The sequence below is a fragment of the Bacillus sp. ISL-18 genome (assembly GCF_018613415.1).
In the GTDB taxonomy this organism is placed as follows: domain Bacteria; phylum Bacillota; class Bacilli; order Bacillales; family Cytobacillaceae; genus Neobacillus.
In genome coordinates, this window is the sequence record NZ_JAGGQG010000013.1 from 1 (window position 1) to 166,693 (window position 166,693).

Consider the following 166,693-nt stretch of genomic DNA (forward strand, 5'->3'; position numbering starts at 1 on the left):
GGACGTTGCCAGGCACGGAAAAAGACAATCTTTATTGATTGTCTTTTTTTGTGTATCTGCTTCTTTTTCAGAAGGAAGCTTAAGAGGATATCTGAGTGAAGAGCATGCTTTTCTTTGAAGAGTTTAGAATCCCGGACCTATTAGGAAGCACATGAGAAATTCTCAATATCCCTCCTTAGTGGTTAAAAAGGAGATGGCAGGGTCTAGATTCAGGGTATATAAATGATGACATACTAAAAAACTAATTTTATTCGCTCGAGGTACCCATTTGCACTTATGATTTACACTTGGCGGCTGGGGTGTTTGTTGCAAAAACAGGTAGATACTTCCTCTTACATAGAATGATTTTTTGTTATTTTGTACAAATAAATAATGAATTCAAAAATATATCTGTGATAAAGTGAGGGAAGTGTAAGAAGAAGGAGGGCTAAACGTGTTAGATAATAGTGTTATGATGGTAGCGATCATCTTAATCATTAATATCATTTATGTTACTTTTTTTACAATAAGGATGATTTTGACCTTAAAGGGGCAGAGGTATTTAGCAGCTTCGCTAAGTATGATAGAGGTTGTTATCTATGTACTTGGCCTGGGCCTCGTCCTGAATAACCTAAATGAAATCCAGAATCTGATTGCTTATGCAGTAGGATATGGAATTGGTGTCATTGTTGGGATGAAGATTGAAGAGAAGCTCGCTCTAGGGTATATTACAGTCAATGTAATTACCGCAGAGTACGATAAGGATTTACCTAAGCTTTTAAGGGAGAAAGGCTACGGGGTGACCGACTGGGCTGCACATGGTCTGGAAGGAAACCGAATGGCCATGCAAATCCTTACACCCCGAAAATTTGAATTAAAACTATATGATATGATTAAAAGTTTAGATCCCAAAGCCTTTATTATCTCATATGAACCTAAATCAATTCACGGTGGCTTTTGGGTGAAATCAGTGAAAAGAGGGAAGTTGTTTTCATGAGCAAGAAGAAACTATTATTCGAGCTGCAGGAAAATGAAAGTATTGAGGAATGTCTGAATAGGATGAAATTGCAGGGATATGCTCCCATCAGGCGGACAGAGAAGCCTATATTTCAAGAGGTAAAAAAAGCAGGCGAAACTATTTATGAACCGATTGGCCGCCAAATTGTCTTTGAAGCTAAGTTAATTGAGTAAAACACGAACATTATAGTGTTATTTAAAAATAATGTTCGACATATTTATTGACACCTAAGGTGATGGTTGGTAAGATAAAGCTATCGGATCAAACAACAATTTTTACCCTCGTATATCCATGGGAATATGGCCCATAAGTCTCTACCCAATAACCGTAAATTATTGGACTATGAGGGAAAGTCAATATGTTCGGCAAAAGGGCTGGTCCCTTACTTTATTTTACTATGCTTCGACATGCCCGGGCAAATGGCTTTCTCTTCACTGAGAAGCTATTTGTTACGGGCATTTTATTTGCCTAAAAAAAGGGGGAGCTAGGATGACCACACTTGTTGGTGTCATCATGGGGAGTAAATCAGATTGGGAAACCATGAAATATACATGTGAAATTTTAGACCAGTTAGAGGTCGGTTATGAAAAAAAGGTAGTATCTGCACATCGTACACCTGATTTAATGTTCACTTATGCAGAAGAAGCGAGAAATAGAGGGTTAAAGGTAATCATCGCTGGAGCAGGCGGAGCAGCTCATCTTCCAGGGATGGTCGCAGCCAAAACAACCTTGCCCGTCATTGGTGTTCCTGTTCAAACCCAGGCGTTAAAGGGAATCGATTCCTTGCTGTCTATTGTTCAAATGCCGGGAGGTGTTCCGGTCGCTACCGTGGCGATTGGTAAAGCCGGTGCAGTCAATGCGGGATTATTAGCTGCACAAATTATCGGCACGGAAGACCAGGCGGTTGCCGCCAGATTAGAGGCAAGAAGAGAAGCCACTAAACAAGAGGTACTAGAAAGTAGTGATCAACTTGGATAAGCAGACCATTTTACCAGGAGCAACGATTGGGATTATTGGCGGCGGCCAGCTCGGAAGAATGATGGCTCTGGCAGCGAGGGCACAAGGCTTTCGAATTGCTGTTTTAGAACCTGCGTCAGACTCGCCATGCGGACAAGTCGCAGATATAGAAGTGATCGGGGCCTACGACGATAGAGAAGCCATCAGCCGCTTGGCTGAAGTGAGTGATGTCATTACCTATGAATTTGAAAATATAGATGCCGATACGTTAAGCTGGCTATGTGAACAGGCATTTGTTCCTCAGGGGCCAAAACTGCTCACGATTACACAGGATCGGATTAAGGAGAAAGCAGCCATCCAGCAAGCTGGTGTGGAAGTGGCACCCTACGCGGTCATTGGCACACATCAGGACTTATTTTTAAAAATAGATGAGATTGGTTACCCGGCTGTATTAAAGACTGCTAGAGGCGGTTATGATGGAAAAGGCCAGTTGGTAATTAGAGAAGAACAGGATCTGAAAAAGGCGGAGCCGCTCCTAACACACGGTGCTTGTGTGTTGGAGAAATGGATTCCCTTTGAAAAAGAAATTTCAGTGATTGTGACACGCAGGCTTGATGGGGAAACAGCTATTTTTCCAGTGGCAGAGAACATTCATAAAGAAAATATTTTGTATAAAACAATTGTGCCGGCACGAATTTCACAGGCTACTGAGCTGGATGCAATTCAAAAAGCAAAGAAGATCGCCGATTCGCTGGAGTTAGTTGGGACGCTCGCTGTCGAGATGTTCGTGAACAATGATGGAACGATTGTGATTAATGAATTAGCACCACGGCCGCATAATTCCGGACATTATACAATTGAGGCATGCGAGACGTCACAGTTCGAGCAGCATGTTCGGGCTATCTGCGGATGGCCGTTAGGAAGTACAGAGTTGTTAAAACCAGCCGTTATGGTCAACCTATTAGGAGAACATCTGGAAAACCTATATGATGAGATACCAGAGTTGAATGGCTGGAAAGTTCATTTATACGGTAAAAAGGAACCAAAGTTCAAACGTAAAATGGGCCATGTAACGATTCTACGAGAAAAGGTAGAGATGGCTCTGAAAGAAATTGATGAAAGCAGCATCTGGGAAACTGCTAAAGAAAAGATCGGGGGATAAATGAATGATTGATCGTTATACGAGACCAGAAATGGGAGCTATTTGGACGGAGGAAAACCGTTTTAATGCCTGGCTAGAGGTGGAAATTCTTGCTTGTGAAGCATGGGCAGAATTAGGGGAAATTCCAAAAGAAGATGTAAAAAAATTACGCGCGAATGCCTCTTTCAATATCGACAGAATTAAAGAAATTGAAGAGGAAACAAGACACGATGTCGTGGCCTTTACCCGTGCAGTTTCGGAAACATTGGGTGAAGAACGGAAGTGGGTCCATTATGGATTAACATCAACAGACGTGGTTGATACAGCACTATCCTATCTCTTAAAGCAGGCTAATGCAATCCTATTAAAAGATATCGAAAACTTCATTGAGATTTTAAAAAATAAAGCAATGGAGCATAAGTTTACAGTCATGATGGGCCGGACACATGGGGTTCACGCTGAACCAACTACTTTTGGATTAAAGATGGCTCTATGGTATGAAGAAATGAAACGCAACCTTGAGCGCTTTAAACAGGCAGCTGCAGGAGTGGAGTTTGGTAAGATTTCCGGTGCGGTCGGAACCTATGCAAACATTAATCCATTTGTAGAGCAATATGTTTGTGAGAAATTAGGAACAAGCCCAGCGCCAATCTCGACACAAACCTTACAGCGTGATCGTCATGCGCACTATATGTCTACGCTTGCTCTGATTGCGACTTCAATTGAAAAGTTCGCGGTTGAAGTTCGCGGCCTGCAAAAGAGTGAGACTCGTGAAGTAGAGGAGTTCTTTGCAAAGGGTCAAAAGGGTTCTTCGGCCATGCCGCATAAACGTAATCCAATTGGTTCCGAGAACATGACAGGATTGGCACGTGTGATTCGCGGCTATATGATGACGGCTTATGAAAATGTGCCGCTATGGCACGAGCGCGATATTTCACATTCATCTGCAGAACGAATTATTTTACCGGATGCGACGATTGCCTTGAACTATATGCTAAACCGCTTTGGTAACATTGTGAAAAATTTAACGGTGTTCCCAGAGAATATGAAACGCAATATGGATCGTACTTTAGGATTGATATACTCTCAGCGTGTCCTATTAGCTTTGATTGATAAGGGGTTATCACGTGAAGAGGCTTATGATACGGTACAGCCTAAAGCGATGGAAGCATGGGAGAAACAAGTTCCATTCCGCAGCTTAATTGAAGCAGAAAATAAGATTACCGCATTGCTTTCACCAGAAGAGATTGCGGATTGCTTTGACTATAATTATCATCTCCAACATGTAGATACGATTTTTGATCGTTTAGGGTTGAATGGATAAATAAAAGAATGATGAAGGGCGAAGTTTGCCCTTCTCATGTCAGAAAAGTTCCCAATATTATGAATAGAGGTGCAATTAGGATGAGCGAAATGCTATACGAGGGAAAAGCGAAACGGATTTTCACTACGGACGATGAACAAGTTGTCCGGGTTCAATATAAAGATTCAGCCACTGCTTTTAACGGCCAAAAGAAGGCGACTATTACTGGAAAAGGCCGTTTGAATAACGAGATTACTAGTTTATTATTTTTAAAACTTAAAGAACAAGGCATTGACTCACACTTTATCAAGAGAGTTTCCGAAACGGAACAGCTGGTGAAGAGAGTAACGATCATTCCTCTTGAAGTTGTTGTACGCAATGTCGCAGCAGGAACACTTTCCAATCGTCTGGGAATCGAAGAAGGCAAAGAACTTTCCACGCCAATCGTTGAGTTTTATCTTAAAGACGATGCTCTAGGTGATCCGCTTGTGACGATTGATCACATTCTTGAACTAAAGGCAGCAACTGTAAAGGAAGTTGAAATCCTAAAGAATAAAGCCCTTCAAATTAATGCAATTTTATCAAGCTTTTTCAATGAGCTCGGAATTCGCTTAATCGACTTTAAGCTAGAGTTTGGCAAAGACCATAAAGGGCAGATTTTACTTGCCGATGAGATTTCTCCAGATACTTGCAGACTGTGGGATAAAGAAACCAATGAAAAGCTCGATAAGGATGTATTCCGCCGGGATTTAGGAAGTTTAACAGAAGCCTATGAAACTATTTTAGCGAAATTGGGAGGACATCAACATGTATAAAGTTAAGGTGTATGTAACATTAAGGGAAAGTGTTTTAGATCCACAAGGGAAAGCCGTAACTCATTCCTTACATTCATTAAACTATCAACAAGTTACAGATGTCCGCATCGGAAAATATATGGAGTTAACAATTGAAAAATCAGATCGTGATATCAATGAAGTTGTGAATGAAATTTGTACGAACCTATTAGCCAACCCGGTTATTGAGGATTACCGTTACGAGGTAGAGGAGTGTGTGACACAGTGAAGTTTGCGGTGATCGTATTCCCAGGATCGAATTGTGACGTTGATATGTTTCATGCTGTTAAGGATGAACTTGGTGAAGAAGTGGAATATGTTTGGCATGATGCCGATAACCTAGACGAGTTTGACGCCATTTTGCTGCCTGGGGGTTTCTCTTTTGGTGACTACCTGCGCACAGGCGCTATTGCCCGTTTCAGCCCCGTCATGAAAGAGGTTATAAAAGCCGCGGAAGCTGGGAAGCCAGTTCTTGGCGTTTGTAATGGATTTCAAATTCTTCTTGAAGCAGGTCTGCTTCCAGGGGGAATGAGACGAAACGAAAGCCTATCGTTCATTTGTAAACCGGTTGAACTAAAGGTGGAGAACAATCAGACACTTTTTACAAACGCGTATGGTGAAGGGGAAAGCATCATGATCCCTGTCGCACATGGAGAAGGAAATTATTATTGTGATGAAGAAACACTAGAGAAATTGAAAGCAAACAATCAAATTGCATTTACCTATAATCAAAATCCGAACGGAAGCCTTGCCGATATTGCAGGGATTACCAATGAAAGAGGAAATGTCCTCGGAATGATGCCGCACCCAGAAAGAGCGGTTGATGAGCTCCTCGGCGGAGCGGATGGTTTAAAAATGTTTCAATCGATCGTAAAAGCTTGGAGGGAAGCACATGTTGTCAACGCTTGAACCAAATCCTACTCAGATTAAAGCAGAAAAAGTATACCAGCAAATGGGTTTGACCGACGAAGAATTTGCAATGATTGAAAACATTCTTGGGCGTACACCTAACTATACCGAAACAGGTCTTTTCTCGGTTATGTGGTCGGAACATTGCAGTTATAAAAATTCAAAACCGATTCTAAAAAAATTCCCTATTACAGGTGAACGGGTACTCCAAGGACCTGGGGAAGGTGCTGGGATCGTTGATATCGGTGACGAGCAAGCAGTTGTTTTTAAAATCGAAAGCCACAACCATCCATCAGCCATTGAGCCCTATCAAGGAGCAGCAACAGGTGTGGGCGGTATTATCCGTGATGTTTTCTCAATGGGTGCGCGTCCAATTGCCATGTTGAACTCATTGCGTTTTGGTGAACTAGATTCTGCCCGCGTCCGCTACTTGTTCAAAGAGGTAGTAGCTGGGATTGCCGGATATGGCAACTGTATCGGAATTCCGACGGTTGGCGGCGAAATCGGGTTCGACCCTTGCTATGACGGAAATCCGTTAGTGAATGCGATGTGTGTTGGGCTAATTGACCATAAAGATATTAAAAAAGGGCAAGCGCATGGTGAAGGAAATACGGTCATGTATGTTGGGGCAAAAACGGGCCGTGACGGAATCCATGGCGCAACCTTCGCTTCTGAGGAATTAACGGACCAATCCAATGAAGACCGTCCAGCCGTACAGGTGGGCGACCCATTCATGGAAAAGCTTTTATTGGAGGCCTGCTTAGAACTGATTCATTGTGATGCACTGGTTGGTATTCAAGATATGGGTGCTGCCGGACTCATTAGTTCATCTGCAGAAATGGCCAGCAAAGCGGGAATGGGAATTGAAATGAATTTAGACTTGGTACCGCAGCGGGAAACTGGCATGACTGCTTACGAAATGATGTTATCGGAGTCCCAAGAGCGGATGCTTATCGTTGTTAAAAAGGGAAGAGAGCATGAAATCGTTGAGCTTTTTGAAAAATATGGTTTAGAAGCAGTAGGGATCGGAACGGTTACGAGCGATAAACAAATGCGTCTATACCATAAAGGAGAGATCGTGGCAGATGTTCCGGCAGATGCCCTAGCGGAAGAAGCACCGGTTTACCACAAGCCATCTAAAGAGCCAGCGTATTTTGCAGAATTCCAAGCGATGGATAATGAAGTTCCTCAAGTAGACGATTTGAAAGAAACATTAGTAAATCTATTAAGCCAGCCAACAATAGCTAGCAAGGAATGGGTTTATGAGCAGTATGACTATATGGTACGTACGAACACCGTTGTTGCTCCTGGATCGGATGCAGCGGTGGTAAGGATTCGCGGTACACGAAAAGCTTTAGCGATGACAACGGACTGTAACGCTCGTTATGTCTATTTGGATCCGGAAGTAGGCGGGAAAATTGCCGTAGCTGAAGCAGCACGTAATATTGTCTGTTCTGGTGCAGAGCCTTTAGCGATTACGGATAACTTAAACTTCGGGAACCCAGAAAAGCCTGAAGTGTTCTGGCAGATTGAAAAAGCAGCTGATGGCATGAGTGAAGCCTGCCGCGTGTTAGAAACACCGGTTATTGGCGGAAACGTGTCTTTATATAATGAAACGAGCGGAACCGCAATCTATCCAACGCCAGTCGTAGGGATGGTTGGTTTAGTAACGGATCTTGATCATATTACAACACAGCAATTCAAACAAAACGGCGATCTTATTTATCTAGTAGGGGAAACCAAGGACGAATTCGGCGGCAGTGAGCTTCAAAAGCTTCTGAACGGACGTGTATTTGGTAAAGCTCCTGAACTAGACGTAAAGGTAGAAAAAGAAAGACAAAACCAAGTGCTTGCAGCAATTCGTGCAGGTGTAGTGCAATCAGCCCATGACCTATCAGAAGGCGGCTTAGGGGTTGCGTTAGCGGAAAGTCTTTTCACAAATGAAAAGCTTGGAGCAGAAGTAACGATTGCAGGAAACTCTGTCGCTGCTTTATTCAGTGAGACACAATCACGTTTCTTATTAACGGTAAAACCCGAACATAAAACTGAGTTTGAAAGCTTAGTAGATGCAGTACAAATTGGTACTGTAACGGAAACCTCAGAATTAGAAATCAAAAACAATGATGCATCAGTGCTTGCTGCTTCAGTAGCAGAACTAAAAGCTGCCTGGAAAGGAGCCATCCCATGCTGCCTGAAATAAAGGGATTAAACGAAGAGTGCGGTATCTTTGGTGTCTTTGGACACCAAGATGCTGCCCAGTTAACCTATTACGGACTTCATAGCCTGCAGCACCGCGGCCAAGAAGGAACCGGCATTGTTGTTTCTGATGGGAAAAAGCTTACAGGTGTAAAAGGCGAAGGGCTAGTATCGGAAATTTTTACAACGGAAGCCATGAAGGACCTAGAAGGCAGTGCTGCCATTGGTCACGTTCGTTATGCGACAGCAGGTGGCGGAGGCTACGAGAACGTGCAGCCGCTTCTGTTTCATTCGCAAACCGGGAGTCTTGCGCTTGCTCATAATGGCAATCTCGTTAATGCTAATTCCCTGAAGTACCAGCTTGAATCGCAGGGAAGTATCTTTCAAACAAGCTCTGACACAGAGGTTTTGGCTCATCTTGTTAGAAGAAGCGGTTATCCACATTTAAAGGATCAAGTGAAAAACGCTTTATCGATGTTAAAGGGAGCTTATGCGTATTTAATCATGACAGAAACCGAGCTTATGGTCGCTCTCGATCCACATGGTTTACGTCCACTGTCGCTTGGCTGTCTTGGAGATGCTTATGTTGTGGCATCAGAAACGTGTGCGTTTGATGTGGTAGGTGCCGAATATATCCGAGATATTATGCCAGGCGAACTATTAATTATTAATGAAAATGGCTTAACATCTGAACGGTTTGCTATCAGTACTACAAAAGCGATTTGTACGATGGAATATATTTATTTTTCAAGACCGGATAGTAATATTCAAGGAATCAATGTTCATACTGCCCGTAAAAATATGGGGAAACAACTGGCAGTTGAAGCACCATTTGCAGCCGATGTTGTAACAGGGGTGCCTGATTCGAGTATTTCAGCAGCCATCGGTTATGCAGAAGCTACCGGAATTCCGTATGAAATGGGCTTAATTAAGAATAGGTATGTGGGCAGGACGTTTATCCAGCCATCACAATCGCTTCGGGAGCAAGGGGTTAAGATGAAACTTTCAGCAGTTCGCGGCGTTGTGGAAGGAAAGCGTGTCGTCATGGTCGATGATTCGATCGTACGCGGAACGACGAGCAGACGAATTGTGAATTTGTTAAAGGAAGCGGGAGCAACGGAGGTTCATGTCGTAATCAGCTCACCGCCAATAAAAAATCCATGCTTCTATGGAATTGATACCTCGACAAAAGAGGAATTGATTGCCTCAGATAAAAGCGTTGAGCAAATTAGAGAACTGATTGGTGCTGATTCATTAACCTTCATTAGTGTCGAAGGAATGATGAAGGCACTAGGTCAAGAAGGAACAAATGGCTACTGCCTAGGTTGCTTCACCGGGAATTATCCAACAGAGATTTATCCAGATACATTACAATACTATTATCAAAAATAAGGTGGAGGAACAACCATGGCTAAAGCATATAAAGAAGCTGGCGTAAATATTGAAGCGGGCTATGAGGCTGTTTCACGAATGAAAAAGCACGTCCAAAGAACAGCACGGGCCGGTGTTATTGGCGGATTGGGCGGTTTCGGCGGCATGTTTGATTTATCATCACTTCAATTAAAGGAGCCTGTTTTGGTGTCAGGCACCGATGGAGTCGGCACGAAGCTGATGATTGCGTTTTGGATGGATAAACACGATACGATTGGGATTGATGCGGTGGCTATGTGTGTGAACGATATTGTAGTTCAAGGTGCAGAGCCATTGTTCTTTTTAGATTATATTGCGTGTGGGAAAGCGGAGCCTGAAAAAATCGAGGCGATTGTAAAAGGTATTTCCGACGGCTGCGAGCAGGCTGGCTGTGCTTTGATCGGCGGCGAAACAGCTGAAATGCCGGGATTATACAGCCAAAACGAGTATGACCTTGCCGGATTTACGGTTGGGGCTTGTGAAAAATCACAGTTAATTACGGGTGAAACCATTCAAGCTGGGGATGTGCTGATTGGGTTAGCATCAAGCGGTATTCATAGTAATGGTTATTCCCTTGTACGTAAGGTTTTTAATAATTGGTCCTTGCTAGATTTTGTTGATGAGCTCGGCTGTACATTAGGAGAAGAGTTATTAAAACCGACGAAAATTTATGTTAAACCAATTCTTTCGGCATTGAAAAAGTTCCCGTTAAAAGGGATGGCTCACATTACCGGAGGCGGTTTTATCGAAAACATTCCGCGGATGCTGCCTGAGGGCCTTGGGGCAAAAATAGATGAAAAAAGCTGGCCGATTCCACCGGTGTTTCAATTGATTTCCTCTCACGGGCAAATTGCCTATGAGGAGATGTATAATATTTTTAACATGGGAATTGGAATGGTTATCGCAGTGGATCGCGAAATCGCTGCGGATGTGATTCAGCATTTTGAACAAAGCGGTGAAAAAGCCTATCAGATCGGTGTTGTGACGGATCAAGCTGGGATTGAAATAAAGGGTCAAGGTGGACGGCTATGAAAAAAATAGCAGTGTTTGCCTCAGGTAACGGCAGTAATTTCCAAGCCATCATTGACGTCGTAGAGTCAGGAGAGCTGAAGGCGGAAATTTCTCTTTTAGTCTGTGACAAACCAGGTGCATATGCGGTTGATCGCGCCAATGCAGCGGGAATTCCAAGCTTTGTTTTTCAGGCAAAGGATTATTCTAGTAAGGAAGAGTATGAGCAAGCGATTGTAACAGAATTAAAGAAATATGGTGTGGAGTTCATTGTCCTTGCCGGATACATGCGCTTGCTTGGTCCAACCTTGCTAAGTGCCTATCAAGGAAGGATCATCAATATTCATCCATCGCTGCTTCCAGCATTCCCAGGGAAAGATGCGATCGGCCAGGCGCTTGACGCCAAAGCGAAGTGGAGCGGAGTTACCATCCATTATGTCGATGAAGGGATGGATACAGGTCCCATTATTATTCAAGAACGTGTAAAATTGGAAGAGAATGAAACAAGAGACAGCCTGCAAAAGAAAATACAGCAAATCGAGCACAAACTATATCCAGAAATACTTCAAATGCTATTAACACAAGGAGATGTACTCAATGTCACAAAAGCGCGCGCTAATTAGTGTATCTGATAAAAATGGAATTACCGATTTTGCGAAAGAACTAGTCAGCTTAGGATTTGAATTGATCTCAACCGGCGGTACAAAAAAAGCTCTTCAAGAGCAGGGAATCCCTGTCATGAGTGTTAGTGATGTAACAGGTTTTCCGGAAATTTTAGAAGGCCGTGTCAAAACGTTAAATCCATTTATTCATGGCGGTTTGCTTTCTAAGCATGATAATCCTGATCATTTAAAACAGCTGGACGAGCATGGGATTCAGCCTATTCAACTAGTTTGCGTCAATCTTTACCCTTTCCAGCAAACCATTGCAAAACCAGATGTTACGGTAGCAGATGCGATTGAAAACATTGATATTGGCGGTCCGTCTATGTTGCGCGCTTCAGCTAAAAATCATCAATATTTAACGGTTGTCGTTGATCCCGCAGATTATGCAACCGTGATTGAGGAGTTTAAAGCAGAAGGTACAACGACGCTTGAAACAAGAAGAAAGCTGGCGGCGAAGGTGTTCCGTCATACAGCTGCTTATGATGCTTTGATAGCTGAATACATGACCAACCTTGCACAAGAAGAAACACCAGAAACCTTAACGGTTACATATGACCTTAAGCAGACCCTTCGTTACGGAGAAAATCCGCATCAAAAAGCTGCTTTTTACAGAAAGCCGTTAGGTTCAACCTTCTCGATCGCCAATGCCGTTCAGCTTCATGGGAAAGAACTATCTTACAATAATATCAATGATGCTGATGCAGCTTTGCAAATTGTAAAAGAATTTACAGAGCCTGCAGCTGTTGCAGTTAAGCATATGAATCCATGTGGAGTGGGAACGGGTAAAACTGGCTTTGAAGCCTTTACAAAAGCATTTGCAGCAGATCCAGTTTCCATTTTTGGCGGGATAATTGCCTTTAACCGTGAAGTGGACGCTGAAACAGCAGGAAAGCTTCATGAAATTTTCTTAGAGATTATCATTGCACCATCGTTCTCAGAGGAAGCATTAACGATTTTAACAGGTAAAAAGAATCTTCGTCTGTTAACGATTCCGTTTAATGATGTGAAAAAACCTGAGTTAAAAATGACAACCATTGAAGGCGGCTTGCTTGTTCAAGAACAAGACCGTTATTCATTAGAGGATGCAACGATCACTGTTCCAACGAAGAGACAACCAACGGAGGAAGAGTGGGAAGCTCTAAAACTTGGCTGGAAAGTGGTTAAGCATGTGAAATCCAATGCCATCGTTGTTACTAGTAAAGACATGACGCTTGGGGTTGGCGCAGGCCAAATGAACCGCGTTGGTTCAGCTGAGATTGCACTTAAGCAAGCGGGGGATATAGCAGAAGGCGCTGCACTAGCATCTGATGCCTTCTTCCCAATGGATGATACCGTTGAAGCCGCAGCAAAAGCAGGAATTACTGCGATTATTCAGCCTGGTGGATCGATTAAGGATGCTGATTCGATTAAAAAAGCGGATGAATACGGAATCGCCATGGTGTTTACGGGCGTTAGACACTTTAAACATTAAGCTTAGTTGATTGTAACTATGTTGATTGTAGCAAAAGGCGTGAGACTCCTGCGGGAGTACGGAGCAGGGGAGACCCCGGAGGCGCTATGGCGCCGAGGAGGCTCCCCCGGACCGCCCGCGGAAAGCGAACGCCTGGAGCAAAATCAACATCCAAGTTTAACAAAGTCAAACATTAAAATGAGGTGTAATGGATGAAGGTACTAATCATCGGCCGCGGCGGCCGCGAGCATGCGATCTGCCGAAAGGTCAGCGAAAGCACATTGGTTGAAACAGTATTTGTCGCACCTGGTAACGCTGGAATGGTAGATGTGGCAGAATTGATCTCGATTGACGAATCCCAGCATGATGAGCTTATCGCCTTTGCAAAAGAGCAAGAGGTAGGCTTAACGATTATCGGACCAGAAGTTCCTTTACTTGAAGGATTGTCAGATAAATTTGAAGCAGCTGGTTTGGCTGTGTTCGGACCACGTAAGGCAGCGGCCGAGATTGAGGGCAGCAAGTCGTTTGCAAAAGATTTAATGAAAAAGTATGAGATTCCGACTGGCGATTATGCTGTTTTTACTTCGATTGATGAGGCGCGTCAATATATCCATGAAAAAGGCGCTCCGATTGTAATTAAAGCAGATGGGTTGGCAGCAGGAAAAGGTGTTACAGTTGCCATGACTTTAGAAGAAGCTCTTGCGAGTGTGGAAGAAATGCTCGTTGGGGCGAAATTTGGAGCGGCTTCTTCAAGTGTAGTGATTGAAGAGTTTTTAGACGGTGAGGAATTTTCATTAATGGCCTTTGTGAACGGGGAGGTAGTCATCCCGCTTGAAATTGCTCAGGATCACAAACGTGCATATGATGGCGACCAAGGTCCAAATACTGGTGGAATGGGTGCTTACTCTCCGGTTCCGCAAATTGGTGAGGACACGGTCGCAACTGCCGTTGAGACTGTTTTGCTCCCGGCAGCTAAAGCGATGGTTCAAGAAGGACGCAGTTTCTGCGGGATTTTATATGCTGGGTTGATCAAAACAGCAGCAGGCCCAAAGGTAATTGAGTTTAATGCTCGTTTCGGCGACCCGGAAACACAGGTTATTTTACCAAGGCTGCAATCCGATTTGGTTCAGGTTATCTTGGCTCTTTTGAATGGAGAGCGGCCAGAACTTGAATGGGATCCGCAGGCAATGGTCGGTGTTGTCGTTGCCGCAAAAGGGTATCCTGGTGTTTATGAAAAGGGCGCGGTACTGAAGGGATTATCGGATTTTTCAGAGAATGTTTATACCTTCCATGCGGGTACAGTTCAAAATGACGCAGGTGAGTTTTTGACAGCAGGCGGCCGGGTGCTTCTTGTGGGAGGCAAGGCTGAGACTCTTGCTGGTGCGCAGGCGAAGGTGTATCAGGAGTTATCGAAGTTAGATTGTGATGGCGCATTTTATCGCAGAGATATTGGCGCAAAGGCGATTGTACCGGTGGTTCGTTAAAATTTGATAGATTAGGAAATGACCGCATGAGAGGTTCATGCGGTTATTTTTGTCTTTGCCCCAAACGATGAATAGGAGGTTCTTAAGGTAAATGACGAGACAATTCATTTACCCAAAAGAAGAAACTAAAGCCTTCGGGGGAAATGAAAAGTTGTTTCATTGCTCGAAAGAGGAAAAAGCGGGCGGCATTGGTAAATGAAGAGCCGTTTCATTGCCCATCGAAAGAAAAATCAAGCATCAACGGTCAATGACCTACCGTCTCATTGCCCCCAAAAGGAAAAGAAGAGCCCTCGAGGTCAATGAACCGACCAAAAGAGCTCCATCCCAGAAGATCAAGTTGGATTATGAGGTACGATCGAATCTCTATCTCCAGCGAGACCTTCCATCTCATCCACCGAATCAGTCGCATGCTGGTGCTCCTTAACCATATCTGACCACCGTTTACACACATCCGTTACCGGACAATAGCGGACAATCCCCTCAGCCACCTTCATTGCACCACAGAAAGCGGCAACCAAATAAGAATCCCTCCACGGACGCTTGACCATCTTAGAAGTACTCCAAGCAACAATCGTTAATCCAACCGTAATCCGAATCAATGCATTCAAAATCCCGATATTTGGTGTAAGTCTCAACCTGTTCACTCCTTCACAATATTTTTACAAAATTTATCAATACTTTACTGCTTTAAAAAGTAAAATATGATAAGATAAGAATCTAAGGAAAAAATGTAAGGGCTTTCTTTATTGTTAAATCAACTTATTATTATATAGATAGTAAATTAAGGGAGGGACATGGTATGCTGGAACAACGCTACCGCTGGAAAAACAAACACTTACGCATGCATGTATCCGTTTTGGAAGGGAAAACATCCCCAACATTATTATTGAAAAATGCTTTGTACTTAAATCAAACTTTTCGCAAATGGATGAGAGCCAACATCTGGATTTATGAAGATCGAATCGTCTATGTTGGCGAAAACATGCCTTCCTATATGAAAGACTGTGAAATCATCGATTGCACGAATGAAATACTTGTGCCTGGGTATATCGAGCCGCATGCACATCCGTTTCAATTATATAATCCCCTGTCATTAGCCGCCTATGCATCTCAATTTGGCACAACGACATTAATTAATGATAATATGGCGCTTGTTTCACATTTGAAAAAAAGGGAAGCGTTTTCACTTTTAAGGGATCTTCGCGCCATCCCATCAACCATGTACTGGTGGAGCCGATTGGATTCACAGACTGAGTTATTGAATGAAGAAGAAGTTTTTTCACATAGTAATGTAAAAGCATGGCTTGAGCATGATGCGGTTCTCCAAGGCGGCGAATTAACAGGCTGGCCTAAATTGCTCGACGGCGACGATATGATGCTTCATTGGATTCAAGAAGCCAAGCGGATGCGCAAGCAAATTGAAGGGCACTTTCCTGGTGCTTCGGAAAATACATTAGCAAAAATGATGCTGTTAGGTGCTGATTCCGACCATGAAGCCATGACAGGTGAAGAAGTATACAGCCGGCTCATGCAGGGCTATATGGTTTCCCTACGCTATTCATCAATTCGGCCTGATCTGCCGCAGCTCTTAGATGATATGAAACGGTTAGGAATTGAGACTTATGACCAGCTGATGTTCAATACAGATGGTTCCTCGTCTACTTTTTACGAACAAGGAATCACCGACCAAATGATTCGAATTGCCATCGAAAAAGGAGTCCCTGTTATAGATGCCTATAATATGGCAACGGTCAATATTGCAAAATACTACAACATTGGCCATCTGCATGGTTCAATTGCAACCGGACGTATCGCTAATATTAACTTTTTATCACGTATCGAAGACCCAACACCAGTTTCTATCTTAGCTAAGGGGAAATGGGTGAAGCGAGACGGTGTAAAGGCAGAAGATATGTATGGAGAATTAGATTGGGATGAATATGGATTTAAACGAATGGAACTGGATTGGCAGTTGTCACTTGATGATTTGCAATTTTCTATGCCATTTGGAATAAAGATGGAAAACTCTGTGATAACAAAGCCTTATTCCATCTCGATCGATGCTTCGGCAGATCAACTGCCAAAAGAGTCTGATGAATGTTATTTCATGTTGGTTGATCGTTATGGGCAATGGAGAATAAACACTCTGCTAAAGGGATTCGCAACCAACCTCTCCGCGCTGGCAAGCTCCTATTCGACTACTGGAGATATTATTTTAATAGGAAAAAATAGGAATGATATGGTTAATGCGTTTGATAGAATGAAAGAATTAGGCGGGGGAATTGTCATGATGGAGGACGCTCAAGTTGTTTGTGAAGTACCGCTAGACTTAAGTGGAGTCATGTCCAGCCTTCCGATTGAAGAATTAATAGAACAAGAGAAAACATTATTAACAGAATTGAGAGAACGAGGCTACAAATTTTCAGATCCAATCTACAGCCTTGCCTTTTTTTCAGCTACACATTTACCATACATCCGTATCACGCAGCAAGGAATGTATGATGTTATGAATAAATCTGTACTCTTTCCTTCAATAATGCGTTAAACTGTAAATGACTAAAGAGTTAAAGCGTGAAAGTATTTTGTGAAAAGGTTAAAATAGGGGTGTTCATTTAATGAAAAAATGGGCTGTTGCCATGGCAGCGTTCCTTTTACTGCTTTCAGGGTGTACCAGTAAAGAACCAGTAAAAAAAACGGTTAAGGAAGAAAAGCCAAATACGAAACATGAGAATAAACCAGAAGACATGGTAAAAGCCTACCCTTATTTTTATCCATTAACCGGAATTGGTACAGATACAAAACCAGATCAGCGTGCCGTAGCCGTTATGGTCAATAACCATCCTAAAGCAAGACCACAATCAGGGCTGAATAAGGCTGACATTGTCTATGAGATTTTAGCTGAGGGGGATGTTACCCGCTTCCTGGCTGTCTTTCAGAGTGAGAGACCAGCAAAAATTGGTCCTGTAAGGAGTGCTAGGGATTATTATATTAACCTAGCCAAAGGTTTAAATGCACTCTACATTGCACATGGCTACAGTCCAGAGGCCAAACAATTGCTCGAAAGCAATTATGTGGATAATTTAAATGGGATGGTTTATGATGGTACATTATTTAAACGATCAAGCTCACGAAAACCACCTCATAATTCCTATATTACTTATGCCAACATCTTAAAAGGTGCGGAGCAAAAAGGATATACTATGAAAAAGAGTCCGTCAGCCTTCCGCTTTTACACAGTGGAAGAAAGCAAAGATCTAACGGGTCAAGAGGCTAAGTCGGTAAACATTACTTATTCAAAGAGCGGCACATTTAATTCAAAATACCAGTTTGATGAAACGCTCGGTAAATATAAGCGTTTTTCGGCTGGAGAGCAAACAGTAGACTTAGATACCGGAGAACCAATCCTGCTGGATAATGTTTTTATCATCGAAGCCGTACACAAAGTCATTGATTCATATGGACTTAGGGATATTGATTTACAATCAGGCGGAAAAGCTTATTTGCTTCAAATGGGTAAAGTAAATGAAGTGGAATGGGCGAATAAGAATGGCAGAATTGTTCCCATGAAAAATGGTGATGAGATCCCATTTGTTCAAGGGAAAACCTGGGTTAATGTGGTTCCAACCAATCCGGGGCTGCATACAAGTGTTTCATTAAGTGCTCAATAAATAACTTCAAATTAAAGGAGTAAAGTAGAATGCAGATAAACAAATTGCGGGGAAAAGAACTAGATCAATTATTTAATGCGGTTCTTTCCTTACAGGATCTTGAAGAATGCTATCGTTTTTTTGATGATTTATGTACCATTAATGAAATTCAATCGTTAGCACAGCGTCTAGATGTAGCAAGAATGCTTCGTGAAGGAAACACGTATCATAAAATTGAAACCGAAACGGGAGCAAGTACAGCGACGATTTCAAGGGTAAAACGCTGTTTGAACTTTGGAAATGATACGTATGAAATGGTACTGGAACGAATTAAAGAAGAAAGTAAAGTGGAAGAAGAATAACCCAAACCGGAGATCATTATCTTCGGTTTTTCTTTTTGAGAGGAAGATATTAATTCCTTTGTTCTACTTTTAGATGCGTCCAGCTCCAGCGCCTAGGGGCTCTTAGGTCTAAGCCAAGCCGTCAAGAAGGCTAAAGAGCAGCCTTCTCGCCGGCTCGTCTGTAGCCTTGAGCCCCTGTTCAAGGCGCCTCCGCTTTTGATTGGATATGATTTCTATCTATAGTTTTATGGTTTTCTTTTTTTATTACAAACGGCTAATGCTATAATGGTGTAATGGAAAGATGAATGGGAGGATTCCTTCGATGTATGATATTCGCGAGTGGAGGCATGTATTTAAACTCGATCCTAATAAAAAAATAACAGACAACCAATTAGAACTAATTTGCGAATCAGGGACAGATGCTGTGATTGTGGGCGGAACAGACGGAGTGACACTCGAAAATGTCCTCGATTTAATGGCAAGAATCCGCCGCTATACCGTTCCCTGTATCCTGGAAGTGTCTAGTATAGAGAGCGTAACGCCGGGATTTGATCTTTATTTTATCCCTACGATTTTAAATAGCCAGGATCCAAAATGGATTACAGGACTGCATCATCAGGCCGTTAAGGAATTTGGCGAAGTCATGGACTGGAATGAATTCTTTATGGAAGGCTACTGTATCCTTAACGAGGATTGTAAGGCGGCAAAACTGACGAAAGCAGATGCCCATTTAACCATCGAGGATGTTAAGGCCTACGCCATGATGGCTGAAAAAATGTTTCAACTCCCGATTTTTTATTTAGAATATAGTGGTAAATATGGTGACCCGAATCTAGTAAGAGAAGCGAAAAAGGCGCTAGAAAAAACAACGCTTTTCTATGGCGGAGGCATCAATAATTTTGAGCAGGCAGCTGAAATGGCTAAGCATGCAGATGTTATTGTGGTAGGAAACGTGATTTATGAAGATTTTGAAAAGGCCTTAGAAACAGTAAAGACAGTTCGATAGAATTTGCGTCACAATCTTAAAAACGCTAAAATAAAATAAGAACAAATGTTTGTAATGGTGGTGGAATATGTGCAATTTTTAACAGATAAGCTTCTAAACGGACTTAATCCCGAACAGCAAAATGCTGTTAAGGCAACGGATGGCCCACTTCTTTTAATGGCAGGTGCCGGAAGTGGTAAAACAAGAGTACTAACACATCGAATTGCGTATTTAATAGTGGAAAAACGTGTCAATCCTTATAATATTCTAGCAATCACGTTCACCAATAAAGCGGCACGAGAAATGAAGGAACGTATTGCTAACATGATGGGCGGAGCAGCAGAAGAAATATGGATATCTACTTTCCACTCGATGTGCGTAAGAATTTTACGGCGCGATATCGATCGAATGGGCTTTAGCCGAAACTTTACCATTCTAGATACAACTGACCAACAATCAGTGATTAAAGGAATCCTCAAAAATAAAAATCTTGATCCGAAAAAAAATGATCCGCGTGCAATCTTAGGATCCATCAGTTCGGCTAAAAACGAACTTATTGGGCCGGAAGAATATGAGAAAGCTGCCGGGGGGTATTTTGAACAAACGGTAAGTGAAGTTTATAAAGATTATCAAAAGCAGCTTAGAAAAAATAATGCCCTTGATTTCGATGACTTAATTATGATGACAATTCAATTATTCCAGCGGGTTCCGGAAGTCCTTGAATATTATCAGCGTAAGTTTCAATATATTCACGTCGATGAGTATCAGGATACAAACCGAGCGCAGTATATGCTGGTAAAAATGCTTGCCAGCCGGTTCCGTAATCTTTGTGTTGTCGGGGATTCCGATCAGTCCATCTATAGATGGCGCGGCGCCGATATTGCCAATATCCTTTCTTTCGAAAAAGACTACCCGAATGCAACAGTGATTCTTCTCGAGCAGAACTACCGTTCAACTAAACGGATTCTTCTAGCGGCCAATAAGGTAATTGAAAATAACCTAAACCGGAAAAAGAAAAATTTGTGGACGGAAAATCCGGAAGGAAACAAGCTTGTCTATTACCGGGCGGATAGTGAGCAGAGTGAAGCCCAATTCGTTGCCGGGAAAATTAAAGAACTAACGCGTGATAAAAATTATCAACTTTCCAACATTGCGGTTCTTTATCGGACTAACGCACAGTCCCGTGTAATGGAGGAAGTACTTTTAAAATCAAATATTGATTATTCGATTGTCGGCGGAATCAAGTTCTATGACAGAAAAGAAATCAAAGACATGCTTGCCTATTTACGTTTAATCTCTAATCCCGACGATGACATCAGCTTGCGGCGTGTGATTAATGTTCCGAAACGCGGAATTGGTTCGAGCTCAGTAGATAAAATTGCCGACTTTGCAGCCATGCATGATATTTCTTTATATCAGGCGTTAGAGTCAGTTGAATTGCTTGGGCTGAGCCCCAAAATTACCAAAGCTGCGGCGCAGTTCCGCGATTTAATTTCTAACTATACGAATATGCAGGAATTCCTATCCGTTACAGAATTAGTCGAAGAAGTTCTCGATAAATCAGGGTATAGGGAAATGCTGAAAGCAGAAAAATCAATTGAAGCTCAAAGCCGACTCGAAAACCTTGAGGAATTATTATCGGTAACGAAAAATTTTGAGGACGCAAGTGAGGATAAAACGCTAGTCGCCTTCTTAACCGATTTGGCGCTCGTTGCGGATATTGATTCACTTGATGAGGACGGAGAAAAGGTTGATTCCATTACCCTCATGACGCTGCACTCCGCAAAAGGACTAGAATTCCCAGTTGTCTTCTTAATTGGAATGGAAGAAGGGGTATTCCCGCATAGCCGTTCCTTAATGGAAGAAGCCGAAATGGAGGAAGAACGCCGTCTTGCTTACGTAGGCATTACAAGGGCAGAGCAGACCTTATTTTTAACCAATGCCCAAATGAGAACTTTGTATGGTAGAACAAGTATGAACCCTGCCTCTAGATTTATCTCGGAAATACCAGAAGATTTAATCGAAGGGGTGGTGCCAGAACAACGGACGGGCAGTTCGTCTAGTTCTAGCGGAAGATCATTTGGCTCATCAAGAACATCATTTGGATCATCCGGAACATCATTTGGTTCTTCAAAAGGTACATTTACGACCCCGACGACAACCAGAAAGCCTGTTATGCGGCCTCTATCGGCTGCCTCCGGTGGAGATGAAACCGGCTGGAAGGTTGGCGATAAGGCGGAGCATGGTAAATGGGGGATTGGAACGGTTGTCAGTGTAAAAGGACAGGGTGAGGGAACAGAGCTGGATATTGCTTTTCCTAGCCCAGTGGGAATTAAACGCCTATTAGCAAAATTCGCGCCGATTAAAAAGGCATAATAGCTGTTTTAAACAGTATAGATTACCTTTATGAAAGGGCTGGATATATGGATCTTCAAACCGCTTCGAAAAAAATCGAGGAAATAAGAAGCCTCTTAACTCTATATGGTTATGAATATTATGTGTTAGACAAGCCATCGGTACCAGATGCTGAATATGACATGCTCATGCAGGAGCTGTTAGAGCTGGAGGGAACATTTCCAGAGTTAAAAACACCGGATTCTCCGTCTGTCCGTGTCGGTGGTTCGGTTCTTGACCTATTTGAAAAAGTGGAGCATCGTACACCGATGTTAAGCTTGGGTAATGCTTTCAATGAAGAAGATTTAAGGGACTTTGACCGACGGGTCCGACAAGCTGTGGGTGACAATGTTTCCTATATTGGTGAATTGAAAATTGATGGATTGGCCGTTTCCTTACGTTATGAAGATGGATTATTTGTTCAAGGTGCAACACGAGGCGACGGGACCATTGGGGAAGATATTACGGCTAACCTGAAAACAATAAATGCAATCCCGCTTCGCCTCCGGGAAAATGTTTCAATTGAGGTGCGCGGTGAAGCTTATATGCCTAAGCGCTCGTTTGAAGCATTAAACCAGCAGCGGGGAGAACGCGGTGAGGAGCTATTTGCCAACCCAAGAAATGCGGCAGCTGGTTCATTACGGCAGCTCGATCCAAAAATCGCAGCATCACGGAAGCTGGATGTGTTTTTATATGGGATTGGCAACACAGATGAAACAGGGGTTGTGACTCATAGTGAGGGACTGGATTATCTAGACCATCTTGGCTTTAAAACCAATAAAGAGCGAAGAAAATGTGCAACAATTGAGGACGTTATTGAGTATGTTAACAGCTGGATTGATAAACGGCCCCATCTTCCATATGAGATTGATGGCATTGTCATCAAAGTAGATTCACTTGCGCAGCAGGCGGTACTTGGGACAACGGCAAAGAGCCCGCGCTGGGCAATTGCGTACAAGTTTCCAGCTGAAGAAGTGGTGACGACCCTTTTAGCGATTGAGTTAAGTGTGGGGAGAACGGGTGTGATCACACCGACTGCCATTCTCGAGCCAGTAAAAGTTGCGGGGACAACTGTACAACGGGCTTCTTTACACAATGAGGACTTAATTCGGGAAAAAGATATTAAAATCGGTGATAAAGTGGTTGTTAAAAAGGCAGGTGATATCATTCCGGAAGTGGTGAATGTATTGGCTGACCAACGTTCAGGTGAAGAAGTGGATTTTCAAATGCCAACACATTGTCCGGAGTGTGAAAGTGAACTTGTTCGTTTAGAAGGGGAAGTAGCCCTTAGATGTATTAATCCGAAATGTCCGGCACAAATTCGAGAAGGATTGATTCATTTTGTTTCCCGTGATGCCATGAACATTGAGGGCCTTGGGGAAAAGGTAATCAGTCAGCTTTTTGCTGTGAAATTAATCGGTGATGTTGCGGATATTTATAAACTAACGCATGAGCAGCTGTTAGCCTTGGAAAGAATGGGTGAAAAGTCTGTCACTAACCTGTTAAAAGCGATTGAAGCTTCAAAAGGCAATTCCCTTGAAAAACTGTTATTTGGATTAGGGATCCGCCATGTTGGAGCAAAGGCCGCCAAAACATTGGCACAACAATTTATCACAATGGAAAAATTAGCTCAGGCCTCCAAAGAGGAACTAATTAGTATTAATGAAATCGGCGATAAGATGGCTGATTCGATTGTCTCGTTTTTTGAGCAGGAAGAAGCAATCGAGCTGATAAATGAGTTAGCATTGGCAGGCGTTAACATGGAATATAAAGGGGCAAGGCCCATTTCTGCTGAAGAATCAGGCAGTGTATTTGCCGGTAAAACGGTGGTCCTTACAGGGAAAATGGAGCAATTATCCCGAAATGAAGCGAAAGAAAAAATTGAGGCCCTAGGCGGCAATGTGGCCGGAAGTGTTAGTAAAAAAACACATCTCGTCATTGCAGGTGAAGATGCGGGTTCTAAGCTATCGAAAGCCCAAGAGCTGGGTATCGAAGTGTGGGACGAGGAGAGGCTTTTAGTAGAATTAAATAAATAAGAGGTGGACCGACGTGAGAAAAATCTCATTGCTCGCACTCTCCCTTGTCTTTTTGCTGAGTGCTTGTGCACCTAACTTCCAAAAGCAAAATGAAACGGTTCAAACAAAGGAGAAGGCAACAGGGAAAGCGATTATTCCTAAATATAATATCTCGAATAATTATTATCGGACAATCCTGCCGTTCGAACCAGGGGAAGCGCGCGGATTAGTCGTTAACAATATCAATACAAGGTATGATTTAAATGAGTTTGAAATGGGATTAATGAGAATTGCCCAAAACAAGTTCGATACGGATAAGTATTATTTTCAAGAAGGGCAGCAAATCAAAGGATCAACGATTAAACAGTGGTTAAACCGCCAATATACGGATGCTCAGCTTAAGCAAAATAAACTGAAAGCAAACGAAAATATCGGTTTAAATCCAGTGAATACCAGTCCAACTGGCAGTGCTCCTTCAAGTCCTATCTACCTGGCCCATATTTTAGAGCACGATTACTTAACAAAAGACGATAAGGGGAACGTGTCTCTTGGAGGTATTACCATTGGTCTGGCATTAAATTCGATTTATTATTATAAAATAAATCCTGATGGTGATACGTTTGAGAAAAAGATTCCATTTGCTGAAATGGAAAGGGAAGGCCAGAAAATGGCGGCGGAAGTGGTTAAACGTATCAGATCAATGAAAAATTTATCGAATATACCCATCACCATTGCTTTATTTGAGCAGCAAAGTAAGACATCGGTTGTACCTGGTAACTTTTTCACTTATTCAACGGTGGATCAAGGAAGCTCCGATCTAAATAGCTGGGAAAAAGTAGACGAAAAATATTACTTATTCCCTTCAACTGATGCTGAAAATGACCATCGTGATGATACGATTGCCTTCTTGAACTTCAAACAAGATGTGGAACAATATTTCCCTAATTACAATGGCGTAATCGGTAGAGCTTTTTATATCGGTGACCAGCTTCAGGATTTAAATATTACCATTCCAATCCAATTTTATGGAAAAACAGAGGGAATTGGATTTTCCCAATATGTAACGGGTCTTGTGATGGAACATTTCCCTAAATATCTTTCTGTTTCTGTTAGTGTAACGTCTGTGGATGGTCCCGAGGCACTCATTGTCAAAAAAGCGAATGCAACAGAACCATTTGTTTATATTTATCAATAAGACCTGGCTATTGCTAGGTCTTTTCTACTTTCTAAACAGCAAGGTCCATCATAGTCTACATTCATTATCTTTCCTAATCATTCTTAATCATGTTAGAATGTACATGTATGTAACCGTTTTAGTACATAGGAGGGGTTAGAAATGATACAACCATATAAGCATGAACCGTTTACTGATTTTTCCGTGGAAGATAACCACCAGGCCTATCTGCAAGCATTGAAAACAGTAGAGGGTTATTTGGGGCAAGACTATCCTCTGGTCATTGGTGGAGAGAAAATCACAACAGAAGAGAAAATCATTTCCTACAATCCAGCAAATAAAAAAGAAGTAATCGGCCAAGTTTCAAAGGCTTCCCAGGAACTTGCAGAAAAAGCCATGCAAGCAGCAGTAGAAGCATTTAAAACTTGGAAAAAAACAAAACCTGAAATTCGCGCTGATGTCCTCTTTAAGGCAGCAGCCATTATTCGCCGCCGTAAACATGAGTTTTCAGCTTTAATGACTAAAGAAGCAGGAAAGCCATGGAGAGAAGCTGATGCGGATACAGCTGAAGGGATTGACTTCCTTGAATATTACGGACGCCAAATGCTTTCTTTAAAAGATGGTGTTCCGGTTCAAAGCCGCGCGAATGAATTCAATCGCTATGACTATATTCCACTTGGTGTCGGCATTATTATTTCACCATGGAACTTCCCATTTGCCATTATGGCTGGAACTACTGTTGCGGCAATTGTCTCAGGTAATACGGTTTTATTAAAGCCAGCGTCTACCACCCCGATTATCGCAGCGAAATTTGTTGAGGTAATGGAAGAAGCGGGTCTGCCTAAAGGAGTTTTAAACTTTGTCCCAGGCAGCGGTGCTGAAGTGGGAGACTATTTGGTTGATCATAAAGATACACGTTTTATTAGCTTTACCGGCTCTCGTGATGTCGGTCTTCGAATCTTCGAACGTTCATCTAAATTAAGCCCGGGTCAAATCTGGATGAAACGATTGATTGCCGAAATGGGAGGAAAAGACACAATTGTTGTTGATAAAGAGGCTGACCTTGAGCTTGCAGCCCAATCGATTGTGGCTGGAGCATTCGGTTTCTCTGGTCAAAAATGTTCAGCATGTTCACGTGCAGTAGTCGTAGAGGATGTATATGAACAGGTAGTAAACCGTGTGGTCGAGCTAACCAACCAATTAACCGCAGGAGATCCTGTTGAGCAAGGGAATTTCATGGGGCCGGTAATCGACAACAATGCCTATAAAAAAATCCTTGAGTATATTGAAATTGGGAAACAAGAAGGTAAGCTGCTGACTGGCGGCGAAGGTGATGATTCACAAGGCTATTTCATTAAACCTACTGTTTTTGCAGATCTTTCACCAACTTCACGCATTATGCAGGAAGAAATCTTTGGCCCTGTTGTTGGCTTTTCAAAAGCAAAGGATTTCACGGAAGCAATTGATATTGCCAATAATACAGAATACGGCTTAACTGGAGCAGTTATTACCAATAACCGTGCCCATCTGGAACAGGCTCGTGAAGATTTCCATGTTGGTAACCTATACTTCAACCGTTCCTGTACAGGGGCAATTGTCGGCTACCAGCCATTTGGCGGCTTCAATATGTCTGGTACTGACTCAAAAGCGGGCGGCCCTGACTACTTACTTCTTCATATGCAGGCAAAAACAACTTCAGAAATGTATTAATTAATAAAGGATACCCCTTCTCAACTCGAGAAGGGGCTTTTTGATTAAGAATGTAATAATAATGTGGAAAGCGACAAAACTATAATTGTCGGGATGGTTTTCCGCCATTCAAATTTTAATGCATAATATTCCTTTACAAGAAATTTATGTGAATATATATCCGCTGTGATAATATTAAGAAAGCAAGAGGAAAAAAGAAACATTTTTATAATGAAATTCGTCATAATAAAGAACGATTATTTGACTAAAAGAACTTGTTAGTAAATCGTCATCCTGGAGGTTTTGTACCTTTGATCCCATTATATTTGTTCCATGTCACAGCAGTAGAACATAGTGAAAGTATGCTTTGGACCTTTTTAACCTGTAATGTTTTTGTCGTCAGTGCTGGTATTGTCTTTATCTATAAGTTGTTTACACAAAAAAAGGTACGGATTGCCGGGATTGTGTTTGGTGTAGCATTGGCTATTAATTATATCCTTATCGCTATTTTTGGGGACCCGTTTGACTTGTTGGGATAATGACAGCAATGGTGTAATAGGCGAATCATGAGGTGCTGGACGCAGGGAACAAAGTGGAGGAAAACTAAAAGGAGTTGAATGGATTGAAATATTACCGTTTATGGGTGATTGCCTTTCTATTAAAATTTATTGGGTCCGCTTGGGATGCATCGTATCACTTTAAATATTTATTTGAAGAATACTCAATTCCTCATATTGTGAATACAATGGGGTTTGCCTTAGGTGGAGTCCTGTTATATAAAGAGTGGAGACACTTGACCTACCTGGACGGATTCTCAAGGAATCTCATTACGATCGGATACGGGCTGTTTTTGATCGGAATTCCGCTTGATTTTACGTATCATATTGCCTATGGGATTGATTTAACGACCTGGAGTCCAACCCATTTCATTTACTATATAGCAACAGACATCATGATTTTTGGCGTTTGGCGCGGTTATTATTTTTTTACGTGGTATACAGTACCAACATGGAAGTCGTTGCATACATGGTTTGCAATGTTCCTGTTGGAATGCTTGTTGTTCCCAAATATGCAGCAGGAAAATGGGGCAATCTCATATGACCAATATATTCATGGTAGGTCTATTGCCTCTAAGGAGATCCTTCAATTAATCTCGGATCCCGCCTCCCAGATTTTCGGCGGCATCCCTCAATATGTTTATCCGCTATATTCGGTGTTAATGGTAGGGTTATTGACGGTTGTAACAGTTCGAATTTGCCGTGATTTTACGATTCCGTTTATGGGTGCCGTTCTTTACATTGGTTTAAGATTTATCGGGAAAGCGATCTTTGCAGCCGTAAATTATCCAACCTCCTATGTGCCAATGACGATTATCCTGATACCACTGGCCTTTTTATTGCTCAAAAGAACCAATTGGCTCGCTGGATTCATTGGCAGCCTTGCCTATTTTCTCAGCCTATATGCCATTCATAAATCCGGAATACTCATCACACCGCCGCTGGTCTTATGGGAACTTGCCCCTGTAGCGCTAATAGGTATCCTTGTTCCCGTTATCAACACCATCATCAAACCCCAGCTCTTACTAAAAAAGAGTAAACAACCCGCATAACATAAAAAGGGTGCCTGTCACCCTTTTTTATTTTGTCCATTTATTAATAGTGGTTACGGTAGTGTCTGTAATTAGGAATTGATATTTAAGAAATGTTCACAATTAGCTTTTAAGATGTGACGAACGTCACAATTTTTTAGGGTTGGACGCTTTACAATCTAACTATAGAGAAAACCTACTAATGAGAAATTAACCAACTATTAATCATAAAGGAGCCAACCAGATATGAGAAAGCTAGTAATGATCGGTAACGGAATGGCTGGAGTAAGAACGATTGAAGAGATTCTTAAACTTAACACGGAGCAATTTTACATTACCATCTTTGGGGAAGAGCCGCATCCAAACTACAACCGTATTAAACTATCAAACATTCTCCAAGGTGACACCAACTTTGAGGATATTATTATCAATCCGCTTGAGTGGTATAAAGAAAATAAGATTCAGTTGTACACAGGAGAAGCGATTGTCACTATTGATGCAGAAGGCAAGCGTGTCATCAGTGATCAAGGCCGAGAAGTGGAGTATGATGAACTTATTATCGCAACAGGCTCTAACTCATTTATTTTACCTATTCCCGGTGCAGATAAAATCGGTGTAACGGGTTTTCGTGATATAAAAGATTGTGAAATGATGATCAAATCAGCAGGGCAATACCAAAAAGCTGTTGTCATTGGCGGTGGGCTGCTTGGATTAGAAGCAGCGAGAGGTCTGTTAAACCTAGGTATGAAAGTAGATGTAGTACACCTGATGCCGCATCTAATGGAACGCCAGCTTGACCCAATTGCCTCTTCTTTACTAAAAACAGAACTAGAATCACAAGGCATGAACTTCTTAATGGAGAAACAAACCGTTGAAATCTTGGGTGATGAACGTGTTACAGGACTTCGCTTTAAAGACGGTTCAGAAGTCGAAGCCGATCTTGTGGTGATGGCCATCGGTATTAAGTCTAACAGGCAAGTAGCTAAAAACAGTGGTATTTATGTCAATCGCGGCATTGTTGTGAATGACTATATGGAAACAAGTGTCCCTCATGTATACGCAGTCGGCGAATGTGCGGAACACAGAGAAATTGTTTATGGCCTTGTTGCCCCATTATATGAACAAGGAAAAATCCTAGCCAGTCATATTTGCGGAAATGAAACGAACCCATATGAAGGTTCTGTAACTGGAACACAGCTAAAAGTTGCTGGCGTGGACCTATTTTCTGCAGGTGAAATTTTTGAAGATGGCACGACTAAATCGATTATGGTTTACAATGAGTACGAGGGACTCTATAAACGAGTTCTATCTAGAAACAACACCATCGTAGGAATTGTCCTTTATGGTGATACAAAAGATAGTACTAGATTATATCGAATGCTGACCAAAAAAGAAGATATCACTGGAGTCTCTATTTTCCATACAGAATGTACCGGTGAAGCTGGCAGTAATGATGTTGCTTCCATGCCTAATGATGAACTAGTCTGCGGCTGTAATGGTGTTACCAAAGGCGCAATTGTCGAAGCGATCCAAACACAAGGCCTGACAACATTAGATCAAGTAAGCCATTGTACAAATGCGGGGCGGTCTTGCGGACGCTGCAAACCACTGGTCAGCCAAATTCTAGCTCACACACTAGGTGATCAGTTTGATGCAGCCGCAGCTCAGAAAACAAGCATTTGTGGATGTACAACAGTAAGCCGTGAGGAATTGGTAGCGGAAATTAAGGAAAAAGGCTTAACAAGTGTAAAAGAGGTCATGAATGTACTGGATTGGAACAACACAGAAGGCTGTACAAAATGCCGCCCGGCGATCAATTACTATCTTGGCATGATTCATATGGATGAATATAAGGATGACCGTGATTCCCGTCTCGTGAATGAGAAAATGCACGCCAATATTCAGAAAGATGGAACGTATTCTGTTGTTCCTAGAATGTATGGCGGTGTCACCACAGCTGCGGATTTGAAAAAAATTGCTGAAGTTGCTGAAAAGTATAGCGTTCCTTTAGTAAAATTAACTGGTGGACAACGAATTGGTTTGTTCGGAGTGAAAAAAGAAGACCTTCCGGCTATGTGGGAGGAGCTTGATATGCCATCCGGTTATGCGTACGGAAAAACGTTACGAACGGTTAAGACTTGCGTTGGCGCGCAGTTCTGCCGCTATGGTACACAAGATTCGATGGCTCTGGGCATCGAGTTGGAAAAGAAATTTGAGCGTCTGGATACACCACATAAAGTGAAAATGGGTGTATCTGCTTGTCCAAGGAACTGTTCAGAGGCAGGCATCAAGGATATCGGCTTTGTCGGTATTGATGGCGGCTGGGAAATCTATGTTGCTGGTAACGGCGGTGTGGATCTTCGGGCCGGCGACCTGCTATGTACGGTGAAAACCGAACAAGATGTAATGGAAATGACGGGGGCTTACCTTCAATATTATCGAGAAACAGCTAATTACTTGGAGCGTACCTCTAAATGGGTAGAGCGGATGGGACTGGATCATGTCAAGGAAGTCCTCGCAGACGAAGAAACACGTAAAGCCCTAAACGAAAGAATGGATCAAACCTTGAATAAATATATTGAGCCATGGAACGAAGCGATTCAAAATGAAGAAATCAAAGACAAATATTATACAAGACATAACATTTCAGTCGGGAGTGAATCCAAATGATCGAAACAATCACCCGTATACCAGTAGCACATTATAAAAATGTAAAAGCAAGAGCTGGATATTCAATCAAAGTTGATACAACAGAAGTGGCTCTATTTAAAACAACTGCTGGAGAGGTTTATGCATTAGAAAACCGCAGCCCCCATCCAAAGAGCGGTGTCCTCTCTGAAGGTCTGATCAGCGGCGATTATGTGTATTGTCCGGTCTATGATTGGAAAATCTCCTTACTAGACGGAAAAGTTCAGGCGCCTGACGAAGGTCATGTCAGAACGTTTAAGGTGGAAGTCAAAGAAGATATCATCTTTATTGTTTTATAGAGGGAAGGAAGGCTGCAGAATGAAAACAGGAAAAGTATTTTTAGTAGGAGCGGGGCCAGGGGATGTAGGCCTCATGACGGTAAAAGGATTGGATGCACTTAAACAAGCAGAAGTCATTCTATATGACCGGCTTGCCAATCCCAAGCTATTAGAGTATGCCAGCAGTGATTGTGAGCTTATCTATTGCGGCAAATTGCCTGACCGTCATACCTTAAGGCAGGAGAACATTAATGACCTTCTAGTCGAAAAGGCTTTAGCAGGAAACATTGTGGTCCGTTTAAAAGGCGGCGACCCTGGCGTATTTGGCAGGGTGGGCGAAGAAGCAGCTGCTCTTGCTGAATATCAGATTCCTTTTGAAATCGTTCCTGGCATTTCATCGGGGATTGCAGCCCCCCTTTATGCAGGAATTCCTGTCACTCATCGAGAGTACGCCGAATCGTTCGCTGTCGTAACAGCTCATGACAAATCACAGGATGGCAAGCCGCTCCTTGATTGGGAAGGTCTTGCCCGCGGTGTGGATACGATTGCTTTTTACATGGGGGTGGGAAATTTACCGTTTATTTGTGAAAATCTCATTCAACATGGAAAGCCTTCGTCTACACCCGTGATTTTGATTCACTGGGGCACCTTTAGCCGGCAAAAAACACTGCAAGGAACACTAGCTGATATTTCCCAAAAGGTAGTGGAGGCCAAGTTTAGTAATCCATCTATCATTTTAGTAGGGGATGTCATTTCCCTGCGTGAAAAAATCAGCTGGTTTGAGAAAAAGCCTTTATACGGCCGGCAAATCCTGCTTGCCCGCACAAGCACCAGCCCAAGTGAATTAGCAAAAGAATTACTGGCCCAAGGGGCAGACATGATTGAGTTTCCAAAGTGGAAAGTGACGAAAAGGCCGCTTGATCTCACCAAGGTCACTCAGTTTGAAAAAATATTATTTACCTCTCCTGAAAGTGCAGCAGAGTTTTTTACAGCCGTGATTGAACAGGATATCGATGTTCGCAGCATACGTGCGGAACTCATGGGGCTATCTAGCAAAACGCTAAGGGCATTACGTGAGCGCGGATTGATGGCAAAGCTGGCTCCGGAAATGGTCGACTCAGAAAGTACACTGATTGTCGGCGATAACCACCTGTTAGAAAGAGGCTTTGAAAAATCAGAGGTAATGGTAACAAGCTGCAAGGAATTAGATCGACAATTCCTGCCGATTTTTCAACGAATGCTTAAGGAAGCACAAGTCAATACGGTCATTCTTCCAAGCAGTGCGTCCGTTAAACCGTTTATGACAGCACTAGCGGAATGTGATCTACATGCAATAGAGTTGTTGAAGGGTAAACAGGTTATCGCAATGGGAGAATTAACGCTAGCCACTGCGAAAAATGCTGGACTTGGTTCTCTCGAGATGCCAGTCAGCCCGTCGAAAGAAGCGGTAGTGAACTATTTAGTAGAGTTTCCATTACTGGGAGTACAAGAATGAGGACAAACTATCCGATTATGTTACAACTGGGTGGAAAAAAAGTAGTGGTAATTGGCGGCGGCAAGGTGGCCGAGCGAAAGGTTCACGGCTTGCTTGATACAGGAGCCCGAATCATCGTGATTAGTCCAGAAGCAACGAGGGAGCTCCAAGCCATTTTTGCTCAGGGAAGAATTGATTGGAAGAAAAAAACCTTTTCAGCGGAAGACCTTCAGGATGCAGCGCTCATTTTTGCGGCAACGGATGACAGAGACATCAATCATTCCGTGAAATCCTTAGCAGGGAAGCACCAGCTGGTGACGATTGCCGATGATCCGGATCTTTCCGATTTTCATCTGCCGGCACATGTGCAGCGAGGCCGCTTAAGTATTGCAGTATCGACCGGCGGGGCAAGCCCTATCCTTGCAAAGAAGGTACGAGAGGTGTTAGAACAGCAATTTGATGAACGATATGACGAATACCTTGAATTTCTTTATACCACAAGGCAATGGATTCTCAAGGAAGTGGACGATCCTGCTTTAAAAAGAAAATTACTGACCGCAATCGTAAGCAAGGAATTCTTAAATAGTCAAAATCGCACCGCAGATTTCCAGCGTTTATATCAGGAATTAACGTAAAAGCGAGTACCTTTTTTAGGGTGCTCGTTTTTTTTATATCCAAAAACCTTTTTTAAAGATTTCAAAATGGACAAGGAAGTTTTACCTATTTTAAAAAATTTCAGAAAAAGTGGTTCACTTTTCCATTTTACTGTTATATAATACAAAACAAAGGTAATTACTGTATTATAACAAAGGGGTGAGCGAGTACATGTCGACGCAAACTACAGGCATTGAAGTAGTTGGGCTTTTAAAAGCCCAGTATGATGAGATTTTGACACCAGGGGCATTAAACTTAATTGAAGAGTTAGAGCGCAAATTTGGTCAGCGCAGACTGGAACTGTTACAGTACAGGGTTAACCGCCAAGAGGAACTGAATAACGGTAAGCTTCCCGATTTTCTTCCTGAAACAAAGCATATTAGGAAAGGTGATTGGACAGTAGCGCCGCTGCCAAAGGATCTCCACGATCGCCGGGTAGAAATTACCGGTCCTACCGATCGAAAAATGGTCATCAATGCGTTGAACTCTGGGGCAAAATTGTTTATGGCTGACTTTGAGGATGCCACATCACCGACATGGGAAAGTATCATGGAAGGACAAATTAACTTAAGAGATGCAATCAACCGGACGATCTCGTTTGAAAATCCAAATGGAAAAGCCTATCAGCTCAACGAAGAAACAGCGGTTCTCATTGTTCGACCACGCGGCCTGCATCTGGAAGAAAAACATGTACTTTTAGATGGCAAGCCTATCTCCGGAAGCTTTTTCGACTTTGGCATGTACTTCTTCCATAATGCAAACACACTGCTTGCAAACGGTTCAGGACCCTATTTTTATCTGCCCAAGCTTGAGAGTCACTTAGAAGCACGGCTTTGGAATGATGTGTTTGTGTATACACAGGAGAAACTCGGGATTCCTCAAGGAACCATCAAAGCAACTGTACTTATTGAAACCATTTTAGCTGCGTTTGAAATGGATGAAATCCTGTATGAGTTAAAGGAACACTCCGCAGGTTTAAACTGCGGCCGCTGGGATTATATTTTCAGCTATATTAAAAAGCTGCGTAATCAACCGGACGTTATTTTACCGGACCGGTCACAGGTAACCATGACATCACCGTTTATGCGCTCCTATTCATTATTAACAATTCAAACTTGTCATCGCCGCAGGGCACCAGCAATGGGTGGAATGGCTGCACAAATTCCGATAAAAAATAATCCTCAGGCCAATGAGGAAGCTTTCGCTAAGGTCCGTGCTGATAAGGAACGTGAGGCCCGTGATGGCCATGATGGAACATGGGTTGCTCATCCAGGATTAGTGCCGGTCGCAATGGAAGTATTCAACCGCGAAATGCCAACACCAAACCAAATCCACACGGCTAAACAGCAGAAAATAACAATTACAGCGGCTGACTTACTAGAGGTACCAAACGGGACAATTACAGAAGAAGGCGTTCGAACCAACATTAATGTCGGGATTCAATATGTCGCATCCTGGTTAAATGGAAGAGGCGCCGCGCCAATCCATAATTTGATGGAGGATGCAGCAACGGCGGAAATTTCACGAGCGCAGCTCTGGCAGTGGATCCGCCACCCAAAAGGTAGTTTAGATGACGGCCGAAAAGTGACGGCCGAAATGTATGAGCAATTAAAGCTAGAAGAGTTGGCAAAGATTAAGCGGGAAGTCGGTGCTGAAAACTTTGAAAACGGCCGATTTACCGAAGCTGTTCAATTATTTGACCGTTTAATCTTAAATGATAAATTTATCGACTTTTTAACACTGCCAGGGTATCAGCAGTTGTAAGGGATTCTTTATTATAAAAATTTTTAATAGATTGATAGGAGGAATTTTAAAATGACAGATTCAAGAGCTGCGCACTTACAAGAAAGCTGGGAAATGGATAGCCGGTGGAAAGGGATTTCTAGACCATATTCTGCAGAGGATGTTATCAGACTCCGCGGATCGATTGATATTGAGCATACTTTGGCCCGCAGGGGTGCTGAAAAGCTTTGGAAGTTATTACATGAAGAGGATTACATTCATGCACTGGGAGCCTTGACTGGTAATCAGGCTGTACAGCAGGTAAAGGCCGGGCTAAAGGCGATCTACTTAAGCGGCTGGCAGGTTGCTGCGGATGCAAACCTTTCAGGACATATGTATCCGGACCAAAGCTTGTACCCAGCGAACAGTGTACCGAATGTAGTAAAAAAGATTAATCAAGCCCTCCAGCGGGCAGACCAAATCCATCATTCAGAGGGGGATGATTCGATCGATTGGTTTGCACCGATTATAGCGGACGCTGAAGCTGGTTTTGGCGGACAGTTAAACTGTTTTGAACTAATGAAAGGCATGATTGAAGCGGGTGCTTCAGGTGTTCACTTTGAAGATCAGTTGTCTTCCGAGAAAAAATGTGGACATTTAGGTGGTAAAGTATTGCTGCCGACGCAAACAGCGGTACGCAACTTGATTGCAGCGCGCTTGGCTGCAGATGTAATGGGGGTTCCCACTGTACTCGTTGCCCGGACGGATGCCAATGCGGCTGATTTGATTACCAGTGATATTGATAGTAATGATGCACCGTTTATTACGGGTGAACGGACACCGGAAGGCTTTTTCCGTACAAAGGCTGGAATTGATCAAGCGATTGCCCGCGGGTTAGCTTATGCTCCATATGCAGACCTTATTTGGTGCGAAACTTCTGAGCCAAATATTGAGGAAGCTAGAAAGTTTGCGGAAGCGATTCATGAACAGTTCCCTGGTAAACTATTAGCCTATAACTGTTCGCCATCGTTTAACTGGAAGAAGAAACTGGATCAAGAGACGATTGCGAAGTTCCAAGAGGAGCTTGGCAGAATGGGCTACAAGTTCCAGTTCGTAACGCTTGCCGGCTTCCATGCCTTGAATCACAGCATGTTCGAGCTTGCCCGAGGCTATAAGGAGCGCGGGATGGCTGCTTACTCCGAATTGCAGGAAGCTGAGTTTGGCAGTGAGCAATATGGCTATACGGCCACACGCCATCAGCGTGAGGTAGGTACGGGTTACTTTGATCAGGTATCTATGGTGATTACGGGTGGAACATCTTCGACTACGGCGTTGAAGGGGTCAACGGAAGTAGAGCAGTTTAGTAGTAATAAATAAAGTTGTGTGTGTGGATCCTGCTCTCCTTTTGGAGAGGAGGATTTTTTTTGTTTGCGGCAACTGAGTTATTTGCGGATGAGCGGAATTAACTGGCGGATAAGGGGAGGCAACTTGCGGATGAGAGGAGCCAACTGGCGGATAAGGGGAGGCAACTTGCGGATGAGGTGTGTCAACTTGCAGATAGGGGGAGCCAACTGGCGGATAAAAAAATCTCACTGGCGCATGAGAGGAGCTAACTGGCGGATAAGAGGAAGTTAGTGGCGAAAGCCAAAATAACTGGCGGGTAAGACAATCTCACTGGCGCATGAGCAAAGCTAACTGGCGGATAAGAGGAAGTTAGTGGCGAAAGCCAAAATAACTTGCGGATAAAACAAACTCACTGGCGCATAAGCAGGGTTAACTGGCGGGTAAAAAAGGAAGTTAGTGGCGGATATGATAACTATACTGGAGAAAGCAAAATTTACTGGCAAACAAAACAAACATACTGGCGACTCGCAACCCAATATACATAATCATTTTTGGAACTGCACATTTTTTAGGGTATGATCATACATAATAATAGCCTTTTAGATGGAGATGATACACTTTGGAAAGGAAAACCGTTGAAGATGTCCTGCAGCAAGGCATCTATGGGCCTCTAGAAACAAAACCAGAAGAACGGCGCAAATACCTAGGAACCTTACGTGAACGAATCATTGTGGCACTAACGAAAAACCAAGTTGCAGAAACAAACATCTATCCTCAAGTAGAACAATCAATGAAGGAGTATCCACAGGCCCAGCTATTACTAAACGGAAACATGGCCTATGAAGAGCTATCTAAATATGTAAAACTAGCGGCAAAAAATAAACTCGAACATAAGATAGTGACCAACAAAGAACATGACACAGACATCGGATTGGTATTAGCCATGAGCACAGCAATCGACAAAAAAGAAATTTTAGTTACCCCAAAAGTCCAGATGTCAGCCCAGCTTCCACAGAAAAAAGGTCTATTCGCTAAATTATTCAAACGGTAACAAGCAAAGTGCCAACCGAATAAGACCAAAAAACGGGGAGCTTCATGCTCCCCGTTTTATTCAGCAGCCACCTCTACAGCAGCTTGCAATTCCAACCCCACATTTCCTTGAATCGCGCGGCTGATCATGCACGAACCCTCGGCTTTACGGGCAAGCTTCTCCCCTAATGCCACGTCTTTTTCCGTTGCACCCCGCTTCAAAACTAAACGAGGGCGATGGATAATTTTTTTATACGTGAAAACGCCGCTCGTCACATCAACAACGGCCTCCGATTCCATTGTTAATGAAACCTTTTCCAGGCCAGAGCGCTCCAGCATCGCTGCAAGCGTAATAATATAACAGGTTGCTGCCGCTCCGAGCAGCATTTCGTCCGGATTTGTGCCAACGCCAGGCCCGTCCATTTCCGGAGGGATCGATATTTTTGTTTTTAAGTTACCCGCCTCGATATCGCCTACGTCATTACGCAAGCCTGGCCAGCTTGCTTTTAAGTGAAAATGATGTTCTGCCATGATAATTTCCTCCAATTTTTAATTTTTCCACACAATTTTGGACAACTATGATAAGGTATTATTTGATACTTTAAAAATGGAGCAGTGATAATGAAGCTGATTTTTAAACTAATCTTGATCCTTATCCTTTGTGTATATATTGCCATTCTTTCAAAATTAATCCTGTTTAAATATATCCCGTTATCGCAGATAATTGAACACTTTAACTTTACATATGATGGTTACCACTGGCGTGACAATAACTTCGTTCCCTTCAAAACCATTCATTTCTACCTGTATTTAGCCGATATTAATTTAAATATCCGAATTGAGAATTTAGTAGGAAATGTCATCGGCTTTGCTCCATTTGGGTTTATTTTACCATTACTTTCAAAAGGGTTCCAAAAACTTAGCAAGGTTACCATTGCCACCTTTTTATTGAGCTTAACGTTCGAACTTATCCAACTAGTATTTGAATTTGGCAGTTTTGATGTCGATGATCTCATCCTAAATACGTTTGGGGGTATCCTAGGTTATATCCCTATTAAAATTATTCAGATGACGACCGTAAATCGGCCTCAAAATAAAAACACCTAATGAATCTTTAAAAAGATCCACTGGGTGTTTTTTCACTGTTCGTCACTGGAACCGTATCAACAAGTAACTGGATGTTTTTGGATACCTTTGTACTGTAGCTGAAATCACCATAGCAATAGGGATAACGGAAATTATTCTTGTCTCCGCCGCAATTATAGAGGGTTGGTTTTTGTTTTACTTGAAGGAGGGAAAATTCCTTCGCCAGTTCCTCACTATGTTTACCGCCGTGCTGTGCCACGTAGTCAATATAGCCTGCCCCCATATTGTAGGCCTGGATAATCGTTGGAAAGTCTACCTTTTGTTGCGTTCCATAAGCCAAAACACGTTGAAAATGTTTGACCCCGACCTGAATACTTTGTTTAGGGTCAGTAATCGTATTTTTCGAAAGCCCTGCTGACTCCGAGGCTTGCATGGGGTCTCCGCCAAGTCCGTGGCTTTCTTGCTGCATCAGGGCAATGACTACAGGCGTATGTTCCTCAAGATGGTATTTTGCTAATTCATCTTGGATATAAGGCATATATTTTTTGACTGCCGCAAAGGAATCGGTTTTGACGAGCGGTGGGGAACTTTGTTGTTGAAAATAACTCTGAAACCATGCCAATCCGCAAAAAAGCAAAAACAGCACGAGGAAGGTTTTCCGTTTCTTCCGTATTCTTCTTTTCTTCATTCACGTACTCTCCCAAATTCTTTTCTTCTGTAAATATTATAAATGACGGATCTACTAACTGTCAGGTTTCCTATTTAAAATGCTATTTTTTTAATCTAAAACTCTTTCTGTTTGTTAATACTGAAGAAGGAATCATTGCGGTAACGCAGAAAAGTCTGGTATTATCAATTATAAAATAACATGGAGAATGGGGGTCAAAATGATGTCACGAATTTCAACGGACCAAGTAAAACACGTTGCTAACTTGGCGCGATTAGCCATTACGGAAGAAGAAGTCGAAAAATTTACAAAACAACTCGACGCGATTATTACGTTTGCTGAACAGTTAAATGAATTGGATACGGAAAATGTGAAACCTACATACCATGTCCTTGATATGAAAAATGTATTGCGCGAAGACATTCCACAAAAAGGGCTGCCGCGTGAAGAGGTACTCAAAAATGCACCTGAGCATGAAAACGGGCAAATTAGAGTACCATCGATTTTGGGAGAGTAGGGAGTGAAAACATTGAGTTTATTTGATTATAAAGTTTCAGACCTTCATGAATTAATACATAAGAAGGAAGTAACCGTATCAGACCTTGTAGAAGAATCATATAAACAAATCGGTAAGGTCGAGGACAAGGTCAAGGCCTTTTTAACCTTGGATGAAGAAAGAGCCCGGGCAGCTGCAAAAGCACAAGATGAAAAGTTGAACGCTGGGGATTCAAGAGGATTGTTGTTCGGAATGCCGATTGGTGTCAAAGATAATATTGTTACCCAAGGATTACGGACAACTTGTGCGAGTAAAATCCTAGAAAACTTTGACCCAATTTATGACGCTACTGTTGTAAAAAAACTGCAGCAGGCCGAAACAATCACGATTGGAAAGTTAAATATGGACGAGTTTGCAATGGGATCTTCCAATGAAAATTCCCATTACCAAAAAACACGCAATCCATGGAACCTAGAAAGAGTACCAGGCGGTTCTTCAGGCGGTTCCGCAGCTTCAGTAGCTTCGGGCGAAGTACTATTCTCTTTAGGATCTGATACCGGCGGTTCGATCCGGCAGCCGGCGTCTTTTTGTGGCGTCGTTGGAATGAAGCCAACATACGGCCGTGTATCTCGTTTTGGTCTTGTGGCCTTTGCTTCATCGCTTGACCAAATCGGACCGATTACAAGAACCGTTGAGGACAACGCGTATCTATTACAAGCCATTTCTGGTCTAGATCCGATGGATTCCACTTCCGCCAATGTGGACGTTCCTAACTTTGCAGCCTCATTAACAGGCGATATTAAGGGCCTTAAAATTGCTGTACCAAAAGAATATTTAGGCGAAGGTGTGACAGAAGCTGTTCGCAAGTCTGTGATGGATTCTTTAAAGACCCTTGAAGGGCTTGGCGCTGTATGGGAAGAGGTTTCTCTGCCGCACTCCAAGTATGCACTGGCTGCTTACTATTTACTTTCCTCATCAGAAGCGTCAGCTAACCTTGCTCGTTTTGATGGAGTGCGTTATGGCTATCGTACTCAAAATGCCGAAAGTTTAATTGAATTATATAAAAAGACACGTGCAGAAGGATTCGGTGATGAAGTAAAACGCCGGATTATGCTTGGTACGTTTGCACTTAGCTCTGGTTATTATGATGCGTATTATAAAAAAGCACAGCAGGTCCGGACGTTAATTAAGAAGGATTTTGAAGATGTTTTTGAAAAATATGATGTGATCGTCGGACCAACAACGCCAACACCTGCGTTTAAAATTGGGGAAAAAATCGATGATCCGCTAACCATGTATATCAATGATATTTTAACGATTCCAGTTAACCTTGCAGGTGTACCGGGAATCTCAATTCCTTGCGGCTTTGATGCAGGTCTTCCGCTTGGATTGCAAATCATTGGTAAGCATTTTGATGAAGCAACGATTTATCGTGTTGCCCATGCGTTTGAACAGGCGACAGACTTTCATAAACAAAAGCCGGAATTGTAGGGGGTGGAAATGATGGAATTTGAAACAGTGATTGGACTTGAGGTCCATGTTGAGTTAAAAACAGAATCGAAAATCTTTTCAGCGAGCCCAAACCATTTTGGTGCGGAGCCGAATACTAATACAAGTGTAATCGACCTTGGCTATCCAGGCGTATTGCCTGTCTTGAATAAAAAGGCAGTTGACTTTGGAATGAAGGCAGCAATGGCCCTAAATTGTCAGGTTGCTACACATACAAAATTTGACCGGAAGAATTACTTTTATCCGGACAATCCGAAGGCTTATCAAATCTCACAATTTGACCAGCCGATTGGCGAGCATGGCTGGATTGAAATTGAAGTAAACGGCTATACGAAAAAGATCGGAATTACCAGGATTCATTTAGAGGAAGATGCCGGTAAACTGAACCATGAAAAAGGATATTCTTTATGCGATTACAACCGTCAAGGCACGCCGCTTGTTGAAATCGTTTCTGAGCCGGATATCCGTACGCCGGATGAAGCGTATGCTTATCTTGAAAAATTAAAGTCCATCATCCAGTATACAGGCGTTTCTGATTGTAAAATGGAAGAGGGTTCGCTTCGCTGCGATGCTAATATTTCGATTCGTCCCGTCGGGCAGGAAGAGTTCGGAACGAAAACGGAATTAAAGAATTTGAACTCATTCAATTTTGTTCGTAAGGGCCTTGAATATGAAGAAAAACGCCAGCGCGAAGTAGTATCCTCAGGCGGGACGATTGATCAGGAAACACGCCGCTTTGATGAGGCAACCGGGACTACTATTTTAATGAGGGTAAAAGAAGGTTCAGATGACTATCGTTACTTCCCTGAGCCAGATTTACTTGACTTATTTATAGATGAGGATTGGAAAGCACGCATTCGTGCCGAAATTCCAGAGCTCCCAGACCAACGCCAAAAACGTTATGTCGAAGAGCTTGGTTTACCGGTTTATGATGCCAAAGTATTGACGGTAACAAAAGAAATGGCTGATTTCTTTGAAGCAACGGTTAAAGATGGTGCTGATTCGAAGCTTGCTTCGAACTGGATCATGGGCGATGTTTCTGCTTACTTAAATGCAGAAGGTAAGGAACTCGATCAGGTTGCCTTAACACCTGAAGGTCTAGCCAGCATGATTAAGCTTATTGAAAATGGAACGATTTCTTCTAAGATTGCGAAAACTGTTTTTAAAGAGTTAATTGAGCAGGGCGGAGATGCTGAGCAAATCGTAAAGGATAAAGGACTTGTGCAAATTTCTGATGAAGGCACACTTCTGAAGATTATTGCTGAGGTACTTGATGCCAATCCGAAATCGGTGGAAGATTTCAAGGATGGCAAAAATAAAGCCGTTGGATTCCTTGTTGGTCAGCTGATGAAAGCTACAAAGGGACAGGCTAACCCGCAATTGGTTAATAAATTGTTGCAGCAGGAATTGCAGAAACGTTAAAGGAAGGCTGGCAGATTTCATTCTGCCAGCTTTTTTACATATGGGAATGTCGAAACAAGTCTCGACATTCTTTTCCCGGGAAATTGGGAAAAGTCATTTGTTTTTAAGGGGTTACTGCCTTTTTAATCAATCGTTTGGTTGATAAGGAATGTTGGGGGATTGTGTCGATGGGTGTCATAGGTACTTGTTTTCGGCATTATTTTCAGTCTGAAGGGCCCATACTAAAACTAAAAAAGCACTTGAACCAAAGGCCTGTAAGGACTTAGCCTAATTTAATTAAACGTTTGAATAGTTTCTATATTTCTACAAGATTTATCTGGATATAACGAAAAAATCTAAGGTTATCAAGGTTTGTAAGGAATTTAATTAAACGTTTGTTTAGTTATAAAAAGGATTTAATCAAACGTTTGATTAGTTTTTATGTTGGAATAAAGAAAACGAGGATGTTTGTCCATCCTCGTTTTTAAAAGGAAATCATTGCTCCCCGTTCGTCAAAGACAGAACTGGGATTCCAGGCCACTTCCCAAAGATTTTTTTCAGGATTTGCAAAGTAAGCCGTTCGTCCACCCCAGAATGCGTTACTAGGCTCTCTTAGAATGACACCGCCAGCTGCCCGGATTATTTCGATAGTTGAATCTACTTTTTCTGACTTTTCTACATTTATAGCAAATGTCACAGGGTGAAAGGTTTCTGGAGCTTTTGGCAGCTCAACGCCAGCGTCATTTGCCAGTTCAGCTATCGGAAAAAGGGTAAGCAGGACGCCTGCCGTTTTAAAGACAGCATAAGTATCGGAGCTGTTCTCAGTTTCCTCCCATCCCAAGGCTTTGTAAAAAGCACGAAGAGCCGGTAAGTCGTATGCACCGATTGTTAGTAAACTAACTCGTTGTGGGACCATCGTTCATTCCTCCATAGAATATTTGTTAGTATTACTGTTCTTCATAAGCCGCTAGACTCCTTCTTATTTGACCTAAATATCACTGTACAGTATGACCTAGGCCAGCCTAGGCTTAAGGAAAGAGCAGATAAGTCTTTTCTATAGTTTAATAACGATCGAAAATGGTAAGATTTAGATATGGAGATAATGAGATGGATGCGAGGCTGAGCGATGACTAATTATATTGCGCTGTTACGAGGAATTAATGTAGGCGGGCATCATAAAATGAAGATGGCAGACTTAAAAAACTTATTAGCATCGATGGGTTTACAAAATGTGAAGACGTATATTCAAAGTGGAAATGTCTTATTTGAATCAGAAGAAGAAGCAGAACAGCTTAGTCAGAAAATTGAGGACGAACTAAACCATACCTTTGGCTTTCCGGTTCCGGTGGTTTTAAGAACAGCCAAGGAATTTCAACAGATTATCAATGATTGCCCCTATTCATCGGATTCGTTACGTGAAGGGGAAAGTGTCCAAGTTGCTTTTTTAGGCGGGGAACCAAGCAGAGAGGGTATTGACCACATGTACACCTATAATAATGACCTAGAAGAGTGTAAAATTAAAGGCAAAGAAGTTTACTTTTACTTCCGAAAAAGTATCAGGGACTCAAAGCTTGCCACTCAGCTTCCCAAACTTCGTGTGCCGGCTACCGTTCGTAATTGGAAGACGGTCGTGAAGCTGGATGAAATGTTGAAATTATAATAAGAAGGAGTGGGAACGATTATGAATTTAAATGAATGGTTTCAAAAAGGGATGACCGCTGAGGAGTACCTCAACTCAATGAAGCAAAATAAGGAAGAAATGTTGGTTATCTATGAGAAGTTTACCTTAACTAGCGTGGATCAAGCCAAACTAGGGGCATTAAGAGAGCAGCATTTAAGGGTTATGGCCTTAACAGAGGATTGGTGCGGTGATGCGCTGCTCAATAATCCGATTTTGATGAAGATAGCTGAAGCAGCGGGAATCGAACTTCGTTTTATCCTTCGTGACCAAAATCTCGAGCTAATGGACCAATACTTAACCAATGGCACATCCCGAGCGATTCCTATTTATATTTTTATAAATGAAGAAGGAAATGAAGTTGCAGTTTGGGGACCAAGGGCGGCTGAAATGCAGGCGCTTGTAATGGAGAGACGTGCGGACCTGCCTGACAAGGATGCACCTGATTTTCAGGAGAAGCAAATGGCGATGTATAAACAGCTCAGAGAATCATATCTAAAGGACGCAGGAATTTGGCAAACCGTTGCGGACAGTATTATCTCTAAACTCATATAAAAAAACGACAGGTCCCTGTCGTTTTTTTTTACAACGATTTGCTTTTCATTCAAAGGAGGAGTCCCTTATTTGGTTACATCTTGAATCCTCCATTTTTGGGAGGAATGCGGTCGTTCGCAAGATTCTTGTCATTGATCTTCGGCTCGATGCCAAGGATGAAATTTCGTATGTTGGAGCGGTGCAGATACAGTAAAAATAGTGAGAATACTAGAAAGATAAGCTCTAATTCTAGTTTAGGGGAGATGATAGCATAGGCTAACATGCTAAGGCCTACTGAGATGGAGCCAATAAACACATATTTTGTTAGAAAGATCATTAAGAAGAAGCATAAATAGGCAATGGCTAGTAATGGGAGGTTAGCGATCAAAAGAGCACCAGCGGTAGTTGCAATCGCTTTGCCGCCGCGGAAGCCTGCAAAGATGGGAAAACAATGACCAACCACTGCCAATAGGCCGAAGTATAGCGGCTCTGCATCAAGTTGAAAGTAGATTGGCAAATAGGCTGCTACAGCCCCTTTGGACAAATCGATGAAGAGCACGAACAAGGCCGATTTTTTACCGAGGACTCTCATCGTGTTTGTGGCACCGGGGTTTTTACTGCCAAGCTCGCGGATATCCACTCCGAAGAATAGCTTGCCCACAATTAGTGCAGTGGGAATGCTTCCGATTAAGTAGGAGGCTAAGAGTAACGACCAGATCATTTGCATCATTCCCTCATAAAATAGTTTCTAATAGCATTCTAACATACTTAAATGGTATTATTTTGTTAAATTATCACAATCAGGAAGTAAGGGAGCGCTCGACATGAGACAAACAGATTTTGGCCAAGTTGCTAATAGCTATGCGCGTTCGCGAGAAGATATACCTGTAGCTTTAATGGAAAGTCTTCAGCTGCGAAATATTTTCTTTGCAGGAAAAAAGATTGCTGATATTGGGGCTGGAACTGGAGCGTTAACGAGGAAGATGGCTATGCGAAATGCAGATGTGGTTGGGATAGAGCCCTCTCATGAATTGAGAGCACAGGCCTTGGCTTTAAATGTGACGAAAAATTTTCAAATTCCCTATCTCCATGGAACGGCGGAAGCAACGGGTTTAGAAGATTCCAAGTTTGATATCGTCACGGTAATGCGTGCCTGGCATTGGTTCGACAGGCTGAAGGCAATTGCGGAAATAAAGCGCATCATAAAGGAAAAAGGAACATTGATTGTGATTGATTCGGGTTTTTTAACCGGTACAACCGTTGTAGCGCAAACCTTTGAAGTGCTGTCTAAATATTTAGAGGGCGGCTTAACCCCTGCAGGTTCAAAGGCAGATTCTAAGCTGCGGATCAATGGCTTCCCAGTGGAATGGTTCAAGGAATGGCAGGATACCGGCTTTGATTTGAGGGATTTTTATAAATTGAATTATACGGTGGAGTTTTCTAAGCAGGAGTGGCTGGACAGGATAGAATCGGTCTCGTGGATGGCGGGCTTGGAGGAGTCCGTACGGAAAAAGGCACTCTTGGAATTGTCCAGCACCATTTCCGAACAGGAGCCTTTCAAGATATTCCACGAGTGTAATGTTTGTCTTTTACGATTATCAGAAAAGTAACGGTTAAAACGTGTAGGGATCATCCTTGCACGTTTTTTTATGTCTTAGGAAATTATAGATTTACTACTTGTGAATAACTTTTACAGGGTTAGATATGTCCAGCTCCAGCGCCTAGCCCCTCGAGGTCATAAGCCAATCCGTCTAAAAGGTTAAAGAGCAACCTTTCAGCCGGCTCGTCTTATGCTTGTCGGGGCTAACCAAGGCGCTTGCGCTTTTGTTCTTTGGACCTAACACTTGGAATGTCTACGTTTTATATAATTTTTAATGCTAAGATGAAAAAAATCTTAAAAATATTTAAAAATGGGTGTAGGGTTTGATCGGAGATCGTACGTCTAATGTTGTAGAAAGAAAAAAAGAAAGGGGGAGAGAACGATTAGTGACACAGTCTTAATTGAAAAAGTGCTCGAGGGCAATGATCATGCCTTTCGCTTATTGGTTGAGAAGTACCGCAATGATGTGTTCCGGACTGTCTTTGCAGTTCTTCGTGATCAAAAGGAAGCAGAAGACGCTGCTCAAGAAGTGTTTATGAAAGTTTACACCTCTCTCTCCCACTATGAAAATCAAGGGTTTAAAACGTGGATAACGCGTATTGCTGTTAACCATGCAATAGATGCAAAGCGAAAACAGGCAAGGCGAAGAGAGGATGTTGTGGATGCGCTAGACCAACAGGCGATAGGGTCGCCTAAGGATAGTGTAGAAAAGGTGGTCATCGCCGAGGACCAGCGCAGGCTGGTTCAAAAAAAGCTTAATGAAGTGCCGGAAAATTACCGGGAAGTGATTTATGGTTTTTACATAGCTGAAAAAAGCTATCAGCAAATGGCCAAAGAACAAAATGTCCAGGTTAAAACGATTGAGACCAAGTTGTATCGAGCCAGGAATTGGATGAAAAGAAATTGGAAGGAGGACGATTTTTCATGAAGCATTACAGTTACGAAAGATGGCAGCAATATGTGAAGGACGAACTGAGTGAACACCAGCGCGAAGAGTTAGAGGATCATCTCTATACATGTGATCAGTGTCTTGAAGTATACCTAGAAGCTGTAACAGCCAATGAAACATCCCTGCCAGCCCTTCCAAACGACAACGAATTCACCACCCGCATAATGGAAATGGTGCCTGTCACCAATAAGAACATTAACATCGTGGAAATGGATTCATTGGTGCCTGACACCAACTACGATCGGCCGTTGTATCAGCGGGCGGGTTTTCATTATTTGCTGGCGGCGGCTGCGACGCTGCTGTTGATGTTTTCGGGGGCGTTTCAATCGCTTGCCTCGTATGCTGGTTCTTTAGAGAAGCCGATTATGGAAGAGAAGAAGCCTTCTGTGACGGAGGGCGTTATTAATAAAACATTTGCATGGATGGATTCACTTGAAAAAAAGGAGGCAAATAAGAAATGAAAAGTTCAAGCAAGGCATTAACATTATCGTTATTTCCCGGCCTCGGTCATATTTATTTCGGTAATATGGTTCGCGGAGTTCTCTATTTACTCTCGGTTGTTGGCTTGGCATTCCTAACCGTCATAGCCTTAATGAATAACACCCCTGAGGTTGCCATCTTAGCTTTTATGGCGGGAATCTTTATTTATTTGATCAGCTTTATCGATATGGGTGTACAGGTCTCAAAACAAAAGAAGAACCAGCTTGCGCTTGCTGAAGGGGACACTGACCAACAGAATCCTAGCAAGGCTGTCCAAGACTCAGAGCGCTTTTATACGATTGTCCTTTCCTTTATTCCTGGGCTTGGACACTTTCAAATTGGCCTGATGAATAGAGGCTTAACGTTGCTAGGAGCGTTTTTGGGGCTGGCTGTTATGGTCATCTTTGTAACAGCCATGTCCAACCGCAGCGAGTTTATGGTTTTCTTGGCAGGTTTGCCGATTATCTGGGTATATGGATTCTTTGATGCTGTTCAGCAGGTAAATAAAAAGCAGCGCGGGGAAGAACTTGTTGACCGAACCATCTTTGAAGACTTTGAAATGCGCCGGGAAGACGGAAAAAAGAGTAAATCGATTGCAACCTTTCTTTCAATCTTCCCAGGAGCAGGCCACCTTTATTTAGGTCTGCAGCGCCGGGGAATCCAATTAATGGCGGCATTCTTGTTCTCGATCTATATCCTAGATGTGTTAAGGCTCGGAATCTTCTTATTTTTAATTCCGATCATCTGGTTCTATAGCTTTTTTGATGCCATGCAAAAGGTTTCGAGATACGGGGGTGAAAAAGTGGAGGATGAGCCGATTATCGCTTACTTCGTTAATCATCAAAAATGGGTCGGGATTGGGCTCGTTTTATTAGGGGCTTATTATTTATTGATGAACATCCTGCTGCCGGCTTTCTCACCGCTGATTCACCGATTAATCAATGTTGATATCATGTATTGGATTCAAGGCTATTTCCAAACAGCGCTTGTCTGTGTGCTATTAATTGGCGGTGGTCTCAAGCTTTTATCTGGAAGTAAGCAAAAAAGGGGGGCAAAGAGCCATGAGTAAGTGGGGAAATAGGATGGCAGGGGTCGTGCTGATTGGAGCCGGTATCGGGTTCCTTTTTAGAAAAAGAAAGGGGGAAAATAAGGAATGAGGACTTGGCGTGTTGGGACGTTTTCGATGGGGGCCTCGCTTATTTTCCTAGGCCTCTTTCTTTTCTTTTCAAAGTTTCTTAGCCTTGATTTAGCTGAGGTGCTGATGGCTTGGTGGCCGGTATTGCTAGTTGTGTTGGGTGCTGAAATTTTGGTCTATCTATTTTTATCAAGACAAGAACAACCGATATTAAAATATGACTTTCTAAGTATTTTCCTTGTTGGGTTAATCGGTACAGCAGGCATTGTCTTTGCCGTCCTCAGCTCAGCCGGAGTGATGGGCAAAGTGGAAGAAGTCATGGCTAGAGAAGTACGATCCTATGATCTCCCGGCTTTTTCCTATCAAACCGATGAAAGCATTAAACGTGTAGTCATCCAATCCGTTGGATATGATATGACGGTTGAGGCAACCGATAGCAAAGAAGTCTCGATGTTTGGCACATACAGGATCGAATCGGCGAAAAAAACTGCACTGTTAAAAAATGCAAAGGATATTGTGACCGCTAATCAAAAGGGGGACACGCTTTACCTGAATTTTAAAATGCTGCCGGACAAGATGGGCCTGTTTGATTCACAGGGAATCGTAGCGGAAACCGTCCTAGTTCCAAGCCATGTAAAGTTAGAAGTGGTGGGAAGTAATGAGTCACTCAGCTTAAAACCGCGTACCCTAGCCAATGACTGGGATATTGAAAGTTCGTCAGCAGTGGCAGTTGATGTAATGAAAAATAGCAATATGACAGTTAAGGCTGTTGGAGTAGATCAACTAAACGGGAAAGATTGGAAGATCACGGAGGAACCTAAGGGCGAAGAGCTCGGTTCGCCAGGACCCAAAAATGCAGAATATCAATCTGGTGATGGTAAATACCTTATCCATATTAGCAATGCGTATGAGGTTAAACTAAATACAAATCAATAATCTGTTTACCAATATATTTGTAAGCTTGAATAATAATTGGTAGAATATAGAACTGACAAAGCCAATTGTTATTTAAAAAATAGGATGATGATGAATGAAAAGAGCAAGACTGATATACAATCCTACTTCAGGACGGGAAATTCTGAAGCGAAATTTACCCGAAATCCTTGAAAAACTAGAAATCGCCGGATATGAGGCATCCTGCCATGCGACAACTGGTGCGGGAGATGCAACCAAGGCTGCACGGCTTGCGGTGGAACGCCAGTACGATATTGTCATTGCCGCAGGCGGCGATGGAACCATACATGAAATAGTCAACGGACTCGCTGAACAGGAATATCGTCCGAAATTAGGGATTATTCCAGCAGGTACAACCAATGATTTTGCCCGAGCCCTCCAAATCCCAAGAGATATCGGATCGGCAGTGGATATCATCACTAGAGGGGAACTCATTCCTGTAGATATCGGCCGGATAAATGATCGTTATTTTATCAATATTGCTGGCGGCGGCCGGATTACCGAGCTTACCTATGAGGTGCCTAGCAAATTAAAAACGATGCTCGGCCAGCTCGCCTACTATTTAAAAGGAATGGAAATGCTCCCGTCGATTAAAGCATCCGACTTAAGGATTGAATATGATGGGAAGCTGTTTGAGGGGGAAGCGATGATGTTCCTTGTCGGGCTGACCAACTCAATCGGTGGATTTGAAAAACTGGCACCGGATTCCTCGATTAACGATGGGTTATTCTCTTTATTAATTTTGAAAAAGGTAAATCTGGCTGAGTTTATTCGGATATCGACCCTAGCGGTTCGCGGTGAACACGTAAATGATCCGAATGTCATCTATACACAGGCCAATCGCATTAAGGTTTACTCCAATGAAAAGGTACAATTAAATTTAGATGGTGAATTTGGCGGTCTGCTTCCGGCAGAGTTTGAAAATCTTTACCGCCATTTAGAGGTGTTTGTACCACTTGATGATATCCGTCCCAATGACCGTCCAACAGATTGGGTTACAGGTCAAAGATACAGCTGAGAAAAAGTCCGTTCCACTATGGAGCGGACTTTTTTTCACATTTCTGTATATAATGAGTGAAAGACGATCATCAAAATTGTTAGGGGGAATCAGGAAATGAAGGCCTTAATTAATATTGATTATACATACGACTTTGTTGCGGATGCCGGGGCGTTAACCTGCGGAATGCCAGGGCAGCGGATTGAAGGCAAAATGGTCGAGCTGACCAAGGGATTTATCCAAAATGGCGATTATGTAGTTTTTGCGATTGATGTCCATTACAAGGGAAACCAATACCACCCGGAAACGAAATTATTCCCGCCGCATAACGTAAGAGGTACGGCTGGCCGCGATTTGTTTGGGGCTCTTCAGGATGTTTATAAAGAAAATAAACTGCGTGAAAATGTGTATTATATGGATAAAACCCGTTACTCTGCATTTGCAGGAACAGACCTTGAAATTAAACTGCGTGAACGGGACATTACCGAATTGCATCTAGTTGGCGTTTGTACAGACATCTGTGTGCTCCACACGACAGTGGATGCCTATAACAGAGGGTTTAAAATCGTTGTCTATAAGGATGCTGTTGCATCCTATAATCAAGCCGGGCATGACTGGGCGCTGGGTCACTTTGAACAAACCCTTGGCGCTATGGTGAAATAAGGTTTTAAATGTTATGATGAGTTATAATCGTAAAAAGCTGTAATAGTATTCCGGAGGTTTTATGATGAAACACATTTATCATGATGATAGTTTAGCTCTGCATACTGACCTATACCAGATAAATATGGCAGAGACGTATTGGAGAGACGGCATACATAATAAACGGGCTGTATTTGAGCTGTTTTTCCGCAAGCTGCCGTTTGGAAATGGCTATGCTGTTTTCGCGGGCTTGGAAAAGGTCATTCAATTTATCCAAGGGTTTCATTTTAGTGAGGAAGACCTTGAATATTTGAAGGATGAAGTAGGGTACAAGGATGATTTCCTCGATTATTTGAAAAATATGCGGTTTACCGGATCCATCCGTGCCATGCAAGAAGGTGAGCTTGTCTTTGGAAATGAACCTATTTTACGTGTGGACGCACCCTTAGGCGAGGCACAAATTATTGAAACAGCTTTACTTAATATTGTGAACTACCAAACATTAATTGCAACGAAAGCTTCTCGAATTAAGCAGGTTGTCGGTGATGCGGTTGCGATGGAATTTGGGACGAGACGAGCACAAGAAATGGATGCGGCCATTTGGGGAACACGAGCGGCCTATTTAGCAGGATTTGACTCAACCAGTAATGTCCGGGCAGGAAAGCTCTTTGGCGTGCCAGTATCGGGAACACATGCCCATGCGATGGTGCAGGCTTATAAGGATGAATATACAGCTTTCCATAAATATGCGGAAACACATAAGGATTGTGTCTTTTTAGTTGATACATATGATACCCTCCGCCTCGGGGTGCCAAATGCCATTAAGGTTGCAAAAGAACTGGGAGATACGATTAATTTCATCGGAATCCGTCTTGACAGCGGTGACCTTGCATATCTATCCAAAGAGGCTCGGAAAATGCTGGATGAAGCCGGTTTTCCTGATGCTAAGATTGTGGCATCAAGTGACCTTGATGAATATACGATCATCAGTTTGAAAGGCCAAGGGGCAAGGATTGACAGCTGGGGAATTGGGACGAAATTGATTACCGCCTATGACCAAGCGGCACTAGGTGCGGTTTATAAAATTGTCGCCATTGATGATGAACAGGGGGAATTAGTTGATACCATTAAAATTTCCTCCAATCCGGTTAAGGTAACGACTCCGGGGATGAAAAAAATTTACCGGATTATCAATAATACCAATAATCATGCTGAAGGGGATTATATTGCGATGGAAGAGGAAGTCCTGCCGGAAAAACGGCTCCGCATGTTCCATCCTACCCATACATTCATCAATAAAGTGGTAACCAACTTTACGGCAAAGGAACTCCATGTTGATATATTTACGAACGGAGAGCTAGTCTATGAAGTTCCTTGTTTGGAAGAATCTCGTACCTACTTACAGCAAAACCTTAATGCCCTCTGGGATGAGTATAAACGGACAATGAATCCGGAAGAATATCCAGTTGACTTAAGTCAAAAATGCTGGGATAACAAGATGAGAAATATTGAAGAAGTAAAAGAAAAAGTGGCTGAAATGCAAGCAGAAGAGTAAATTTGGAGGGCGTCCTACAGGGGGCGTCCTTGTTTTATGCTGCTTGAAGGGACTCGCACGAGAAATAATCGAGAATTTTCACGGAAAAATGGCTGTTTTTCACAGAATTAAACGGGAATTGCGCGGAATAAATAAAGGATGTCGCGGAATTATCCCAAAGATCCGCGGAATTGTGTCCCCCCGAGCTCCATTTCGTGTTCCGCCCCATTATATGTTACAATCTTTCTAGTCAATTCGGAGAAAAGGAAGAACGAAATGAACAAAACCATTCCAGTAACGAAAAATGAATTTATAGATGTCATGTTTGAAGATTTAACTCATGACGGGGCAGGAGTAGCAAAGGTGGACGGATATCCACTCTTCGTTCCCAACGGACTGCCGGGTGAAAAAGCTAAAGTGAAAGTAATTAAGACTGGTAAAAGTTATGGCTTTGGAAGATTAATGGAGCTTTATGAGAAAAGCCCGTTCCGGGTGGAAATTCCAGGCAGTGATCGTCATAAATACGGTGGCTGCCAGCTTGAGCATATCAGTTATGAAGGACAGTTAACGTACAAAGAAAACCAAGTCCGCGAGGTACTGACGCGGATCGGTAAACTTGAAGAGGTGGTTGTACATCCGATTCTCGGAATGGAAAGTCCATGGCATTATCGGAATAAGGCACAGGTGCCTGTTGGTGAAAAAGATGGCAAACTGATTGCCGGCTTTTTTAAACCAAGAAGCCATGAAATTGTTGATACTGACGAAAGCCTGATTCAATTACCGGAAATTAATGAGGCCGTTCAACTAATTAAAGAGATTTGCAGCAATCTGGGGATCACGGCCTATCAGGAAGAAACACATAAAGGCGTGCTCCGCCATATCATGGCCCGCTACGGTAAGCAGACTGGTGAGCTGATGGTTGTGCTGATTACTAGAACAGCAGATTTACCACAAAAGAATCGGCTGGTAGAAGAAATTGTCGCTCGGCTGCCAAAGGTGAAATCGATTGTTCATAACGTTAATTCCAAGCGGACGAATGTTATTTTGGGTGAAAAAACAACGGTGCTCTGGGGAAGTGAATTCATTTATGACTATATTGGTGAAGTGAAATTCGCCATTTCCGCTTTGTCGTTTTACCAAGTTAATCCGGTCCAGACAAAGGTGCTTTATGACAAAGCACTTGAATATGCGGATTTAAGCGGTGAAGAAACCGTCATTGATGCGTATTGTGGAATCGGGACCATTTCGTTATTTTTAGCGCAAAAGGCTAAAAGGGTTTTCGGTGTAGAAGTTGTTCCAGAAGCAATTGAAGATGCCAGACGAAATGCCGAACTGAACGGACTGACCAATGCTGAGTTTGCAGCGGGAGAGTCAGAAGTGGTGATTCCGAAGTGGTATAAGGAGGGCAATGCCGCTGATGTGCTCGTGGTTGACCCGCCTCGCAAAGGCTGTGATGAAGCATTGCTTCAGACCATTATTGAAATGAAGCCAAAGAAGGTTGTTTATGTTTCCTGCAATCCGGCCACACTTGCCAGGGATTTACGTATCCTTGAGGATGGCGGCTATAAAACCGTTGAGGTTCAGCCTGTTGATATGTTCCCGATGACGACACACGTCGAGGCAGTGGCGAAGCTCAAATTAAGATAAATAGGAGGTCTATTGATGGATAATAACGATATATTAATTCGCTTGCGATATGCTTTGGAAATAAAAAATAAAGAAATGGCTGAGATCTTTAAACTTGGCGGTGAGGAAGTAACTGTTCCAGAAGTAATCCAGATCCTAACAAAGTCAGATGATGAAGATGAATATGAAGATGACAATCAAATCAAATGTAATAACCATATGTTCGATTCCTTTTTAAATGGCCTGATTATTTTTAAAAGAGGAAGACAAGAACCCAAACCAGGAGAGTCTAATACACCTGAACTGGTCTCACCAAAAAGTGCAAACGTGAATAATCTTCTCTTAAAGAAAGTCAAAATAGCTCTGGCCTTAACAACAGACGATATGCTCGAAATATTTGAACTGGCAGGTATAAGGGTATCCAAAGGGGAACTCGGTGCTTTATTAAGAAAAGAAGGGCATAAGAATTATAAAGAATGCGGCGATAAATTTGCTCGGAATTTCTTAAAAGGATTAGCGCTTAAGTACAGGGGATAACGAAAGATAGGTGATGAGATGATACATACCTACTTAGGGAAGACGATACGTTTTGAAATCAAGTACAAAAACAGAACTTCGATTGGGATCACGATAGATAGCTATGGAAACCTAGAAGTACAGGCTCCGAAAGGGATACCTGATGAAAGAGTGCTTCGATTATTAGAGGACAAATGGGAGCTAATTCAGCAAAAATTAAAAGAAATGCAGGATAGGCTCGAGGGTCCACAGAAAAGGCTCTATGAGCAGGGGGAGAGTTTTCTTTATTTAGGGAACAATTATCCTGTCCAAATCCTTGAAAACAATCAGATCGAGCAGGATTATGTGGTGTTTGAAGGAGAGACATTACAAATCTATGTGAAGAAGATGGAAGATGAGAGCTTAAAGCAAGCTCTTAAACGCTTCTATTATCAGCAGTGTAAAGCCTTAATCGAGAAGAGTATCACCTCCTATCAAAGCTACTTTAAAACAAAACCGCGCTCGATACGGATTACGGATAGTAAAACAACCTGGGGAACCTGTGATTCAAGGCAGCAGTTAACCTTTAATTGGAGGCTGGCGATGGCACCTCGTGAGGTGGTCGACTATGTAGTCGTTCATGAAATGTGCCATATGGTCCATCTAAATCACGATCGCTCCTTTTGGCGCCTGGTTGGAAAAATCATGCCCGATTATAAGGAAAAGGAAAACTGGCTGGCAGTTTCAAATTGGAAAATGACCGTTTAGATCAAACAAGGCGTCTGCATTCTGCAGGTGCTTTTTGTTTTCCTTAAAAAAAACACATCTTCCTAAAGTACAGGAAGATGCATCTTCTTTTAAACCTAGCTGCCAATTAAATGTAAGCAAAAATCTAAATCAGCTTGTAAATGATTTTTCATCAGCATTTCAGCTTTTTCCCCGTCTCTTGCCTTAATGGCCTCATAGATTTCCTCATGTTCATCGATTAAATGAGGACGATTGTAAAATACAACCGTTTTCCGAAAAAGATAAATCGTAGATTGCATCCGATCAATGATATCAATCATAACCGGATTATTGCTGGCATGAACAATTATTTCATGAAAACGTTCATTAGCACGCATGATTTCTTCGATAGCACCTTTTCTTCCAATCTCCACACAGTTATACAAAGATTCAAGTTCATCTTCCTGGAGATACGATGCTGCACATTTTGCTGAAAAGCCCTCCAAGAGTATGCGGACTTGGAACATATTTCTCAAATCTTTTTCGGTCGGCTTCACAACCCTCTTATTCACAATAAGTCCTTCTTGTTCCAATTTCCGAATGGACTCCCTTATCGGTGTTCTACTTACACCTAATTCAGCGGCAACCTTTTCTTCAACAATTTTGGTCCCCCCGGGAAGCTCTCCATTTAAAATTTTATCGCGAATAATTTCATAGGATTGATGAAAAGCAGGGCGAGAACGATCACTTCCTAACAAAGCTTTCACCTCAAATATGATTTCACTAATTAAAATTATCTTACCAAATTTAAAGATAAAAAAATACCAAATTCATCTTATATCCACAATCTAGTATACACTAAATAAATTTTTGTATACAAAATTAATTAAAAATGTATACAAAATAAAAGAGTTAGTATACAATATCAAATGTAATCACTAATTGAAAGCGATTGCGTTAATTTCGAGAAAGCGCAGCCAGCTTAATGTATATTGAATCAAAGGAAATAGAGGAGGAAGTAGAATGGAACGAAAAGTTGGTTTTATTGGACTTGGCATCATGGGAAAACCAATGTCGTTAAACTTAATGAAGGCAGGGCACACACTGACTGTTTTTGATCTTAATCAAGAGGCGGTAAATAGTTTAGTAGAGGCGGGAGCAGCTGCAGCGGCATCACCTAAAGAAGTGGCAGAAAAAAGTGATGTCATTATTACCATGCTGCCAGCTTCGCAACACGTGAAACAAGTTGTTTTAGGTGGAAATGGCATTTTAGAAGGAGCAAAAGAAGGTTCCGTAATCATTGATATGAGTTCTATTACTCCTGAAGTATCAAGAGAACTTGCAAATGAAGCGGCAAAAAAAGGTGTAGGATTGCTCGATGCACCTGTTAGCGGCGGGGAACCAAAAGCCATTGACGGTACGTTAGCGATCATGGTTGGCGGTAAGGAAGATGTTTTTGAAAGTGTTCAGTCCGTTCTTTATGGCATGGGGAAGGATGTAACCCTAGTAGGTGATAATGGCTGTGGTGTAACGGCAAAACTTGCTAATCAGATTATTGTAAACCTTAACATTGCCGCTATGTCTGAGGCACTTGTATTAGCAGCAAAGGCAGGTATTAATGTTGAAAAAATGTATCAGGCCATCAGAAGTGGTCTTGCAGGAAGTGCAGTGCTTGATGCAAAGGTACCAATGATTTTAGACCGAAACTTTGTTGCAGGCGGAAGCATTGCCATCAATATGAAAGACATTACTAATGTAATGGATACAGCCCATGAAATCGGTGTTCCATTACCGCTATCAAGCCAATTATTAGAGATTTTCCATGCGTTAAAGGTGGATGGAAAAATCAAAGACGATCATGGCAGCATTGTTAGATACTATGAAAAACTTGCAAATGTTGAAGTAAAGAGGGTTTAAAACATGAATGAGACAAAGAGCGTATCCATAGAAATTCTTGAAACTCTTCCTGAAGTAAACCATGTCCATGTTGATCAATTGCTTGAGGAAGCATTAACGTCCTTAAATAAAAAAATAATTGTTTTGGATGATGATCCGACTGGTGTTCAAACAGTTCATGACATCTCAGTTTTTACAGATTGGTCCCCAGAAAGTATCGAACAGGGATTTAAGGAAGAACAGTCGATATTTTTTATCTTGACCAATTCACGAGGGTTTACAGCAGAAGAAACTGAGAAGGTCCATCGGGAAATAGCGGAAAATATTCTAACGGTAGCATCGAAATTAAACCGGGAATTCATGATTATCAACCGTGGAGATTCAACTTTAAGAGGCCACTATCCTTTAGAAACAAACGTTTTAAAGGAAACGATTGAGACTGCTTCTGATTTGAAAATAGATGGCGAAGTCATCCTGCCTTTCTTCAAAGAGGGAGGGCGCCTTACCATCAATAATATTCACTATGTTCAGTACGGTGAGGAGCTTGTACCGGCTGGCGAAACAGAATTTGCCAAGGATCGCACCTTTGGGTACACAAAGTCTGATTTAGGTGAATGGATTGAAGAGAAGTCTAATGGAGAATTTACTGCTGAAAATACATTATATATTTCACTTGAACAGCTTCGTTCATTGCAGATTGAAAAAATAACCGAACAGCTTCTTCAAGTGAACAATTTTAATAAAGTAGTAGTCAATGCTGTTGATGAGACGGATGTAAAAATCTTTACCATTGCTTTAGTACAGGCTATCAACAGCGGCAAGAACTTCTTATTTAGGAGTGCAGCCGCTCTTCCAAAGGTTATCGGAGGAGTGAGCAGCAAACCGCTGCTTACTAGAGCAGAATTAGTGGGAGAAGAAACTGGGAATGGCGGATTAATTATTATTGGTTCCCATGTGAAAAAAACGACCGAACAGCTGGAAGAGCTTAAAAAGTTAAGGGCGATTGAGTTTATTGAGTTTAATAGCCATTTAGTTTTACAGCCCGAAGCATTTCAAAAAGAATGTGACCGGGTAATTGAAACAACTGACGATCTTATTCGTTCCGGTAAAACCGTTGCTGTTTATACCAGCAGAGAGCGTCTTGACCTTGGGGAAGGCAAAAAGGAAGAAGAATTAAAGCTCTCCGTTTCGATTTCAGATGCGGTGACAAGTATCGTCACTAGATTACAAGTTAGACCGAACTTTCTGATTGCAAAAGGCGGGATTACCTCCAGTGATGTTGGGACAAAAGGCTTGAAGGTGAAGAGAGCAACAGTCGCTGGGCAAATTCGCCCTGGTATCCCGGTGTGGAGAACAGGGGCTGAAAGCAAGTATCCTGGTATGGCTTATGTCATTTTCCCAGGGAACGTAGGATCCAAAACCGATTTAAAAGAGGTTGCTGAAATATTAAGCGGTAGATAGATTTTATTTTAAAAGGATGCCAATAAACATAGGATTGGCATCCCCTTAAACAAAGGAGAAGATGGAGAAAATGCCAATAGTATATATCTGCATAGGGGTAGCTTTATTACTATTATTGATGGTGGTCTTTAAGTTAAACGCATTCATCTCGTTGATTGTAGTCGGATTGCTCGTAGGTATAATGGAAGGAATGTCACCAGTAGAAGCGATGACATCCATTACAACCGGTTTGGGCGGCACCTTGGGAAATCTAGCTTTAGTGATTGTGTTTGGGGGTATGATTGGGAAACTGATGGCTGATTCCGGAGGTGCCCAGCGAATCTCTGTTACCTTAATCCGAGCATTTGGCAAAAAGCGAGTGCAGTTAGCAGCTGTTCTTACTGCATTTGTTGTTGGAATCGCTTTATTTTTTGAAACGGGCGTTGTTGTTTTAATCCCGTTAGTATTCACAATTGCCGCAGAAGCGGGTGTTCCCATCCTATACATTGGAATGCCGGTTATCGCAGCATTAATTACTATGCACGGCTTTGTGCCGCCGCATCCAGGGCCAACAGCGGTTGCGGGCATCTATCAAGCAAACCTTGGAAAGACATTATTATATGGGATTATCGTCGCTATTCCTGCTGTTATTATTAGCGGACCATTATATACGAAGTTATTTAAAAAGGAAGATTTAGAAGTAGAGATTCCAAAAGGTCTCTTTACACCCAAACACTTCAAAGAAGAGGAAATGCCTGAATTTGGTATTAGTATGTTTACTGCTCTTATTCCAGTTATTCTTATTGCCTTCCAGGCTATTGTAGAAATTGTAGCACCAAAATCAGGTCTTTTACCTGCTGCTCAATTTTTAGGTAATCCTGGTATTGCGTTGTTAATTTCTGTAATCGTTGCCATTTTCACATTTGGTCTTAATCGCGGCAGAAAAATGCAGGAACTGATGAATTCACTTACAGCATCAATTAGCAGTATTGCAGTAATTTTATTGATTATCGGCGGCGGCGGTGCATTCAAACAAGTATTGATTGATAGCCATGTCGATAAATATGTTGCCCATCTAATGGAAGGATCATCGATTTCTCCATTAATCCTAGCATGGTTAATTGCCGCAATATTACGTGTCGTTCTAGGCTCAGCTACTGTTGCAGGTATGACTGCAGCTGGTATTGCAGCACCACTCGTTGCAGCAACACATGTAAGTCCAGAGCTTATGGTTTTAGCTACAGGTGCTGGAAGTATGACGTTCTCCCATGTAAATGATGCAGGCTTCTGGATTTACAAAGAATTCTTTAACCTTTCCATTGGTAAAACAATTAAGACCTGGTCTGTTATGGTTACGATTGCTTCATTGGTCGGACTTGCAGGAGTGTTAATCATAAATCTTTTTCTCTAAAGATCTTTTACGGTATTCAGTGGGAAAATAGAACCAGAAAAAAGAGTAATCTATTACCTTCTTTTCAGGAGGAAGGAATAGTTACTCTTTTTTACATATGTGAATGGTAGCTTTATACCATGTGTTTATTCAAATTTTTTCAATACAATCGCTGAATTATGACCGCCAAAACCAAATGAATTCGATATACCAATAGACAATGGGATTCTTCTAGCACCCTCTGCAACATAATCTAAATCACAATCAGGATCTCGATTTTCTAGATTGATCGTTGGAGGCACGATCCCTTGCTGCAGGCTTTTCACAAGAGCAATTGCCTCCGCACCACCGGCAGCACCAAGCATGTGGCCAAGCATCGATTTATTAGCGGTAACGGGTATTTTATAGGCATAATCTCCAAACAGCCTCTTTATCGCCATAGTTTCTGAAAGGTCACCCAGCTGTGTACTCGTTGCATGGGCACTGATCACATCGACCTCATCAATCGATAGATTGGCCTTTAGTAAGGCATTTCGCATCGCTAGATAGGCGCCCTTTCCTTCAGGGTGCGTGGCCACCATATGATGGGCATCAGAACTAGCACCATACCCGATTACTTCACATAAGATCGGTGCGTTTCTTTGAACGGCATGTTCTAATGATTCTAACACTAAAATTCCGGCACCTTCACTCATGACAAAACCATCTCGATTCGCATCAAACGGTCTGCTTGCCAGTGCGGGATCCTCATTTCTGGTGGATAATGCTTTTGCATTACCGAAACTTGCCAGCGATAAATTGGTGATGGCAGCTTCCGTTCCACCCGCAAAAATAACATCTGCATCACCATAGCGAATGGTATTAAAGGCTTCACCAATCGCTGTATTACCAATAGAACATGCGGTTACTGGTGATAAGGATGGACCATGTGCACCAAATTTAATACTGATTTGAGCCGCTGCGGCATTGGAAATCATCATCGGGACTAAATTAGGACTTACTCTTCCAGGACCTCGTTCATTTAGCAGATTCACATTATCAACAAAGGTTTGGATACCTCCAATTCCGGAACCGACATAGACGCCAAGACGTTCACGATCAATTTTTTCGAGTTGTAATTGAGAAGTTTCTAGTGCTTGCTCGGCTGCGGCTAAAGCAAACTGGGCAAAGCGATCCAAGCGTCTGGCTTCCTTTTGCCCCCAGCGTCCCTCTGGATCTAAGTTACGAACAACACCAGCTATCTTAGTTTTGGAATTAGATACATCAAAGGTATCAATAGTAGAAATTCCTGATTTTCCTTCCACTAAATTACCCCAAAATGTATCAAGATCATTGCCAAGAGGTGAGATAATTCCCATTCCCGTTATAACTACTCTTTTCATCGTGATTCCTCCTGCCTTCATTTTTCTTTCATTTTAACTCATTTATATCCTATTACAAGTTGTTGTTTATCATAGTATAATGAACACCATGATAGGAGGAAATGTTATGAATCCTGAAACTAGACTGCAAGCATTATCAGAGTTTCTAAAGGCCAAGCGTTCCAAATTGAATCCTCAAATGGTCGGCCTTCCAGCAGGTACACGAAGGAGGACACCGGGGCTCAGAAGAGAGGAAGTTGCTCAATTAGCTGGTGTAAGTACCACTTGGTATACATGGTTAGAGCAGGGGAGAGAAATTAAAGTATCAACTTCCGTTTTAGATGCTATTTCAGATGCATTGCAATTAAATAAAGATGAAAAAAAGTACTTATATGCATTGGCCTTGGAAGAGGGCGTAGATCCTGTCTCCTCCAATATAGAAGAAACGAAAATTAGTCCATCCCTGAAAAGAATTCTCCAGGAACTTCAGTACTGCCCAACGATTATTACTGATCGGCGCTTGTTTATTGTCGGGTGGAATCCCGCCGCTGCAAATGTTTTTTTAGATTTTGACCAGATTCCAATTGAGGAAAGGAATCTAATTCAATTATTGTTTTCAAGAAAGGAATTTCGGAGTCTAGCAGTTAATTGGGAACATTTTGTGAAAGGGTTTCTCGCTATTTTTCGCACCTATTACGGGCAATATGTAGCTGATAAGTGGTATAAACAATTTATTGAGGACTTGGAACAGGCTTATCCGGACTTTCGCCTTTTATGGCATGAAGGTGAAGTGAGCTCAGCCCCGGAAATGCAAATTGAATTTCGTCATGCTAAGGCGGGAAAAATGATTTTTAATTTAACTTCTTTACAAGTACAGGGAAATAACGACTTAAGATGCAGCGTCTATACGCCAGCTGAAGATACCGGAACGGAATCTAAGTTAAAGCGGTTAATTAAAAATCAAAATAATTCTCAATAAACAACCACTTGCACGCGGTCATGTAGAGTTATCGGGAAGACATGAATAAAAGAAGGCAGCTAACCAATTTTTCGGAGCTGCCTTCTTTCTTTATGAAAATAGTTAGTAATGTGCTAAAAATTCACCATTGCAAGATTTTGATCGTTGCCCTCATAAAACTCCTTAATCGCCCGGTCTGTATAAACCCAGCCCTTCCAGCCTATATGAATGGTATCCTTCATAAAATAAGGATCATATTCGTGACCAGAAAAATCGGCAACTTGGAACCCATCCGCTTCAATTTGCTGTTTAATTCTAGAATAATAGGCAGCACGGCCTTCTTTAGGGAACCCCGTATAATCATAGTAATGCCCATTAACCGGAACAGAGATAAACAACGGCTTTGCACCCGATTGCTTTAAAACATCGAGGACAAGCTGAAAGTCTCCGTATTCTTTTGATTCACCGTAGGAACGCTTCATGTCTTTGTTTTTTAAAGACGGCAGGAAACCTTTAATTTTATTATATTGCGAGTTACTGATATAAAAATGATTGTTCGTTGCCCGCTTTGCCCCATATTGATCTGCATCTTGCGCCAATTGGTCCCACGATTTATTTCTGACCTTAGGGGTTAGGTCGCGATGACGAGAGAACCAGCCTGCCAATGAGTAATATAAGTCCTTTTTGGCTAGTAAATGCCGGTAGACAACCGCGGCAGGGCGAAGTGCGCTTGCTTCCCGTTTTATCCACGGATCATTTGTGATCTCAGCTTTATATAGAGTTGAGAGAATAGGGTCATTTTTCACAGACGAATAGGTTAAGAGACGCTTAATCGCCCTTTTTTTAACCTCAGGATCAACCTGTGTATTAAAAGCAAAATCATACCCCTGTAACGAAGAATAATTGGGTACAAAATGTGATTCATCGGCTCCTTGTGGATTAAACCATTGCGGAGACAACACAAACACGATTTTCTTATCCTTTAACTGATCCATATGCTCGGAAAAATTTAAAAAATGAATCAGTGATTCGGTTCCGCCCCGGCCAACAAGAAATGGCGTGAAGCCTTCATGGACTTCTTGAAAGTAATTAGACGGATGAAACCGATCCAGCCTTGCCAGTTCCGAAGAACCATAGATGGGCAGATAACGGCTGTCCTCGAGCATTTTTGCTGGATATACTTTCCTTGAAACATGACGGGATTTAATTCCGTTGCCGCCTGGCTGATTCGGTTTTTTGGAATCAGGCTTTCAATCCAGCGATCTGGAATGATTACCAGGATAAACAAAACCAAGAAAGCTAGAAAAAGCGGGATGAAAACAGGCTTCTTCATCTCAAATCAGCCAACTGAATGGCGATGTTATTGGGAGTATTCCAAGTATCCCGGTCAAATTCAGTAATCGGGACAAGGATGCCAAAGCGTTCTTCAACTTGAACCAAAAGCTCCACTGTTCCGAATGAATCTAATAGTGCTTCATCAAATAAATGGATATCTGGATTATCCTTTATAACCTCATCTTGACAAATTTCTGCTAGTAACTCGATCACTTGATCTTTAAATTCCATCGAAATCATACTCCTTTTTGAATAAAGTGTCCTGAAAATATATAAAATCCAAAGCAAATAAAGTGGAAGGTAATCACAATACTAATGATCCGTGTTAATCTAGTTTGCGGCCACCATTTATGCTTTTTGTTAAACTGCTCGAAGGTATTGTAGCCGACCATCAGAAGGGCATGATAGATTCCATAGAGAATATATTGAATTTCTAGACCATGCCAAACCCCCATTAACAGAAATAATAAAACATAACCGAGGTTGGAGATGATGTTTCTGTTTTTAGTCCACTTCTTTTTCGTCATCCAAAAAACAAACCGCATGTAGACATAATCACGAAACCAAAAGGAAAGGCTCATATGCCAGCGATTCCAGAAATCTTTTATATTGCGGCTGATAAACGGCAGATTGAAATTTTCCGGTGATTTGATTCCCATAATATAGCTGATGCCGATGGCAAAAGCACTGTAGCCGGCAAAATCGAAAAATAAATAAAAGCTATATCCATACATATAAAAGAGCTGGCTTTGAAAATGATTTTCCGCTATAAATCTTAAGTTGGCAATGAAAAAATGATTAATAGAATAACCGATGATATATTTATATAAAAATCCACGGAATAGTTTGTTGATCCCGTCATATAAAAGCTGCTTATACTGCTCGCCCGTTAGTTCTGCTTTTAAATCCTTGTCAAACCGCCGGTAACGGTCGAGCGGGCCTGATGAAATAGTCGGAAAAAACAAGATGAAATACAGTAAACGAGCAAGAGGAAGCCTTTGTTTGATTAATCCGTCCCTAGTCTCCATAATCAATTGGGTTCCCTTAAAGGTTAAATAGGAAATCCCCAAAAAGGCCATCCAATTGGGCTCTGAAAAATACGGTAGCACTTTATAGACAGCTAATGGAAGAATCGATGCCATCACTGCTAATGAAAAAATCCAGCCGCTGTTTGCTCGTTTTCTATAGGCTATATATCCTTCAATTAGTAGAACCTGCCAGATGGTAAACAGAATTAAAGCAAGAGCACTTGCCGGCTTAGATGCAAAAATAACGGCTAAGACGATAACAGTCACTATCATATTGTAAGTTTGAAATCTTTTTCCTTGTAGGCCAAGGATGACCGTTGGTGCTAATAAAATCACTAGGATGAAAAAGAATGTAAAAGAACTATATGGAATCATCACAATACCTTTTTGCGAATTTGCCTTCGATCCACTTTTCCATTAGGTGTGATCGGCAGTTCCTTATGATAAGAAAACTTCCGTGGAATCATATAGGCGGGCAGCACCAACCCTAGTTCTTTTTTTATCGCACCCGTTAACTGATAGTCTTTTTCAAAAGGATGTTCCGCTGGAATGATCAAGACGGAAAGGTATTCAATTTTATCATCTTGATAGATAGGAACAACAACGGCTGATTTCACATAGTTCGATTTGGCAATATGATATTCAATTTCTTCGAGTTCCATCCGATAGCCATGTAATTTGATTTGAAAATCTAATCTGCCTTTATAAAAAAGTAACCCCTTCTGGTTGAAGCCGGCATCACCCGTTCTGTATGCCTGCTGTCCGTTATAGGTAAAAAAGGCTTTATTTGTTAGTTCTGGCTGTCCTAAATAGCCTTTACTTACACTTGGTCCAACAATGATCATTTCTCCTTGTTCCCCTTCAGATACAGGTTCATTCTCTTCATTTAGTAGGATGATTTGCGTATCTGCTTTCGGGGTGCCGATTGGAAGAGTTTGATAATCTTCTATTACTTCATCTGTTATTTCTAAAAAGGTGACTGCGACAGTTGCCTCTGTCGGGCCATAGGTATTAAAAATCGCTGCTTCAGGAAACCGTTCCCGCAGCTGCCTGCAGATTGAAACAGGAAGAATTTCGCCGCAGAAAAGGAAGACTGATAATTTCGGAAGCAGTTCGCTGTTAAATGATGGATCCATTAAACACATTTGTACAAACGATGGTGTAGAGGTCCATACCTGTGTTTCTGATTTCTCTAATTCTTCAAATAAGAGTTTTGGCTTAGCGACCATTTCTTTTGTAATCGCCATTAAGGTACCACCACTTGCTAAACAAGGGTAGAGGTCCATGACTGACAGATCAAAGGAAAACGGAGCTTGGTTTAAAAAGCGCAGCCCTCCTTTAATAGGGAAATCTTCTACCATCCAATCCACAAAACTTTGCAGATTAGCAGCAGATATTTGGACACCTTTGGGATTCCCTGTGCTCCCTGATGTATAAATAATATAGAAATTTTCAACGCCTTTAACCCATGTTGATGAATCAATGGTTTTAGGCTCCTGCTTCCGCATTTCTTCCAGGGTCACCATTCTAAATGATGAATGGTCGATCGGAAGGGGAAGACCCGCTACATTTATCAATAATTCCGGATTAGAATTCTTTATTATTCTTTCAACACGTTCGAGTGGGATGGATGTATCTACAGGTATATAGGGATGACCAGCTTTTACACTGCCAAGAAAGGAGATTAGCATTTCTGGTTCCATATGTCCGTAAATCAAAATAGGTGATTGTTTTTTTAAGTTCTGTGCTAGAATGAAGGCGGCAACTTGGTCGGATTTCTTCCAAAGTTCACCGTAAGTGATCTGTTTAGCTGGAGAGATAAAGACCAATTGATCTGGTTGTAACCTAGCCATGTTGTCAATGGCTTGTAATAATTCCATTTTAAAATCCCCCCGAAATTAAAAATCATTGTAAATATACGAACCTGCACTTGCATCATTAAATCCGTACATAAAAAACAGTAACAGAAGAATGAGCAGGTAATAGACAAACCGGCTGGTCCATCTCACTTTCTCTTGGTTAAGGAAACCTTTTATTTTTTGCAGCATCATGCTTCCCCCGCAGTAATCTCTTTTTAACGTTATAATCATAATTCGCTTTCAAACTCTTTGCATTAAGATTTAATGAAAAGGAAATTAATTTTTAATTTATTTCTATAGGAAGTGGTGCCTGACACCAAGTTTTTTGAATTTTGTGTGGCAGAGGAGTAAAGTGGAGGTGGGAAAATAGAAGGGAAGAGGGTTTTACCGTTGGAGAAGCTGCAACAAGGAACGACTGCGTTTCGAAAGGCCAATTTTGCACTTTTTGCTGGAGGGTTCATTACCTTTTCAATTCTTTATGATGTCCAGCCTTTACTGCCAATCTTTACAAAAGAATTTGGTGTCACGGCGGCCGCTGGGAGTCTGACCTTATCGGTAACCACGTTTACGCTTGCCATTTCAATGTTATTTATTAGTTCATTATCCGAGGCGTGGGGACGTAAATCAATTATGTCTGTTTCGTTACTTCTCTCTTCATTAATCGTAATATTTACTGCCTTTAGTCCGACTTTTAGTGCGCTGCTCGGATTTCGTATTCTGCAAGGAATGGTGCTCGCAGGACTTCCAGCGATTGCGATGGCCTATCTTGGTGAAGAGGTAGATTCTAGGAGTCTTGGAATTGCGATGGGCATCTATATTAGTGGAAATTCGATTGGCGGCATGGCTGGCAGAATAATTACCGGGTCCATTACCGATCTGTACTCTTGGCGTTTCGCCATGGGGAGTATTGGTATCATTAGTTTAATCCTCAGCATATGGTTTTGGTTTCACCTGCCAAACTCCCGTTACTTTACACCTAAACCACTAAAGCTAAAAGCACTAAGTAAATCGCTGCTAGGGCATTTAAAGGATCCAGCTCTTTTGTGTTTATTTTGCATTGCCTTTATTTTAATGGGAAGCTTTGTTACTTTATACAACTATATCGGCTTTGAACTGCTGGCACCTCCCTACCACTTAAGCCAAACCATTGTAGGCTGGATTTTTATCGTCTATCTGACTGGAACGTTTAGTTCAACATGGATGGGGCGTCTTTCTGATACCTTAGGACGACAGAAGGTATTATGGATCGGTCTTGTCATTATGGTTACCGGAGCATTATTGACTCTGTTTGCACTATTAGTGTTAAAAATAATCGGGATTGCGGTCTTTACGTTTGGCTTTTTTGGGGCACATTCCATTGCCTCAAGCTGGGTGGGCAGACGGGCGCGCACAGCCAAAGCTCAAGCCTCATCACTTTATTTGTTTTTCTACTACTCTGGTTCGAGCATTGCCGGTACTGCGGGGGGATTTTTCTGGTCCAAATTTGGCTGGGAAGGGGTTATCGGTTTTATGGTTTGTTTACTTCTGCTCGCCTTTCCATTATCACTAAAACTCTCTTCCATAAAACCATTGCAGGCAGCAAATTAAGCGTCTTTCTAAATTCATGTAAAAGAGACTGCCCCAAAAGGTGGTTGATGAATAAATTTGCACACTCTGTTGATTGGAGCGGAAGGCGGCGAAGACTCCTCGAAAATGCTACCGCATTTCCTTCGTGCGTGGGCGGATTCGAGGATGCAAATTCAAAGTCCTGCGGGAGTACGGGGCCGAGGAGGCTCCCCGGCACGCCCACGGAAAGCAAAGCCGCCTGGAGCGGAAATCAACAGACTAGTTTAATGTATAAAAACATAACTATTTTGCGGCTTTTTAAAAATGGTAAAGTCTAATTTTTGAAAATATGAGTATTATTTTAAAAGAAAGGGAGGGGATCATCGAAAATGGTGAAATCTATTGGGATTTTGGGTATCGGCCAGGCAGGCGGAAATATCGCAGAAATTGCTGCCTCTATGGGCTTCCAAGCCGCCCTAATCAATACAAATCAAAGAGATGGGACCGTCAATACAAGGGTCGAAAAGAAATACTTTGTCCCAGGGTACAGCGGGGCCGGTCAGGATCGTTCGATTGGGTTAAAAGCAGTGAATGAGAATTACCGGGAATTAATCGACTTTATTAAAAAGTCCTTCAAGAATATTAAACTGTTATTAGTAGCCTTCTCTACAGACGGGGGGACAGGGTCGGGAATGAGCCCGCTCCTAATGGACATCTTATTAGACCAGCTGCCAGGGGTCAACATCGGAGCGATCGCAGTGGTCCCGGACCGTAATGCACTGGCAGGAAACCGGATCAATGCCGCAGCCTGCCTCGAGGAGATTTCCAGAATTGAGTCCCTATCCTCCGTATTCCTTGTTGATAATGATCAATTACGGAAGCTCAATCCTCAATCAAGTAAACATCAGATCTACCTTTCTTCTAATCATCAAGTCATCGAGGCCATAAATAATGTGCTGCAAGTAACAAGAAAGAGCTCCTTTTTTGGGAATTTTGATGAAACGGATTTAATGAATATCCTCGGAACAAGAGGAGTAACCATCATCTCGTCAACCACCATCACGGACGCTAAGACAACCGCTGATGTCTCCAATAAAGTCCAGCAATCGTGGGTAAACTCGATTTTCTGCCCGGTTGAATCGACAGGCGTGATCCGAGCTGGATTAATTTATGAAGGTGCTGAAAGTATGGCGAAACTAATTAATGTTCCATCGATCTTTGAGAGGGTTGGAGAACCACTTGAGTTATTTGAAGGGACCTATATTTCGGAATCAGACCCGACGATAACAACCGTTTTGGCAGGGCTGGCATTTCCGGCCCGCCGTATGAAGGCTCTTGAAGATCATCTTGAAAAAAATAAAGATCGGCTCCAGCATTTGGTGAGTAAGGAATATTCCCAGCATTATGAGTCGCAGGTTTCCTGGGCCTCTAACTTAAAAGCACGGCCGCAGGAGAGGAAAGCAGGGAACATTACATCCAAATTAACCAAATACCAAAGATAAAATGAAGGGTTAGTCTCTTTCTCCGAGGCTGGCCCTTTTCTAATGGGTAATGCTCCCATTTTTAGGGTATAATAAAGGGAGAAAGTGTGTAGTAAGGCGAAAAACTAGAGGGTAAAGCAATTTATACGCTAAAATAAATCTAGGCAACGTGTTAGGATAAACAGCTGCTGGTTTTTTGGAAAAAGGAGAAATGAACGATGTGGGAAGAAGTGGTATCAAACTTTGCCTCGATGCTGAATTGGCATATGTGGGCAGATGTATTGTCCTCACCAAAGGCGTGGGGATTAATTTTATCGTTAGCGGTATTGGAATGTATCTTATCAGCTGATAATGCTTTGGTTTTATCCGCTTTTGTAAAACCATTACCAAAGCAGCAACAAAAAAAGGCCTTAGTATACGGACTATGGGGAGCTTATTTATTCCGGTTTATTTTTATCGGACTAGGGACGTTTTTAATCAAACTATGGTTTATTAAGTTAATTGGTGCGCTCTATTTACTGTGGCTTTCCGTTAAGTTCTTTATGGACAAGCTGAAAAGTAAAGAAGGGGAAGACGAGGAAGATGTGCGGGAGCCGAAGGGCTGGCTGACCCAAACATTTGGTGTATTTTGGGCAACGGTTATTAGTGTGGAATTAATGGACTTAGCCTTTTCGGTGGATAGTATCCTGACTGCACTTGCCGTTTCTGATCAAGTTTGGGTTGTTTTACTTGGCGGTATGATCGGGATTCTTTTGATGCGGGGAGTAGCGACCTTCTTCATCAGTTTAATGAACAGGGTACCGGAGCTCGAAACGACGGCTTATTTCTTAATTTTGTTTATTGCCGTTAAAATGGGGCTTACCCTTGTTGATATTGAGATACCAAATGAAATTTTTATCATCGTGATGGTGGTCGCCTTTGTGATTACGTTTATTGTGCATGGGATCCGGAAAAACAGGACAGAAAGATTATCACATTAAACACTTGGCCGCTATTGACATTATGGGAAGCAAAACTCAATATGAATATAGAAGCAGAAGAATAGATCAATGGTTCTTCTGCTTTTTTTAGTGTACCATGACATCATAGATGCTAGATTAATAGGAGATAATATAATGTTAAGTTTATTTCATTTGAACATATCAGAGTGGATATGGTTAATTGTTGCAGCTGTTTTAATTGGTTTTTCAAAAACAGGCATTAACGGCTTTTCAATGCCGGTCATTCCGATTATTGCCTTGATTTTTGGAGGAAAAGAGTCGACTGGAACCATCTTACCCTTGTTAATTCTGGCTGATCTTTTTGCCATTTATTATTATAATCGCCATGCTGACTGGAAGAATATTAAGCAATTAATTCCATGGGTGGCGGCGGGGCTTTTATTAGGGCTGTTCGTTGGTGAGTATACGAATGACGAACAATTTAAGATGATTATTTCTATTTGTGTAATCGCTTGTTTATTTATTTTAATTTATATGGAGAAAAAGGGTGAAGAAGCTAAAGTCCCTAAAGGAAAGTGGTTTTATGCCTTAACGGGAATTCTTAGTGGTTTTGCCTCAATGATTGGCAATGCGGCGGGACCCATCTTCAGTGTCTTTTTATTAGCAAAAGGGTTTAAAAAAGCAGAATTTCTGGGCACCACAGCTTGGTTCTTCTTCCTTGTTAATGTGTCAAAAGTACCGATGCAAATTTTGGCGTGGCATAACATTCATTTAAAAACACTTTTATTGGCGGTAATACTGATACCAGCCATTGCAATCGGTGCGATTCTCGGGGCTTTCATAATTAAAAAAATGAATGAAAAGCCTTTTCGTATTATTATCATCGTGGTTACGGCCGTATCAGCAATAAAATTATTAATTTAACAAAAGATAAAGGACTAAGGCAATTCTTAGTCCTTTACCTATACTTGATATACTTAATACTACTAACAAACTTTTTAGGAGAGAGACATTGTGGCTAAATTCGGTGTAATTGGGCTCGGAGATATTGCGCAAAAGGCGTATCTGCCGGTCTACAGCAAAATGAAGGATCAAGAATTTCACTTTTTTACACGTAATCAGGAAAAGCTAACGGCCATTGGCAGCCAATATCGGTTTGAGCATCTTCATTCTTCACTAGAATCTTTATTAGGCAGTGGAATTGCCGGGGCATTTGTCCATTCCTCGACTGCCTCTCACGAAGAAATAGTGGAGCTATTACTTCAACATAACATTCATGTGTTTGTCGATAAGCCGATTACAGACCGATTTGAAAGTGCTGCTAGAATGGTCGAATTAGCTGAAAAGAAGAATCTTATTTTAATGACAGGATTCAATCGAAGATTCGCTCCCTCCTACCAGCAGCTAAAGCAGGTAGCCAATCCGAATATGGTTATCGTCCAGAAGCACCGAAAGGCCCATCCAGGGGAGCCAAGGACCTTTATCTATGACGATTTCATCCATGTGGTGGATACCATGAGATATTTATTTCCGCATCCGATTGACGAGTTAATTGTTAATGGCAGAATGGTGGAGGACTCCCTTTACCATGTGATTGTTCAGTTTAGATCGGGCGGAGCATCAGCCATTGGAATCATGAACCGGGACAATGGCACAAATGAAGAAATCGCTGAGGTAATGGGGCCGCTGGAGAAACGCAGTGTTTATAATGTGTCAAAATTGGTTGTTTCAAAAGGAATGGAGACGATCGAGGTGCGGGGCAATGACTGGGAGCCGACCCTTGGGAAACGTGGTTTTGAGCAGATGGTTGCGGATTTTGTAAAGGCAGTTACCACGGGGTCAAAGGTAAGCATATCGGCAAGCGATGCGCTAGAAACTCATGAGATCTGTGAAAAAATCCTTTCCAAGTTAGGAAGGGATCGGTAATACGCTTTTTAGGCATGGAGGTAACAAGAAAGGCCGCTAAGGCTTTTTATTGTACCTCGATGCTTTTTTATTTTTTGTCCTAATATCAGTAATAGGAGTGAATACCCGACAGTAAACTAGTAATGGGGGCAAGGTCCTAAAGGAGGTGTTTTCTAGAAAGGAAGCAGCTATCTTTATAGTTTTATAGTCATTATTTATTCGTTTTGTTTTTGATAGTTGCAGCAGCGAAGAAAATCAGAAGAGGGGGTAAAAAAAGTGAAAAAATATCTCCAACGAGTAGGAAGTTCTTTGATGTTACCGGTTGCAGTTCTGCCGGCAGCGGCGATTTTGATGGGGATCGGGTATTGGATTGATCCAACTGGCTGGGGGGCAGACAGTCCGCTTGCTGCCTTTTTAATTAAGGCAGGGAGCTCGATTATCGATAATATACCGATTCTGTTTGCAGTCGGTGTCGCCCTTGGGATGTCGAAAGAGAGAGATGGTTCGGCAGCATTGAGCGGGTTAGTTGCTTTCTTAGTTGTGACCACACTGCTTTCAACAGATGCAGTGGCATTACTAGAAAGAGTAGATCCTTCAAAGGTCGATCCCTCTTTTATAAAAATTAAAAATGCCTTTGTAGGAATCATTTCCGGTATTGTTGCGTCGATTATGTACAATCGTTATAGTCATGTTAAATTACCCGATGCCTTTGCATTCTTCAGCGGTAAACGGTTGGTGCCAATTATGACAGCCGTTTCGATGCTGGTGGTTTCCGGGATACTATTTTTTATCTGGCCAGTCATTTATACTGCCTTGGTTACATTCGGTAAAACAATCAGTGATTTAGGGGCTGTCGGTGCGGGTCTTTATGGTTTCTTCAACCGTTTATTAATTCCCACGGGACTACACCATGCCTTAAACTCGGTGTTCTGGTTTGATGTGGCTGGAATCAGTGATATTACGAACTTCTGGGCAAGCAAAGGTGTAAAGGGCGTTACGGGAATGTACCAAGCTGGTTTCTTCCCCATCATGATGTTCGGGCTGCCTGCTGCTGCTTTGGCCATGGTTCATACGGCTAAAACAAGGAAGAGGAAGCAAGTCGCTTCTTTAATGTTAGCTGCGGGCTTTGCCTCGTTCTTTACCGGTGTAACAGAGCCGATTGAATTTGCGTTCATGTTTTTAGCTCCGATGCTTTATTTGGTGCATGCCATCTTAACAGGGCTTTCCTTGGCGATTGCAGCAGCGTTCCATTGGACAGCTGGCTTTGGATTTAGTGCCGGGCTTGTGGATTTTGTGTTAAGTTTTAAAATTCCAATAGCCAATAAACCATATATGTTAATTGTTCAAGGCCTTGTTTTTGCGGTTATTTACTACTTCTTATTCCGTTATATCATTGTGAAATTTAATTTAATGACTCCTGGCCGCGAAGAGGACGATGATGAGGCTGTGGCAGAGGAGGCAGCGGGCGAATCTAGGTTTGCTTCCATGGCAGCGATCATTTATGAAGGCTTGGGCGGCGATGAGAATGTGGTTTCAGTGGATAACTGTGTCACCCGCTTGCGATTAGAAGTGAAGGATATGAGCAAAGTCGATCAGAAGAAAATTAAATCGACGGGTGTACCGGGAATTAACATTGTTGGTCCACAAAGCATCCAAGTCATCATTGGTACCAATGTCCAATTTGTAGCCGATGAGGTTCATAAGCTGCGTAAAGGGAAATGAAAGGGAATAGGATTAGGAACCGCTTAGATTCGTTATCATCTAAGCGGTTTTTTATGGTCCTGTTTGTTAAAATAAAAGAAGGTAAAATAGAGATTATAGGAGCTTCTGATGAAAGAATATTATTATGATAAATTACTTAACATTAAGACCCGCGGTGACCAGCAGGGATTTAACAAGTCCTTGCATTATCATCGGTACGAACCGACTCCATACAGCGCGCTCGAGGAGTTGTTCCGCCATTATGAAATCAATCACGACGATTATATTGTGGACTTTGGATCTGGAAAAGGCAGGCTGAATTTTTACCTTCATTACTTTTTTGATGTAACAGTTGTCGGGGTAGAGATGAATGAAGCTCTTTATCATGAGGCGCTGTTAAACCAAAAGCGCTACGTGAAAAAGAATGGCAAAGGTAAAATTCAATTTGTTTGCAGCCTGGCAGAGGAATATCAAATCAACCGTTTCGATAATCGCTTTTATTTCTTTAATCCGTTCTCGATTCAAGTGTTTCGGAGAGTGGTTAACAACATTCTGCGGTCCTTGGAAGATCATCCAAGGGAATTCGAAATGGTTTTATACTATCCATCCGAGGATTATATCTATTTCTTAGAGCAGGACACTGCTTTCGAGAAGAAGAAGGAAGTAACATTACCATATGTATATGAACATAACCCAAATGAACGGTTTATCATCTATAAACTAACACTGTGAGCAAGTTTATAGTAGAAATGGTGACAGGCACCGTTCACGGATTAGGAGTTTGCTATGAGTGCAATAGGAGAAAATGAGCGGATTGATGTGTTAGATTATTTGCGGGGATTTGCATTACTGGGGATTGTTTTGGTTAATATTGGCACATTATTGGCGGTCAATCCTCCGGCAGCAGGTACTGCCGATGCTGCTTATTGGAAGTTTTTATACTTATTTATCGAAGGCCGGTTTTATACGATTTTCACATTCTTATTTGGTGTCGGCTTCTATCTTTTCATCAACCGTGCCAATACAAAAGGAAAAAAAGGACAAGTCTTGTTTGTACGGAGAATGGTGGTGTTATTCCTATTTGGGTTCGTACATATGCAGTTTCATCCTGGCGAAGCATTAACGCTCTATGCCGTCGCTGGCCTCATTCTCCTCCCATTTTACAAAGTAACCAGAAGAGTCAATCTCTTATTTGGCATCGTCATGTTAGTTGTTTTAAGTCTTTTTGCTGCAAAAATCTTTATGATTATTCCATTCATGTTGTTGGGAATCGCTGCGGGACAATATCAGGTGTTTGAAAGAATCTCCCATTACTTAAAGGCAACAGCTGTTTTTACTGTTATCATGTTGGTCCTAGCTCTAGGCGGGCTGATTTTTCAATATCAGTCCGCTCCCAATTTCATCAGCAGTGCCGCGAATGAAGCAATCTCCGGCCCGCTGCAGCCATTTATACATATTGGCATTACGATTGGTCCTGTGGTTTCTGCCTTTTATGTGGGCTGTATAATCTTGTTGATTCAATTGCCCTTTTTTCGTAAACTTCTTACGCCTTTAAAATACTATGGCAGGATGGCCTTTACCAATTATTTATTGCAAACGGTCTTGATTTTTGTGGCAGGAAAAGCGCTGCAGCTGCAAAGTCAGATAAGCTATTTTCAAACCTTATATATTTGCTTGGCTATCTATGTTATTCAATTAAGCTATAGTACACTTTGGCTTCGCTATTTCAAATTCGGCCCCTTAGAATGGGTTTGGAGAGCACTGACCTACCTAGAGTTACCGCCGATGCGAAAAAGAATCTAGCCGAGCCCTCCTCCGCCCGTCCGGAAGGTGGTACTTCACAATTTCACAGTATAAACAAGGTGCCAGGCACTAACATGGAATGAGGCCCGGCACTTTGTTCGTTTTGTAAAATCCTATTTACTTTAATTTGACCTTATGATCTTTTGCCAGTTTGTTTAACTTCGTTTTATAATCGCGAATATGTTCTCTCGCATCGGCCAGCATATCATTTGCCTTCTGAACAAGTGCCGGATCCTGTTCCTCTAAGGCCTGTTTAATCGTAACAAATGCTTTAAATTGAATGTCAGCCCCCTCAATATAAATTTCGTGAATCTTTCTTAACTCATCTGTTTCTATCTTGACAGAATTCAGCTCTTTAATAAATTCATTGTAGTTTGGAATAACTTCTTTCGTTAACGCATCGTACATCGTCTGGTCATCTTGATAATTCACACCAGATACCCCTTCGTAGGCAGAAACCGCTGCTGCTTCTAATTTCCCCGCTGGTTTCATTTCCTTGTTCACGTAATTCAGCAGATCATCTTGAACAGGGTCGTTAAAGCAGCCTGACAACAGCAAAATGATCGGAAAAACAATCGCTAAAAGCCCTTTTTTCACTGCGATCACCTCCTAATCCTCAATTTATGAGGTGCTGGAAGTCCAATATGTTAGGAGATAAAAAAATCACCTTTATTAAAAAACGATAAACCAGCAAGCAAGGGAAATTAATTGATAGAAATTCTCAATTACATATTGACACCATTTTTGGAAATTGTTTATACTAGATGTAAGTGATAATGATTTTCAATATCATTTATAAAAATAAACTTATGGAGACAGTGATGAAGAAACGATATCTATTATTGGTGTTAGCTATATTGTCAGGAGTCTCCTTGTTTGTGGGAGTTAGCAGTATATCGCCTAGTGATCTCCTAAACTTCCAATCTGAAGAAACACAAGTATTTCTGATCAGCAGGGTCCCGCGGCTTGTCGCCATCATTCTCGCCGGAGCAGGTATGAGCATTGCAGGACTCATCATACAGCAGCTGAGCCGTAATAAATTTGTCTCACCAACAACAGCCGGAACACTGGATGCCACCCGTTTAGGAATATTGGTGTCCATGCTGCTGTTTGCTAATGCCTCAATGATGCAAAAAATGGTTGTCGCCTTGGCGTTTGCACTTGCGGGAACGTTTTTATTTATGCAAATTTTAGACCGGATTAAGTTGAAGGATGCCATTTTTATCCCACTAGTAGGTTTAATGTTCGGCAACATATTATCTTCGGTCACGACGTTCTTTGCCTACAAGGCAGATGTGATTCAAAACATGTCCGCCTGGCTTCAAGGAGATTTTTCTATGGTGATGAAAGGGCGCTATGAGCTCCTATACATAAGTATTCCGATTTTAATTATCGCCTATTTCTATGCCAACCGTTTTACTGTTGCCGGAATGGGGGAAGATTTTTCAAAAAATCTAGGCCTTGCCTATCGGAGAATCGTCAACATTGGACTGGTGCTCGTTGCCCTAATAACGGTAACGGTTGTCCTCACAGTCGGAATGATTCCGTTTCTCGGTCTAATTATTCCCAATGTCATCTCGATTTTTAAAGGGGACCACCTGCAAAAAACGCTGCCGCATACGGCCTTACTAGGAGCAAGTTTTTTACTAGTTTGCGATATTCTGGGGAGAATCATTATTTACCCATACGAGATTTCCATTAGCCTGATGGTTGGGGTCATAGGCAGCGGAATCTTCCTTTATCTTCTATTTAGGAGGAGAGCTTATGCGTAACCAATCGATAAAAATGGGGGGCTTAGTACTAGCCGCACTTTTGTGCTGCGGGATTTACCTATTTCACAACCTCAATGGAAGCTTTGATTATGCGCTTCCGAAAAGGGCGGTTAAGGTCATTGCGATGATCATTACAGGATTTACGATTGCTTATGCAACGGTCGTGTTTCAAACGATTACCCATAATCGAATCCTTACGCCGAGCATAATGGGGCTCGATGCCCTCTATTTGCTTTTGCAAACCGTGATTATTTTCTTCCTTGGTTCTGATCATCTGGCAGTGGTTAATAGGCAAGTTAACTTTTTAATCTCGATAGTGGTCATGATTATTTTTGCCCTTATTCTATATCGATTTCTTTTTAAAAAGGGCAGTCAGTCGATTTACTTTTTACTGCTCGTTGGAATTATTGTTGGCACCTTTTTCTCGAGTATATCTACATTTTTTCAGGTGCTGATTGATCCAAATGAGTTTCAGATAGTTCAAGACCGGATGTTTGCAAGTTTTAACAATATTAATTCGGATTTGGTCTGGCTGGCGCTGCTGCTGGTAAGTGTCGTGATGATTTATGCTTGGTGTTATATGAAATACCTCGATGTATTGTCACTGGGGAGGGAGTGGGCGATTAATCTTGGCGTGCCCTATGATTCGATTGTAAAGAAAATGCTGGTTATCGTGGCCGTCTTTATTTCCATCTCTACAGCACTTGTTGGGCCGATTACCTTTTTTGGCTTAATTGTAGCAAACCTTTCCTATCAGCTTTTTAAAACCTATAAACATAAGGTTCTCATTAGTGGGGCAATTATCATGAGTGTTATCGCCCTTGTCGGCGGGCAATGGGTGGTCGAACGGATTTTTACTTTTTTAACCACGCTCAGCGTCATCATAAACTTTATCGGCGGGATTTACTTTATCTATCTACTAGTAAAGGAGAGGAAAGCAGCATGATTCGAGTGAAGTCGTTAACGAAGTTTTACGGGAAGAAGGCGGTTGTCGAGGATGTGACTGTTGATATCCAGCCAGGAAAGATCACCTCTTTTATTGGGCCGAATGGTGCCGGGAAATCAACGCTACTGTCGATGGTCAGCCGGCTGCTCCATGCAGATACTGGTGAAGTGCTTGTCAATCAGTCCAATGTCCGTATGATGAAGTCCAATGATTTTGCCAAATCGGTGTCGATTTTAAAACAATCGAATTATATGAATGTCCGTCTCACGATCCGCGAACTCGTCTCATTTGGACGATTTCCCTATTCTAAAGGGCGGCTCACCGAAGAGGATGAGCGGATGGTCGATCAATCCTTAGCCTACATGCATCTGACGGAATTGCAGGATTGCTTTTTGGATGAATTATCAGGAGGACAGCGGCAGCGCGCCTTTATTGCGATGGTAATCGCTCAAGATACTCAGTACATATTGCTTGATGAGCCGTTGAATAATTTGGATATGAAGCATTCTGTTCAGATTATGAAAATACTGCGACGCCTAGTAGATGAACTAGGTAAAACAGTTGTGATTGTCCTTCATGATATTAATTTTGCCTCTGTCTATTCGGACTGGATTGTCGCGATGAAGGACGGGAAGGTGGTCAAAAATGGCCCGACTGAGGAGATTATCCAATCGGAGGCCTTAAATGAGATTTATGATATGGATATACCGATTCAAGAAGTGAACAATTGCCGGATTTGCGTTTATTTTAATTCATAAAAAGGGGATGAAAGAGATGAGAAAGTGGAGTTTACTAGGGTTTATTTTTATGGTGATTTTGGTGTTAGTTGCTTGCGGCGGGACAAAAGAGGAGGAGGCTTCCAAGCCGGCATCCTCTAGCGAACAATCAGACGAGAAAATGACCATTAAACATCAGTATGGTGAAGCAGTGGTTGAAAAGAACCCGAAGAAAGTGGTTGTGTTTGACTTTGGTGTACTGGATACCTTAGATGAGTTAGGGGTCGAAGTGACCGGTGTCCCGCAAGTAACGATTCCTTCTTACCTGAAAAAATACAATGATAAGAAATATACGAATGTCGGCAGTTTAAAGGAGCCTGACTTTGAAGCGATTCATGCCTTAAAGCCTGATGTAATCTTTATCTCAGCCCGCCAAGCGGAATTATACGATCAGTTTGCTGAGATTGCCCCTACGGTTTATGTAGGAATGGAATATACTAACTACATGGATTCCTTTACAAAAAATATGAATTTAATCGGTAAGATTTTTGGGAAAGAAGATCAAGTCGACCGCGAATTAACAGAGATTCAGGCAAGGGTGAACAAGGTGAATAAAAAGGCAGCTGCTCTTAACGAAAAGGGGTTGGTTGTGCTGGCAAACGAAGGGAAAGTGAGCGCCTATGGCCCAAGCTCACGCTTTGGTCTGATTCATGATGTATTTGGCTTTGGAGCGGCTGATCAGAATATTGAAGTCTCCACCCATGGGCAAAGCATTACGTTTGAATACATTAAGGAGAAAAATCCGGACGTTTTGTTTGTGATTGACCGAGCCACAGCGGTAGGCGGGGAAATCGGGGCCAAAGAGATCGTAGAGAATGAACTAGTTAAAAAAACTTCAGCCTACCAAGAGGACCAAATCGTTTACTTAGATGCCGACTCCTGGTATCTAAGCGGCGGCGGTTTACAATCCATGAAAAATATGACTGCAGAGATAGAAGCAGCCCTTTAAAAGAGAATAACAGAGAAAACCAACGCTTGGCCATCAAAAAAAGCCAAGCGTTTTTATGTCGCTGTCCATTAGAGACGGACAAAAAAGGAGAAATGTTCTTTTGTGGTGCCTGACACCATGAAAATTCCCTCTTTTCTTTATCGAAAAGTTCTGTAAAATGAAGTTTGAGAGATTATGTGTTTGGGAGAGATATGTATGGCTAAGAGTTTCCCTATTTTTGGCGAGCTGAATCATTCAGATACGATTAATCCTGATGATTTAATCGACCTTTTTCTTAATAGTACAGCCGATGGTATATGTATATTGAACATGGAAAATCGGTTTATTCGCGTGAATGATATGTATACGAAAATTTTTGGCTATACCGAAACAGAGCTGGTCGGACGGAGCTTCGAGGAAATTGATCAGCCTAATTTAGCGATAGAGGTCATCAAGGCGGTAAAACAAGGGGAGTTTTTCCACGATCTAGTAACTCAATGTTTACATAAAGATGGAAGTCTGCTTGATATAGCCGTGTCTTTTTCCCCATTACGTAACTCAGCTAGGGAAATTATCGCCATCATTGGGATCTATCGTGATATTACCAAGCATTTAACTATTGAACGAGAATTAAATCGAACCCGTGAGCTATATCGATTGATTACAGAAAATACCACTGATATGATCAAGCTTTATACGAAAGATAAAAAAATAATCTATGCTTCTCCGTCTCACCAAAAGTGGCTGGGAACCTCCATGAATGAACTAATTGATCAGGAGGTATACAGTCTTATTATGCCAGAAGACAAAGAGTTTTTGGACCAAGTCTATGAGAAACTTATGAGAACAGGGGAACCCCAGCTTTTTCAGATTAAAATGAGAACGAGTGATAACAGCTTTATTGATACGGAGATCACCATTTCACCAATCCATAACGAGAAAAATGAAATAGAGTCTTATGTTACCGTGGCTCGTGATATTACCGACAGAATCAAAAATGATGAGGCACTTCGTAATTTAGATCGGCTCTCGATTATTGGTCAACTAGCTGCCGGCGTTGCTCATGAAATCCGAAATCCTTTAACCTCTTTAAAAGGTTTTTCCAAGCTATTGAAGAGTACCATTGATAAACAAAAACAAGACGACTATTTATCGATTATCATGAATGAACTTGACCGAATTGATATGATTGTCAATGAGTTTATGTCGCTGGCGAAGCCGCAAGCCATTCAATTTAACCGGGAAAGTTTAAGCGCGATTCTTGAAAGCACCGTTAACATTCTTCATCCGCAAGCCTTATTACATAATGTGCAAATTATTAACCACTTCATTACGGATGATATCCATTTACTAGGAAACAGAAATCAGTTAAAACAAGTTTTTGTTAATTTTTTAAAAAATGCGATTGAAGCGATGCCGTCTGGCGGTCAGGTTCATATTGATGTGCAAAAAGCTGAAGGCAATCAGGTTTTGATTCAGATTACGGATGAAGGCACCGGAATTGACAATCATCTTATGGATTATTTAGGGACGCCGTTCTATACCACCAAGGATAAGGGGATTGGACTTGGTTTAACGGTTAGTAACAAAATCATTCAAGAACATAATGGCACGATGAAAATTGAAAGTGAGTTAGGCAGAGGCACAACGATTACTGTTGAATTAGAATATGTATAAAAAGGCGTCAGGCACCAGCTAATTCAGGTGTCTGACGCTTATTTTGTATAGCGGTTGGCATAGCTCGAGGCGACAAAGGCATCTGGTTTAATTTTTGGTTCTACCCCCATGGACTCCATTCGTGTTACCATTTCTGTTACAAACTCTCTTGTCTTATTCCGTTTGCCAGCACCAATATCGATATGCCCTTCCATGGAAAAGGTTGCTCCTTCATAGAGATAGGGCAGGACAATCGCAATCAGCTGATTTTTCCGCTCTTCGGTAAACATAGCAACAATTTCCTCCGTTAAGGATAATTCAAGTGAAATCCGCTCATGCAGCTGGGTCATTTTTCTTGGGACCACAATCTTTCTGATACAGGCCCAGACACCATTTCCTTCATTCTGAATGACAATCCCAGTGATAAAAACCGTTTGCAATTTATGAACCTGTGAATCTGTTCCCACCATCAAGCGATAGTTTCCTTTTGGGGCGGATGACATGAATAAAATGATTCGTTCAAAGACCTGTTCGAACGTGAGTCCCTTCTCTTGAAGATTTTGAAATGTATGGTGGTACATTGAATTATCTTTCATATTGAAAACACCACCTCTTTCCCTTGGATAAAAAACGTAGACTAACTCTTATTCCTATCTTATGGCGACGAGACATTTGTCGTGCGGACATCTACGACAATCCAGTCTAATTTATATGTATGTCGTATTGACGGAAAATAGTAAAACAAGTAGGAGGCTTGGCTGGGTACGGCTAGTCCTTTGCGAGAATGGGAGCAGCAGCAGAGAAAGATTTATCTTAAAACCATTGTTTGCCTAACAATATTTATGCCAGTCCATCATTAGATAAAGAAACAAGATTAATTGGAAAAGGATGATGGAGATGGCAAAAAGAAACAGAGGAAAGACAATCAGCAATCTGCCTTCAAATGGACGGGGGACATGCCCATTATGCGCAAGAACCGGGATAAAATTGCTTTATTCACATAAAACTGAAACAGGGCAGACCATCCAAGTTTGCAAAAATTGCCGTAAAAAATAACGTTTCATGAGTTGCTGCCTATATTATATTGTTAACTAATTAAAATTTTAAGTTGACAATAGACACTCTTACCATTTATTTTTAAGATAAGATAAAAAATAAGGGTGGGAGACAAAAATGAGGAAATTAAGGGCACTAGATTTAACACTTGCAGCCATGTTTGTTGCACTCATGGCCATCGGGGCAAATATATCGACGATTGCTCCATTTTTACATGTCGGTGGAGTTCCGATTACACTACAGACCTTTTTTGCTATTTTAGCAGGAGCAATTTTAGGAAGCCGTTTAGGCTCAATTGCCATGATTGTTTATATGTTAGTAGGCTTAGTTGGGGTTCCTGTATTTGCTGACTTTACCGGCGGGCTGTCGATCATCATTAGACCTACATTTGGCTTTATTCTTTCTTACATTTTAGCGGCGTTTATTATTGGGAAAATCGTTGAAACGAATAAAAGTCTGCCTGCGTTTATTATAGCCTCATTAATCGGCATGGCAGTCAACTATCTGTTCGGCACCAACTGGATGTACTTTGCTTACAAACTTTGGGGATCTGCACCAGAAGGATTCTCCTACAAAATGGCGTGGTTATGGATGGTCGCCCCGCTGCCAAAGGACCTATTCCTATCCATCCTAGCCGGAATAATGGCCCACCGCCTCGAAAAAACCGTCCTATCCAAGGGCCAATTCAAACAACTCAAACGTGGTGCCTGACACCATTACTCACTTTGTCACAATGTAAAAAGCGGTTCAACCTGTAGAGGTTGAGCCGCTTTTGCTTTAACTTTAAGTTCTGGATGCTAAGGAGCCTTGATGGAGAGATTTACTAATGTATTCGGTGAAGTAAAGGGAGAGGCAAGATAGTACAATGTAATACCATGTGTCCCACCATACTAAACTGTGGAGGATTTCGGCACGTCTCAGTAAGAGTGTGGCGCAGTACATACAAAGTCCGATAACAAGGTACTTGCCCCAGCGTGGTAACGGTTGATATTTGGCGATAAACACATAAACAACGCTGGCACATAAATAAAAAATGGTCGAAAAAGCGATCGTATCTTTAGATTGGTTAGCAAAAAAACCAAACTCATAATAGCGATTAGAAAAAAATATAATCGGGATAATATGCAGCGAACCTGAAAAGGGGCTTATAATCAGATATAAACAAAGGAAATGAAAAAAACCTTTTAAAGAGACACTCATTTTTCGATAAAGAAATTTAGCAAATAAGAAATAAAATGGCAGGCCTAAGGAAGTATAGACAGTCCTCCACCAGTAATGCTTATAGATATGCAGTTCTAAAAACAGCCATTCAATCCCTGCATACAAACCAATTGTAAATGCCACCCAAAGCCAATTTTTATGAAAGGATGCAAGGAAGGTGGCGGCTACAGGTAAGGTTAAGGCATTAGATGCAATGGCTCCCCAAACACTATCATAAATAGGATTGTGTTTGATGAAATGAGGATAATATTGATAGCTGCTTAAAAAGGTATAAATAACAGCCTCAATGATATACCCTGCCCCGACCATGCCTATAAAAGTTAATAACGCGCTTCTGACATCTGATTTTATACATATATAAATAAGAAGAATGATACTAATGAATCCAAGTCCGAGATAGCATAATGAATTTAAATCCACTATCATACCCCCTTTAAAAAAATAGTATCCATCTCATAATGAAATTTATTCAATAGCAGCCTAACATAAGACAATAGGCCCATGACACAGTAGAAGCCTATCATGTAAAATTTAGCTACAATTGTAAAAAAATTCTTTAAATTTACTCAACCAGGCAATTATAAAACATAATTTTGAAATGGGTTTCATAATTAGTTAGTTATTTTTGGTATCAAGAAATATAAAAAAAAAGATTTGGTCAATCATCCGTTAATCAGCATATATATTAAACTTGGCAGTTTAGAAAAGTAATGATAAAGTATCAGCAATATAAAAAAGGGGGACTTTAGGTTCGTTTAGAAACAACACTTTGATGGCAATTAGGGGGGTGATGAAAATTTAGTTATCTAAATAATTGTAAGCGTTTCTATTATTAGAGAATTATGAAACCGATTTCAAATTGTGGTTTTTTTTGAAATCAAGCAGTCTAAAAAAGGTAAGGTTTTCAAATTCAAAAGTACTTTACTCATCAGGATTAAGATTTATATCAAACGGGAGGTTGGCAAATGAATCGAAAATTCACTAGTTTTGGGATTGGTGTTCTTCTTCTTGGCTCTACGTTTTTTGCTGGGCTGCCTAATGCCAAGGCAGATACAAAAGGAAATAATGTGAATATTGCTGAACATGAACCGATGAATACGAAAGTGCAATCAATTGATGGAACGAATGTGTTGTTTCAATATGGGGAACCCGTTCCTTCGTTTGATTCATGGACGTTAAAAGAGAAAAGTAGAAGTTATTTAAACCTTGATGGTAAGTGGAAATTCGCCATGGACCCCAATAATCAAGGGACGAATGAAAAGTGGTTTGCACAAGGATACGATGATAAAAATTGGCAGCAAGAAAAGGTTCCAGGCAGTTGGGACTTGTATGATACCCCTGACTTTGGTACATACAATGGCTCAAACTTCGGGAAAGGAAGTGCTTTTTACGATGGTTACGCCTGGTTCCGGACACATTTTTCGCTTGATGCCAATTGGAAAAATCAATTCATTAAGCTTAATTTCCTTGGCGTTAACTATCGTGCAGCTGTCTATGTAAATGGTCATTTTGTGGGGGAACATGAGGGGGGCTATACACCTTTTGCCTTGGATGTAGGCGCATATTTACAACCAGGAAAAGATAATGTCATTGCGGTCCGGGTATACCGTAAACCGACCTTCGATTCCTATACAAGCTCAAATCCAAAACCTGTGACAGCTGATACAGAACTGCCTTATAAACCGGTAGATTTTTGGCCATATGCAGGAATTACACGCAGTGTCTATTTGGAGGCAGCATCCGATGTAAATGTTAGTAAAATACTAACGGCAACAGGCGATCATACCTTAACAACAAAAGTGGTTGTGTACAACCATGGTGACAAAGAAGTGCATCGCCAATTAGTGGTCGATCCAGGGGAAAAAACGGGTGGAGACCCCAAATCACAGGAAGTGGATTTAAAACCTGGTGAAGTAAAAGTTGTTTCAATGGATTTCCAGATTCCAAAAGCAACTTATTGGTCTCCGGATTCCCCGACGCTTTATCAAGTAACCGCAGATCTTTATAAAGGAAAAGGAGAAGGTCAGGTTACTCAAAAAGGAAATGGATCTCTCGATGATAGTCTTTCTACAAACTATGGAATGAGAACCATTGCGGTAGAGAATGGAAAATTAGCGCTAAATGGGAAACAGGTCTTTTTGAAAGGCCTTAACTGGCATGAGGAAACGGCAGCAAGCGGCCGCTCGATGACAATTGAAGAGTATAATACGGAGTTAAATCATGTTCTGGATGTAAATGCAAACTTCTTGCGTAATAGCCACTACAACCGTCATCCATATGTGTATGATTTTGCGGATCAACATGGATTAATGGTGCTTGATGAAGTAGAGAATATGTGGCTTGATACAAAGCAGGAAGCGCTGCAAACTAACTCTTATGGTCTTTCTAGAGCATTAGCGTTAAGTATGGCTTGGAATCAAATCAATCACCCTTCCACGATCATGTGGTCATTACAGAATGAGTCAGGAATTTGGGATGATCAAACCGTTTATCGTAATTGGCTGGCAGATATGAAGGAAGCGGTCAAAAGCGTTGATATCCAAAAACGTCCCGTCACATGGGCATCAGGCAGCAGCTGGGACCCGGCCTATGACTTGGCAGATGTCATCGGTTTAAATGAATACTTTGGATATTTTTATATGCAGGACTCAGACTTAGGTCGAACAGTGGATATTGTTCATAGTACCTATCCAAATAAGCCGATTCTGATTACGGAAAACGGAACATGGGCCTATGCGGATGAAGTTAATAATCATGGACCAGAAACACAATCCGGAACAGAAGAATGGCAATCGTATAAGTTTCTTAACCATTGGAATCAGGTAACAGATCCTAGCCGTCTGCCTTATATGGCCGGTTATACGTTCTGGGTGTTAAAAGATTATAAAGAAAGAAATAACTACAACCAACAGATTAATGGAATTTCCACAATGGGATTAATGTCTTTCGACAAAGAAAAACCACGTTTGGTATATGACACCTTTAAAAACGCAATGAACCCCATTCACTAATGGCTAGGAAGTAGGGTTCCTCTACATGAAATTACCTCTTTGACTACAGATACAGATGAAAAATAAACATTAATAAAGTAAGGAGGAATCTTGTTGCTTAAAATGAAAAAGGTTTTATCGTCCATTTTAACAGCTTCACTCATTACAATCCCAACCTTTTCCTCAACCGAACATGTTTCTGCTGAGGGGACAACCGTGGACACAGACGTGCTCTATTTTGTGAATGCAGGTGATCCTACCCCTAATACAGTTGAGGGAACCGATCAATTTGGGCTGTATTCTAGTAAAACAGAGCAAAACTACGGTTTAGACAGCGTAACAGGGAAAAAATGGGGGCTAGTTACCACTACCAGCAATACTAATGTCTCTAATGGAGCTGATAAATTAGGATCACTTCGATATTATAATGGACCACAAGTTCGGAATAAGGCATTAGAGTATAAGTTTGAGCTGCCGACTGGCGAATATGATCTTACATTAGGATTTAAAAATCCGTGGAGCGGCAGAAGCGTCAATATCATCAGTGAGGGGCAGAATCTATCCAATGGTGATTTAGATATTGGAAGCTATAATGCTGAAAAAGAGGTCACTTATCAACAGGTTTCGGTAACCGATGGAGAATTAGATGTCAGGATCCAGGGACCTGCCACAGCTTCCCTATCAAACTATAATGACCCACTAATAAACTATATCATGATTAAAAAGTATGTTGTGGTTCCTCTTTCTGTTTTGGAAGCAAAAATAGCATCAGCAAAGAAGGAGGCGGAAAAAACAGATACCTATACTCAATTTAGTCTAGAGCCACTAAATAAAGCCATCACACAAGCAGAAGCTCTGGTTAAAGCGATCAAGGAAAACGGGTTAGAGGCTCAGGATAAAACCAATCAGGAGCAAATTCGAACAGCTATAAACAATCTAGACACTAAATTGGCAGGTCTTACTGTATACGCTCTGAATACTTCCTATAAACCCGGGCAAGTTTGGACAGATACAAATGGTGCTCCTATTCAGGCACACGGCGGCGGGATCATGTATGATGAGCAATCCAAGAAATATTATTGGTACGGGGAAGATAAAACGAATGGATATCTTCCTGCCAGAGGGGTAAGAGTCTATTCTTCTACTGATCTATATAACTGGAAAGATGAAGGCTTAGCACTTACCGCAATCGAGTCAATCAGCCAGTTCGAAACCGATCCGTTAATCTCTAAGCTTTATGAAGGCAGAAAGGACAAAGCCGATATTCTGAATGATATTGGCACAGACCGGGTAATCGAAAGACCGAAAGTCATCTATAATGAAAAGACCAAAAAATATGTCATGTGGATGCATACCGATGGCCCTTCAACGACATCGACGGCGATGTATGCCAAAGCGGAAGCAGGCTATGCATTAAGTGACTCCCCTATAGGACCGTTCGTTTATCAAGAAAGTAACCGGATGGACAGAGCGCCAAAAGATGCGACTTATAATGGACAGCCAGACCAGCCAGGGATGGCCCGTGATATGAACTTGTTCAAGGATGACGACGGTACCGCCTACTTGATCTATTCCAGTGAAGAGAATAGGACCATTTATATTTCAAAGCTAAATGATTCCTATACAGATGTGGTTGGCTGGCATAAAGATGGCAAGGCCGAGCGTGATACTGAATACAAAGCCGTATATGGTGAGGATTATGTGAGGGTCTTTCCAGGGGCACAGCGTGAAGCGCCGGCTATGTTTAAATATCAAGGAAAATACTATTTAATAACATCTGGTGCTACCGGCTGGGACCCTAATCCAGCAAGGTATACTGTGGCGGATACTATTTTTGGAGATTGGAAGCCATTGCGCGATCCTTCGATAGGAGACAAAGCTTCGACCACATTTGATTCACAAAGTACCAATGTCATTCCCGTCGATGCTAAAAAGGGGAAGTTTATTTTTATGGCTGACAGATGGAAGGCTAGTGATCTAAAAGATTCAAGATATATCTGGCTGCCAATTGAGTTTGGCCAGGATGATGAAATAAGTTTGCAATGGTATGACGAGTGGAAACTGGATGTACTAGACCGGATGGGGAAAGTCTCCATCAATACGAAACTGCCTGAAAAGGTTTCGGTTGGTCAAGTTCCAGCCTTGCCAACTAGTATTAATGTAACAAATTCAGAAGGTGAGAAGCTTGATACACCGGTTACATGGACAATGAATCCTGTCAATTTCTCTAAGCCTGGAACGGTTGTCGTAGAAGGGACACTTTCTAAGTTAGCAGATAAAGTGATTAGAATAAAAATCTTAGTGATCCCGGACCATGTAAGATATTTTATCCATGCAGGCGGAGTGAAAACAAGTGATTATCTGACATGGTCTTCTTATATGGAGAATACACTATTAAACAAAGTTGTAATTGATCAGAAATACGATCCAGCTAATGGGCAGACTTGGGGCTATGTTGGGAATCAAACCAGACCTGCTGGCGGCGAGGGTGATGACCTATTTTCTTCATTACGTTACCTCTTAGCAAATTCCGGTGATGACCTGTCGTATAAGTTTGATCTAAAGAATGGTAAATACACGGTATATACCGGTCTATATGATCGCTGGTACTCATCGACTAAGGGAAGCAGAAAAGCAGATATTCTCATTAACGGTGAAACAAAAACCAAGGGGTATGTATTTACAAGTGCATATGATGTCCTAAGCTATCAACATGTGAACGTAACCGATGGAAGTCTGGATGTGACGGTTCGCAGGGTACCTGGCTCACCGGATCCGCAAATCAGCTGGATTATGATTGTGGAAGAAGATACAACAGCTCCAGTCATTACAGTTAGGGGTAATAAGGGAAGCTATTCTGTTGATGAGAACATTTCCATCTCCTGCAGCGCAAGCGATGATTTATCTGGAATAGCCTCTGCTGATTGCCCGGTGATTGAAGGTCCTGCCTATGAATATAGTATTGGCGAAAATAAATTTACGGCAAAAGCAACAGATCGTGCAGGAAATACATCGGAAGCTGATATCCAATTTACAGTATCGGTTGATTTTGATAGTTTAAGCCGCCTGACTGAATCGTTTAGTGCCGACGAGGCAATCGCGCATTCACTTACAGCCAAACTTGCATCAGCTAAAGAAGCATCGCTCAGAGAAAATAAAGAAGCAGTGGCAGGCAAACTTAATGCATATGTGAATGAGCTGTCGGCCCAAAGCGGGAAAGCTCTTACGAAAGAGCAAGCAAATACATTAATCTCTTTATCTAGTAACCTTATATTAAAATAAAATTAAAAGAGACGAACACGTCCTAGTAGTGATGGAATAGAACTAGGGCGTGTTCCTATTGTTTTTTATTTCTGCTTTATGTTTAGGAACTTTCCCAACATATTGTTTTCGAAACTGATGGGGAGATAGATGTTCCAGCTTTTTGAAGATTCTACTGAAATAGGCGGATTGTGTGAAACCGCTGCTTTCTGAAATCCGATCGATACTCCAATCCGTTGATACTAATAATATCTTTGCTTGGTCAATACGAATTTTATTTACATATTCAATCGGAGTACAGCCGAAGGACTGAATCATGCATCTTGCAATATGATTCGGATGAAATCTAAGTGCGCGCCCCAGATCTTCATAAGTAACTTTTTTAGCATAATTTTTCCGTAAATAAACCGCTGCCTTTTCTGCTACCGCGAATGCCGGCAGAGAATTGGCTAAATGCATATGATTGGAAAGTTCCTGCAGTAATTGCTGGAAGAGTATTTGCCGTTGCCATTCTCCCGAATAAATGGACTCATTTTCAGAAGAAATAATTTTTGAACACAGGAGTTCAACTGCCTCGGGATTGGAAAGTTTGCAATATTTGGGCAGGGTAATCCCGAAGGGGCTCTCTGATAAACAGTTTCCGCTGTCTACACCTGCTTTCTCTTCGTAATGAATTGGTTTCGATATCGTCAAATCCTGCCATCCTTTTGCGGCCATGAAATGAAACCAAAAAAATTCAGTCACTTCATCACATGGAGAAGTGGAATAATGGTACCGGTCTGGGTAGAGAATCAGTGCATTTCCGCTGCTAACCTTATATTTCCGATAGTCTTCACCCATGAACAATTGTCCTTTTGTGACAACTAATAAATCAAAAACCCCGATATTGTTCCGATTTAGGTGTGACTGACCGATATCAAAAATATTCTTACCTGCCGCAAGAAGAGTGGGTAAAGGCGGGGCAAACAATTGAAGCATTTTATCTCTCCTCTAATGTTAGGATTGTGCAATTTTATGTTATGATTTTATATTTTATTCTTTAATAATAACACTATAATAGGTTCATAAATGGTTTTATTTTAATGTATTTATAGTAATGAGGTGTGGGGAGGGGGAAGTGAATCATGCAAAGCATACGATGGGTGTGGGGGTATATTAAGGACTTTCGCATTCGATTATTCAGTGGACTTTTTCTGGCTTTAGTAGTTTCAGTGTTAAACATGCTGAATCCATATTTTGCAGGAAAAATCGTCGATAAAGTGATTTATGGCCACCAGAGCGGTCTATTATGGCCCTTTTTAGGAGCTATGATAGGGGTAACTGTTATCAAAACGGTCATTCGCTATAATTACCAAATCATGTTCGAAGCAGTTTCACAAAACGTTATATTCAAAATGAGAGAACAATTGTATGACCGGCTTCAAAAATTAGATTTTAGTTTTTTCGATCGAACCAAAACGGGGGATATTATGGCCCGTATGACTGGGGACTTAGAAGCAGTAAGGCACTTTACAGCATGGGCAATTTACATGATCTTTGAAAATCTTACCATCTTACTGATTGCGATTGGGTTTATGTTTTATATTAATCCATTGTTAGCCCTCGCAATGATAGCGGTAACACCGATTATTGGTTTCTTTGCTACTCGTTTATCCTTTACGGTCAAACCGACCTTTACAGAAATCAGGGGACAATTTGCACGGTTAAACTCCGTAGTACAGGAAAACATTAGTGGAAATCGGGTTGTAAAGGCATTCGCGAAGGAAGATTACGAAATTGAAAAATTTTCAATCGAAAATGAGGCGTTTAAAGAAAAAAGTCTGAATTCCGCGAAAGTTTGGGAAAAGTATTTGCCTGTGCTTGATTCACTTGCTGGGGTATTAACGGTTGTAATGATTCTGGTTGGAGGAATAATGGTCATTCATGGTTCACTGACGTTTGGCGAATTAGTAACCTTCAATTCCTTGATTTGGGCGTTAAATAACCCAATGCGGATGGCTGGATGGCTACTCAATGATGTGCAGAGGTTTATTGCCTCAGCTGAAAAAGTGGAGGACTTGTTAAATACCGAACCAGAAATCACAAATGAAGCAAACCGGACTGCAGTCAGACACATTAACGAGGGTGTTGAGTTTAATCACGTGTGGTTTAGTTATGGGGATGAACAGGTTTTGAAGGATATTAGCTTTAAAGTGCACCCGGGCCAAACAGTGGGGATTATTGGTCCAACCGGAGCTGGTAAATCTACATTGGTAAACCTGTTAAGCCGTTTTTATGATACAACCGTCGGGGAAGTAATCGTGGATGGGCTTAAAGTTAGAGATTGGGATATTTCTAAATTGAGAGATAGTATGGCCATGGTCATGCAGGATATATTCCTATTTTCTGATACGATTGAGGGGAATATTGCGTATGGGAATCCAGATGCTGACTTGGAAATGGTCCAATCTGCTGCAAAAATGGCAGAGGCTCATGATTTTATTACCAATCTTCCAGAAGGTTACGATACGATTATTGGGGAACGGGGAGTCGGTCTTTCAGGCGGCCAAAGGCAGCGGATTGCCTTGGCAAGGGCGATACTTAAAAACCCATCTGTCCTAGTCCTTGATGACACAACATCAGCTGTTGATATGGAAACAGAGCTTCGCATCCAGCGGACATTAAAGTCATTACTAAAAGGAAAGACCTGTTTTATCATCGCGCATCGGATTTCTTCTGTAAAAGAGGCCGATCTAATTCTTGTCATGGACAACGGCGAAATCATTGAAAGAGGGAAGCATAAAGAGCTGCTTGCGAAAAAAGGCTATTACTACAAAGTGTTTATGAATCAAAATGGAAATTTTGATGGTCAGCACAATGGTGAGGATGTGATTTATCTCAATGGCGCGCAATAAATTTGATGTGGATGAAGAATTGGAATCACCCTTCAGCTTTGTTCATTTGAAACGATTGTTTACTTATTTAAAGCCGTACAAAAAAAAGATTGTTTTGACCGTTTTGATTATGCTGATTGCCAGTGGAGCCAATCTAATTGGACCCTATTTAATTAAAAGGGCAATCGACGAGAGTATTCCGAACAAGGATGCAGGAAGTTTAGTGGTCCTTTCCTGCATTTACCTTGGTGCCCTGGTGATTACCGGGATATGTATGAAATACAGAATTAGAATGATGTCCGAGATTGGGCAGAGCGTCATCCTCAACATTCGAAAGGACCTGTTTACCCATTTGCAGAAATTGTCCTTTTCCTTTTATGACAGCAGACCGCACGGAAAGATTTTAGTGAGGGTGGTTAACTATGTTAACTCCTTAAGTGATTTATTATCAAATGGTTTAATTAATTTGATAACAGATCTGTTTAGTCTTTTCGTGATTTTCGGGTTCATGTTAGCGATTGATGTAAAGTTAACATTATTGGCGATGATTGGATTTCCTATCCTTGCTGTTGTCGTTCTTCTTATTAAAAATGCACAGCGGAAAGCCTGGCAAACATTAAGTAATAAGCAGTCCAACATGAATGCTTATATTCATGAAAGTATCAATGGAATCAAAGTTACTCAGGCCTTTACAAGGGAAGAAGAAAATAAACGAATCTTTAGGGATGTATCGGACAGTTATCGAAGCTCGTGGATGAAAGCCGTTAGAATCCAGTTCCTTCTATGGCCATCGATTGAGAATATTTCGATTCTCACTACTTCAATCATTTATGTTTTCGGTATCTCCCAAATCGGAGATGGAGTAACGGTCGGTGCTTTGGTGGCGTTTGTTGGGTATATAAGTATGTTTTGGGCTCCTATTGCTAATATTGGAAACTTCTACAATGCGATTATTAATGCAACCGCTTATTTAGAAAGAATTTTTGAAATGATCGATGAACGGCCGGCAATTGAAGATCGTCCGAATGCTGTAGAACTTCCGATTATCAGTGGGAAAGTTGAATTCAAGGATGTAGTCTTTGAATATGAAGAAGGCGAAAGAATCCTTAAAAATGTAAGCTTCTCTGTCAATCCTGGTGAAACAATTGCACTTGTAGGCGCAACAGGATCAGGAAAGACCACGATCGTCAGCTTACTCAGCCGTTTTTATGATGTAACTACCGGAAAAGTAGAAATTGATGGTGTTGATATCAGTACAGTAACCATTCCTTCCTTAAGAAAGCAAATGGGCGTCATGCTTCAAGATCCCTTTATTTTTTCTGGGACGATTATGGATAATATTCGTTATGGGCGGCTTGATGCTACAGATGAGGAAGTAATCTCAGCGGCGAAGGCGGTCCAGGCCCATCAGTTTATCAGCGGTTTAGCCGATGGGTATCAAACGGAGGTCAACGAACGCGGCACAAGGCTTTCTACTGGTCAAAGACAGTTGATTTCCTTTGCGCGTGCACTTTTAGCCGATCCGAAAATTTTAATTCTGGATGAGGCTACCTCTTCGATTGATACAGAAACTGAGCTGGCGCTGCAAAAGGGTCTTGAGACCTTGCTTGCGGGAAGGACCTCTTTTATTATTGCCCACCGCCTTTCTACAATTCAAAATGCAGACCGCATTCTTGTCATTGATAAAGGCAGAATCATCGAGGAAGGATCGCATAACGAGCTATTGAACCGCAGAAGTTATTATTGGAACCTGCATCAATCACAGCATCAATCCTTAGAGGTAGGTTGAACAGGAACAATCTGAAAGTAGTTATAGGGAATCTGGAAAAACCAGATTCCTCTTTTTTTAATAGCACTATAAACGTTGATGTTGTTTTTTTATAAACTGAGCAGAAACCAGCAGCCAAATTTAACAGGGCCTTTAGAATTAAAGTTAATGTTCATTTAGGAGATGAGTCCTTGAATATTCTTGTTGATAAAAAATTATTAGGATTTAATTCAACGTTATTATTTTCAAGTAACGAAGAAAAAAACACATGGTGGAGATCGATCAGCCAAAATGCCGCTTTCAAGCCGCTTCTCGATGAAATTAGGGATGAGGCAAAGAGGCTTTTGACAGAAAAAGACCCACAGCTGCCCTTTTCATTGTTTAAAATTTTTGCTGAATTGGGTTCCAGGCTTGAATACGAAAAAGCTTATTTTGAAAAGAGGAGACGGCTGAATACCTTTACGATCATGGTTTTGCTCGAACCTGCTAACATAGATTTTTTAACGGCATTAGAAAATACCATTTGGTCGATTTGCAATGAGTATAGCTGGTGCCTGCCCGCTCATTTGCAAAATAGTGCCGAAACATCAATACAAGTCAGTTACACTTTAAAAGAAGCTATTGTACAAGCCTATTCGATTGACTTGTTTGCGGCTGAAACTGCATTTTCATTGGCAGAAATATTGAGACTCACAGAGGAATACTTGAATCCAATCATTTGTAAGCGCATTAATGAGGAAGTATTTAAACGAATCCTTCATCCGTTTAAGGAAAATCAATTTGGATGGGAAAAACAAACTCATAATTGGGCTGCGGTTTGTGCCGGATCAATAGGGTCAGCGGCGCTGCATTTAATAAAAGACCCTGGGGAGCTCGCCTTAATAGTAGAGCGGGTGCTTCCAGCCATGGATTCTTATTTAACAGGTTTCAATGAGGATGGCATTTGCCTGGAGGGGTATGGCTACTGGCAATATGGCTTTGGCTATTATGTCTATTTTGCAGACTTATTGAAAAAGAAGACGGGAGGCAAGCTCGACCTATTTGATTCAGAAAAGGTTCATCAAATTGCCCTCTTTCAACAAAGATGTTTTTTAAATCGGAACTTGGTGGTGAACTTTTCAGATGCCCAGCCGGAAGCTACTGTTTTTTTGGGTCTGAGTCATTATTTAAGCAAAATTTATCATGATTTTGATGTCCCGGAACAGGAATTACGCTCGAAGTATACAGAGGACCATTGCAGCAGATGGGCTCCTGCCATTCGCAATTTATTATGGTTTGATGAAAATACTGTACCAATGCCTTGGAAAAGTGGGACTTTCCACTCGAGGGAGTCTGCATGGTTTATTTCAAGGCATCAATCTGAACTGGGGAGTTTTTCTTTTGCAGCAAAAGGCGGCCATAACGACGAGCCTCATAATCATAATGATATCGGTCATTTTATCCTGCTAGGAAATAATGAAGTGTTCTTAAAGGATTTGGGCGCTGGTTTATACACGAAGGATTACTTTAATGAGAAACGCTATACGTATTTATGCAACGGTTCACAGGGGCATTCTGTTCCTATTATTAATCATCAATTTCAAAAAGATGGTCCAGAACGTTTGGCAGGGATTTGTAATGCATCCCTGGAAGAAGAGGTTGATACCTTTGAACTGGATATGGAAAATGCATATGAAGTAGCCAGTCTTCAAAAGTTATCCAGAAGGTTTACTTGGATAAAACGAAATCAGCCTAAGCTTATTTTGGAAGACATCTATACCTTTACAGAACAGCCCGAATCTATTATTGAACGTTTTATCATACCATCACTTTCCATAACGAAGGATAGTAAAGGCGTAATCCTTGAGGGGCAGCATAGACTTAGAGTCTTTTACAACAAAACAAAGCTAGAGTTAGTTGTAAGAATGCTAGAATTTAAGAATCATTTCGGAGAAACAGAAAATATTATGGCGCTTGATTTTAATGTAATTAATCCAGAAAAGGATTGCAGTGTTAATTTGGTTTTCCAATTTGACTAGGAAAGGGTGAAGAAAATGACGGAACAACTAAACTGGGTAAATGAAGCATGGCAGCAGACTGTGAAAAAAATAAACAGAACGAGCCAAACAATAGGGGCCAATTTTCCACACGCAAGTGAAAATGGAACGTATATACTTGCAGAACCGCACTGGTGGACAGCAGGCTTTTGGCCGGGAATGCTTTGGCTGGTGTATCAGGATACAAAAGATGCTGCATTAAAGCTGCTGGCAGAGGAATGTGAGAGCAAGTTGGACGCTGTTCAAAATGAGTATTACCGGCTCGATCATGATATGGGGTTTATGTGGACTCTTACCAGTGTTGCCCACTATAAACTCTTAGGAAATGAGGATTCCAAACGTCGTGCACTCTTGGCTGCCAATCTCCTCATGGGAAGATTTAATGTAAATGGAAATTTTATCAGAGCATGGAATCCATGGACAGAGGGCGAAGACAATAGCGGGGTAGCGATTATTGATTGCATGATGAATTTGCCGCTATTGTACTGGGCAAGTGAAGAAACAGATGATCCAAGGTTTAAGAGTGTTGCCAAAAGGCATGCTGACACGGTGCTTGAGCATTTCATCCGGAATGATGGTAGTGTTCATCATATTGTCCGTTTTGATCCTGAAAGTGGGAATAGGCTTGAGGCTTTGGGGGGACAAGGCTACGGCCCGGAATCGGCATGGTCTAGGGGGACTGCCTGGGCGATATATGGTCTGACATTGTGCTTCCACTATACGAAAGAAGAGAAATACTTGGAAACTGCCAAACGGGTGGCTCATTTCTTTATCTCCCATCTTCCAGAGGATTTTGTTCCTGATTGGGATTTCCGCCTTCCTGCAGAAGTCGATTCACCAAAGGATTCTTCTGCCGGTGCGATTGCCGCGTCGGGTCTCTTGTTATTGGCGGATAAGGTAACAGCCGCAGAAGTACCTGTTTACAAACGGACTGGGGAGAAGATTCTCGAATCCCTTCACAAGCATTATGGTGATTGGGAGGGCTCGGAGGAAGGGTTAATCCTGCATGGGACAAGCCATTTTCCTGAAGGGAAATATACGGATAACCCACTGATTTATGGGGATTACTATTTCGTTGAAGGCCTTGCCAGATTAAAAGGTTACAAGGAATTATTTTGGTAGAAAATCGGCCTGCCTGGGCGGCTATTCATTAAAAGGAGCTATCGTATATGATAAAACTCGATTTACCTATTCAAAAGAACCCCCTCCAAACAAGACGAGATTTTATTGATGCCGTTAATCAAGTGATAAATCCATTAAAGCCCTACTACAGCAAGGGAAGAGCTCTTTTGGAAATTGGAAGTACAGGTGCCGGGTACTCTGATTCAATCGCAGGAATGGAAGGCTTCTCAAGGATGCTATGGGGACTTGTTCCATTACTGGCTGGGGGAGAGGAGTTGGAACTATGGGATGACTGTCTGCAGGGAATCAAGAATGGTACAAATCCTTCTCATGAGGAATATTGGGGGAAAATTACCGATTTTCATCAAAAGGCCGTCGAAATGGCAGCATTTGGCTACGCCCTTGCACTAACACCCGAAAAGGTCTGGGAACCGCTAAGTAAACATGAAAAAGCAAATCTATTTAACTGGCTCAATCAAATTAATCAAGTTAAAGTATATGATTGTAACTGGCTGTTTTTTCCTGTGCTAGTGAACCTTGGTTTTAAAAGAGTGGGATTGCCTTATGATCAGGAAAAGGTAAAGGAAAACCTTGACCGAATTGATCAATTTTATTTAGGAGAAGGATGGTATGCGGACGGAAAGGATGCGCATTGTGACTATTACGGGCCATTTGCGATCCATTTTTACAGTCTTCTATATTCAGCTCTGATGAGTGAAGAGGATCCAATAAGGGCACAGAAGTATAAAAGCAGAGCGGAGGCCTATGCAAAGGATTTTATCTATTGGTTTGCGGGTGATGGTTCGGCCCTTCCATATGGAAGAAGCTTAACCTATCGTTTTGCCCAATCCGCCTTTTGGAGTGCACTCGTCTATGCCGGGGCGGAGCCGTTTCCCCAAGGAGTAATGAAGGGACTGATTCTAAGGAACCTTCGTTGGTGGTTCAGTCAGCCTATTTTTGATTCTAATGGTTTGTTGACAATTGGCTATTGCTATCCCAATTTGCTTATGGCGGAAAATTACAATTCACCCGGCTCACCGTATTGGGCCTTGAAGACCTTTTTACCTATAGCGTTGCCAGAGAGTCATCCTTTTTGGCAGGCAGAAGAAATGCCGCTTCCAGTTTTAAAAACGAAAGTGGTGCAGCCAGCACCACGCTTTATATTGTGCAGACAGGATGAAAAAGATCATCTAGTTGCGTTTAACGCGGGATATCAGCATACGAATGACCACTCCCACACTGCTGCTAAATACGAGAAGTTTGTTTACTCAAATGTATTTGGCTTTAGTGTTTCAAAAGCAGAGTGGGGACTTGGGCAGAGTGCATTTGATTCAATGCTGGCTGTAAGCGAGGGTGATAATCTCTATAGAGGTAAAAGAAAGTGTGAAGAATATACCATTGATGAAAACGTGATTTATACAAAATGGAAGCCGTGGAAGGATGTTGTGATCCGAACCTGGATTGTGGCAGGGGCACCGTGGCACATCCGCATCCATTGTATTGAGACAAGTAGAGGCCTCGATGTTGCGGACGGGGGATTCGCCCTAGGCCTAGAACATAACTCATTTATAGATCAAAAAATGGAAGTATTGGCGAATAATCAAGAAAGCTTGGCCATATTAACGTGGGGAGCAAGCGGCATCAAAAGTATCTTTGGAAACGGGCAGGCGGAGGTGGTCTATCCAAATGCAAATACGAATTTGATGAATGCCCGGACAATCATTCCGTCAGTAAAGACAAGCTTTAAGCCAGGTACGCACTGTCTGGTAAATGCTGTGTTTGGGGAACCGGACGGTGAAAACGCTATTAATCTATGGGGCAATGTACCACATGTTGTGGTTACGGATGGAGAAATTATTATTGGAGAGGGACTTGAGAAAATTACTATTCCAATAGGTAAGGAAGATTAGCAAAAAAGAGCCTAGGTATACAGGCTCTTTTCTTGTGTAAAAAAGCTTTGGCGATCTAGGATTTAAGTTCGAGGTAGAGGGGCTGTAATCTAAAGTACTCTAGGAAGGGTTGACCACTTTAAGAAAAACAAGTAAAATACAAGTAAAATGTTTTACTTTAATACATGGGACATACCATTGATAAATAAGTGAAATTAATACTTTTAAAATTTTATGTAAACGATAACAGAAGTGGAGGTGAATAGAATGGCGACAATAAAAGATATTGCCGAAGAGTCCGGTTTTTCAATCTCGACGGTATCACGTGTCTTAAATAATGATCAAAGCCTTTCTGTTCCGGATGAAACAAGGGAAAAAATATATGAAATTGCAGAAAAACTAAATTATCGTAAAAAAACTGTAAGGCTCCTAGTAAAGAATATTGCCTTTTTGTATTGGTTAACAGATATTGAAGAATTAGAAGATGTCTATTTTAAGACGATGAGGATTGAGATTGAAAAGTGGGCAAGTAAATATAACATCGAGCTAACCACTTATAAAATAAGCGACGGAATTGAGAAAATCCCTGATACAATTGAAGGCTTTATCGCCGTAGGGATGTTTTCCGACAAAGAGTTAGCATACTTGAGGAAGATTACGACAAAGGGTGTTTTCCTCGATACAACACCAGACCCGAATCATTATGATTCCGTTCGGCCTGATTTAGTGCAAATGACAAGAAGAACGGTGGACTTTTTAATCGAAAAGGGCCATTCCGATATTGGTCTAATTGGCGGTACCTATCATAACCCCAATACAGATCAAGATGAAATGGATATTCGTGAACAGACGTTTCGTTCGTATATGGCGGAGAAGGGGTTATTAAAGGAGCAATTTATATTTTGTCAAAGAGGATTTTCTGTAGAAACGGGCTATCGGATGATGACGGACGCCATAAAAAAACTCGGGGATGGATTACCAACCGCCTTCTTCATTGCAGCAGACCCGATTGCTGTTGGCTGTCTGCAAGCATTAAATGAAAATGGAATCGCCATTCCCAATCGTGTAAGCATTATAAGTATTAACAATATTAGTGTAGCAAAATATGTATCACCGCCATTGACGACCTTTCATATTGATTTGAAGGAAATATGTAAAAACGCTATCGAATTGCTTCTGGAGCAAGTCCTGGAAAAACGTAAAATCGTAAAAACTTTATATTTAGGATCGGAGTTAATAGTTAGAAAGAGTACCAATTAGAGGGCAGTAAAACTACTGCCTTCTTTTTATATTATTTTCGTAAAATATTTCACTGAATTTAGTAAAAAAGTTGTTTACACATTTCCTTGGGGGTGATATATTAATTATTGTAAAACGCTTTCACTTAAATGACTTGAAAGGACGAATAGATATGAAAAATTTTAAGAAATACGCTGGAATTGTTAGCGGACTTGCATTGAGTTTCTCTTTAGTTGCTTGTGGACCACAGGATAGCAGTAAGTCAAGCTCCGATACTTCTAAGAGTGACAATAAAAGCAAGCAGCTCTTAGTGTGGGAGGATCAACAGAAGGCAGATGGTATCAAAGATGCTGTTGCTCAATTTGAAAAAGATCATAACGTAAAAATTAAAGTCGTTGAAAAGCCGTATGCGAAACAAATTGAAGGGCTGCGTTTAGATGGTCCGGCCGGGACTGGCCCTGATGTATTAACCATGCCTGGTGATCAAATTGGCACAGCTGTAACAGAAGGATTGATTAAAGAATTAAACGTAGGTGACGATGTTCAATCGATCTATACTGATGTCGCAATGCAATCACAAAAAGTGGAAGGTAAGGTTTACGGCCTTCCAAAAGCTGTCGAAACAACGATGCTTTACTATAATAAAGACCTAATTTCAGAAAAAGATCTGCCAAAAACACTTAATGAATGGTACGAGTATGATAAGAAAGTAACGAAAGGCGGCAATTATGGATTCTTAGCCCTATTTGACCAAATTTATTATGCTCAAAGTGTGATGAGTGGTTATGGCGGCTATATTTTTAATAAAGATGATAAAGGAAATTATGACCCGGCTAACATTGGCATTAATAACGCAGGTGCTGTACAGGGTGCAGAAATTATTCAAAAGTTCTATAAGGAAAAACTATTCCCTGCCGGTATTATCGGAGCGCAAGGTATTAATGTATTAGAATCATTATTTACATCTGGAAAAGCCGCGGCAATCATTTCTGGTCCTTGGAATATCGAACCATTCACTAAAGCGGGCGTGAATTATGGTGTAGCGAAACTTCCTGAGCTAGATAATGGTAAAAATATGAGCGCATTTGTTGGTGTGAAAAGCTATAACGTTAGTGCTTATTCGAAAAATGCTGACCTGGCCCAACAGCTGGTTGAATTCTTAGCTAACAAGGATAATTCGAAGAAACGTTTCGAAATTACAAAAGAAGTTCCTGCTGTTAAAGATTTAGCTAATGACCCAGTAGTAACGGGGAGTGATGCAGCAAAAGCAGTAGCTGAGCAATCTCAATTCTCAGAATTAACACCAAATATTCCTGAGATGAACGAAGTTTGGACTCCTGCTGATGCAGCATTACAAACCATTGCAACTGGAAAGGCACAGCCGAAGGCAGCTTTAAATCAAGCAGCTGAAACGATTAAAGGACAAATTAAAGCAAAACACAGCAAATAATTAGGTATAAGGATGGTGTCAAACGCCTAATGATGTTTGACACCATTTGTTTTCTAAATACCGCATCAATAAGAGGTGAAAAACTATGCAGCATCGTAAAACAGCCTTAGTGCTTTCTGTCATTCCCGGCCTTGGCCAACTGTACAATAAGCAATGGGTTAAAGGGTTATTGTTCCTGATCTTAGGGGTATCGTTCATTGCGGTGTTTAAAGACCTATTAAATATGGGTTTTTGGGGTTTATTGACACTGGGGACGGAAGTGCCGCGTGATAACTCCATTTTCCTGTTAGCTGAAGGGATTATTGCCCTTATTGTGACAGCATTCGGACTTGCCGTTTATTACGCAAATTTCCGAGATGCCTATAAAAATGGCAAAATGCGTGACGAAAATATGGAACCAACTTCTCTTAGAGAAGATTACCATAATTTAATTTCACAGGGTTATCCATATGTCATTAGTGGACCATCACTGTTTATTTTAATCTTCGCAGTTGTCTTTCCGATTTTATTCAGTTTTGCTCTAGCTTTTACGAATTATGATTTATATCATTCACCGCCTGCGCACTTAGCGGATTGGGTTGGTTTAAACACGTTTAAGCAAATATTTACCGTAGATATTTGGCGTTCCACATTTTTTGATGTTTTAAGCTGGACCGTCATCTGGACACTCGTTGCTTCAACTGTTCAAGTAGCTCTTGGTATTTTCTTGGCAGTCCTAGTGAATCAAAAGGACCTTAAATTTAAAAGATTTTATCGTACGATCTTAGTTTTACCATGGGCAGTACCAGGGTTTGTTACAATTTTGATTTTTGCTGGTCTGTTTAACGACAGCTTCGGGGCAATCAATAACACGATTTTAGCAGCGTTTGGAATCGATCCTATTCCTTGGATGACTAATGCGGCCTGGTCTAAATTAGCGCTTATTCTGATGCAGGGCTGGCTTGGATTCCCGTATATTTTTATCGTGACGACAGGCGTTCTTCAGTCGATTCCTGATGATCTTTATGAAGCAGCCACAATTGATGGAGCTTCCATCTTTGCGAAATTTAGACATATCACTATGCCAATGATTCTCCTTGCAATGGCACCAATTATTATTACTCAATATACGTTTAACTTTAATAACTTCAACATTATTTATCTGTTTAATGGCGGCGGACCAGCTGTTCCGGGTTCAAATGCCGGCGGAACCGATATATTAGTATCTTGGATTTACAAATTGACCATGCAATCAAGTCAATACTCACTTGCAGCAGCCTTAACCATTTTATTATCTGTATTTGTCATTGCGATTGCTTTATGGCAGTTCAGAAGAACAAATTCATTTAAGGAGGGGGCTTAATAATGCTGACAGGAATGAAGAGCAATCGATTCTTTCGTCTCCTTAGTTCACATGTCATCTTAATTCTAATGGCGGTAATTATTATTTACCCCTTACTTTGGACAGTGGGAGCAAGTTTTAATCCCGGTAACAGTTTAGTTAGTAATTCAATTATCCCTAAAAATCCAACCTTGGATCATTACAAAGAGTTGTTCGCTGGAAAAGAAAGTCTGCAATATGGACGCTGGTATTTGAACTCTCTTAAAATTAGTATTTTTACAATGATTGGGTCGGTTATAAGTGTTTCTTTTACGGCTTATGCCTTTTCGCGTTTTCGCTTTAAAGGAAGAAAGAATGCTCTAACCTTGTTTTTACTGCTACAGATGATTCCGCAATTTTCGGCGTTAATTGCTCTGTTCGTGTTAGCACAGCTTCTTGGTATGATGAACAGCCACTGGCTGCTAATCCTCCTGTATATTGGCGGTACGATTCCAATGAATACCTATTTGATGAAAGGGTATATGGATTCCATTCCGATGGATCTAGATGAAAGTGCCAAAATCGATGGTGCAAGCAATACAAGAATCTTCTTGCAAATTATCATGCCACTATCAAGACCAATGCTAGCGGTCGTTGCGATGAATGGATTTACGGGACCACTTGGGGATTTCGTTATGTCATCAACCATCTTGAGAACACCTGAATCCTACACATTGCCAATTGGACTATACAATTTAGTCAATGAAGTAATGGGGGCAAGTTACACAACCTTTGCTGCAGGGGCTATTCTCATCAGTATACCAATTGCTGTCGCCTTCCTGTTATTGCAAAAGCACTTTGTTTCAGGCCTAACGGCTGGTGGAACAAAAGGTTAATGGAACAACATGAATTGATAAATGGTAGAGGGAGATTATTATGACAAAACATGAAAAGACCTATACAACGAAAGCGAACTTCATGCTTCATGGGGGAGACTATAACCCGGATCAATGGTTAGATCGGCCTGATATTTTAGCAGACGATATCAAATTAATGCAGCTTGCACATACAAATACGTTCTCTGTTGGCATCTTTGCTTGGGCAGCGCTGGAGCCGGAAGAGGGAGTTTTCAACTTTGAATGGTTAGATGAGATTTTCAACAATATTCATGGTATTGGAGGAAGGGTTATTTTAGCTACTCCAAGCGGGGCACGACCTGCATGGATGTCGCAAAAATATCCAGAAGTTCTGCGTGTAAATGGTGCGCGGGTAAAGCAATTGCATGGCGGAAGACATAATCATTGCTTTACTTCAGAAGTTTATCGTGAAAAAACTCAGAAGATCAATCGATTGCTTGCAGAACGATACGGAAAACACCCTGCTTTATTAATGTGGCATATTTCCAACGAGTACGGCGGTGAATGCCATTGTGAAAAATGCCAGCATGCTTTTAGAAACTGGCTTAAAGAACAATACAATAACGATCTTAAAGCACTGAATGATGCTTGGTGGGGTCCGTTTTGGAGTCATACCTTTACAGCTTGGTCACAAATTGAATCGCCATCACCAATCGGAGAAAATATGGTTCATGGCCTAAACCTTGATTGGCGCAGGTTCGTTACTGATCAAACAATTTTATTCTTTGAAAATGAGATTGTTCCAATAAAAGAATTGACACCAGATATTCCGATTACCACAAACTTTATGGCAGATACGCATGAACTTATTCCATTCCAGGCTTTGGACTATAGCAAGTTTGCGAAACATCTCGATGTAATTAGCTGGGATGCCTACCCTGCATGGCACAATGACTGGGAGAGCACCGCTGATTTAGCGATGAAGGTTGGCTTTATCGATGACCTATACCGCAGTTTAAAACAACAGCCATTTTTATTAATGGAATCTACCCCAAGCGCTGTCAATTGGCATAATGTCAATAAAGCAAAACGCCCAGGTATGCACCTGCTTGCGTCAATGCAAATGGTGGCTCATGGATCTGATAGCGTGATGTATTTCCAATGGCGGAAATCGCGTGGATCGTCGGAAAAGTTCCATGGTGCGGTTGTCGACCATGACAATAGTTCGGAAAACCGTGTGTTTAAAGAAGTAGCGCGGGTTGGTCAAACGTTAGAAAAGCTGTCTGATGTAGTTGGAACCAATCGCCCGGCAGATGTAGCGATTTTGTATGATTGGGAAAGCAACTGGGCTTTAAATGATGCCCAAGGGTTTGGATTGGAGACCAAGCGTTATCCACAAACATTACAGCAACATTACAAGACCTTCTGGGAAACGGATATCCCTGTTGATGTGATTACGAAAGAACAAGATTTTTCTTCCTATAAACTATTGATTGTTCCGATGCTTTATTTAGTAAGTGAAGAAACCATTGCCCGATTAAAGACATTTGTTGCAAATGGCGGCAGATTAGTCATGACCTATATCAGCGGACTTGTTAATGAACATGATCTAACGTATTTGGGCGGCTGGCACAAAGACTTGCAAGAGATGTTTGGGATGAAGCCGGTTGAAACCGATACATTATATACAAATGATAAAAACTATGTAAGCTATCACAATCAATCCTTTGAACTGAAGGACTATGCTACTGTTATTGAGCTAGCTGCTGCAAAGACAGAGGGTCAATACGAACAAGACTTTTATGCCAATACTCCAGCGGTAACGAGCCATGAATATGAAAAAGGAAAAACCTACTATATTGGCGGACGGTTAGAAGATGCCTTCCATCGTGAATTTTACCAGGAAGTAATCAATGAATTAGCACTTCAGCCAGTTGTTTCTGTAAAACATGAAAATGGTGTTTCGGTACAAGTTAGACAAGCGCCTGAACAGGATTATATCTTTATCATGAACTTTACCGAAGAAAAGCAGCCGATCGTCATTAAGGATCATCTAAAAGATTTAGTTACCGGTGCTGAGCTGACAGGTGAGTTTACATTGGAAAAATATGAGGTTCGTATTTTAGAAAAAGCTAGAAATCATAATAGATGATGAGCCGGGTTCTTCCCGCTCAGATTTATCCTAACTGTAGAAAACATCCATTCTAATCGTGTGAGTGGATGTCTTTTCTATAGTTTGATAGTTTTATAATTTATTGGAACCGCTTCCTTGGTGGTTTAGCGATAATGCTGCTATTTTCATAAAAACAAATGAGAGGGTGGAAGAATTTGAGAAGAACAGTCAAACCGCTTGCGATTCTATTAACTGTTGTGATGGTGTTTAGTACACTTCTGTTCAATAGTCACATTAGTTTTGCGGCAGATTCACAGACTCCAAACGTAAAGAATGGAGGATTTGAAAGCGATTTTTGGAGTGATGGTTCATGGAATATTGACACAACCAATTGGGAGAATTTCGATATTAGCCAATTTGCTTATTCGAATGACGCTTGGATGACGAAAGATGAAGGGGATCATGCATTTAAATATTGGATCAAAGATACTGCAACGGGGAATCCATCCTTTACTGTACAACAAACGATTCCAAATCTTCCAGCCGGAAGCTATGAGTTATCGGTAAAATCGATGGGTGGAGCAGCTTCTGAAGCAGGGAGTATTAAACTTTTTGCTGGCACAAATACGATCAATTCTGTTGCGACAACAGGTTACAATAATTGGGGAAAAATTACCTTGAGATTCAATTTAAACGAAGACACGTCTAATTTAAAAATTGGCGCAGTGGTCTCCGGAGCACCAAAGGCATGGGGATATTTAGATAGCTTTAATTTAACCTCTCTCAATAGTGGGAATGTTCCCCAACCTGTTAATGCTGATATTTTTGTAAAAAAAGTAGATGGAATGAATAAGGATTTTATTAAAGGCGTGGACGTCTCTAGTGTTATTTCCTTAGAAGACAGCGGAGTTAAATTTTATAATACGGACGGAGAAGTGCAGGATATTTTTAAAACTTTGCACGATGCTGGAGTCAATTACATTCGGGTCCGTGTCTGGAATAATCCTTACGATTCACAAGGAAATGGCTATGGCGGCGGAAATAACGATTTAGCTAAGGCGGTTGAAATTGGAAAGCGAGCAACTGCTAACGGAATGAAACTGTTAGTAGACTTCCATTATTCCGATTTCTGGGCAGACCCAGCTAAACAGCAGGTACCAAAAGAATGGGCTAACTTAAATTTTGACGATAAGAAGACAGCTTTATATAACTATACTAAAAAAAGCCTGGAGACCATGAAGGCTGCGGGAATAAATATTGGTATGGTTCAAGTTGGCAATGAAACAAATGGAGGAGTTGCTGGTGAAAAGGATTGGACGAAAATTAGTGCTTTATTTAACGAAGGAAGTAAAGCGGTAAGAGCAGTTGATCCGAAAATCTTAGTGGCTGTTCATTTTACGAACCCTGAAACAGCAGGAAGATATGCTTCCTATGCTCAAACTCTTGCTGATAATAACGTAGATTATGATGTGTTTGCCAGCTCATATTATCCATTTTGGCATGGTACATTAAGTAATTTGACATCAGTTCTAAAGAATGTTGCTGATACGTATGGAAAAAAGGTGATGGTCGCTGAAACATCTTATACCTATACCGCAGCAGATGGAGATGGACATGGAAATACGGCACCAAAGGACGCTGGTCAAACGTTAAATTACCCAATTACTGTCCAAGGCCAAGCTGATTCTGTCAGGGATGTCATTCAAGCGGTTGCCAATATTGGTGAAGCTGGGATCGGTGTATTTTATTGGGAACCTGCGTGGATACCGGTCGGGACTCCACAGGAGTTAACACAAAATAAACAGCTTTGGGAACAATATGGATCCGGTTGGGCGGCTAGTTATTCTAAGGAATACGATCCAGCCGATGCTGGTGTTTGGTACGGCGGCAGTGCTGTTGACAATCAGGCTATGTTTGATTTTACTGGACATCCGCTTGCTTCTTTAAATGTCTTTAAATATGTTGATACAGGTGCGGTTGCTCCGTTAACTATTGACGAAATTAAGGATATTTCCGTTCGTGCTGTACAAGGCGACACAATCACTTTACCAAAAACCGTTGTGGTTACTTATAATGATGGAAGCACTGGGACGGTTTCCGTTACATGGGATCAAGACGCACTTACCACCGCTATCAAAAGTGGAACGGGAAATTATCTAATTAATGGGATCGCCGAAGGTGGAGCGGCGGTTAAGGCGCATCTTCAAATCAAAGCAGAAAACTTTGTATTGAACCCAAGTTTTGAAAATAGTAATCGAACGATGTGGAAAATTATTTATCAAAATGGAACAGCGACACACACTGATTATCAGCAAAAGGCTTCAGATGCCAAAACAGGCGATTATTCGTTGCACTTTTACTCAGCTGCTGGAGTTGATTTTAAAGTAGAACAGACGATTTCCGGCTTAAAGCCAGGGTATTATAATCTTTCTATGTTTCTACAAGGCGGAGACGCAGTAAATCCAGTAATGAATCTCTATGCCAAAACGGGCGGTAAAGAAATAAAAGCCGCTACAGGTGTAAACGGCTGGGTAAATTGGAGTAACCCTGAAATCCAAAATATACTTGTTACAGATGGAACCATAACAATTGGAGCAAGTATAAAAGCTAATGGCGGTGCATGGGGAAGTTTAGATGATTTCTATTTATATCGGTCAAATGATCAAGATACGCAGGCTCCTGTAACCAATGCGAATCTTTCAGGGCAAGCTGTTAATGGCTGGTATAATCAGAATGTGAATGTAAGTTTAACTGGTACTGATGATCAATCGGGACTGGCAGCAACAGAATATAAAGTTAATGATGGTAATTGGCAAACGTATAGCGGACCGTTTTATGTAACAACCGAAGGGGTAAATGTTATTCAATTCCGAAGTACAGACCAAGTGGGTAATGTCGAAAAGGCGCAATCTGTTACAGTGAAAATTGATAAAACCGCTCCGACATTGAATGTATCTTTTAACCCTAGTATTCTATTCGACCGAAACCATACGCTGATTCCCATTAAGGCATCGGTTGTTGGTGATGATGTTCAATCAGGGATTAACAGGATTGAATTAGTATCGATTAAAAGTAATCAATTAGATAATGGAATTGGCGATGGAAATACAGTCAATGATATTCAGGAGGCGGACTTTGGAACCTTTGATACTGATTTTCTGCTGAGAGCAGAGAGAAGTGGAAACGGTGACAGAGTTTATACGGTAACCTATAAGGTTTGGGATAATGCTGGAAATTCAGCCGCTCAATCCAATCTAATTATGGTAAAACATGATAATTCAAAAAAATAAGGTATTCTTCCGGTGAAAGACACCTTGTTTAAATAAATAAATAAAAAACGGCGCATGAAGGTGAATGGTTCATGCGCCGTTTTTTTAATTTTTAGTAATTTTTTAGTAAAAATATTGATTTATTTTACTTTGGTAAGTAAAATATAAGGTAAGACTCATAGTTAGTTTTAAAAAAATGAAAAGGATTACATGGATGGAGGAACGATAAAATGACAATCTCAACACTTGATTCTATATTTCAAACTATTTTTAATACGGCACCGGAAAAATCATTCTTTGCACCAGGGCGGATTAATTTAATTGGTGAGCATACCGACTATAATGGCGGACATGTTTTTCCATGTGCGATTACGTACGGGACCTATGCGGTTGCCAAAAAACGGGATGATCAGCTTGTTCGTTTGTATTCTGCAAACTTCCCAGACAAAGGTGTTATTGAATTTACGCTAGAACAACTCGAATACAATAAAGATCACAATTGGGCTAACTATCCTAAGGGAATGCTTCGCTACATTTCAGAGGCGGGATATCAAATTCCAACTGGCTTTGAGTGCGTGATAGAAGGAAATATCCCGAATGGTGCTGGTTTATCATCATCTGCGTCAATTGAGTTGTTAACAGGAGTTCTTGTCGCAGGACTGTTTGGTTTAGAGATTCCTCGTCTTGAACTAATTAAAATTGGCAAGCAGGTTGAAAATCAATTTATTGGTGTTAATAGTGGAATTATGGACCAGTTCGCAATTGGTATGGGCAAGAAAGATGCAGGAATTTTACTTGATTGCCAGACCTTGAAATACGAATACGCACCAATTCAGTTAGAAAATCACAAAATTATCATTATGAATACCAACAAGCGCCGCGAGTTAGCAGACTCAAAATACAATGAACGCCGAGGCGAATGTGAAGAAGCGTTAAAACAGTTGCAGCAAAAGCTTCCAATCGAAGCGCTTGGACAGCTTTCCGAAGCGGAATTTGATGAAAACAAGTTTTTAATTACTAATGAAATTGTTCGGAAACGGGCAAAGCATGCAGTCTATGAAAATATTAGAACCTTGCGTGCGCTCGAAGAACTTAAGGTTGGAAACTTAGAGACTTTCGGCCAATTGATTAACCAATCACATATCTCGCTGAGAGACGATTATGAAGTGACAGGGATTGAACTTGACAGTTTAGTAGAAGCAACATGGAAACAACCGGGTGTCCTTGGGGCACGGATGACAGGAGCTGGCTTTGGCGGCTGTGCGATTGCTATTGTGGAAAATGATCAGGTAGAAAGCTTTATTGCAAATGTAGGAGCGGCATATGCTGACAAGATTGGATATGAAGCAGATTTTTATGTAGCCAGCATTGGTGATGGAGCAAAAGAATTATAATCGAAAATGCTTGAACGAACAGGAGCATCAACCAAAAGTTATCAATTTTAGGTGGCGATCAATTATGATTTTTCAATTAGTCCAGCAATTAGTTGAACAGGCGCTTGCTACTCAATTAATTGAGCGTGAAGATGAAATATATGCAAGAAACCAAGTACTCGCACTGCTGCAATTAGAGGAGTATAAGGAAGTTGAACTGGAGGAAAGCATTCCGGAGATTCCTGACTTACTTGAAAAGATCGTTGATTATGCAGTGGAGCAAGGAATCATCGAAGATATCTTTGATCGTAAGGATATTTTTTCAAGTAACATTATGAATTGCTTTATTGCCCGGCCATCGAGTCTGAACACTCAGTTTTATGAAAAGTATCAAGAAAATCCCAAGCAGGCGACGGAGTACTTTTATGAATTAAGTAAAAATAGTAACTACATCCAGATGAAGCGAATCCGTCAAAATATTGAATACAAGGCTAAGACAGAATATGGTGAGTTAGACATTACCATTAATCTATCAAAGCCCGAGAAGGATCCAAAAAGTATTGCGGCCGAGAAGCTGGCGAAAAAGTCCAGCTATCCTAAATGTTTGCTTTGTATCGAAAATGAAGGGTATGCTGGAAGAATCGGCCACCCTGCTCGTTCGAACCATCGGATGATTCGAGTGAATTTAACTGATGAGAATTGGTATTTACAATACTCTCCTTATGTTTATTATAACGAGCATTGCATTGTGTTAGCGGAAAACCATACGGACATGAAGATCAGTCCTCTCACGTTTAAACGGCTTTTGGAGTTTGTTGAGCAATTCCCTCATTATTTCTTAGGTTCCAATGCGGATATTCCGATTGTGGGGGGCTCTATTTTATCTCATGAGCATTATCAAGGCGGAAACTATCAATTTGCGATGGCCAAGGCAGGTATTGATTGGAGATTTACCATCGACGGATTTCCGAATGTGGAAGGCTCGATTGTTAAATGGCCAATGTCGGTGATCCGTTTGCGGTCAGCAGATACCGGTTCACTGGTAGATGCAGGAGCCCATATTTTAGAAAAATGGAAAGGCTACAGTGACGAAGCCCTTGATATTTTAGCCTGGACGGATGAAACACCGCATAATACAATAACCCCAATCGCCCGTAAAAATGGTGATTTGTTTGAGCTAGATTTGGTTCTCCGTAATAACCGGACGAGTGACGAACATCCACTAGGCATTTTCCATCCGCATGCAGATGTTCATCATATCAAGAAGGAAAACATTGGGCTGATTGAGGTAATGGGATTGGCTGTCCTCCCTGCGCGCCTTAAGGGAGAACTGGAAAAGGTAGAAAACTTCCTGCTAGGTAAAACGGATACGGTGGCTGACTATCATCGTGATTGGGCAATTGAATTAAAGAACCGTTATGGAACGTCTGTAGACGAAACCGATGTGGAAACACTGGTAAGAGAAGAAACAGGCAAAAAGTTTTTACGAGTATTAGAAGATGCTGGTGTGTTTAAGCGGAATGTAGAGGGAGAGGCAGGATTCCGCCGCTTTATCGATACATTATAATAATCTCTATTTTGAAAAAAAGGAAGTGGAATAGCAATGAAATTGAGTGAGCAGCTTTTTGGCAATTATGATGGAGCGGATGTGGTCGAGTACACATTAAGCAATGATTCTGGCATGACCGTAGCTTGTTTAAATTATGGCTGTGTGATTACGAAAATCCTCGTTCCTGACCGGAATGGAAAGGTAGAAAATGTAGTCCTTGGTTTTGATACCTTTGAAGATTATCCAAAATGGTCACCGTTTTTCGGTGCTGTTTGCGGACGTGTGGCGGGAAGAATTAAAGGTGCAAGCTTTGAACTGGATGGAAACGAATATACGCTTGAGCAAAATGATGGTCTGAATCACCTGCATGGCGGTGTAAAAGGATTTGACTCGGCCATTTGGAAAACGGAAAAAATTGAAGCCGATGGCGCTGTTGGTTTGGTATTCTTTTATACTAGTCCAGATGGAGAAGAAGGCTACCCAGGAAATCTAGAAACAAAAGTAACCTACTTGTTAACAAATGAGAATGAACTGAAAGTAAGTTATGAAGCAAGAACAGACAAAAAAACCTTAGTCAACTTAACGAATCATTCCTATTTTAACTTAAGCGGAAATAATAAGCGGAATTGTTCGGAACACGTACTCCAATTGGCTAGTGACCGATACGTAGAATTGGCTCCGGATCTTATGCCCACAGGGGAGATGCCGTTGTCAGTGAATACACCGTTTGATTTTACTAACGGAAGAAAATTAAAGGATGGCATCGAGTCTTCTTTTCCACAAAATGTCTTGGTTGGAAAAGGGTACGACCACCCGCTTCTTTTCTCAAAAGAAGGGGAAAATCAGATTGTCCTAAGTGAGGAAGAGAGCGGACGGGTTCTTGAGATTACGACCGACCAGCCTTGCGTTGTTCTGTATACGTCCAATATGTTAGATGGAGAGTTTGAGATTTCAGGTGTAAAGGCTGGAAACTATCTAGGTGTCTGCTTAGAGACTCAAGGGCTGCCAGATGCGATCCATCATTCGAACTTTCCATCCGTCACTTTAAATCCAGAGGATGTATACCGTGCGGCGACCACGTATCGTTTCTTCACCACGATGTTAGGTGATTGATTTATGGCTACGATAAAAGATATTGCCCAGTTAGCGGGTGTTTCGATCGCAACGGTTTCGCGTGTGCTGAATTATGATACAACACTTTCTGTCAGCGATGAAACAAAAAAGAAAATTTTTGAGGCAGCTGAGGAACTCTCTTATAAGAAGAAATCGGCTCGGAAACAGGACTCCGGTAAAATTGCTGTCCTTCAGTGGTATACCGAAAAGGAAGAACTTGAAGATCTTTATTATATGTCGATACGGTTGGGCGTTGAAAATCGCTGTCGTCATCATGGTCTCCAGCTTGTAAAGTATTTTCAGGATAACTATGAAGACTTAAAAGAAGATGATGGACTTCAAGGGCTGATCGCCATTGGTAAGTTTAGCCGTAAGCAAGTGAAAGAATTGCGGTCGATTACTAAGAATATTGTGTTTGTGGATACCTCACCGGATGAAGAACAGTATGATTCAATTGTCATCGACTTTGAGAAGGCAACGAAGAAGGTGCTTGATTACTTTATCGAAAAGGGCCATACACAAATTGGCTATATCGGCGGCAAAGAGGAATTTAAAGACAAGACTTCCACGATTGAAGATGCAAGAGAAGAAACCTTTAAACGTTTTTTAATGGAAAAAGGGATTTTTGATAAGAGCGTGATGTATAATGGCAAATTTTCAGCGGAAGATGGCCATGCTTTGATGAAACAGGCTATTCAGGAGCATGGTGACAACTTACCGACTGCCTTCTTCGCGGGGAATGACTCGATAGCAGTTGGTGCCTTAAGGGCGCTGCTCGAGGAAGGCATTGCTGTACCGGAACGGGTTAACCTTATTGGGGTTAATGACATCAGCATTTCAAAATATGTTTTTCCGACTTTGAGTACGGTCAAAGTTTATACGGAGCTGATGGGTGAGACAGCGGTCGATACGCTGCTAGAACGGATTGAAGGCAGAAAGACTGCCAAAAAAATTCTTATCGCTACCAAACTCATCATTCGCAACAGCAGCTTCTAACGAAGAATGAAATAGGGGGAACTGTCCATCCAAGATGGACAATTCCCCCTATTTGTCTTTTAATGGTGCCTGTCACCATTTGAACTGTTTACTTGGTGTTTACGTTGCTTTGGTTTGCCAGCCATTCCATGATGGTGGTTGTTTTTCCGTTGATCATGTCTGTTGGTGCATTATTGTATACATAAATCCAAGACCAGTGTCCATTGTATTCGTAGGGGGTACCATCCGCTTTGGTATATAAACCGGAGGTATCTAGTACCCTATCAAATAATGATAAATGGACATTTTTAGCACCTGCATCGACTAAGCGTTGATACGTAGGTTCAACATATTGAGATGTGATCACCACTGGGTCTGTTTTAGCGGCAATGAACCAGATTGGAAGGTCTTTCAATTTATTAATTTGTGTATCTGTTATTAACGTATCCTTTAATGCTTCACAAGTTGGAAATGCAGCGGCAAAATAGTTGGTATAGTCTCGAGCCATGAGCATGGTCATATACCCGCCGTTCGAGTCACCGCCGATGTAGATTCTGCTGGTATCAACGTCTTTGTGATTAGCCACATAATCCTTAATTAAAGACATTAAAGCATTCTCATATTTGGAGGTTCCATCTCCCCTACCGGTAAAACCGTCCATCCAAAAAGTTGGAGTTTGAGGGGCCAGAACGTAGGCACCATCAAAGAAGGATTGTATATCCTTTGAAGCAAAGTTGGCTGCTTTATTGGCGGAGATTGGAATCGTAGGGTCTGTACCTCCTTCACCAGCTCCATGCAGCCAGATAATTAATGGATTCTTATGATTGTCAGTGGCTGGGGAATAGTCCGCATAAGTTAAACTAACATTGTCATAGGTTCCCTTTCCTGTTGAAAAATCATCTACTAGTTCTCTTGTCTCCCCTGCGAATTGATCAATAACTAATCCTGAAATCGTTCCTGCACTTGTTTCAATATCTTTTTGCTGTGTGATGGTATATTTCATATCAATCCAATCATTAAATCCAGTAGTTGCCCAATCATAGTTAAGAGGTGAACCAAGAGATACATCAGGACCGATTTTCATTTCTAAGACTACATATTTTCCTGTTTGGACCACAGGGTTACCATCTTTATCTGCTACATATACTTTAGTGATTGTCCGGTCGCCTTCCTCAAGAAACGGTGTTTTTAACCGTTTATCGCTTCTCGCAACATGGACTTTAAAGGTATCTGCTGTGATAGAGTCTTTTGGGATCGGTTTCCCAACATTAACAATGACTTTCGTTGTTGCTGCGCCCCAATCTTCAATCTCTGTAACCGTTTGGTAAGATGTTGGCTGTGTATTGATTTGTTTCGCGAAAACGTTCGTATTAAATGATAATGTCATCACTGCCGCCATCGAGGCCAACATGGCTCTTTTTTTCACTTTTTTAAGCATTTGCCTTTACCTCCAGCATGTTATTTTAGGGATTTTCAAAAATTCTCTACCGATTGTATTTTGATAGTGTTGCTAATTGCACATCAGGCCCATTGTCATTGTCTATTTCGGCAATGATATCTTTGTCCACTTTAAAATCCATTGTCCCCCTGATATCGGAAGAAGAAGCTCCGATCTTGAATTTATAGGTTCCTTTTTCAACAATCCAAGAGGAGGTAGATTCATCAAAAGAAGCAATGTCCTTTGGATCGATAAAGAAGTTGAATGTCTCTTTTTGACCAGGCTTTAGCTCACGGGTTTTTCCGAAGGCTTTGAGCTCAATGGCTGGTTTTTCTAATTTTCCATCAGGCGCACTTACATAAACTTGCGGAGCCTCCTTCCCTGCAAATGAACCAGTGTTAGTAACCTTAAACGAGACTTTGATTTTATTAGATAAGTTGTCTTTGTTTAATCTAAAGTCACCATAATCAAAAGTGGTATAGGAGAGACCGTAGCCAAACTCGTAAGCAGGCTTAACATTAAAGGTAGAATAGTAACGGTAACCAACATAAATATCTTCTGTATATTTTACTAAGTTGGGATTGCCATCAGAGCTTGGGAAGTTCGCATAGCTTGGAGCATCCTCCAAACGAATTGGGAATGTCTCAGGAAGTTTACCAGATGGATAGGCTTTTCCAGAAAGAACATCTGTAAGGGAGTTTCCAGCTTCCATTCCTGGCTGCCAGGATAATAAGATGGAGTCTACGTCATTTCTCCAAGTTACCGTGTTAAATGGAGCACCAACATTTAAGACTACTACTACCTTTTTATTTACTGCATGGAAAGCAGTAGATACCTTTTTTATTAGTTCTAATTCTTTTGCAGTTGGTTCAAAGGTTGTAGCATTTCCATCTGCCCCCTCGCCAGAACCTCGAGCAATCACCACCACGCCAATATCTGAATTCTGAGCCATATAGGCTGCATCCTCAGCGGTAAGATTTTCATTAATTTCAGCACCACTAGCATTAGTAGTAACAGGTGTATATCCTGCGTTAGTTAGCCCATCTGGAAGCTGTACGGAATGTGTTGGAGTAACATAGGCACTGCCGGTACCCATTAGGAACATTTTTGTAGCGGCATTATCAGTTGTACAGGCAGATAAAGGAGTTCCAAAGCCGCAGCTAGGCATGGAATAGGAGTTACCTACTATACCAACCTTTTTCACTTTATCATTAAATGGAAGCGTTTTATTTTCATTTTTCAATAAGACCATTCCTTCTGGAGCAGCTTCTCGTGAGATCTGTGCATCAGAAGCGGCTAGATCGGGACTAACGCTTAGTTTCGAATTATCAACGGTACTTAACTTATTGAAAGTAGGGGATTTAACCACTAAGGCAAGAATATTTTCGATGGCGGTATCAAGTTTTTCCTCTGATAATGAACCGTCTAAAATCGCTGCTTTTACTGCCGCCTTACCCACAGCATTTAAACTTGGCATGGACAAGTCATTTCCACCATTCATCATAGCAATACCATTATTTTTAGATCCGCCCCAGTCTGTCATGACCATGCCATTAAAGCCCCAGTCACTTCTTAATACATCATTTAAGAGCCAGGAATTATGGGCAGAGAAAGGTCCATTAATAGAGTTATAGGAACTCATTACAGTCCATGGTTGAGCTTCTTTAACCACCCGTTCGAAACCTGATAGGTATATTTCTCTTAAGGCGCGTTCAGAAATAATTTCATTAACTGACTGTCTGTTGGTTTCCTGATTATTGGCGGCAAAATGCTTCATGCTGACACCAACGCCTTGATCCTGAACCCCTTTAGTAAACTGAGCTGCCATTTCACCGCTTAGAAGTGGATCCTCAGAGTAATATTCGAAGTTCCGTCCGCCGCGAGGATCCCTATGTATATTCAAGGCAGGTCCTAAAATCACATCCACACCATAATCAAGAGTTTCTTTTCCCATAGCTGCCGCCACATTATACATGAGGTCTTTATTGAAGCTTGAAGAGAGGGCTGTTGGAATAGGGAAACCTGTTGTAGATTTATTTGCAGTCGATCCAAAGCGAAGTCCAGCTGGGCCGTCTGCAAAGTTGAGCTTCGGAATGCCAAGCCGTGGAATGGCAAAAGTACCTCCTGCAGCCCCTGAAATGGAAGCTCCTGCTCCGCCAATTAAATCAATTTTTTCATCCAGTGTCATAGCTCTAATAACGGCTGGAATGGAAGCTTGGTCAACTAAAATGGGCGTTTGTCCCTCGGTTGGCCCAGTTTGAACATTACTGTTATCTGATGAAACAGCTGTAGTATTTACCTGTCCTGCCGGCTGTTCCTCAGCAAACGCACTTGTATAACCTGATGATAATAGCATAAGACTAAACATGGATGTACTTAGAACTTTGTAATAACCCTTCACACGTAACAACCCCTTTTTTATTTGAAAACCCTTACATTAAAAAGGTTAGCATGTTAGTTGTAATTCGATAATTACAAGAAGTAGCATTAACTTGCGATTTGCTAGATTAATTTGTTATTATCTGAAAATTCAAATAGAGATAGAGAAGACAAGGGTATTTATTCATATTCCTTAGACAATATCCGACATGACTTTAGTAACAGGAGTAGTAACCGCTAAAAAATTGGATGGATTTTAGTACTTTTTGTTTTTCTATTGTCTATCTATCAAAAAACAAAATAGTGAAGATTTTCGCAATATAATCCAGAATATTACTAAAACTCTGAATATTTAATTCAGTTAAACTGATTTTGGAAGCGCTTTTAAGTGCGATATTCTAACCAAATGAAATAAGGGGGTTATTCAATTATGTTAAAAAAGCTCAAGAAAAAGAAAAAATCAAATCTACTAGCCATCACTCTTACATCATCGTTAATTCTCTCAGGAATCACCTTTGACATTGCGTCCGCTCAGAGTCCAGATTCATCAACCGTACAACAAAACCAAACTTCTATTGTACAAACAACAGCACCATTCTTAACCGATGCTGCTTCTATTGACAGTGTTATTCAAGCGATGAGCCTCGAGGAAAAGGCTAAATTCGTTGTAGGTGTAGGAATGCCTGGATTCGGGGGGACACCTCCATTTGAAGTAACTGGAGCCGTAGGCGGTACATTTGGAATTCCTCGCTTAGGTATCCCTGAACTGCGTTTAGCTGACGGGCCGGCAGGTCTTAGGATCAGACCGACAAGACCAGGTCAAACCCAAACTTATTATGCAACCGCTTTCCCGATTGCAACGGCTCTAGCCTCAACTTGGGATCCTGCAACAGCAGAAGCAGTAGGACAAGCTCAGGGAAATGAAGTGAAAGAATACGGTGTTGACCTTTTACTAGCACCGGCACTTAATATCCACCGTAATCCATTAAACGGACGAAACTTCGAATACTATTCAGAAGACCCTTTAATTGCAGGGAAAATGGCTGCGGCGATGGTAAATGGGGTACAATCCAATGGTGTTGGAGCAACAATCAAGCACTTTGCTGCCAATAACCAGGAAACTAACAGGAATAGTATTGATACGATAGTTTCAGAACGTGCTTTAAGAGAAATTTATCTTAAAGGCTTCGAAATTGCTGTAAAAGAATCCCACCCTTGGTCGGTCATGAGTTCCTATAACAAACTTAATGGAACCTACACATCCCAAAATGCGGACTTGCTTACAACTATTTTACGTAAGGACTGGGGCTACACAGGCTTTGTAATGACAGACTGGTTTGGCGGGGATAATCCGGTAGAACAAATGAAAGCTGGCAATGACATGATTATGCCAGGTATGTCGTATCAATCCGAATTAATTAAGGCAGCTGTTGAAGGTGGGGATTTGGATGAATCGGTCCTTGACCGTAATATTAAAAACATTCTCCAGATCGTCATCCAAACCCCTGAGTTTAAAAAGTATCAAAACACAGACAAGCCAGATTTGACGGCTCATGCTCAAACAGCTCGAAATGCAGCGGCAGAAGGGATGGTTCTCTTAAAGAACGACAAGATGCCGCTTCCTATCAGCAAGGACCATAAGATTGCTATATTTGGCAATACACAAATCGAAACAGTTAAAGGAGGTACAGGAAGCGGCGATGTCAATGCGGCTTACACTACTTCTATTGTTGAAGGACTAAAGACTGGTGGATACCAAATAAATCAACGTCTACTTCAAGAATATAAGACATATATTGATACATTACGCTCGCAGGATCAGTATAAAATTAAACAAAGTCCATGGGGTGAAGATTTTGGCAAGTTAGTCCCAGCAATTCCTGAAAAGCCTTTGGCAGATAGCGAAGTTGCTTCTTCTTCCAAAGAATCGGATATCGGAATCATTGTAATTGGCCGTAATTCTGGAGAAGGTGCGGACCGTAAAGTTGTAAAAGGGGATTATTTGTTAAGCGATGCAGAACAAGAAATGATTTCGAAGGTATCAGCAGAGTACCATAAGCAAGGAAAAAAGGTGGCAGTTATTTTGAATATTGGCGGGCCCATCGAAGTGGCAAGTTGGCGGGATAAAGTCGACTCAATCCTATTAGCATGGCAGCCAGGTCAAGAAGCAGGTTATGCTGTTGCGGATGTTATTTCCGGTAAAGTCAATCCCTCTGGGAAACTAGCAACTACCTTCCCAGTAAAATACAGTGATGTGGCATCGGCGAATAGCTTTCCAGGTACACCTGCTGATAACCCAAAACAGGTGGTCTATAACGAAGACATTTATGTTGGCTACCGCTACAATACCACGTTTAATGTAAAGCCTGCTTATGAATTCGGTTATGGATTGTCATATACTAGCTTTGATATTAATCATTTAAATATTAACGAGGGCAAGAAATTTAAAGACAAGCTTAAGGTATCTGCTATGGTTGAGAATACGGGTAACCTCTCTGGAAGAGAGGTTGTCCAAGTGTATGTTTCCGCACCAGATGGAAAACTTGAGAAACCTGCAGTTGAATTAAAAGCCTTTGGTAAAACAAAGGATCTTAAACCTCATCAGCGTGAGCTTCTTCAATTCGAGCTTAATGCCAAAGACCTTGCCTCCTACGATGAAGAGGAAAATGCATGGGTTCTTGAAAAGGGCACATATACCGTAAAAGTTGGGGCGTCCTCAGAAGATATTAAAGAGTCTGCTACATTTACAGTAGAACATGATATGGTCGTTGAAAAAGTTAACGAAGCATTGGCACCGAAAGTTGAATTTGAGAGACTTACTAAATAAAGAAAAAATGATCAAAACCAGCCATCATTTAGTCTCTGAAGGCTGGTTTTTTATAGTTTTACACAGAATTATTAAACGGTATAATTCTGACACATGCTGCATTTTAAATGAGATTGTCGACATTTGGAAAGTTACGTATAATAGATTTATCTATGCTGAGGGATCGGAGTTGGGATATGAGCAGATTATCCATCATCGCGTATTCTGTTGGAAGTTTGTTTTTCTTAATTAGTTGCTCATTTTCATTCTATTATGGCTACAAGGTAATCACGCATGATTTACCTAAGGAACAGAAAACAGTAGAAAAGTATAACTATCATTTTGTGCTAGTTCCAGAAGAGCTAGACAATGAATATTGGAAGCTTGTCGAAAAAGGCGCAGAGGATGCGGCCAATAAATATGGAGTGCTTCTGGAATATGCTGGTCCAAAGCAGGCAAACATTGATGATCATGTGAAGACGATTGAAATGTCAGCTGCCTCCAAAGTAGATGGAATCATGACTCAAGGATTGAGTGATGAGCAATTTACACCGCTGATCGACCGGGTCGTAGCCAGCGGGATTCCTGTTGTAACCGTTGATACCGATGCTGCTAACAGTAGAAGAATGGCCTATATTGGAACCGATAATTATTATGCGGGTTATTTGGCAGGGAAAGCTTTGATAGCGGATACATTTGGGAAGGTAAATGTCGCCATCATTACTGGCAGCTTTTACGCGAATCATATGCAGCAGCGGGTCAAGGGGTTTGAAGATGCCGTTAAACCGGAACCAAGAATTAACATCATTGCGGTGGAAGAATCCGAGATTAGCAGGGTAAAGGCAGCAGAAAAGGCCAATCAAATCTTACAGGATCATCCGGAGGTTACAGCCTTTTTTGGTACAAGCGCCCTTGATGGAATTGAAATAGCCCATGTGGTCAAAAAATATCATAAACAAAAGCAGATCTATATTATTGGCTTTGACACGCTCCCAGAAACAATGGAGTTTATTCGTGAGGGCACCATCCATGCAACCGTTGTTCAGGAACCATATCAAATGGGGTATGGAGCCGTTAAAATGATGATTGATCTTATTCAAGGAAAAAAGGTTCCGCCAGTCGTCCATACTGATACTCGGATTTTAAGAAAAGCGGATCTGCCTGTGAGTAATCAGTTCCGAAGGGCGGTTGACCAATGATGCTATTTCGGATCCGTTCTAAACTATTACTCTATTTTATTGTCCTAGTCGTTTTACTGACCTCAGTCGGAATGTTCTTTTATGACAGAAGTGAAAAACTTGTTTCTGAGTACGATGAAAGCTTTGAACGTTTTCTTTTACTGAATGATATCTCACAGAGAAGTAATCTCCTTACAGAAAAGCTGCATGGATATATCTTAGATAAGGAAAAAACATATCTTCATGACTATCGAAGCGAAAAGTTGAAGTTAATTAAGGACCAGAAGAGACTGATTAAAGTGATGAACAGCAATGATGTGACCCTTACAAATTATAAAAATATGATTGACAGCTTCCTAGATGAGGGAGATGCTACCATCGGCACATTTGAGCAGGATCAAATTAATCAATATTCAAACCACTTTAACGAAGTTTTGAAAATTAACTCGTTTCTTCAGGAAAGTACACTGGCTTTATTGAATAATAAATTAACTGATTATCAAAAATTCTATGATCAAATGGAGCAGCAAAATCATTTTTATAAGCTCCTGTCGATGTCCTTATTCGCGGCGGCCTTTTTCCTTAGCACTTTATTGGCATTATGGATTTCCGGCGGGATTACAAGGCCGATTAGTATGCTATCAAGTGCTGCAAAAGAGATAGCAACAGGCAATTTATCCGGTGATGATATTAAAATAACCACAAAGGATGAGCTCAAGCTTTTAACAGAAACATTTAATCAAATGCGTACGAATTTAAAAGTACTGGTTACTGAGATTAAACAACAAGGTGAACTCGATAAGCTGTTAAAAGAATTAGAGTTAAGAAGTCTGCAAAACCAAATCAATCCGCACTTTTTATTTAATACCCTCAATACTGTTTCAAAGATGGCCTACCTTGAAGAAGCGGAGGAGACGTCAAGGTTGATCGAAGCAGTTGCCGCATTATTACGCTACAATTTAAGTGATTTCGATAAGGTCTCAACCTTAAGAGATGAAGTAAGTATTGTGAAAGAGTATTTCTTTATTCAAAAAACAAGATTCGGTGATCGAATTCAATTTATTACGGATATTCAAGAGGAATATTTGGATATGGAAATCCCGAGTTTGGTTCTCCAGCCGTTAATTGAGAACGCCTTCATTCATGGCGTTGAAGAATATGAAGAAAATGGTGTGATCGAGCTCCATATTTATCGGCTGAATGACCGTATAAATGTAGAAGTCATCGATAACGGAGTAGGAATGGACGAGCGGACGAAAAAGAAACTAACTAATTACGTCCATCATTTCGAATTAGAGGAAACCGCTGAAAAGGCTAAGCCAAAAGGTCAATCCAATGGGATTGCAGTCAAAAATGTGATTAGAAGGCTGCAGCTTTTTTACCATAGAAAAGATATTGTTGAAATAGAATCAGAACTAAACAATGGAACCATTTTCCGACTGACGATTCCTGTCGCAGCCAAAGGAGGAACCGAACTTGTTGAAAATTCTTATAGCAGATGATGAGGTACTCGAACGAAAAGCAGTAGCAAAAATCATTCAAAGCTCTAAAGCGGATGTCATGGTGATTGGGGAAGCACAGAACGGAAGAATTGCGATTGAAATGGCCCAAGAACATCGGCCTGACATCATCTTTATGGATATAAAAATGCCTGGGATTGATGGCGTTCAAGCGGTGAAGGAAATTAAAAAGTTCGATCAGGGTATTCGTTTTATCATGGTTTCAGCATTTAATACGTTTGAATATGCAAAGGAGGTCATGCAGCAAGGGGTAAAGGAATACATTCTCAAGCCAAGCAGTAAAAAGGACCTTCTTGAAAGCATGCAGCGGGTCGCAGAGGAAATCCAGTCAGAACTAAAGCAAAAGGAAGAACAGCAAAGCCTGAGAGCAAATCTGGACAGGGCCGTGTCGATTGCTCAAAAAGAATGGGTTACCTCCTTACTAATGAACCAGGTGCAGGATATATCATTTGATGAATGGAGTCAGCTCCTTGGTGTAGAAATTACATCCGGATATATGATGTTATTTTCATTGAAATCATCCTCTCAAACGGAATTGTCCCTGCCGGAAAAAGAAAAATGGTACAACTGGCTAAAGGATTCACTCCAATCGAATGTCGTCAAACATGAAATTATGGTGGGAGCGATGATGGACTGCCAAGTTCCCGTTTTATTCTTGTGCAAAAAGTCAGCAGAGAAAAGTCATTTTAGGACTAATGCCGAAACCGTCATCGACACCCTTTATCGCTTATTCAAACAAGAACGCCTTGGGTCAGAAATGAAAATTGGCATTGGTCACCCCTATAATCATGCACATGAGCTCAATCGGTCTTACCACGAAGCGGTCTTGGCACTCGACGAGCTTTTAAAAATGCCGAACCGTAAATATTTATTCTCTAACAAGCAGGGACAGGCTTTTGAAGTTCCCACTGACTCAGAGGTGATTGAGGTAGAGAAAAAGCTGCTTGATAGTGTTAGACAAGGGGATGTCAACCAGGTGATGTTAACCTTTGATTCCTTTGTCGCAAAGATTAGCACCAATACGGTAACAGCATCTTTTGTTAAAAAATCGTTTGATGAGCTGTTTATTCTTATTTCCCGTATGCTGCATGATTTAGGGATTAACTATGAACGGATTCCCAACATGGATGAATCCGAGGATATCCGAATGATTTTGGAAACGGGCAAGTCGCACTTACTTGCAGTTGTCCAGCATGTCCAGGTGTGGCGGAATAATCACGCAAAGGGAATGCTGCAAAAAGCAAAGGATTTTATAGAGACACACTATGCGGATTCCATTACACTAGAATCTGTCGCTGAATACGTCGAATTAAGTCCGTTTTATTTTAGCAAGCTTTTTAAAGATCGATTTGGAATGACCTTCATTGATTATTTGACGGAGATTAGGATCAAGAAAGCTAAAGCGGAAATGCTGGACCCCGGAAAGAGCATGAAAGAAATCTGTTATTCAGTCGGCTACCGGGATCCAAACTACTTCAGCAGGGTATTTAAGAAGCTGACAGGATTATCGCCAAGTGAGTTTCGAAAGGTAACGGTGAATTAGGAAGATATTTTTTAGGGCCAATTTCATGTGAAATTGGTCCTTGTTTTTTTACAAAATAAAGTTGTTTTATTACATAATTGTTTCAAAGATTGCAAAATAATCTAGGAAATCACAAATTAGTGCTATAGGTAGTACCTATTGTAACCGCTGTCACCATGATACGATATTTGCAAGGGCATACATTAAGACTGAATTAAGCTCCAAGAAAACAGCTTAATAGGGTCTTTATAAAAAGAAAAAGGGAGATTGATGAGAGTGAAGAAAAAAGGTTTGATTCTATCATTAACAGTTGCATCTAGTATTCTATTAGCAACAGGTTGCAGCAGTAGTTCGACAAGCGGCTCTGGAGATTCTGGAAAGAAGAGCAATGACCTTCCAGCTGTAGGGGCAACCATCTATAAGTTCGATGATAACTTCATGTCATACGTACGTCGCGCGATGGAAACGTCAGCAAAAGGAAATGTGAATTTAATGCTGAACGACTCACAAAATGACCAAGCAAAGCAAATCGAGCAAGTGGATACGTTAATCGCTAAAGGTGCAAAATCACTGGCGATCAATCTAGTAGATCCAAAAGCAGCACAAACCATTGTAGACAAAGCGAAAGCTAAAAATATTCCTGTTATCTTCTTCAATAAAGAGCCGGATGAAAGCGTATTAAGCGGCTATGATAAAGCTTACTATGTAGGAACTACTTCTTCAGAATCAGGCGTTCTGCAGGGTGAGTTAATCGCGAAGGCTTGGGAAGCTAACAAAGATAAGTGGGATAAAAACCACGATGGCAAACTTCAATATGTGTTACTAAAAGGGGAGCCAGGACACCCAGATGCAGAAGCGCGTACAAAATATGTAGTTGATACCGTAAAGTCTAAAGGGATCCAAGTAGAACAATTAGCAATGGATACAGCGATGTGGGATGCAACAAAAGCAACTGAAAAGATGGATGCATGGGTTTCTAAGTACAACGATAAGATTGAATTTGTAATTGCCAACAACGATGGTATGGCATTAGGTGCAATTTCTTCACTTGAAAAAGCAGGCTATTTCACAGGAGATAAGTTTGTTCCAGTTGTAGGGGTTGACGCGATTCCGGAAGCACTTGAAATGATCGAAAAAGGCAAAATGGTTGGTACAGTCTTGAATGACGCGAAGAACCAAGGAAAAGCAACTATTGACCTTGCAGCTAATGCAGCAAAAGGAAAAGATGTTTTAGATGGAACTGAGTGGAAGCTTGATGACAAGAAAGCCGTTCGTGTTCCTTACGTTGAAATCACGAAGGACAATATCGAAGTCGGTAGGGATGCTTACAAATAAGTAAAATCTGAAAAGCGCCTGTTCGGGGGGCGGAGCCACTTCCCCTTGGCGCTCTTCGAACGAAGGAAAAGATCATGCTTTTCCTTCGTTCGGAGACCTAAGCTTTCATCTTAGTGAAGCGAATACCGAGCAAATAGTAAATTCAACTACTTTTTATTAAATAGATATGAGCTGGACCTGGAAGGATCACTCATATTTTTTAAATGGTTAAGTTAGGAGGTTCACTTATGACAGGATCTAGTACTACCTATCTACTTGAAATGCAGAATATCACAAAAAGATTTCCTGGAGTACTTGCATTAGACAATGTTAGCTTGAAGGTGAGGCCGGGTTCGGTTCATGCCTTAATGGGAGAAAACGGTGCAGGAAAATCAACCTTAATGAAATGTTTATTCGGCATTTATTCGATGGACAATGGCAAAATCATCTTTAATGGAAGCGAGATTTCATTTGCCAATTCCAAGCAGGCATTAGAAAACGGCGTTTCCATGGTGCACCAAGAATTAAACCAAGTCCGCCAGCAAAATGTTATGGATAATATCTGGCTGGGCCGTTATCCGAAAAAAGGTATTTTCGTAGATGAAAAGAAAATGTATGAGGACACCGCAGCGATATTCAAAGGCCTAGACATAAATATCGACCCGCGCAGTAAGGTTAGTTCATTATCTGTTTCTGAGATGCAGATGGTTGAAATTGCAAAAGCTGTATCTTATCATTCAAAAATTATTGTAATGGATGAGCCGACCTCATCCTTAACAGAGACGGAAGTAAACCACTTATTTAGAATCATTAAGCGGCTTCAAAGTGAGAATGTGGCCATCATTTACATCTCACACAAAATGGAAGAAATCTTAAAGATTTCAGACGAAGTAACGATCATGCGAGATGGCCAGTACATTGCCACTAGAAGTGCAAAAGATCTGACAACGGATGAAATCATTAAGCTAATGGTAGGCCGGGACTTATCACAGCGCTTCCCCGCTAAGGAAAACAAACCAGGAGATATTATTTTAAAGGTTTCTGATCTAACTGCAGAAACACAGCCGTCTTTTAAGAATGTAAGCTTTGAATTGAAAAAGGGTGAAATACTCGGAATTGCCGGCTTGGTAGGTTCTAAACGGACAGAAGTACTCGAAGCAATCTTTGGAATCAGGTCATTAAAATCTGGAAAAATTGAGCTGAATGGCAAGGTGGTTAAAAATCAATCGCCACAACACGCCATTAAAAACGGCTTTGCCCTTGTAACTGAAGAAAGAAGATCCACTGGTATATTTTCCGATTTAAGCATCAGCTTTAATTCAATCATTTCAAACATGAAGCAGTATAAAACAAAGAGTGGATTCCTATCCAATAAGAAAGTAGCGGACGATACCCAATGGGTAATTGATTCGATGAAAGTGAAAACACCATCACAAAAAACGTCAATTGGCAGTTTATCCGGCGGAAACCAGCAAAAGGTTATTATCGGGCGCTGGCTATTGACTAAGCCTGATATCTTATTGCTTGATGAACCGACACGAGGCATAGATGTTGGGGCGAAATTCGAGATTTACCAATTAATCAACAAATTAGCAGCAGACGGTAAGGGGATTATCATGATCTCATCCGAAATGCCGGAGCTGTTGGGTACGACAGATAGAATTCTCGTAATGAGTAATGGAAAAGCAGCTGGGATCGTTGATACGAAGACGACTTCTCAAGAAGAAATCATGCGATTAGCCGCATTGTATTAGGAGGCGACAAAAATGAGTACAGAAGCTTTAAAAAAATCGGGATCTAAGGAAGCAAAAAATTCGAAATCAGGTTTCTCAAAATGGATTGTTGATAATGTGATTTATCTAGTATTAATTCTACTAGTCGTTGGGATCGTTGTGGCATCACCAGATTTCTTATCGATGACGAACTTAATTAATATTCTAAGTCAGGCGTCATCACGTGTTATTATTGCCCTTGGGGTAGCGGGTATTTTGATTCTGGCCGGTACTGACCTTTCCGCAGGCCGGATGGTGGGTTTGGCAGCGGTTGTTTCAGCTTCCATGCTTCAAGCAAGTGACTATGCTTATAAAATGTACCCGCATTTACATGAATTACCACTATTTGTTCCAATTATTATTGCGATGTTAGCAACTGGTTTCATTTCTGCCATCAGTGGTGTGATTGTGGCAAAATTTCATGTGCCGCCATTCATTGCCACATTAGGTATGATGATTGTGGTGTACGGTACTTCTTCTATCTACTTTGACCGTCCTCCGTATGGTGCACAGCCGATTGGCGGTTTAAGTGAGAAGTTTACAACGTTTGCCCAAAGAGGAATTAAGCTTGGTCAATATGAATTTCCATATCTAATCTTCTATGCCATTATTGTATCACTTATTATTTGGGTTATTTGGAATAAAACGCAGCTTGGTAAAAACATGTATGCAATTGGCGGAAATCCTGAAGCAGCAAAGGTTTCAGGGGTTAACGTAGCCAAGAATATCATCATTATCTATATGATCGCAGGTCTTCTTTACGGCTTCACCGGTGTTCTTGAAGCAGGTCGTGTAGGTAGTGCCACTAATAATACAGGTAACATGTACGAGATGGACGCGATTGCAGCCTGCGTAGTCGGCGGGGTATCATTGACTGGCGGTATTGGAACTGTACCAGGTATCGTAACGGGAGTTCTTATTTTCCAAGTTATCAACTACGGATTAGCTTTCCTTGGCGTAAGCCCGTACATCCAATTCATCGTAAAAGGCTTAATTATTATCGTCGCAGTAGCCTTCGATATGCGCAAACACGCAAAGAAAAAATAAACACAAAACGATAGGGCAGCTTCCAACATGGAGAGCTGCCTTTTTCTTTTATAAAGAAAACGTAACCAATGATGTTATTTGAATCATTGATTGTTCGATATTATAGAATATCTTTAACAATGGAAAAAATAAGATATGAATAGAGATAAACAGTTTATAAGGTGAGTTTAGTACAGTTTGTAAGTTTGAAAAATAATATATTTCAGAAATATTTAAATAAATAAATAATATACTAGACGAATGAAATTAATTGTATTACAATACTAAATATCAATTAATTCAACGACTAAACATACCGATCCTATTAAGATACTAAATAATGGATGTTTGTGTCAGAAAAATCAGAAAAAAGATAAAGGGGATGTCATGATGAAGAAGAATTTTGCAAAGATGTTTATGGCTTCAACATTATTGGCTGGCGTACTAGCCGGATGTTCGGGAGCAAAAGATAGTGCTGGAGGAGGAGGAGACACCGTTAAATTGGGTGTAAACCTTGAACTTTCAGGCGGAGTTGCTTCTTACGGGGAGTCACTTGCTTCAGGTATCAATCTTGCTGTTGATGAAATTAACAAAAAGGGCGGAGTTGACGGCAAGAAAATCGAGCTTGTTAAAGTGGACAATAAATCAGATGCAGCGGAAGCGACAAATGGTGCCATCAAGTTAACCAGCCAAGATAAAGTAACAGCTATAATCGGTGCAGCTACAAGTGGTGACACTGTTGCCCAAGCGGAAATCGCCGATAGCAATAAAACCGTTTTATTAACACCATCAGGAACAGCTCCAAACGTAACAGTTACAGATAAAGGGAAATTAAACGAATACGTATTCCGTACTTCTTTTATTGATCCATTCCAAGGAACAGTTGCAGCCAACTTTGCAGCTAACGAATTAAAAGTTAAAAACGTTGCAATCTTTGCTGATAGTGCAAGTGACTATGCGAAAGGTTTGGCAGCTTCATTTAAAGAAACGTTTGAAAAAGCAGGCGGTAAGGTTGTCTCTGAAGAGGCATATGTTGGAAAGGATACAGACTTCCGTGCAACATTAACTCGTATCAAGGCCAAAAATCCTGAATTTATCTTTATCCCTGGATATTACGAAGAAGTTGGGTTAATTGTAAAACAAGCTCGTGAAATGGGCATCACTGCTCCTCTAATGGGTGCAGATGGCTGGGATTCACCAAAATTAGTAGAATTAGCTGGTAAAGATGCGTTAAACAATACCTATATCACAAATCACTATTCTTCCGAAGACCCAGACAAAAAGATCCAAACGTTTGTATCTGCTTTTAAAGCAAAGAACAATGGAGAATCACCAAATGCTTTCAACGCTCTTGGCTATGATTCAGTTTATCTATTAGCAGATGCAATTAAGAGTGCAGGAAGCACTGACCCTAGCAAAATTAAGGCAGCATTAGAAAAAACTAAAGATCTATCCCTTGTTACTGGTGTGGTTACGATTGACAAAAATCACAATCCGATTAAATCTGCAACAGTCTTAGAATATAAAGACGGTAAGCAAGTATTTAATACAAAGGTTGACCCTAAATAAATCTCGAAATATGATTATAAAAAGACTTCTTCACTCCAATGGTGAAGGAGTCTTTTTTTTGGCACAATTCTTGCATATTAATTAAGCGTAGCCTACTTAATTCGCTTTTTAATTTACAGGAGGTGCTTTTGAAGTGAATAAAATGATTTCAAGGGAAGAAGTTTCGTCCCTTTTTACAGATGGAATGACGATAATGGCTGGGGGCTTTATGGGCGTGGGGACACCTCAGGAACTTGTTACAGCAATGCTTGAAGCGAATGTAAAGGATATTACCTTAATCGCCAATGACACCGCTTTCTCAGAAACAGGTGTAGGGCCTTTAATTGTAAATAAACGAGTGAAAAAGGTGATTGCCTCACATATTGGAACAAACCCGGAAACTGGCCGGCAAATGATTGCGGGCGAAATGGAAGTAGAACTAGTTCCACAGGGAACCTTGGCTGAACGTGTACGTGCCGGAGGTTCAGGATTAGGCGGAGTATTAACTCCTACTGGAGTGGGAACTGTTGTCGAAGATGGGAAAGAAAAGATTACCGTCGACGGCCGGGAATATTTGCTTGAAAAGCCCCTTCGTGCTGAGGTTGCCTTGTTGAAAGCTTTTAAAGCCGATAAAGCAGGAAATTTAATTTATCACCGTTCTGCCAGGAACTTTAACCCGTTGATGGCCTTGGCTGCTGACACCGTTATTGTCCAAGTGGAGCAGCTTGTAGAAGTGGGAGAAATCGACCCAGATGAAGTCATAACACCTGGAATCCTCGTGGATAAAATCTATGTTCAAGGAGGTCGTCGATCATGATGACTACACTCGTTAATCCAAAACAAATCATCGCTGCACGCGTGGCAAAGGAATTGAAGGATGGAGATGTGGTGAACCTGGGCATCGGGCTGCCAACCATGGTGCCCAACTACTTGCCTGATGGTGTGAACGTGATTTTACAATCAGAAAATGGCTATGTGGGTCTTGGACCTTTAGAGGGCGATATTGATCCAGATTTAGTTAACGCCGGCGGTCAGCCAGCTGGTATTATTCGCGGAGGTGCCTTCTTTGATAGTCTGTTTTCCTTCGAATTAATTCGCGGCGGACATGTCGATGTTACTGTTCTTGGCGGGCTGGAAGCAGATGCGAAAGGAAATCTTGCCAATTGGATGGTTCCAGGGAAAATGGTTCCTGGAATGGGCGGGGCAATGGACCTTGTGACCGGCGCAAAAAAGGTGATTGTCGCAATGGAACATACGGCCAAGAATGGTTCCTCTAAAATTCTCGAGCAATGCCGTCTGCCGCTGACTGGTAAAGGGGTAGTTGATCTAATTGTAACCGAATTGGCTGTTTTTCGTGTTACAGCGGATGGATTGGTTTTGGAGGAACTTCAAGAGGGTGTCGACCTAGAGACAGTAACGGAAAAGACAGAAGCGGATTTTACTTTAGGCCTTGCAATAAAATAAAAGTGTTTGCTAGTGAAAGAGAATTGGGAGGGCTTTTCTTAAAATCGCTGATATATTGCAAAAATCGCTGATATTGCTGAACATATCGCCGATAAAATTAAAAAATCGCTGATAAATGAATAAAAACCGCCGTTAAATTTTAAATCTTCCAATTTATAAAGAAAATAACTTTTCAGGAGGAACTATTTATGCGAGAAGTAGTGATCGTTAGTGCAGTACGGACAGCAATTGGCAGTTTCATGGGGACATTAAGTAATACACCAGCAACCGGATTAGGAGCAATTGTCATTAAAGAAGCAGTAAACCGCGCCGGGATTAGCGGAGATCAAGTTAATGAAGTCATTATGGGAAACGTTCTGCAAGCAGGTCTTGGCCAGGGGCCTGCCCGTCAGGCTACACTCAAAGCCGGTTTGCCAGCTGAGGTATCCTCTATGGCGATCAACAAACTGTGCGGTTCAGGTTTAAAAGCAGTTCATTTGGCAGCCCAAGCGATCCAAACCGGTGAAGCAGAAATTGTCGTCGCAGGTGGTATGGAAAATATGAGTCTAGCACCATACTTGCTGATGGATGGACGAACAGGCTACCGCATGGGTGATGGCAAAATTTTCGATAGTTTGATTCAAGATGGACTGCAATGTGCGATTAACTCTTATCATATGGGGGTAACCGCCGAAAACATTGCCGAACAATATGACCTCAGCCGCGAAGAGCAAGATGAGTTTGCCGCCTGGAGCCAGCAAAAGACAGAGGCAGCCATCAAAGACAGCAAATTTAAGGATGAGATTGTCCCTGTTGTCCTCCCACAGCGTAAGGGCGAGCCAGTCGTTTTTGATACAGATGAATTCCCTCGCTCAGGGGTGACATCTGAAAAGCTAGCAAAATTAAAGCCCGCTTTTAAAAAGGACGGTACGGTAACAGCTGGCAATGCCTCTGGTATCAATGACGGTGCGGCCGCACTAGTACTCATGAGCAGAGAAAAGGCAGAAGAGCTGGGAATTAAACCAATGGCTGTCATCCGCGGCAATGGGACCTCAGGGGTGGATCCAAAAATAATGGGAATTGGCCCTGTGCCCGCATCTAAGAAGGCACTGGCAAAAGCGGGTCTTTCTATCAAGGAGATGGATTTAGTGGAAGCGAATGAAGCGTTTGCTGCTCAATCCCTTGCTGTAGGAAGAGACCTGGAGATTCCAAGAGAGAAATTGAATGTTAACGGCGGTGCGGTTGCCTTAGGCCACCCAATTGGTGCCAGTGGTGCCCGCGTGTTAGTCACCCTGCTTCACGAGATGAAACGAAGGGAATCCCGCTACGGACTTGCGACGCTATGTATTGGCGGAGGGCAAGGAATTGCTACAGTAGTAGAAATGGAGAAATAACATTGTTTCCGCAAAAACGGAAAATTCCGTTTTTGCGGAAACGCTTTCAATTAATTTTCCGGATTAACGGAATCATTCCAGATCTATTTAGTTCATTTATATAGAAATGAAATTGGCATAATTCTTGCAAATAAGTAGATGTAAGTTTTTAAATGGAAACGCTTACCTTTCAGGGGGGTAAACGAGGAAGCTTACAAAAACATTTAAGGGGGATTTACATGGAATTATTTGTTATTTTACTGGCGCTCGGGCTCCTGATTTTTGTAGCCTACCGTGGATTTTCAGTTATTTTATTCGCGCCAATATGTGCACTTCTTGCTGTATTACTAATTGATCCAAGCCATGTTTTACCTTTCTTTTCCGGGGTATTCATGGAGAAAATGGTTGGATTTATTAAATCCTATTTTGCCGTCTTCTTATTAGGGGCGATTTTTGGAAAAGTTGTTGAAATGTCAGGGATTGCAGAATCGATTGCCAAAACGATTGTCCGTTTACTTGGAGCAAAACGTGCGATGCTGTCGATTGTTTTATTAGGAGCTATTTTAACGTACAGCGGCGTAAGTTTATTCGTAGCCGTTTTTGCCATTTATCCATTTGCAGCCCAAATGTTTAGGCAAGCGAATATTCCTAAAAGGCTTATTCCAGGAACAATTGCTCTTGGTGCCTTCACCTTCACCATGGACGCTCTACCGGGAACACCGCAAATACAAAACGTCATCCCAATTAACTTTTTTAAAACAGATATTTATGCGGCACCGACGCTTGGAATCATTGGAGCTATTTTTGTCTTAGTTCTAGGACTCGTCTATCTTGAATCTAGAAGAAGAAAGGCAGAAAAAGCGGGTGAGGGTTATTACGGATTTGGTGCTGAAAACGCGGCTGCCGCTGAAAAATTAGAGGCAAATGAAGTAGCTGCTCCTGATTTAACCTCGCAACAATCCGTTCTAAAACAAATTTTAGCTTTTGTTCCTCTCATTCTTGTGGGAGTGACGAATAAATTATTTATAACGTATATTCCAAAATGGTATCCAAACGGCTTTGATTTTTCAGCGATTGGCTTGAAGGCCTACACGGTCGATGTTACAGCAATGGCTGCGATTTGGGCCATTATTATGGCATTAGTTGTTGGGATTATTTCTTCGCTTTTTTATGATTGGAAACGAGTCACGAAAAACTTTAAAGAGGGGCTCAACACAGCCATTGGCGGATCCCTGCTGGCAACGATGAACACAGGTGCTGAGTATGGTTTCGGCGGAATTATTGCCGCCCTGCCTGGTTTTGCAAAAATTAGTGATGGTATTTCCGGTACATTCACGAATCCGCTTGTAAACGGGGCTGTCACAACAAGCACACTTGCCGGTATGACAGGTTCTGCCTCCGGAGGAATGGGGATTGCCTTAGGTGCGATGGCCGATAAGTATAATCAGGCGATTGCCGCAGCCAATATTCCACCAGAAGTCATGCACCGCGTGGTCGCAATGGCATCAGGCGGTATGGATACATTGCCGCACAACGGAGCGGTTATTACGCTGCTTGCTGTAACAGGCCTAACACACAAACAATCCTATAAAGATATTTTCGCCATAACAGTGATTAAAACATTAGCGGTATTCTTTGTGATTGCGCTTTATACCATCTTTGGAATCATTTAAAAAGATTACTAGATAATTAGGAGGCTCGCATAAATGAGCAAGTTACTAGAAGGAAAGACAGCATTCATTACAGGGTCAGCCAGCGGAATTGGCTTAAGTATTGCCAAGACCTTCGCACATGAAGGGGCAAAAGTGGTCATTTCCGATTTAAATGCTGAAAAAAGTGAACAGGAGGCGGCAAAATTAAGGGACCAGGGATTTGAGGCCATTGCTGCTCCATGTGATGTAACAAACGAGGAGGCTTTTAAGAATAGTATCCACCAAGCCTATTTAACTTTCGGCCGTCTCGATATTTTAGTTAATAATGCCGGCATGCAGTATGTTTCACCAATTGAGGAGTTCCCAACGGAAAAGTTTGAACTCTTGGTTAAAATTATGTTAACAGCACCATTCATTGGTATTAAAAACGTCTTCCCTATTATGAAGGAACAGGGCTTTGGACGAGTAATTAATATGGCTTCCATCAATGGAGTGATTGGCTTTGCTGGAAAGGCTGCTTATAATAGTGCGAAGCATGGCGTTATCGGATTAACAAAGGTTGCGGCGTTAGAAGGTGCAGAGAGCGGAATAACGGTCAATGCCCTTTGCCCAGGTTATGTTGATACACCTCTTGTTAGAAATCAATTAGCAGACCTTGCATCAACAAGAAATGTCAGCTTAGACAGTGTAATTGACGAGGTGCTTTTACCGCTTGTACCACAAAAAAGACTTTTATCCGTAACCGAAATTGCCGATTATGCTGTTTTTTTAGCAAGTGAAAAAGGGAGAGGAATTACCGGCCAGGCTGTGATTTTAGATGGCGGTTACACCGCACAATAATAGTTTGAATCCTATTCGATAGCGGATAGGATTCTTTCTTGTGTGTGAAAAACTTCTAATCTAGTGAACATCCATCATCCTTTGTTATAATAAGGATATTCAGCATTGGGAAGGTGTGACTCTATGAACAGCAAAATGGAAGCGATTCCAGCTGATTGGCATGAAGAGATTATCAACCTATTGGCGGAAAGAATCGTTGTGACCGACCGAGAAGGCTTGATTCTCTATATAAACAAAGCCTACTGTGAGTTTTTGGGAACAACCGTTGAAGAGGCGATCAACCGGCCTGTTCAGGATGTGATTGAAAACACAAGGATGCACATTGTCGCAGAGACCGGCAAAAAAGAGCTGGCCGCCCTTCATCCCATTAATGGCAGTGAAATGATCGCAAACCGGTACCCTCTGATTATCGATGGGAAACTTGTCGGGGCCCTCGGGACCGTTATGTTTCGCAGTCCAGAAGAATGGCGGATGTATAAAACGAGGATTCAGCATTTAGTGGAAGAATTAAAATATTATAAAACAAAAATAGACAAAGAGTTAAAGAGTAAATACTATTTTCACGACTTAATTGGCAGCAGTCAGTCCTTCCTCGCGGCGAAAAAGTTGGCAGAGCGGATTTCTGCCAGCAACTCCTCTGTTCTTTTAATAGGGGAATCCGGCACAGGAAAAGAATTGTTTGCCCATGCCATTCACAACCACAGCCTCCGTTCTTCACTGCCGTTTGTAGCAATCAACTGTGCTTCAATACCTGAACATCTTTTGGAATCGGAACTATTCGGATATGAGGATGGCGCGTTTACGGGAGCGAAAAAGGGTGGGAAAAAGGGACAATTTGAACTTGCTCATAACGGAACCCTTTTTCTCGATGAAATCGGTGATATGCCGCTGTCGATGCAAAGTAAACTGTTAAGAGTTTTACAGGAAAAAGAAGTCCAGCGGGTCGGCGGACAAAAATCAATTCCCGTCGATGTCCGGATTATTGCCGCTACACACCGTGATCTTGAAAAAATGGTGGAGGAAGGAAAGTTCCGCCGTGATTTATATTACCGCTTGAATGTTATAAAAATTGAGATTCCTCCATTGAATAAAAGGAAAGAGGATATAAAGTTAATATCAATAAGCTTGTTAAAAAAACTGGAACGGAGATTTTTTCGTACAGGAATTGAAATTTCTAAAGGAGTGGAACAGCGACTGATGGAGCACTCATGGCCTGGGAACATTCGTGAGCTTGAAAATGTATTGGAGCGAGCAATCAATGTCCTTGATGGACAAACAATTGAAGTATTCCATCTTCCATTGTATTTACGAGAACTAGAGTTGCAGAGTTCTACCCAGATGGTTAGTCCTGTGGGTAAAGAAAAAACTCCTGAAAGAATACTTCCGTTAAAGGAAAGGCTCGCTCAAGTGGAAAAAGAAGCGATTTTGAATGCGCTGACTATGACCAATGGGAATAAGCAGGAAGCGGCTAGATTGTTGGAAATAGGTAAAACAAGTTTTTATGAAAAATGTAAGTTTTATGATATAAAATAACTTCTTCTCCCTTAGCAATAAAACTTCTAGGATGAAAGTTCTGTAAAATGTCGTTTCTAAATAGCAATAGGATTAACTCTGTTTTAAGATTAGAGAGATAATGTAAATTTGAAAAAGTTTGGGTGGAATTTGATGGTTCTTTTAGACTATATTATTAATCTCTCGATTTTTTCTCTATTGGTAAGTACACCGTTGGTCATCGGTTCATTCCTTTATCATAAACCCATTAAGAATTTCCGGTATTGGGTAGGGGTGTATGGGGGAATTGTTTCGGTTGTCTTGATCAAGTTATCCTTTCAGCAGCAGGGCTATTCTTATGATATTCGCTATGCCCCGGTAATTTTGGCATTTGTCTACTTCGGTCCCTTGCCTGGTATCATTACGGGTATTTTTGCATTGGTGACGCGATTACTTGAAAGCGGTCAATGGACAACAGCTATTGTTGGCTGGATAGCTATTATGCTTATTTTTACTATCATTCATTTTCTAACAAAACGGCATTCTCATGTGAAAAAAAGTGTTATATTTTTCGCAGCTTATGTGGCCATTTATATCATCATAGTCCCCATCCTCTTTCATGCCTTTAGAGATAAACCCTTATTTCATTTGCAATATTTAATGTTTGTCATGCTGGGTGTGATCATTGGCGTATTATTGATAGAATCCTATGAAAAGCTGCTCCGGTTAAATCGGGGTTTGTCAGACATGTACAAGCTAGTGGAAGCAAGTGAGTCAAAATACCGATTGATTGCCGAAAACACGTCAGACTTAATATTGTTGATGGATAAGGAACACGCTATTAGTTACCTTTCTCCTTCCCATGATCATGTGTTAGGCTTTCCGTGCTCTGAATTAGAGAAACATAGATGTTTCAAGCTCCTTCATCCTGATGATAAACTGATGTTTTTAGATGCGATTAAAAGAATGTTTGAATATAATGAGTCCCAATCAATGGAAATTAGAATAGCTCATAAAGATGGACACTGGATTGAATTTGAGTCTAAATGTATGCCTGTTAAGGGTGAAGGAGATACAGTTGAAAACATTGTCATCCTTAGCAGGGACATTTCGGAACGGAAAAAATCTGAGGAAATTCTTTTGCAGTCAGAAAAGCTGTCGATTGTCGGGGAGCTGGCTGCAGGGGTCGCTCATGAGATTCGGAACCCATTGACCACAATCAAAGGCTTTGTTCAGTTATATAAAGCTGAAAATAGTTCGATTGTTTATAATGATTTACTCCTAAGTGAGCTGGAGCGGATTGAGTCGATCACAAGTGAGCTTCTCTCACTGGGAAAACCGCAAGCCGTGCAGTTGGACCAAGTGAATGTAAGGGAGTTACTTGAAAACACAGTTGAGTTACTTTCTCCTCAGGCAAATATGAATAATATTCAGTTTGACTTAAAGATTACTGGGGAGCCTTTTATTATGAAAGGGGAAAAGAATCAATTAAAACAAGTTTTCTTAAATGTCTTAAAGAATGCCATAGAAGCGATGCCTGTTGGAGGTGATATTCACATTAAAATGAGAAGAGACGAGGCAAATGATTGTATAATATCGGTTCAGGACCATGGCTTGGGCATCCCTGAGGAACTGCTCCCGCGTTTAGGAGAGCCGTTTTACAGCTTAAAAGAAAAAGGGACAGGCCTGGGTGTCATGATTTGCCACAAAATCCTAAAACAACACAACGGGAGTATCACCTATAAAAGCAAACTAAACAAAGGAACCAAAGTAGTAATCAAACTCCCGCTAACAAGTTAAAAATAGTTATATAGGTGACAGGCACCACCCGTGGACAATGTCCACGGGCGGTGCCTGTCACCTTTTCTTATATTTGCAAGTTAAGGTTGTGGCATATAATGACTAACTTGGCATATTTATTTACTATCAAACGTTTGATGAATGGTAAAAAGCAATTGGTTAGGATGAATGTAATTCCGAGTTGACTGATAGGAGAATTAGATTTTCTATAAGGAAACAGGGGAGGAATACGATGAATACAGTTCTGATCATTATAAATGTCGCTGTCCTACTATTGCTTATGTTTGGGCTATTTATGATGCAGAAAAAGCATGTGTCGTTTTCAAAACGGGTCTTCACAGCTTTGGGTTTAGGAATTATTTTTGGTTATCTTATTCATTTGATTTATGGGACCACACATGAAGTGACCACCAAATCGATTGATTGGTTTAACATTGTCGGGATCGGATATATAAAACTTCTCCAAATGGTTGTGATGCCGCTTGTCTTTATTTCAATTGTCGGGGCGTTCACAAAACTTAAACTGACGAAGAACATTGGGAAAATCAGTTTTCTGGTCATTGGAATCTTGCTCGGAACCACCGCTATTGCTGCCGCAATTGGGATTGGCTCAGCATTAGGCTTTGGCCTAGATGGCGTCCAGCTTACTCAAGGGGATGCTGAAAAGGCACGAAATGATCAATTAGCGGAAAGGGCCGCAGGAATTGAAAATATGACCCTGCCGCAGCAAATCATCGAATTGGTTCCAAGTAATCCATTTCAAGATTTAACAGGTGCGAGGGCTACCTCTACGATTGCGGTTGTGATTTTTGCAGCGTTTATTGGGATTGCTTACCTTGGGGTTAAAAGGAAGGACCCGGGACCTGCTGAGTTTTTCGCGAAGATTATTGACACGCTCTATTCGGTTATCATGAGAGTTGTCACGCTCATCTTGCGCCTGACACCTTATGGAATTCTAGCCATTATCACAAAGGTAACCGCAACAAGTGATTATGAGGCAATTGCCAAACTAGGGAAGTTTGTCATTGCCTCCTATGTGGCACTAATCATCATGTTTGTTGTGCATTTACTCTTCTTATCATTGGCGAAATTAAATCCATTCAGATATGTAAAGAAGGGACTTCCAACCTTAACCTTTGCCTTCACATCCCGAACAAGTGCAGGGACATTGCCTATGACGATTAAAACACAAACCAAGGACCTTGGTGTTTCAGAAGGAATTGCCAATTTCGCCGGATCATTTGGTTTAACGATTGGCCAGAATGGCTGTGCGGGTATTTACCCAGCCATGTTAGCGGTAATGGTGGCGCCAAGTGCAGGGATTGATCCTACAAGCCTGTCCTTTATTGTGACTCTTATTCTGGTTGTGGCCATTAGCTCATTTGGAGTAGCCGGCGTTGGCGGCGGAGCCACATTTGCTGCCTTAATTGTCTTATCTGTGATGAACCTTCCTATTGCAATCGTCGGTCTTCTCATTTCAGTCGAGCCTCTGATTGACATGGGACGGACAGCACTAAACGTTAGTGGGGCGATGACAGCAGGTGTTCTCACAAGCAAAGCCACTGGGGAATTCAACGAGGAGACCTATTCACAGCCAAATATTGTTGAAGCCTAAAAAACAGGTGACAGGCGGTGCCTGTCACCATTTTTAACTTTTACACATAGTTAAGCGTATTTTTGAAGTTCGCATTCTTGAATTACAGCGGTGTACTGGCGGATGAGGTTATTCCATATCCGGTCCCAGCTCTGGGTCAGTGCATAGTTCCTGCCTGCTCTCCCCATTTGCTGACGTAATTCTCCATGTGTTAACAGTTGCAATATAGCTTTTGAAAACTCATGAGCATTGCCCGGTTTACACAAGAGTCCATTTGCCCCTGCCTTAATAATATTCTGTACACCACCCGCTTTTGCTCCTATCACAGGTGTTCCACTTGCGAGTGATTCTAATACCACATTCCCAAAAGTTTCGGAGGCAGAAGGGAAAACAAATAAGTCTGATGCCGCATACGCCTCAGCCAAACGCTTTCCATCTAAATATCCAGTAAATGTCATGTTTTCTGGCGCTTGGGTTTCTAGTTCTTCCCGCAAAGGACCGTCCCCAATAATTAGCCAATGAATATGTTGATTTATGTTTGGTGGAATAGATTTTGCAGCAGCAAAGAGGGTGTGTAAATCCTTTTCCGGCGCTAATCGGCCAGCATATGTCAGCACATAGGAACCTTGCAGGCTATAACGATTTATAACTGATTCCTTATCATAATAAGGATGAAACAGCTGGCAATCCACACCTCTTGGCCAAAGCTCAAGATTGGGAAACCCATGCTTGCTTAGTAGTTGGAGTGTTGTCGGAGAGGGGACAAAAATCTTTTTACATGTTTGATAAAACCAGTGCATGTAATTCCAATGCAGTTTCGATAGAAACGGAAGGTTATAATACTGCAAATAATCATCAAAATTGGTGTGATACGATCCAACAAGAGGTATATTTAGATTTTTTGAAAAATAAACTCCACAAAGGCCAATGTTAAATGGGGTTGCTACATGAATTAAATCAGGTGCGAAGTTTTGTAGTTCTGATTTCATTTGATAAAGATTTGGAAAGGCTATTCGGCATTCAGGATACATGAAAAATGAAAGACTCTTAGAGCGATGTATATGGCCAGCATCAAGCTCCTCTGCTGGAGAGGCTGGTACAAAAAGTTTAAACGTAATGTTTTGGCTCTCAAGGAAGTCAGTCAACCTTTTCAATGTTCGGGCGACACCGTTTATGTCAGGATAAAAGGTATCAGTGAAAATGGCAATTCTCATGTCATCCCTCCTAACAAAAATATCCTACAAGCATAACAAACAAAAGCACAATAACCCACAAATGGTCCCAAGAACACCACCTGCAAGGATATCCGATGGAAAGTGAAGTCCTAAATAAATCCTGGATATCCCTACACACGTTCCTAAAGGAATTAGAACGAGTCCAAGTTGTGGATAGGCTAAAATATAAGGAGTTACAACAGAAAAAATGGCCGTTGTATGCCCTGAAGGGAAAGAATGGTCCTGTAATGGATTAGCGGGAAACTTGGTACTTTCGATCATCAAGTAAGGTCTTTTTCGCGGAAACAGCTGTTTCATGATATGGACAGGGATATGGCTTGCCGATAATGCAAGAGCGCTGCTAATGGCGGTTAACCTAGGTTCACCTGAAGAGATTACAATAAGAAGGAAGACAGCCGCGATGGTGATGTCTGCTCCTCCAAACTGCGTAAGGATTCGAAAGAAAAGATTTAACAGCTTTTTATCAAAATGGCGGTTTACTCGTTGTAATAAGCGGCAATCAAATCCATAAACAGCATCGATTATTTTCGTCATGGTCAGTCCCCTCCAACAGGTTACTTAGTAATGTCAGGTCTCCAAGCTTTGAGAAAGTGAGGGCCTATCTCTTTGTCCAGTCCGATTCCATATGCTACTTCCTCTAAATTAGCCCCGACATTATCACAAAAACCAGCCATTTCATTCATAAAACGTATTTTGGTTGCTAAAAAGGCATTGAAAGCATATTTAATAATTTCGGCACTTCGGATGTCCGTTTTATATATCGGGATTTGCAGCGGTTGGTAAAACTGCTCCATAATCGCTGCCGCTTTGGGGTCGCTGGTACCGATCACAATACGGTCTCCGTGAAAAAAGTCAATAATCGCTGTACCTTCACGAAGAAATTCAGGATTAGCAACTACTTCTGCTTGAAGGTTAGGAGGTTTTCTGCTGTCAATGATTTCTTGAATGAGTTCGTTCGTACCAACTGGAACAGCACCCTTAGTGCAAATAATTACGTCCTGCTCAATATAATGAGCAATCGTATGGGCAGCCACGTGGATGTACTTTAAATCTGCTGAACCGTCGTGTTTTTCTGGTGTTTCAACAGCAATGAAAATAAGGTCAGCTTTTGAATATGCATCATACGGGTTTATCGTAAAATTCAGCTGCTTGTTATGTAAGTTCTTTTCTAATAGAGAATCTAAACCAGGCTCAATAATAGGGGAACGTCCGCTCTGCAGCATATCAATTTTCTCTTTTTTAACGTCCACACATGTCACCACATGTCCGAGCTCCGCTAAACAAGCACTAGTAACCAATCCTACATAACCTGCTCCAGCAACTGTGACCTTCATCCAATCCCTCCAATAATTTGTTTACTCTATTGTATTAGCGAATGATGGATTTTTTCTAAACCTAGTGTAAAGAGAGTGTTAAGACTGTGTTAGTTTTAAAAAGTGCATAATAATATATTTAATTAATAATACTTGGATTCGAGATAATTATAAGTTACACTTAAGAGGTTCAAATGAATAATAAGTGGAATGGAATTAAACCATATTAGGCATAGAATGATTGCTATTATTTTTGTATCGATAGGAAAAGGATGGGATGAATATGGAACAGTTTCATCAGGAACCAAACATTTATGTTGGTGAAGTTACTATAAAGGTAAAAAATCTCGCTTATTCTGTTACGTTTTATCAAAATATTATCGGTCTTCAAGTATTGGAACAAAGTGAACGGAAAGCTGTTTTGACCGCTGACGGTAAAACGCCGCTGTTAACTTTGGAAGAACCAGCAGATGTCATTCCGAAACAAGAACGCATGTCAGGATTGTATCATTTTGCTATACTACTGCCATCGCGGGCCGACTTAGGGGACTTTTTACGGCACTTAATTTTAACAGGGTATCCGCTTGGGGCTGCCGATCATTATGTAAGTGAGGCTTTATATTTGAATGACCCTGATGGTAACGGGATTGAAGTTTATCGGGACCGGCCTTCTTCTGAATGGACCTGGAAGAATGGATTAGTTGAAATGGCAACTGAACAGCTGGATGCAGAAGGAATTCTAGCAGAGAGTAACGCTGAATGGAAAGGCCTTCCGTCTGGGACAATTATGGGGCACATCCATCTGCATGTAGGTGATTTAGAAAAATCTAAAGAATTCTATACAAAAGGAATGGGCTTTGAGGTTGTAAGTTACTATCCGCAAGCAGTGTTTCTTTCGTCCGGCCGGTATCACCATCATGTTGCCATCAATACCTGGCAGGGAGCAGGGGCTCCAACGCCGCCGAAAAATAGTGTTGGTTTAAATTGGTATTCAATTGTTTTCCCAAATCAGGAGGCAAGGGAAAAAGTCATGGAGCAACTAAAGCAAATAGGAGCTCCTTTAAGCAATGAAGGAAACTTTTATGTTACAAGTGACCCAGCAGGAAACCAAATTCATCTCGTCGTATAAAAGAAAAGATCCCTGCTTTGCTCTTCTAGCGCAATGAGCAGGGATCTTTCTTGCGTTTAAGAGGTTTTCCTTATGAGAAAAACCCCAACGCATATTTAATGCCTTCTTCTACTTCAGTTGTTTCATAACCTTGTAAATCCTCATGAGTGATTTCTAATTTTGTTCTTGCTAAAGAATAGCCGCTGTCTAAATTCACATCCAACAGAACCTCATACCCAATTTCAGTTTGCGTAATTTGAATAATGTCATAATCGCGAATCGCCGTACCCGTATCGTACTCAAGCGGCTCTAATTCAGACATACAAAACCCTCCTCTTCATCCTTCAAACAAGATTATTTTCCGCTAAACCCCAAAAATAATTCGGTGCATTCCCAAACGGTGCCTGTCACCATTATTAAGTCGAAGGGGTTAATAATGGTAACAGGCACCAAGTTAAAGGTTTTTGTTGGGAATGTGACGAATTATGAAGTGGGAAGGCTATTTTAGTAAAGTGTATTTTATATTAAGGTGGTGATTTTTTTTGTGTTTGATTCTGTTTGCTTATCGTGTTCATAAGGAGTATCCACTAATTGTTGCGGCAAATCGCGATGAATTTTATCGACGGTCAACCGCTCCTGCACACTTTTGGGAGGACCATCCTGAAATTCTGGCAGGAAGGGACCTGGAAAAAATGGGCACGTGGATGGGAGTGACCACTAGCGGGCGCTTTGCGGCTTTGACTAATTACCGCAATCCAAAAGAAGCAACGGAGGGAAAGCGTTCACGCGGAGAATTAGTGGCGGATGCCTTGAAATATAAAGGAAATATAGAAGGATATATGCAGCATCTTGCAACACATAATCACTTGTATCCTGGTTATAACTTATTGGCAGGTGATGGGCAAAATTTATATTATTATTCGAATGTCGGTCAAAAACTGGAAAAATTAAAGCCTGGTATATATGGAGTGAGTAACCAGTTATTAAATAGTAACTGGCCAAAGGTAGAAAAGGGAAAGGCCGGTTTAGCTCACATCATAAAGGAACACACCAATGATATGACTGAAAAATTGTTTGCCCTTCTGCAAAATGCGGATCCCGCCCCGGATGAAGCTCTTCCACGTACAGGTGTAACATTGGAATGGGAACGGATGCTTTCGCCGTTGTTTATTGAGAGTGAGCACTATGGAACGAGAAGTTCAACGGTGATGTTCATGACAGGGACAAAGCTTCAATATATAGAAAGAGTCTATACAGAGAACGGCGAAAATACCCAACCATATACGATTGAGCTGTTTGAAAAAGAAAACTAATCAAACGTAATTAGGCAGGAAGATGGAAAGGTAGAGTACGAAAATTAAAAAACCAGAAGAAGGAGCACTTTTTTTAAAAGTGTTCCCTTTTCAGGTTTTTTTTGGAGAGGGGTGAACATACTTGTCCTTACACCCCAATTACATTCAATGACTGGCGCAGTCCTTCTAGAGCAAACCCTGTTAAATACCTAAAAACAAATATAGCGACAATTGGTGAGATATCAATAGGTCCCAATGGAGGAATGAAACGTCTAAAAATGCTTAAATATGGTTCGACGAGCTTAGAAATCCACATGCCAATCTTGGTGGATTGAAATTGTGGAAACCAGGAACCAAAAATCGATATTAAGATAAGCCAATAATAAATTTCAAAAGCATATTGTCCAATTTGCAAAATGTATAATCCCAATTTATATCTCCCCGTCTTTTAGAGTTTTATTATAAGTACAAACTTCGTAAGATACATATATATACGACTAAGCCCACTAAAGGTTTCATAATTCTAATTGATATCATAAAATGCTATTTATACTGAACCCCTGTTAGATAAAAATATCATACGGGAAAGCCGTAGTGACAAGGCCTTTAATGGGTTTATTATTCCATAAATAACTTAACAAATCCTTAAATTCAACGGTTGGCGAATGAAAAATATTAATCAAACGTTTAATTAATTCAGCAACAAAACTAATCAAACGTTTGATTAGATCTTGGACAACATTGATAAATCAACATTATTTGCCCATATAAGATAACTAATCAAACGTTTAGTTAAATGGATATTATAGGTAAGTTTTTAAATGGCTAAAAAGGGAACTTATTTACTAAGTGATATATACTATAAGTGAGAAAGGACGTGAGTAGATTGAAAAAAGGTTGGTTAGGAATAGGAATTGTGGTCGCTGTGATTGTTATCTTCGGCCTCATGTTTATGTCCAGCTATAACAGCTTTGTCAATCTAGAAGAAGACGTGAATCAGTCGCATGCTCAAATCGAAAATCAACTCCAGCGAAGGCTCGATTTAATACCAAACTTAGTCAATACTGTAAAAGGCTATGCAGCACATGAAAAAGAAGTCATTGCCTCGATCTCAGATGCACGTGCAAAGCTTGCCGGAGCAAAAACCCCCGAGGAAGAAGCGACCGCTAACGATCAATTATCCGGTGCATTAAGCCGCTTGCTTGTTGTCGTTGAAAATTATCCAAACCTTAAAGCGGACCAGCAATTTACCCAGTTGATGGATGAACTGGCGGGAACCGAAAACAGAATAGCAGTTGCGCGTAAGGATTATAATGAGCAAGTTGCTAAATTTAATAAAAAAGTAAAAAGATTCCCAGGCTCGATCATTGCAGGAATCGGCGGGTTTGATCAAAAAGAATATTTTAAAGCAGCCCCCCAAGCTCAAGAAGCCCCAAAAGTTGATTTTGGAGGCAATGGGTAATGAAAGCAAAACGGATCTTCAGCTTCTTATTGGTTTTTACCACGTTATTTCTGTGTACAGCCCGTGCACTTGCTGAGGATGTCCAAATACCTGCTCCCGTCGGAGATATTTATGTACAAGATTTTGCCCATGTCCTAAATGAAACAGAAAAAGCTGAATTAATCAAAATAGGCAGGAACATCGAAGATCAGACAACCGCACAGGTCGCTGTGATGACTGTTGAAACGATTGGCGATAAAACCATTGAAGAATATGCGAATGAGGCATTTCGTCAATATGGAATCGGCAGCAAAAAAGAGGACAATGGGGTCCTGCTTGTTTTATCAATGAAGGAACACAAAATTCGGATTGAGGTTGGCTACGGCCTAGAAGGAAGAATTCCCGATGCGAAAGCCGGCCGAATTCTGGATCAATATGCGATTCCTTATTTAAAAAATAACCAGCCAAACCAGGCTGTAACGGAAACTTACAAAGCACTCGCCAAAGAAGTTCTGGCGGAATATAACGGTGAGAATGGACAAAAAACGGTGCCAAAGGATGAAGGAATCGGAATCCCATCTTGGCTGATCGTCATCATTGTTTTGGTTGTTGTCTTCCTTGATTTTAAATTTTTCGGAGGCACACTTACCTATTTACTCCTCTCCATATTATCCCGCGGCGGCGGAAGAGGCGGTGGCGGCGGATCCCGCGGCGGCGGCGGCGGTTCCTCTGGCGGCGGAGGAGCAAGCCGAGGCTGGTGATGCCAGCAAAAAAAGATGCTCTCTAGTTGAGGGCATCTTTTTCTAACTTCATTCCTTTTCTTTTCTTCAGATAGGAATAGGACAGGAGGATTCCTACTAGGAAAAAAACAATGATATAGATACTATATCTTGAAAAATAGGTTCCTACATAGACCCAATTTTCACCAAGTATTCTGCCAAGAGAAATAAAGGCAAAGCACCATAACAATGCTCCTAAATAAGCATACAAGGCGAACTTTTTATAAGAGAAATGGTTAATTCCTGCGAGATAGGCAGTAATATGCCGAACTCCTGGAATAAAAAAACCTATAACAAGAAGGAATGGGCCGAATTTATTGAATAATTTCTTCGTTCGTTCAATTTTTGCCTCACTGATATGGAGCTTTGGACCAAACTTATGTAAAAATGGCGCAGAATTTTTGCAGATAATAGATATTAGCTAAATTTTAGAATGGAATATAGGAAGTGTAACGATGGATTACTTAAATCATCTTATTGAACACTTTGGCTATCTTGGAATTATTTTCGCCTTGGTCGGTGGAATTATTGGCTTGCCAATTCCTGATGAGTCTTCTTACTTATGTTGGCTATAATATTTTCGAGGGAAAACTAGCGTACCTACCCTCACTCCTATGTGCCTATTTTGGAACTTTTATGTATGCCTTGACACCATTTTCCACTTCAGTCGTGAATATAGTGAAGTAAATGTCTGTTTTAGGAGTGGTCTGATGCCGATTGAATGGAATGAAGAAGAGCAGCTATTTCATTTGTATAATGGCAGAATCAGTTACATGATTCAACTTGTCTATGGAAAATATTTAGCGCATGTATATTGGGGGAGTAGGGTTCAAATGCTTCAGCCCTCAGCGATCCTTCCATTTAAAGGAAGAGCCTTTTCGCCGATGAATGAACCGGCTGACCCCCGTTTTTCGCTTGATACCCTGCCGCAGGAATATCCGGCCTTTGGAAATGGCGACTTCCGAACGCCGGCCTATCAGCTTCAAGCACCTGATGGGTCAACGGTCACTGAATTTGTCTATGATTCACATGAAATTTTTAAAGGAAAGCCTCGCTTGATTGGGTTGCCAATGGCCTATGTGGAGAAGGAGGATGAGGCAGACACGCTGGTGATCACACTGGTAGATTCCATGCTAGGTGTTGGACTGAACTTGCATTATACGATTTACCGTGATTTTGAAGTGATAACGAGGTCGGTCTCCTTTGAAAATTTAGGCAGCCGTGAGGTGAAGATAGAAAAATGTATGAGCATGTCTGTAGATTTTCATGACTCGAACTGGGACTGGCTTCATCTTCAGGGAACTTGGGCTAGAGAACGGCAGATAGAACGCCGCACGATGACCCACGGTGTTCAATCCATTTCTTCCACAAGGGGTGCGAGCAGTCATCAACAGAATCCTTTTCTGGCGTTATTATCAAAAGATGCCACGGAAGACCATGGCAAGGTTTATGGTATGAGTCTTGTCTATACCGGGAATTTTCAGGCCTCCATTGAGGTCGATCCCTTTGAAATCACCCGAATCGGCATGGGGATTAATTCATTTAATTTTTCTTGGGCTTTAACGGCAGGCGAAATTTTTCAAACACCAGAGGTGATGATGGTCTATTCTTCAGAGGGTTTGGGCGGAATGTCGAGAACTTTTCATAAAATGATTCGGAGCCGGATCTGCCGGGGTGTTTATCGGGACAGAGCACGACCTATCCTCATTAATAATTGGGAAGCGACCTACTTTCATTTCACTGAAAAAAAGTTAAAGGAAATTGCTGATGCTGCAAAGGGACTTGGCGTTGAACTGTTTGTTTTAGATGATGGCTGGTTTGGCCGTCGTGATAATGCGAAGAGTTCACTCGGAGATTGGAAGGTTAATCGAAGAAAACTGCCCAATGGATTAAACGGATTAGCCCGTTATCTCAACGGGAAAGGGATGCAATTCGGTTTGTGGGTCGAGCCGGAAATGGTTTCGCCGGATAGTGATTTGTACCGCAGGCATCCGGACTGGTGTCTGCATGTACCGGGGAGGAATCGAACTCTTTCGAGAAATCAGCTTGTTCTAGATTTAAGCCGGAATGATGTATGTGAATGGCTGATTGATACGCTCACGACACTTTTTCAAAGTGCCCCGATTTCCTATGTAAAATGGGACATGAACCGAAATATGACAGAAGTGGGGTCAGCTGCATTGCCCCCGGAAAGGCAGAAGGAGACCGCCCATCGCTATATGCTCGGGTTGTACCGGATAGTAGGGGAATTAACGTCAAGATTTCCAGAGATTTTGTTTGAAAGCTGTTCGGGCGGGGGCGGCCGCTTTGACCTAGGGATGCTTTATTACATGCCGCAAACCTGGACGAGTGATGATACGGATGCCGTCGAAAGGCTGAAAATTCAATATGGAACAAGTATCGTTTATCCAGCCATCACGATGGGTGCCCATGTATCAGATGTCCCCAATCATCAGGTTGGCAGGGTGACGCCATTACGGATGAGGTGTCATGTCGCAATGGCAGCCAATCTTGGTTTTGAATTAAATGTTGATAAACTAAGCAAGGAAGATCGGGAGTTAGTCAAGAAGGAAATCCAACTTTATCATCAAATAAAAGAGATTGTCCTTTTTGGTGATTTGTATCGGCTGTGGAGCCCTTTTGAGGGGATGGATACCGCTTGGATGTATGTAGGACACGATCAAAAGCAAGCTGTGGTATTTTATTATAAAGCGCTGGCAACGCCAAATCCACCTTTTTTACGATTAAGATTACGGGGGCTGAATCCACAGCTTAAATACAAAATTGATAACGAAGACAGGGTTTTTTATGGGGATGAGCTGCTGAAGATTGGGTTTACCTTACCGTTGATAAAGGAAGACTTTTTCTCTGAAATTTATTGCTTAGATAGCTGCTAATTCCAAATAAAAAAGTGAAAATTTTTAATATTGTCTATAAATTAACTTTCTCGAAGATTAAAATGGTAATTAAGATAGATTACTAGCTTCAATGTGATGGAGGAGAACAGAATGAATCTTTATGATGAATTGTTAGCGATGATCGGGGATAGTGAGCGCGTGTCAATCAATGAAACCCTTTTAGAACAGCATAGTAAAGGGGAGGCATACCATCCGCCATTCAGCCCGGATGCCGTCGTGTTTCCTAAGTCAAAAGAGGAGGTAAGCCGGATTGTTCAATTTGCGGGTGAACATTCTATTCCCCTAGTCCCCTACGGGGCGGGGACAAGCTTGGAAGGGCAAATTATTCCGGTTCAGGGGGGCATAAGTCTTAATTTCAGTCTAATGAATCAAATCGTCTCGATCCGGCCTGATGACTTTCAGGTCATCGTCCAGCCAGGGGTGACTAGAAATCAGCTCAATCAAGCCTTGAAAAAGCATGGGCTGTTTTTTCCAACGGATCCAGGGGCAGATGCATCGATTGGCGGAATGGCCGCGACGAATGCAAGTGGTACCAACAGCGTGAAATACGGGGTGATGCGTGATCAAGTCCTCGGGTTAGAGGTGGTTTTAGCTAATGGGTCCATCATTCGAACAGGTGGACATTCTTTTAAATCTTCAGCAGGCTACAATTTAACAGGCTTGTTTGTCGGATCAGAAGGGACACTGGGTATTTTTACAGAGTTAACGCTAAAGCTTCGCGGGATTCCAGAGACCATATCTGCTGTGAAAGCCACGTTTCCTTCGATTGAAGCTGCAGGAAATGCGGCTGCCATTCTTTTAAAAGCAGGTCTTGCAATTGGGAGAATCGAGCTGGTTGACGAAAAAACGATTCGAGCAGTAAATCATTTTAAGAGTACTGAATTCAGGGAAGAACCAACCCTTTTCTTGGAGTTCAGCGGCAATGAACCGGAAGTTACATATAGCGTAGAAGTCATGCAAGAGATTCTAAAGGATGAGCAATGTGTTTCTTTTGAATTTGAGAATGACTCGTTAAGAAGGGCCCAATTATGGGAGGCAAGGCATCATGCAGCCTTTGCTATACAGGCCGCTAATCCTGGCAAAGTCTTAATGTTTACCGATGTCTGCGTTCCGTTATCGGAACTCGCTGGGGCCTTAAAGCAGACGAGGGGTGTCATTGAGAAATTTGGCTTAGAGGGAGCTGTTTTAGGGCATGTCGGTGATGGGAACTACCATGCCTGCCTGCCAATTGACCCGAACAGCGAAGAAGAACTGGAAGTGGTCGAAGGAGTTCATCATCAGATTGTCTCCTATGCCCTATCCAAAGGGGGAACCTGCACCGGTGAACACGGCATCGGACTCGGCAAAAAAGCGTTCTTGCAGGAAGAACACGGAGACCTAATCCCCATCATGAAAACAATCAAAATCAACCTCGATCCCCAAAACATCCTAAACCCAGGGAAAATATTCTAAAGGGTGACGGTGACAGGCACCGATAAATAGTTAAACAAGGTGGAATGGTTACAAACGGTGACAGGCACCAATAAGTAGATTCACACAATAAGAGGGTTGGTAATGGTAAAAAGGCATCATCATTACCAACCCTTTTTTTTGTTTAGAAATCGACGTTGTCTGGGTCTGGACCGATGCGATGGTTTTGGTTCAAACCGTCCATTTGTTCCATTTCTGCTTTCGTTAGTTCGAAGTCAAACTAATCGCAGCAGCTAAACCACTTTTAAAGCCTTATTACCCGATTCCTCACGGTCTTTCTTTTCAAGGCCTCGGCTCCAGCCTGTAAGAATGACCGCTCCTAAGACCATTAATGCTCCAATCCAAGAGGTGTGAATTAATCCAATGGAGTCGGTAATGACACCCCCAAAGAAGGATCCAATAGCAATTCCAGCATTAAAGGCAGCGATATTAATCGCTGATGCAACATCAACTGCAGTCGGCACAAACCGCTCTGCTAACATAACCACGTAAACTTGTAATCCAGGCACATTCATAAAAGCCAATAAGCCCATGAAAAAAATCGTAATTAATCCTGCAATCTTAAAAGGTGCCGTAAAGAGCAAAATAAATAATACAACAGCCTGGACGATAAACATATAAAACAACGCCTTAATGGGATTTTGGTTAGACAGTTTGCCGCCCACCATATTTCCGATGGCAATCGCGACCCCATAAACAAGCAAAATCACAGCAACAGTACTTTCCTTAAAGCCTGTTATATCTTGCAAAATAGGCGATAGGTACGTAAAGACTACAAAAGTTCCGCCATATCCTAATGCAGTTATACCAAATAGCAGTAAAAGCCGACTGTTGGTTATTACTTTGAATTGGTCGCGGAACGTTGTTTGGACCGCTTTTCGTAAATCAGACGGAACAAGGATACTGTTCGCAAAGAAGGCAATTACGCCAACTGCGACGATAATAACAAACGCCATTCTCCAGCCGAATTGCTGGCCAATGAAGGTTCCAAATGGGACACCAGTAACGGTTGCCACCGTAAGGCCTGAAAACATAATCGATATCGCACTGGCTCTTCGATTCTCCGGGACCAAATCTGCAGCGATGGTGGAACCAATCGACAACCATGTGAAAAGGCCGATATCACTCGGGCCGCCAATAAAATCACAATGTTTGTTGCGCTTGCTGCCAGCCCATTGCCGATAATAAAAACAATCATGATCCAAAGTAATAAGGTTTTACGTGACATCCTTGAAGTGAGCGATGTGAGGATAGGAGCTCCGAACATTACTCCCAAGGCATATAAAGAAACAGTTAAGCCGGCAGTTGTAACTGATATTTGTAAATCTTTTGCTATAAGCGGCAGAAGCCCAACACTGATAAACTCCGTTGTACCAATGGCAAAGGCACTTACCGCTAATGCCAATAGTGCGAATGTACTTCTTTTTTTATCTAAGGTCATTTCTATTTTCCTCCTAAAAGTAGTTTTATTGCATGAATGATTGGCTAAAAGCAATTCTATAAAAAAGAATCAAAATGTGATATTTCAACCGGCAAATGTTATTATGGGACATAGGAGTATAAAGGAAAAGTACGCACTTTAAAGTGATATAGACACTAAAAAGTGCGGTAGGCACTTATGGGTGCCTATGAAAACGGAGGACTGGATGATGAGAAAACAGAAGTACAATATATCCGTTGAGGCAACACTAGAGGTCATCGGGGGAAAATGGAAATGTGTCATTCTTTGCCATTTAACACATGGAAAGAAACGGACAAGTGAATTAAAACGCCTGATGCCGGATATTACCCAAAAGATGTTAACGCAGCAGTTACGAGAATTAGAGGAAGACGGCGTTATTAACCGGATTGTATATAATCAAGTACCGCCCAAGGTGGAATATGAGCTCAGTGAATATGGCCAGAGCTTGGAAGGAATCTTGGATTCCCTTTGTGCCTGGGGAGCCAACCATATCACCAGAGTGTATGGTGATTTGTCAGTATTAGAAGAGAATGTATTAAACAATCATTTAAAGTAGGAACATGCTTCTCCCGAGGGGGAATTGAAACGTTAGAATTGGTTTACCTAAATTTTCTGTTTGACGTTTTCGGGCCCATTCTCTATTATATAGAGAAGAGAATACCCGTACTTGAACGGGAGAGGTTCATAGCTGATACCCTCTATAAAAAACTATGGATACATGACTTTCTGCCATGTCCATATCCGGACGTGGCTTTTTGTTTTTTATCCCATTAGTTATAGGATCATTCAGCTGAAACTCTCTTATAAAGTGTGGGGACACATTTTTATAGGGGGTTTTTTTATGTCTGGCCGCAGCCACGAAGAAGGATTAAAGGATTTAACACTATTAGGTAATCAAGGAACTACTTATTCATTTGAATATGCACCAGAGGTTTTGGAGGCAGTGGACAATCTCCATCCAGAACGGGATTATTTTGTAAAATTTAATTGCCCTGAATTTACTAGCTTGTGTCCGCTGACACGCCAGCCGGATTTCGCAACAATGTATATTTCATATGTTCCGGATAAAAAAATTGTGGAAAGTAAGTCGTTGAAGTTATACCTTTTCAGTTTTAGGAACCACGGAGATTTCCATGAAGACTGTGTAAATATCATCATGAATGATCTAATTAAACTGCTCGACCCGCGCTATATTGAAGTATGGGGCAAATTTACGCCACGCGGCGGAATCTCCATTGACCCATGGTGCAACTACGGAAAACCAGGCACCAAATACGAAGAAATGGCCACCTACCGGTTAATGAACCATGACCTTTACCCAGAAAAGGTAGATAATCGATAAAAAGAAATGGTGACAGGCACCAAAAAGGCACCACAAACAAAGCAGCCGTGGAACACGGCTGCTTTGTTTTATATTTTCCCACTTCGTTTTATAATGCTGCTTTGATTACTTTTTTGTAATAGAGCACAGATAGGATTCCAAAGATGGAGTAGAGGCTAGTATAGAGGACCATCACTAGTATCATCGGGGTCCAAACTTCGCTGCCGAAAAGAAACCAGCCGGATTGGACGGCAAAATAACTGTGCAGCAATCCAATCACTAACGGAATTCCAAAGTTAAATAGCTGCTTAGCTTGAATTCCCTTCAATAAATCACCTTCTGTGAAACCAAGCTTCCGCAGGATCGTATAGTTCGGCTTCTCCTCTTCACTCTCACCCATCTGTTTAAAATACAAAATGCATCCAGACGTGATCAGAAAGGTTAAACCCAAAAAGCCAACAATAAACATAATCAATCCCATATTTTTTTTCTGAGTATTACTGATCTCCAAACGAGACGAATAAAGGTCATTCTCGTTAAAGGATAAATCTTGATAGACTTGATTGGCTTTTTCGAGCTGACTCTCATCCTTCAACCTAAACCCAACAAAAAGAGAAGTCTTCTTTTGAATAGAAGGATTTAGATCCTTTTTCAATCGTTCAAATACGGATTCGTCCACAATCGCAATTGGCTGACCGCCGTTTGTAAAATATCCGGAAATCACAAAATCTTTCTTTAATCCTAAGTAGCGGAGCGGAATCGTTTCCGTTTGTCCCTTTAATTCGATTCGGCCGCTATCTTTTAAACTCATAAACTTCTGGAGCAAATCATTATAACCGGTAAAAATGGTCTCACCCGTGGCCACATCAATATCTTTCACAGCCCGTTCACTAATCATCGGAAGGGTCATCTCACTAGGATCCACCATCATGCCTTCCAGGTTAGTATTCAAAATGTTCTTTAAATTGGCGGACACCTGGAGTACTTCAATCCTCTTTTCATCAAAATCAAAATCCTTTGCAGCCAACGCCTTTTTAAATTTATCAGCATCTTCTGCATTGGTTATGGCGAAATCACCCGCTGTATCGTTTTCAGCCATCTTTTCGGCAGAATAATAGGAGATATAGCTCAAAGACAATAGCCCAATTGCAAGAGCGGATATTGTGGTAATCACAGTTAGTAACAGGGCATTTGACTTCATCCGAAACATAATTGATGACAAGGATAATACCTGATTAATGGTTAAATAGCCATCCTTCTTTTTCCGGACGATATTAAAAATAAAACTAACCGATCCTTTATAAAACAGGTAAGTGCCGATAATGACGCTGCCCAAAATATAAATCATCGCCAAAAACAATTCTGTCATCGTGGTATAATCGCCAGTAAATAACTTCGATGAAATATAGTAGCCGGAAATAATTGAAAGCAATCCGAAAATCCCCATAAGAATTTCCCAGATAGACATTCCTTTCACTTTTTCCTCCGTTGAGGAAACGACCCTAAAGAGCGATAGAATGCTTTGCCGCTTAATAAAAAAATAATTCATCAGCATAATCAGGAGATAGATGACACTGAATACAATGATAGTCTGGACCAAAGCCTGGGAAGAAAAATGTAAGCGGGCAATTGCATCCACCTTGGTAATTTTAAATAAAATCATAATAATTAACCGAGATATAGAAAAACCGATAAAGATCCCAACCAACATCGAACCAAAATAGAGAATAAAATTCTCGGCGCTTAGGATGCTGAAAATCCGAGCTTTTGTCATCCCGATCAATTGAAATAATCCAATTTCTTTGCTTCGCCGCTTAATAAAGAAATTATTCGCATATAGCAAAAAGATGGAGACAATGGCCACCAGGAGAACGCTGCCTGTCCGGATGGCAGCCGCCCCTTTAATGGAATCCTTTGTTTCATTCATGGACGGATCATATTGCAGCGTGACAAACGAAAAATAAAGGGCAACGCTAAAGATGAGTGCAAACACATAAAGATAGTAGTTTTTTAGATTTTTTTTCAAGTTTCGAAAGATAAGCTGATTAACGCTCATATGGCACACCGCCTAGCACGCCTTGGGTTTTCATGATATCCTTAAAAAAATCCTGCCGGGATTGGTCCCCTTTATTTAATTGGGTATAAATCTGCCCGTCTTTTATAAAAATCACTTTGCCGCTGAAGCTGGCCGCAACGGGATCATGTGTCACCATCACAATCGTGGCCGTCCGGTTTTGATTTAATTCACTAAGTTTGTTTAACAGATCAGATGCAGATTTCGAGTCGAGCGCTCCTGTTGGCTCATCCGCGAAAATAATACTTGGTTCGTGGATGAATGCACGGGCCGCCGACGTTCGCTGTTTTTGTCCGCCGGAGATCTCATTTGGGTATTTATCTTTAATCTCCATGATTCCTAACTCCGTTGCAACCTGATTGAATCGCTCATCCGCCTCTCTTTTAGAAACCTTCGTAATCGATAATGGTAATAGAATATTTTCTTTAACTGTTAACGTATCTAATAGATTATAATCTTGAAAAATAAACCCAAGATGCTGCTTGCGAAACTCAGCAAGCTGCTTTTCCTTCATGGCCGTCATTTCTTTGCCTTCAATAGTAATTGTTCCGCCGCTGACCTTATCAATTGAGGACAGTACATTGAGAAGTGTGGTTTTCCCGGACCCGGAGGCCCCCATGATACTCACAAATTCCCCTTTTTCAACGGTAATATCGATCCCTTTTAAAACCGCTTGTTTATTCAGCTTATTACCATAGCTCTTATGAATTTTATTAGCTGTTAAAATACTCATAACAACACGCTCCTTTATTTCTATAATCCAATTATAAAATCTGACGGTTCACTTCTCCTTCGAATATCCGAACAAAACAACAAAGCATGTGACATTTTTGTCACATGCCTAAAATCGCTCCGAATTCATTTCTTCGTGGAAAGGTTAACGTGAATATGGTTCCAACTCCAGGTTCTGATAGGACATCGATATGAATCAATAGAGACTCTGAAATTTTCTTGGTTAAATATAAACCCATGCCGGTAGAGGCGTTGTCATGGTGAGCGGTTGTTGAGGTAAAGCCCTTATCGAAAATCCGCGGCAGGTCTTTTGGGTCAATTCCGCGCCCAAAATCCTGAACCATTAGCTTCGTTCGGTCATCCTCCATTAAACTTCGTATAACAATATCCGATGCCGAGCTGTATTTCACAGCGTTTGTTAACAACTGGCGGATCATAAAGGCAAGCCACTTGGCATCCGTTAAGACAGACGCGGCTTCTACCTCCACTTCAAATCCGATCCCTTTTTGCATACACCAGGTTTGCAGTGTTTTAATTTCTTTAAAAAGTAAGGTTTTTAAGTCAGTCTCTTCTATATATAGATCATTCTCCATAAAGGGCAGGCGCTTTTGATGAAGCTGTGAATCAAGCAGCAGATGGATTCGCAGCCATTCTAGAGCTAGCTGTGCTTTTAATGGACTTTCTTCTAAACGGTCAATCATTAAATGCATCGCTGTCAAAGGTGTTTTGACTTCATGAATCCAAGCTAAAAGCTCATCTTTTTCCTGCTCCACAGACACCACATTGTTCGAAACCTTTTGTTTCAACAGCAGAGTTTGGTTCACAATACTTTCCTCAATAATTTTTTCAAACGGACTTTCCGCCTCGGCTATATTGGTTAAATCAAGATTGTTTTCCCATTCCGCTAAGGCTGCATAAAATTTCGTTTCCTTATGGAAGCGAAAGCACAAAAAGATCACAAAGATAAGCGTGGATAAAAAAACAATATAGAGAAGGGGCATAAAGTGTATAGCGGAATCAATATAGCCTGCAAAGAGGACTAAAAGCTGTAAACATACAAAAAGAACAATCCAGCTTCTTCTTTCTTTTAAAAAAGTTTTAATCATATTGTTTGCGCCTCTTCAATTGCCATGTATCCTTGGCCAACCTTTGTTTCAATAAATTGTCCGAGATTAAGCTCGTCCAGCTTTTTCCTAAGCCTGTTTACATTGACCGTTAACGTGTTATCGCTGACAAACCGCTCATCATCCCACAAGCTTTTGATTAATTCTTCACGGCTGACAATTTTATTCTTTTGTTCAATCAGCTTTTTTAATATAAACATCTCGTTTTTTGTGAGTTCAACCGTACCAGCCTCGCTGCTGACTGTATTTTTTTCAACATCAATCGTTGCAGCCTGCCAGGTTTTTAGGGTTATTTGTTCATGATTGTAATTATAGACGCGCCTGAGGATTGCTTGAATTTTGGCAATCAGCACATCAAAATGGAACGGCTTTTGAATGAAATCATCCGCACCAAGCTGCATGGACATCACCATGTCTGTCGGATGGTCGCGCGACGAGAGGAATAAAATTGGAACATTCGAATGGGAGCGAATCATCCTGCACCAATGAAAGCCGTCAAATTTCGGAAGCTGAATATCAATAATAACTAAGTCAGGTTTAACTCTCGTAAACTCCTGCATCACCAGGTTGAAATCACTTATCCCATACACATCATAAGACCAGCCCATAAGCCGGTCCTTTATTTCATTAAAAAGCGCTTGATCATCTTCGATTAATAATAACTTAAACAATAAATTCACCGCCGTACTTAACATATCTTACGTCAATTGTATAATATATCCTTTTTCCGTGCTATAAGTTGGTGCCTGTCACCATTAGCGACATTAACACTATCCTAAACCATTTATTGGTGTCAGGCACTTTTTTTAAGATTAAGAAAGTATAAAATCCACTTTGAAAATTGTCCAGCTCCAGCGCCCTAGCGGCTGGTGTCCTTCGCGCTCCGCCCTACGATAAGTCAACATCGAATCGCTGTCGCTCTTCGTGTTGTCCAGCTCCAGCGCCTAGGGGCTCGGGGTCATAAGCCAATCCGTCAAGAAGGCTAAAGAGCAGCCTTCTCGCCGGCTCGTCTTATGCCTGTCGCCCCTGATCAAGGCGCCTCCGCTTTTCGACTTTCCTTTATCTCAGTTGGAGCACTCCATAAGGAACGCTTCGATAGCATAAGCAATCGCACGAAGGAAAAGCGATAGCTTTTCCGAGGAGGCCATACGCCGCTGACCAGGGCGCTTGCGCTTTTCTTATTTTAATTAAGGATAAGTTAAGGGAGGCACATGATAATAGGCTCATGAATTAAAAAATGTTTGGAGCGGGTCCGGACTGTTCCATGATCAAAGGAGTCTAGATAAATGAAAAAGTGGATTTGGATACTGATTAGTGTACTAGTTGTTGGGTATGTCGGCTATCAATGGTTTCACTCCAGAAGCAGTGCTAGTACAAGCACTGCTGCACAGGTTCGAACAGCTACTGTCCAAAAAGGGAAGTTAGAAGTGACGATTAGCGGTTCGGGAACAGTTGAACCAGTAACCACAGAAGATATAAAAGCAACAGATGATAATAACGAGATCGACGAAGTGTTAGTTTCTGCAGGAGATACCGTGACTGCAGGAGAATCATTAGTAACCTTTACGGATGACAGCGATCCAATTACTGCGCCAACTGCTGGAACGATTACTACGGTGTCGGTTGCCTCAGGAGACCGGATCAACAAAGGCATGGTGGTCGCACACCTAACCAATTACAACGATTTGCAAACAATCGTTCAAGTCGATGAATTAGACATTCCTAAGGTAAAAGTGGGTCAAACCGTAACATTATCAGTTAGTGCTTACCCTGATGCAACTTACACAGGGAAAGTTACTGCCGTTGCGGAAGAAGGAACCTCAACAAATGGTTCATCAACCTTTGCTGTTACCATTCATATTGAAAAACCAACCAACCTAAAAGTTGGAATGAGTACAGAAGCAACTATATTAACAGCAAGTAAAGCAGATGCAATATATGTACCCGCTGATGCTATCTACACAAACAATAATGAAAAATACGTAATTGTCGATTCGACAGGTACAAGCACTGATAGCTCCACTACTGCGTCAGGACAACAAAAAACTGTTAAAACTGGTATTTCTACCGACGAATATGTTGAGATCACTGAAGGTGTAACAGAAGGTGAAACGGTCGAATTGCCACAGCTATCATCAAGTAGTTCATCAACGAACCAACAAGGCGGAATGATGCAAGGTATGGGCGGCATGCAAGGCGGAATGGGTCAAATGCCGAGCGGCAATATGCAGCGAAGTGGACAAGGAACGACAAGTGGAAAGTCTGGCAACTAAAAAACTGAAACAAACAGGAGTGTATTTTATGAAAAAAACTAGAAAAGCACATTTATGGATCGGGTTAATCTGTTCGATATTTATCTTGATGGAATCAATTACAGGTCTGCTCATGAATGAGCCGTGGCTGATTGGTCAGTCATCACAAACAGAACAACGAGGTAATTTTCAGCCAGGCATGATGCCAGGGCAACAGCAAGGCACGACTACAAATTCAAACCAAGCAACAGGTCAAACACAAGCATCAGGCCAAACTCAATCTCCGTCTGGAACAACATCTCAAACGAATGGTACAACTAATAATCAAACCAGCGGAAGCACACAGAGTAATTCAAATGGGCAGTTTCCTGGCCCAGGCGGACAAAATGGCTTTGGAACAAAAGGTTCCCAATCAGGTTCATTCATGAGTACGATTAAAGGACTTCACGAAGGAAGAATTGGAACGACTAATATTAAATGGCTAATAGACCTGACAGCCATCGCAATGATTTTCTTAACTGGATCAGGAATCTACCTTTCCTTAAAGGTGATTGGTGCAGATAGAAAAAGGAAAAGGTTGAAGATGGAAAGAGAAATTGCCTAGGAGTGTCATGAAGAGAGTACCATCCCAGAAAAATGGGTGGTGCTCTTTTTTTGAAAAAAGGAAGTGAACGACCTCTTTTCATTAAACTTTCACCAATCACAACTACAATCATAGAAAATCCATTCATGAAAAACAGCTCCAGATGAAAGGTTTCTCAAGGGGAGTAAACCAGCTATGAGCGAGGTGTTAAGGCAAACTTAAGCTATCTTCCTTAGGATACATATAGACAAATGCGGAAAAAAGGAGCTCGTTATTGATGAATGTCCTATTAGCAGAAGATGATAATCGCCTAGGTGATTTAATGGTATATATGTTGAAAAAGAAAGGAAATTGCAATGTAGAATGGGTTAAGGAAGGGGATGACGCCTTCTACTATGCAACCTCTGCCCATTATGATGTGGTCATAATGGACTGGATGATGCCAAATGGAGACGGTGTCGATATTTGCAAACGTTTAAGAAAACAAGGTTATTCAGGTGCCATCTTAATGCTGACTGCCAAAGATACCGTCCAAGACCGGATTGAAGGTCTTGACTCCGGTGCCGATGATTATCTTGTTAAACCTTTTGAATTTGATGAACTATTAGCTAGACTGCGCGCCCTATCCCGCCGAAATTATGCACCAATTGTAGAAGAAGAGACGGAGATAGATGGTCTAGTTCTTAAACGGGCCAGCCATATGGTTCGGTTTGAAGACATCGAAATCCAGTTTAGTCCCCGAGAATTTCAACTAGTAGATTTACTGATGAAAAATAAAGGACAAGTCCTGCCGCGTGAGCTAATTTATGAGCGCGTCTGGGGTCTTGAAACAGATGTGACGATGAAGACCATTGATGCAACCGTTAAATTAATTCGTAAAAAACTATCCTTAATCAGTAAACAAAATAAACTTCAAAGTATAAGAGGGGTGGGTTATAAATTTGAAACGTAATTTTTTTTCCTTCTTTGACTTCCTATTGAATCTCGGGGATCAAGATGTTTTTAGAAATACGCAAAACCGGTTAACAAGAAATTTTAGTGGACTTATCATGCTATTTCTCTTTTTGTTTATTCTTGTTGTTTATTCGGTTCTTTATTTTGTCATTCTCAATACACAGGAACGGGATCTTCGGACCTTGGTCTCACAGGAAGCGAGTTACATTGAGAACTTGTTAAGCAGGAATGACCAAAGAGACATTAGAGGAATCCAAAATCAAGAGTTGGCTTTTGCTGGAGTAGATCAATCCTTCTACTATGTAATGGATAGTACCGAGAAAGTAGTAGTGGGCAGCGAGGCCAATCCCCGCTTACGGCAGCAATTCCTCTCACTCATAAATAAACATATATCTAATCAACAGGATATTCAAAATGAAATGATACGCATGGATCAGAAACCATCTAGAGGACGAGCACAATTCCATGCACCTGATGAATCTCAGGATATCCATATGATGATTGCCAGCCATGAAGTTTATTACAAAGGTCAATTTATCGGCCAAATTTATATAGGTAAAGATGTCTCATTTGCTTATCGGTTATTTCACTGGGTTCTGGTGATTCTTGTTGTGCTGGGGATTGTTTTTGTGGGAGTTGCCATATACATTAGCTTGCGTATGTCTAAACGAGCGATGGTTCCGATTAGATCTGCTTTTAAAAGGCAGCGAGAATTTGTGGGGGATGCATCCCATGAATTAAGGACACCTCTAAGTGTCTTGCTATCGTCTATTGATGCGATGGAAATGACAGTTGATACTCAAAAGGATGAGATGACAGGTAAACTACTTGCAAATATGAGGGAAGAAGTCAAGCGGATGACCAACCTAGTCAGCGATCTTTTAACCCTCGCACGCTCAGATTCCAATACTAATGAGCTAAAAACAGAAGTGTTTGATTTAAAGCCTTTAGCTGAAAAAGCAATCGAATCATTACATCCGATTGCAGCCCGCAAACAGATTGAGCTGGAGTTATCTGCCCCTGCTGCTGCAACTGTTATAGGAGATCCTCAAAGGATATCTCAGTTGATTTATATCCTTTTGGACAATGGTATAAAATATACGCCAGATGGAGGAAAAGTAAAACTGAACCTCCTCAAAGAAGGGCGAGAAATAAGAATTATCGTTCAAGATACAGGGATAGGGATTAAGAAAGAGGATTATCACAAAATTTTTGAACGCTTTTATCGGGCGGATAAATCCCGATCCCGCCAAATAGGAGGCCATGGACTTGGACTATCAATTGCAAAATGGATTGTCGAAACACATAAAGGAACGATACAAGTAACAAGTCAAATGGGAAAGGGAACTACGTTTATGGTTAGGCTGCCTGATTACGTTTAAGTAATCAGGTTTTGTTTACGAAAAATGCCTTTTTAAAAAATTGTTAAATAGTTGTTGACTTCCTTTTGATAGGATAGTAACATAGTAATCCTGATGAGGGGATGCCGCAATCGGCAAACTACTCATTGAAAAAATAATTATCAGATGTTGACAAGATCAAATGAATCTGATAGTATTAATACTCGTTGAGCAGGACAAAAAAATTATTTTAAAATAATTATTGACATCCTAGCTAACGAAGTGATATGATAATATCCTGTCACTAATTGTTCTTTGAAAACTAAACAAACAAAAACGTCAACAAACAATAAATTATCATGTTTCTTCTATTATATAGGATGAACATGAGCCAACGTAACAAAATGAGCTAAATCAACTTTCATGGAGAGTTTGATCCTGGCTCAGGACGAACGCTGGCGGCGTGCCTAATACATGCAAGTCGAGCGAATCTTTCAGAACTTGTTCTGGAAGATTAGCGGCGGACGGGTGAGTAACACG

General features: G+C 41.4%; 138 protein-coding genes, 1 rRNA gene, 5 pseudogenes and 2 riboswitches. Of the genes and pseudogenes, 114 read left to right on the forward strand and 30 right to left on the reverse strand.

Translation table 11 applies throughout. From position 1 onward, the window contains the following. Positions 1-433 precede the first annotated feature (433 nt). The 14 genes from J7E81_RS19935 (at position 434) to purD (ending at position 14,353) form a co-directional block, all read left to right on the forward strand. Entirely contained in the window at positions 434-976 is a 543-nt protein-coding gene (locus tag J7E81_RS19935; protein WP_215045201.1) for a DUF2179 domain-containing protein, read from the forward strand. Continuing rightward, positions 973-1,170, forward strand: a complete 198-nt coding sequence (locus J7E81_RS19940; RefSeq protein WP_215045202.1) for an NETI motif-containing protein — start codon at positions 973-975, stop codon at positions 1,168-1,170. Before J7E81_RS19935 ends, J7E81_RS19940 begins: the two co-directional genes overlap by 4 nt. A gap of 88 nt (positions 1,171-1,258) precedes the next feature. After that, a riboswitch (purine riboswitch) is annotated at positions 1,259-1,360 on the forward strand. A gap of 126 nt (positions 1,361-1,486) precedes the next feature. Continuing rightward, a complete protein-coding gene (gene purE / locus J7E81_RS19945) occupies positions 1,487-1,975 on the forward strand; it encodes a 5-(carboxyamino)imidazole ribonucleotide mutase (RefSeq protein ID WP_215045203.1) in 489 nt (162 codons plus the stop codon). Further along, entirely contained in the window at positions 1,968-3,116 is a 1,149-nt protein-coding gene (gene purK, locus J7E81_RS19950) for a 5-(carboxyamino)imidazole ribonucleotide synthase (protein WP_215045325.1), read from the forward strand. Before purE ends, purK begins: the two co-directional genes overlap by 8 nt. 4 nt (positions 3,117-3,120) lie before the next feature. After that, complete coding sequence (purB, locus tag J7E81_RS19955; RefSeq protein WP_215045204.1) at positions 3,121-4,419, forward strand: adenylosuccinate lyase; 1,299 nt, start codon at positions 3,121-3,123, stop codon at positions 4,417-4,419. An 80-nt stretch (positions 4,420-4,499) separates the two neighbouring features. Then, the gene (purC, locus tag J7E81_RS19960; protein ID WP_251028765.1) at positions 4,500-5,213 is read left to right on the forward strand and encodes a phosphoribosylaminoimidazolesuccinocarboxamide synthase; all 714 of its coding nucleotides are present in this window, start codon (positions 4,500-4,502) and stop codon (positions 5,211-5,213) included. Continuing rightward, on the forward strand, positions 5,206-5,460 hold the full coding sequence (gene purS / locus J7E81_RS19965; protein ID WP_215045205.1) for a phosphoribosylformylglycinamidine synthase subunit PurS: 255 nt from the start codon (positions 5,206-5,208) through the stop codon (positions 5,458-5,460). Before purC ends, purS begins: the two co-directional genes overlap by 8 nt. Continuing rightward, complete coding sequence (gene purQ / locus J7E81_RS19970; protein ID WP_215045206.1) at positions 5,457-6,140, forward strand: phosphoribosylformylglycinamidine synthase subunit PurQ; 684 nt, start codon at positions 5,457-5,459, stop codon at positions 6,138-6,140. Before purS ends, purQ begins: the two co-directional genes overlap by 4 nt. Beyond that, positions 6,124-8,340 carry a phosphoribosylformylglycinamidine synthase subunit PurL gene (purL, locus tag J7E81_RS19975; RefSeq protein WP_215045207.1) on the forward strand — a complete coding sequence of 739 codons (2,217 nt, stop codon included), beginning with the start codon at positions 6,124-6,126 and terminating at the stop codon, positions 8,338-8,340. Before purQ ends, purL begins: the two co-directional genes overlap by 17 nt. Continuing rightward, on the forward strand, positions 8,325-9,728 hold the full coding sequence (gene purF / locus J7E81_RS19980; protein ID WP_215045208.1) for an amidophosphoribosyltransferase: 1,404 nt from the start codon (positions 8,325-8,327) through the stop codon (positions 9,726-9,728). The genes purL and purF overlap by 16 nt, the downstream gene beginning before the upstream one ends. 15 nt (positions 9,729-9,743) lie before the next feature. Beyond that, positions 9,744-10,778, forward strand: coding sequence for a phosphoribosylformylglycinamidine cyclo-ligase (gene purM / locus J7E81_RS19985; RefSeq protein WP_215045209.1), 1,035 nt, complete (start codon positions 9,744-9,746; stop codon positions 10,776-10,778). Then, positions 10,775-11,377, forward strand: a complete 603-nt coding sequence (gene purN, locus J7E81_RS19990) for a phosphoribosylglycinamide formyltransferase (RefSeq protein WP_215045210.1) — start codon at positions 10,775-10,777, stop codon at positions 11,375-11,377. The genes purM and purN overlap by 4 nt, the downstream gene beginning before the upstream one ends. Continuing rightward, a complete protein-coding gene (gene purH / locus J7E81_RS19995; protein WP_215045211.1) occupies positions 11,352-12,890 on the forward strand; it encodes a bifunctional phosphoribosylaminoimidazolecarboxamide formyltransferase/IMP cyclohydrolase in 1,539 nt (512 codons plus the stop codon). The genes purN and purH overlap by 26 nt, the downstream gene beginning before the upstream one ends. A gap of 191 nt (positions 12,891-13,081) precedes the next feature. Then, positions 13,082-14,353 (forward strand): phosphoribosylamine--glycine ligase, encoded by a 1,272-nt coding sequence (gene purD / locus J7E81_RS20000; RefSeq protein ID WP_215045212.1) that lies wholly within the window; start codon positions 13,082-13,084, stop codon positions 14,351-14,353. 332 nt (positions 14,354-14,685) lie between these two features. On the opposite strand, the gene J7E81_RS20005 is transcribed toward purD, so the two are convergent. Continuing rightward, positions 14,686-14,988, reverse strand: a complete 303-nt coding sequence (locus J7E81_RS20005) for a YgaP family membrane protein (RefSeq protein ID WP_215045213.1) — start codon at positions 14,986-14,988, stop codon at positions 14,686-14,688. Between the two features lie 164 nt (positions 14,989-15,152). On the opposite strand from J7E81_RS20005, the gene J7E81_RS20010 reads away from it, so the two are divergent. The 17 genes from J7E81_RS20010 to J7E81_RS20090 all read left to right on the forward strand — a co-directional run bounded on the left by J7E81_RS20010 (position 15,153) and on the right by J7E81_RS20090 (position 37,397). Next, complete coding sequence (locus J7E81_RS20010; RefSeq protein ID WP_215045214.1) at positions 15,153-16,898, forward strand: adenine deaminase C-terminal domain-containing protein; 1,746 nt, start codon at positions 15,153-15,155, stop codon at positions 16,896-16,898. A 70-nt stretch (positions 16,899-16,968) separates the two neighbouring features. After that, the gene (locus J7E81_RS20015; protein WP_215045215.1) at positions 16,969-18,021 is read left to right on the forward strand and encodes a DUF3048 domain-containing protein; all 1,053 of its coding nucleotides are present in this window, start codon (positions 16,969-16,971) and stop codon (positions 18,019-18,021) included. Between the two features lie 29 nt (positions 18,022-18,050). Then, a complete protein-coding gene (locus J7E81_RS20020) occupies positions 18,051-18,362 on the forward strand; it encodes a YerC/YecD family TrpR-related protein (RefSeq protein WP_215045216.1) in 312 nt (103 codons plus the stop codon). Between the two features lie 301 nt (positions 18,363-18,663). Next, on the forward strand, positions 18,664-19,347 hold the full coding sequence (pcrB, locus tag J7E81_RS20025) for a heptaprenylglyceryl phosphate synthase (protein WP_215045217.1): 684 nt from the start codon (positions 18,664-18,666) through the stop codon (positions 19,345-19,347). A gap of 54 nt (positions 19,348-19,401) precedes the next feature. Further along, positions 19,402-21,702, forward strand: coding sequence for a DNA helicase PcrA (gene pcrA / locus J7E81_RS20030; protein ID WP_251028774.1), 2,301 nt, complete (start codon positions 19,402-19,404; stop codon positions 21,700-21,702). Positions 21,703-21,749: 47 nt separating this feature from the next. Further along, positions 21,750-23,756: an NAD-dependent DNA ligase LigA gene (gene ligA / locus J7E81_RS20035; protein ID WP_215045219.1), complete on the forward strand. Its 2,007-nt coding sequence runs from the start codon at positions 21,750-21,752 to the stop codon at positions 23,754-23,756. Positions 23,757-23,769: 13 nt separating this feature from the next. Beyond that, a complete protein-coding gene (locus J7E81_RS20040) occupies positions 23,770-24,930 on the forward strand; it encodes a CamS family sex pheromone protein (protein ID WP_215045220.1) in 1,161 nt (386 codons plus the stop codon). A 141-nt stretch (positions 24,931-25,071) separates the two neighbouring features. Next, entirely contained in the window at positions 25,072-26,619 is a 1,548-nt protein-coding gene (gene pruA, locus J7E81_RS20045; RefSeq protein WP_215045221.1) for an L-glutamate gamma-semialdehyde dehydrogenase, read from the forward strand. A 290-nt stretch (positions 26,620-26,909) separates the two neighbouring features. Continuing rightward, the gene (locus J7E81_RS20050) at positions 26,910-27,137 is read left to right on the forward strand and encodes a hypothetical protein (protein WP_215045222.1); all 228 of its coding nucleotides are present in this window, start codon (positions 26,910-26,912) and stop codon (positions 27,135-27,137) included. Between the two features lie 83 nt (positions 27,138-27,220). Further along, positions 27,221-28,207 (forward strand): hypothetical protein, encoded by a 987-nt coding sequence (locus J7E81_RS20055; protein WP_215045223.1) that lies wholly within the window; start codon positions 27,221-27,223, stop codon positions 28,205-28,207. Between the two features lie 225 nt (positions 28,208-28,432). Then, the gene (gene nirB / locus J7E81_RS20060; protein ID WP_215045224.1) at positions 28,433-30,856 is read left to right on the forward strand and encodes a nitrite reductase large subunit NirB; all 2,424 of its coding nucleotides are present in this window, start codon (positions 28,433-28,435) and stop codon (positions 30,854-30,856) included. Next, positions 30,853-31,173, forward strand: a complete 321-nt coding sequence (gene nirD, locus J7E81_RS20065; RefSeq protein ID WP_215045225.1) for a nitrite reductase small subunit NirD — start codon at positions 30,853-30,855, stop codon at positions 31,171-31,173. Before nirB ends, nirD begins: the two co-directional genes overlap by 4 nt. 19 nt (positions 31,174-31,192) lie before the next feature. Beyond that, positions 31,193-32,647, forward strand: a complete 1,455-nt coding sequence (gene cobA, locus J7E81_RS20070) for a uroporphyrinogen-III C-methyltransferase (RefSeq protein WP_215045226.1) — start codon at positions 31,193-31,195, stop codon at positions 32,645-32,647. After that, complete coding sequence (locus J7E81_RS20075; RefSeq protein WP_215045227.1) at positions 32,644-33,261, forward strand: NAD(P)-binding protein; 618 nt, start codon at positions 32,644-32,646, stop codon at positions 33,259-33,261. Before cobA ends, J7E81_RS20075 begins: the two co-directional genes overlap by 4 nt. A gap of 190 nt (positions 33,262-33,451) precedes the next feature. Continuing rightward, positions 33,452-35,044 (forward strand): malate synthase A, encoded by a 1,593-nt coding sequence (gene aceB / locus J7E81_RS20080; protein WP_215045228.1) that lies wholly within the window; start codon positions 33,452-33,454, stop codon positions 35,042-35,044. Between the two features lie 51 nt (positions 35,045-35,095). Next, positions 35,096-36,379 (forward strand): isocitrate lyase, encoded by a 1,284-nt coding sequence (aceA, locus tag J7E81_RS20085; RefSeq protein WP_215045229.1) that lies wholly within the window; start codon positions 35,096-35,098, stop codon positions 36,377-36,379. Between the two features lie 586 nt (positions 36,380-36,965). Continuing rightward, complete coding sequence (locus J7E81_RS20090) at positions 36,966-37,397, forward strand: YueI family protein (RefSeq protein ID WP_215045230.1); 432 nt, start codon at positions 36,966-36,968, stop codon at positions 37,395-37,397. A gap of 56 nt (positions 37,398-37,453) precedes the next feature. Here J7E81_RS20090 and J7E81_RS20095 read toward each other — a convergent pair whose 3' ends face one another. Then, complete coding sequence (locus J7E81_RS20095; RefSeq protein WP_215045231.1) at positions 37,454-37,906, reverse strand: OsmC family protein; 453 nt, start codon at positions 37,904-37,906, stop codon at positions 37,454-37,456. 90 nt (positions 37,907-37,996) lie between these two features. Here J7E81_RS20095 and J7E81_RS20100 point away from each other — a divergent pair, with 90 nt between their 5' ends. Beyond that, the gene (locus J7E81_RS20100) at positions 37,997-38,482 is read left to right on the forward strand and encodes a VanZ family protein (protein WP_215045232.1); all 486 of its coding nucleotides are present in this window, start codon (positions 37,997-37,999) and stop codon (positions 38,480-38,482) included. 7 nt (positions 38,483-38,489) lie between these two features. Here the strand turns inward: J7E81_RS20100 and J7E81_RS20105 are convergent, their stop codons facing one another. After that, positions 38,490-39,149, reverse strand: coding sequence for a lysozyme family protein (locus J7E81_RS20105; RefSeq protein ID WP_215045233.1), 660 nt, complete (start codon positions 39,147-39,149; stop codon positions 38,490-38,492). 202 nt (positions 39,150-39,351) lie between these two features. On the opposite strand from J7E81_RS20105, the gene gatC reads away from it, so the two are divergent. Genes gatC through gatB form a run of 3 tightly spaced genes read left to right on the forward strand, consistent with a single transcriptional unit; the run spans position 39,352 to position 42,555 of the window. Beyond that, a complete protein-coding gene (gatC, locus tag J7E81_RS20110) occupies positions 39,352-39,645 on the forward strand; it encodes an Asp-tRNA(Asn)/Glu-tRNA(Gln) amidotransferase subunit GatC (RefSeq protein WP_215045234.1) in 294 nt (97 codons plus the stop codon). Between the two features lie 12 nt (positions 39,646-39,657). After that, positions 39,658-41,115: an Asp-tRNA(Asn)/Glu-tRNA(Gln) amidotransferase subunit GatA gene (gatA, locus tag J7E81_RS20115; protein ID WP_215045327.1), complete on the forward strand. Its 1,458-nt coding sequence runs from the start codon at positions 39,658-39,660 to the stop codon at positions 41,113-41,115. A gap of 12 nt (positions 41,116-41,127) precedes the next feature. After that, positions 41,128-42,555 (forward strand): Asp-tRNA(Asn)/Glu-tRNA(Gln) amidotransferase subunit GatB, encoded by a 1,428-nt coding sequence (gatB, locus tag J7E81_RS20120; RefSeq protein WP_215045235.1) that lies wholly within the window; start codon positions 41,128-41,130, stop codon positions 42,553-42,555. A gap of 463 nt (positions 42,556-43,018) precedes the next feature. On the opposite strand, the gene J7E81_RS20125 is transcribed toward gatB, so the two are convergent. Continuing rightward, complete coding sequence (locus tag J7E81_RS20125; RefSeq protein WP_215045236.1) at positions 43,019-43,450, reverse strand: VOC family protein; 432 nt, start codon at positions 43,448-43,450, stop codon at positions 43,019-43,021. A 210-nt stretch (positions 43,451-43,660) separates the two neighbouring features. On the opposite strand from J7E81_RS20125, the gene J7E81_RS20130 reads away from it, so the two are divergent. After that, positions 43,661-44,194 (forward strand): DUF1697 domain-containing protein, encoded by a 534-nt coding sequence (locus J7E81_RS20130; protein ID WP_215045237.1) that lies wholly within the window; start codon positions 43,661-43,663, stop codon positions 44,192-44,194. 21 nt (positions 44,195-44,215) lie between these two features. Further along, the gene (locus tag J7E81_RS20135) at positions 44,216-44,767 is read left to right on the forward strand and encodes a thioredoxin family protein (protein ID WP_215045238.1); all 552 of its coding nucleotides are present in this window, start codon (positions 44,216-44,218) and stop codon (positions 44,765-44,767) included. Between the two features lie 73 nt (positions 44,768-44,840). Here the strand turns inward: J7E81_RS20135 and plsY are convergent, their stop codons facing one another. Further along, positions 44,841-45,467 carry a glycerol-3-phosphate 1-O-acyltransferase PlsY gene (gene plsY, locus J7E81_RS20140; protein ID WP_215045239.1) on the reverse strand — a complete coding sequence of 209 codons (627 nt, stop codon included), beginning with the start codon at positions 45,465-45,467 and terminating at the stop codon, positions 44,841-44,843. 103 nt (positions 45,468-45,570) lie between these two features. On the opposite strand from plsY, the gene J7E81_RS20145 reads away from it, so the two are divergent. The 11 genes from J7E81_RS20145 (at position 45,571) to J7E81_RS20195 (ending at position 55,926) form a co-directional block, all read left to right on the forward strand. Then, on the forward strand, positions 45,571-46,356 hold the full coding sequence (locus tag J7E81_RS20145; protein ID WP_215045240.1) for a class I SAM-dependent methyltransferase: 786 nt from the start codon (positions 45,571-45,573) through the stop codon (positions 46,354-46,356). Positions 46,357-46,728: 372 nt separating this feature from the next. Further along, positions 46,729-47,274: an RNA polymerase sigma factor gene (locus J7E81_RS20150; protein WP_215045328.1), complete on the forward strand. Its 546-nt coding sequence runs from the start codon at positions 46,729-46,731 to the stop codon at positions 47,272-47,274. Further along, entirely contained in the window at positions 47,271-47,756 is a 486-nt protein-coding gene (locus J7E81_RS20155) for an anti-sigma factor family protein (protein ID WP_215045241.1), read from the forward strand. The genes J7E81_RS20150 and J7E81_RS20155 overlap by 4 nt, the downstream gene beginning before the upstream one ends. Next, complete coding sequence (locus tag J7E81_RS20160) at positions 47,753-48,844, forward strand: hypothetical protein (protein WP_215045242.1); 1,092 nt, start codon at positions 47,753-47,755, stop codon at positions 48,842-48,844. The genes J7E81_RS20155 and J7E81_RS20160 overlap by 4 nt, the downstream gene beginning before the upstream one ends. Positions 48,845-48,928: 84 nt before the next feature. After that, complete coding sequence (locus tag J7E81_RS20165; RefSeq protein ID WP_215045243.1) at positions 48,929-49,846, forward strand: hypothetical protein; 918 nt, start codon at positions 48,929-48,931, stop codon at positions 49,844-49,846. Positions 49,847-49,940: 94 nt separating this feature from the next. After that, positions 49,941-50,882 carry a diacylglycerol kinase gene (locus J7E81_RS20170; protein ID WP_215045244.1) on the forward strand — a complete coding sequence of 314 codons (942 nt, stop codon included), beginning with the start codon at positions 49,941-49,943 and terminating at the stop codon, positions 50,880-50,882. 96 nt (positions 50,883-50,978) lie between these two features. Then, positions 50,979-51,524 carry a cysteine hydrolase family protein gene (locus J7E81_RS20175; RefSeq protein WP_215045245.1) on the forward strand — a complete coding sequence of 182 codons (546 nt, stop codon included), beginning with the start codon at positions 50,979-50,981 and terminating at the stop codon, positions 51,522-51,524. A gap of 64 nt (positions 51,525-51,588) precedes the next feature. Further along, on the forward strand, positions 51,589-53,058 hold the full coding sequence (locus J7E81_RS20180) for a nicotinate phosphoribosyltransferase (protein ID WP_215045246.1): 1,470 nt from the start codon (positions 51,589-51,591) through the stop codon (positions 53,056-53,058). 255 nt (positions 53,059-53,313) lie between these two features. After that, the gene (gene rlmD / locus J7E81_RS20185) at positions 53,314-54,684 is read left to right on the forward strand and encodes a 23S rRNA (uracil(1939)-C(5))-methyltransferase RlmD (protein WP_215045247.1); all 1,371 of its coding nucleotides are present in this window, start codon (positions 53,314-53,316) and stop codon (positions 54,682-54,684) included. 15 nt (positions 54,685-54,699) lie between these two features. Next, positions 54,700-55,200, forward strand: a complete 501-nt coding sequence (locus J7E81_RS20190) for a YehS family protein (protein ID WP_215045248.1) — start codon at positions 54,700-54,702, stop codon at positions 55,198-55,200. 18 nt (positions 55,201-55,218) lie between these two features. Then, entirely contained in the window at positions 55,219-55,926 is a 708-nt protein-coding gene (locus J7E81_RS20195; protein ID WP_215045249.1) for a M48 family metallopeptidase, read from the forward strand. A 95-nt stretch (positions 55,927-56,021) separates the two neighbouring features. On the opposite strand, the gene J7E81_RS20200 is transcribed toward J7E81_RS20195, so the two are convergent. Further along, complete coding sequence (locus J7E81_RS20200) at positions 56,022-56,642, reverse strand: GntR family transcriptional regulator (RefSeq protein WP_251028766.1); 621 nt, start codon at positions 56,640-56,642, stop codon at positions 56,022-56,024. Positions 56,643-56,907: 265 nt separating this feature from the next. On the opposite strand from J7E81_RS20200, the gene garR reads away from it, so the two are divergent. From garR to J7E81_RS20215, 3 genes are all read left to right on the forward strand, one after another. After that, the gene (garR, locus tag J7E81_RS20205; RefSeq protein WP_215045251.1) at positions 56,908-57,801 is read left to right on the forward strand and encodes a 2-hydroxy-3-oxopropionate reductase; all 894 of its coding nucleotides are present in this window, start codon (positions 56,908-56,910) and stop codon (positions 57,799-57,801) included. A 3-nt stretch (positions 57,802-57,804) separates the two neighbouring features. Then, entirely contained in the window at positions 57,805-59,241 is a 1,437-nt protein-coding gene (locus tag J7E81_RS20210) for a four-carbon acid sugar kinase family protein (RefSeq protein WP_215045252.1), read from the forward strand. A gap of 70 nt (positions 59,242-59,311) precedes the next feature. After that, on the forward strand, positions 59,312-60,631 hold the full coding sequence (locus J7E81_RS20215) for a gluconate:H+ symporter (RefSeq protein WP_215045253.1): 1,320 nt from the start codon (positions 59,312-59,314) through the stop codon (positions 60,629-60,631). 125 nt (positions 60,632-60,756) lie between these two features. Here J7E81_RS20215 and fabF read toward each other — a convergent pair whose 3' ends face one another. Next, the gene (gene fabF, locus J7E81_RS20220) at positions 60,757-61,992 is read right to left on the reverse strand and encodes a beta-ketoacyl-ACP synthase II (RefSeq protein WP_215045254.1); all 1,236 of its coding nucleotides are present in this window, start codon (positions 61,990-61,992) and stop codon (positions 60,757-60,759) included. A 106-nt stretch (positions 61,993-62,098) separates the two neighbouring features. Between fabF and J7E81_RS20225 the strand changes: the two genes are divergently transcribed. Then, positions 62,099-62,950 (forward strand): helix-turn-helix transcriptional regulator, encoded by an 852-nt coding sequence (locus J7E81_RS20225; RefSeq protein WP_215045255.1) that lies wholly within the window; start codon positions 62,099-62,101, stop codon positions 62,948-62,950. Between the two features lie 113 nt (positions 62,951-63,063). On the opposite strand, the pseudogene dltD reads toward J7E81_RS20225, so the two are convergent. The 5 genes and pseudogenes from dltD to dltX form a co-directional block, all read right to left on the reverse strand. Beyond that, a pseudogene (dltD, locus tag J7E81_RS20230) lies at positions 63,064-64,262 on the reverse strand (D-alanyl-lipoteichoic acid biosynthesis protein DltD). Then, positions 64,259-64,495: a D-alanine--poly(phosphoribitol) ligase subunit 2 gene (gene dltC, locus J7E81_RS20235; RefSeq protein WP_215045256.1), complete on the reverse strand. Its 237-nt coding sequence runs from the start codon at positions 64,493-64,495 to the stop codon at positions 64,259-64,261. Before dltC ends, dltD begins: the two are co-directional and overlap by 4 nt. 5 nt (positions 64,496-64,500) lie before the next feature. After that, on the reverse strand, positions 64,501-65,667 hold the full coding sequence (gene dltB / locus J7E81_RS20240) for a D-alanyl-lipoteichoic acid biosynthesis protein DltB (RefSeq protein ID WP_215045257.1): 1,167 nt from the start codon (positions 65,665-65,667) through the stop codon (positions 64,501-64,503). Further along, positions 65,667-67,172, reverse strand: a complete 1,506-nt coding sequence (dltA, locus tag J7E81_RS20245) for a D-alanine--poly(phosphoribitol) ligase subunit DltA (protein WP_215045258.1) — start codon at positions 67,170-67,172, stop codon at positions 65,667-65,669. Before dltA ends, dltB begins: the two co-directional genes overlap by 1 nt. Before the next feature lie 18 nt (positions 67,173-67,190). After that, positions 67,191-67,340 carry a teichoic acid D-Ala incorporation-associated protein DltX gene (dltX, locus tag J7E81_RS20250; RefSeq protein WP_215045259.1) on the reverse strand — a complete coding sequence of 50 codons (150 nt, stop codon included), beginning with the start codon at positions 67,338-67,340 and terminating at the stop codon, positions 67,191-67,193. A gap of 201 nt (positions 67,341-67,541) precedes the next feature. On the opposite strand from dltX, the gene J7E81_RS20255 reads away from it, so the two are divergent. The 8 genes from J7E81_RS20255 (at position 67,542) to J7E81_RS20290 (ending at position 76,527) form a co-directional block, all read left to right on the forward strand. After that, positions 67,542-68,738 carry an MFS transporter gene (locus tag J7E81_RS20255; protein ID WP_215045260.1) on the forward strand — a complete coding sequence of 399 codons (1,197 nt, stop codon included), beginning with the start codon at positions 67,542-67,544 and terminating at the stop codon, positions 68,736-68,738. A gap of 347 nt (positions 68,739-69,085) precedes the next feature. After that, complete coding sequence (locus J7E81_RS20260; protein WP_251028767.1) at positions 69,086-70,198, forward strand: FtsZ/tubulin family protein; 1,113 nt, start codon at positions 69,086-69,088, stop codon at positions 70,196-70,198. A gap of 197 nt (positions 70,199-70,395) precedes the next feature. Next, positions 70,396-71,157, forward strand: a complete 762-nt coding sequence (locus J7E81_RS20265) for a TerC family protein (protein WP_215045261.1) — start codon at positions 70,396-70,398, stop codon at positions 71,155-71,157. Positions 71,158-71,292: 135 nt separating this feature from the next. Continuing rightward, positions 71,293-72,042, forward strand: coding sequence for a sulfite exporter TauE/SafE family protein (locus tag J7E81_RS20270; RefSeq protein WP_215045262.1), 750 nt, complete (start codon positions 71,293-71,295; stop codon positions 72,040-72,042). A 90-nt stretch (positions 72,043-72,132) separates the two neighbouring features. Continuing rightward, on the forward strand, positions 72,133-73,044 hold the full coding sequence (locus J7E81_RS20275) for a Gfo/Idh/MocA family protein (protein ID WP_215045263.1): 912 nt from the start codon (positions 72,133-72,135) through the stop codon (positions 73,042-73,044). Between the two features lie 255 nt (positions 73,045-73,299). Continuing rightward, on the forward strand, positions 73,300-74,745 hold the full coding sequence (gene nagE / locus J7E81_RS20280; RefSeq protein ID WP_215045264.1) for an N-acetylglucosamine-specific PTS transporter subunit IIBC: 1,446 nt from the start codon (positions 73,300-73,302) through the stop codon (positions 74,743-74,745). 108 nt (positions 74,746-74,853) lie between these two features. After that, positions 74,854-75,456: a class I SAM-dependent methyltransferase gene (locus J7E81_RS20285; protein WP_215045265.1), complete on the forward strand. Its 603-nt coding sequence runs from the start codon at positions 74,854-74,856 to the stop codon at positions 75,454-75,456. Between the two features lie 54 nt (positions 75,457-75,510). Then, positions 75,511-76,527, forward strand: a complete 1,017-nt coding sequence (locus J7E81_RS20290; RefSeq protein ID WP_215045266.1) for a DUF418 domain-containing protein — start codon at positions 75,511-75,513, stop codon at positions 76,525-76,527. Positions 76,528-76,644: 117 nt separating this feature from the next. On the opposite strand, the gene J7E81_RS20295 is transcribed toward J7E81_RS20290, so the two are convergent. Further along, entirely contained in the window at positions 76,645-77,124 is a 480-nt protein-coding gene (locus tag J7E81_RS20295) for a hypothetical protein (RefSeq protein ID WP_215045267.1), read from the reverse strand. A 224-nt stretch (positions 77,125-77,348) separates the two neighbouring features. Here J7E81_RS20295 and J7E81_RS20300 point away from each other — a divergent pair, with 224 nt between their 5' ends. The 5 genes from J7E81_RS20300 (at position 77,349) to J7E81_RS20320 (ending at position 82,626) form a co-directional block, all read left to right on the forward strand. After that, positions 77,349-78,299, forward strand: coding sequence for an ABC transporter permease (locus J7E81_RS20300; protein ID WP_215045268.1), 951 nt, complete (start codon positions 77,349-77,351; stop codon positions 78,297-78,299). Continuing rightward, positions 78,292-79,245 carry an iron chelate uptake ABC transporter family permease subunit gene (locus J7E81_RS20305; RefSeq protein WP_215045269.1) on the forward strand — a complete coding sequence of 318 codons (954 nt, stop codon included), beginning with the start codon at positions 78,292-78,294 and terminating at the stop codon, positions 79,243-79,245. Before J7E81_RS20300 ends, J7E81_RS20305 begins: the two co-directional genes overlap by 8 nt. Continuing rightward, positions 79,242-80,003 (forward strand): iron ABC transporter ATP-binding protein, encoded by a 762-nt coding sequence (locus J7E81_RS20310; protein WP_215045270.1) that lies wholly within the window; start codon positions 79,242-79,244, stop codon positions 80,001-80,003. The genes J7E81_RS20305 and J7E81_RS20310 overlap by 4 nt, the downstream gene beginning before the upstream one ends. Positions 80,004-80,019: 16 nt before the next feature. Continuing rightward, entirely contained in the window at positions 80,020-80,970 is a 951-nt protein-coding gene (locus J7E81_RS20315) for a siderophore ABC transporter substrate-binding protein (protein WP_215045271.1), read from the forward strand. Between the two features lie 195 nt (positions 80,971-81,165). Next, positions 81,166-82,626, forward strand: a complete 1,461-nt coding sequence (locus J7E81_RS20320; RefSeq protein WP_215045272.1) for a PAS domain-containing sensor histidine kinase — start codon at positions 81,166-81,168, stop codon at positions 82,624-82,626. A 38-nt stretch (positions 82,627-82,664) separates the two neighbouring features. Here J7E81_RS20320 and J7E81_RS20325 read toward each other — a convergent pair whose 3' ends face one another. After that, a complete protein-coding gene (locus tag J7E81_RS20325) occupies positions 82,665-83,201 on the reverse strand; it encodes a ribonuclease H-like YkuK family protein (protein WP_215045273.1) in 537 nt (178 codons plus the stop codon). 577 nt (positions 83,202-83,778) lie between these two features. Here J7E81_RS20325 and J7E81_RS20330 point away from each other — a divergent pair. After that, entirely contained in the window at positions 83,779-84,372 is a 594-nt protein-coding gene (locus tag J7E81_RS20330; RefSeq protein ID WP_215045274.1) for a biotin transporter BioY, read from the forward strand. A 72-nt stretch (positions 84,373-84,444) separates the two neighbouring features. On the opposite strand, the gene J7E81_RS20335 is transcribed toward J7E81_RS20330, so the two are convergent. Further along, positions 84,445-85,302 carry a hypothetical protein gene (locus J7E81_RS20335; RefSeq protein ID WP_215045275.1) on the reverse strand — a complete coding sequence of 286 codons (858 nt, stop codon included), beginning with the start codon at positions 85,300-85,302 and terminating at the stop codon, positions 84,445-84,447. Positions 85,303-85,847: 545 nt separating this feature from the next. Between J7E81_RS20335 and J7E81_RS20340 the strand changes: the two genes are divergently transcribed. Both J7E81_RS20340 and J7E81_RS20345 read left to right on the forward strand, forming a co-directional pair. Then, complete coding sequence (locus J7E81_RS20340) at positions 85,848-87,893, forward strand: glycoside hydrolase family 2 protein (RefSeq protein ID WP_215045276.1); 2,046 nt, start codon at positions 85,848-85,850, stop codon at positions 87,891-87,893. Positions 87,894-87,995: 102 nt separating this feature from the next. Next, complete coding sequence (locus J7E81_RS20345; RefSeq protein ID WP_251028780.1) at positions 87,996-91,154, forward strand: family 43 glycosylhydrolase; 3,159 nt, start codon at positions 87,996-87,998, stop codon at positions 91,152-91,154. A gap of 42 nt (positions 91,155-91,196) precedes the next feature. On the opposite strand, the gene J7E81_RS20350 is transcribed toward J7E81_RS20345, so the two are convergent. After that, positions 91,197-92,111 carry a helix-turn-helix domain-containing protein gene (locus tag J7E81_RS20350; RefSeq protein WP_215045278.1) on the reverse strand — a complete coding sequence of 305 codons (915 nt, stop codon included), beginning with the start codon at positions 92,109-92,111 and terminating at the stop codon, positions 91,197-91,199. 146 nt (positions 92,112-92,257) lie between these two features. Between J7E81_RS20350 and J7E81_RS20355 the strand changes: the two genes are divergently transcribed. The 16 genes and pseudogenes from J7E81_RS20355 (at position 92,258) to J7E81_RS20425 (ending at position 116,080) form a co-directional block, all read left to right on the forward strand. Then, positions 92,258-94,027, forward strand: coding sequence for an ABC transporter ATP-binding protein (locus tag J7E81_RS20355; RefSeq protein ID WP_215045279.1), 1,770 nt, complete (start codon positions 92,258-92,260; stop codon positions 94,025-94,027). Continuing rightward, the gene (locus tag J7E81_RS20360) at positions 94,014-95,795 is read left to right on the forward strand and encodes an ABC transporter ATP-binding protein (protein WP_215045280.1); all 1,782 of its coding nucleotides are present in this window, start codon (positions 94,014-94,016) and stop codon (positions 95,793-95,795) included. Before J7E81_RS20355 ends, J7E81_RS20360 begins: the two co-directional genes overlap by 14 nt. Positions 95,796-95,965: 170 nt before the next feature. Beyond that, positions 95,966-97,792: a heparinase II/III family protein gene (locus J7E81_RS20365; RefSeq protein ID WP_215045281.1), complete on the forward strand. Its 1,827-nt coding sequence runs from the start codon at positions 95,966-95,968 to the stop codon at positions 97,790-97,792. 15 nt (positions 97,793-97,807) lie between these two features. Beyond that, positions 97,808-98,932, forward strand: coding sequence for a glycoside hydrolase family 88 protein (locus tag J7E81_RS20370; protein ID WP_215045282.1), 1,125 nt, complete (start codon positions 97,808-97,810; stop codon positions 98,930-98,932). 47 nt (positions 98,933-98,979) lie between these two features. Next, positions 98,980-100,842 (forward strand): DUF2264 domain-containing protein, encoded by a 1,863-nt coding sequence (locus tag J7E81_RS20375; protein WP_215045283.1) that lies wholly within the window; start codon positions 98,980-98,982, stop codon positions 100,840-100,842. 246 nt (positions 100,843-101,088) lie between these two features. Continuing rightward, positions 101,089-102,081 (forward strand): galactan degradation operon transcriptional regulator GanR, encoded by a 993-nt coding sequence (locus J7E81_RS20380; protein ID WP_215045284.1) that lies wholly within the window; start codon positions 101,089-101,091, stop codon positions 102,079-102,081. A gap of 151 nt (positions 102,082-102,232) precedes the next feature. Continuing rightward, positions 102,233-103,510, forward strand: a complete 1,278-nt coding sequence (gene ganS / locus J7E81_RS20385; RefSeq protein ID WP_215045285.1) for an arabinogalactan oligomer ABC transporter substrate-binding protein GanS — start codon at positions 102,233-102,235, stop codon at positions 103,508-103,510. A gap of 85 nt (positions 103,511-103,595) precedes the next feature. Continuing rightward, entirely contained in the window at positions 103,596-104,852 is a 1,257-nt protein-coding gene (gene ganP, locus J7E81_RS20390) for a galactooligosaccharide ABC transporter permease GanP (RefSeq protein ID WP_215045286.1), read from the forward strand. 2 nt (positions 104,853-104,854) lie between these two features. Beyond that, positions 104,855-105,706 (forward strand): galactooligosaccharide ABC transporter permease GanQ, encoded by an 852-nt coding sequence (ganQ, locus tag J7E81_RS20395; RefSeq protein ID WP_215045287.1) that lies wholly within the window; start codon positions 104,855-104,857, stop codon positions 105,704-105,706. A gap of 37 nt (positions 105,707-105,743) precedes the next feature. Beyond that, positions 105,744-107,819: a beta-galactosidase GanA gene (locus J7E81_RS20400; protein WP_215045330.1), complete on the forward strand. Its 2,076-nt coding sequence runs from the start codon at positions 105,744-105,746 to the stop codon at positions 107,817-107,819. Positions 107,820-108,598: 779 nt separating this feature from the next. Next, positions 108,599-109,759: pseudogene (gene ganB / locus J7E81_RS30630) on the forward strand (arabinogalactan endo-beta-1,4-galactanase); the annotation flags it as partial. A 30-nt stretch (positions 109,760-109,789) separates the two neighbouring features. After that, positions 109,790-111,070 carry an Ig-like domain-containing protein gene (locus tag J7E81_RS30635; RefSeq protein ID WP_308162247.1) on the forward strand — a complete coding sequence of 427 codons (1,281 nt, stop codon included), beginning with the start codon at positions 109,790-109,792 and terminating at the stop codon, positions 111,068-111,070. A 209-nt stretch (positions 111,071-111,279) separates the two neighbouring features. Continuing rightward, a complete protein-coding gene (locus J7E81_RS20410; protein WP_215045288.1) occupies positions 111,280-112,443 on the forward strand; it encodes a galactokinase in 1,164 nt (387 codons plus the stop codon). Between the two features lie 64 nt (positions 112,444-112,507). Continuing rightward, positions 112,508-113,989, forward strand: a complete 1,482-nt coding sequence (galT, locus tag J7E81_RS20415) for a UDP-glucose--hexose-1-phosphate uridylyltransferase (RefSeq protein ID WP_215045289.1) — start codon at positions 112,508-112,510, stop codon at positions 113,987-113,989. A gap of 36 nt (positions 113,990-114,025) precedes the next feature. Beyond that, positions 114,026-115,084 (forward strand): aldose epimerase family protein, encoded by a 1,059-nt coding sequence (locus tag J7E81_RS20420; RefSeq protein ID WP_215045290.1) that lies wholly within the window; start codon positions 114,026-114,028, stop codon positions 115,082-115,084. A gap of 3 nt (positions 115,085-115,087) precedes the next feature. Then, a complete protein-coding gene (locus J7E81_RS20425) occupies positions 115,088-116,080 on the forward strand; it encodes a LacI family DNA-binding transcriptional regulator (RefSeq protein WP_215045291.1) in 993 nt (330 codons plus the stop codon). 88 nt (positions 116,081-116,168) lie between these two features. Here the strand turns inward: J7E81_RS20425 and J7E81_RS20430 are convergent, their stop codons facing one another. After that, entirely contained in the window at positions 116,169-117,497 is a 1,329-nt protein-coding gene (locus tag J7E81_RS20430) for a prolyl oligopeptidase family serine peptidase (RefSeq protein WP_215045292.1), read from the reverse strand. Between the two features lie 46 nt (positions 117,498-117,543). Then, complete coding sequence (locus J7E81_RS20435; protein ID WP_215045293.1) at positions 117,544-119,898, reverse strand: glycoside hydrolase family 3 C-terminal domain-containing protein; 2,355 nt, start codon at positions 119,896-119,898, stop codon at positions 117,544-117,546. Between the two features lie 408 nt (positions 119,899-120,306). Between J7E81_RS20435 and J7E81_RS20440 the strand changes: the two genes are divergently transcribed. The 16 genes from J7E81_RS20440 (at position 120,307) to J7E81_RS20515 (ending at position 142,776) form a co-directional block, all read left to right on the forward strand. Continuing rightward, positions 120,307-122,703 (forward strand): beta-glucosidase, encoded by a 2,397-nt coding sequence (locus J7E81_RS20440; protein ID WP_251028768.1) that lies wholly within the window; start codon positions 120,307-120,309, stop codon positions 122,701-122,703. Between the two features lie 176 nt (positions 122,704-122,879). Next, a complete protein-coding gene (locus J7E81_RS20445) occupies positions 122,880-123,881 on the forward strand; it encodes a sugar-binding protein (RefSeq protein WP_215045294.1) in 1,002 nt (333 codons plus the stop codon). After that, on the forward strand, positions 123,878-125,362 hold the full coding sequence (locus tag J7E81_RS20450; RefSeq protein WP_308162245.1) for a sensor histidine kinase: 1,485 nt from the start codon (positions 123,878-123,880) through the stop codon (positions 125,360-125,362). Before J7E81_RS20445 ends, J7E81_RS20450 begins: the two co-directional genes overlap by 4 nt. Next, complete coding sequence (locus J7E81_RS20455; protein ID WP_215045295.1) at positions 125,337-126,923, forward strand: response regulator transcription factor; 1,587 nt, start codon at positions 125,337-125,339, stop codon at positions 126,921-126,923. The genes J7E81_RS20450 and J7E81_RS20455 overlap by 26 nt, the downstream gene beginning before the upstream one ends. Positions 126,924-127,172: 249 nt before the next feature. After that, entirely contained in the window at positions 127,173-128,237 is a 1,065-nt protein-coding gene (gene mglB, locus J7E81_RS20460) for a galactose/glucose ABC transporter substrate-binding protein MglB (protein ID WP_215045296.1), read from the forward strand. 227 nt (positions 128,238-128,464) lie between these two features. Beyond that, positions 128,465-129,970 (forward strand): galactose/methyl galactoside ABC transporter ATP-binding protein MglA, encoded by a 1,506-nt coding sequence (gene mglA, locus J7E81_RS20465; RefSeq protein ID WP_215045297.1) that lies wholly within the window; start codon positions 128,465-128,467, stop codon positions 129,968-129,970. Between the two features lie 12 nt (positions 129,971-129,982). Continuing rightward, a complete protein-coding gene (gene mglC / locus J7E81_RS20470; RefSeq protein ID WP_251028769.1) occupies positions 129,983-131,035 on the forward strand; it encodes a galactose/methyl galactoside ABC transporter permease MglC in 1,053 nt (350 codons plus the stop codon). A gap of 369 nt (positions 131,036-131,404) precedes the next feature. Next, a complete protein-coding gene (locus J7E81_RS20475; RefSeq protein WP_215045298.1) occupies positions 131,405-132,583 on the forward strand; it encodes an ABC transporter substrate-binding protein in 1,179 nt (392 codons plus the stop codon). 142 nt (positions 132,584-132,725) lie between these two features. Beyond that, positions 132,726-133,379, forward strand: coding sequence for an acetate CoA-transferase subunit alpha (gene atoD, locus J7E81_RS20480; protein ID WP_215045335.1), 654 nt, complete (start codon positions 132,726-132,728; stop codon positions 133,377-133,379). Continuing rightward, positions 133,376-134,026: a 3-oxoacid CoA-transferase subunit B gene (locus J7E81_RS20485; RefSeq protein WP_215045299.1), complete on the forward strand. Its 651-nt coding sequence runs from the start codon at positions 133,376-133,378 to the stop codon at positions 134,024-134,026. The genes atoD and J7E81_RS20485 overlap by 4 nt, the downstream gene beginning before the upstream one ends. A gap of 188 nt (positions 134,027-134,214) precedes the next feature. After that, positions 134,215-135,399 carry an acetyl-CoA C-acetyltransferase gene (locus tag J7E81_RS20490; protein WP_215045300.1) on the forward strand — a complete coding sequence of 395 codons (1,185 nt, stop codon included), beginning with the start codon at positions 134,215-134,217 and terminating at the stop codon, positions 135,397-135,399. 218 nt (positions 135,400-135,617) lie between these two features. Next, positions 135,618-137,051 carry a GntP family permease gene (locus J7E81_RS20495; protein ID WP_215045301.1) on the forward strand — a complete coding sequence of 478 codons (1,434 nt, stop codon included), beginning with the start codon at positions 135,618-135,620 and terminating at the stop codon, positions 137,049-137,051. Positions 137,052-137,084: 33 nt separating this feature from the next. Then, positions 137,085-137,870 (forward strand): 3-hydroxybutyrate dehydrogenase, encoded by a 786-nt coding sequence (locus J7E81_RS20500; RefSeq protein WP_215045302.1) that lies wholly within the window; start codon positions 137,085-137,087, stop codon positions 137,868-137,870. Positions 137,871-137,993: 123 nt separating this feature from the next. Then, a complete protein-coding gene (locus tag J7E81_RS20505) occupies positions 137,994-139,403 on the forward strand; it encodes a sigma-54 interaction domain-containing protein (protein ID WP_215045303.1) in 1,410 nt (469 codons plus the stop codon). Between the two features lie 132 nt (positions 139,404-139,535). Next, on the forward strand, positions 139,536-141,161 hold the full coding sequence (locus J7E81_RS20510) for an ATP-binding protein (RefSeq protein WP_215045304.1): 1,626 nt from the start codon (positions 139,536-139,538) through the stop codon (positions 141,159-141,161). Between the two features lie 232 nt (positions 141,162-141,393). Continuing rightward, entirely contained in the window at positions 141,394-142,776 is a 1,383-nt protein-coding gene (locus tag J7E81_RS20515; RefSeq protein WP_215045305.1) for an L-cystine transporter, read from the forward strand. Positions 142,777-142,826: 50 nt separating this feature from the next. On the opposite strand, the gene J7E81_RS20520 is transcribed toward J7E81_RS20515, so the two are convergent. The 3 genes from J7E81_RS20520 to J7E81_RS20530 are packed head-to-tail and all read right to left on the reverse strand — an operon-like array spanning position 142,827 to position 145,324. Continuing rightward, positions 142,827-143,969 (reverse strand): glycosyltransferase family 4 protein, encoded by a 1,143-nt coding sequence (locus J7E81_RS20520; protein WP_215045306.1) that lies wholly within the window; start codon positions 143,967-143,969, stop codon positions 142,827-142,829. 24 nt (positions 143,970-143,993) lie between these two features. Beyond that, entirely contained in the window at positions 143,994-144,524 is a 531-nt protein-coding gene (locus J7E81_RS20525) for a phosphatase PAP2 family protein (RefSeq protein WP_215045307.1), read from the reverse strand. A 20-nt stretch (positions 144,525-144,544) separates the two neighbouring features. After that, positions 144,545-145,324 (reverse strand): nucleotide sugar dehydrogenase, encoded by a 780-nt coding sequence (locus J7E81_RS20530; RefSeq protein ID WP_251028770.1) that lies wholly within the window; start codon positions 145,322-145,324, stop codon positions 144,545-144,547. Between the two features lie 262 nt (positions 145,325-145,586). Here J7E81_RS20530 and J7E81_RS20535 point away from each other — a divergent pair, with 262 nt between their 5' ends. Then, positions 145,587-146,432 (forward strand): VOC family protein, encoded by an 846-nt coding sequence (locus tag J7E81_RS20535; RefSeq protein ID WP_215045308.1) that lies wholly within the window; start codon positions 145,587-145,589, stop codon positions 146,430-146,432. 70 nt (positions 146,433-146,502) lie between these two features. Here the strand turns inward: J7E81_RS20535 and J7E81_RS20540 are convergent, their stop codons facing one another. Continuing rightward, on the reverse strand, positions 146,503-146,733 hold the full coding sequence (locus tag J7E81_RS20540; RefSeq protein WP_215045309.1) for a hypothetical protein: 231 nt from the start codon (positions 146,731-146,733) through the stop codon (positions 146,503-146,505). A gap of 220 nt (positions 146,734-146,953) precedes the next feature. On the opposite strand from J7E81_RS20540, the gene J7E81_RS20545 reads away from it, so the two are divergent. Beyond that, a complete protein-coding gene (locus J7E81_RS20545; RefSeq protein WP_215045310.1) occupies positions 146,954-147,724 on the forward strand; it encodes an NRDE family protein in 771 nt (256 codons plus the stop codon). Between the two features lie 127 nt (positions 147,725-147,851). Here the strand turns inward: J7E81_RS20545 and J7E81_RS20550 are convergent, their stop codons facing one another. After that, the gene (locus J7E81_RS20550; protein ID WP_215045311.1) at positions 147,852-148,133 is read right to left on the reverse strand and encodes a YggT family protein; all 282 of its coding nucleotides are present in this window, start codon (positions 148,131-148,133) and stop codon (positions 147,852-147,854) included. Between the two features lie 456 nt (positions 148,134-148,589). On the opposite strand from J7E81_RS20550, the gene J7E81_RS20555 reads away from it, so the two are divergent. Both J7E81_RS20555 and J7E81_RS20560 read left to right on the forward strand, forming a co-directional pair. Further along, entirely contained in the window at positions 148,590-149,165 is a 576-nt protein-coding gene (locus J7E81_RS20555; RefSeq protein WP_215045312.1) for a LemA family protein, read from the forward strand. Next, positions 149,165-149,905 (forward strand): TPM domain-containing protein, encoded by a 741-nt coding sequence (locus tag J7E81_RS20560; protein ID WP_215045313.1) that lies wholly within the window; start codon positions 149,165-149,167, stop codon positions 149,903-149,905. Before J7E81_RS20555 ends, J7E81_RS20560 begins: the two co-directional genes overlap by 1 nt. 22 nt (positions 149,906-149,927) lie before the next feature. Here J7E81_RS20560 and J7E81_RS20565 read toward each other — a convergent pair whose 3' ends face one another. Beyond that, on the reverse strand, positions 149,928-150,341 hold the full coding sequence (locus J7E81_RS20565; protein ID WP_215045336.1) for a DedA family protein: 414 nt from the start codon (positions 150,339-150,341) through the stop codon (positions 149,928-149,930). A gap of 37 nt (positions 150,342-150,378) precedes the next feature. Here J7E81_RS20565 and J7E81_RS20570 point away from each other — a divergent pair. The 3 genes and pseudogenes from J7E81_RS20570 to J7E81_RS20580 all read left to right on the forward strand — a co-directional run. Continuing rightward, positions 150,379-150,553, forward strand: a pseudogene (locus J7E81_RS20570) (DedA family protein); the annotation flags it as partial. 80 nt (positions 150,554-150,633) lie between these two features. Continuing rightward, complete coding sequence (locus tag J7E81_RS20575) at positions 150,634-152,820, forward strand: alpha-galactosidase (protein WP_215045314.1); 2,187 nt, start codon at positions 150,634-150,636, stop codon at positions 152,818-152,820. A gap of 111 nt (positions 152,821-152,931) precedes the next feature. Next, positions 152,932-154,293 (forward strand): FAD-binding oxidoreductase, encoded by a 1,362-nt coding sequence (locus tag J7E81_RS20580; protein ID WP_215045315.1) that lies wholly within the window; start codon positions 152,932-152,934, stop codon positions 154,291-154,293. Between the two features lie 142 nt (positions 154,294-154,435). Here J7E81_RS20580 and J7E81_RS30640 read toward each other — a convergent pair. Together J7E81_RS30640 and J7E81_RS20585 are read right to left on the reverse strand one after the other, a co-directional pair. Beyond that, positions 154,436-154,531: pseudogene (locus J7E81_RS30640) on the reverse strand (aldo/keto reductase); the annotation flags it as partial. 13 nt (positions 154,532-154,544) lie between these two features. Next, a pseudogene (locus J7E81_RS20585) lies at positions 154,545-155,752 on the reverse strand (MFS transporter). Positions 155,753-155,960: 208 nt separating this feature from the next. On the opposite strand from J7E81_RS20585, the gene J7E81_RS20590 reads away from it, so the two are divergent. Both J7E81_RS20590 and queF read left to right on the forward strand, forming a co-directional pair. Next, positions 155,961-156,329, forward strand: a complete 369-nt coding sequence (locus tag J7E81_RS20590) for a winged helix-turn-helix transcriptional regulator (RefSeq protein ID WP_215045316.1) — start codon at positions 155,961-155,963, stop codon at positions 156,327-156,329. Between the two features lie 115 nt (positions 156,330-156,444). Further along, positions 156,445-156,491: riboswitch (PreQ1 riboswitch) on the forward strand. A gap of 123 nt (positions 156,492-156,614) precedes the next feature. Then, a complete protein-coding gene (gene queF / locus J7E81_RS20595) occupies positions 156,615-157,115 on the forward strand; it encodes a preQ(1) synthase (RefSeq protein ID WP_215045317.1) in 501 nt (166 codons plus the stop codon). Positions 157,116-157,203: 88 nt separating this feature from the next. On the opposite strand, the gene J7E81_RS20600 is transcribed toward queF, so the two are convergent. The 4 genes from J7E81_RS20600 to J7E81_RS20615 form a co-directional block, all read right to left on the reverse strand. Then, positions 157,204-159,150, reverse strand: a complete 1,947-nt coding sequence (locus tag J7E81_RS20600) for an ABC transporter permease (RefSeq protein WP_215045318.1) — start codon at positions 159,148-159,150, stop codon at positions 157,204-157,206. Continuing rightward, positions 159,140-159,901, reverse strand: a complete 762-nt coding sequence (locus J7E81_RS20605; protein WP_215045319.1) for an ABC transporter ATP-binding protein — start codon at positions 159,899-159,901, stop codon at positions 159,140-159,142. The genes J7E81_RS20600 and J7E81_RS20605 overlap by 11 nt, the downstream gene beginning before the upstream one ends. Positions 159,902-160,001: 100 nt before the next feature. Beyond that, positions 160,002-161,006 carry a sensor histidine kinase gene (locus tag J7E81_RS20610; RefSeq protein ID WP_215045320.1) on the reverse strand — a complete coding sequence of 335 codons (1,005 nt, stop codon included), beginning with the start codon at positions 161,004-161,006 and terminating at the stop codon, positions 160,002-160,004. Further along, positions 161,003-161,695: a response regulator transcription factor gene (locus tag J7E81_RS20615; protein WP_215045321.1), complete on the reverse strand. Its 693-nt coding sequence runs from the start codon at positions 161,693-161,695 to the stop codon at positions 161,003-161,005. The genes J7E81_RS20610 and J7E81_RS20615 overlap by 4 nt, the downstream gene beginning before the upstream one ends. 615 nt (positions 161,696-162,310) lie before the next feature. Between J7E81_RS20615 and J7E81_RS20620 the strand changes: the two genes are divergently transcribed. The 5 genes from J7E81_RS20620 to J7E81_RS20640 all read left to right on the forward strand — a co-directional run. Further along, complete coding sequence (locus tag J7E81_RS20620) at positions 162,311-163,297, forward strand: efflux RND transporter periplasmic adaptor subunit (protein ID WP_215045322.1); 987 nt, start codon at positions 162,311-162,313, stop codon at positions 163,295-163,297. 28 nt (positions 163,298-163,325) lie between these two features. After that, positions 163,326-163,880: a PepSY-associated TM helix domain-containing protein gene (locus J7E81_RS20625; protein WP_215045323.1), complete on the forward strand. Its 555-nt coding sequence runs from the start codon at positions 163,326-163,328 to the stop codon at positions 163,878-163,880. A gap of 256 nt (positions 163,881-164,136) precedes the next feature. After that, positions 164,137-164,811: a response regulator transcription factor gene (locus J7E81_RS20630; RefSeq protein WP_215045324.1), complete on the forward strand. Its 675-nt coding sequence runs from the start codon at positions 164,137-164,139 to the stop codon at positions 164,809-164,811. After that, on the forward strand, positions 164,801-166,195 hold the full coding sequence (locus J7E81_RS20635) for a sensor histidine kinase (RefSeq protein WP_251028771.1): 1,395 nt from the start codon (positions 164,801-164,803) through the stop codon (positions 166,193-166,195). Before J7E81_RS20630 ends, J7E81_RS20635 begins: the two co-directional genes overlap by 11 nt. Before the next feature lie 378 nt (positions 166,196-166,573). Beyond that, positions 166,574-166,693 (forward strand): 16S ribosomal RNA (locus J7E81_RS20640); the annotation flags it as partial.

What these genes read in the sequence shown, in the direction of transcription:
- J7E81_RS20450 (WP_308162245.1), top strand. Translation starts at nt 123,878, where the DNA reads ATGATGCTATTTCGGATCCGTTCTAAACTATTACTCTATTTTATTGTC.
- J7E81_RS20260 (WP_251028767.1), top strand. Translation starts at nt 69,086, where the DNA reads ATGGTGAAATCTATTGGGATTTTGGGTATCGGCCAGGCAGGCGGAAAT.
- fabF (WP_215045254.1), bottom strand. Translation starts at nt 61,992, where the DNA reads ATGAAAAGAGTAGTTATAACGGGAATGGGAATTATCTCACCTCTTGGC.
- J7E81_RS20170 (WP_215045244.1), top strand. Translation starts at nt 49,941, where the DNA reads ATGAAAAGAGCAAGACTGATATACAATCCTACTTCAGGACGGGAAATT.
- J7E81_RS20410 (WP_215045288.1), top strand. Translation starts at nt 111,280, where the DNA reads ATGACAATCTCAACACTTGATTCTATATTTCAAACTATTTTTAATACG.
- J7E81_RS20425 (WP_215045291.1), top strand. Translation starts at nt 115,088, where the DNA reads ATGGCTACGATAAAAGATATTGCCCAGTTAGCGGGTGTTTCGATCGCA.
- J7E81_RS20285 (WP_215045265.1), top strand. Translation starts at nt 74,854, where the DNA reads ATGAAAGAATATTATTATGATAAATTACTTAACATTAAGACCCGCGGT.
- dltC (WP_215045256.1), bottom strand. Translation starts at nt 64,495, where the DNA reads ATGGAATTTAAAGATCAAGTGATCGAGTTACTAGCAGAAATTTGTCAA.
- J7E81_RS20095 (WP_215045231.1), bottom strand. Translation starts at nt 37,906, where the DNA reads ATGGCAGAACATCATTTTCACTTAAAAGCAAGCTGGCCAGGCTTGCGT.
- mglA (WP_215045297.1), top strand. Translation starts at nt 128,465, where the DNA reads ATGACAGGATCTAGTACTACCTATCTACTTGAAATGCAGAATATCACA.
- gatC (WP_215045234.1), top strand. Translation starts at nt 39,352, where the DNA reads ATGTCACGAATTTCAACGGACCAAGTAAAACACGTTGCTAACTTGGCG.
- purH (WP_215045211.1), top strand. Translation starts at nt 11,352, where the DNA reads ATGTCACAAAAGCGCGCGCTAATTAGTGTATCTGATAAAAATGGAATT.
- J7E81_RS20020 (WP_215045216.1), top strand. Translation starts at nt 18,051, where the DNA reads ATGCAGATAAACAAATTGCGGGGAAAAGAACTAGATCAATTATTTAAT.
- J7E81_RS20535 (WP_215045308.1), top strand. Translation starts at nt 145,587, where the DNA reads ATGGAACAGTTTCATCAGGAACCAAACATTTATGTTGGTGAAGTTACT.
- purS (WP_215045205.1), top strand. Translation starts at nt 5,206, where the DNA reads ATGTATAAAGTTAAGGTGTATGTAACATTAAGGGAAAGTGTTTTAGAT.
- queF (WP_215045317.1), top strand. Translation starts at nt 156,615, where the DNA reads ATGTCTGGCCGCAGCCACGAAGAAGGATTAAAGGATTTAACACTATTA.
- J7E81_RS20485 (WP_215045299.1), top strand. Translation starts at nt 133,376, where the DNA reads ATGATGACTACACTCGTTAATCCAAAACAAATCATCGCTGCACGCGTG.
- aceA (WP_215045229.1), top strand. Translation starts at nt 35,096, where the DNA reads ATGACAGATTCAAGAGCTGCGCACTTACAAGAAAGCTGGGAAATGGAT.
- J7E81_RS20610 (WP_215045320.1), bottom strand. Translation starts at nt 161,006, where the DNA reads ATGATTAAAACTTTTTTAAAAGAAAGAAGAAGCTGGATTGTTCTTTTT.
- J7E81_RS20360 (WP_215045280.1), top strand. Translation starts at nt 94,014, where the DNA reads ATGGCGCGCAATAAATTTGATGTGGATGAAGAATTGGAATCACCCTTC.
- J7E81_RS20145 (WP_215045240.1), top strand. Translation starts at nt 45,571, where the DNA reads ATGAGACAAACAGATTTTGGCCAAGTTGCTAATAGCTATGCGCGTTCG.
- J7E81_RS20625 (WP_215045323.1), top strand. Translation starts at nt 163,326, where the DNA reads ATGAAAAAAACTAGAAAAGCACATTTATGGATCGGGTTAATCTGTTCG.
- J7E81_RS20130 (WP_215045237.1), top strand. Translation starts at nt 43,661, where the DNA reads ATGACTAATTATATTGCGCTGTTACGAGGAATTAATGTAGGCGGGCAT.
- J7E81_RS20440 (WP_251028768.1), top strand. Translation starts at nt 120,307, where the DNA reads ATGTTAAAAAAGCTCAAGAAAAAGAAAAAATCAAATCTACTAGCCATC.
- J7E81_RS20135 (WP_215045238.1), top strand. Translation starts at nt 44,216, where the DNA reads ATGAATTTAAATGAATGGTTTCAAAAAGGGATGACCGCTGAGGAGTAC.
- J7E81_RS20375 (WP_215045283.1), top strand. Translation starts at nt 98,980, where the DNA reads ATGATAAAACTCGATTTACCTATTCAAAAGAACCCCCTCCAAACAAGA.
- J7E81_RS20160 (WP_215045242.1), top strand. Translation starts at nt 47,753, where the DNA reads ATGAAAAGTTCAAGCAAGGCATTAACATTATCGTTATTTCCCGGCCTC.
- J7E81_RS20125 (WP_215045236.1), bottom strand. Translation starts at nt 43,450, where the DNA reads ATGGTCCCACAACGAGTTAGTTTACTAACAATCGGTGCATACGACTTA.
- J7E81_RS20225 (WP_215045255.1), top strand. Translation starts at nt 62,099, where the DNA reads ATGAATCCTGAAACTAGACTGCAAGCATTATCAGAGTTTCTAAAGGCC.
- J7E81_RS20325 (WP_215045273.1), bottom strand. Translation starts at nt 83,201, where the DNA reads ATGAAAGATAATTCAATGTACCACCATACATTTCAAAATCTTCAAGAG.
- J7E81_RS20330 (WP_215045274.1), top strand. Translation starts at nt 83,779, where the DNA reads ATGAGGAAATTAAGGGCACTAGATTTAACACTTGCAGCCATGTTTGTT.
- ganS (WP_215045285.1), top strand. Translation starts at nt 102,233, where the DNA reads ATGAAAAATTTTAAGAAATACGCTGGAATTGTTAGCGGACTTGCATTG.
- J7E81_RS20210 (WP_215045252.1), top strand. Translation starts at nt 57,805, where the DNA reads ATGAATGAGACAAAGAGCGTATCCATAGAAATTCTTGAAACTCTTCCT.
- J7E81_RS20320 (WP_215045272.1), top strand. Translation starts at nt 81,166, where the DNA reads ATGGCTAAGAGTTTCCCTATTTTTGGCGAGCTGAATCATTCAGATACG.
- purE (WP_215045203.1), top strand. Translation starts at nt 1,487, where the DNA reads ATGACCACACTTGTTGGTGTCATCATGGGGAGTAAATCAGATTGGGAA.
- J7E81_RS20505 (WP_215045303.1), top strand. Translation starts at nt 137,994, where the DNA reads ATGAACAGCAAAATGGAAGCGATTCCAGCTGATTGGCATGAAGAGATT.
- purL (WP_215045207.1), top strand. Translation starts at nt 6,124, where the DNA reads ATGTTGTCAACGCTTGAACCAAATCCTACTCAGATTAAAGCAGAAAAA.
- J7E81_RS20215 (WP_215045253.1), top strand. Translation starts at nt 59,312, where the DNA reads ATGCCAATAGTATATATCTGCATAGGGGTAGCTTTATTACTATTATTG.
- J7E81_RS20445 (WP_215045294.1), top strand. Translation starts at nt 122,880, where the DNA reads ATGAGCAGATTATCCATCATCGCGTATTCTGTTGGAAGTTTGTTTTTC.
- J7E81_RS20010 (WP_215045214.1), top strand. Translation starts at nt 15,153, where the DNA reads ATGCTGGAACAACGCTACCGCTGGAAAAACAAACACTTACGCATGCAT.
- nirB (WP_215045224.1), top strand. Translation starts at nt 28,433, where the DNA reads ATGAGAAAGCTAGTAATGATCGGTAACGGAATGGCTGGAGTAAGAACG.
- purD (WP_215045212.1), top strand. Translation starts at nt 13,082, where the DNA reads ATGAAGGTACTAATCATCGGCCGCGGCGGCCGCGAGCATGCGATCTGC.
- J7E81_RS20530 (WP_251028770.1), bottom strand. Translation starts at nt 145,324, where the DNA reads ATGAAGGTCACAGTTGCTGGAGCAGGTTATGTAGGATTGGTTACTAGT.
- rlmD (WP_215045247.1), top strand. Translation starts at nt 53,314, where the DNA reads ATGAACAAAACCATTCCAGTAACGAAAAATGAATTTATAGATGTCATG.
- J7E81_RS20620 (WP_215045322.1), top strand. Translation starts at nt 162,311, where the DNA reads ATGAAAAAGTGGATTTGGATACTGATTAGTGTACTAGTTGTTGGGTAT.
- J7E81_RS20515 (WP_215045305.1), top strand. Translation starts at nt 141,394, where the DNA reads ATGAATACAGTTCTGATCATTATAAATGTCGCTGTCCTACTATTGCTT.
- J7E81_RS20600 (WP_215045318.1), bottom strand. Translation starts at nt 159,150, where the DNA reads ATGAGCGTTAATCAGCTTATCTTTCGAAACTTGAAAAAAAATCTAAAA.
- J7E81_RS20605 (WP_215045319.1), bottom strand. Translation starts at nt 159,901, where the DNA reads ATGAGTATTTTAACAGCTAATAAAATTCATAAGAGCTATGGTAATAAG.
- J7E81_RS20380 (WP_215045284.1), top strand. Translation starts at nt 101,089, where the DNA reads ATGGCGACAATAAAAGATATTGCCGAAGAGTCCGGTTTTTCAATCTCG.
- J7E81_RS20180 (WP_215045246.1), top strand. Translation starts at nt 51,589, where the DNA reads ATGAAACACATTTATCATGATGATAGTTTAGCTCTGCATACTGACCTA.
- dltX (WP_215045259.1), bottom strand. Translation starts at nt 67,340, where the DNA reads ATGCTGCAAAAAATAAAAGGTTTCCTTAACCAAGAGAAAGTGAGATGG.
- J7E81_RS20500 (WP_215045302.1), top strand. Translation starts at nt 137,085, where the DNA reads ATGAGCAAGTTACTAGAAGGAAAGACAGCATTCATTACAGGGTCAGCC.
- J7E81_RS20510 (WP_215045304.1), top strand. Translation starts at nt 139,536, where the DNA reads ATGGTTCTTTTAGACTATATTATTAATCTCTCGATTTTTTCTCTATTG.
- cobA (WP_215045226.1), top strand. Translation starts at nt 31,193, where the DNA reads ATGAAAACAGGAAAAGTATTTTTAGTAGGAGCGGGGCCAGGGGATGTA.
- J7E81_RS20310 (WP_215045270.1), top strand. Translation starts at nt 79,242, where the DNA reads ATGATTCGAGTGAAGTCGTTAACGAAGTTTTACGGGAAGAAGGCGGTT.
- J7E81_RS20355 (WP_215045279.1), top strand. Translation starts at nt 92,258, where the DNA reads ATGCAAAGCATACGATGGGTGTGGGGGTATATTAAGGACTTTCGCATT.
- J7E81_RS20490 (WP_215045300.1), top strand. Translation starts at nt 134,215, where the DNA reads ATGCGAGAAGTAGTGATCGTTAGTGCAGTACGGACAGCAATTGGCAGT.
- nirD (WP_215045225.1), top strand. Translation starts at nt 30,853, where the DNA reads ATGATCGAAACAATCACCCGTATACCAGTAGCACATTATAAAAATGTA.
- J7E81_RS20575 (WP_215045314.1), top strand. Translation starts at nt 150,634, where the DNA reads ATGCCGATTGAATGGAATGAAGAAGAGCAGCTATTTCATTTGTATAAT.
- mglB (WP_215045296.1), top strand. Translation starts at nt 127,173, where the DNA reads ATGAGAGTGAAGAAAAAAGGTTTGATTCTATCATTAACAGTTGCATCT.
- J7E81_RS20475 (WP_215045298.1), top strand. Translation starts at nt 131,405, where the DNA reads ATGAAGAAGAATTTTGCAAAGATGTTTATGGCTTCAACATTATTGGCT.
- J7E81_RS20015 (WP_215045215.1), top strand. Translation starts at nt 16,969, where the DNA reads ATGAAAAAATGGGCTGTTGCCATGGCAGCGTTCCTTTTACTGCTTTCA.
- J7E81_RS20195 (WP_215045249.1), top strand. Translation starts at nt 55,219, where the DNA reads ATGATACATACCTACTTAGGGAAGACGATACGTTTTGAAATCAAGTAC.
- purC (WP_251028765.1), top strand. Translation starts at nt 4,500, where the DNA reads ATGAGCGAAATGCTATACGAGGGAAAAGCGAAACGGATTTTCACTACG.
- mglC (WP_251028769.1), top strand. Translation starts at nt 129,983, where the DNA reads ATGAGTACAGAAGCTTTAAAAAAATCGGGATCTAAGGAAGCAAAAAAT.
- J7E81_RS20540 (WP_215045309.1), bottom strand. Translation starts at nt 146,733, where the DNA reads ATGTCTGAATTAGAGCCGCTTGAGTACGATACGGGTACGGCGATTCGC.
- J7E81_RS20590 (WP_215045316.1), top strand. Translation starts at nt 155,961, where the DNA reads ATGAGAAAACAGAAGTACAATATATCCGTTGAGGCAACACTAGAGGTC.
- J7E81_RS19940 (WP_215045202.1), top strand. Translation starts at nt 973, where the DNA reads ATGAGCAAGAAGAAACTATTATTCGAGCTGCAGGAAAATGAAAGTATT.
- garR (WP_215045251.1), top strand. Translation starts at nt 56,908, where the DNA reads ATGGAACGAAAAGTTGGTTTTATTGGACTTGGCATCATGGGAAAACCA.
- J7E81_RS20630 (WP_215045324.1), top strand. Translation starts at nt 164,137, where the DNA reads ATGAATGTCCTATTAGCAGAAGATGATAATCGCCTAGGTGATTTAATG.
- gatB (WP_215045235.1), top strand. Translation starts at nt 41,128, where the DNA reads ATGGAATTTGAAACAGTGATTGGACTTGAGGTCCATGTTGAGTTAAAA.
- J7E81_RS20340 (WP_215045276.1), top strand. Translation starts at nt 85,848, where the DNA reads ATGAATCGAAAATTCACTAGTTTTGGGATTGGTGTTCTTCTTCTTGGC.
- J7E81_RS20525 (WP_215045307.1), bottom strand. Translation starts at nt 144,524, where the DNA reads ATGACGAAAATAATCGATGCTGTTTATGGATTTGATTGCCGCTTATTA.
- J7E81_RS20370 (WP_215045282.1), top strand. Translation starts at nt 97,808, where the DNA reads ATGACGGAACAACTAAACTGGGTAAATGAAGCATGGCAGCAGACTGTG.
- dltB (WP_215045257.1), bottom strand. Translation starts at nt 65,667, where the DNA reads ATGATTCCATATAGTTCTTTTACATTCTTTTTCATCCTAGTGATTTTA.
- J7E81_RS20560 (WP_215045313.1), top strand. Translation starts at nt 149,165, where the DNA reads ATGAAAGCAAAACGGATCTTCAGCTTCTTATTGGTTTTTACCACGTTA.
- J7E81_RS20100 (WP_215045232.1), top strand. Translation starts at nt 37,997, where the DNA reads ATGAAGCTGATTTTTAAACTAATCTTGATCCTTATCCTTTGTGTATAT.
- plsY (WP_215045239.1), bottom strand. Translation starts at nt 45,467, where the DNA reads ATGATCTGGTCGTTACTCTTAGCCTCCTACTTAATCGGAAGCATTCCC.
- ganQ (WP_215045287.1), top strand. Translation starts at nt 104,855, where the DNA reads ATGCTGACAGGAATGAAGAGCAATCGATTCTTTCGTCTCCTTAGTTCA.
- J7E81_RS20520 (WP_215045306.1), bottom strand. Translation starts at nt 143,969, where the DNA reads ATGAGAATTGCCATTTTCACTGATACCTTTTATCCTGACATAAACGGT.
- pruA (WP_215045221.1), top strand. Translation starts at nt 25,072, where the DNA reads ATGATACAACCATATAAGCATGAACCGTTTACTGATTTTTCCGTGGAA.
- J7E81_RS20350 (WP_215045278.1), bottom strand. Translation starts at nt 92,111, where the DNA reads ATGCTTCAATTGTTTGCCCCGCCTTTACCCACTCTTCTTGCGGCAGGT.
- J7E81_RS20270 (WP_215045262.1), top strand. Translation starts at nt 71,293, where the DNA reads ATGTTAAGTTTATTTCATTTGAACATATCAGAGTGGATATGGTTAATT.
- purF (WP_215045208.1), top strand. Translation starts at nt 8,325, where the DNA reads ATGCTGCCTGAAATAAAGGGATTAAACGAAGAGTGCGGTATCTTTGGT.
- galT (WP_215045289.1), top strand. Translation starts at nt 112,508, where the DNA reads ATGATTTTTCAATTAGTCCAGCAATTAGTTGAACAGGCGCTTGCTACT.
- J7E81_RS20175 (WP_215045245.1), top strand. Translation starts at nt 50,979, where the DNA reads ATGAAGGCCTTAATTAATATTGATTATACATACGACTTTGTTGCGGAT.
- purM (WP_215045209.1), top strand. Translation starts at nt 9,744, where the DNA reads ATGGCTAAAGCATATAAAGAAGCTGGCGTAAATATTGAAGCGGGCTAT.
- J7E81_RS20290 (WP_215045266.1), top strand. Translation starts at nt 75,511, where the DNA reads ATGAGTGCAATAGGAGAAAATGAGCGGATTGATGTGTTAGATTATTTG.
- J7E81_RS20430 (WP_215045292.1), bottom strand. Translation starts at nt 117,497, where the DNA reads ATGCTTAAAAAAGTGAAAAAAAGAGCCATGTTGGCCTCGATGGCGGCA.
- pcrA (WP_251028774.1), top strand. Translation starts at nt 19,402, where the DNA reads ATGGTGGTGGAATATGTGCAATTTTTAACAGATAAGCTTCTAAACGGA.
- J7E81_RS20305 (WP_215045269.1), top strand. Translation starts at nt 78,292, where the DNA reads ATGCGTAACCAATCGATAAAAATGGGGGGCTTAGTACTAGCCGCACTT.
- purB (WP_215045204.1), top strand. Translation starts at nt 3,121, where the DNA reads ATGATTGATCGTTATACGAGACCAGAAATGGGAGCTATTTGGACGGAG.
- J7E81_RS20345 (WP_251028780.1), top strand. Translation starts at nt 87,996, where the DNA reads ATGAAAAAGGTTTTATCGTCCATTTTAACAGCTTCACTCATTACAATC.
- J7E81_RS20420 (WP_215045290.1), top strand. Translation starts at nt 114,026, where the DNA reads ATGAAATTGAGTGAGCAGCTTTTTGGCAATTATGATGGAGCGGATGTG.
- pcrB (WP_215045217.1), top strand. Translation starts at nt 18,664, where the DNA reads ATGTATGATATTCGCGAGTGGAGGCATGTATTTAAACTCGATCCTAAT.
- J7E81_RS20315 (WP_215045271.1), top strand. Translation starts at nt 80,020, where the DNA reads ATGAGAAAGTGGAGTTTACTAGGGTTTATTTTTATGGTGATTTTGGTG.
- J7E81_RS20265 (WP_215045261.1), top strand. Translation starts at nt 70,396, where the DNA reads ATGTGGGAAGAAGTGGTATCAAACTTTGCCTCGATGCTGAATTGGCAT.
- atoD (WP_215045335.1), top strand. Translation starts at nt 132,726, where the DNA reads ATGATTTCAAGGGAAGAAGTTTCGTCCCTTTTTACAGATGGAATGACG.
- dltA (WP_215045258.1), bottom strand. Translation starts at nt 67,172, where the DNA reads ATGGAATTATTACAAGCCATTGACAACATGGCTAGGTTACAACCAGAT.
- J7E81_RS20155 (WP_215045241.1), top strand. Translation starts at nt 47,271, where the DNA reads ATGAAGCATTACAGTTACGAAAGATGGCAGCAATATGTGAAGGACGAA.
- J7E81_RS20495 (WP_215045301.1), top strand. Translation starts at nt 135,618, where the DNA reads ATGGAATTATTTGTTATTTTACTGGCGCTCGGGCTCCTGATTTTTGTA.
- J7E81_RS20105 (WP_215045233.1), bottom strand. Translation starts at nt 39,149, where the DNA reads ATGAAGAAAAGAAGAATACGGAAGAAACGGAAAACCTTCCTCGTGCTG.
- purN (WP_215045210.1), top strand. Translation starts at nt 10,775, where the DNA reads ATGAAAAAAATAGCAGTGTTTGCCTCAGGTAACGGCAGTAATTTCCAA.
- J7E81_RS20190 (WP_215045248.1), top strand. Translation starts at nt 54,700, where the DNA reads ATGGATAATAACGATATATTAATTCGCTTGCGATATGCTTTGGAAATA.
- ligA (WP_215045219.1), top strand. Translation starts at nt 21,750, where the DNA reads ATGGATCTTCAAACCGCTTCGAAAAAAATCGAGGAAATAAGAAGCCTC.
- J7E81_RS20165 (WP_215045243.1), top strand. Translation starts at nt 48,929, where the DNA reads ATGAGGACTTGGCGTGTTGGGACGTTTTCGATGGGGGCCTCGCTTATT.
- J7E81_RS20300 (WP_215045268.1), top strand. Translation starts at nt 77,349, where the DNA reads ATGAAGAAACGATATCTATTATTGGTGTTAGCTATATTGTCAGGAGTC.
- J7E81_RS20075 (WP_215045227.1), top strand. Translation starts at nt 32,644, where the DNA reads ATGAGGACAAACTATCCGATTATGTTACAACTGGGTGGAAAAAAAGTA.
- ganP (WP_215045286.1), top strand. Translation starts at nt 103,596, where the DNA reads ATGCAGCATCGTAAAACAGCCTTAGTGCTTTCTGTCATTCCCGGCCTT.
- aceB (WP_215045228.1), top strand. Translation starts at nt 33,452, where the DNA reads ATGTCGACGCAAACTACAGGCATTGAAGTAGTTGGGCTTTTAAAAGCC.
- J7E81_RS20580 (WP_215045315.1), top strand. Translation starts at nt 152,932, where the DNA reads ATGAATCTTTATGATGAATTGTTAGCGATGATCGGGGATAGTGAGCGC.